The following is a 230,686-nucleotide window of genomic DNA, read 5'->3' as shown; positions in this document are numbered from 1 at the left end:
CAATTGCTTACTTTCACGAGCAATACTGCTCTATATAAATCAAATACACGAAAGGTACAAAGGAATAGCATGACGGTAAAAACAATCATATTAGCCGCAGGTCAAGGTACGCGTATGCGCTCAGCCATGCCGAAAGTTTTGCATAAAGTTGCCAAGCGTAGTTTGTTGCAACATGTCTATGATACTAGCAAGCTGATAGATGATAATGAAGTCCTCATCATTTATGGACATGGCGGTGAATTGGTCAAACAAACGTTATCTGAACTTGATGCTCAGTGGATTGAACAGAAACAGCAGTTAGGCACTGGCCATGCAGTATTACAAGCCGAGAGTATGATTGAAAATGAGGATACCGTGTTGATTTTATACGGTGATGTCCCTTTACTGGCAAAACAGTCAATCGATAGCTTATTAGCCAATGTTTCAGCGCAAAGCATGGGTTTATTAACCGTAGTATTAGAAAACCCGACAGGGTATGGCCGGATAGTTCGAGATGAATCTGGTCAGGTGCGCAAAATTGTCGAACAAAAAGATGCATCAGATCAGCAGCAACTGATTACAGAAGTTAATACCGGTATTCTTGCGCTAAAAGGGGGGCAATTAAAAAGCTGGGTTTCCCGCTTAGAAAATAATAACGCCCAGCAGGAATTTTATTTAACGGACGTTATAGAAATGGCCGTGAATGATGGCATAGCGATTAAAACCAGTCATCCAGAAACGGTAGACGAAGTGTTAGGGGTTAATAATCGTAAGCAACTCAGCCATCTTGAACGAGTTTATCAGGCTGGACAGGCTGATAAGTTAATGGAGCAAGGCGTTACTTTATTAGATCCTGCAAGAGTTGATTGCCGTGGGTCTTTTGTATCATTAGGGCAAGATATTTCAGTTGACATCAATGTGATATTTGAAGGAAAAAATAGCATAGGTAATAATGTAAATATTGGTGCTAATACGATGATTAATAATTCTGTCATCGGTGATAATGTGGAAATACTCGCTAATTGCGTTATTGATAATGCAGTGGTCGGGGCTGGAAGTAGAATTGGGCCTTTTGCAAGACTACGCCCGCTCGCTGAATTAGCTGAACAAGTGCATGTAGGAAATTTTGTAGAAATTAAAAAAGCAACGGTGGCTAAGGGAAGTAAAATTAATCACCTCAGCTATATAGGTGATGCAACGATAGGTAGCCAGGTGAATATAGGCGCGGGTACCATTACCTGTAATTATGATGGGGTGAATAAATTCCGTACGGTAATTGAAGACGGCGCTTTTATCGGTTCAGATACGCAACTAATTGCACCGGTAACGGTGGGTAAAAATGCGACGATAGGCGCAGGTTCTACCATCACCAAAAATACCCCGGATGATCAACTAACCTTAACCCGGTCCAAACAAATCAGTATACAAAGCTGGCAACGTCCCGTGAAAAAGGAGCAATAATATGTGTGGCATCGTAGGTGGAATTGCGCAAAGAAATGTCGTTCCCATTTTAGTAGAGGGCTTAAAACGTCTGGAATATCGGGGTTATGATTCTGCAGGACTGGCAGTTATAGCCGATAAATCAATTCACCGGCAGCGACAGATTGGCAAGGTAAAAGGCCTGGAGGACTTGCTGGCGGCTGACCCATTTAGTGGAAATATAGGCATTGCACATACCCGCTGGGCAACGCATGGAAAACCCAGCACCCAGAATGCTCACCCACATATATGCAATAACAAAGTGGCCGTAGTTCATAATGGCATTATTGAAAACCATCAAGCCTTACGTGAGACGCAAAAACAACAAGGTTACCAGTTTAGCTCGGAAACAGATACCGAGGTTATTGCTCATCAGATTTATCACGAACTAGAACAAACTGACACTTTACTGCAAGCGGTTAAAAATACAATTAATCAGCTGGAAGGTGCGTATGCATTGGGTGTATTAAGCAGAGGTGACGAAAATACCTTAATTACTTGCCGCAAAGGTAGCCCGTTAGTTGTTGGGGTTGGTATAGGGGAATATTTTATAGCATCAGATGTTGCGGCATTACTCCCTGTTACTCAGCGTTTTATCTTTTTAGAAGAAGGAGATATAGCAGAGTTAAAAATAGATAGTCTGGTGATTTATGATCAGCATGATCAAATTGTTCAGCGGCCTATAAAAGAAAGTAGCTTAACGGCGGATGCGGTAGATAAAGGTGAATATCGCCACTATATGCTCAAGGAAATTTATGAGCAACCGAATGCCATTGCAGAAACGCTGGAAGGCCGCTTTATTGATAATCAATTGCAAGATTATGCTTTTGGGCATAATGCCGCAGAAATATTTGATAAGGTAAAAGCAATACAAATACTGGCCTGTGGTACCAGCTTTCATTCGGGCCTAGTTGCAGAATACTGGTTTGAAAAATTGGCGCGGGTACCTTGCCGAATAGAAGTTGCCAGTGAATTTCGTTACCGAAAACCCGTATTAGCAGAAGATACATTAGTGGTTACTATTTCTCAATCTGGTGAAACCGCCGATACTCTGGCTGCATTAGCCGAAGCAAAAAGATTGGGCGCTAAGTATTCTTTAAGTATTTGCAATGTACCTGAAAGTTCTCTGGTCAGAGAATCAGACCTGGTGTTAATGACCCGCGCTGGTCCTGAAATTGGTGTGGCATCGACCAAAGCTTTTACCACTCAGCTAGTCTCTTTGATGTTATTGGTTGTCGCGGTAGGTAGGCGGTTTTCATTAACGGCCGAAACCGAACAGGAAATTACCACGGAATTATTTAAGGTACCGCGTATCATTGAAGATGTATTGCAGATTGATACAGAAATAGAAACCTTATCAGTACAGTTCGCTGAAAAAAATCACGCCTTATTTTTAGGCAGAGGGACGCATTACCCTATTGCAATGGAAGGTGCTTTAAAGCTAAAAGAAATATCCTATATTCATGCCGAAGCCTATCCGGCGGGGGAATTAAAACATGGTCCCTTAGCACTGATAGATGCAGAAATGCCGGTGGTAACCGTTGCTCCGAATAATAGTTTATTAGAAAAACTAAAGTCAAATATACAGGAAGTCAGTGCGCGAGGCGGGCAATTAATCGTCTTTCTAGATGAATCAATCAATACAGAAGAAGATGAGCATGTGCAAATCGTGCGCATGCCGAAAGTAAACAATCTCATCTCACCGATTGTTTACGTAATTCCGCTACAACTACTGTCCTACCATGTGGCAGTCCTTAAAGGGACGGATGTCGACCAACCCCGAAATTTAGCAAAATCAGTAACAGTTGAGTAAACATGTGTTGAATTACTTATAATTTTCTGATTACTCAAAACTCTCAGCTATGCTTCGTCATTCCTGTATGCTTTTAGCAGGAATCTAGGAGGCTGTCCGAGAATAGAAACCGTCGCGAGGGAAAGCTATTTTGAGTCAGTTTTTTCGTTCATTTGAGGCGAATAGTTGTGCTCTTTAACGAAAATGAACGGAAAAAATGGCCAAAAAGGCTTTTTCCGTAGCAGGTTTTCTATTCTCGGACAGCCTCCAGTAGGTTAAGCAAAGATTCCCGATAAAAGATTTCGGGAATGACGAATTTTTAACTAACCGATGTTTCAAGTTTTTTTACTTATGGCTGAGAGTAATACGTAATAAGGTGAAATTTTGAAGTTCTAGAGGGTATTATAGATGCAAGATTTTGAGCAAATTTATCAACGTGCGGCAAAAAGAAAAGGCGGCGAAGATCAGCTACAAGCTCTATTGCCTCCGATAACAACTATTCAGGAAGTCTGCTCGCAAAAAGATGACCGAATCTTGTCCATAATGACCAAGTGTATTTTTCAAGCTGGCTTTACCTGGAAAGTCGTGGAAAATAAATGGCCTGAATTTGAAATCGTATTTAACAAATTTAATCCGCAAGTGCTGGAATTTTTATCCCCTGAAGACTTGGAAACCTTAGTCAAAGACGTACGCATAATCCGTAATATGCAAAAGATAATAACAGTTCCAAAAAATGCACAGTGGATTAATGAAATTGCTCGCGAACACGGAAGTTTCGCTAAATTTATCGGTCTATGGCCCACGTCCAATATTGTAGAATTGTTTAAATTGCTCAAGCAAAGAGGTGCTCGCCTGGGAGGAAATACTGGCCCACGGATATTAAGGCTGGCGGGTATAGACAGTTTTATTTTAAGTTCGGATGTACTACAAGCATTGCGTCAGGCGGATATAGGCCTGTATGGATTGGCAAGTTCCATGAGAGATATGCAGCTGATACAAACTGCATTCAACGACTGGCATAAACAAACGCAGTTGCCATACACGCATATCAGTAAAATACTCGCCTTTTCGGTGGGTGAAAATATCTATTAAGGCTAGTCTGCATATTCCGCTAAAAAAAGTGCTCAGGTCCCTAATTGCGATTCGTGATTCGGGACCTGAGCATCCCTCTGGTTTGAGTTCATCGTATATCTGCCAACGACAACTGACCACGACACCATGTGTTTGACAAATATTATCGATATCACTATAGTAAAACCATACTTATATCGATGAGGTTGATTATGAGGGCGGTAACTGTTTCCCCAAAATTTCAGGTCGTTATCCCGAAAGAGGTAAGAGAGTCTATTGGGATAATTTCAGGACAAAAAGTACAAATGCTAACTTACTGTAACCGTATAGAGTTAATTCCCATCAAGCCTATGAGTGAAATGAGAGGCTTTTTAAAAGGTATTGATACGGAAGTACCACGGGAACAAGACCGCGTATGAATGTAGTAGATTCATCAGCCTGGTTATCCTATTTTGCAGGTGATGCCAATGCAGAAGTATTTTCCACTCCGATAGAAAATATTGAAAAATTAATTGTCCCTAGCATTACTATTACCGAAGTTTTTAAATATATTTTACGCCAACGTGGTGAAGGTATGGCTTTGGAAGCTATTGCTCATATGGAGCAAGGGAAAGTTGTATCGCTGGATAGTTCTTTAGCTATTGATGCTACCAAGTATGGTGTTGACTATAAATTACCTCTAGCTGACAGTATTATTTATGCAACTGGTCAAAAATTTAAAGCTGTGATATGGACACAAGATATAGATTTTAAATCGTTAGAAGGTGTTGAATATTACTCCAAAAAACCACATAAATCCATAATTCTATAGTAGACCTTTCCTTGACCTAAGGCGATTAAAAAAATTGGCTGGGATCGTCTGTATTTAAAGGAAATTTGCGGGTGAGGATGAAAACGGAAGCAAAAAATACCCTGTTGCTAAGCTAATCGGTAGTTTACTAGAAATCTCAAAATTCGAGCTAAAACCCTGTCAAGAACTTTTTTAATTATTTACGCTGAGTAGTTACACTTCAGTTTTCTATTATTCCTTACGAAAATTGATTACTTGTCCATTCTGTTCAAATAGTGATCGAAAAGAGTAGGTACTAAAAGAGATAATAAAAAGTACACCAAAAATTTTTATCCATGTTGCACCTTGCTTGCTAAATAAGGAGAGCAGTGCAAAAGGGATTCCTAAAAATGCAAACAAAGACGCAGCATAATCAATAAAACTTAGTAGCAATGAAATTAAAGCCAACAAAATTGAAACCACTCCTGCAAGCGATGCCAGAGGTGGTATTACCTTTTCAAATATTGCCATAATAAATTTCCCCTTATCATTTCAATGTAACTTATGTCTTAATTTTTGACTCTTGAATGCTCTTGAGAAGCAAAGCCAGCCCTCATTTCCATAGTAATATACAAAGAAATACTTTGATTTTTTTGTATGTTATTCACTAATAATTACCCACTCTGAATTTGTTATTTAAAATTAAGGGATAGAATTGGCTAAATTAAAAAAAACTTGTTTGAAAGTATCGTCCACAAGATTTCCAGTATTTAAAGCTTCTAAAATATACTGACGGTCTCCATTTATCCAAGTAAGCATATTCAGGGATTGCTCAGTTGAGCCTTTTTGAACCAAATAATAAGCATAGTTACCATTTACATCAGTATTCATCAGTTCTGGTGTAACACGAGTTTCGCTGTCTTCAGGTAAAAATCGTTCAGTTAACTTAACAACTCCAAGTTCAGAAAATTTATAATAACGTGAAAACTCACCCAATGGTTCTATTTCTTTTTTACCAGACTGAGCCTTTGAAAGTTCGTCATAAACGTCAACGCCCTCTGAAGAGGAATGAAAACCTTTTCCCTCAAGCAATCCTAATTCTGTTTTATGCCCTAAATATTCCCCTTGCTCAAAATCCGACTCCTTAACTGATGTAGGTTCAAATACTAAACTATCATAAACATCTTCTAAAGATTTAGACCCAAGATGTTGAATTGAAATTGCTTCACGTGATATTTTGAGCACAGAATAATCATCTACTTCAATATATCCTTGCTCTCTCATCGTTTCAGATATATTCTGAAATTGTTTTTTAGTTGAGTCTGGTACATCTGTCTGGCTTTCAAGTGGAATTTCAGGAATATAATCATTAGTGTCTCCTGTGAAAGGGTCTTGCTGTGCAACAAATCTTTCAGTTTCAGAGTTATTATTTTTCTTCTGCTGCAAAGAATCTAATTTATTTTGTAACAAAGAAGGTGATCTTATCCTATTGGCACTATTGGCACTATTGTCTTCTGCTTCTGTAAGTGCCTTTTTGGAGGCGTCTCTTCCACCACTCGGACTCTGCTTTTTAAATTTTTCAAACAAATCAAGTTTTGACTCTTTGTTTTGAAAAGCCTGGAGACCAACTAAGCATACTGAAAACAAAATAGTTGATATAGATATTAATTTGATCTTATTTTTCATAGCTATAATAAGAGTTAATCAGTTATTGGATCAGGTAGCGAACGTGCTAACTCAAAAAAATAATTCTTTGCCTCATCGTTAAGCCCTGCATTTCGTTGCATAAACATTGAATACATATTTTTGCCATTTACCCATCTTAAAGTAGTCAGTGTACTTCCATTCGAAGCAACCTCTACTGTATAGTTGGCTAGATTTCCATTGATTGTTTCATTAAGTTGCTCAGGTAATACATGTATGGTCTTGCCAGCGGGACCAGCTTGCTCCTCATTGAGCCTGATGATCCCAAGCTCAGGATCTTCAAAAATATGTTTAATTGCTGACCAACGATCAAAACTTACAGAACCATATGTTTCGCTGGCTAGACGCGGAATATCAGAAAATAATGAATTATCAAAGTCAGTGCCTGAAAAACTTAGATGTTCGTTAACGTTTTGGAGGTCGTCATGATAATTACTTGCTCCACTAGCCTTAAAAAAACCTTTTATTTTTTGAATTAAACTCGCATTTTTATTTAAATCATCTACATACTCGACATTGTAATATCCTCGAGTTTCCATTTGATGATATTTTTCTCTAATGGATTCAACAGTACCCTTTGACATCTCCATTATTTCTGGAGTTGAACTAATCAGTCCACCTCGTTCATAAAAGTTTATACGTCGTAAATCAGAAGGACTTGCACTATCTCCCAATCTATACAACTCCTCAAGCATTTTTTTCTGTGTTTTCTTAAAGAAAGTTTTAGCTTCAGCATATTTATCATTTTTTACTACAAACTTAGTAGGAACAGAAGCTTGTGTTTTTTGAGTTAATTGAATTGGTGCGTTTGCAGTTGAATAAAGTAATAAATATATAATAACTATAACGCCACATGCTACAAGTAAACTTATTACCCAATGATTTCTCAAAAACATTTGTTTCCTCGGTTTTTAAATGATACTGACTCTATGCTCAATGCACTTCATAAGCAGTAGTAGGCGTGCCGTAGAGCACCTACTACTCGTTAAATGACTTTTTAACCAAAAAACTGCGATATTTGCAGGTTACAATCTATTGCTGCCGTCTCGGGTAGTTCCACATACAAACCATTATAAATAATATCAGTATTTCTATCACTTTCCTGAAATGGTCCTCTGTAAAAATGACGTCCAGTAGCACCCCATAATGATTGAGAAGCTATATCCAAATGTGTAGCTGCCGAATGAATGCCAAATGTTTCAAGATCGGATACAGTATGTCTTATAACTCCTAAAGTCCAATGATTACTAAAGGTAGCTATCCCCCAAAACCTCCAATCTTTTGAAGGATTAGAAATTCTCCCATAAAATTCGTATGGATCCCAAGTAACGGATTCATTTCTAGTCTTTCCCAATTGAAAAATATCCTGTGGCAGCGCACAGTTTGCTCTACTGAAGTAAATTCTGTCTTCAGCTTTAACAGTTGAATTTAAAAAGACTCCGGCCCCGATAATATGGGAAAGCAATAAACATTGAACCTAAATCCTGCAAGCCCATATTTTGACTCTCATTAACCTGTCTAGCTAAGTGGTTATTAGGTTTTTACTGCCGCTTTGCCAGCCCTCTTTGTCCAACCGATCAAAATATCCAGATTTAAATCATAAATAGAGGAAATTTTTTGTATCGTATGGATATCCCCCGAGCCCAAGGCAATAAACACCCTGCCAACGTGCCATGACCTTTTAATCAAAGTGACTTAACTTCGGTTAATGTTAAGCGAGTAACCCCACCTTAACCCAATCATCCCATTCCTGTGGATAGAGCGGATCTGCAGGTGTTCTGACTCTCAGCTGATTATTGCCTGTGAGTAATTTTCCAGCCACCCGAATCAGATAAGTACGAAGTGTATCCGGCTCCCATTGGCACAACGTTTTGTTGCCACTCAATTGAGCCATCCAGCGCACGGTATTGTAGGCAAGAACGGCGCAATGAAATAATGCGGCATTAGCCAGAAATTGATTCGTTCTGATTTTACCTAAACCCATTTGTGATTTTGCTTCTTCAATCCATGTTTCGCACGTCGCTCGTTCACCATACTTCTTATGTGTTTGCCAAGGCGATAGAGGTTCAGTTGTTACATAACAAAAATAGTCATATTCTGCCGTATCCCAAAGCTCGGACTGAGGTCCTGTCACTTGTTTAGGTTGCTTTATCCTGACCGCGACAAACTGACGAGAGCGAGACCAGCCACCACAACGATATTGAAACTCGCTCTGCTCCCAACCGGGTCGGCCTTGTATGGCTGTCCAGGCCTGTTTGGCCAGCAATGCGTTCAAATTCTTAAGTTTAACCTTTATTAGATACCCATGCCCTCTGGTATCGAGAAATTCAAGCAAATCACCGACAAAATAACCACTGTCACCGCGAAAAATAATGCGCATCCGATTGGGCAAGTGTGCAAGTAACTGTTTGGTAAATTCTACAACACCATTGCTTGTAAAGGCATTGCCTGTCCGGAACCAGGCTTGTAAAATTTCTTTTGTTTCCGCTAGAAAAGCGAGTTGGACGAAGCCGCTATCGCGGAGAAAAACAGCGCATCCCTTAAATTTAAAGTGTAACCTCATTGCCTGTTATATGCATAACAGGTAACTTGTAAGCTCATCCAACTAACAATAATGAGGTTACACTGTTATGACACCATCGATAGAGCTTAAATTCAACCATTATTATATCCAGCACTGTAAGCATTTAAAGCTTAAGGGACTGCAACCCAAAACCATTGACGCTTATTCACGCGCTATTCGCCGTATCGGGGAACACTTTCAGGGGCATCTGGATAACTTAACGCAAGATCAACTGGTGGATTATTTTCATGCTCTTTTAAGCCGCCTTTCCTGGAGTGCCGTGAAACTAGATCTCTATGGTCTCAAGTTTTTCTATACACATGTGCTACAAAAGCCGTGGGTTGATGTGCTAATGATTAAACCACCACGATGTACGCGTATACCCGATATTGTCACTGTGGTTGAAGCACAACAACTGTTTATGTCGACCCGTAATCTAAGCTATCGAGTTTTTTATTTTACGATTTACAGTCTAGGTTTACGTTTGGGCGAGGGCTTAAGCCTGAAAGTAGGTGATATTGATGCGACACGCATGCGGGTACATATTCGCAATGCCAAAGGCAATAAGGATCGGCTTGTGCCTTTGCCTGTGAATACCTTGAAGGTGTTGCGTAAGTTTTGGGCTGTGCATAAAAATCCAGTGCTGGTATTTCCCAACCGTGCCCGGGGTCTAAAAGGTGCACATCTTGCTGAATCCCCCCTTGATCGCGGTGGCATCCAGAAGACAATCCGTCTTGTGACGCAAGAAATGGGACTAAAAAAAAGATTTCCTGCCACTCGCTGCGCCACAGTTACGCCACTCACCTGTTAGAAGCCGGGGTTGATTTAGTTGAGTTGCAGAAGATTCTGGGCCATACCAGTTTAGTAACCACGGCTCGCTATACGCATTTGACCGATATTACCGATGAGAATGCAGAGCTGCACATTAATCAGTTAGTCAATGACTTTTCTATTCACTGGGGGCAGATTTCATGATAACCCTAGCTGCAGTGATTGATCAATTTCAGTCTGACTTTTTAAGCGAGTATCAATCTCGTTTACGCTCCAATCAGATCAGTGCATTACATGCCATGAAGAGCTGTCGGACACAGCTGAGTCCTGTGATGCAGGTTAACTGTGCAGACTGTGACTATCAAACCTTTGTGCCTCATTCCTGTGGCCAGCGTAACTGCCCGCATTGTCAACATCATGAGAGTCAACAATGGATTGAACGACAGGTACAAAAACAAGTCCCTGCTGATTATTTTATGAATACCTTTACCTTACCTGCGCAGTTAAGGTCGTTAGCCAGGCAGCATCCGCGGTTACTTTACAGTATGATGTTTGACTGTGCCTGGGCGACTTTACAGAGTTTTAGTAAAAATGATAAGCAGTTGCAAGGCGATGCCGGGGCGATTGCTGTCTTACATACACACTCACGCGAATTAAATTATCATCCGCATATTCATGTCATTATGCCTGCGGCAATCGTGGATAAAATCAAGAAGCTCTGGCGCACTAAGGAAGGCAAATACCTGTTTCATCATAAAGCACTAGCAAAAGTATTTCGTGCAAAGATGCTAGCGCGTATGAACGAAGAAAAGTTGCCATTTCCCACAGCTATTCCGGAAAAATGGGTGGTCGATTGTAAGTTTGTCGGTGCAGGCGATAAAGCATTGATATATCTGGGTCGATACCTGTATCGTGGTGTGATTCGTGAACAGGATATCTTATCCTGCCAAAATGGCAAAGTAACCTACCGTTATCAAGACAGCAAAACCAAACGCTATCAAACCAAAACGGTATCGGGGGCTAAATTTCTGTGGCTGGTGCTGCAACATGTTTTGCCTAAAGGCTTTCGTCGTGCGCGCAATTATGGCTTTTTACATCCGAATAGCAAGGGTGTTATTAAGTTGATTCACTCCCTGCTAAAGTTTGACCCGACGAAGATATTGCGTGCACTCAAAGTACGGCCGGCATTCAGTTGCAAATGTTGTGGCGGGGCGATGGTTGTTGGGCGTCGGCAAATACCCAGGGTGGAAATAATGTTTCAGCCTTTGCCAACTTAACAATTGGAATCACTAGCGCTTATGTAAATTTAAACACTTCGACCCAGGCTATCAGCGGATTAAATGCTGAGGGAGTTGCTTGGGCTAAAATCGGAGATTAAGGCAGAATTTTGCTCCGATACTTGGACTTTGAGAGTTGACTGCAATGGACAACGCTCAAAGTTCAGTTAAACAGGTAAAAACAGAGGTTCGATTCATCAGTCGGGCTGATCAACAAAAAGCTATTTTCATAGAGCGCATTAAATGAATTCCTACTATCGTGCCGGGCTTGTCCAACAAACGGTTCAGATTGTGGCTCGCTTCGCGATCACAATCTAACCTTATTCGTTGTGGATGGTATGAACGGGCACCTTTCTTTTTGGGGTTGAAGCCTTTGGCACTTCCTTCTTGTCGACCACAAACGGTGTCCACAGTTGAATCGACATCGACCCACTGGACGGATTGTATGCCAGTTTTCGATTTTCCGGAACGAAGCAATCGCCGCCAGTGTTGACCACGCAAAGTATGCGTGAGCGTTTCAAACTGGCTTATCTGCCTATCACTTACTTCTTTAAAGATCCGTAAAATTGTGGTTTCAACAGGAATCTTTATCCAGCCAGCTACTTTGCGCAGTACGCTATCTGCCCATACGGTCGTCACCTTTGCCATTGATGTTGCTCCCCCCATCATGCCAACCAACGTCAATAGAACCACATCAGATAAGTGATGGTCTGCATTTTCACCCCGCCGATGTGGAACGCTTTGTTTTACGGTTTTTTCAAAACCTATCCTGTCTAAATATTTCACGACGGGAATCAGTCCCGCCTGGCTTGTCAATCCATGTGCTGTAGATGTCATTTTTACCGTTCGGGTACGGTTTCTTACGTGAGATGAGGATTTTGATACTTTAGAGGGCTTCATTAAAACAATGAGATAGTGAAATCAGGAAAATGATATTATATCATTGTTTAATAAGGAGTTTTGTGGATTATTATGTATAATGCTTGCAGGATTTAGGTTGAATTATTTTATTTTTCACTATATTGACTCCGTAAATTTATATTGTGCTAATTGATATTAACCTCAGTTGCGCTATATGTCAACCAACCTGTCGCATTTTTGTGATATAAAACTTGCTACGCAAGTTCATGGGGGCTTTGCCCCCAAACCCCCAAGGTATTTAAGCAAGGGTAATGATATAATATTCTTACAGTACAGGCTGAGGAGCCGATGACTGTCAAGGGTAATGGGCGGCTTATGTCGCCGATTGCTTTACTGTTAACTTAAGCGATATTTTTCAACTGTAATTCGTTTTCTGCCGAGCTGATTTCATCCTTATCAGGATTCAGAAAAACAGTTTTTATAGGGTCTAAATTCCTTGTGTTACGCCCATTCCAGCGCTCAGGATGACATTCCTTCGCTTGCTCGATAACACTCTTTCTCTTCTCTAGAATTGCACTATCTAAGCCCTTATGGCGTTGATTAGGTGTTACATATTTAATCGCACTGTGTTGATGCTCATTGTTATACCAATCTACAAACTGTTCCACCCAGTGCCTTGCTTCGTGTAGGTTGACAAAGGGGGCTTCTGGAAAGGTGTAATGGTATTTGACCGTTTTAAATAGAGACTCCGAATAGGGGTTATCATTACTAACACGTGGCCTGCTGTACGATGGACTGATTTCCAGATCTATCATTTTTGCTCTTAACGTTGCACCTTTCATCGGGCTTCCATTGTCGGAATGAATTACCAACTGGTTTTTATCTATTTTTTCTCGGTAGACAATATCTTCTATTAAATCAGCAGCATGAGAACTTGATTCACAATCATGAGCCTGCCAGCCAACTATTTTTCGGCTATAAATATCCATCACCATATACAAATAATAGTACTGTCCCTTTACCGGGCTTAATAAATAGGTAATATCCCATGAATAGATTTCATTGGCTGCAGTCGCTTTTAGTGACCGGGGTTTCTTGCGCTGAGCTGCTGTCCCTTTACCTCTGTGTTTAAGTAGATTATGCGCCTTCATTACTCGGTAAAATGTTGATTCTGATGCAATATAGTGACCTGAATCTAATAAAGTAGGTACTATTTGATAAGGGGTTAACGTGCTATATTCTGGCAGGTTAATGACCTTTAATATTTCTTGCGTAACGGCCTCTGATAGCTTGTTGTGTGCAGGGGTATCATTATAAATTCTTTGGTCTTCTGATAATTTCTCACCCTGATTCCATCGTTGATAAGTACGGGCAGTAATGCCAACAAGCTCGCAAGCCAGCTGTTGTCTTGCTCCATTTTGTACCGCCTCATTAACGAGTGCACAGTATTGTTTGCGATCTGGGTAGGAGATTAATCGACCTCCGTTTCCCCCCAGATCGCTTGGCACTTTTTTGATAACACCAGTAAAGCCGCCGTTTCAGAGAGAGCTCTGTCCTTACGATTGAGCTCTTTCTGTAGTCGTTTATTTTCTTGTTTGAGTTTTTTTTGTTCCTGCCTGGAGGTAGAATTAGATGCTTGATGTTCTGATAAAAAATCTGATTTCCATTCCTGAACATGATGCGGGTAAATTCCATTTTCTCGGCAGTAAGAGCTAAGATGCTCATCGTTCAGGCCGTGACAGTCCATTACAGCCTCAAGACGTTGTGCTTTAGTCCAGCTCTGTGGGCTTTTTTCAGTTGACATATTTGTTTCAGGATTTTCTAGTTTATTTTCCTTGGCTAATCGGATCCATCTTTGAAGTGTTGAATAACCAATATGTAAATTATCGGCAATATCGTGAAGCGTTTGTTCGTCACGTTTGGATAATGCTTTTTCTACAGATTGTACTTTAAATTCTTGGCTATATATGGCCATTTCTGTCTCCTAATATTAATTTTTACAGGCGACAGGTATGTTGACATAGGGGGGTTGTAAAGCAGCAATAATCAGACCATTTCAGTGATTGTCTTAATTGGGTGGAGTAGGAAAAGTAATTAATTGACTATAAATCACATAATATGGAGGCTTATTGATTGAAAATAATCTTGTTTAAAATAGTTTGTAGAAAAATCTTATTTAAAAATCACCGATTTCTATTTAAAAAATAGGTTATTTGGCACGCTGTTACGTGAAATAATCTAGAATCCAATAGAGTCAAACTGAGGTCCCCCCATTTTAACGAAGAAAAAAAGGAGAAACAGGGTCAGAGAAACAGGAAAGAGCAGAAGAGCATCAGAAGAGTAGAGAAGAGTAGGGTCAGGTCCCGAATTGCGAATTTGCCAATCTTAGAGTATAGTTCAAAACATGGCCAGACCCCTCAGACTTGAATTTCCTAATGCTTTATATCACGTTACCTCCCGGGGCGATCGACGTGAAGATATCTATGATGATGACGAAGATCGAATAATTTTTCTGAATATATTGGGTAAGGTTGTCACAGATTTCAATTGGCTTTGCCACGGCTATTGTTTGATGAGTAACCATTATCATTTAATTATTGAAACGCTGGATAGTAACCTTGCAAAAGGTATGCGCCAGTTAAACGGGGTGTACACACAGGCAACAAACCGTCGACATAATCGGGCGGGTCACTTATTTCAGGGCCGTTACAAAGCAATTCTTGTTGATAAGGAAAGCTATCTTCTTGAACTTTCTCGTTATGTTGTACTGAATCCACTTCGGGCGAAAGGCATGGTACAAAATATTGAAGATTGGCCCTGGAGTAACTATCTAGCGATGATCAATAAAGCACATAAATTTGACTGGTTGACAACGGACTGGATTTTATCTAAATTTGGAGAGAGCAGGCCAAGCGCAGCTATCAGCAATTTGTTCTTGAAGGCGTTGGTCAGAGTATTGATCTATGGTCAGAATTGAAAGGCCAGATATATTTGGGTAATGAAGAGTTTGTGGCGACTATGCAAAACAAAATTGATATAACTCAAGATGATTTGAATATCCCAAAAAAGCAAAAAAGGGCACTTGCAAAACCATTATCAGAGATAGCTCAGCAAGCTGAAGATAGAAATTCAGCGAGTATTTTGATTTACACCCCAGCACAGTGAGTATAATTGTAAGGCGTGCAAGCAATTTGTGATTCACGACCAGACCTTATTTGTTGCTACTTGTTCTTTAAGAGATAAAATAATAATTTTGTTCCTCAAAAAAATAAGGTAGGGAAACAAGGTATATGAACAAAAAACTAATACTATTTTGTGCGCTAATTCTTATTGCCGCTGGCGTAGGTTATTATTTTAGTAAAGGACCTGAGCGTATTAGTGTCACGCAGTATAAAGTTACCAAAGGTGAAGTTAAAGCCAGGAACAAAAAAGGGTCAGGTCCCGAATTGCGAATTTGCCAATCTTAGGGTATAGTTCAAAACATGGCCAGACCTCTCAGACTTGAATTTCCTAATGCTTTATATCACGTTACCTCCCGGGGCGATAGGCGTGAAGATATCTTTGATGATGACGAAGATCGAATAATTTTTCTGAATATACTGGGTAAGGTTGTCACAGATTTCAATTGGCTTTGTCACGGCTATTGTTTGATGAGCAACCATTATCATTTAATTATCGAAACGCTGGATGGTAACCTTGCAAAAGGTATGCGCCAGTTAAACGGGGTGTACACGCAGGCAACAAACCGTCGACATAATCGGACGGGTCACTTATTTCAGGGGCGTTATAAAGCAATTCTTGTTGATAAGGAAAGCTATCTTCTTGAACTTTCTCGTTATGTTGTACTGAATCCACTTCGGGCGAAAGGCATGGTACAAAATATTGATGATTGGCCCTGGAGTAATTATCTAGCGATGATCGATAAAGCACATAAATTTGACTGGTTGACAACGGACTGGATTTTAACTCAATATGGAGAAAGCAGAGAGCAGGCCAAGCGCAGCTATCAGCAATTTGTTCTTGAAGGCGTTGGTCAGAGTATTGATCTATGGTCAGAATTGAAAGGCCAGATATATTTGGGTAATGAAGAGTTTGTGGCGACTATGCAAAACAAAATTGATATAACTCAAGATGATTTGAATATCCCAAAAAAGCAAAAAAGGGCACTTGCAAAACCATTATCAGAGATAGCTCAGCAAGCTGAAGATAGAAATTCAGCGATAACGACAGCCTATGCTACCGGGGAATATAGCCAGCGTGAAATCGGCGAGTATTTTGATTTACACCCTAGTACCGTGGGTATCATTGTAAGGCGCGCAAGCAATTAGTGATTCGCGACCAGACCTTATTTGTTGCTACTTGTTCTTTAAGAGATAAAATAATAATTTTGTTCCTCAAAAAAATAAGGCAGGGAAACAAAGTATATGAACAAAAAACTATTACTACTTTGCACGCTAATTCTTATAGCCGCTAGCTTAGGTTATTATTTTAATAAAGGACCTGAGCGTATTAGTGTTACGCAGTATAAAGTTACCAAAGGTGAAGTTAAAGCCAGTATTGCCAATACGCGTGTGGGTACGGTCAAAGCTTGTCGCCGTGCCTATCTTGCTCCGTCAATTGGGGGTAATGTCGCCGAATTGTATGTTAAAGAAGGTGATAAGGTTAAAAGCCAGCAATTATTATTAAAAGTCTGGAATGATGATTTAACCGCACAATTAAAGTTACGTAAAGCTCAAATAAAAGCCGATAAAGCATCGGCCAAACAAGCCTGTGAGATAGCGCAAGGTTCTGAAAGAGATGCGCACCGTCTGGTTCGTTTGAAAAAATACGACCGGATTATTTCTGAAGAGCAATTAGATCGAGCAGCGACTAAAGCAAGAGCTGCCAGGGCTTCTTGTTTTGCGGCTCAGGCAGCCATTGAAATGGCCAGGGCAAATTTTGTAATGGTCAATACAGCTATCGAGCGTACTTTAATTCGCGCGCCTTTTGATGGTACGGTTGCTGAAATTAATGCGGAATTAGGTGAATATGTCACACCCTCACCCCCTGGAATCCCGACCTTACCTCCGATAGATTTACTTGACCTTAGCTGTCTGTATGTATCAGCGCCGATTGACGAAGTTGATGCTCCGCAGGTAAAAGTCGGCATGAGTGCTTGTGTGACTCTGGACGCTTTTGCAGAAAAACGCTGCTCCGGTACCGTCTCACGTATTGCCCCGTATGTATTGGAAAAAGAAAAGCAAGCGCGTACGGTAGAAGTGGAGGTAAAGCTGAGTGATGCTAAAGATTTACAAGAATTATTGCCTGGCTATAGTGCAGATATAGAGGTGTTATTATCCAGCAAAGCAAATGCCTTGCGTGTGCCTACCGAAGCTGTGCTGGAAAATAATCAGGTATTAGTCATTAGCGCAGATGGCTTGCTGGAACAACGGCAATTTAAGCCTGGCCTGGCTAACTGGAATTTTATCGAGGTAGTGTCCGGCTTGGTTGAAGGCGATGCATTAGTGCTATCGATCGGGCGAGAAGGTGTTGAAGCGGGTGCTTATGTCAGCGTAGAAGAATGATTCAATTAGAAAATATTACGCGTACTTTTCAGGTGGGTGGGCAACAGATCCATGCGCTTAATAATATTAATCTAAGAATTGATAAGGGTGAGTATGTTTCGATTATGGGGCCATCGGGTTCGGGTAAATCGACCCTATTGAATGTAATTGCCTTGCTGGATCAGCCTTCCTCAGGAAAGTATTTCTTGAATGATCAGGATGTGACTCAGTTAGATGATGATCAACTGGCGCGTGTGCGCCGCGAAAATATTGGTTTTGTGTTTCAATTTTTTCATCTGATTCCGAGATTGAGCGCAGCTGAAAATATTGAAATACCGATGGTTTTAGCAGGCATAGCCGTTAAAGAACGTAAGCAGCGAGTCGCCGAAGCACTGGCCGCAGTGAACTTGGAGCAGCGCGCTACCCATAGGCCGAATCAATTATCCGGTGGGCAAATGCAGCGGGTCGCTATTGCCCGGGCGATGATTATGCGCCCGGAAATATTATTAGCCGATGAGCCTACCGGAAATCTGGATAGCAAAACCGGACAGGAAATTATTGCGCTACTGGAGCAGCTAAACCAGCAAAAAGTTACCCTGATTACCATTACTCATGATCAGGCGATAGGTGACCGGGCACAACGCTGCATTCATCTTATGGATGGGCAATTAAAATGAACCTGGGGAAAAGGATTTATCTGCAAAGCGTAGGATGTGCTGAGGCACGAAGCGCATCACTTGAAGTTGACGCGCTTCGTGCCTCAGCACATCCTCGGTATAAAGTTCAGCTTGTTACAAGTCATGACCTTTAGCGATACTGTCAATCAAGCCTTTGCTGCGATTCGTTCGCAACCGGCTCGGGTGCTATTGATTATCATGGCGATGAGTATCGGCATCACCTCAGTCACCGTACTAACTGCTCTGGGCGAAAGTGCCAGGCGCTATATAGTGAATGAATTTCAGGCCTTGGGCACGCATTTAATTATCGTACTACCGGGTCGCAGTGAAACCACGGGTGGACAGCCGCCTATCTTTGGCGAAACACCTAGGGATTTAACTCTGGCCGATGCGCAAGCCTTGTCTGCTAGTCGGCATATCGCAGCAATAGCACCTGTTAGCGTTGGAGCGGCACCCGTATCGATAAAAGGTCTGGAACGGGAAGCAACCATTATTGGCTCTACGGCTGCTTTTCGAGAAGTACGACATTTAAATCTGGCGCAAGGACGGTTCTTGCCAGTAATCGATGTGGATAAAGCGCTTCCGGTTTGCGTTATCGGGCAAAAGATTAAGCATGAAATGTTTTTTCAGCAACAGGCACTGGGACAATGGCTGCGCATTAGTGATCGACGCTATCGAGTTATAGGCGTGTTGGCCTCAGAGGGGCAATCTATCGGTGTGGATTTTGATGATATGGTGATTATTCCTGTTGCCTCTGCGCAAACCTTATTTAACCGCTATTCATTATTCAGAATACTAGTCGAAGCAAAATCAAAACAAAGCATGTATAAGGCCGTTGACGAAATTAGAGAGATTATTAAAGCTCGCCATGATGGCGAAGATGATGTGACTTTGATTACTCAGGACAGTGTGGTCAGCACTTTTGATGATATCCTCGCGGCATTGACCTTAACCGTCGCCAGTATCGCCAGCATTAGCCTGGTAGTCGCGGGCATTCTAGTGATGAATGTGATGTGGGTCAGCGTCACGCAAAGAACCGCTGAAATTGGTTTATTAAAAGCACTGGGTGCTACCCGGCGACAGTTAATCAGCTTGTTTTTAATGGAAGCTGCGCTATTGTCAGTAGCAGGTGCTGTGACCGGGATGTTATTAGGCAAGATAGTGTTACTTGCTCTGCAAACCATTTACCCGGGTTTTCCATTGTTTTTACCCGTTTGGGCTATCTGGGCGGCTTTGGCGGTGGCATTATTAACCGCGCTGATATTTGGTGTATTACCTGCCAGAAAGGCGGCGGGAATGGACCCTGTCGCTGCATTGAATAAACGATGATATTTAAATGCGCACGAAATAACTTAGGCAACTTGGAAGTGGGATCTTTAGTCCCGCATGGAAATGGCGGGACTAAGGATCCCACTTCCATTAATCGTTGTAGATTTTATTTCGTGCATATTACTAGGCAAACTGTATTATGCTTTTTACCGATTTAATAAGTCATTCATATAGAACTGTTATCAGTCATAAACTGCGTTCCAGCTTAACTGCATTAGGCTTGGTTATCGGTATTGCTGCGGTGATAATTTTAACTTCGATCGGGCGTGGGATTCATACCTATGTCTTAGCCGAGTTTACTCAGTTCGGGACAAATTTAGTGGCTGTATTTCCGGGGAAAACTACAACCTTAGGCCTGTCCGGTGCAACAATCAGTACCGTGCGGCCTTTAACAATTGATGATGCACTGGCTATTGCCAAACTAGATAATATTCTTGCTGCATTGCCGTTGGTACAGGGGAATGCGCGTATAGAAGCAGGTAAAAAACAGCGCCGTACGACGGTGCTGGGGGTGGGTGCTTCAGTGCCCGAAGTGTGGAAGTTAAAGGTTGCCAGTGGACGGTTTTTACCTGCGCATGAACAAGCGAACCCTCGCGCCTTTGCCGTGCTGGGGCATAAGCTGGCTGTTGAGCTATTTGCAGGAATTAGTCCATTGGGCCAGCGTATTCGTATCGGCAGTGATCGCTTTCGCGTATTGGGTGTTATGCAGAAAAAAGGTCAGATGATGGGTTTCGATATGGATGATACGATTTTTATTCCTACTGCAAAAGCGCTGGCTTTATTTGATCGTCAGGGTGTTATGGAAATTGATGTTTTATATAAAGGTAATACAGCGGCGAGCAGCATAGAAAAATCGATTACCCGTTTATTGATCACCCGGCATGGTAGTGAAGATTTTAGCCTGATTACTCAGGATCAAATGCTTAAAAGTATGGATTCCATATTAAACATTTTGACTCTTTCGGTTGCTGCTTTGGGAGGGGTTTCACTGCTAGTGGGCTCGGTGGGTATTTTAACCATTATGACTATCGCAGTGTCTGAACGCATTTCTGAAATTGGATTATTACGTGCAGTTGGCGCTGAGCAGAGCACCATTTTTACGTTATTTTTATTTGAAGCGTTGGTGCTGAGTCTGCTAGGTGGATTTATAGGGGGCGGTTTAGGCATTTTAAGCGTACAAATCATTGCTTTAGCAGTGCCTGGTTTGCCGGTGCAGTTAGCCTGGACCTATATTATGGCTGCCTTTGCCGTTTCACTGGTAATAGGTTTGCTGGCTGGAGTTATACCTGCGATGAAAGCGGCACGATTGCAGCCGCTGGAGGCTTTGCGTACCGAGTAAATATGATGAGTTTAAAGCAATAGCCATTTCAGCTATACTTAGCGCGGTCATATAGTGAGCTAATTTTTCTAGTTTTAGATAAGGTGGGAGGTTTGTAAGGGTTAAGTACTGTCATGCCACACTACTCCTTCTTGTTTGAAAGTAATAATAGTGGGCTGGAGACAGAATTTATTTCGCATCTGTAAAACAGAGTTTTGACTCGATACTAAAGAGTGTGATAAAAGTAAAAGCATTTTCGGTCTTTATAAGGCCAGACACAGAAGTTGTTAAGCAATGAGTAGCCCAAAAAAAATAAAAATTAAAGCGGCTGGCGTCGGTTATTTAATTAATCGTATTCAGACATTATTTGTCGGCATGTTAAGAATATGGACGATTCCTATCGTCTTAATGTTAAGTGTTGCCTCAGGCTTTACGACATATTATGGGATGTCGCACTTTATTCTGCCGTGGATTGCCCTGGTAATTACTATTGCAATTCAATCTATCGTGGTCATCTGTACTCTGGAACTGGCTGGTATACACTGGAGTGCAAATCGTACCCGCTATGCTTCAGTGTTGTTTTCCTTGGTGATTGCATTAGTCGCATCGGTGTCTTTTTCTTATTTTAAGTTTTATGAAGTGTCTGAAAAGGACAGCATTCATATACAGCGCCTGAACCATATCAGAACAGATTTAAAATCTTATCTGGATGAGGTTCTGCCGTTTAAAGGTAAATTGCTGGCAGAAAAGCGGGCAGAGCTAGAGTTGGCGTCCAAAGATGTTTCGCAGGCATATTTTGGAACGCACCCTGAAATCGTCTCGGGATATCGGAATCAGGTAGGGAAAGGGCCATTCTGGAAGCGCTATAATGAAATTTACCTGGCTAAAAAACAGGCTTTGAGCGAGCTGGAAATAAAGTTTTCGGCATTGGATGAAAGCGTGCAACAGCTGCAATTCAATCTGGCCAATCTGGACATTGCTACGAATGTTGAAACGGCTTATTACGATGTGCTTAGCAGCTTTCAAAATGTCCAGTTCAAGGTCAATCAGTTGTCCAGTGAGTTTGGGCAGTCCTTGCCGGACCCTCCTATGCTGCTGACCTATAAGCAGTTTATTGAGGATGTAAAGCCGAGCATGGCGATGTGGAATGGCTTTTCATTATTTGCTTTTGGCTGCGCGGCCATGGTTGATTTTTTTACCGTGCTGCTCTCGTATCGCTTGGAATTTACAGCACCCGGTCCTTTAACAGCGGATGAAGAAGAGCTGGTTTTTGAATGCTTACGACAATTCACCCAGTTTCGCATCAACGAAAACGATGAACTGGAAATGATTATCGAGAAAAGCAATATCGAGAAAGCCAGGCGTTACTCGGATTGGTCGCGAATGTTTGCCGTTGGCTTATTGCTAAGTCGGGGGTTTCTGCGAAAAATAGATAAAAGAACCGTTGAGTTTGCACCTAATTTATATCCCTTAATCGCAGCAAAGATGGGGGATAGAATCACTAAATTGCGTGAAGAGGCAAAGCTGGCTAAGCGAGTTGGTGAGCATGTATAATCCAGGCACAGATATAGAGCGGTGGCTAATTGAAGGCGCGGTGGAACATGACCAGGCGCAGGATTCTGAGTTATGGGAAGTTAACTTTGAAGCAGGGCGGCAATTGGTTATTAGGGATTTTGGCCCGTATCATAAAGTGTATTTGCGCCCGGAAAATTTTGTTAAGCGTTTTTATCATACCCTTTATCCTTTATCAGTTGAAGATTGGCGCATCAGTGAACAAATTCAACTGTATGATGAATTTTGCACTATAGATACACAACTGGATATACGTTTTCAGGCAACACTCGAATATGCGCAAAGCCAGTTAGAGAGACTGCCAGAAATTAACCAGCATATAAAAAATACCTACCAAAAATCGATAAGTGACCGAATCCATAAACACTTACTCAGTTTAAAAGATGATGAGTGGGTCCGTTCTGGTCTGGATGATATAGAAAAAGCCATAGCCATCTCGGTGAGTGAAATGCTTATGATAGAAAGTATCGATGCGCAGGCGCGTTGTTCTATTCAGGCCAGTTTTTTAGAATTTCCCGATGTGAAGTTAGGTAAAGAAACGGTTTATCTGAGTGTACTGAAAAAGAGTTATGAGGTATCTGAAGAGCAGAGGGACGAACGCTTTCGTCAGCAGCAGGAGGAACAGCAACAGCGTCTGGTGCATCAGCAAAAACAACTGGGGCAATTTAAACAGGATGCCGAAATAGATCGTCAGAAGCAGGCGCAAGATGCGCAGCAGCAACAGCAATTATTGCTGGACCAGCAGGAGCAACAGCAAGAGCAGTTTATTATAGAGTCGCGTTTGCATGGCGATAAAATTCATCATGATAACTATCTCAATGATATTACTCTGGATGTGCAACTGCAGGCAAAACAGGAACAAGAAAAACGCACTAGAAATGCCGAGCAGAAATCTCAGTCTGAAGAGTTGGGCCATCAGGCTTTGTTAAAAGACCAGAAGTTAAATGCGGATATAGAAAAATTTGAGCAGGAACAGGCGCTTTGGTTAGAGGCTAAAGATAAAGCGCACGTGCTTGAATTAGAAAAAGAGCAACAGCAAAAGAAATTAAGATTTGAAATGGAAACGGCTTATAAAATGCGCGAAGAGAAATTGCAAATGGAACTTCTGAAAGAGAATTATAATAACACCACAAATTCTGATATTTATTTGCGCCGAGAAATAGAGTTACTGGAGTTGGATAAAAAGCGCCTGGAATTACAATTAGCAATTCAGGAAAGCCGTAAAGAGACAGGACAAAGCACATAAAAACTGGGTGAGTTAAGATATAATTGCTCGTGGTCCTTAGGCTAGGGGGAGAAAAAAATGAAAACAAAAGTAGAAGTTTATCCGGCAACTGAACAAGAAAACGGTGGCTTTTGGGTCTGCGTTTGTATTCATGTCAGTAGCTATTATAAGCATATGCAAAAAAGTCGAGTTCATTGTCTAGATAAACAGGCCGTTGCCGACGCTACCTGGAATGCATTGAATAATAAAGTCTGCCCAGAGTGTGGCCATGTTTTTTCCACCCATGGCTGGGATGGTATCGATGCGCACTGGCGCGCTAATCATGAAGATATAATCAGTTACGAAGATGCCTGGAAACTAATCAGCCAGGATAAATATGTCGACGTTATGCTGGCTTCCGCTGAATAAACTGCAGTGCAATCGCTTTAGGAGTGTGCACGAAAAAAATTAGTCAACTTGGAAGCGGGATCTTTAGTCCCGCATGGAAATGGCGGGACTAAAGATCCCGCTTCCATTACTTGTTGTAGATTTTATTTCGTGCACATTCCTTAATTATTGAGAGAAGATTATGTCTGACTGCTGTTCATCCGGAAACACAGCTCCAAAAAAAGATAGCTGCCCCGCCTGTACTCAGAAAAATTTAGAGGTTTCTATCGCAACTATGCTGCAACATATCAATAAACCGTGGCTTATGAACTTTAAAGATCAAGGGTATTATTTTTGTGATAACCCTGCCTGTGATGTGGTGTACTTTGCTCAGGACGGTAGTGTCATTAATGCCGGTGATTTACGCACTATTGTTGGCATTAAAGCGCAAACAAAGGATGCGCTAATCTGTTACTGTTTCGGCGTTAATAGCGATGATGCTCTGCACAACTCGGAAGCCAAAGCTTTTGTTATTCAGCAAACCAGACTACATACATGCGCCTGCGCTACACGCAATCCTTCGGGGCGTTGTTGTTTGAAAGACTTTCCAAAGCAATAAACATTGCCGCAGGACCTTCTTGCCCTGCTCAATAAGCGATATATTAGCGCGTAATAAAGAAAGCTGGTTTTTTTATAGCTATTGAATTTCCAAAGCAATACCTGTTAAATAGACTCAAGATTACAAACCGAATCAGGCTGGCTTATTGCGGGTTAAGAATACCCGTATTCCAGCAATTTTTACCACAGACATATTCGACTACACATCATGCCAAGTTCTAAAATTATCTATACAGAAACTGACGAAGCACCTGCTTTAGCCACGTATTCCTTTTTGCCCATCGTGCAATCTTATTTAAAAGCGGCAGGCGTAGCCGTGGAAACTAGAGACATATCCCTTGCAGGACGTATTATCGCTAATTTCCCCGAAAATCTAACAGCTGAACAACAGCAAAGTGATGCACTGGCAGAATTGGGTGATTGGGCGAAAACAGCTGATGCAAATATCATTAAATTACCCAATATCAGCGCATCTATTCCACAGCTAAAGGCAGCCATTAAGGAATTACAGAATGCAGGCTTTGATCTACCTGATTACCCTGAAAACCCTGCTACGGACGCAGCAAAGAGCATTCAGGCGCGTTATGCCAAAGTGCTAGGGAGCGCAGTTAACCCAGTGCTACGAGAAGGTAATTCCGACCGGCGTGTCGCCGCTCCGGTTAAGGAATATGCTCGGAAACATCCTCATTCCATGGGTGCATGGACAGCTGATTCTAAATCGCATGTTGCTTCGATGAGCGAAGGGGACTTTTATTCAAGTGAGCAATCTGCGGTGATTGAAACTGCGGGTGATGTTAAAATTGAATTTCAAAGCGATAACGGCCAGGTTCAGGTATTAAAACAGAAAACCCCGGTATTGCAGGGTGAAGTTATCGATTCCGCACTTATGAGTCGCACGGCATTACGCGCTTTCATTGCAGAGTCTATTGCAGATGCCAAGGCCCAAGGTGTACTTTTGTCCTTGCACTTAAAAGCGACCATGATGAAAGTGTCTGATCCTATTATGTTCGGGCATGCGGTCAGTGTTTATTATCAGGATGTGTTTAGCAAACATGCGGACACTTTTAAGCAACTGGGAGTTGATACGCGCAATGGTTTGGGTGATGTGTATGCAAAAATAGCCAGCCTGCCAGAAGACCAGCGTAAAACCATCGAAGCCGATATTCAAGCGGTTTATCAGACCCAGCCAGAATTGGCGATGGTTAATTCAGATAAAGGAATTACCAATTTACACGTTCCCAGTGATGTGATTGTGGATGCATCAATGCCCGCCGCATTACGCTCTTCTGGGAAAATGTGGGGGCCAGATGGGCAGTTACATGATACTAAAGCGATGATTCCGGATCGCTGTTATTCTGGTATTTATCAGCAAGTATTTGAGTTTTGCCAGCAGCATGGTGCTTTTGATGTTACCACTATGGGTAATGTCAGTAATGTCGGCTTGATGGCGCAGAAAGCAGAAGAATACGGGTCGCATGATAAAACCTTCGAAATACCTGAAAGCGGTATGGTGCGAGTTACAGATAGTGCAGGAAAAATCTTGCTGGAACATAAGGTTGAGCAAGGTGATATCTGGCGCATGTGCCAAACGAAAGATTTACCTATTCAGGACTGGGTTAAATTAGCGGTTAATCGGGCAAGGGCAACCGGTCAACCGGCAATATTCTGGCTGGATAAAAACCGCGCGCATGATGCCAATCTGATATCTATTGTGGAAGGCTATTTGCAATCCCATGATACTAGCGGTCTGGATATTCAGGTTATGCCACCGGTAGCTGCGATACGTTACACCTTGCAACGGGTGAGGGCAGGTGAAAACACCATATCGGTAACGGGTAATGTACTGCGGGATTACCTGACTGATTTATTTCCTATTTTAGAATTAGGCACCAGTGCGAAAATGTTGTCCATCGTGCCTTTGCTAGCCGGTGGTGGGCTTTTTGAAACAGGTGCAGGTGGTTCAGCGCCTAAACATGTAGAGCAGTTTCTAGAGCAAAACCATTTACGCTGGGATTCACTGGGTGAATTTTTAGCACTGGCTGTCTCTCTGGAAGATCTGGCATTAAAAACTCAGAATGAAAAAGCGAAGGTTCTTGCGGCAGCTTTGAATACAGCAAATAGCCGATTTTTAAGCAATAATAAATCACCCTCGCGTAAAGTGGGCGAGCTGGACACGCGTGGCAGTCATTTTTATCTGGGCATGTATTGGGCGCAAGCCCTGTCTGAGCAAGATGATGATTTAGACTTACAGGCTAAGTTTACGCCTATCGCACAGCAGTTAACGGATAATGAGGCTAAGATTGTTGCAGAGCTAAATGCTGTGCAAGGTGCGGCGGTTGATATCGGCGGTTATTTTCGTCCAGATCATATACTGGCCGCACAAGCGATGCGTCCAAGCGCAAGTTTTAATGCGATTCTTGGCAGTTTTTAAGGCCAACTGGAAGTGCCACAAAGCCAGTTCCGTAAGGTGCTGGCTGAATTTTTAAAAGGTTTCAATCGAGTCGAGTCTGTCTGCAATCTTTCTCGTTTTGCTTTGCGTCTTCCTAAAAACAATATCTTTTCATCAAGTTATTAGAAGATATAGCTTTCAACTGATTTTTCTAGGTTCAATTGGCGTTTTTAGGTCTATGCATAGTCCAATATAATAAGCCTCCCCAGATAACACCTACGACATTTAGCAGGGTATCTCGCCAATTCATCGGGTCTTTTGGCAAGGCCTGATAGACTTCATCTAATAAGCCAGCCACTAAGGCTAATACAATAGCTAGATAAACTTTCTTTGCGTAGATCATGCACAGTAGAATTGTTAAAAGGCAGTACTGGACAAAATGCACATATTCTATGGAAATTTTGACCAGATCGACATAATAGAAAAACAACATGCTTGCAAACATTATCCAGGCGATACTCTTGAGGAGTCTTTGCTGAGCTTTTAGCAGTAAATAAATCAGCCAGGAAATAAAAGCGACCAGCAGCACTTTCCCAGCTAAAAGCACATAATGGCGATAGACACCGGGAGTATATTGGTCACTCAAAGCATAGCAGACATTAGAGACAGGGATATGCCCCCAAATATAGAAAGCATACAACATAGCGACAAATGCCCATAAATAATAGACTGTTCTAATGGATTCTGGGCTGCGTACAATAGAACTTATCATAGGGTTTAAAGTGCGAGCAGTTAAAAAACAAGTGAGTAACTTGAAATTTTTTATTTTGGTACTATAACAGAAGGCATTAAACCATTTCGTTTGGCGCGCCTCGCAAATTTTTTATCATCAAAAGAAGCTACGCTAGTGCAATTTGTATAGCTGGCATGGTGTAAAGCATCAGCAAAATCGAAGCCAAGTTCAAAGTTGGCGATTGCTCGCAGCATAGAAGCATGATCCTCTACCATTATGTGTTCCAAAGATAATAAATGTTGAAAAACAGCACTAACATCAGAGCAAGTAAATTGATAATAACCTCGCATTACCCATTCAAATTCGAGGATAACCGTTTTGCAAACCATTAATGGTTCGCCCGATTCCACCAATTTTCGAGCTGATTTATGTTGTTTTTCAGCTTCTACATCTGCTTCATCCTGAATGTAGTAGCGAGCTAAAATATTAGTATCAAGTCCTATCATTGCTTAATAAACTTGCAGGGTCAAAATCTGTTGGTACGGCAGGGCGCTTGCTTTTCAGCATTGCAAAGCCAGTAGAAGTAATGTTGGATGGTATGCTATCAATATACAATTCAATATGATTTCCCACGATAGCAGCCTCCAATTTACTTCCTTTACGGATTCCAAGTTGTTGTCGAATATGTTTAGGAATAGTTATCTGGCCTTTGCTTGTAACTGATGTGGATTGCATAATTATGATGCCTATAAAAGTAATACCAAGTAAGGATATATGGAGTAAAATAATTATGCAAATCAATTCTAATTTCTTGCATTAAAAACTTTGATAATTATCTAAATTTTTTTTATTGCCATTTCAAATTGGCTGACCCTATAATTTTCACTCCATGATTTTCTATACCCGAGACTTTTTATGTCATTTTCAAAACTTAAATTAAGCGATCCTATTTTAAAAGCTGTCGCTGAGGCAGGTTATACCTCGCCCACGGCTATCCAGAAACAGGCCATCCCTATTATCTTATCGGGTAGAGACTTAGTCGCCGCCGCACAGACAGGTAAGTACCCATGCAAAATTAATTTAACCTTTTATGCAAACTCTACTTTGTAATTCTTTCCAATATTAGACAGCACCTTAAATAATTCTTCCTGAAGAGAGGCATAGGATTCATAAGCTGAAAAAGGAAGCCATTCGTATTTTATTTTACGCCATATAATCTCGATAATATTTAACTCGGGTGAGTATGGCGGTATACGGTAAATGGATAGGTTTTTTTCTTTCCACCTTTCAAGGTTTTCATTAAATTCATTACTCGTATGAGTCGATGCATTATCAATAATAAGAGTTGTTGGTTTTTTAATCTGTTTAGCAAATTCATCAATACAAGCCACAACAACCGAAGTGTTTACACTCCCTTCAAAAACAAAAGAATCAAACCTGCAATCTCTGTTAACAAAACCTAATACATTAAGACGCTTGCTGTTTGAGCTTGGTATTTCAATCGTCTCACCTGACTGTTGCCAAGCATAAGGAACACAGGGTTCTAGTGTAAACCCCGACTCATCAAAGTAGCACAAATCAAGTTCATTCTCTTTATGTTGTTGTATTAATTCTTTTATTTCATCGGTTGCCAAATCAAATTTATCTTGATTACGCTTTATCCTTAAGGATTTTCTAACTCGTTTCCAAACAAGATCAGCTTGTTTACAAATACGTTTTATAGTATCAATGCTAACTGAAATGCCTAGATCTTCTTCAAATTTTGCTAGTACTGATTTTAATGATCTAGGAGATTTTTCAACTCTCTGGACTAAGCTTATTTGTTGTTTTTCAGTTAAAATACCTCGCCGTCCTCTTCCCTGACAGTCAACCAATCCATCGATTCCATTCTTTTCCCAGTTAGAAAACCAAGTGGAAACAGTTTGGCGGCATACGTTATAAATAGAACAAATCATGGGAACAGAATGCTCTTTGAAACTTAATAAAATAGCATGAGCTCGACTTCTACTTAAATGAAGTGGATGGTTTTTATGCATCACATTTAAAGCAGTAATTTCTTCTGGGAGTAGGTGTTTTATATAGAGCACAAACATTTAGAGTCAGCAAAATAATTGTTTATTATGACACCTTTTTTCGTTAAATTAATTTTGCGTAAGTACTTACAGGAAAAACGGCTAGTTTTGTGTTGCCGATATTAGGGTTGTTTAATGTCGATCGTAAGCTACGTGGTAAGCGTATTCGTGCGCTCATTCTTGCACCTACACGTGAACTGGCAATCCAGGTTGAGGCTAATGTTGCTAAATACAGTCAATATTTAAATCTAAGCTCTATGGTGATGGTTGGCGGCGTTGATTCAGAGCCTCAAAGAGAGCGACTGATAGACGGCGTCGATATTTTAGTTGCCACGCCTGGTCGGCTGATAGATATGCTACACCAACGTGCATTATATTTTGATGAACTTGAAATATTGGTGCTGGATGAAGCCGATAAAATGCTCGATATGGGGTTTATCTACGATATCGAAAAAATTATCGACCGCCTGCCAAGCCAGCGCCAGAGTTTATTGTTTTCTGCCACACTAACTGAAGAAGTGCGTTATTTAGCGGATACCGTCAATGAAGATGCCGTGGAAATTTCAGTTTCCCCTTATTCTGCAACCACACCAAAAATTAACCAGTGGTTAATCACGGTAGACAAGGACAAGAAATCTGCATTACTAAGTCATTTAATTAAAGAGCAGCAGTGGGATATGGCGCTTATTTTTATAGACAAAAAACACGCGGCAGCAAAACTTGTTAGTCAACTTGAGAAACGCGGCATTATCGCTGAAGCCATTCATGGTGGTAGAAGCCAGGCCGTTCGTGAAAGGATACTGGCCGACTTTAAGTCAGGTAAACTCAAATTTTTAGTGGCGACAGGCATTGCTTCCCGCGGAATTGATATCGAAAATCTGACGCGCGTGGTTAATTACGACTTACCCTACGAGAGTGATGATTATATTCATCGAATTGGCCGTACGGGTCGTGCGGGTGCTTCAGGCGAAGCCATCTCTTTTGTTGCAAATGATAATTTTAAAAATTTATGCGCCATTGAAAGTCGACTTGGTCATATTATTACGCGTAAAGAAATTGAAGGTTTTGATGTTAAAAAGGTAGTGCCTATTTCTGTTTTGAATTACGTGCCAAAACATAAAAGATGAACGCAAACAAAGGGTCTACTATAGAATTATGATAATAGGGCTTAAAAGTGAATATTCTTGAATTTCAGGTATGATATTCTTGTTGAAAATCATAAAGCAAAGACCTGAACATCCCTCTGGAATTTTCAAGTTTGAAAACCAAAATAGCAAAACCCAAAAGCACTTTCAATCGAGTCTGACCCTTTTGGTTTTCCTTTTGGTTTTTAGATTTGCCTTGTTAGCAATTTTTTATAGAGATAACTCTACGTTTTTTCCATCTTTTGTCGCTACCAACTGATAACCCAGAGGTTTTAATAGTGATGCCATCGTTTTTATAGTGATATTAGTCGGTTTCATTGAACGCATATTTTGTATTATAGAGGTTGATATCCCAGATTCTTTAGAGAGTTCTCTTACACTAATGTGCTCTTCATCCATAGCTTCAAGTAATAATTCTGAAAAAAGAAACTGTGTATATTCTTTTTCAAATTTCTTCCTCTGTTCTGGCTCATTTATAAACCGATCAAAAGTCGATTTCTTTTTATTCGTCATAATAATCTCCACTTTTGACCCTAGAGTCATAACTATTCATTCGTTGCAAAGCCAAGTGCTTTTCTTTTTCAGGCAATTTTTGTGACTTTTTACGAAATGCATTTGTAACGACAACCTTTTTACCCACATAAAAAAATGATAAGAAACGGTCTGGTTGAGGCTTAAAAGCAAATACTTTATCGCCCTCATTCCTGAACTTTGTAATATCAGATACTTTTCCGAAATCACCAATTCGCTTGAAGAGCATCAATACTTTCCGTTTTTGCGCATTAGAAAGGGATTCAAAATAATCTAGGGAAGCACTCTTTCCATTTTCATCATAAAACCATTCAATGGTTAAACTATCTCCTTCATATGCGATAAACTCTTTCATTTAATTATTGTATCATTATAACGATACAAAACAATTGTTTTTAAAGAAATATAGTAGGTAATTACTTGGATAAAATTGCTAACAAGTTGTTGTCTCGGTCTGGTTGTTTTGCACTCCAACAGTAGTTATCAATCAAGAAACAGGGGTAAGCTCAAAAACCAAAAGATTGAAAGTGAAATTCATTTCTGTCTGCTCCTGGCTGTCAAGCGAACGACTAGTTTGAAAATATTTAAGTAAGTTTGAAGTGTGTGTTTTGAACGGTCGGTTGCCGACTCAATGCAGACATTGAGTTATTTTAATTTTCAATCGAGTCCGACCCTTTTGGTTCTTCAGGCGAAGCCATCTCTTTTGTTTCAAATGATAATTTTAAAAATTTATGCGCCATTGAAAGTCGACTAGGCCATATTATTACGCGTAAAGAAATTGAAGGTTTTGATGTTAAAAAGATAGAGCCTATTTCTGTTTTGAATTACGTGCCAAAACATAAAAGATGAACTCAAACAAAGGGCCATGCAAATAAAGGGTCTACTATAGAATTATAATAATAGGGCTTAAAAGTGAATATTCTTGAATTTCAAGGTATAATAATCTCGTTAAAAATAAAAAATAAAAAATAAAAAATAAAAAATAAAAAATAAAAAATCTGAACATCCCTCTGGAATGTTCAAGTTTGAAAACCAAAATAACAAAACCCAAAAGCACTTTCAATCGGGTCTGACCTACCTTGCTAGAACGTGACTTTCACCCGCTGGAATTATCGACCTTGCTCGGCCGCACACCCTCTTGATTCTATTCGTTTGCATAAAGTTAGCTAGGAACTAAAATGTTCTAGCTCAATAAATAATATAGGAATTTTAATGAAGAAATTGCAAATTATTGGTGCATTTTGCGCTGTTATCTCAATATCATCCCATGCAGAGCTGCATTTGCGTCAGGGTGGATTTGTATACGATGACGTTCTTGATATTACATGGATGCAACCTAGTGGCTTCGTCGCACCCAACGTTACTGGCCCCTTCAGGTCGGCTAATGATGCTTTCGGGACGATAGAGTGGGCCAAAAACCTCAGCATATTCGATCCTTCGCGCAATAGGACCTGGGACGACTGGCGTCTACCAAGTTTTTCACGTTCCGCCTCTGATGGTGTAGGCAACTTGGGAGGGCAGAGGGCTTTTACATTCGTTGATTGTAGTAACGCGACGGAGGTCGCTTGTCGCGATAACGAAATGGGTTACATGTTTCATCAGAACGGTATTTCAGTGTCGGCCCCGGGACCATTTGTTGGCTTACAGGCCGGGAAGATGTGGTCCAGCACTGAGGGTACTCCAACTATCAAGGTGTATTTTTTTGATTACGGAACTGGACAGGGGGGGAGCTCAGATCAAAACCGAGCAGGTATGGGTTGGGCAGTTCGAGATGGGGATGTTGGCGTTGGTGTTGCGACGGACGGAGCTAGGATACTCAATTTATCTACAAAATCATTTGTTGGAGTCAATGACCAACGTCAAGTGGCTGGAATTGTGATAAGGGGATCAGGAACTATACGGGTTGGCATTAAAGCTGAAGCACCTTCTTTGCAAGGTGTTGCTAATTTACTAGGTGACCCTAAATTGACGTTAAAAAATGCCCTTACGGGTGAAGTTGTAGCGGTTAATGATAATTGGTTAGATGGTAATGTTGATTTACTAATTGCTAGTAATACTGTTCCCAATAATCTGTTAGAAGCCGCTATGGTGGTTGACTTACCAGCTGGTTCATGGACAGCACTGGTTGAAGGCGTAGGCGGTACTACGGGTATTGCTTTAGTTTCAGTCAAAGAAATAGCAGAGGAAAGTTCAACAGCAACATTACTGAATTTATCGACAAAATCTTTTGTTGGTGTCAATGATGAGCGTCAGGTGGTAGGAATGGTGATAGTAGGTAAAGGCACGGTTCGGGTATTAATTAAATCCGTTGCCCCTTCTCTACAAAATGTACAAGGTTTATTGGATGACCCTCAGTTAATCTTAAAAAATGCACTGACGGGTGAAGTCATTAAGGTTAATGATAATTGGCAAGATGATGATACAGCGGATGAAATACGTGCAACAGGTTCTGCTCCACCTGATAGCAGAGAAGCGGCAATGGTCGTTGATTTACCTGCGGGAAGTTGGACGGCACTGGTTGAAGGGGTGGATAATAGCACAGGCGTGGCGTTAGTTTCAGTGACAAAATTAGATTTTGATGCAGCCCCTACCGAGTTTAATGCTGCGTTCTGCTCGCAAGTCGCGGGTACGCTCAATATTCATTGGGAAGCGGTCGGTGGAGATGTCGCGCCTTGCACAGGCGTTGAAGCCACCAACGGCGTTGTCGCCGACGCCACGGCAAACGGCAGTATCATCATGAGTGGCGTAGCTGTATCCGATAGCTCCTGCATTGGAGCAGTGGCGTACGATTTTGACCTGTCAAGCAACACGCTCAGCTTGACGGGCTCCGACACGTTAAACAAGATCCCGATGACGCTAACGCGACAAGCTAGCGAAGCGTGCTTTGTGGGCCACTGGATCGACGGTACCGATGATTACGTAGCGCATATCTCGGCGACGGCCTTTGGAATTACTCCGAATTAGCCACTAGTGTTCCGAGCGCTCTCCTAAATACACGGAGAGAGATCCGTTGATGTTGCGAGTGCACCCGCATAGGTCGGGTCACGCGCTCCGAACACTACGGCTTTCTCGGCCGGCTCACACTGTCCCATTTGGGCGAGAGCTCGCTGCGCTAGGCGCAGCGTCTCTGCATCGCACTGCAACGTTGGACCAAAAGGGTGGACTCGATTGAAAGTGAAATTCATTTCTGTCTGCTCCTGGCTGTCAAGCGACACTAGTTTGAAAATATTGAAGTAAGTTTGAAGTGAGCTTTGAACAGTCGGCTGCCGACCCACTCCAGACATTGAGTTATTTTAACTTTCAATCGAGTCTGACCCTTTTGGTTTTCTTTTGGTTTTTGACCCTTTTGGTTCTGCTTTTGGTTTCTTTTGGTTTACTTTTGGTTTTTTCTTGATACTTGACCAATTTACTCAGTTGAAATTAAATTATACTAAGTGTATAAGCAACATATAGGCTTTAGAATTTATCTCAATACATATCATTAAGGAGTTAATCGTGAACAAATATTTATCATTCATTGGCGTTGCACTATTAAGTTCCCATACAGCTGCAAATGCTACCATCATTAACACAGTGATTGATAGTAGTGATGCTATATGGTCAGGGTTAATTTGTTCATATTCTAAACCTTATGCGGCACAAGGCCTCCTGGTATTTTTTGTAATTTTCAAATAGTCTAAAACAGCTCTGGTATTCTTATTGAGTTGCCTCATTTTCTTTGAAATCCCTTTCTCAACTTTTGATTTTATTAATCCGATAGCAAAGCGCCTAAGACGGGTCATGTTCTCAGGGCCATAACCGGTACGAATTGTTGAGCGATCTTCATCAAAAACCCAGTCAATAATATAATGACTGACTTCAATAGACCAGTGACCTCGAACTTTATATAAGATGGTTTTCGGATCTGCGTCTTTTTTTGTTCTGCTGGTCACACCGTAAGCGGTCGCAAGTGATGTTTTCCCACTTTTCTTGTCCGTTATTTCTCGTTCTATGCGATAAACCTGGGCAACATGAGGGAATAATACATACTCACTTAATTCCGATGTGACCCAGATTCTACGAATCTCAATTCGTCCGTGCCCGACAGACACTTTGTCTTCATAATCTGCCAAACGGCTATCATTTGAAAAGTAGGTGGTAATATCATCAAGCAGTGTCGGCTGGTTTCCTTTGACACTAAAATAATAATGCGCTTTTCGTTGTTCTACTAAATAACGCGCGAATTCAGTCTGGGTGTGCAAAGCATCGCTGGTGATATCTTTATTTTCAATCGGTAGTGTATCTAATAATTTCGGAGCAAATGTTATTTCATTGGTTTGCTTAACTTCATCCGACCCATCTCCAACAGGCAAAGTACCTACTTTTTTTGGGCGTAGCAAATTCCTGTGGTATGCCCAACAGCACTCATTATTTGTGTTTGGCGCCCTGATTCATCAATCGCATTACACATGACTTTGCCATCTATTGCGAGTGAGTTGTCATCCTGGGCATAGGCTTTGTTCCAGGCATTAAAGGCTGCGTCAAGTTCATTCGGGTCTACTCTTACTAAGATATTTCTAAAAATGCTTAGGCTTGGAATCACATAACGGCCTTTATCATAACGGCAACGAAAATGCGCTCTGGACTTTTGAGATAAGCTTTCAGCCCAGTCAAAAATAGATTCATAGCTCCTCATGCCGCATAACACAGCTCCAGCGGCTATTCCCAGAACAGTCTGTATTCTATGGCGTCGCCCTTGGGCTCTACGGGGATCATTAATTTCCTTGAAGAAATCCGGTAATGAACGCATTTGATGACGCGTTATTTTCATTTTTACCTCACCTAATAAAAAATGATGACTTAATATAGTGTGAGATAAAACAGATTGTGCTCGACGATGAAGTGGCTTAACGAAAATCAGCTTTTTGTGCTCTGTTTGAGCAGAGTAACCGTCTGTTACCCTGCGAAACCCTTTCGTGTAACCAATAGCCTGCCAGTTACTGGCTCGATAAACACCTCCATGAAATCGCTTTGGATCGACAAAGGTCTCGACCAACAAAATAGGGTGTCCATACTTTTCAACCCAATCATTGGATAAGCGTTTAAGGCACAGTGAAAGGAGGCGTGATCCTAGGTTTTTATCATGCCTCGTCGGTAATATCAAAAAACGGCTGTTGTTGGCAATCAGTTTTAAGCGGCCCGTTTGGTGGCGATAACTCCATCCTATCCAGCTATCACGAGCCGCACACTTTAATGCGGCGGCCGAAAAGCTGATCAGTGCAATCCATTCTGTTTCAGAATAGGCCACATACCAAAGGGTTTCACCAATTTTTGGAATAGCACCTAAGTAATGCTGGGCCTCCATCAAATCCTGATATTTTGGTTCTTCTTGCTTTAAAATGGGCCTGACTGATATTTGGTTGAGTTGCATCGTTTTATCTCAAGAAACTGGATAGAAACTATACATGCTTTTCATGGGTTTGTCCATCTTGGGGTGTAACTCATTACCATGCTTACCCTTTATAGCTAGAACAAATTAGCCGTGGCTATATGGTTAGTAGGGCGTACAGATCTAACAATTCCTGATGCTTCTGCTACGTGGCTTGGTGGTTTAATTCGCCACGGTGGCCCCACTCCAGAAAAAAGGGGTCAGGTCTTTCCGTAACGTATTTTTCTGTGCTAAACTATAATCTATGGCAAGACCTTTAAGACTAGAACTAGCAGGTGGTTTGTATCACGTTACTTCGCGAGGGGATAGACGTGAGAATATCTATGAGAATGATGAAGATAGAGAAAAATGGCTAGATAACTTAGGGAATATCTGTCGCCGCTTTAACTGGAGTTGTCATGCTTACTGTTTAATGGATAATCATTATCATATCGTGATAGAAACAGCGGAAGCCAATCTTTCAAAAGGCATGAGGCAATTGAATGGTGTGTATACACAATATTATAATCGCCAGCATGGGCGAGTAGGACATGTATTTCAGGGAAGGTATAAAGGTATCCTGGTTGAGCGAGATGAATATCTGTTGGAATTAGCGCGATATGTTGTGTTAAACCCAATTAGGGCCGGCATGATTAAAAATCTCAAAGACTGGAAATGGAGCAGCTATAAGGCCATGATAGGTGAAGAGGCTGCGCAGTCTTGGCTTGAGGCCGGCTGGGTATTGGGGCAATTTTCTAAACAACGAAAAAGAGCCATTGAAAAATATGTTGATTTTGTAAGGGAAGGAGTTGGCCTGCCTCGAATCTGGGGGAATTTACAGAACCAGATTTTCCTTGGTTCAGAAAAATTTATCAATAATATTCTAAAGCAAATTAATGACAAGGAGACGCTAAGTGAGGTGCCCTGGCTGCAAAGAAGGAAGCTGCCTAAGCCTCTGGAATATTATGACAATACTTATCATGATCCAAAAAAAGCAATACTCAATGCTTACCTTTCTGGTGGCTACACATTAAAAGAAGTAGGTGATTATTTTGGTAGGCATTATTCGACCATAAGTAGGATAGTTAAAGCTGGCGAGTGATCTGGAGCGGAAAGACTTGCCGCGGTGTTTCTTTTACCTTTATTGGTTTTTCAGACCTCCGCCCTTCATATTCAGTTCAAGATTGTTGGACGAAAAGCATTGCAACCCCATCTATACTTCGCGCAGTCACGACTGCGGATTTCTAGCGGCTGAGTTTTGCCGCTAGCTACGTTGCTGAAACCGTTACCTAGCCAACTATGCGCCAGTTTCAGTGCTTTTCTATCGATAAAAATCAACTCACTATACAACCGCATCTGTGACCGCTCGAAGTATAACTAACTTTAAAATCCTTACAATTTTTCACCCCGGCCGTATAAGCAATACACGTCCTAAGCCTCATATGCGTCGTTTTGGCCTGCGTTGTGCGACCAAGCTAAAATTGCCTCTTTCCTTAGCCGATAGTGAGATAATCACTTGTAATCAGCGATTTCAATTTCATGCCTGAAGAAAAACCAATAAGACGATTATGTATAATAATTGTTACAAACTTTAAAAGGATTCCAATTTTGTTATGAGCGCTACATCCAGTTTTATGGATAAGACCTACAAGACTTTATTCATACTATATGCCCCTATCACGGTAGTAACTTTTATTATGAAGTTCTATACCGGTTACCAAATGAGCTATTTTAAACTTACAGTTCTGGGAGTGGCTGGCGGATCTATTCTGCTCGCAATTGCAATATTGATTAGTTATGTCCTAAACAGGGATGTTTTTAAGGTAGATCATGAAGCTTCGGTGCCGTATATTTTAAGGCATAAATTTTTGATTATGTATATTTTCATTACCCTGTTATCTTGTGGTCTATCGATTTATTATCTTATGGATCAGGAAACCCCCTGGGTAGACTTGGAGCAAGATCCTAGTGAAGTGATCGAAATCGTTACATTGATCCCAATTACCAACGACCTAAATCAGCCATGGGAAAGTACTCAGGAACTGGTTCAGGGTCTAAGCTGGTTTTTTGTCGATCACCCAGAAGTAAGCCGTCGTTTCCATATTTCTTTTATTGATCACAAAAATAAGTACGGTGAGAAACTTAAACAAATAGTCGCTGAGGAAATTGGTCGGGGTGTTCGTTATTTTGTTTGTCTTTATTCGCATGCCTGCGCACCACTATCCAAACAATTTCAGAGTATTGTAGAGGCCAGTAGCCAAAAAAATCTCAACCCGGTTCTCATTGTTACTGCAACATCCAGTTCGGAAATTGAAACCATGCGCGAGGGAGTCTACCGCTTTTCCCCCCGAAATCAAGAAGTGATTCACGAGCTTGTTCAGATTGGTAAGGGCCGCGCTAACGAATAAGGTTAGATTGTGATCGCGAAGCGAGCCACAATCTGAACCGTTTGTTGGACAAGCCCGGCACGATAGTAGGAATTCATTTAATGCGCTCTATGAAAATAGCTTTTTGTTGATCAGCCCGACTGATGAATCGAACCTCTGTTTTTACCTGTTTAACTGAACTTTGAGCGTTGTCCATTGCAGTCAACTCTCAAAGTCCAAGTATCGGAGCAAAATTCTGCCTTAATCTCCGATTTTAGCCCAAGCAACTCCCTCAGCATTTAATCCGCTGATAGCCTGGGTCGAAGTGTTTAAATTTACATAAGCGCTAGTGATTCCAATTGTTAAGTTGGCAAAGGCTGAAACATTATTTCCACCCTGGGTATTTGCCGACGCCCAACAACCATCGCCCCGCCACAACATTTGCAACTGAATGCCGGCCGTACTTTGAGTGCACGCAATATCTTCGTCGGGTCAAACTTTAGCAGGGAGTGAATCAACTTAATAACACCCTTGCTATTCGGATGTAAAAAGCCATAATTGCGCGCACGACGAAAGCCTTTAGGCAAAACATGTTGCAGCACCAGCCACAGAAATTTAGCCCCCGATACCGTTTTGGTTTGATAGCGTTTGGTTTTGCTGTCTTGATAACGGTAGGTTACTTTGCCATTTTGGCAGGATAAGATATCCTGTTCACGAATCACACCACGATACAGGTATCGACCCAGATATATCAATGCTTTATCGCCTGCACCGACAAACTTACAATCGACCACCCATTTTTCCGGAATAGCTGTGGGAAATGGCAACTTTTCTTCGTTCATACGCGCTAGCATCTTTGCACGAAATACTTTTGCTAGTGCTTTATGATGAAACAGGTATTTGCCTTCCTTAGTGCGCCAGAGCTTCTTGATTTTATCCACGATTGCCGCAGGCATAATGACATGAATATGCGGATGATAATTTAATTCGCGTGAGTGTGTATGTAAGACAGCAATCGCCCCGGCATCGCCTTGCAACTGCTTATCATTTTTACTAAAACTCTGTAAAGTCGCCCAGGCACAGTCAAACATCATACTGTAAAGTAACCGCGGATGCTGCCTGGCTAACGACCTTAACTGCGCAGGTAAGGTAAAGGTATTCATAAAATAATCAGCAGGGACTTGTTTTTGTACCTGTCGTTCAATCCATTGTTGACTCTCATGATGTTGACAATGCGGGCAGTTACGCTGGCCACAGGAATGAGGCACAAAGGTTTGATAGTCACAGTCTGCACAGTTAACCTGCATCACAGGACTCAGCTGTGTCCGACAGCTCTTCATGGCATGTAATGCACTGATCTGATTGGAGCGTAAACGAGATTGATACTCGCTTAAAAAGTCAGACTGAAATTGATCAATCACTGCAGCTAGGGTTATCATGAAATCTGCCCCCAGTGAATAGAAAAGTCATTGACTAACTGATTAATGTGCAGCTCTGCATTCTCATCGGTAATATCGGTCAAATGCGTATAGCGAGCCGTGGTTACTAAACTGGTATGGCCCAGAATCTTCTGCAACTCAACTAAATCAACCCCGGCTTCTAACAGGTGAGTGGCGTAACTGTGGCGCAGCGAGTGGCAGGAAATCTTTTTTTTAGTCCCATTTCTTGCGTCACAAGACGGATTGTCTTCTGGATGCCACCGCGATCAAGGGGGGATTCAGCAAGATGTGCACCTTTTAGACCCCGGGCACGGTTGGGAAATACCAGCACTGGATTTTTATGCACAGCCCAAAACTTACGCAACACCTTCAAGGTATTCACAGGCAAAGGCACAAGCCGATCCTTATTGCCTTTGGCATTGCGAATATGTACCCGCATGCGTGTCGCATCAATATCACCTACTTTCAGGCTTAAGCCCTCGCCCAAACGTAAACCTAGACTGTAAATCGTAAAATAAAAAACTCGATAGCTTAGATTACGGGTCGACATAAACAGTTGTTGTGCTTCAACCACAGTGACAATATCGGGTATACGCGTACATCGTGGTGGTTTAATCATTAGCACATCAACCCACGGCTTTTGTAGCACATGTGTATAGAAAAACTTGAGACCATAGAGATCTAGTTTCACGGCACTCCAGGAAAGGCGGCTTAAAAGAGCATGAAAATAATCCACCAGTTGATCTTGCGTTAAGTTATCCAGATGCCCCTGAAAGTGTTCCCCGATACGGCGAATAGCGCGTGAATAAGCGTCAATGGTTTTGGGTTGCAGTCCCTTAAGCTTTAAATGCTTACAGTGCTGGATATAATAATGGTTGAATTTAAGCTCTATCGATGGTGTCATAACAGTGTAACCTCATTATTGTTAGTTGGATGAGCTTACAAGTTACCTGTTATGCATATAACAGGCAATGAGGTTACACTTTAAATTTAAGGGATGCGCTGTTTTTCTCCGCGATAGCGGCTTCGTCCAACAAACGTGCTTCCTATATTGCTATTGATGATGCCTATGGTCGAAATGCTGTGAGTCTATTTATCGAAATGTGGAATGGTGAGGGGAGGGAAATCGTTCCGGGGCTCTATTTGAATCCAACTTTATCCAAAAAAAATGCGCAGTTGAAAATTGAAAAGTACTTTTCCACAATTACTGACCTAGAAGTCGTACTGGTGGCGCACACTGAAAATATTTCTGATGGTCTTTTAAGCATCCAGGGTAATCCGGAGTTTCTGATATCTCCGGGTTACCAGAAAGATTTTATTAAATCATTAAACAATGGCGCTGGAGGAATACAATCTGGCAAGTGGTTTTCAGTTGAATCAGAGTACAAACAGGAAGGAATTATGACTAATAAGCTGAGTCTTGATTTTTTTTACCTGACGCTTGATAAATTGACTCATACCATTATAGAAACCAAAGGCGATCCGGCTAAGTTTCATGCTCAATGGATGTCTACCGATTATCCGCCTATCTTAAATTTTGAACGTGCCAGCGATGCTGATTTCAAGATCAAACTAGTGCCACTGGATCTGGTTGCGCCCGTCGAAACTTCGGACTAATAGGGGGCAGTATGAGGTTCCCCTAGATTAACGGGTAATTTAAATAAGTGACAATTGTTGCTTAGCGATATGTCTAGAAAAGTTTTGACACTGCTAACAGGGAGGGGAGCAACACTCACTGTTGCTCGTTGCTATAATGACTGCACCCGTTTAGTCTTGAATTTTCATCAGTGTATATGTACTTCGCGTGATTTGTTTTGATCGCTTCTGACCAGCGCGTATTTATCCTGCTTGCCTTTCATGGGTGTCCCATTAGGGCTGAGCATGATTAGAATTGCAGCATTTTTAATATGTAGTTTTTGTTTGCTTGAGTCCTTGCGCGATACTAAGGTAACAGTGCTGGATATATCATCCCAGGTATATTTACCTTTCTCATAAAACTCTTTGTTGGACGAAGCCGCTATCGCGGAGAAAAACAGCGCATCCCTTAAATTTAAAGTGTAACCTCATTGCCTGTTATATGCATAACAGGTAACTTGTAAGCTCATCCAACTAACAATAATGAGGTTACACTGTTATGACACCATCGATAGAGCTTAAATTCAACCATTATTATATCCAGCACTGTAAGCATTTAAAGCTTAAGGGACTGCAACCCAAAACCATTGACGCTTATTCACGCGCTATTCGCCGTATCGGGGAACACTTTCAGGGGCATCTGGATAACTTAACGCAAGATCAACTGGTGGATTATTTTCATGCTCTTTTAAGCCGCCTTTCCTGGAGTGCCGTGAAACTAGATCTCTATGGTCTCAAGTTTTTCTATACACATGTGCTACAAAAGCCGTGGGTTGATGTGCTAATGATTAAACCACCACGATGTACGCGTATACCCGATATTGTCACTGTGGTTGAAGCACAACAACTGTTTATGTCGACCCGTAATCTAAGCTATCGAGTTTTTTATTTTACGATTTACAGTCTAGGTTTACGTTTGGGCGAGGGCTTAAGCCTGAAAGTAGGTGATATTGATGCGACACGCATGCGGGTACATATTCGCAATGCCAAAGGCAATAAGGATCGGCTTGTGCCTTTGCCTGTGAATACCTTGAAGGTGTTGCGTAAGTTTTGGGCTGTGCATAAAAATCCAGTGCTGGTATTTCCCAACCGTGCCCGGGGTCTAAAAGGTGCACATCTTGCTGAATCCCCCCTTGATCGCGGTGGCATCCAGAAGACAATCCGTCTTGTGACGCAAGAAATGGGACTAAAAAAAAGATTTCCTGCCACTCGCTGCGCCACAGTTACGCCACTCACCTGTTAGAAGCCGGGGTTGATTTAGTTGAGTTGCAGAAGATTCTGGGCCATACCAGTTTAGTAACCACGGCTCGCTATACGCATTTGACCGATATTACCGATGAGAATGCAGAGCTGCACATTAATCAGTTAGTCAATGACTTTTCTATTCACTGGGGGCAGATTTCATGATAACCCTAGCTGCAGTGATTGATCAATTTCAGTCTGACTTTTTAAGCGAGTATCAATCTCGTTTACGCTCCAATCAGATCAGTGCATTACATGCCATGAAGAGCTGTCGGACACAGCTGAGTCCTGTGATGCAGGTTAACTGTGCAGACTGTGACTATCAAACCTTTGTGCCTCATTCCTGTGGCCAGCGTAACTGCCCGCATTGTCAACATCATGAGAGTCAACAATGGATTGAACGACAGGTACAAAAACAAGTCCCTGCTGATTATTTTATGAATACCTTTACCTTACCTGCGCAGTTAAGGTCGTTAGCCAGGCAGCATCCGCGGTTACTTTACAGTATGATGTTTGACTGTGCCTGGGCGACTTTACAGAGTTTTAGTAAAAATGATAAGCAGTTGCAAGGCGATGCCGGGGCGATTGCTGTCTTACATACACACTCACGCGAATTAAATTATCATCCGCATATTCATGTCATTATGCCTGCGGCAATCGTGGATAAAATCAAGAAGCTCTGGCGCACTAAGGAAGGCAAATACCTGTTTCATCATAAAGCACTAGCAAAAGTATTTCGTGCAAAGATGCTAGCGCGTATGAACGAAGAAAAGTTGCCATTTCCCACAGCTATTCCGGAAAAATGGGTGGTCGATTGTAAGTTTGTCGGTGCAGGCGATAAAGCATTGATATATCTGGGTCGATACCTGTATCGTGGTGTGATTCGTGAACAGGATATCTTATCCTGCCAAAATGGCAAAGTAACCTACCGTTATCAAGACAGCAAAACCAAACGCTATCAAACCAAAACGGTATCGGGGGCTAAATTTCTGTGGCTGGTGCTGCAACATGTTTTGCCTAAAGGCTTTCGTCGTGCGCGCAATTATGGCTTTTTACATCCGAATAGCAAGGGTGTTATTAAGTTGATTCACTCCCTGCTAAAGTTTGACCCGACGAAGATATTGCGTGCACTCAAAGTACGGCCGGCATTCAGTTGCAAATGTTGTGGCGGGGCGATGGTTGTTGGGCGTCGGCAAATACCCAGGGTGGAAATAATGTTTCAGCCTTTGCCAACTTAACAATTGGAATCACTAGCGCTTATGTAAATTTAAACACTTCGACCCAGGCTATCAGCGGATTAAATGCTGAGGGAGTTGCTTGGGCTAAAATCGGAGATTAAGGCAGAATTTTGCTCCGATACTTGGACTTTGAGAGTTGACTGCAATGGACAACGCTCAAAGTTCAGTTAAACAGGTAAAAACAGAGGTTCGATTCATCAGTCGGGCTGATCAACAAAAAGCTATTTTCATAGAGCGCATTAAATGAATTCCTACTATCGTGCCGGGCTTGTCCAACAAACGGTTCAGATTGTGGCTCGCTTCGCGATCACAATCTAACCTTATTCGTTAGAGGCTTGTGCATACTGGGTGACTAGTAAATAGTTTTGCTTATTTTTTAAAGAAAGCGTCATTTTAATGCCAGCGCAATGTTTACATGGGAGATAGCCATAATAAACTCCGCGAAATTCCTGGCTTGGGTCAACAGGTTTGGTATGCTTTGCATGACCTGTCTTTTGCCTGGACAGCTCGCGTGCTTTTTGAACGTCGGCCATTGTTTGTTTATCTGATTGGGCTATAGCAGAATTAATAGTAAGTCCGAGAATGCTAAGCAATACCAAGGCTAGCTTTTGTTTTAAAGAAATGGATAGGGTTTGCATATATACTCATTTGATATGGTTAAATATTTCCGAGTATTGTAAATCAATTTGCGCTAGCGTATCTATGGCTTAATTGATGTGGTTATTATGAAATGTCGGTGTGAAACGGAGTTTGAAACGAAGAATGTAGCCTGTCAATCGGGTACTGAGTCTGTCGGGTTAAGCTCAGCATTGTTTGATTTCATTACTACGAGAAAAATTGATTATCTTGGATTAAGGGCGGATTTTAGCGGGGTAGCGGCAACTCAAAACTGAACAAATTAGTTTATCATTACCGCATTTTAAAAATACCCTCTCCTTCTGGCCTTCTGCTGGTGAGAAGGCGCTTTTGAAAAATATGGGACTCCTTGTCGCCATAACACACTTGCCATGCTATATCCTTATTCAAAACACTCTGTTTAAGTCCTCAGAAGAGAGGCTTGTTGATGATGTGTTTGTTGCCGTCCCTGGCAATAATGCAGAATTTCTAAATGTTATGGCATGTTGCTATTAGCCATGCAGTGGCCCATAGAAGCCATAAAATGCATGTCAGCAGAGCATCGGTCTGTCGATAGTGCGATATCGTCAATCCAGAGGTCAGCTTCAACTTCCGGTCCGCCATTCCAGCCAGTGTATAAACCTTCGGCTGAATGCCCTTGTCCAGTTTCATCCCCTAAAGTACCCTGGCTAAAACGCACAGTATTAACATTTCCTAGAGTTTCCTGCGCAGAAAACGAGGCGTTGGATTTACCATGACCACCTAATGGCACCATAGTAAGTTCGGCAGGTGCGAATGAGAAGAATGCCTCATGCCATTCGCCATCATTTGGAATAACAGCGCCTTTTGTTGTTACCCAGCGAGTTCTTAGGTCAGCAAGCGTATTGCCGAAAGCTGCGTGTAGTTCCACATCATCAGGTCCCATATTTTTAAAACGGGCTGTGATAGATTGAGCGCCTTTGGCAATGTAATTACCACGCCATTCACCAGATGCGTTTTGAAAAACAATTTTTTTATCGGCATCAGTAGAGCTTTCGCCTTCGGAAATAAGTTTTATATAACCATTTCCATCCGCTTCAGTTTCATTAGTCAGCGGCTTGTCAGCAGCTCCACCTTTGTTCCATCCTTGTGTTGTGCCATCATTAAAATCATTTAATATTATCTGTTCTGCGCTCACGTTGGCGCAGGCAAATATAGATGCCAAAGCCATAACCGGCGTTAATATTTTTTTCATTGTGTTCTCCAAAATATCAATAGCTATTACTATTGAGTGCCCCTTGAGAGCATTATAAGTTATATAAAATGGACCAAATTAAGCTTATTGGTGATTAATAAGGTGGCTAGTTCATGTAAGTTAGTTTTAGTCAGCTTATAGCTGGACTCTGAAAGCAGTTGATGTACTTTTTCCATTTTCTTTGTCAGTCCAGAAGCGGCCTCTACCAACGACAACGCCGTCATCACTGATGCTGTAGGCTTCTCTTAGCTCTTTCCATTTGTCTTTGTCGCCAGCAGGAAGCATCTCGTATAGGTCGAGTAATTGTCCGTCTTTATAGACAAATGCGTGTCTGCCACCATCAGCATCACGTCCGTCACCAACGACATGTCCATGTGTGTTGATGTCATAAGCTTTGGTATCGCCACCAAATCCAGGAATGGCCGTCATAGCGGTTCCGTCAGATATAAATGCAGCATACTGACCTGAAGCATTTAATGACCAACCAGTAGCCTGGCCTTTATCGTTGATAGCTCTTGCCTCGGAATATCCAGTGTCATCTAGAGAGCCCAGGTTAGTTGCTACGCCGTCTTTATAGATAAAAGCAAGTGCTGATCCGTCTGCTGTTGTTGCAACACCGGCAACTTGACCTGAGTCATTGATAGCAAAAGCAAAAGAGCGTTCGCCACCCAAAATATCGCCATCTAGTGGCTTAAATGTGCCGTTTGCTGTGTCATAGCTAAATGCTACGTGATCAGTATTGTCAGCAAGCGTTGCAGACCAGCCAACCATCATGCCACTATTGTTGATGCCATAAGCTCTGGAGTCTGTGCCAGCACCTAAAGTGCCGATATCCTGAGTAGTTGATCCGGCTTCGTTATAGATTGCATGGTAAACACGAGAGCCATCGTCTGTTTTGATGGTATCAAATCCAGCAATGGTACCGCTATTGTTTACTGCACGGCCTTGAGCGCGTCCCCCACCTAGTCCCTCAAGGGCTTCAATATGTCCATCTTCATAATGGAAGCGGACAGGTACGGTTACTCTGTCAGCACCGCGTGAGCGACCTGAAATAACAGTACCATCATTACTGATGCCATAAGCATAAGAGAAAGAACCTTCAGCAAGTATGCCAAGGCTAGTAATTTGTTCACCTTTAACCATTTTTCCATGGGTTGCAAGACCAACCTTGTCCACGATAAATGCACTGCCATCGAATGCTAAATCGGCTCTAAAGGTTTGTCCGCCTACATCGATATCCGTTAACTTAAATTTCAAATCTTCTGGCACCTTGACTACAGGGCTTTCAGGCACTGTAGTCAAGGGTGTTATTGAATTCAGTAGAAGCTTATTGGGCGGCTGAAATGTCAATTTTACGTTATACCTAAATCCTGCAAGCCCATATTTTGACTCTCATTAACCTGTCTAGCTAAGTGGTTATTAGGTTTTTACTGCCGCTTTGCCAGCCCTCTTTGTCCAACCGATCAAAATATCCAGATTTAAATCATAAATAGAGGAAATTTTTTGTATCGTATGGATATCCCCCGAGCCCAAGGCAATAAACACCCTGCCAACGTGCCATGACCTTTTAATCAAAGTGACTTAACTTCGGTTAATGTTAAGCGAGTAACCCCACCTTAACCCAATCATCCCATTCCTGTGGATAGAGCGGATCTGCAGGTGTTCTGACTCTCAGCTGATTATTGCCTGTGAGTAATTTTCCAGCCACCCGAATCAGATAAGTACGAAGTGTATCCGGCTCCCATTGGCACAACGTTTTGTTGCCACTCAATTGAGCCATCCAGCGCACGGTATTGTAGGCAAGAACGGCGCAATGAAATAATGCGGCATTAGCCAGAAATTGATTCGTTCTGATTTTACCTAAACCCATTTGTGATTTTGCTTCTTCAATCCATGTTTCGCACGTCGCTCGTTCACCATACTTCTTATGTGTTTGCCAAGGCGATAGAGGTTCAGTTGTTACATAACAAAAATAGTCATATTCTGCCGTATCCCAAAGCTCGGACTGAGGTCCTGTCACTTGTTTAGGTTGCTTTATCCTGACCGCGACAAACTGACGAGAGCGAGACCAGCCACCACAACGATATTGAAACTCGCTCTGCTCCCAACCGGGTCGGCCTTGTATGGCTGTCCAGGCCTGTTTGGCCAGCAATGCGTTCAAATTCTTAAGTTTAACCTTTATTAGATACCCATGCCCTCTGGTATCGAGAAATTCAAGCAAATCACCGACAAAATAACCACTGTCACCGCGAAAAATAATGCGCATCCGATTGGGCAAGTGTGCAAGTAACTGTTTGGTAAATTCTACAACACCATTGCTTGTAAAGGCATTGCCTGTCCGGAACCAGGCTTGTAAAATTTCTTTTGTTTCCGCTAGAAAAGCGAGTTGTGGATGGTATGAACGGGCACCTTTCTTTTTGGGGTTGAAGCCTTTGGCACTTCCTTCTTGTCGACCACAAACGGTGTCCACAGTTGAATCGACATCGACCCACTGGACGGATTGTATGCCAGTTTTCGATTTTCCGGAACGAAGCAATCGCCGCCAGTGTTGACCACGCAAAGTATGCGTGAGCGTTTCAAACTGGCTTATCTGCCTATCACTTACTTCTTTAAAGATCCGTAAAATTGTGGTTTCAACAGGAATCTTTATCCAGCCAGCTACTTTGCGCAGTACGCTATCTGCCCATACGGTCGTCACCTTTGCCATTGATGTTGCTCCCCCCATCATGCCAACCAACGTCAATAGAACCACATCAGATAAGTGATGGTCTGCATTTTCACCCCGCCGATGTGGAACGCTTTGTTTTACGGTTTTTTCAAAACCTATCCTGTCTAAATATTTCACGACGGGAATCAGTCCCGCCTGGCTTGTCAATCCATGTGCTGTAGATGTCATTTTTACCGTTCGGGTACGGTTTCTTACGTGAGATGAGGATTTTGATACTTTAGAGGGCTTCATTAAAACAATGAGATAGTGAAATCAGGAAAATGATATTATATCATTGTTTAATAAGGAGTTTTGTGGATTATTATGTATAATGCTTGCAGGATTTAGGTTATACATGACTTCCATGAATTGCGGATGGTAAATTTCCAGAGAGCTACCAGTAAGAGTGGCTTGGCTAGCTGCATTGCTGACTGTGCTGCACCAGTGCCAATGAAGCAAGCGTTAGACCAGAATATTTCATATTTTTCACCTGAGAGGTTTTATTATTGTTTTAAGATATACCTATGTTTCAGCTATCTTAGCTTGTATGATTTTGCCTTCATTTTGAAGGGCTAGTGAAAATCATTGTATTTTTATAAGCATGTATCATGCCATAAAATAATTTCTGATAGCTGGCTAGCGATATAAATTTAGTGTTATCCATTTATATTGGCGGAATTAACGAGCGTTCTTTTATTTTTCTAGGGGAATCGGGCGGTTTCTTGAATAAAAAAACTGAAAACCAGTGAGTCATATGATGCATTCGTTGTGTTAAATGACCTTGTATGTTGCTTTAGTTTTCATTCGTCTTTGTTTAGTGGCTTAGTTTTATGAGTATTCTTTTGTATTAATCTCGTTTTCCGTCAGGCTAACATTTACTGTCAGTTGTTTGCGATAGAGGGCTTTAAGCGTCTGGGTGGGGTTGTGAAATTAAAGGTCTATCTGGCTTTTTTCGGTAATTTATGAAAAAAATAAAAATGTGAGGTATATCACTTATTAATTAAATACTAGAAATAAAATAAAAGATTGGCTTAATGTTTGCTTGTTACATCGGAGACGCTAATTATCGTTTGTGGTAATTTAGTTATTAATATTAGGTGATGTAACGTGTTTTTTGACAATTTTATGACGGTATCTAACAAATATGCAAAGCAAAAACAGCTTATTTTAATCGGCTGTTTTTTAATGGCATTTGCGATGACTGATAGCTTTGCAGCTATTAATGCTTTTGATAGAGCAGTGGATCACCCGCCTATTCCTATTTTAGATGAACAAGGAAATCATGTTCTAGAGACTCATAAGCCCTATAGCCCGAAAAAAACCTGTGCAGGGAGTGGTTGTCATGATTACGAAGGGATTACCCATGCTTATCATTTTGAGATGGGGCGCGATGAAGCGAATGATAAATACGGCGCAAAAAGAGGTTTACCTCAATTAGTATCACCTGGTTATTATGGTGGCTATACCTGTATGCAAGGAAATAACCCGCAGGTGCTTGCGAAAAAAGTTAATAAAAGTTCTGCTGATTTTGCCGATCTTGGTTCGGCGGGATGGGTTAAAAGCTGTATGAGTTGTCATGCTGGTGGTGGCTGGGCGGAGAAAGACCGTGATGGTATCCGTTATGATGAGAAAAAACTAGCGGATATCAAGCCATGGGATGGGGATTATTATGAACGCATGATTAACCCGCAGACGGGGGAGAAGGAAATAGCTCTCTGGGACTGGAAAAAAAGTGGTGTTGGCGAGGCAGACTGCCTGTTTTGTCATGTTAGATTTTCTAAACTAAAATTGCCTGAAGATAGTGGCTTGAGTAAAGCCTTATCGCCTCGAAAGGCGAGAGTCGCGCTAGTTGAGCAAGGGTTTTTTCGTCAGGCTGCATCTGGTTTAATGGAGTATGTACAAAATACGGATGGCAAGAACTTGCTAAGCATTGCCCGCTCAGATGAGCAATTCAGCCTAGATGAAGAAGGTTTGCCGATTCTAAATTGGCACGCAGATGCTTTTACTGAAACTGGCCGTGTTGTCTTATCAATGCTGCGCTTTCCAGAAAATAAGAACTGTATGGAGTGTCATTTAACCAGTAATTCCCGGCGAGGTTTTTATGGTTTTGGTGAAGAGGCTAAGCAGACCCTGGCAACGGATGGTGGTGATGAGGTTGCAGGTGGAGGTGGAACAATTGAAGATGATTATCGGGATGATGTGCATAAAGGAACAAACTATATAGCCGATAATGGCGAAAAACGGTCCATAGAAAGTTGTAATTCCTGTCACGCCAGTCAGTACTTTAAGCCGGAAACAGCTAATATAGATTTAGATGCAGATCATAATTTCCCTAAGGGAAATTCAGATATGGATGTGCGCAATGATCTTGATTATTCACCTAATGTCAGGTCTTGTGAAGAGTGCCATATCAACTCTATTAATGCGGTGGTTGGTGCTAAATACGATTCTTTATTGCACTCACACACTGAACTATGGAAAGAGAGTGGTGATCTTAATGGCTATGATGATGCAAGTTTAACTCCGATTACTCAGACACATTTTGATGTTGTATCCTGTCAGACTTGCCATATCGTTGATAAGACAGATGGCAATGGTAAAGCTTTTCAGATGATGTATCGCTTTAGAATAGCCGAAGACGGACAGTCTAAAATCTCTCCTTACAATCCTAGATTGAGATATTACTGGCAAGATAAAACTAGCGGACATATTTTAATCAAGACAGAGCGGGATGCAATATTTGATCATGCTGAGGACGCAAATGTTGCGACCATTACTGATCCACTGAGTGGAGAGGCTTTAGGCAGTGTGTCCGTTGCTCGAGGAAAAAGTGGCTTGATCTATTTAGAGAGTGATTTTATCTATGGTGATCCAGCGACTTATGCTGATTTTAAGGCCGTAAAAAAAGCTTATGATAATTTACTCAGGAAAAAAGGTTATAACAATCCTGATGTGAATATGGTCTGGTCAGAGTCTAATGAATATGTGATTTCTCACAATACCCGTGCAACAGAAGAAGCCATGCCTTGCGCTGACTGTCATGAGCGTGAAGCGAATGGAGTTATCAGTCAGCAGGTTTCTGCGCAGGGTATATTGGGCTCTAGCAATAGTCGAGTGGTTGCCAGAATACCAGATATACGCCTGGTCTCTGAAGGAATTGTAAGCATAGGCTTACCTTATAGTAAGTTACAGGCAAATGGCACGATTACACAGAATGTCGCTGATATTTTACAGGAAAGTAGCGTAGATCCTTTTATGAGCTTGCTGAAAAACTCGAGTGCCAGTGAAATTACTGGTAAATTTATTAAAAGTAGCGCGACAAGCATATTAGAGGCAGCTGATCCTGATTTAGTAGAATTTCTGGCACCTCAATTTACTCATCCAGATAGCTTTATTTTTCAGGCGAGTAAAGGTGATTTAAGCTTGCGCAATATGCTAGTTGCGGTTAATAGTAGCATTGCTAATAATATTTTACTGCCTACTTTTCGAGTCTCTCTAGGGATGCTTATAGGCGCAGAAAAACCGGCGCAAAGCCTATTGGATGAACGTAGCTTTGGCGCTTTACGTTCCAGGGTATTTTACTTTGATGTCGTGGACCAACAGAAAAATCAGCAGGCCCAGATTAATGATGCGGTGATGCTGATGAAGGTTGCTTACAAAGGTATACAGACTGACCTGGATAATATTAATATTGTTATCGCAAATATACAGGGCGAACGTATTCGCATGCTGCCAGAAAACGATTTAGTGCATATTCAGCCTGCCACTGTGCTAGAAGAAGGTTACGTTATTTTTAAAATTCGCGAAACGGGTTATTTTCTGGTTGCTGATAAGTAACGGGCGGTAACTTATTCAGGCGCAGGTGGGCTAAAGAGGCTGTGAAAGTATTGTTCTTTTAGCCTCCCCCTTGAGAAGGCAATACTGTTGACTTAAGAATAAACCCCTTCTCCAGAGAGAGAAGGTTGGGATGAGGGGATTATCAATGCATGATTTATCCTCCTCACCCAACTCTCTCCAGCAAGAGAGGGCTTAAGTCAACTGCAGTGCCTTGGAGAAGGGGGGTATATTTAATACACTCACAGCCTCTAAAGCTACGATCTACATTTGTTCTTTTGCTTGCTTTGAAAATGCCGTATTTCGATTTCCCCAGAATTATGCGAATCTCCCTTAATCTCCAGTGTATGTAAAACAATTCAAGCTTGCTGATACATATCGAAATTCGGCCTGGCAGGGCTATACTATAAACGCGGATTTAATTTTGCAGAATAAAGAAATATGTTTGATTCAATAACGGTGCAAACCGCGACCGAGGTCGAGAGTATTTCTATCTTGATCTTCACTATTGCTCTATCGTTCGTGTTATCCACGCTATTAGCTTTTGTTTACCAAAAGACCTTTCGCGGCTTATCTTATTCACGCAATTATGTGCAATCGATTGTGCTTATTTCTATTATTTCTGCGGTGGTAATTCAGTCGGTGGGGGATAGTTTATCGCGGGGGATAGGAATAATGGCCGCGATGTCGATTATTCGCTTTAGAACCCATTTTAAAGATCCACGCGATACCCTGTTTTTATTCGCTGCGCTTGCGGCTGGGATTGCTTGTGGCTCCTATGCATTTCCGGTGGCTATTATTGGTACACTAGGATTTTCTATTGCGGCGATAGTCTTATATTATTCGCCATTAGGCCCTAATAGTTACTTTGATGGCATGCTTAGATTTAACCTGCAGGTTAATAATTCACAGCAAAAAGAACTGGAACGCCTGTTACAGGAATTTTGTAAATCCTTTGCTTTAGTCACTATGCGCGAAATGGCCCAGGGCGAGCGCCTGGACTATGCTTATCACATCAAGTTACGCAAAGCTAAGCGCCATGAAGATTTTATGGCTGAGCTAAAACGAATTGACGACCTGCAAGGTCTCAGCCTGATGATGCAAGAGTCCACTGTGGATATATAAACTTATGAACCTCAGCTGACGCCAGAAAGCATTATAAAAAATTGAATACTATATACAATGATCACAAAATCCGTGCTCACCTGCGGTTTCTAGGATAATTGGTAATAATGCAAAAATTCCTCCTCCCTGTCTGCTGGTTGCTTGCGCTGATGAGTGTGTTTGTCTTATCGGCTTCATTAATGGATAAATCGCTGCATTTTTTTGGCATTGCCGGCGAGCGGGAACAGACCATTAGTTTTCAGTATCCCGTTGAAATAATACAGGTTTTTGTCGCAGAAGGCGAAAATGTTGGTCAGGGTGAACTGATGTTGGAAGTTAGACGGCATGAGTTAAAAAGTAGCCTAACCATGCTGGAGCAGGAAATCAGAGGCTATGAATTGCAAAAGCAAGAGGCTAGCAATGCCATTGACAGTCAATTAGCTGGTTTGAATGCAAAAAAGCAAGCGATCAGCGCAGATATGGATGCGCAAATTCATGCCCTGGAGCTGAGATTAAAAGTTAACACCGAGATGATGCAAAGGTTTTCCGGATTTCTAAACGGTGCGAATAATATTCCAGAAAGTCCTGAGCTTCAGGATTTAAAAAGAAAGCGACATTTTTTAATTCAGGGCATTCAAGTGGAAATTGACCATTTAAACGAGCAAAAAAATGCGACTAATCGACCGATTGATATGCAAGTTAATGCGCTAGTGCAGCGTAAAGAAGAGTTACAACGTCAAACTGTGGGTTTAAAAGTTAATGCGCAATTTGATGGACGGATCGGTAGCGTACATTTTAAAACGGGAGAGCTGGTTTCCCCTTATTTACCCATTTTAAGCCTGCAGAGCCGAATCCCCCGGCATATTAAAGGCTATATCCATGAAAACGTTGTTAACGATGTCAAGCTAGGGCAGCAGGTCTGGGTTCAATCCATTGCGCTCAATCAAGATGCCAGACCACTACACGGTAGGGTTGTAAGTCTGGGAAATCGAATTGTCGAATATCCCGCGCGGCTGAAGAAAAATCCACTGGTTCAAGCCTGGGGCCGAGAAGTCTTGGTGCGTCTGGATAGTCTTGAGCATAGACTATTATTTGGCGAAAAAGTTCAGGTGTTTTTAGAAAACCCGGAAAAGTCGGGATGGGAGTTTAATATGAATAGCAAGGCGAATGCGCAGGGACTAGATGATTTTGAAGCTCAATCGGCATTAAAAATTAGCTCTAGCCATGCAAAAATACCGGCGGATAAAATCGAAGCTTCCGGCTTATTATGGCTTGAAACAGAGGCACACTATCTGCTGATCGGTGATGAGCAATACCGCAAACAAGCGGGTATCTTTGTTATGCAGGAAGGCGGAGTCGTGTCGGAGCACTTATCGCTGGGTACTGCTAAAAAGAGCGAAATTGATGATCTGGAAAGTATCAGTAGCGATGGTGAGTATATTTATATTTTAAGCTCCTTATCGCATAATAAGAAAGACAAGCTTAAAGCAAACCGCAAGAAATTACTCCGCTTTAAATATCAAAATCAGCGTGCTACTGAGCAACAGAGTGTTGATTTGTATGCGCAATTTAAAAAACTAAAAAAACAAACGACTGATACTCAGTTAGCCGCCTTTTTAAAGCAGGCAATCAAGCAACATAGTTTAGATATAGAATCTCATTTTATAATGGATGATGCACTATACCTGGGCTTTAAATCACCCTTTATTGCGAGTGATAAGACCCTGATTATGAAAATTAACTCTATCAGTGCTTTATTTAGGGGAGAAACTCTTTCGGCAGAAATCTGGCGTAGCCTGCGTTTACTAGACCCCGAAACAGGTGAGCCAATGCTGCTCTCGGATATGATTCAAGTGGATGGGCAATTATTGCTATTAAGTGTGTCGCGCTCCTCACTAGCAAGTAGTGTGTTATGGCGTTACCAGTCGGAACAGGGCATACTCAGCGCAATGCAGATATTCCCGGGTTTAAAAGCTGAGGGCATTGCCTTTCAGCCTGGAAAATCAATATTGACGGTGGTTTTTGATGCTGGCGGTAAAAAGCACTCTAAATATTTGAATATCGCGTTTCCTGATTCACCGTAGACAGATGCAAAAAAAGTTATTGATCCTCCTACTTATACTTGGGAGTTCGCATCTTGCCTATGCAAAAAATGTGTTTAATGATTTTTTACTCGCTGCGCAGACTGATGTTAGCGGGCTTGATCCGAGTGTTGCAGGGGAAACCGATATGAATGTTGTGAGTGGCTTGATTGAGACAGCTCAATTCAGATTTCATGCCCAGGAGGATAATAATCCCAATGTGGGGCAGGATGAATTCTCCTATGAAATACGAGTCAAACCAAAGGCCTGGGGGCAGCGTGCAGGGTTAATTTGTTCATATTCTAAACCTTATGCGGCACAAGGCCTCCTGGTATTTTTTGTAATTTTCAAATAGTCTAAAACAGCTCTGGTATTCTTATTGAGTTGCCTCATTTTCTTTGAAATCCCTTTCTCAACTTTTGATTTTATTAATCCGATAGCAAAGCGCCTAAGACGGGTCATGTTCTCAGGGCCATAACCGGTACGAATTGTTGAGCGATCTTCATCAAAAACCCAGTCAATAATATAATGACTGACTTCAATAGACCAGTGACCTCGAACTTTATATAAGATGGTTTTCGGATCTGCGTCTTTTTTTGTTCTGCTGGTCACACCGTAAGCGGTCGCAAGTGATGTTTTCCCACTTTTCTTGTCCGTTATTTCTCGTTCTATGCGATAAACCTGGGCAACATGAGGGAATAATACATACTCACTTAATTCCGATGTGACCCAGATTCTACGAATCTCAATTCGTCCGTGCCCGACAGACACTTTGTCTTCATAATCTGCCAAACGGCTATCATTTGAAAAGTAGGTGGTAATATCATCAAGCAGTGTCGGCTGGTTTCCTTTGACACTAAAATAATAATGCGCTTTTCGTTGTTCTACTAAATAACGCGCGAATTCAGTCTGGGTGTGCAAAGCATCGCTGGTGATATCTTTATTTTCAATCGGTAGTGTATCTAATAATTTCGGAGCAAATGTTATTTCATTGGTTTGCTTAACTTCATCCGACCCATCTCCAACAGGCAAAGTACCTACTTTTTTTGGGCGTAGCAAATTCCTGTGGTATGCCCAACAGCACTCATTATTTGTGTTTGGCGCCCTGATTCATCAATCGCATTACACATGACTTTGCCATCTATTGCGAGTGAGTTGTCATCCTGGGCATAGGCTTTGTTCCAGGCATTAAAGGCTGCGTCAAGTTCATTCGGGTCTACTCTTACTAAGATATTTCTAAAAATGCTTAGGCTTGGAATCACATAACGGCCTTTATCATAACGGCAACGAAAATGCGCTCTGGACTTTTGAGATAAGCTTTCAGCCCAGTCAAAAATAGATTCATAGCTCCTCATGCCGCATAACACAGCTCCAGCGGCTATTCCCAGAACAGTCTGTATTCTATGGCGTCGCCCTTGGGCTCTACGGGGATCATTAATTTCCTTGAAGAAATCCGGTAATGAACGCATTTGATGACGCGTTATTTTCATTTTTACCTCACCTAATAAAAAATGATGACTTAATATCAGACATCTTGATTCGCTATCCTGAAAGAAATCCATTAAAACTTAAACTAGGCAATATAATTAAAGGGTTAGGGGATTATTGTCAAATGATTGATATTTTCAGCTAAAGAAATGAAAACGGTACTCATTTAGGTTAAACTAAGCCCTCATATCATACGAGGTATTCAATTAATGCAGCAACTCATGCTCCCAATAATTCCTCAGGGTACGACTATTATAAATGGTCAGGTCAGTGTTGATAACCGAAATGATGAGTGGTTTTATTTCCTCGGCGGTATCCCGATCTATTCTCACCAGGCTGACAATAAGAGATTATTTAGACTTCACACCTCTCAACTCATCAATACCGGCTCCTGTCGTTCAATCGATATTATTACAACCTTTGGTGTCTCTAAAAGTAGTGTTATGCGCTCATTAAGGCAACTACGAGAAAAAGGGGCTGATTCGTTTTTTGAACCTCGCCCGACTCGCAAGGGAGGACCACTCTTTACGCTTGAGGTTTTGCAGCAAGCTCAGGAATATCTGGATCAAGGTATGACGCCTAACGAAGCCGCTAAAGAATTAGGCATCCGGGCAGATACCTTTCGCAAGGCGATCAGTGATGGACGTTTAAAAAAAAGTCTGCCGTATCAATAGACCCCAATGATGGCAGTACCAAATCAGCCCGTGATATTATTGATGCCAGTGCAGCCGAGTCACTCGGTACGGCCTGCACTCGAGTAGAAGAGCGAATCCAGGCGGCTTTGGGTGAGCAGGAAAAGGGAGCCTCAATCGAATTCGAATCCTGTTTAGATGTTCCTAAAGGCGGTGTGTTATGTGCATTGCCCGCGTTACTTAGCAATGGCTTATTAAATGACATTGAGCACCACCTTGGCAAACTGACAGGTTATTATCAAACCTTTCATATCCTATTGCTACTCGCCTTTATGGGACTATGTCGCATCAAAAATGCCGAACAACTTCGCGAGCATGCACCGGGTGAATTCGGCAAACTACTTGGCCTGGATCGGGTTCCCGAAGTGCGCTGTTTAAGAACCAAAGTAAAAGGACTGTCTGATCCAGAATCAGTTGAAAGCTGGGCGGCCGACCTCAGTCGACAATGGATGGAAAATGAACCAGAGGCAGCAGGAACACTCTACATAGATGGTCATGTCCGTGTCTATCATGGACACTTGACTAAACTTCCCAAACGGCATGTTTCACGCGAAAAACTCTGCTTACGGGGTATCACCGACTACTGGGTTAATGATGGTACGGGGCGTCCCTTCTTTGTCGTTGAAAAAACGGTGGATCCGGGCTTACTAAAAACGCTGGAAGAAGATATCGTCCCCCGATTACTCAAAGACATTCCGAATCAACCGAGTGCACAAGCATTACAGCAAAACAAACAAGCCTGTCGTTTTATCCTGGTGTTTGATAGAGAAGGCTATAGCCCCGCATTCTTTAGAAAGATGTGGGACAAGCATCGTGTCGCTTGCATGACCTATCATAAATTTCCCACCGAAAATTGGCCACTGGACAATTTTTCCAGTCAGGAGATCACACTACCGAGTGGTGAAAAAGTCATCATGAAACTCGCCGAACGAGGCAGTCTGGTTGGAACCAAAAAACAGGCGATGTGGATGAGAGAAGTGCGCAAGTTGACTGATTCTGGTCACCAAACCAGTATTATTACCACAGCCTATGAACTAGAATTGACGGCTGTTTCTGGGCGAATGTTTAGCCGGTGGTGCCAAGAGAACTTTTTTAGATATATGAAGCACCACTATGGGCTAGGTATGCTACAGGAGTATGGAATAGAGCCACTATCCGACACCCAAAAGGTGGTCAACCCTGATAGGCGCCAACAGGAAGGACAGCGTAATTCGATACAATCCAAACTCAATTACCGTCTATCTCGATTTGCAGCGATGGAACTTCATCCGGTGATTAAAAAAGATGAAACGGAAGATGTGAAATACAAGAAATGGGAAAGAAAACGAGCAGAATTACTCGAAGAAATAGAGCATTATGAAAATGAACTAAAAACCATCAAGGAAAAACTAAGCCAAACGCCCAAACACATTACCTGGCAAGAGTTGAGAGACGAAGATAAGTTCGAACAGCTTCTGCCAGGGAAAAAGCGGCTGATAGATACTGTCAACATGATCGCTTATCGGGCAGAAACAGCAATGGCCGCTCTGCTAACCTCACCGACAATCGACTTTCCGATGGCAAGGCAACTATTACAAACGCTGTTTGTGACAGAAGCAGATATATTACCCGATGAAGTAAAAAAACAACTTCGGATACGTGTGCATAGTACTTCCCGACCTGCAAGTAATAAAGCAATAGAAAAGTTATTTGAACAACTCAATCAAACGGAACTCAATTATCCAGGAACCGATCTGCGCTTAATTTATGAGCTGACTTCATCCGCAAAAAATTAGGAAATGGTCTCAAATTAGTTTCGTCTGAATCAAGATGTCTGAATATAGTGTGAGATAAAACAGATTGTGCTCGACGATGAAGTGGCTTAACGAAAATCAGCTTTTTGTGCTCTGTTTGAGCAGAGTAACCGTCTGTTACCCTGCGAAACCCTTTCGTGTAACCAATAGCCTGCCAGTTACTGGCTCGATAAACACCTCCATGAAATCGCTTTGGATCGACAAAGGTCTCGACCAACAAAATAGGGTGTCCATACTTTTCAACCCAATCATTGGATAAGCGTTTAAGGCACAGTGAAAGGAGGCGTGATCCTAGGTTTTTATCATGCCTCGTCGGTAATATCAAAAAACGGCTGTTGTTGGCAATCAGTTTTAAGCGGCCCGTTTGGTGGCGATAACTCCATCCTATCCAGCTATCACGAGCCGCACACTTTAATGCGGCGGCCGAAAAGCTGATCAGTGCAATCCATTCTGTTTCAGAATAGGCCACATACCAAAGGGTTTCACCAATTTTTGGAATAGCACCTAAGTAATGCTGGGCCTCCATCAAATCCTGATATTTTGGTTCTTCTTGCTTTAAAATGGGCCTGACTGATATTTGGTTGAGTTGCATCGTTTTATCTCAAGAAACTGGATAGAAACTATACATGCTTTTCATGGGTTTGTCCATCTTGGGGTGTAACTCATTACCATGCTTACCCTTTATAGCTAGAACAAATTAGCCGTGGGGCAGCGTGCTTTAGAAAAAGATATTTTAAAATTACACTTAAATCAGCAAAATAAACTCTATAACGCCATGCTTGATTCGGCTCTGCAAAAGCGCTATGTCATCTTGCTGAAGTACCAGGAGCAGCTTAGCACTACGCAATACCTGTTCAAGTTGTCTGAGCTATTAGCTCAGGAAATATCACTGATACAAAGACAAGTGATGACCGATAAATTCAATGCTGAAAAGCTACTGGATGCTGAGGGCATGCTGGTACAATCTAGCGGCTTGGCGGTTTTGAATCTGGCACGCTTAAATGAAATTCAAACGCTATTAGGCTTGCCACTGGATTCTGCTGAAACGGTGTTAGATAGCTCCGGTGGAAATTGGCTTATCAGCTTTGAGGCTATCACGGGTCGTCTAGCAGATATGACTGAAGTCTCTCAGACAGCTCCGAAAATAACGGATCAGCGCCTGAAAGTAGAAATGACTCAAGCAAAAAATGAGCTAATAAAAACCGAGCAGCAAATAGGCGTTAACTTATTGCGCTTTACTTACAAGGATAATAAAAATGACGAAACGGCTTTCCAGTTCGGCATTAATATTCCCTTAGGGACGCAATTCAATAGGGCAGAAAGTCAGTATCAGCTGCAAAAAGCTCAGGCGCAATTAGACCATAGTATCGTGAAAGTCCAACAGTCTCTGGATGAAATAAAAAAAGAAATAAGCTGGTTAGCAGGAGAAAAGAAATTAGCGAATCTGCAAATTCAGCGGGTGCAAAAACACCTAAAAAACGAGGCGCTTAAAGCTACTCCGAGCTTATTGATTAATCTGCGCAAGCAGCTGGTAGAGCAGCATAAAAAAAGTACAGAGATCAAGCAAAAAGCACTCAGGCAATATATCAGCTATCTATCGCTATCAGGCCAATTAACCGAGCAACCCCTGCGTAACTGGATTCATACCGGGGAACCTGAATTAGTCCCTGGCAAAGTTAATTAATTATGTCGACCGTGCCTACGTTACCTGCGACTCTCAAGCGATACGAGCTTAAGTATTTTATCCCTGTTGCCTATGTAGAGCCAGTGTCAGATTTTTTAAAAATCTATTGTGCACTTGATCCTTACTCGGAATGTGCTGTCGATAATGATTATTTTTACACGGTCAGTAGTTTGTACTTTGACTCACCTAGCTATCAGTTCTTTAAGCAGCGAGTTGAAGGCAAAGCCGAGCGCTTTAATATGCGTGTACGTGCCTATGGCGACGGCGAGAATGCACCGTACTTTCTGGAGGTTAAAGCACAGCAGCGCGTCTCAGGCATCGTAACCAAATACCGTGCAACTGCCCAGCAAGATGAGTGGCCTGATATTTTAACTGACCCTGGATTCAGGGTTTTAGCATCAGATAACAGTGTAGAAAAAACCAATAAGGAACTATTTTTGAAGCTGGCATTGAGCTATGCTATTGAGCCGAAAATACTCACCAAATACCAGCGCAGAGCTTTTTATTCCACGGTCGATAATTATGCAAGAGTGACAATGGATGCAAAAATGCAATATCGTAAAGAGCATGAGTATAACTTATGCTCGAAGGATGGCATGATCTATTATGATAATGAAACGATCTACGAAAACAATGCGCATAGCCAGGCAGGCATTATTTTAGAGTTGAAATGTAATGTAATGTAGGTGAAGTGCCCTATTGGATGCTGGATTTAATACGCCTGTTTGATTTAAAGCAAACCAGTTTCTCCAAGTTCGTAAGTAGCGTTTTGGTGAGTCAGTATGATAATGGCGATTCATTTATGCCGTTTGACCGTCAGTTTGGTTATAACTTTGGCTGAATTATATGGCCTGAACTCGATTGCAGTACGTTATTTATATCCAGTACTCATGTATTAAATGTGTGTTATCCCGTTTAGCGCTATTGACCTTAAACAGTATTGTTTATAATATTTGATGGTAAAGTGTATATTGTTCAGATCTTAATAGACCTAAGTTTGTCTTTCATGACAGTATTGAGGATATTGATAGCAAACAGATCGAAATTATTTTAACGAAGCTAGTAATGTTCCTGGTCAACAAATATTTCAATGCTTTCAGATAAATTAACTAAGAAAATTCACCAAAAATATGACTCTAATATAATATTTGTTATTGGATGAAAAAAATCGATTTTTTGGCATATAAAATAAAACTTTATATGCCTACATAGGAGAATAGATATGCAAACAAAAAAATTAAGTAACCTGCAGTTAGAGCTGCTAAAAGTATTTAGTTATCAACTTAATAATCAACAATTAGTAGATATAAAAAAACTACTCACAAATTATTTTTCGGAACAGGCTACAAAAGAAATGGATAAGCTTTGGGATGAAAATAAATGGGATAATGAAACAATGACAGAATGGACAAATGAACATCTAAAAACACCTTATCAATAAAATGAAAGTTGTTTTAGATACCAATGTTTTATTAGTTTCAATCGCAACAAAATCACGTTATCGGGTTATCTTTGATAGCCTGATAAATAATGGTATTACCTTAATCATCAGTAATGAAATATTGAGTGAATACACGGAAATTATTGAGCGTAAAACAAATATGATGATTGCAAGTAATATCAGTGAGATGTTAGTGAGCTTACCAAACGTCTATAAACAAGAGGTTTATTATAGATGGGGATTAATCGAAGAAGATAAAGATGACAACAAATTTGTTGATTGTGCAATTGCTGGTAATGTAGATTATTTAGTCAGTAATGATCAACACTTTAATTGTCTGAAAAAAATTGATTTCCCTAAACTGAATTTATTGAGTATCGATGAATTTATGGACTTACTTAACAAGTAAAGCCAGAATACTAGCACCAAGCTGGTTCTATTAAAATTCATATCGGAGAACATTAGCCTGATATTTATCAAACTCTGCATAACGAATAAGGTTAGATTGTGATCGCGAAGCGAGCCACAATCTGAACCGTTTGTTGGACAAGCCCGGCACGATAGTAGGAATTCATTTAATGCGCTCTATGAAAATAGCTTTTTGTTGATCAGCCCGACTGATGAATCGAACCTCTGTTTTTACCTGTTTAACTGAACTTTGAGCGTTGTCCATTGCAGTCAACTCTCAAAGTCCAAGTATCGGAGCAAAATTCTGCCTTAATCTCCGATTTTAGCCCAAGCAACTCCCTCAGCATTTAATCCGCTGATAGCCTGGGTCGAAGTGTTTAAATTTACATAAGCGCTAGTGATTCCAATTGTTAAGTTGGCAAAGGCTGAAACATTATTTCCACCCTGGGTATTTGCCGACGCCCAACAACCATCGCCCCGCCACAACATTTGCAACTGAATGCCGGCCGTACTTTGAGTGCACGCAATATCTTCGTCGGGTCAAACTTTAGCAGGGAGTGAATCAACTTAATAACACCCTTGCTATTCGGATGTAAAAAGCCATAATTGCGCGCACGACGAAAGCCTTTAGGCAAAACATGTTGCAGCACCAGCCACAGAAATTTAGCCCCCGATACCGTTTTGGTTTGATAGCGTTTGGTTTTGCTGTCTTGATAACGGTAGGTTACTTTGCCATTTTGGCAGGATAAGATATCCTGTTCACGAATCACACCACGATACAGGTATCGACCCAGATATATCAATGCTTTATCGCCTGCACCGACAAACTTACAATCGACCACCCATTTTTCCGGAATAGCTGTGGGAAATGGCAACTTTTCTTCGTTCATACGCGCTAGCATCTTTGCACGAAATACTTTTGCTAGTGCTTTATGATGAAACAGGTATTTGCCTTCCTTAGTGCGCCAGAGCTTCTTGATTTTATCCACGATTGCCGCAGGCATAATGACATGAATATGCGGATGATAATTTAATTCGCGTGAGTGTGTATGTAAGACAGCAATCGCCCCGGCATCGCCTTGCAACTGCTTATCATTTTTACTAAAACTCTGTAAAGTCGCCCAGGCACAGTCAAACATCATACTGTAAAGTAACCGCGGATGCTGCCTGGCTAACGACCTTAACTGCGCAGGTAAGGTAAAGGTATTCATAAAATAATCAGCAGGGACTTGTTTTTGTACCTGTCGTTCAATCCATTGTTGACTCTCATGATGTTGACAATGCGGGCAGTTACGCTGGCCACAGGAATGAGGCACAAAGGTTTGATAGTCACAGTCTGCACAGTTAACCTGCATCACAGGACTCAGCTGTGTCCGACAGCTCTTCATGGCATGTAATGCACTGATCTGATTGGAGCGTAAACGAGATTGATACTCGCTTAAAAAGTCAGACTGAAATTGATCAATCACTGCAGCTAGGGTTATCATGAAATCTGCCCCCAGTGAATAGAAAAGTCATTGACTAACTGATTAATGTGCAGCTCTGCATTCTCATCGGTAATATCGGTCAAATGCGTATAGCGAGCCGTGGTTACTAAACTGGTATGGCCCAGAATCTTCTGCAACTCAACTAAATCAACCCCGGCTTCTAACAGGTGAGTGGCGTAACTGTGGCGCAGCGAGTGGCAGGAAATCTTTTTTTTAGTCCCATTTCTTGCGTCACAAGACGGATTGTCTTCTGGATGCCACCGCGATCAAGGGGGGATTCAGCAAGATGTGCACCTTTTAGACCCCGGGCACGGTTGGGAAATACCAGCACTGGATTTTTATGCACAGCCCAAAACTTACGCAACACCTTCAAGGTATTCACAGGCAAAGGCACAAGCCGATCCTTATTGCCTTTGGCATTGCGAATATGTACCCGCATGCGTGTCGCATCAATATCACCTACTTTCAGGCTTAAGCCCTCGCCCAAACGTAAACCTAGACTGTAAATCGTAAAATAAAAAACTCGATAGCTTAGATTACGGGTCGACATAAACAGTTGTTGTGCTTCAACCACAGTGACAATATCGGGTATACGCGTACATCGTGGTGGTTTAATCATTAGCACATCAACCCACGGCTTTTGTAGCACATGTGTATAGAAAAACTTGAGACCATAGAGATCTAGTTTCACGGCACTCCAGGAAAGGCGGCTTAAAAGAGCATGAAAATAATCCACCAGTTGATCTTGCGTTAAGTTATCCAGATGCCCCTGAAAGTGTTCCCCGATACGGCGAATAGCGCGTGAATAAGCGTCAATGGTTTTGGGTTGCAGTCCCTTAAGCTTTAAATGCTTACAGTGCTGGATATAATAATGGTTGAATTTAAGCTCTATCGATGGTGTCATAACAGTGTAACCTCATTATTGTTAGTTGGATGAGCTTACAAGTTACCTGTTATGCATATAACAGGCAATGAGGTTACACTTTAAATTTAAGGGATGCGCTGTTTTTCTCCGCGATAGCGGCTTCGTCCAACCAAAAAATCAACCAGACAAGCTGATTATTTTTACGTTAGCCGTCACTCAGTAAAATTGTAAACATAGAGGATTAATAGTCATGCACGAAATCATTTGTCCGCATTGTAAGAAAGCATTCAAGATTGACGAAGCTGGGTACGCGGACATTTTGAAACAGGTTCGCGATAGTGAATTTGAGGAACAGTTGCACGAGAGGCTTGAGTTGGCCGAGAAAGATAAGATAAATGCTGTTGATCTTGCCAGGGAAAGAGTCGGCAGCGAAATGCAGAAGGCGGCAGCAGCCAAAGACATTGACATTCAAGGGTTGAAGGCAAAACTAGAGGCTGGTGAGGTCGCGCAGCAACTTGCTGTGGCCGAGGCTCTGAAAGTCGTTGAAAAGGAACGGGACGCATTCGCCAACGAACTAAAGCAGGCCAAGCAAAATAGCGAAACAACTTCGGAGCTAGCTAAGGCAAATCATTCAAATCAACTTCAAGAGACCACTGCTAAAAAAGATGCAGAGATTCAAGAGCTTAAGACAAATCTCAGCGCTAACGAAGTTGCGCAGAAGCATGCAATTACCGAAGCGGTCAATGAAGCGGAGAAGGGGCGCAATCAACTGAAAAGTGACCTGGACCGAGCTACGCTAGAAAAACAGCTCGCTGAGACGGCACTCAAAGATAAGTACGAGACGCAGATCAAGGATCGTGAAAACGAGATTGAGCGCCTCCGGGATATGAAGGCCCGCCTCTCGACCAAGATGGTTGGAGAAACTCTCGAGCAACACTGCGAAACCGAGTTCAATCGTATTCGAGCAACTGCATTTCCCAAAGCATACTTTGAAAAAGATAACGACGCGCGAACTGGTAGCAAGGGCGACTACATCTTTCGCGATTCAGATGACTCGGACACTGAGATCGTTTCGATCATGTTCGAGATGAAGAATGAGAATGACGAAACAGCGACCAAGAAGAAAAATGAAGATTTTCTTAAACAACTCGACAAGGATCGGAGTGAAAAACAGTGTGAATACGCGGTTCTCGTATCTCTTCTTGAGCCTGATAGCGAGCTTTACAACTCAGGTATTGTCGATGTGTCCCACCGCTATCAAAAGATGTATGTCATCCGACCGCAATTTTTTATTCCGATAATTACATTGTTGCGAAACGCCGCCCAGAACTCATTGAAATACAAAACTGAGCTCGCTATAGTGAAAGAACAGAACGTTGATATCACAAACTTTGAGAGCGAGCTTGATGCGTTTAGGACAGGTTTCGCTCGGAACTACGAATTAGCATCGAAAAAATTTAAAACAGCTATCCAGGAGATCGATAAAACTATCGACCATCTTCAGAAGACCAAGGATGCGCTGCTTGGCTCTGAAAACAATCTCCGACTTGCCAACAACAAAGCTGACGACCTGACCGTTAAAAAATTAACCAAAAAGAATCCCACAATGGCAGCGAAATTTACGGAGCTCAAGAACGATGATAGTTCCGATTCTGCATGAGTTGGGTTCTACCACGAGTGAGCAACTTGACCGCTAACAGGGGCGATCCCTACGCTAGAAAAGGGGGCAGGTCTTTCAGTAACGCATTGGAATATATTAAGGTAATTAATATTGCGCTATAGAAAGACCTAAACATTCCTCAGCAGTTTGCAAGATATTTTACTAAATTTAATTATCCTAGAAAAATCAGTTGAGCGCGAATTTATAATGCAAGATATTGAATTAATATAACATTTTTTGCAAGTGCGGTGGGGTCAAGAGCTTGTGCTAGAAACCGTGAGCAACTGATTTTTCTAGGATTATAAGACATAGGCAGGTGAGAGTTGACTATTATCCATGAAATCGAAATGTTTTTGCTACTGGGCTTATTCACTGGCTTTCTTTCTGGTTTATTCGGCATCGGCGGAGGTTTCATGAGAATCCCCATATTTATGCTTGTTTTTCCGCTATTAGGCATACAAACCACCCTGTTGATGCATTTTTCCATTGGTACGTCAATGGCATTGGTTATCCCCACAGCCCTAGCGGCTTCGATAAAACAATATAAACAAGGCAACCTGGACTTAAATTACTACTGGACGTGGGGTTGTGGAATTTTTCTAGGAGTTGTCATAGGTTTAATGCTGGTTCCCTATTTCACAGTACAGACATTTCAGATCCTGTTTTTAATTCTTGTGCTGACTGTTTTAGTGTATTTGGGGCTTTTTAGCGAGAGTAGAGTTATTGCCAACGCTGCTCCCTAGGGAATTTTGAAATGGTTTATTGCTGCTCTGACCGGCCTGGTATCGGCATTAACGGGTACTGCAGGCGGCGCCATCACTGTGCCCATACTTAAAGCTTTCAATGTTCCCTTGAAAAAATGCATAGCCATTGCTTCAGCGACCGGTTTGGTCGTAGGGCTGGTAGGATCTGCTGGCTTTGTATTTCATGGCCTGAACATTCCAGACCGGCCTCATTATTCATGGGGATATGTCAGTTTACTTGTGTTTTTCGCTATGGCACCGACAGTTTTTGTCGGTGCCAGTCTAGGAGCGAAGGCCAGCAATCAATGCTCGGAGCGTTTAATTAATCGCGCGTTTGTACTATTACTTCTGATCATTGCTGCAAATATGCTGTATAAGCTATTATCCTAGAAAACGTGAACAACTGATTTTTCTAGGATTGTGGTGGTGCAAAGGGGATGTGGGCTTCAAGTGGATTAGCTCGATTTGAGTTAGCGCATGTGTTTGGCCACAAAAGTGATGAACGAGCATTGGAAAAGAATGTGTTTAGTGGTCTATCCAGTAAGGTAGAGTCAACTAATGAGGTTAGTACGTATGAAAGTAAATTTATTTTTTCGCTGTTGGGCGAAGCATAAAAGGCAATAAAAAGAGACTCAGGTCTTTCTATGATGCATTGAATGATGAATTAGGGAGATGGAAAGAAATAATCATCCAAACGAAGTAAGCTTGTGTCTCAATAATTTATAATAATGAATTCTGAATTTATTCTCACACTAGGCAGATAAGCTTGTTGATATTAACAGATAGCATTATAGGTTGGATTATAAAGTAAGCGCTCAACGAAGCACGTACTTGCCCTATTCAGGCGTATCTGATTTTTTAATATTCCAGGGCAACAAAGCCTCCACTTTATCAACCGTATCAGCATAAGGTAAAGCAGTGAGAACCTGCTTAAGATATGCATAAGGCTCCAGCCCATTTGCTTTAGCTGTTTCTATCAGGCTGTAATGTATTGCACTGGCACGAGCACCTGCAGGGGTATCAGAAAATAACCAGGCTTTGCGCCCTATCACAAACGGGCGAATCGCATTTTCTGCCAGGATGTTGCTAATATTGAGTTCACCATGGGTGCAATACACATTGAGTTTTTCCCACTGGTTACTCAGGTAAGTCATTGCCTTTCCTGTCAGGCTATCTTTAGGTACTTTATGCTGGTTTTCTTCCAGATAGGCTTTGAGCTGGTTCAATACAGGAATGCTCTTCTCCTGGCGCTGCTGATATTTTTCATCCACTGACAGGTCTTTAATTTCTCGCTCAATGACATACAGTTTATTGATCAGGCTCAGCGCTTTACCTGCTTTTGAGGGTTTGTTATTTTGTCCCTTTTTGCGTTTAGGCTGTGCATTCTGGGCATCTTTAAAATAACGACGCGCATGATCCCAGCACCCCAGCTGGGTGATGCTGTTTTTTTGGCACACGGCATTGTACCCCGCATAGCCATCGGTTTGCAGATAGCCACTAAAGCCGTCAAGCAGGCGCATGGGGACGTCTCCACTACGAGAGGGATCGTATTCAAACAGGATGCTTTTTTCACCCGGTGGCCCGCCAAGCGTCACCCACATATATTTATCTGAGGTCGCTGGCCGCCCCGGTTCTTTTAATACCTGAACCCGCGTTTCATCAGCGAGTATGACTGCCCCTGTGTGTTGATGCTCTCGCATCAGGTTAATCAGGGGCTGAAGTTGTTTAGCCAGTGCGATCATCCAGTTTGCTAATGTCGCTCTGGAGATGTCACCCCCATAACGAGACAAGATGCCTTCTTGCCGATATAAAGGTAAGCCGTCAGCATACTTGGCGATAATAACAAAGCACATTAAACTGATGCTTCCCATTGCTCTGGCAATAGGGTGTCTGGGCATTTGTGCGGCTTTAACCTGGCGTTGCTTTTCGCCTTCAATCTGTTCGACAAAGACCGCTTTTTCCTGCATGTATTCAAGAACACGTACTTTAGCAGGAATAATATCCAGCTCTTCTTTCACTTTCGTGAAGAAAGTATCAATAGCGCCTTCTTTTTCTTCATCCGTTAAATGAATAAAAATTTGCTCGCGGGGTAACTTATCCGAAAAGGGTTTGCGTCCCGGCTTTTTCTTCGTGCCAGTAGAACTTGTCTGCTTATCGCCCTCAGGTGCTTCATCAGCTTCCTGGTCTAATTCCTCGCTGCTATCTGCTTCATTCTCTGCTTCATCAAACAAAGAGGATTGATGAGATTGTTCACTCGATGACCCAAAGCGTTTTATTTTAGATAAGCGTAGTACCTCTTCCAGAATAAGGATGCGTTTTTTCTGTTCGGAAATCACCCCAGACTTAACTTCAATCACACGCGTCAGTTCATCAATAGCCTCTTCTTTTTCAAGCAACAAAGCAACACTCTCCGACAGCAAAGAACCGGCTTTATCTTGTTGTTTTATATTTGAAATATCGGCTAAAATCATGGCTTTATTATAGCATTTATAGTGGCAATAATGAACACAAAAACAGCTAAAAAACAGACTCATATTGAAGTTTTTTATGACCCTTCATCGCGCTAATATCAAAGCCATCCAGCAACCAGTTTAACGGCTGTCCTGTTAAGGTTAATGTCTCTTCATCACCTTTAGGCCACTTAAATTTGTCTTCTACCAATGACTTGTAATAAAGGACAAAACCATTATCTTCCCAGAACAGACATTTAATCTTATTCCGCTGTTTATTCGTAAAGGCATAGAGAGCCCCCTCAAAAGGATTATGCCCTAACTCACATTCAACAATCGCCGATAAGCCCCGATGTGACTTACGAAAATCAATGGGCTGCCGATACAGATACACTTCTGTCAAAGACAGAGAGGGACGCATAACAACCGTCATCGCAACAGCTCAAGCAGTGGTTGAATACACGGCATAGTATCCTACGTAATACCTTCCAGACGTGTGCCATCATTAAATCGTAAGGATAATCCAATAGCTAGATCCGGTGAGATACCCTCGTCAACCCGAATGCGCGTAAATCCTGTAGGGGAAGTAGTAGGCTTTACAGTCGATTTACGTTTCCAGTAGCCGAACTTTTGCGGGCATAAATCATGTTGCCGACAATAAGCTGCCTGTGATTGGCCTGATGCCTGCCAGTGCTCTATGTGAATAGGCCAGAAAGTCTTTTCCTGTATTTTTTCTAACGCTGCCATTTAAAATTCCCCGTGGTATTTAACAATGGGGATAGTTTGGCATTAATCTGAGTTGCCGTGAAGTACGCTGACTATTGAGCGCTTACATTATAAATACAGCCCATCGTTTAAAAGGCTCGGTACGTCGTATATTCATGGCTGAAACGGTGGAGCTACTAGGCTCAGGTGGTGCAAGTATTGCTGAAGAAAAACTAGGATGGAATAGAGGCACTATCCGAAAAGGACAATATGAACTTGAAACTCAGCCCATAGAAGATAATTTTTCAGCGAGAGGGCGTAATAAAAGTGAAGAGCATTTTCCTCATCTACTTGATGACATAAAAAAAATTGCTGAACCGGAGTGTCAAACGGATCCCTCTTTTAATTCCTGTCGATTATATACCCGGCTAACGGCTAAAGAAGTTAGAAAACGTTTACTGGAGATTGATTATTATGATGAAAAAACATTACCTTGCTCAAAAACTATCAATACAACATTAAATGACCTGAGTTACCATCAAAAAAAGGTACAAAAAACAAAGCCTCATAAGAAAATCAAGGAAACGGATGCAATTTTTGAACAAGTTCATTCAGTCAATGGAATGGCAGATATCAACCCAAAAGAGATTCGTATATCAATTGATGCCAAAGCAAGAATGAATATAGGAAATTTTTCACGGGGAGGACGAAATCGGGTTTTAACAAAAGCAGAGGATCATGATTTAGATGTTAAGGAAAAGTTAACTCCTTTTGGTTTTTATCTGCCTGAACATGATGATTTTTTCCTTTTCTTTACAGCAGGCTATGCCAGCAGTGATTTCATCGTTGACCGATTGGAAGAAATTTGGCCAGAAATTCAAGAAAAATATGGAGTAGATATTCTGACACACACGCTGACAATGGTATGGAGAACAGTAGCTCCAGAACTCAGTTTATAAAAAGGCTTGTGGAGTTTGCTGAAAAAAGCAACATAAAGATAAAACTGGCCTACTACCCTCCTTATCATAGTAAATATAACCCAATTGAACGAGTATGGGGAGCCTATGAAAATCATATTAGTGGCGACATAATGGATACAGTTGAAACAACTTTAAAATTTGCCGAAAGTATGACCTACAATGGCAAAGCACCTCTTGTTAAATTAACAGAAAAAATATATGAAACAGGAGTAAAGGTAGGTAAAAAAGCAATGAAGACGTATTATCAGTTTGTTGACCGAATGCCATCGTTGGAGAAATGGTTTTTGACCATTTCTCCTGGCTGTTCTGGATGATTATTTCTTTCCATCTCCCTTAGGTTGGCAAGACACTTATTCGATAAAATTAAGTATTACCTAAATCCTGCAAGCATTATACATAATAATCCACAAAACTCCTTATTAAACAATGATATAATATCATTTCCCTGATTTCACTATCTCATTGTTTTAATGAAGCCCTCTAAAGTATCAAAATCCTCATCTCACGTAAGAAACCGTACCCGAACGGTAAAAATGACATCTACAGCACATGGATTGACAAGCCAGGCGGGACTGATTCCCGTCGTGAAATATTTAGACAGGATAGGTTTTGAAAAAACCGTAAAACAAAGCGTTCCACATCGGCGGGGTGAAAATGCAGACCATCACTTATCTGATGTGGTTCTATTGACGTTGGTTGGCATGATGGGGGGAGCAACATCAATGGCAAAGGTGACGACCGTATGGGCAGATAGCGTACTGCGCAAAGTAGCTGGCTGGATAAAGATTCCTGTTGAAACCACAATTTTACGGATCTTTAAAGAAGTAAGTGATAGGCAGATAAGCCAGTTTGAAACGCTCACGCATACTTTGCGTGGTCAACACTGGCGGCGATTGCTTCGTTCCGGAAAATCGAAAACTGGCATACAATCCGTCCAGTGGGTCGATGTCGATTCAACTGTGGACACCGTTTGTGGTCGACAAGAAGGAAGTGCCAAAGGCTTCAACCCCAAAAAGAAAGGTGCCCGTTCATACCATCCACAACTCGCTTTTCTAGCGGAAACAAAAGAAATTTTACAAGCCTGGTTCCGGACAGGCAATGCCTTTACAAGCAATGGTGTTGTAGAATTTACCAAACAGTTACTTGCACACTTGCCCAATCGGATGCGCATTATTTTTCGCGGTGACAGTGGTTATTTTGTCGGTGATTTGCTTGAATTTCTCGATACCAGAGGGCATGGGTATCTAATAAAGGTTAAACTTAAGAATTTGAACGCATTGCTGGCCAAACAGGCCTGGACAGCCATACAAGGCCGACCCGGTTGGGAGCAGAGCGAGTTTCAATATCGTTGTGGTGGCTGGTCTCGCTCTCGTCAGTTTGTCGCGGTCAGGATAAAGCAACCTAAACAAGTGACAGGACCTCAGTCCGAGCTTTGGGATACGGCAGAATATGACTATTTTTGTTATGTAACAACTGAACCTCTATCGCCTTGGCAAACACATAAGAAGTATGGTGAACGAGCGACGTGCGAAACATGGATTGAAGAAGCAAAATCACAAATGGGTTTAGGTAAAATCAGAACGAATCAATTTCTGGCTAATGCCGCATTATTTCATTGCGCCGTTCTTGCCTACAATACCGTGCGCTGGATGGCTCAATTGAGTGGCAACAAAACGTTGTGCCAATGGGAGCCGGATACACTTCGTACTTATCTGATTCGGGTGGCTGGAAAATTACTCACAGGCAATAATCAGCTGAGAGTCAGAACACCTGCAGATCCGCTCTATCCACAGGAATGGGATGATTGGGTTAAGGTGGGGTTACTCGCTTAACATTAACCGAAGTTAAGTCACTTTGATTAAAAGGTCATGGCACGTTGGCAGGGTGTTTATTGCCTTGGGCTCGGGGGATATCCATACGATACAAAAAATTTCCTCTATTTATGATTTAAATCTGGATATTTTGATCGGTTGGACAAAGAGGGCTGGCAAAGCGGCAGTAAAAACCTAATAACCACTTAGCTAGACAGGTTAATGAGAGTCAAAATATGGGCTTGCAGGATTTAGGTATTACATAAAATTAATTATCCAAGAAAAGTATGAAAGCAATTGTGTACAACAAATATGGGGCAGCAGATGTTCTTCAGGTTAAAGAAATAGAAAAGCCAAAACCTAAAGATAACGAAGTGTTAATAAAAGTACATGCAGCTGAAGTAACAAAAGCTGATTGTGAGATGAGAAGCTTTAATTTTGCAGTTAAATGGTTTTGGTTACCTTTAAGGCTTATGTGGGGAGTATTTAAACCCAAGAAAAATGTGTTGGGAGGTTATTTTTCTGGTGAAATTGAGGGTATTGGAAATAACGTAACTAAATTTGTTGTGGGCGATAAAGTATTTGGTTCTACGCAAATGCGACTTGGTGCATATGGTGAATATTTATGTTTACCGGATAGTTATACCATTGTGAAAAATCCCAGTAATATGAGTTTTGAAGAAGCTGCCGCTGTTCCTTTGGGTGGACTTAATGCTCTTCATTTCATGAGCAAAGCAAATATAAAAGCAGGTGAAACAGTTTTAATAAATGGTGCAGGAGGGAGTATTGGTATCTTTGCCATACAAATAGCAAAAAATATGGGTGCAGAGGTAACAGCGGTAGATAGTCCCATAAAAGAAAAGATGTTACGTCAACTAGGTGTTGAGTATTTTGTAGATTACACTCAAGAAAATGCGACAAATCAGGATAAAACTTATGATGTCATATTTAATATGGTTGCGCATAGTCGTTACTCAGATTTTATAAAAGCCCTAAATCCAAAAGGGCGTTATCTGATGGGTAATCCGAAATTAGTTGATATGCTACGATCTGTAGTAACGTCAAAATTAACAGACAAAAAAGTAATATTCTCATTTTCCGGTGAAAAAGAAGAGGAACTCGTTGCATTAAAGACGATGATTGAAGTGGGTAAAATTAGATCTGTAGTCGACAAAATATATTCGATTAATCAAATTGTCCAAGCCCATCAAAGAGTTGAAACTGAGCAAAGAATAGGAATCGTTGTTTTGTCATTCGATTTAGAGCAAAAAACCTAAAGATAAAGAAAGAAAAATTGGATTGGAAAGTACGGAGAATTCTATATTCTCATTGGATGTAACAGGAAAGAAATCTTTTACTTCAATCGAGACTGACCCTATTGGTTTTCTATTGGTTTGGCTCGCATACAAAAGGACTGTTTTTTTGCCTGATACAAACTATATAGCCAGAATGCATTGTAGCCTCTATCAAGCAGGGATAGATCGTGGGGCAAAGCGGATTCCAGATGGGCTGCTGCACAGTCTCGTTCTGAGGCATGAACAGGATTGATGCTGGAATATGATTAAGGACATCGTAGTAGACCGAGGCGAGGGCTAATGAACAGTCCTTTTGACTTTCTCTGCCAGTATGAACACCAAACGTTTCAATAATATCTGGTTCATTAGGCAATCTAAGTTTTGAGCCATCAATAGCGCATAGCCGAAAGCCTTTCCAGGTTTTGAGTGCTGGGTGGTCAGTATAATAGTCATTAACCACTTGGTGGTTTAAGTTAATGAATGCGGTATGAGATAAATGCTTTCGAGCTTGTGTCAGAGCTGATTTTGTAACGACTTGTGTTGGTGCAGGGTTTGATTGGATGACGGCAAAGAAATTATCAAGTTCTTGTTGATAAGAGCCCTTTGTTAGGTTCAAAAAATACGTTAGAAGCACTGAAAAGGGAAGCTTGCGCGTTCGGTTAAAACTATTTTCTGTCAGACGGTGTTTGGCTTTGAACAAGTCACAGGAAATAGTTTTGCTGATTAGTTTATAAGCATTCTCTAATAATGAGGTTTTGATTCATTTTATCGCCTTATGTTTTTTATTTAACTGGTGTATATTATAGCATATTCAATGACTTGCGATTAACTTAATGACATTGAGGCTGACCCTATTGGTTCTCGATGCAATAAAAAATAGTCAGTATTCACATTGTCTGGCGGTTATCGATCCACTGCAGACATTGAATTATTTTAATTTTCAATCGATACTGACCCTAGTACTGCTTACTTAAGAAAAACTTCTTATGTATTAATAGCTTCACAAGCCTGGTCTCGTGGCTCTGTTAGCAATGGGTACGCTTTAGGGCGGCGTTTTACTTTAAATTTAAGGAATGCGCTGTTTTTTTCCGCGATAGCGGCTTCGTCCAAGTGTGCATAATTAAATTCTCTAGCAATAATCCAACAATTCAGATTATTGCTAGTTAAACATCATTACGCACGTTTAATATTGGAATTGTCTGCTGACCAAGTATCCGCTTTAAAAGCATCATCAAGAGGAGTGCTTAGTAGGTGATTCGTGTATGTGGACATGACTTTAAGAGCTGTTCCAACAATGACTTCGAGAGCTGTCTGTCTATTATATCCGGCAGCAAACAATGAGTCCAAATCACTCTGTTCAACCCAACCTCGAGTTTCGTTGATACATACAGCAAATTGATGAAGTGCCTCAAGCTTAGGGTCTGTAATTTTCGTTCCATTGCGTAAAGCTTGCAGCACATCGTTAGAAACTCCTGCACCCTTCGCTATGGTAGAGTGCGCGGCGACGCAATAATTACAGCCATTCAAGCGACTATTGGCGATCAAGATAACTTGACGTTCGGTTTCAGATAGAGCAGTTTTGTTAAAGGTCGTTGCCAAAGACAAGTAGCCTTCTAGTAACGCTGGTGCTTCAGCTTGCCCAGCATACAAATTGGGTATGAATCCATAGGTCTTTTTGGCACCAGCTAAAAGAGTTTTACTATTCTTTGGTGCAGTTTCTTCAGTGTGTAGGTTAAATTCAGTCATGGTATTTATCTCCTAAAAAGTAAGATGTCACAATTGTTTATATAGCGTCCCGCATTAATACCTAATTTTTCTAATTCTTTAGAGATGCGACGTGATCCATAACAATTCTGTTCTCCTCAAAAATATTGCGTACTCTGATATCAAACGCCTCTCTTTTCCTGGTTTTATCTGTCATTTCAGGCTGCTGATTCCATGCATAAAAAGCACTGGTACTGGCCTCTATAGCATTAAAGAGTGATGTCGAGTTCTCACCCGATAAAGGATAAAGCCGTATTCGTATCAACCACCTTGGAAAACAAGGGAAAGCTGTGTTCGCGGGTTATATCCTGCTTTTGAAGGCTCATCGTTGCTGTGGCATCCGTTAAGGTATACACCTCATACCCTTTTGAGTACGCCGCTCTCATCGTGCCTTCGATGCAGATGTCAGACAGCAAGCCCACCAAAATGATTGAGTTAATGCCCTTGTCCTTCAGTTTCTGTTCGAGATCGGTTCCCTCGAAGGCAATAATGGCGCTGCGTTCAATGACAATATCCCCGTCTCTTTTATCGAATGCAGCGTCTATCTCCCCGCCCCGGGTCCCTTTGATCATGGCTCCGCTTTCGATCACCGAGGCAATGACACCGTAAGGACTTTCACCAGCCTCCGGATAGCCCTCCGAAAAAACAATCGGGCTGTAGATGATCGTTGCGCCCGCATCACGATAATGTCCAGTCAGTGTGTTGATGTTATTAATCACGTTGAATTCATTCAGTACCGCTTTGGTTGCGGGAAACAGCTTGCCGGATGGATCGGTGAGATCATTCTGAGGATCCAAAACCAGCATTGCAGTGTGTAAGGGGTTCATAATTATTCCTCTTTCATAAAGTGTGAGTAAAAATTAGAGGGCTGATACCGAAAATCAATAACCAGCCCTCACCGGGACAAAGGACTTAACCTATGCGCCGGATCTCTGCTACCAATTGTTCGGGGATAGACGTCAATGGAAAATGCCCGGACTCCAGGGTCACCACGTTTTGGATTTTCCAGTTAGTGAGCATCTTGTCCTGTGCCTCAGGAGAGATTACCTTGTCCATGGACGCCTTGATGTAATATTTGTCCACAGAACCAAACTTCTCTTCACTCAGGTTTGCGATCGCCATGAACGGCTCCGTGGCCTGCTTAAACAAAAATTTGGGCACAATCTTGTCCAGATAGTCGGCATCCTTTACATCGTTTAACAGTACAGTACGCACAGTTTCCTCGGTAATCGTTGCGTAGGTGCCGTCTGCAGAGAAAATGGTATTGGGCAGTAACTCACCACCGGGATCGTTTTGCATAACCTCCAGGGCCGAGTCGCCGTCTTTCAATAACATTGCCGCGACATACACCAGGCGATCTATTTTTTCCGGGATCACCTCGGCGACCTGCGAAATGATAGCGACCGCTAACGAATGCCCTACCAGTACAACCTTATCGTTCAGTTTTTCAATCGCCTCTACGATGGTATTTACATACGACTGCATCGTCACATCGGGAATCTCGGCATTGTTTTCACCGTGACCCGGCAGGTCTAGAGCAATCACATTGTGACCATCATTGGACAGTAATTCAGCAACCTTGTTGAATTCCCAAGCAGCGCCCCAGGCACCGTGAATCAATAAATAATTTTTCATTGTCTCTTCCTCTGTTTTTGGATTGAGTGCTCGACTTATTCCGGCACTCTGATCGTGTGAGCTATCGGTTAGCCTTTGGCTATTTCCTCCCCAATTTCTTCGTTTGTCATGGCGATGCCATTGAAGTTCCAGCTACCGTCTACCGTATGAACCACGTTTGAATAGATGTGCTCTGCCGGTTGCTTACCGCCCGATAGCTCCCTGATAATCTCTGTCGCTTCGGCAAAATGAGCCAACTGAACCTCTCGGGAGGTAAAGGCAAAAGATGGCACTTTCCATTCCATCCACACCCCTGAAAATTCTTCGCCACCTGAGAAGGTAGAGTTTTTTGGTAGCACTGACACATGCGCAGTTACATTAGGTGTCATTGCTTTATTACCTAAAAGCCCATGATGCTCAAGCATTGAATTAGTAATTCTTTGAACAGCTTCTTTTTCAGAGCCAGCAGGGATAGCGCCTTCAGTAAGAGTAAGTGTTAATGGCATAGTATTCTCCAATAATAGTCAAGGAATGGGACTTGTATAACTTGTGCATTCTGACTTGTCTTTTTGTCCGTATTCTGTGTTGCGAAAACAGTTACGTAGCTCGCTATGCGCCTGTTTCCACGCCTTGAATACGAACAAAAATCCTGCGTCATAATGCACAAGTTATTTCATCCCCAATCCTAAGTTAATTGTTTGTGATAAATAGAAGTTGTTTTAAGGCAACTTCAGTTCACCCAATAAATATAGTGAACGTTATATTTATTGGGTGCGTCTATATTATATAGTGATCGTTATATTGTCAAGATAAATATAACGACCACTATGTTTTAATTTTGAACACAGTTATAATGCCAATACAGTCAAGGGGTAGGATATTTAAGTGACAAAATTAAGTAAGAAACAAGAAACAAGAAAACGTATTATCAACGCAGCAAGTCAATGTTTTAGAAGTCATGGCTATGCCGGTATTGGTGTTGATGGTATTGCGAAAGAAGCTGGAGTTACTTCGGGTGCCTTTTATGCCCACTTAGGTTCAAAAGATGGTGCATTTGAAGCAGCATTGTCGGTAGGTCTTGATGAGGTGATTGCTGCAATCCCTGAATTTCAACTTCAGCATGGTAAGCAATGGATTGTGGCTTTCTCAGATTATTATCTAGGGCAAGCGCACCGTGATAACCTTTCATGTGGCTGTGCAATGACAACTCTCTCGCCCGAAGTTGTTCGCACTAAACCTGAATTTCACGCTATCTATGAGGAAAAAATGATCGACATAGTTGAGCTTATGGCTAAAGGGTTTGATGGTGTTTCGCACGAAGAATGCCTATCAAGGGGATGGGCGGTATTAGCTGTTTTAATTGGCGGGCTTACTATGGTTAGAGCGGTAGGCTCTATTAAGACTGCTGATCTAATAGCTATTTCTATCAAAAATTCAGCAATCAATATTGCCGGAAAAATTAAATAATCTCATTGATGAAAAAACAATGATCGATTCATAAAGTTTAAGAAGCTAGCTTTATGAGTTGAACCGCATACCTGTCTGTCCCGCTACCGGTTTTAATCTTTGAAACAAACTTCAGACCACCTGAACTCTAGGATAATAATTTGATACCAATGATTGACATGTAGGTTGGCGCTGAGTATACGAAGCCCAACAATCACTGTGCAATATCATGTTGGACTTCGTATACTCAGCGCCAACCTACGCGTTTTAGTATCATCTTAATTATCTTGTAAAAACAGTAAGCTTTTGATTTTATTATGTCGAGATCAGGTGTTCAGAATTTGACTTTCTCATTAGAGGAGACTTAATATCTTCCTACGCACGAAGGGAGTCCTCAGTATTTTTGACTTAGTCGGCTGATGTCACAAAGCGACAAGTTTACCTCGTCCGTTGCAGCAATTTATGTGTGCCCGGCATGGGCATGATTTTATGGGGTGAAAGTCCCTCGTACGTTATCTGGGAAATTGTCATTTTTGGCAACTTTAAAAAGTACTAGCCGATGGCAAGAGCGGAAGGGCGAGCGACCGTCTGAAAGAAGCCTAAGTGCAAACCTATGAGCCGACGGACAGAAACTGCATATAAGGCCGAACCTCAGGGCGAGTCAGCACAACATGACGAAGCCCATCCAGATCTCTGTGGGATGGTAAATGCAGCGGTTGTATAGGGAAAGATCATGTTCTTACCCGGGGGGATCTGTTTAGCTTTGCGCCCGTCAAAGGACGGGAGCGCCTTTTGCAGTAATGCATTGGGTGATTGGGCAGAAGTCAGCAAACGGCATAGTAGTGGATTCATGACGTTATGATGAAGCGAAGGCCTGAAGCCAAGGGAGGAAACCACCCATCATGCTTTGTGCTCAGTTGCGGCCGACCGGCAGCCTTAAGAGTTAACAGGCGCGTTGATGGATAAGTAAAATCCACAATGAATATTAACGGTTTGTTTAATATTCATTGGCCCGACTACGGTTCGGCACTCTTGGTAACCACCCTGTACGGACCCGTATGCAGGGTGGCGCGGGAGGGAGGGGATAAACCCCCCTTCCTATCCCTCTTAGGTTTGTTTTAGTGTTTGCAATAAATAACATATTGATCCTGATTACTGTTTTATTCGTTAATTATACAAAACCCATTACCAAACGGGTCTGCACAATAAGCAATAGAACCCCAATCACCACTATCTCCTCCTTCATGTGAACCTCCATATTCTAATATTTTTGATACAAGTTCATCGACATTCTCACAGAGAAAATCTAAGTGGATAGGTGTCCAATGACGCTTATAGTCACGGACAACATCACTTGATTTGAGGGGGTTTGTTCCAGGTTCTTTTTCTTGCAGATATATATCGGAGTTTTCTACAGAAAGAACAACCATATTATCACCTTGGTCACGAACTTTCTTACAACCAAGAGCTTCAACATAAAAAGCCTCTGCTTTTTTCAAGTTTGAGACATCAATACTCACTGAAATTTTTATCAAAATACATTCTCCTTTAAATTAATTTTTGTTTAATTTACCTCGTCCGTTGCAGCAATTTGTTGGACGAAGCCGCTATCGCGGAGAAAAACAGCGCATCCCTTAAATTTAAAGTGTAACCTCATTGCCTGTTATATGCATAACAGGTAACTTGTAAGCTCATCCAACTAACAATAATGAGGTTACACTGTTATGACACCATCGATAGAGCTTAAATTCAACCATTATTATATCCAGCACTGTAAGCATTTAAAGCTTAAGGGACTGCAACCCAAAACCATTGACGCTTATTCACGCGCTATTCGCCGTATCGGGGAACACTTTCAGGGGCATCTGGATAACTTAACGCAAGATCAACTGGTGGATTATTTTCATGCTCTTTTAAGCCGCCTTTCCTGGAGTGCCGTGAAACTAGATCTCTATGGTCTCAAGTTTTTCTATACACATGTGCTACAAAAGCCGTGGGTTGATGTGCTAATGATTAAACCACCACGATGTACGCGTATACCCGATATTGTCACTGTGGTTGAAGCACAACAACTGTTTATGTCGACCCGTAATCTAAGCTATCGAGTTTTTTATTTTACGATTTACAGTCTAGGTTTACGTTTGGGCGAGGGCTTAAGCCTGAAAGTAGGTGATATTGATGCGACACGCATGCGGGTACATATTCGCAATGCCAAAGGCAATAAGGATCGGCTTGTGCCTTTGCCTGTGAATACCTTGAAGGTGTTGCGTAAGTTTTGGGCTGTGCATAAAAATCCAGTGCTGGTATTTCCCAACCGTGCCCGGGGTCTAAAAGGTGCACATCTTGCTGAATCCCCCCTTGATCGCGGTGGCATCCAGAAGACAATCCGTCTTGTGACGCAAGAAATGGGACTAAAAAAAAGATTTCCTGCCACTCGCTGCGCCACAGTTACGCCACTCACCTGTTAGAAGCCGGGGTTGATTTAGTTGAGTTGCAGAAGATTCTGGGCCATACCAGTTTAGTAACCACGGCTCGCTATACGCATTTGACCGATATTACCGATGAGAATGCAGAGCTGCACATTAATCAGTTAGTCAATGACTTTTCTATTCACTGGGGGCAGATTTCATGATAACCCTAGCTGCAGTGATTGATCAATTTCAGTCTGACTTTTTAAGCGAGTATCAATCTCGTTTACGCTCCAATCAGATCAGTGCATTACATGCCATGAAGAGCTGTCGGACACAGCTGAGTCCTGTGATGCAGGTTAACTGTGCAGACTGTGACTATCAAACCTTTGTGCCTCATTCCTGTGGCCAGCGTAACTGCCCGCATTGTCAACATCATGAGAGTCAACAATGGATTGAACGACAGGTACAAAAACAAGTCCCTGCTGATTATTTTATGAATACCTTTACCTTACCTGCGCAGTTAAGGTCGTTAGCCAGGCAGCATCCGCGGTTACTTTACAGTATGATGTTTGACTGTGCCTGGGCGACTTTACAGAGTTTTAGTAAAAATGATAAGCAGTTGCAAGGCGATGCCGGGGCGATTGCTGTCTTACATACACACTCACGCGAATTAAATTATCATCCGCATATTCATGTCATTATGCCTGCGGCAATCGTGGATAAAATCAAGAAGCTCTGGCGCACTAAGGAAGGCAAATACCTGTTTCATCATAAAGCACTAGCAAAAGTATTTCGTGCAAAGATGCTAGCGCGTATGAACGAAGAAAAGTTGCCATTTCCCACAGCTATTCCGGAAAAATGGGTGGTCGATTGTAAGTTTGTCGGTGCAGGCGATAAAGCATTGATATATCTGGGTCGATACCTGTATCGTGGTGTGATTCGTGAACAGGATATCTTATCCTGCCAAAATGGCAAAGTAACCTACCGTTATCAAGACAGCAAAACCAAACGCTATCAAACCAAAACGGTATCGGGGGCTAAATTTCTGTGGCTGGTGCTGCAACATGTTTTGCCTAAAGGCTTTCGTCGTGCGCGCAATTATGGCTTTTTACATCCGAATAGCAAGGGTGTTATTAAGTTGATTCACTCCCTGCTAAAGTTTGACCCGACGAAGATATTGCGTGCACTCAAAGTACGGCCGGCATTCAGTTGCAAATGTTGTGGCGGGGCGATGGTTGTTGGGCGTCGGCAAATACCCAGGGTGGAAATAATGTTTCAGCCTTTGCCAACTTAACAATTGGAATCACTAGCGCTTATGTAAATTTAAACACTTCGACCCAGGCTATCAGCGGATTAAATGCTGAGGGAGTTGCTTGGGCTAAAATCGGAGATTAAGGCAGAATTTTGCTCCGATACTTGGACTTTGAGAGTTGACTGCAATGGACAACGCTCAAAGTTCAGTTAAACAGGTAAAAACAGAGGTTCGATTCATCAGTCGGGCTGATCAACAAAAAGCTATTTTCATAGAGCGCATTAAATGAATTCCTACTATCGTGCCGGGCTTGTCCAACAAACGGTTCAGATTGTGGCTCGCTTCGCGATCACAATCTAACCTTATTCGTTGGATTTATAGCTCTCAAATAACACGTATCGCTCGATTAGATGCGGCGAACGGTAAGAAAAACACCAGCAACCATAAAGACCAAGCCTATAATACGCTGGTGTTTACAGCTGGTTAGTAATTGGGTTATATTGTGCACCTAATAGGCCGTAATGATCTATTATAACCATAGATATTAACTGCCCCAATAATACAAAAGACACAGCGTTTCCAACACCAAACTTCGGTGCAACCCATGTAATACCCAGAATATATATTATTACAAAAATTCCACCGAAATAAAAATACAGTGGAATAGGTTCTTGCGAAACGGACTTTGGTATACCACCAGTAAGGAAAAATAGTCCTAGTGAAATAGCCCCACCAACAAAGAATAGAATTGTGGTTGCTAGCGTAGGGCTATGAAGTTTAACACCTAACCCGCTATTTAATGCGGCCATTATTGGTATTCCTAAACCCGCTACCAACATTAACAGTGCGAAAAATAATGTGTGATGAGAAATATTCATAAAAGCTCATTGCATGAGCTCGCTGGAAACTTAACACTATTCAACAAAGTTGCTGAATTTCCAATCGTAGTATGGTTCTATATGGAGAATATAAAATATCACCTTATTCTCCCCGTTTTCTTCGTTCAGTCACTAACTCACCTCCTATTCCCCAATTGTCCGTTTCTACTTCATCAATAACGACTACGGTAGTTGCGGGATTCTTTCCCAGTACATCAGAAAGCAATTTTGTGACACCTGCAATTAACGCCTGCTTATGTTTAGTGGTGACATCTTCATTCGTTATTTTAATGTTTACATAAGGCATTACTATTCTCCAGTATTAGATTGCCGTTGATAATTTTCAGGGGCATTAGCATACATTTTATTCACAATTGTCCATTGCCCCTTTTCTTTCAGTAAAGACAGAAAGTCTATGTAGAAATTCCCCAAAAGCGGGCATTCAACCTTCGCCATTGCTTGCTCACCCAATATATCAATATTGATAATTTTATAGCGATAGCTTTCATTTATCTCGCTGGGGATCGCTCTATTGACAACGCGATGCAACCACTCATCTCGTGTAAGCCTTAAACCTTGCGACTGCAAATTAGCCGTAGGATGAAAAACCTGTCGTAACCGTTTTGTATCGGCGTTATAAAGCCCCTCGAAATATTCATTTAACAGCCGTGTTATTTCAATTAAATCAGGATCGGTCATGATTACTCCTTATATCAAACTTCAACTGATACTCAAGCTTCATAAATAGCTGACTGCTTCGTTTCATTTGCAATAGCCCGTTGAAAGCTCGCTAAATTCGAGATGTGTTCTAACAGATTGCGAGTGCGTTCTCCCAGTAGAATATCAACAGGATGAAACTGATTCCATCGAGAATAGACGGTTAACATAATATCAGTAGCGGAATAATGGTCTCCACCTAAAAAATCATTTTCCTGCAAGCGTTGCTCAACAATATTCCAGAGGGAGTTAATGCTGTCCGCGGCTGCATTTAGTGCTATTTTCTTTGCAGTATCATCTATATCCAGAGATGATATAAAGAACAACTTACTGTAGGCGGGATGCATTGTCGCATTAGCAAACATAATATCTTCTATAGCCTGAGCTCTTTCAATAGGGTTGCTAGAAAACATTGGCGTCGTCTGTTTTTCCAGTAAATAAATCATAATAGCCGCACCCTCTAATAAAACGGCATCGTTATCTTTGAGTGCAGGCACTGCGCCGGTGGCACTAATTTCATTAAAATTAGTTACCCCACGTTTATCGATAATTTCTACTTTATGACCTAGTTCATGTAACACTACTTGGGTTGCAAGTGAGCAAGCATTTGGACTGTAGTAAAGTTGATACATAATAATTCCTTTGTTGTTAATATTTGATGTGAACTGATCATACACTTGCTCATTGACTTAATAAATAGATACAATATGAACGTACTGTTCGTCATTAGGGGCTAATAAATGGATAAGCTTAAATCAATGGAAGCCTTTCTACGCCTGGCAGAGCTGGGAAGTTTTACTCGGGTGGCAGAACAAAGAAACACTTCAAAGTCGCAAATAAGTAAAGAAATTAGCGCGTTAGAAGCTAGTTTAAGCGTGCGCTTGGTACATAGAACAACCCGCAATATACGCCTAACATCTGAAGGCGAGACCTATCTATTACATTGCAGGGTAAGCGCTCAATAGTCAGCGTACTTCACGGCAACTCAGATTAATGCCAAACTATCCCCATTGTTAAATACCACGGGGAATTTTAAATGGCAGCGTTAGAAAAAATACAGGCAAAGACTTTCTGGCCTATTCACATAGAGCACTGGCAGGCATCAGGCCAATCACAGGTAGCTTATTGTCGACAGCATGATTTATGTCCGCAAAAGTTAGGCTACTGGAAACGTAAATCGACTGTAAAGCCGACTACTTCCCCTACAGGGTTTACACGTATTCGGGTTGACGGGGATCGTTCATCTGCGCCAGTCCCAGGATTATCTTTGCAATTTAATGATGGTATTCGGTTGGAAGGTATTACGCAGGATACTATGCCGTGTATTCAACCACTGCTTGAGCTGTTGCGATGACGGTTGTTATGCGTCCCTCTCTGTCTTTGACAGAAGTGTATCTGTATCGGCAGCCCATTGATTTTCGTAAGTCACATCGGGGCTTATCGGCGATTGTTGAATGTGAGTTAGGGCATAATCCTTTTGAGGGGGCTCTCTATGCCTTTACGAATAAACGGCGGAATAAGATTAAATGCCTGTTTTGGGAAGATAATGGTTTTGTCCTTTATTACAAGTCATTGGTAGAAGAAACATTTAAGTGGCCTAAGGGTGAGGAAGAGACATTAACCTTAACAGGCCAGCAGTTAAACTGGCTGCTGGATGGCTTTGATATTAGCGCGATGAAAGGTCATAAAAAACTTCAATATGAGTCTGTTTTTTAGCTGTTTTTGTGTTCATTATTGCCACTATAAAGGCTATAATAAAGCCATGATTTTAGCCGATATTTCAAATATAAAACAACAAGATAAAGCCGGTTCTTTGCTGTCGGAGAGTGTTGCTTTGTTGCTTGAAAAAAAACAGGCTATTGATGAACTGACGCGTGTGATTGAAGTTAAGTCTGGGGTGATTTCCGAACAGAAAAAACGCATCCTTATTCTGGAAGAGGTAAGTACTTACGCAAAATTAATTTAACGAAAAAAGGTGTCATAATAAACAATTATTTTGCTGACTCTAAATGTTTGTGCTCTATATAAAACACCTACTCCCAGAAGAAATTACTGCTTTAAATGTGATGCATAAAAACCATCCACTTCATTTAAGTAGAAGTCGAGCTCATGCTATTTTATTAAGTTTCAAAGAGCATTCTGTTTCCATGATTTGTTCTATTTATAACGTATGCCGCCAAACTGTTTCCACTTGGTTTTCTAACTGGGAAAAGAATGGAATCGATGGATTGGTTGACTGTCAGGGAAGAGGACGGCGAGGTATTTTAACTGAAAAACAACAAATAAGCTTAGTCCAGAGAGTTGAAAAATCTCCTAGATCATTAAAATCAGTACTAGCAAAATTTGAAGAAGATCTAGGCATTTCAGTTAGCATTGATACTATAAAACGTATTTGTAAACAAGCTGATCTTGTTTGGAAACGAGTTAGAAAATCCTTAAGGATAAAGCGTAATCAAGATAAATTTGATTTGGCAACCGATGAAATAAAAGAATTAATACAACAACATAAAGAGAATGAACTTGATTTGTGCTACTTTGATGAGTCGGGGTTTACACTAGAACCCTGTGTTCCTTATGCTTGGCAACAGTCAGGTGAGACGATTGAAATACCAAGCTCAAACAGCAAGCGTCTTAATGTATTAGGTTTTGTTAACAGAGATTGCAGGTTTGATTCTTTTGTTTTTGAAGGGAGTGTAAACACTTCGGTTGTTGTGGCTTGTATTGATGAATTTGCTAAACAGATTAAAAAACCAACAACTCTTATTATTGATAATGCATCGACTCATACGAGTAATGAATTTAATGAAAACCTTGAAAGGTGGAAAGAAAAAAACCTATCCATTTACCGTATACCGCCATACTCACCCGAGTTAAATATTATCGAGATTATATGGCGTAAAATAAAATACGAATGGCTTCCTTTTTCAGCTTATGAATCCTATGCCTCTCTTCAGGAAGAATTATTTAAGGTGCTGTCTAATATTGGAAAGAATTACAAAGTAGAGTTTGCATAAAAGGTTAAATTAATTTTGCATGGGTACTTACTACGCTTATCTAAAATAAAACGCTTTGGATCATCCAGTGAACAATCTCATCAATCCTCTTTGTTTGATGAAGCAGAGAATGAAGCGGATAGCGATGAGGAGCTAGACCTGGAGGCTGATGAAGCACCTGAGGACGAAAAACAAACAAGTTCTACTGGCACCAAGAAAAAGCCGGGACGCAAACCCTTCTCAGATAAGTTACCTCGCGAGCAAATTTTTATTTATTTAACCGATGAAGAAAAAGAAGGTGCTATTGATACTTTCTTTACTAAAGTGAAAGAAGAGCTGGATATTATTCCTGCTAAAGTACGTGTTCTTGAATACATGCAGGAAAAAGCGGTCTTTATCAAACAGATTGAAGGCGAAAAACAACGCCAGGTTAAAGCCGCACAAATGCCCAGACACCCTATTGCCAGAGCAATGGGAAGCATCAGTTTAATGTGCTTTGTTATTATCGCCAAGTATGCTGACGGCTTACCTTTATATCGGCAAGAAGGCATCTTGTCTCGTTATGGGGGTGACATCTCCAGAGCGACATTAGCAAACTGGATGATCGCACTGGCTAAACAACTTCAGCCCCTGATTAACCTGATGCGAGAGCATCAACACACAGGGGCAGTCATGCTCGCTGATGAAACGCGGGTTCAGGTATTAAAAGAACCGGGGCGGCCAGCGACCTCAGATAAATATATGTGGGTGACGCTTGGCGGGCCACCGGGTGAAAAAAGCATCCTGTTTGAATACGATCCCTCTCGTAGTGGAGACGTCCCCATGCGCCTGCTTGACGGCTTTAGTGGCTATCTGCAAACCGATGGCTATGCGGGGTACAATGCCGTGTGCCAAAAAAACAGCATTACCCAGCTGGGGTGCTGGGATCATGCGCGTCGTTATTTTAAAGATGCCCAGAATGCACAGCCTAAACGCAAAAAGGGACAAAATAACAAACCCTCAAAAGCAGGTAAAGCGCTGAGCCTGATCAATAAACTGTATGTCATTGAGCGAGAAATTAAAGACCTGTCAGTGGATGAAAAATATCAGCAGCGCCAGGAGAAGAGCATTCCTGTATTGAACCAGCTCAAAGCCTATCTGGAAGAAAACCAGCATAAAGTACCTAAAGATAGCCTGACAGGAAAGGCAATGACTTACCTGAGTAACCAGTGGGAAAAACTCAATGTGTATTGCACCCATGGTGAACTCAATATTAGCAACATCCTGGCAGAAAATGCGATTCGCCCGTTTGTGATAGGGCGCAAAGCCTGGTTATTTTCTGATACCCCTGCAGGTGCTCGTGCCAGTGCAATACATTACAGCCTGATAGAAACAGCTAAAGCAAATGGGCTGGAGCCTTATGCATATCTTAAGCAGGTTCTCACTGCTTTACCTTATGCTGATACGGTTGATAAAGTGGAGGCTTTGTTGCCCTGGAATATTAAAAAATCAGATACGCCTGAATAGGGCAAGTACGTGCTTCGTTGAGCGCTTACATTGCAGGGAAATATTGCAGAAAATCGAATACGCCGATACATTGCTGCTTGATCAGCAAAGTAAACCCAGTGGTAAATTGAAAATAAATGCACCCATGGCTCTAGGAATTACTCATCTAGCAAGGCTTTTTTCTGATTTTATGGCGGCTTACCCCGACATTCACCTGGATATACATTTAGGAGATGAACCTGTCGATTTGGTTGAGCAAGGTTTTGATTTAGGTTTTAGAATATCTAGCCGAGTACTTGATTCAAATTATGTTGGTAGGCCTTTGCGAGATTTTTCCTACCATGTATGTGCTTCTCCTACTTATATTAATAGTCATGAATCAATTATTAAGCCCTCCGACTTAAAAAATCATAATTGTTTTATCTATAGCTACTTCCAAGGAAAAGCGGAATGGCCTATCGATGCGGGTATATCCATTGCCGGTACGTTACAAGTCAATAGCACTATTTTTTTGATGGAAATGATAAAGCAAGATTTAGGCATTGGCCTTATTCCTGAGTTTGTATGTAAAGAATCAATCAAAGATGGCTCTGTGATATCGCTGCTTGACGATCACATCAAACCTAAATTAACGTTATACGCACTATATCCTGCTAGAAATTTTGTTCCACCAAAGCTGAAATTATGTATTAAATTTCTTGAAAAATGGTTCAAGGATAACTACTAATTAATTTCCTCTGACTTAAACGATTTAATGAAAAACATTCCGAGTGAAAATCAAAAATTTACTATAGGAGACTTCAGCGGTATACCGCTTTCAGAACGGATAAAATCTAACGCCCTTGCTAACCGGCCATTTATAAAAAAAATTAGGGTCTACTATAGAATTATGGAGAAAAATGATTAAAAATTCTTTTAATCAAGCTTCGAACAATGTATCAAAATGGCATTCTCATAAAGCCTTAGATAAAACTCAACAATTTTAAGGTTTTCTCTTTAGAAAACTACTTTTTTTCTTGTCTTTCTTGATATTCATATATTCTATTAAATAGTATAGGAGGATATATCATGGCAACAACAAGCTTTACTCTAGGCGAACACAGGGAAGTGTTCATGAAAAACCAAATAGCTAGCGGGAAATACGGTGCAGCTAGTGAGTTAGTGCGTGATGGTTTACGCTTACTTGAACGAAGAGAAACTAAGATTGCAGCTTTACAAAAATCTATTACAGAAGGCTTTGAATGCGCCATTGTAGAAAATTTTAGTATGGATGAATTACAAAAAGAATTGGATTCTGAATAGTGCCACGTTATTGAATTAGTCAACGAGCAAAAGAAAATTTACGGAAAATTGGCCTTTATACTCAAAGAGAGTGGGGCAAGGTGCAACGGCGAAAATACCTATCTGGCCTCGATAACAAATTTTCTTTTCTTGCAGACTCCCCTTTAATTACCCCCGAACGACAATGGTTTTTTCCTGTTGTTCGGAGCCGTTTTTAGGGCTGTTGTTTTAAAATGTAGCACTTTAGACTTGATCTATGTTTTCCCTTTTTTAGTCCTCTTCGGGTTCAGAAAAATCCGAATTCAGAAGCCCGTGAATGAGGTCTGCATATTGTTCGGGAATTTTAAGTTCCCGGTTCAACGCAAAGTTCCTTAAAAATTTGTCCAGCCACGGGCGGGTTGACTGTGCCTGATGAATCACAAGCTTATATGATTTCTCATGCACTACTAGAGTAAAATCTTCTATCCAGAGTTCAACTTTTTCCTGTTCGCCGGAGAGTATCATCTGCACGTAAAGTTTGTGCTCTGCAGGGTTGAAGTGAAAATCAGTTAATTTAGCTACGCCTTTGATTTTTTTATTTGCCAGCCAGAGCATCATTTTCTTCGGCGTTTGCTTGACTGCGAATTTAGCCAATGTGCTTTTAAAACTCATTTAAACTTCCATTAAATTATGAACATGGTATTGTCATGTGTTGTCGCTAAAAGGTAAGTTTTGTAATCTAAAGCGAGAGACTATGTTGATGCTTTTTCCTGTCTACGTGTAAACATTTTTTTTATAAATGAAATAAACCAGCGCAGGTTTTCCAGAATATCCTGTATCGACATTAAGGTTAAAATCAGGCCAAATGCAAAGGAAATCCAGGCAATAAGAATTCGCCATTGTGCTAGTTCGGTTTTTACCCAGACGATATCGGCTCGCATATCTTTTTTTAACAGGGTTAATTCTTGTTTAAGTTGCTGGTATTCTAGGTCCACAACTGATTTTAATCCCTGGTATTCGCCCACCACAGCACCCTGTGATATAGCATACTCATTCTGTACTACGTTGATGGATTTAGAGATGGCTTTAGGTAATTGCTCTGTGAATTGTTCAATAGCGATTGTTCCTGATTGAGCAATTTGTTTGACACCTGCACCTGCTTCTCCTGCCGAGGCATTTAAATTATTAACCATCGGTCGATATTCAATCCGGGCATCTTCGATAGAAGCAATGACCTTGTTGGTAATTGAATTGATCATCAAGTAAGAGATAATAACGATAAAAAGTAGGCAAAAAAACAATAGGAAAATATTTTTTCGTTTTTCATGAATTAAGGCGATTTCGTCTTGCATTGCGCTACTCCTAAGAAAGTGATTATTAATATTTCGCTTGCATTGTATGCTATCAACCTGGAAAAATCAGTTGAGCGCGAATTTATAGTGCAAGATATTGAATTAATATAACACTTTCAAAAAATCTTAGCTTCACCCATAGGTTAAGCGGACATTTTTTGCAAGTGCGGTGGAATCAAGAGCTTGGGCTGGAAAACGTGAGTAACTGATTTTTCAGGTTCAATAGCTAAGTCAATCACATAAGGTGAATATTAATATCTTAAGGAACTAGCAAACAGGCATAAAAAAAGCCCATCAAAGATGGGCTTTTCTGTAACGCTTAAAACAGTTGAATCTTAGTTTTTAGCTTTATCAACAATTTGATTCGCTGCAATCCAAGGCATCATTGCACGTAGTTTTGCGCCTGTTACTTCAATTGGATGCTCGGCATTTAAACGACGCTTGGCAGTCATTTCAGGGTAGTTAGTCATGCCTTCCATAATGAATTGCTTCGCATATTCACCCGTCTGGATGTTTTTCAATGCTGCACGCATTGCGGCACGACTTTCTTCGTTAATGACTTTAGGGCCAGTCACATATTCACCATACTCTGCATTATTAGAAATCGAGTAGTTCATGTTGGCGATACCGCCTTCAAACATCAAATCAACAATCAATTTTAATTCATGCAGGCATTCAAAATAAGCCATTTCAGGCTCGTAACCTGCTTCGACTAATACTTCAAAACCCATTTTAACGAGTTCAACAGCACCACCACATAAAACCGCTTGTTCACCAAATAGGTCGGTTTCTGTTTCATCGCGGAAAGTAGTTTCGATAACACCCGAACGACCACCACCAATAGCAGAGGCATACGATAGGCAGATTTCTTTCGCAGTACCTGACGCATCTTGATGAATCGCGATTAAATCTGGAACACCACCGCCACGAGTAAACTCAGAACGTACAGTATGACCAGGTGCTTTAGGTGCAATCATGATAACGTCTAGATCAGCACGGGGAACAACCTGGTTATAAAGAATCGCAAACCCATGGGCAAATGCTAAAACAGAACCTTGTTTGATGTTAGGCTCAATCTCTTCTTTATATAATTGAGATTGAAATTCATCAGGCGTTAAAATCATAACGATATCCGCACTTGCAACTGCTTCAGGTACGTTTTTAACGGTTAGTCCGTGTGCTTCGGCTTTGGCAACAGAACTAGAGTTAGCGCGTAAGCCAACAACTACGTCAACACCTGAGTCTTGAAGGTTGTTTGCGTGAGCGTGGCCTTGTGAGCCGTAACCTATGATGGCAACCTTTTTTCCTTTGATGATTGAAAGGTCTGCGTCTTTATCGTAATAAACTTGCATTTTATTTCCTGTAGTAATATTTAATTTTGTTCTGTTCTTTATAAATGTAAACCGTTTTCACCGCGCGACATGGCTGTCGGGCCAGAGCGTACGGTTTCGATAATACTGTCTGCGTCGAGTGAGGCGACAAAGGCATCGAGTTTGTCTGATGCGCCAGTCATTTCAATCACATAACTATTGCTGGTGACATCAATGATTTTGCCGCGAAAAATGTCCGCAAGCCGGTTGATCTCGCCGCGTGTTTCATCACTGGTTTTGACTTTTACCAGCATTAATTCGCGCTCTACATGAGACGCTTCTGCCAAATCAATTAGTTTAACAATATCAATCAGCTTATTCAGCTGTTTAGTGATTTGCTCGATAATATCTTCGTTGCCACAGGTGACTAATGTCATGCGTGACAAAGTAGGGTCTTCAGTAGGCGCAACGGTAAGTGATTCGATATTATAACCGCGGGCAGAAAACAATCCTGCTACACGTGATAAAGCACCGGCCTCATTCTCGATAAGAATAGAAATAATATGTCTCATTATGCTAACTCTCTATCTATAGGTGTGCCTGGTGCAACCCGTAAAGTCATTTCCTGATGACCTTTTCCTGATTCAATCATGGGGTAAACATTTTCTGTTCTGTCAGTGATAAAATCAATAAAAACAGTGCGATCTTTCATAGCAAAAGCTTTTTCCAGAGCCGGTTTTACATCCTCAGGTTTTTCTACGCGTATACCCACATGTCCATAGGCTTCAGCTAATGCGACAAAATCAGGAATGGTATCCATATAAGAATGTGAATAGCGACTTTCATAGGAAAATTCCTGCCATTGACGCACCATGCCCATATAGCGGTTATTTAGATTAATAATCTTAACCGGTGTTTTATATTGCAAGGCGGTAGACAGTTCCTGTATGCACATTTGTATGCTGGCTTCACCAGTAATACAGGCGACATCAGCATCAGGGAACGCTAGTTTTACACCAATTGCAGCCGGCAGGCCAAAGCCCATAGTGCCCAATCCACCCGAGTTAATCCAGCGACGTGGCTTGTCAAATGGATAAAACTGTGCGGCAAACATCTGGTGCTGGCCTACATCGGAAGTTACATAGGCGTCGCCTTTGGTCACTTCATACAGTTGCTCAACTACCGCTTGTGGTTTTATGGATTCGCTGTCACGATCAAACTCAAGGCATTTAGCTTCGCGCCAAATATCAATCTGACTCCACCATGCTGTTAGTGCCTTCTTCGATGGCTTCTTTTTATGTTGTTTTAATTCCTCAAGCATTTGCTTAAGTACTACCTTAACATCGCCAACGATAGGCACGTCGACTTTAACCGTTTTTGAAATTGAAGCAGGGTCAATATCAATATGAATAATGGTGGCGTGTGGACAAAATTCAGCTAATTTACCGGTCACACGGTCATCAAAGCGCACGCCTATAGCAACAATAACATCACTTTCATGCATGGCCAGATTTGCTTCGTAAGTACCATGCATACCCAGCATGCCTACAAACTGTTTATCTGTTCCCGGATAAGCACCTAAGCCCATTAAAGTGTTGGTAATGGGAAAGTTAAGTAACTGCGTTATCTCGATTAGCTGTTCGCTGGCATTACTCAAAACTACGCCGCCGCCAGAATAAAGCACAGGGCGTTGTGCGCCTAAAATAATCTCAATGGCTTTTTTAATCTGCCCCGAATGGCCTTTAGTCACAGGGTTGTAAGAGCGCATTTTGACTTTTTTAGGATACTTATAAGGCACCTTAATATTCGGGTCGGTAATATCCTTAGGGATATCCACGACTACTGGACCAGGGCGACCCGTTGTTGCAACGTAAAAAGCCTTTTTCATGGTTTCTGCGATATCGTTGACATCTTTAACCAGAAAGTTATGTTTTACGCATGGGCGGGTAATACCTACAGTGTCTACTTCCTGAAAAGCATCACTACCAATTACAGCAGAGGGTACTTGGCCTGTAATAACGACCATAGGAATCGAATCCATATAAGCAGTGGCAATACCTGTAACCGCATTGGTTGCGCCTGGGCCAGAGGTGACCAGCACTACGCCTGGCTTGCCTGTTGCACGCGCATAAGCATCAGCCGCATGAGTTGCGCCTTGTTCATGCCTGACTAAAATATGTTTTACATCTTTTTGATGGAAAATCGCATCATATAAATGTAATACTGCACCGCCAGGATAACCAAAAAGATATTCTACACCTTCATCTTTAAGACACTGAACGACTATTTGTCCGCCACTGAGTTCCACTCTTTTACCCTCTGTTAAAGCACTTAACTATACTTAAGCTTACACTGTCGACAATTAAGCTGACTTTCGCTGTTAGTGTGGTATAGCTGAAAATAAAACCTGAATTGAAAATATAAGCACAATTTGCATGCGCAAACTCTTCTCTCCAAGTTTATAAAAAAGCCTTCCAAAATAGCTGAAAATAGTTGTTTCGTCAAGAATTACATTTGTTTTCCTGGCATGAAGGGGGAAGGGGGCTTTAAATGTAGCCCATATGAAGCTTTAGCGAAATACGGAAAGCCAATACTACTATGCCAGGTATACTCAAGCTTTAACCTAGAAAAATCAGTTGCTCACGGTTTCTAGCACACAGGCTACATTCTGGTAACTTGAAAAACAGAATAGGGTGAGCTTAAATAACAGGACTATTCGCCCTGTACCCCGACTTTTAGTGGGTGGTTGTTTAGTACCATTCCCTTGCAAAACAGGGGAATGGTATGGTGTATATAGATGATAAAAAATGATTTATTGCGTTACTCAGTTAACCCTGTTACTAAATTAAGAATAGTGTCGGCACCGGTTTTCGAGCAGTCATCAACTATGACAGAGCTTGAGTCTGCTATGAGTTGCATGGTCACAATATCTGGTATGCCGGGGATGCCCTGAGCAAGTTCTGAGATGTCGAAACAAACATCCGTATGGGACTTATAATTAAAGGTTCTTTCTGGCACGTGGATTAGGCAAGTTGAATTTGCAAAGCTTTTGGCAAAGGGGTCTAGTGGATTTAGAAAGCCGGGTATATCAAGCCCAGTTATACTATAGCTCACTAGATTGGTGGTTGTTAGCATATGGATATCTGTTGGCTTGAATGTTCCGTCTTCTTGTTTTTCTGCTTTTATGTTACATAAGCTATTGTTTTTTGGTAATTTAACGCACTTTCCTTCGGTTGTGATAGTAATAGTATCACCGTCTTGAAATGTTTTGATGCCGCTCACTTCACTGTTACTATTATCACAAATGCTTTCCCCAGTGTTTCCGCCTTCGCCACCAGTCAGGTTGTCAAGTATCGCCTGCACTTGGTCTGTTGTGCCGATATAAGTAGGTGTATCGCCAAAAGGAGGTCCCAAAACATAAACGCCTACATCCAGAAAACTGGTTTTGCTAGCATTGATGGCTGCGTATCGAGTAATATTTCCAACGGTGTAGGCACGAAAACACAGTGAGTCAATAACCTGAGTAACCGGGCCGGGAGGGAAAAGCTCTGAAAAAGCAATTTCAGTGGCATTCAGAATCGGCTCGCATCTTTCGTCTATAGCGGCATGAGCAGGTAGCACAATTAAAGCCAGGCAGATGGCTAAAGGTTTTATTAAGCGTTTCATTTGTCATCTCCAGTGGGACTAAACCAGTTTAATAATACCTAAATCCTGCAAGCATTATACATAATAATCCACAAAACTCCTTATTAAACAATGATATAATATCATTTTCCTGATTTCACTATCTCATTGTTTTAATGAAGCCCTCTAAAGTATCAAAATCCTCATCTCACGTAAGAAACCGTACCCGAACGGTAAAAATGACATCTACAGCACATGGATTGACAAGCCAGGCGGGACTGATTCCCGTCGTGAAATATTTAGACAGGATAGGTTTTGAAAAAACCGTAAAACAAAGCGTTCCACATCGGCGGGGTGAAAATGCAGACCATCACTTATCTGATGTGGTTCTATTGACGTTGGTTGGCATGATGGGGGGAGCAACATCAATGGCAAAGGTGACGACCGTATGGGCAGATAGCGTACTGCGCAAAGTAGCTGGCTGGATAAAGATTCCTGTTGAAACCACAATTTTACGGATCTTTAAAGAAGTAAGTGATAGGCAGATAAGCCAGTTTGAAACGCTCACGCATACTTTGCGTGGTCAACACTGGCGGCGATTGCTTCGTTCCGGAAAATCGAAAACTGGCATACAATCCGTCCAGTGGGTCGATGTCGATTCAACTGTGGACACCGTTTGTGGTCGACAAGAAGGAAGTGCCAAAGGCTTCAACCCCAAAAAGAAAGGTGCCCGTTCATACCATCCACAACTCGCTTTTCTAGCGGAAACAAAAGAAATTTTACAAGCCTGGTTCCGGACAGGCAATGCCTTTACAAGCAATGGTGTTGTAGAATTTACCAAACAGTTACTTGCACACTTGCCCAATCGGATGCGCATTATTTTTCGCGGTGACAGTGGTTATTTTGTCGGTGATTTGCTTGAATTTCTCGATACCAGAGGGCATGGGTATCTAATAAAGGTTAAACTTAAGAATTTGAACGCATTGCTGGCCAAACAGGCCTGGACAGCCATACAAGGCCGACCCGGTTGGGAGCAGAGCGAGTTTCAATATCGTTGTGGTGGCTGGTCTCGCTCTCGTCAGTTTGTCGCGGTCAGGATAAAGCAACCTAAACAAGTGACAGGACCTCAGTCCGAGCTTTGGGATACGGCAGAATATGACTATTTTTGTTATGTAACAACTGAACCTCTATCGCCTTGGCAAACACATAAGAAGTATGGTGAACGAGCGACGTGCGAAACATGGATTGAAGAAGCAAAATCACAAATGGGTTTAGGTAAAATCAGAACGAATCAATTTCTGGCTAATGCCGCATTATTTCATTGCGCCGTTCTTGCCTACAATACCGTGCGCTGGATGGCTCAATTGAGTGGCAACAAAACGTTGTGCCAATGGGAGCCGGATACACTTCGTACTTATCTGATTCGGGTGGCTGGAAAATTACTCACAGGCAATAATCAGCTGAGAGTCAGAACACCTGCAGATCCGCTCTATCCACAGGAATGGGATGATTGGGTTAAGGTGGGGTTACTCGCTTAACATTAACCGAAGTTAAGTCACTTTGATTAAAAGGTCATGGCACGTTGGCAGGGTGTTTATTGCCTTGGGCTCGGGGGATATCCATACGATACAAAAAATTTCCTCTATTTATGATTTAAATCTGGATATTTTGATCGGTTGGACAAAGAGGGCTGGCAAAGCGGCAGTAAAAACCTAATAACCACTTAGCTAGACAGGTTAATGAGAGTCAAAATATGGGCTTGCAGGATTTAGGTATTATATTAATTATTTGGTAAAAATCCTCAAAAAATATAGCTTGTTATTCAAAACCAGATAATATGCAGGTCACCTATTTATTTTCTCGGTTATTTGTATGCAACCTTTCCTCTTGTCTGACGCTCTTAGTTTATATATACACTTTCCCTGGTGCATTCAGAAATGTCCTTATTGTGATTTTAATTCGCATGCTGTTAAAAACGACCTACCCGAAGATAGCTATATAACGGCCTTACTTAATGACCTGGCGCAAGATGTTACGCTGTTTCGAGAAACACGTACAATTCAAAGTATTTTTATGGGGGGAGGTACACCTAGTTTGTTTTCTGCGTCTCAGTTAGATCGCTTGCTCAAAGGGTTGCAAAAATATCTGACTTTTGCTGAAGATATAGAAATTACGCTGGAAGCCAATCCAGGCACATTTGAAATTGCAAAATTTGCTGATTATAGATCGATTGGTATTAACCGTTTGTCGGTCGGAGTGCAGAGTTTTAATGACGCCCATTTAAAACGCCTGGGTCGTGTCCATTCTGCACAGGAAGCAATTAATGCTGTTGCAGGTGCCAGGCAGGCAGGTTTCGATAACTTAAACCTGGATTTAATGTTTGGCTTACCAGAGAGTAGCGAGCAAGATAGTTTGCGTGACGTGCAACAAGCCATTGCATTACAACCTAGCCATATTTCTTTTTATCAATTAACGCTGGAGCCTAATACTTATTTTCATAAGTATCCGCCGGTATTACCCAGTGATGAAGCTATTTTTAGTGAGCAAATAGCCTGTCAAAAACTATTGGCTAAGCATGGCTATCAGCAATATGAAATTTCTGCCTATGCTCAAGAGGGGATGCAATGCAGGCATAATACTAATTACTGGTCCTTTGGTGATTATCTGGGGATTGGCGCGGGTGCGCATGGTAAAATCTCCCAAGAGTTGCCCGTAGAAATAGTGCGTACCATGAAGCCAAAACAACCGGATAAATACCTTAACCATACTAAAGGTGATAGACTTGCGCAGGCGATTAACGAGACAGATTTGCCGCTGGAATTTATCATGAATCACTTGCGCTTAAAAAGTGGCTTTAATCTTGAAACTTATACGCAAAGGACAGGTTTAGCAATACAGTCTTTACAACCAGCCCTATCTTTATGTGTACAGCAAGGCTTATTGCTTGAACAGCAACAGCACTATCAGTGTTCAGAAAAAGGCTGGCTTTTTCTGGACAGTATTTTAGAACATTTTCTCAGTACGGATATAACCGATGCTTGATTATCAAAAACAATTTATTCAATATGCGCTAGATTGTGGTGTATTAAAATTTGGTGAGTTTGAATTAAAATCAGGGCGTATCAGTCCCTATTTTTTTAATACAGGTCTGTTTAACAGCGGAGCACAGTTAGCGAAACTGGGGCAGTTTTATGCACAGGCACTGATACACTCTGGAATCAAGGTTGATATTTTATATGGCCCTGCTTACAAAGGAATTCCCTTGGTTAGTGCCGCTTCTATTGCATACGCGCAAATGCAGGATAGTGATATTCCCTTTGCCTTTAATCGCAAAGAAGCAAAAGATCATGGTGAAGGTGGCAATCTGGTAGGTGCGCCATTAAAAGGCAATGTATTGATTCTTGATGATGTGATTACCGCTGGAACTTCTGTGCGCGAATCTGTCGTCATCATTAAAGCAGCCAGTGCAATACCGGCTGGAGTACTGATCGCGCTGGATCGGCAGGAAAAAGGTGAAAACGATGTTTCAGCAATACAGGAAGTTAGTGAGCGCTTTAATATGCCCGTTATCTCAATAATTGCCTTGGAAAATATTATTGAATTTATTTCCGAGGATGATTCATTTAATATGAATATCGCGGCAATAAAAGATTATCAGCAATTATATGGGGTTTGAATATTTTGTGGCTGGCGCCCCGTTTTTTCAGGCAAGAAACACAAGTTGTCACCTAGACTTAGGTACTGTTGACGGCTAAATTCTATTTTCGCGTTAAAAGATGCGGCTTAGAAATTAAACCTAGAAAAATCAGTTGAGCGCGAATTTATAGTGCAAGATATTGAATGAATATAATACTTTCAAAAAATTTTAGCTTCACCCATAGGTAAGCGGATATTTTGTGGAAGTGCGGTGGAATCAAGAGCTTGTGCTAGAAACCGTGAGCAACTGATTTTTCTAGGTTAAAGGGTTAATCAAATGGTAATGTTCTAATGATATCGTTATTGGCAGTATCGAGTTAAGGAAATTGCTAGCAAAATATAATGTTGCTTTGATAATCAATAATGTAGATTGGTACAAGGTCTATCTATTTTAATTGACAAAATTCTAATAATTTCATACAATTCCATCTCTTTTTCATCCAATTTTTCACCCTAAAGTTAAGGAACCCTAAGAATGAAAAGAACCTACCAACCAAGTAAAATAAAACGTGCGCGCACTCATGGCTTTCGCGCAAGAATGGCAACTAAAGGTGGCCGTAAAGTTATTAACGCAAGAAGAGCAAAAGGTCGTCATACACTAGCTCTTTAACAGTTGACACAGAAAGCCGCTTGTTTTCCGCCGCAAGTGCGGCTAAGAGAGCCGGCTGAGTTTAAACGTGTTTTCGCTAATCCGGAAAGATCAACAGATCAATATTTTACAGTGCTTGCCATTGTTAATGAACTAGACCATCCACGTCTAGGGCTGGCAATTGCAAAAAAAAATATAAAACGCGCTGTTGATAGAAATAAAATCAAACGATCTGCCCGGGAAAGCTTTAGATTACAACAACATGACATCATTAATATTGATATTGTTGTAATGGCGCGCCGCGATGCGGCAACAGCGAATTCAACAGTACTTCAGTCCTCTCTGGAAAATCATTGGCTTAAATTAATTAAGCGATGCGCTACCTACTGATAGCCCTGCTCAGGTTTTATAAGTATTTTATAAGCCCTATGTTAGGAAACCATTGCCGCTTTCATCCTTCTTGTTCGAGCTATGCTATGCAGGCTATTACTATGCACGGCGCTATAAGTGGCTCCTATCTCACAATAAAACGATTACTGCGATGTCACCCTTTTTATCACGGTGATATTGATGATCCTGTACCCAAAAAAGTTGGTAAGTAAAAATGGAGAATATAAGGTTTATACTCATCGTCATTCTGTCGATGATTTCTATAATGCTATGGGAAGCATGGCAAGTAGACTTTGGCCCCAAGCCAGAAGTTACTGCACAAACAACGATTGATGCGAATGGTAACCCAATTACTATTAATGCAGATAATAATCCCGACGCAGCTGAATTGCCATTTTCCGAAAATGTAGCCGATAACATTATTACTGTTACAACAGATGTATACCAACTGGAAATAGACACTCAAGGCGGAACAATACGTAATCTTGACCTGCTGGATTATACAATTGTTAAAGGCGAAGAAGCCACGATTCGTTTATTTAACAGTAGTGCTGAAAAGCTATTTCTAGGTCAGAGTGGACTGCTAACCAGCGGCCAATCAACCAAGCTACCCAATCACAATACCGAATTAAGTTCTGCGCAAGCAAACTACCAGCTTAATGCAGGCGAAGACACGCTGATAGTGCCTTTAACCTGGGCCGATAATACGGGGCTAAGATACACCAAGACATACACCTTTAAGCGTGGTAGTTATGTCGTTGCATTAGAGCAAAAAATTGATAATCAGTCTGCTAATGACTGGACGGGGAGACAATATACTCAGTTGCTTAGAGTGCCTTTCACCGATGGCAAGGGTAACACTTTTATCCGTACCTATGCAGGCGCTGTTGTTTACACCGAGGAAGATAAATATCAGAAAATTGATTTTGAAGATATGGCCGAAGAAGACCTGAAGGTCAAAAGTGTCGGCGGTTGGTCAGCAATGATCCAACATTATTTTGCCACTGCCTGGGTACCGCCTGCGCAAAATGAAGAGCATTACTTTACTAAAGAATTGAGCAACTCACGCTTTGTGATCGGATCTTATTCTGACCCGCGCACAGTTGCGGCAAATAGTACTGAAGTTTTCAATAGCCAATTATTTGTTGGCCCGAAAATTCAGCCTATGATGGAAGCGGTTGCTCCCGGTTTAGAATTAACAGTTGATTACAGTTGGCTGACAATTATTGGTAAACCTATTTATGCAGCGCTGAATTTCATTCATTCGTATGTAGGTAACTGGGGCTTTGCCATTATGGGAGTCACTTTTTGTATCAAGTTGATATTTTTCCCACTGTCGGCAGCCAGCTATAAATCAATGGCGAAGATGCGTACGTTACAGCCACGTTTAGCGCAGTTAAAAGAAAGCTACGGCGATGACAGGCAGCGTTTTAATCAAGAAATGATGGATTTATACCGTAAGGAAAAAGTAAATCCGATGGGGGGTTGTTTACCCATTATGGTGCAAATTCCAGTATTTATTTCGCTTTACTGGGTATTAATTGAAACGGTTGAACTAAGACAGGCCCCCTTTATTCTGTGGATTCATGACTTGTCAGTCAAAGATCCTTATTTTGTTTTACCTGTAATCATGGGTATTACAATGTTTCTTCAACAAAGATTAAACCCTGCACCTGTTGATCCATTGCAAGCAAAGATCATGCGCATGTTCCCTATCGTATTTACCGTGTTCTTCTTGTTCTTCCCAGCAGGACTGGTTTTATACTGGGTAACCAATAATACCCTGTCGATTATTCAACAGTGGTTTATTACCAAAAAAATTGTTGGCAAAGGTTAACAACAGCACTCAATAAATACTAAAAAGCCGAATCAGTTGATGCTGATTCGGCTTTTTTTGTTTGGCGGATTGAACTCTGGAATGCGATAGCTTTAGCTATTGATTTTCGTATTAATTTTTTTGTTATACTGATTTTACTCAGGTATTTATTGAACCTAAACCATGCATATCACTCAGCAAGACACCATAGCCGCTATTGCTACGCCACCGGGAAATGGCGGTGTCGGTATTATCAGAATTTCAGGCAACAAAGCGAAACACATTGCCCAGCAATTAATGAATAAAGACCTGCAGGCGCGTCATGCGCATTACGCATCTTTCTATGACGCTGATAACAGCATTATAGACTCCGGTTTAGCGCTATTTTTTCCTAATCCTGCATCATTTACCGGAGAAGATACCGTAGAAATTCAGGGCCATGGTGGAGCCGTCATTATGGATATGCTATTAAAGCGTATATTGTCTTTAGGCGGGCGCATAGCTAAGCCAGGAGAATTTTCTGAGCGCGCGTTTTTAAACGGTAAGCTGGATTTGGCACAGGCAGAAGCCATAGCAGATTTAATAGCAAGCAGCACCGAAAAATCAGCTCGCTCGGCACAGCAGTCCATGCAAGGAGTTTTCTCTCGGCAGGTTAACGAATTAGTCGAAGAACTAACCGAGTTGCGAATTTATGTAGAAGCAGCAATAGACTTTGTCGATGAAGAAATTGATTTCTTAGGCGATGGAGTCGTGGAAAATAGAGTTAAGCGCCTGTTAGAAACCATTAAAAAGATTTTAGGTACTGCACAGCAGGGACGTTTATTACGCGATGGAATGACAGTGGTCCTTGCCGGCAAGCCTAACGCTGGCAAATCCAGCTTGCTCAATGCATTGGCTGGCCACGAAGCGGCCATTGTGACCGATATAGCCGGCACAACTCGTGATGTACTGAAAGAGCGCATACAAATAGATGGTATGCCATTGCATATTATCGATACAGCTGGCTTGCGGGAAAGCGAAAATGCAGTAGAACAAGAAGGCATACGCCGCGCGCATGCAGAAATCGAAAAAGCGGATAAAGTTTTACTACTGATAGATGTCAATGACCCAGAACCAGATAGCCTATTAAAGACTTTACCTGAAGATGTAAGCCTAACCAGAATTTACAATAAAATAGATTTGTGCGGAATTCCGCCCGCAATTGAAGAAAATGAAAATGGCACACAAATTTATCTGTCGATAAAAAAATCGATAGGTATGGATTTATTAACCCAGCACCTGAAACAAAGTGTCGGCTTTGATGGCGCAGCAGATAATGTTTTTATCGCCCGGCGCAGACACACAGAAGCATTAACTCAGGGTATGCAATTCGTCCAGAACGCGCTGAACCAGTTACAACATCATCAAGCAGGTGAATTGGTTGCCGAAGACCTTAGACAGGCTCAGAACCATCTAGCAGAAATTACCGGAGAGTTTACTTCCGATGATCTTCTGGGGAAAATTTTTAGCTCGTTTTGTATAGGAAAGTAAGCTAGTAAAGACTAGGAATAAAAAAGCCAAGATAAAAAAATAAAAACAAAGTGTTAACTGACGAGTCAGAGTTAATTACTGAACTGGATATTGAAATTAAGCAATCTTTTTGTTTTACTGATGAGCTAAAAGGAAAATACGATTAACAATAGGTCATCTGTTAAAGTGATGAAAATAGCAAATACTTAATAACAACAATAACCGAACTACACAAACCTCTCTCAGCAAAAGACGGGGTATTAGAAGCACCAATCCAGAACGGGGATATCTACTGAATCATGATTGCTCATATCGAATAGCAGCGATAATAACTTATCATTTTCAATGGAGTCTGACCCTTTTGGTTTCTGCCCGCAAGAATCAATTATTTTAGCTGGCATCAGAGATGCTGATTTTAAAATTCATTTTATTGAACTGAATGCCGTGACAGCCCGCTTAATTGAATTATTGCAGCAGGGATTGAATACTGGCAAGCAGGCGTTACTTGAGTTAGCGGATGAACTGCATTATAGCGATCCTGAAACCATTCTGCCTTTCGGCGTTGATATCTTGCAGCAACTAAAGATCCAACATATTATTATCGGAGTCCAGCATGAACAATAATCTCACGCAATCAATGAATAACACAACATCGAGCTGTGGCCATGGCATTTACCAAAGCCTTAAGCATTCATCGCTATTTACTGTCTATGACAAAATGATCGCTTTACTTAACGACTATGCTGCCCCATTACCGCCCTTCTTATTTCGTCTGATTCTCGCTTATGAGTTCTGGGAGGCCGGGATGATGAAATATTCTGGCGAAAACTGGTTTAGTCATATCACTTTCCCTCTGCCATTCAGCCTGTTATCCAACGACATGCTTTGGACTATGGGCACCTGGATTGAAATCATCGGTGCCATTGCTTTATTACTGGGCCTTGGGACACGCTTCTTTTCCTTAGCCCTGATCATACTCACCCTCGTTGCAATTAATACCGTGCATTGGCCTGACGAGTGGAACACGCTGGCTGAACTATGGCAAGGCTACGCAATTAGCGATAAAGGCCACGGTAATTTTAAACTACCACTGCTTTATCTGATCATGTTTATGCCACTGCTATTTAATGGACCTGGAAAATGGAGCTTAGATTACGCTTTAACCCAATATAGACAGAAGCGACAAAAATAAATTAACATCAAGCATTCCGTATAGTTCCCACGCAGAGCATACGAGCAAAAATTTAATAATATACGAATGTAGGATGTGCTGAGGCACGAAACGCATCATTATAACGAATAAGGTTAGATTGTGATCGCGAAGCGAGCCACAATCTGAACCGTTTGTTGGACAAGCCCGGCACGATAGTAGGAATTCATTTAATGCGCTCTATGAAAATAGCTTTTTGTTGATCAGCCCGACTGATGAATCGAACCTCTGTTTTTACCTGTTTAACTGAACTTTGAGCGTTGTCCATTGCAGTCAACTCTCAAAGTCCAAGTATCGGAGCAAAATTCTGCCTTAATCTCCGATTTTAGCCCAAGCAACTCCCTCAGCATTTAATCCGCTGATAGCCTGGGTCGAAGTGTTTAAATTTACATAAGCGCTAGTGATTCCAATTGTTAAGTTGGCAAAGGCTGAAACATTATTTCCACCCTGGGTATTTGCCGACGCCCAACAACCATCGCCCCGCCACAACATTTGCAACTGAATGCCGGCCGTACTTTGAGTGCACGCAATATCTTCGTCGGGTCAAACTTTAGCAGGGAGTGAATCAACTTAATAACACCCTTGCTATTCGGATGTAAAAAGCCATAATTGCGCGCACGACGAAAGCCTTTAGGCAAAACATGTTGCAGCACCAGCCACAGAAATTTAGCCCCCGATACCGTTTTGGTTTGATAGCGTTTGGTTTTGCTGTCTTGATAACGGTAGGTTACTTTGCCATTTTGGCAGGATAAGATATCCTGTTCACGAATCACACCACGATACAGGTATCGACCCAGATATATCAATGCTTTATCGCCTGCACCGACAAACTTACAATCGACCACCCATTTTTCCGGAATAGCTGTGGGAAATGGCAACTTTTCTTCGTTCATACGCGCTAGCATCTTTGCACGAAATACTTTTGCTAGTGCTTTATGATGAAACAGGTATTTGCCTTCCTTAGTGCGCCAGAGCTTCTTGATTTTATCCACGATTGCCGCAGGCATAATGACATGAATATGCGGATGATAATTTAATTCGCGTGAGTGTGTATGTAAGACAGCAATCGCCCCGGCATCGCCTTGCAACTGCTTATCATTTTTACTAAAACTCTGTAAAGTCGCCCAGGCACAGTCAAACATCATACTGTAAAGTAACCGCGGATGCTGCCTGGCTAACGACCTTAACTGCGCAGGTAAGGTAAAGGTATTCATAAAATAATCAGCAGGGACTTGTTTTTGTACCTGTCGTTCAATCCATTGTTGACTCTCATGATGTTGACAATGCGGGCAGTTACGCTGGCCACAGGAATGAGGCACAAAGGTTTGATAGTCACAGTCTGCACAGTTAACCTGCATCACAGGACTCAGCTGTGTCCGACAGCTCTTCATGGCATGTAATGCACTGATCTGATTGGAGCGTAAACGAGATTGATACTCGCTTAAAAAGTCAGACTGAAATTGATCAATCACTGCAGCTAGGGTTATCATGAAATCTGCCCCCAGTGAATAGAAAAGTCATTGACTAACTGATTAATGTGCAGCTCTGCATTCTCATCGGTAATATCGGTCAAATGCGTATAGCGAGCCGTGGTTACTAAACTGGTATGGCCCAGAATCTTCTGCAACTCAACTAAATCAACCCCGGCTTCTAACAGGTGAGTGGCGTAACTGTGGCGCAGCGAGTGGCAGGAAATCTTTTTTTTAGTCCCATTTCTTGCGTCACAAGACGGATTGTCTTCTGGATGCCACCGCGATCAAGGGGGGATTCAGCAAGATGTGCACCTTTTAGACCCCGGGCACGGTTGGGAAATACCAGCACTGGATTTTTATGCACAGCCCAAAACTTACGCAACACCTTCAAGGTATTCACAGGCAAAGGCACAAGCCGATCCTTATTGCCTTTGGCATTGCGAATATGTACCCGCATGCGTGTCGCATCAATATCACCTACTTTCAGGCTTAAGCCCTCGCCCAAACGTAAACCTAGACTGTAAATCGTAAAATAAAAAACTCGATAGCTTAGATTACGGGTCGACATAAACAGTTGTTGTGCTTCAACCACAGTGACAATATCGGGTATACGCGTACATCGTGGTGGTTTAATCATTAGCACATCAACCCACGGCTTTTGTAGCACATGTGTATAGAAAAACTTGAGACCATAGAGATCTAGTTTCACGGCACTCCAGGAAAGGCGGCTTAAAAGAGCATGAAAATAATCCACCAGTTGATCTTGCGTTAAGTTATCCAGATGCCCCTGAAAGTGTTCCCCGATACGGCGAATAGCGCGTGAATAAGCGTCAATGGTTTTGGGTTGCAGTCCCTTAAGCTTTAAATGCTTACAGTGCTGGATATAATAATGGTTGAATTTAAGCTCTATCGATGGTGTCATAACAGTGTAACCTCATTATTGTTAGTTGGATGAGCTTACAAGTTACCTGTTATGCATATAACAGGCAATGAGGTTACACTTTAAATTTAAGGGATGCGCTGTTTTTCTCCGCGATAGCGGCTTCGTCCAACAAGGTGCGCTTCGTGCCTCAGCACACCCTATGTTCAAAATATAACAGTTTTAAATGCAAAAAGTGGCTTCAAATTTAACACGAGACACTCAGAGTAAATTACTGAATCGTGTAAGACAGAGCACGTGGAGGGGGAGTAGGCTTTAGCCTACACGTGTAGCAGATGGGTAATTCGTGTAGGCTAAAGCCTACTCCCCTACGATTGTCCCGTTTTAAATGTGTGGCCGAAAAAGTCTTTATTTTATATATACCACTTAACAACAAAATCAATAAAAACTAGCACTGATCACAATGAAAAAATTAGGACTATTGGCAATAAGTTTAATCATGGCAGCAACAACTTGGGGTTATTTTAAAACCGACTCCGGGCAAGCCAATAATAGCATCGAAAAACTGGTATTAACGGGGTCTAGCACCGTAGCACCTTTAGCTTCAGAAATTGGCAAACGCTTTGAGTCCTTACATTCTAATGTCCGGGTTGATGTACAAACTGGGGGTTCATCTCGTGGTGTTAACGATGTTCGTGCTGGACTGGCTAATATCGGTATGGCGTCACGCGCACTGAAAGAAAAAGAAAGTGAACTGTTAAGTTTTACGATTGCTTTAGACGGTATCAGTATCATTATTAATCAAGCAAACCCTGTCACCGTCCTTAATAAACAGCAAATTATCGATATTTACACTGGTAAAATCGTCAATTGGCAAGCCGTTGGGGGTAAGGATGCGCCGATTACTGTGGTTAATAAATCAGCAGGGCATTCCACTCTGGAATTATTTCTACATCATTTCGGTCTGGAAAGCACCGACGTTAAACCACACGTCATCATTGGTGATAACCAGCAAGGTATTAAAACAGTTGCCGGTAACCCTGATGCCATTGGCTATGTGTCAATCGGTGCAGCAGAGTATGCGGCCACCCATAATATTCCCATTCAATTGCTACCGCTTGAGGGTATAGCAGCTTCAGTAGCAAATGTACTGAACCATAGCTTTCCCTTATCCAGACCGTTAAATTTAGTCACCCGCGAAGCACCTACTGGCACGGCGAAAGACTTTATTGACTTTGCCAGCTCAGCACAGGTCAATGACCTTATCGAGGCACAATATTTTGTCCCAGTCGCACACTGATAAAAATCTCGCGTTAATACTACGGCTCTGTGCTCTGATTTCAGCAGCTGTCGTGCTGTTGATTTTAGTCTTTTTGCTGAATGAATCCTGGCCCGTTTTGCGCCACGTATCAGTGTGGCGATTTGTCAGTGATACCTCCTGGCATCCGGCGCACGACTTATACAATATAACGCCCATGCTGTCAGCAACATTGCTTTCGACCTTTGGCGCATTATTACTGGCCACACCTTTCGGCATTGCCTCCGCATTGTTCAGTCGTTATTATGCACCACCCACTCTGGCAGCGTGGTATCGTCGTTTAATAGAACTATTAGCAGGTATTCCTTCGGTCGTTTATGGGCTTTGGGGGTTAACCACCTTAGCGCCCTTAATCGGCCAGATCCATCCGCCCGGCGTGAGTTTACTGACTGCCATTTTAGTTCTTGCGCTGATGATTCTACCAACAGTGGCTTTAACCGTTGATTCTGCATTACTTGCCGTACCCATCGCCTATCATCAAGGAGCCGCCGCACTCGGCTTATCGCGCTGGGCTATGATTAAAAATATTGTGCTACCCGCCGCGCACTCAGGCATTACCTCTGGCGTGATGCTCGCCGCCGGACGCGCCATAGGTGAAACCATGGCGGTACTAATGGTGGCTGGCAATGTTGTGCAACTTCCACACAGTTTATTTGATTCTGTGCGCACGCTGACCGCCAATATTGCCTTGGAAATGTCTTATGCAATGGGTGATCATCGTGCTGCTTTATTTGTCACCGGCTTAGCTTTAATGCTGATGGTTTTACTGCTGGTCAGTAGCGCTGAAATGTTTAAAAGGCAGTCAGCTTATGTCTAAAAATACCATAGCGACTTGGTTGATCTGGTCATCCGCATTGCTAGTGACTGGCGTATTTTTATGTTTACTGGTTGATATTATCAGCGCTGGCTTAGCGGGGATCTCTTGGTCATACCTTATTGAACCCCCACAAGATACAGGACGTGCAGGAGGAATCGGCCCCATTATCGTATCAACCGGACTCATTCTACTGGTTGCTATCGCAACGGCTGCACCGCTAGGCTTAGCGACAGCGGTATTGCTAACTGAATTTACAGCACAAAACAGTGCTTTTGCTGGTTTTGTGGAACGTAGTCTGGATGTACTCGCGGGTATCCCCTCCATTGTTTTTGGCTTATTTGGTAATGCGTTTTTTTGCATTTATTTAGGTTTGGGGTTTTCCATTTTATCCGGTGGACTGACGCTGGCCTGCATGGTTTTACCGATACTGATCCGTACCGCAACAGAGGGCTTACGCTCTGTACCGAATGATTACCGGCTCGCAGCAGCCACGTTAGGCATGACACGCAGTGCCGCATTAGTGCATTTACTATTACCCGCCGCCACGCCAGCCCTTATTGCTGGTTTAATGTTAGGCATTGGTCGAGCGGGTGCCGAAACGGCTGCGCTGATTTTTACCAGTGGCTATGTGGATCGTATGCCCGACTCATTGCTCGATTCGGGACGCGCTTTATCGATACATATTTACGATTTATCCATGAATGTGGCAGGCGGCGATGCCAATGCCAATTCAGCCGCCCTGGTACTCATCATTATTTTATTCCTTATCAACAGTGTTTCCATCAGCCTTGCCAATCATTGGATGCACAGGAGAATTATCAGCTTATGAAGCCCTTATTGATTAACTCAGAATCGACTGAAGCTCAAACCCCAGCAGAGAGCTATACCTTAGGGCCATTACAAAATGGGCCGCCTTGCTGTGAACCAAAAACACTGCTGAGTGTGGAAAATCTATCGTTGCACTACGGGGATAATCCCGCTTTGAAAAATGTTTCCCTGAATATTTATGAAGGCTGCATTACTGCGCTTATTGGGCCTTCGGGGTGTGGCAAGACCAGTTTTCTATCCGCTTTAAATCGCTTAACCGATATGCTACCTGACTGTCATGTTAGCGGCAATATTCGTTTTAATGACACCGATTTACGCAACCCGGCGTTAGATTTACTAAAATTACGCCGTGATATCGGCATGATTTTTCAAAAGCCAGTGCCTTTCCCCTTATCTATCCGGCGCAATATTGAACTGCCATTGCGTGAACATGGCATTAACAAACCAAGCGAATTAAACACTATTGTGCAACAAGCCTTACAAGATGTCGGTTTATGGGATGAAGTCAAAGACCGCCTGGATTCACCCGCACAAGCGTTATCGGGCGGACAACAACAGCGCCTTTGTATCGCCAGAGCATTAGCATTAAAGCCAAAAGTATTATTAATGGATGAACCGTGCAGTGCGCTGGATCCTATTTCCTCTGCCGTCGTAGAAGATCTGATTAAACGCCTACAGGGACGTTATACGGTCGTCATCGTCACGCACAATTTAGCCCAGGCCAAACGTATAGCAAATTATGCCGGTTTTTTCTGGGTCAGCGAACGCGCGGGCTGTTTAATCGAGTTTGGGCAGTGTAAGCAGATTTTTGAATCTCCCGCACATGAATTAACGGCAGCCTATGTGAATGGGAGTCGTGGGTAATAAGCCTGCAAACACCACTGGAAGCACAAAAAATACAATAATGACAATAATCTGAAATGTTTTTGTAAGGAACCTGTTGGTCATACGACTAAGCTTAGAATCCGTTTAGTATGTTGCTGTTCAGCAGGCTCTCCAGGTTTAATTTTACCTTAGATTATGGATATATAGTCCTTTTCTATACCCATGGCATATGGGGGGAACTGGATCATAACAATATACAACAACAGTGATTCAAACATTTTTATACGCACAACAGTGTGTTAATTTATTTAATTAGGGATTTAAAATGAATAGAACTAACTTATTAACGATTATTGCTTCCAGCCTGGTAATAAATAATGCTTTAGCAATAGAACCCGTATATGAGGGAGAAAATGGTATTCGTGCCAAGGTTTTTGCCACTAACTGCTTAGCTTGCCACTCCTCTGATAATACTGGAGGAGCTCGTAATAATGCACCCGTAGGTGTGGATTTTGATAATTATACCGATGCTGTGACGAGTGGGAATAAGGCGGTGGGAAGAGGGGCAACATTAATGAATATGCCGCCTTCTTTTAGCCCTCTACCTAGACTTGATGATGAGCAAAAACAGGCTTTAAAAAATTGGCAGGCACTGGGCTTTCCAGAACACCACATGCCCCCAGTTTACTCTTTTCGGACTACAACCTTACACCTACCCAAGATTTATTTAAAGGACGAGAATGGGGATATCGGGCAAAAAATTTCAGCTGAGATGGCTTTAATTCCAAATCAACAAGCGATACAGTTTGAACTGACTGATTTTCATGACGTAGATGATTCTGAAGGAGTAGAACACGTTCATCAATAATCATTAAGGTCAATTAGTAGCCTGTGTGGAGCATCTTATGAGTGATATGATTTATTTATATTCCTCATGAGGTGCACACTATATTTTGTTATATTAGCTCCCCATCTAAGGCGAGGCGAGACGAGACAGAATACAATGCCAGCGACACTATTTGGCTATCCATTTAAACAAACCGGAAGATAAACTGTAGGATCAGACATCTTGATTCGCTATCCTGAAAGAAATCCATTAAAACTTAAACTAGGCAATATAATTAAAGGGTTAGGGAATTATTGTCGTAAATATTCGACCAACACATACTACCTGGAATCAGCGAGTTAGGTGGCTTCTAAACTGACGACACAGCGGATAAAGCCATAAGTCTTTGATGGGTACGCTTTGTTTACCAGCAGGTCCCAACTTGCCGCGCCCTTTGGTTTTACCTACGTAGATCCAGTTGGCGGCTTTGTAACAAGTCCCTGCAAATCGCTCGGTATCAACAAAAGTTTCCAGTAACACCGGACGGATGCCATAACGCTCTTCCCATTGTGTAGGAAGGCGACGAGCTATCATGGATAAAATAGTGGAAGCAAGATTTTTGGATTTCACCCAGGGCATAATCAGAAAACGGGCATTGTTCACGACTAACGGCAGGTTTCTTTGTCGCTGTTCGTGGCTCCAGCCAATAAACTGATCACGTGGTGCCGTTTGCCAGGCGGCCGCACTAAAACCGAGCGCTGCAATAATTTGCTCGTCGAGGATGACGAAGTAGCGAAGCTGTGCGCCGGGTAGCGGCTTGTGCCCCAGGTAGTGGTAGCGATGTATGTACTCATTCCATAGTCGTGAATGATCACGGGTGATGACTGGACAAAGCTGGATGGCCGCAAGTTCATGAACAGGCCGGAGGATCGCTGGTTGCGGGTCCGTCTGTTCAGTAAAGTTGAGTTTCTGTCGCGGGGGTGGTTTGCGCCGTGGTGGCGGCAGAGCGATAAGTCCATCTTCTGCCATGCGCAGCATGGCAACACGGCATGACATATCCTTGAGCCCCCCATCAGGCTTGTACCAATCAAGCATCCTGCAGGTCAGGCGCGAAAGTTCGGCACGCGTGCGCCCAGCATCCTCGGCAATCAATTTCCGCATCTGTTCCAGTTCCTGCTCGCTAAAGTTTCGTCCACAATACCGTGTCATGGTGATTGGGGCTGTTCTGACTCGAGTGGAGTCGCAGTCAGTTCAGGCAAGGGTTTGCTCAACTGCTGTTTGCGCGACTCGCTCATCATCCAGGGAATAAACGGGCGGATGTCTGAGGGAGGCTGCCCACCATTATTCGCACAGGCATCTAGATAGTCGTGAAGCCAGTGATGTGGGTTCAATCCCCATAACAGGATTGTCTGAAACAGTGAAAACATCATGGCTGCCAGTCTGGCACTCCATTGACTCCCTGAACCATAATGGTTTTTACGCCCCATACCGGGATTACGCATGCGCCGCTCAGCAGTATTGTTGTCCATGGGTACCTGGGGATTGAGTACGAATACCATCAATCCTTTCCAGTGGTTATTCAGGCTGTTTAGGATCTTGCATTGAATGCGCTCTAGGTTTTTGTTCTCTTTCTCCGCTTCCAGTAAATGCTCGTAACGCTCTTTCATCTTTTGGCTTGCCTGTTCAAGGGCTTGATGATGTTGCTTGAAGTCTTGATTCTGGGTTTCCAGGCTTTTTGTTTCGTCCCACTCTTTCAGGCGTTGCTTGTTAAGATGATAGAGTTCGGCAATGAGTTCGACCCAATCAAGCATCCATGCTTCAAGTTTCGGATAGCTTCTGGCGGCATCCAGAAAGTCACGGCGGACATGTGCCCAGCAGAAAGCCAGTATGATCTGTGGAATTTCCCGTGCCAGCCGAATGTAACCTTTATAACGATCACAGACCACAATGACCTGTTCCAGGTGTTTATCCAGTCCGGAAAAATACTTGATGGGTATATCACCACTACGGCTAGGTGCCAGTATGTAATAGACTACCGAACGGGACTGAGTGACCCACAACCACCAGCGGTAGCCCGTTTTGCCCTCTATGATTTCAAACACTTTCCAGCCGGTTTCATCATTATGGAATAGATCTTCGGTGAGTTGTTTTTTAACCAGTTCATTGACGAGCGGTTCGAATAGCGGAGCTATCTTCTGTAATCCACCCGTGAGTGTGCCAGGGGCAATGCATAGACCTCGATGTGTGTAATCTGTACACAAATTATTGAGTGCTCGTGAGAACAGAAACTTGTTAAGCAGAACTTCTCTCCATACCGAGATGCCAATACCACTTTTGGGGATAAGACGTGGTGCAGGAGGAGCCGTAATCAATCCGGTGACTCCCTCGCATTGACAGCCCTGAACATACACCTTTCGTTTGACACGACGAATATAGCTGTTAACCTTTATTTCAACAATATTTGAATCCTCTGTCTGTGACAGAAGCTTGTAGGGTTTTGTACAAACTAGGCGCAACGTGTTTTCAGCAGCAATGTCATGCTCTTCTTCAATAATCGGCAAATCAGGACGGGGAGTGCGGCCGTGTCCCTTGCTACCTTTTTGCTGGCCACGAGGCCGAGGTGTATCAGTATGATTATGTCTTCCAGAACTATTTCTCTTGGCAACGCCTTTTTCAGTTTTTTTGCCAAATAGGCGTTGTTTCAAGTCTCGAATGCGTGCCTGTGCAGATTCAAGCTCTAGCTTAAGATCTTCATTTTTCTGTTTGACTTGGTGATACTGTCCTTTCCAATAGTTTGCATCCCATTTAAGCTGTATATACTCTGCTTGTGTCAGTTCAATGACAATTTGAGCAAAGGGAGACTTTGTGATTTCTCCTGTCTCTATGCGTTGCGGACACGCTGCTGAATGTTGGGAGGCACTTTCCATGAACACCTTTATACAGGGTTTTGGATGATGTGTCCCGTACTCTTTTTATTTATTGCTGTATAGATGGGTTAGTCGAATATTTACTAATAACAGCTAATAAAATAACTGAAGATTCAAAAACTGCCATTTTAGTATTTTTCATACAAAACATATAAGTCACTGTTTTTAAATAGGTCTTTTTACCCAGAAAGTGCATTGGCAAATACCGAACCTTTAATTCCAGCCCTCTTTTACCAAAACTTCGCCGCAAAAAACCATGAGAAATGTCATATCACCACAACTGGAAATAGGACAAGTCGATATTGCCAACATCGTCATTGATGTCGCATCACGCGATGATATTCCACTCATCCTGCTGGGCCTGCAACACATCTATACAACCGGCTCCTTGAAAGAAGCTGTTTTCAAAATCCTTCAAGAAGTCATCCCGCGCAAGAACAAAAAAGGCCGTGATGAAACAGCTACCGTCGCATCAAATAAAGGTCGTCCCGGCATGGAGCAGTGGCGTATTCTGGTATTAGGCACCTTACGGGCTGCACTTGGTGCAGACTTCGATCGTATCCAGGAGCTCGCCAACGAACATCGAACCCTCAGAATGATGCTAGGGCACGGTACTTTTGATGACAAAAACTATCGCTTACAGACCCTAAGAGATAATCTAAAGTTATTTACACCTGAGATCATGGATCGCATTAATACGGAAGTCATTCGCTGGGGTTATCAGTTGCTTAATTTCAGACATCTTGATTCGCTATCCTGAAAGAAATCCATTAAAACTTAAACTAGGCAATATAATTAAAGGGTTAGGGAATTATTGTCAAATGATTGATATTTTCAGCTAAAGAAATGAAAATGGTACTCATTTAGGTTAAACTAAGCCCTCATATCATACGAGGTATTCAATTAATGCAGCAACTCATGCTCCCAATAATTCCTCAGGGTACGACTATTATAAATGGTCAGGTCAGTGTTGATAACCGAAATGATGAGTGGTTTTATTTCCTCGGCGGTATCCCGATCTATTCTCACCAGGCTGACAATAAGAGATTATTTAGACTTCACACCTCTCAACTCATCAATACCGGCTCCTGTCGTTCAATCGATATTATTACAACCTTTGGTGTCTCTAAAAGTAGTGTTATGCGCTCATTAAGGCAACTACGAGAAAAAGGGGCTGATTCGTTTTTTGAACCTCGCCCGACTCGCAAGGGAGGACCACTCTTTACGCTTGAGGTTTTGCAGCAAGCTCAGGAATATCTGGATCAAGGTATGACGCCTAACGAAGCCGCTAAAGAATTAGGCATCCGGGCAGATACCTTTCGCAAGGCGATCAGTGATGGACGTTTAAAAAAAAGTCTGCCGTATCAATAGACCCCAATGATGGCAGTACCAAATCAGCCCGTGATATTATTGATGCCAGTGCAGCCGAGTCACTCGGTACGGCCTGCACTCGAGTAGAAGAGCGAATCCAGGCGGCTTTGGGTGAGCAGGAAAAGGGAGCCTCAATCGAATTCGAATCCTGTTTAGATGTTCCTAAAGGCGGTGTGTTATGTGCATTGCCCGCGTTACTTAGCAATGGCTTATTAAATGACATTGAGCACCACCTTGGCAAACTGACAGGTTATTATCAAACCTTTCATATCCTATTGCTACTCGCCTTTATGGGACTATGTCGCATCAAAAATGCCGAACAACTTCGCGAGCATGCACCGGGTGAATTCGGCAAACTACTTGGCCTGGATCGGGTTCCCGAAGTGCGCTGTTTAAGAACCAAAGTAAAAGGACTGTCTGATCCAGAATCAGTTGAAAGCTGGGCGGCCGACCTCAGTCGACAATGGATGGAAAATGAACCAGAGGCAGCAGGAACACTCTACATAGATGGTCATGTCCGTGTCTATCATGGACACTTGACTAAACTTCCCAAACGGCATGTTTCACGCGAAAAACTCTGCTTACGGGGTATCACCGACTACTGGGTTAATGATGGTACGGGGCGTCCCTTCTTTGTCGTTGAAAAAACGGTGGATCCGGGCTTACTAAAAACGCTGGAAGAAGATATCGTCCCCCGATTACTCAAAGACATTCCGAATCAACCGAGTGCACAAGCATTACAGCAAAACAAACAAGCCTGTCGTTTTATCCTGGTGTTTGATAGAGAAGGCTATAGCCCCGCATTCTTTAGAAAGATGTGGGACAAGCATCGTGTCGCTTGCATGACCTATCATAAATTTCCCACCGAAAATTGGCCACTGGACAATTTTTCCAGTCAGGAGATCACCCTACCGAGTGGTGAAAAAGTCATCATGAAACTCGCCGAACGAGGCAGTCTGGTTGGAACCAAAAAACAGGCGATGTGGATGAGAGAAGTGCGCAAGTTGACTGATTCTGGTCACCAAACCAGTATTATTACCACAGCCTATGAACTAGAATTGACGGCTGTTTCTGGGCGAATGTTTAGCCGGTGGTGCCAAGAGAACTTTTTTAGATATATGAAGCACCACTATGGGCTAGATATGCTACAGGAGTATGGAATAGAGCCACTATCCGATACCCAAAAGGTGGTCAACCCTGATAGGCGCCAACAGGAAGGACAGCGTAATTCGATACAATCCAAACTCAATTACCGTCTATCTCGATTTGCAGCGATGGAACTTCATCCGGTGATTAAAAAAGATGAAACGGAAGATGTGAAATACAAGAAATGGGAAAGAAAACGAGCAGAATTACTCGAAGAAATAGAGCATTATGAAAATGAACTAAAAACCATCAAGGAAAAACTAAGCCAAACGCCCAAACACATTACCTGGCAAGAGTTGAGAGACGAAGATAAGTTCGAACAGCTTCTGCCAGGGAAAAAGCGGCTGATAGATACTGTCAACATGATCGCTTATCGGGCAGAAACAGCAATGGCCGCTCTGCTAACCTCACCGACAATCGACTTTCCGATGGCAAGGCAACTATTACAAACGCTGTTTGTGACAGAAGCAGATATATTACCCGATGAAGTAAAAAAACAACTTCGGATACGTGTGCATAGTACTTCCCGACCTGCAAGTAATAAAGCAATAGAAAAGTTATTTGAACAACTCAATCAAACGGAACTCAATTATCCAGGAACCGATCTGCGCTTAATTTATGAGCTGACTTCATCCGCAAAAAATTAGGAAATGGTCTCAAATTAGTTTCGTCTGAATCAAGATGTCTGAATTTAGAGTCCACAGTATCCATTCAGGGGCGTTGTGATTCGTCGGTCTTAAAGACCGATGTTCATTTTCCAACCGACATTAACTTGCTTTACGATGTAATGCGGGTCTTATTCCGTCAGTGTGTTTACTGGAGCCAGGAATACTCCCTTCCCGATTGGCGGCAACATAAACATAACCTTACTGAATTCAAACGACAATATAGACGGATTCAAAAGCTGCGTCATTCCACCTCGAAGGACGAAAAGAAAAAACGGGCTCAGGCCGATTTGATTTGTAACGCACATCAGGTTTATATTGATTTGGCTCAAAAGTACCTGAACCGAGTCACTCAAAGTTATGCGTTATTGATAAGCACCTATAAGGTTCCAGAAGTCCTATTGCTTAAGATGCAAACCTTTCTCCAGCATGGCGATCGACAAGTCGATCAGATCAGACGACGCGTCATTGAGGGAGAAACCATCCCCCATGATGAAAAAGTATTTTCCCTATTTCAGCCACATACCGAATGGATTCAGACATCTTGATTCGCTATCCTGAAAGAAATCCATTAAAACTTAAACTAGGCAATATAATTAAATGGTTAGGGAATTATTGTCAAATGATTGATATTTTCAGCTAAAGAAATGAAAATGGTACTCATTTAGGTTAAACTAAGCCCTCATATCATACGAGGTATTCAATTAATGCAGCAACTCATGCTCCCAATAATTCCTCAGGGTACGACTATTATAAATGATCAGGTCAGTGTTGATAACCGAAATGATGAGTGGTTTTATTTCCTCGGCGGTATCCCGATCTATTCTCACCAGGCTGACAATAAGAGATTATTTAGACTTCACACCTCTCAACTCATCAATACCGGTTCCTGTCGTTCAATCGATATTATTACAACCTTTGGTGTCTCTAAAAGTAGTGTTATGCGCTCATTAAGGCAACTACGAGAAAAAGGGGCTGATTCGTTTTTTGAACCTCGCCCGACTCGCAAGGGAGGACCACTCTTTACGCTTGAGGTTTTGCAGCAAGCTCAGGAATATCTGGATCAAGGTATGACGCCTAACGAAGCCGCTAAAGAATTAGGCATCCGGGCAGATACCTTTCGCAAGGCGATCAGTGATGGACGTTTAAAAAAAAGTCTGCCGTATCAATAGACCCCAATGATGGCAGTACCAAATCAGCCCGTGATATTATTGATGCCAGTGCAGCCGATGTGCTTGGTACGGCCTGCACTCGAGTAGAAGAGCGAATCCAGGCGGCTTTGGGTGAGCAGGAAAAGGGAGCCTCAATCGAATTCGAATCCTGTTTAGATGTTCCTAAAGGCGGTGTGTTATGTGCATTGCCCGCGTTACTTAGCAATGGCTTATTAAATGATATTGAGCACCACCTTGGCAAACTGACAGGTTATTATCAAACCTTTCATATCCTATTGCTACTCGCCTTTATGGGACTATGTCGCATCAAAAATACCGAACAACTTCGCGAGCATGCACCGGGTGAATTCGGAAAACTACTTGGCCTGGATCGGGCTCCCGAAGTGCGTTGCTTAAGAACCAAAGTAAAAGGACTGTCTGATCCAGAATCAGTTGAAAGCTGGGCGGCCGACCTCAGTCGACAATGGATGGAAAATGAACCAGAGGCAGCAGGAACACTCTACATAGATGGTCATGTCCGTGTCTATCATGGACGCTTGACTAAACTTCCCAAACGGCATGTTTCACGCGAAAAACTCTGCTTACGGGGTATCACCGACTACTGGGTTAATGATGGTACGGGGCGTCCCTTCTTTGTCGTTGAAAAAACGGTGGATCCGGGCTTACTAAAAACGCTGGAAGAAGATATCGTCCCCCGATTACTCAAAGACATTCCGAATCAACCGAGTGCACAAGCATTGCAGCAAAACAAACAAGCCTGTCGTTTTATCCTGGTGTTTGATAGAGAAGGCTATAGCCCCGCATTCTTTAGAAAGATGTGGAACAAGCATCGTGTCGCTTGCATGACCTATCATAAATTTCCCACCGAAAATTGGCCACTGGACAATTTTTCCGCGGCCAGGAGATCACCCTACCGAGTGGTGAAAAAGTCATCATGAAACTCGCCGAACGAGGCAGTCTGGTTGGAACCAAAAAACAGGCGATGTGGATGAGAGAAGTGCGCAAGTTGACTGATTCTGGTCACCAAGCCAGTATTATTACCACAGCCTATGAACTAGAATTGACGGCTGTTTCTGGGCGAATGTTTAGCCGGTGGTGCCAAGAGAGCTTTTTTAGATATATGGAGCACCACTATGGGCTAGACATGCTACAGGAGTATGGAATAGAGCCACTATCCGATACCCAAAAGGTGGTCAACCCTGATAGGCGCCAACAGGAAGGACAGCGTAATTCGATACAATCCAAACTCAATTACCGTCTATCTCGATTTGCAGCGATGGAACTTCATCCGGTGATTAAAAAAGATGAAACGGAAGATGTGAAATACAAGAAATGGGAAAGAAAACGAGCAGAATTACTCGAAGAAATAGAGCATTATGAAAATGAACTAAAAACCATCAAGGAACAACTAAGCCAAACGCCCAAACACATTACCTGGCAAGAGTTGAGAGACGAAGATAAGTTCGAACAGCTTCTGCCAGGGAAAAAGCGGCTGATAGATACTGTCAACATGATCGCTTATCGGGCAGAAACAGCAATGGCCGCTCTGCTAACCTCACCGACAATCGACTTTCCGATGGCAAGGCAACTATTACAAACGCTGTTTGTGACAGAAGCAGATATATTACCCGATGAAGTAAAAAAACAACTTCGGATACGTGTGCATAGTACTTCCCGACCTGCAAGTAATAAAGCAATAGAAAAGTTATTTGAACAACTCAATCAAACGGAACTGAATTATCCAGGAACCGATCTGCGCTTAATTTATGAGCTGACTTCATCCGCAAAAAATTAGGAAATGGTCTCAAATTAGTTTCGTCTGAATCAAGATGTCTGAAATCCTGCAAGCATTATACATAATAATCCACAAAACTCCTTATTAAACAATGATATTATATCATTGTTTAATAAGGAGTTTTGTGGATTATTATGTATAATGCTTGCAGGATTTAGGTATAATTTTGAACTGCTGCACTCAGCGTTATTCATGACTAGTCAGGCTTTAAATATGAGTTTACGTTGGAATCTTAGTATAAATATCTGAATTCGTACTCAGAATCACTTGCTATATATGGTTATAGAGTTGCGTCCTGCGTAATTCAAAATTTAATGTTTCAATTTTGTAACACTTTCTTATTTTACATTTTCGCTAATAATACCATTACATTTCAACTGGATACGATAAGTCTAGTCATTGGTATCCATCAGATATGCAAACATAACGTTACAGATTATTTATAAGATAGCTATTGTTTTTATAAATAAAAGATAAATGGCCATATAAAACAATGATGTAAAGGATTTGGTATGAATTATGCTCTTTTCAAAGGTGATGTAGTAAATTTTTTATCTGGATCTAATTGCTTCAGATAACTTTATGAGGATAGAACCATGAAAAAGCGAATAACAACAGGTGATTGTTGCTTCTCAGCTCCTGAGCTGTGGCTGCAACGAGTCACTATAAATTCAGTTAGACAACTACTGATGATTATCACACTGGTTTTTTTTAGTGGGATTTTTTCAGGGCAGGTACTAGCCGCGGATCCGGTGCCTGATTATGATCCAGGCAAGGCTCCCAGCAACTCTATCGGTTTCGATATTGAAGGCTGTCGTCTTGATAAATCTACGGAAGGAACCTACGATGCAACTGCTACACCTCCTGTCTTGACATGTGATAATTCAGCATACACAGACGGTAATCTGGGTAAGCAGTGGGAAGAACTGGATCTGGTGTCACATCGTATTGAGTCCGATACCTCTGGGTTAGCGACTGCAGACGAGACCTATCAGATCATCGTTGGTGCCGATAACCTAGTCGATAATAGCCCGTTGAAAATTGGCTTTGACCGCGTGGTCAATTTCGAGTTTAATGCGGCGCTTTCGACTGGAAGTGCTTTTGATTGCCAGTTGACGCTGATTGGCGGTAATTCCACCGGTGACTTCGGAATCGGCGGCGCGATAGAACAGATCGTGCAGGTTTTGGAGATTACTCAAACTAAAGACAAGAGCTGCGTGTGGGACTATGTAGAACGTCTTGCTATAACTTCGAGCCTCATCTCTGGTTCAAGTACCCGATCCTTTATCTTCGCGGGAACCGGCGCGCAGAGTGTCCCGATTCCATCGAAAATCCAGCCGCAGGAACTCTCGAAATCAATGAGTGCTGTTGAAGATAGTCTGTTGAACTGGACAATTTCAAAAAGTGCTAATCCAGTGACCTTCGATTTCGCGAATACCTGTAAGGTCGAAAACCCAAATACTAAAGATGTTACCGTAACTGTCGAATTTACCAAGGGAGATACGGATCCTTCTTCACTCACGGCAACTTCGATGGTAACTGCAGTAAACCCTTCGAGTCGTGATGTCACTTATGATTGTACCGATGTTCTGTGGGGTGTGTTAGCTGGTGCAGGAAGTGAATCTGAACTTGACAGCCAGGAGATAAAAGAAGTGGTTGAGCCCGGGATGGAGACATTCAAGCTTACCCATGTTGTACCTCCAGGTAGCCGCCAGTTGCGTAATGAATTGACCTGTACACTTGCAGTCGAGGATATACTCGACCCAGGCGTGTTTATAGTTGTTGGCGAATTGGATGCGGCATTTTTATTGCCTAATTCTGATATTGGAGATGGTGATGTCGTTAATAGCGATGTCGTTATCACCGATGTTGAAAAAATCATAGGTAATGGCTTTACTTTCTCAGCTGTTCAAGTAGCCACTGGAGTGACAGGTGCTTTTCAGGGCTATACCCCTGGAAATTCAACTACGGGTCCTATAACGTGGGTTTCCAATAAACAGAGTGATTCAGGTACTATTCAGTTTACCAAGACGGTGACAGTGGCGCGTTTTATTAATACTACTGGTACGCTCAGCGATATTGCCAAACTACCACTAACAGATGCCACGAATGTAGATGCAAATGCAAGCACAACATTTTCGGCCGGTGCCTTGGTTGAACTCACGATTATCAAGAATATTCCGGACATTCTTCAGGGCTCTGAAACGATTAAGTGTAACTTTACTGTGAAGAACAGTTCTAATGAATCTGTAGCCTTTCCAGAGCTTAACTTTAGCGCGGGCGATATTCAACAGATGACGACTATTATGGATCTTGAACCAGATAGTTATTCGGTAATTGAAGGAGCATGCGGTGGACTTGTACCGTCCGGTGGTACTACTCAAACGGTCGATCTTACTCTTGATATTGATTCAGTCTTTGCAGACTGCTCGGATACAGTGACCTTCAACAATATCGTCGGTGCAGGTAGTGCAGTTGCCGAAGTTAACAAGGTAACTATGCCTATAGGTTTGGAAGATGGTTGGGAAATGACGCTTAAAGGTCCGGGAACTGGGGATAATGGTATCACATTGACTACGACAGATAGTAATCCCGTAGCTTTTGAGCGATTCTCTGATCTTGGCCTAGGTACTGACTTCCTACTTCTGGAAGGAATGTATGTTATTACAGAAGATTTGAAGGATGGATGGGAAAACACCGCTAGTGTTGGCTGCTCGTTCACGATCAATTATGACCCTGATTTCGGTGCGGTTAAGAAATGTTCGTTTACCAACAAGAAACTGGGTACGATTATTATCAAGAAGCTAACTGAGCCAGTGAATGGAACAGGTTTTGATTATACTGACGATATTGAGGCACCCAATGACTTTATGCTAGATCATGGAGGAATGGAGACCTTTATGGATGTCAAAATGGGAACTTATAAGGTCACTGAAGGTAATCCGGGACCGGAGTATGATCTGGTTAAACTGGAATGTGTGGATGATGCAGATGAAGATGGTTACAATGTCCTTGACTCTTCGATCGATCTGGAAAAACGCGAAGCCATTATTAAGCTTGATCCAGGTGAGACTGTAGAATGTACCTATACCAATCGTAAACGTGCTATGGCTCAAGTCATCAAAACTGAAAGTGGAACTACACCAGTCCATACTTTCGACTTTGAGTTACGCGTAGGAGCAAGTGTAGCCTTAAGTGGAACCACTTTTGCCACGGGTAGCACTGATTCGAACGGTTTAGTTGAATTTAGCTGTAACCTAAATCCTGCAAGCATTATACATAATAATCCACAAAACTCCTTATTAAACAATGATATAATATCATTTTCCTGATTTCACTATCTCATTGTTTTAATGAAGCCCTCTAAAGTATCAAAATCCTCATCTCACGTAAGAAACCGTACCCGAACGGTAAAAATGACATCTACAGCACATGGATTGACAAGCCAGGCGGGACTGATTCCCGTCGTGAAATATTTAGACAGGATAGGTTTTGAAAAAACCGTAAAACAAAGCGTTCCACATCGGCGGGGTGAAAATGCAGACCATCACTTATCTGATGTGGTTCTATTGACGTTGGTTGGCATGATGGGGGGAGCAACATCAATGGCAAAGGTGACGACCGTATGGGCAGATAGCGTACTGCGCAAAGTAGCTGGCTGGATAAAGATTCCTGTTGAAACCACAATTTTACGGATCTTTAAAGAAGTAAGTGATAGGCAGATAAGCCAGTTTGAAACGCTCACGCATACTTTGCGTGGTCAACACTGGCGGCGATTGCTTCGTTCCGGAAAATCGAAAACTGGCATACAATCCGTCCAGTGGGTCGATGTCGATTCAACTGTGGACACCGTTTGTGGTCGACAAGAAGGAAGTGCCAAAGGCTTCAACCCCAAAAAGAAAGGTGCCCGTTCATACCATCCACAACTCGCTTTTCTAGCGGAAACAAAAGAAATTTTACAAGCCTGGTTCCGGACAGGCAATGCCTTTACAAGCAATGGTGTTGTAGAATTTACCAAACAGTTACTTGCACACTTGCCCAATCGGATGCGCATTATTTTTCGCGGTGACAGTGGTTATTTTGTCGGTGATTTGCTTGAATTTCTCGATACCAGAGGGCATGGGTATCTAATAAAGGTTAAACTTAAGAATTTGAACGCATTGCTGGCCAAACAGGCCTGGACAGCCATACAAGGCCGACCCGGTTGGGAGCAGAGCGAGTTTCAATATCGTTGTGGTGGCTGGTCTCGCTCTCGTCAGTTTGTCGCGGTCAGGATAAAGCAACCTAAACAAGTGACAGGACCTCAGTCCGAGCTTTGGGATACGGCAGAATATGACTATTTTTGTTATGTAACAACTGAACCTCTATCGCCTTGGCAAACACATAAGAAGTATGGTGAACGAGCGACGTGCGAAACATGGATTGAAGAAGCAAAATCACAAATGGGTTTAGGTAAAATCAGAACGAATCAATTTCTGGCTAATGCCGCATTATTTCATTGCGCCGTTCTTGCCTACAATACCGTGCGCTGGATGGCTCAATTGAGTGGCAACAAAACGTTGTGCCAATGGGAGCCGGATACACTTCGTACTTATCTGATTCGGGTGGCTGGAAAATTACTCACAGGCAATAATCAGCTGAGAGTCAGAACACCTGCAGATCCGCTCTATCCACAGGAATGGGATGATTGGGTTAAGGTGGGGTTACTCGCTTAACATTAACCGAAGTTAAGTCACTTTGATTAAAAGGTCATGGCACGTTGGCAGGGTGTTTATTGCCTTGGGCTCGGGGGATATCCATACGATACAAAAAATTTCCTCTATTTATGATTTAAATCTGGATATTTTGATCGGTTGGACAAAGAGGGCTGGCAAAGCGGCAGTAAAAACCTAATAACCACTTAGCTAGACAGGTTAATGAGAGTCAAAATATGGGCTTGCAGGATTTAGGTGTAACAATAACAAACCGGAGATTTGTACCAATGATGCTACTGGATCCGCTAAAATTGTATCCGGTGATTATCAGCTCTGCGAAGTCGGCATGATGCCTGGTTGGTCTAACGATATTGATGGATTCACACCTGATAGCGAAACAGCTGAAGGTGGAGATAATAGTAGTGAGTGCATTAATATCACGCTAAATCCAGGTGATATGTATTCTCTGGATGTTGACAATACCCCTCCTCCTGGCGGTGATGCACACACCATTGGGTTCTGGAAAAACTGGACATCTTGCGATGGTCGCGGTAAGCAGGCTGCTGTTCTCGATGACAATCTACCGGTAACACTGGATACAGACTTTGTTATTGATAAATGCCCGGTAGCAGTTGATCTCCTGGACAAGAGAAAAGTCAAGAATGAAGACATCATTAAGGATGGCAAAAAATCGGCATCTGATCCTATTTACAATATGGTTGCCCAGCTATTTGCTGCAAAACTTAATGTAAATGCGGGTGCTGGTGGATGCGCTGCTCTAACGAATGCGATCACAGATGCTGATGCCCTTTTGACTGATGTTGGCTTTGATGGCAACATGGACTATAAAAAAGGTTCAGATAAATTAACGCGCAAACAAAAAGCTGAGGCAAACGCCCTTGCTGGTACTTTGGATGCATATAATAACAACCAACTCTGTCCATAAAGAAGGGTAGAGTTATAAATCGACTGGGGTTCAGTTCAGTCAGAACCCCTGTTTATTTTTGGAGATACTATAGTATCCTACCCACATAGTATAAGGATTAAGCAGTAAACACTTAGACCCGGTAGAAAACCGGGTCTTTTTTTGGGCTAACAAACGTAATTCGACTTACAGAACATTACGAAACTAAAGCCTGACTTTAAAGTCGGTAGGTATTATCGAATGGTCTAATGCGCCTTTTTCGATAGTTACTGTTGTGCTACTTTTTACCTTTTCCATTACTTCCACCTTTTCCTTTTCCTTTTATTGTTTTTCCAGTTATTACTGAATTACTTTGAAAAGAGATATTTCCCGTTGCATCATAAGCAGTAACCGCATAATTATAGTTAACACCATCAGCTCCACCTGCATCAACATAGCTGGTATCTACGATATCCGCGATTTTGATTCCGTCCCGGTATACCTGATAACCTGTGACGCCTACATTGTCATTGCTGGCATTCCAGGTCAAACTAACCTGCTTGAAATTTGCAATGGCAGCTAGTCCGGTTGGTGTGGTCGGAGCTTCGCTATCCTCAATCGGCACTATTTCATTAACCAGGTAAGTCGCCACAGTGTTTTTAGAGTGTAGGGTTTCATTGTTATCTGAAACTGCAATTTGCACACTGTAGCTACCTGCTGTTGCGCTTGCACTTGAACTCACTAACAATGTACTTGAAGCTGTTGCACCTGGAGAAAGAGACAGTGTCGTACTAGACAAATTGGCACTCCAGCTACCGGGCAGAGTGGTAATAGCCATGCGAAAGGTGCTGGCACTACAAGCTGGCGTGTCATTGTTGACCAAATTGGCTGTATAACTAAGCGTTGTTCCCGGGTCCCCGTTCTGATTACTAGGCGACAGGGACAGGCTAGGTGCATTGGCAATACATGACTGGGCTACAGTATAGCTGGCGCTAACTGAAGATGTATGAAGGTCTTCTCCGAGATCGCTTATGTTGATACTCGCATTATAAAGGTCTGAAGGAGCATTGCTGGCGGAGGTGACCAAAAATGTTGCCGTGCCCGTCTGACCAGGTGACAGATTCAGGTTCATTGTCGAGAGTGTGCCTGTCCAGCCAGTCGGGACATTGTCGCTTAAATTAAATGTACTATTCGCACAGCTACTGTTGTCAATGTTGCTTACAGAAACGGTATAGATCAAAGTATCACCGGCACTGGTGCTTTGATTTGTTGGCGATAGACTGACCAGAGGGGGAGCAGGAACGCATGCCGGAGGCGAGTTTGAACCATCGAATTCTATCTCTACGGTAAGGTAGTCTGGTACAGAACTTACATGGGTCAAGGTGATACCATTTACATTATCTACGAAGTCTGTGTTCACCAGTGGGGCGCTTATGAGTGTTGTTTTGCCCCCATTACCTTTGTAAAGATGAATATGTAGCCGTTGAGTCAGAGTGGCTGAAAGGTTAGCATCAAATCCTATAGGTTGCCGATATGAGAGGTAGTAATAATCGTTGCTATCTGGTTTTGCAATCTTGAGAACTTGAGCTAGATCTGTTTCAGCAGCTGTGAGTTCCAGTGGAGCGATATAAAATGTTCCGCTTTGAGTGATTGTAGTAAATTTGTCAGATGAGCGCCATCCCATCTGTTCCTGATGAGGGGCATTTAACTGACGTAAACCAGACAGTGCAGAACCCAACGGATCAGTAGTGTCACCATATTCGTTGGCTAATGTTGAAGCGTGATTCATGCCAAGATTATGTCCAAACTCATGGGCGTATACTCCTTCTTGGTCACAACGAAATATCCAGGCCTTACTTGGGTTGTCACCCACTGATGCCAAGCCTGTATTGCCGCAATTGTTTTCTGAAGGTAATACATAAATTCTACGGTTGTAGTTATTTAGATTAATTCCGTCGTCTACAGCTAATTGATCCATCTCTGAAGCCCAGGCACTGACATTACATGAATCAGTGCTATTGCTACTTAAGTTATATGGACCTGCTACTTGACCACTAAGCCATATTTTTCCGTGTGATGTCTCCCGAAAAAGAGCGTCGATGGAATTGCCGGCAGAATCAGTAAACATGAGGTCTTCGATGTCCTGATTAGAACAGGATATATCCTTATCTTCAAAATTAGCCACCATGACTAGCGTTTTTTGTTCACCTGTTACCACTGCAGAAGCCGCTGAAAGTACTTCGATATTTTCATCACCTCCTGCCGCCAGGTATATTTCTTCATTATGCTGATTACCGCGTACCTTGATTTTTCTGCCACTATGTAGGTTGGCCGGTTGTTCTCCTGCAAACTTTAATTCAAAGTGACCATTATTGTGCTTGTCCTCAAGCATATAACGCTTTTCGCTGCGCTGATTTTCGAAATCATCGAAATAGATGACGGTTAATTTACCGCTTACTTCGATAAGCGGGCCGTATAGAATTTCTGGTTTAGCAGCCGCTTGTATTGTCAGGTTGAAACTTAAATTAGCAATTATAAAGAGCGTATAGATTGAATATTGGGATATTTTTTTCATGGATTTTTCAAGTTTAAAGATTTTAGGCATGAACAGTTGATCAATAATATTGTAGAAAAATGGTTCAGAGACCAATATTAATTACCTTAATTAATATTAAGGAGATACTGCTAGCCAATTTGTTGGTCCTAGGGAGCAAAGTGTAAAAAGTGGATACAGCTTTATAAGCTTTCAGTTAACTTTTGTTACTTAATCTATACTTCACAGGGTCACGGTTATCTAGCGGTTGTTTTTTGTCGTACTGAAACTATTGCTAGCAGCTATGCGCCAGTTTCAGCGTTTTTCTCTCGATAAAAATCGACTCGCGGTAACGGTGCAACTGTGGTCGCGTGAAGTAAAATCAAGTTAACTGGGCATGATGTTTATATTAGGAATGTTGTAATGGTTTTAAAGTAGTAAAACATTTTATAGTTAAAGCATTTATTGTGCCACCTGTTGATCATAAGACATGTAAAGATTCGCAATGAGTTGATGACGACTTACTGTCGTTAATCCGCGACATGATTGTTTGTCTCTAACTTACAGAGTCATTCACTATTGCTAAAAGTATATAAAACTCTCAATAAACTAATTTATAGTAACTGTCTTCAACTGGAGACGGGTTTAAGTATAGTTAGGAGCGAGAATTTAATAATACCCGAGTCTGACTTGTCTTTTGACTCCACAGTCGCACTAGAAAAACAGTTGCGTAGCCTCACTGTGCCTGTTTTCCTAGCATGCCTGTGATGCCAAAACCCTGCGTCATACTTTCGGATATTATTAAATTCTCGCTCCTTAGGCATATATAAGTTTTAGCTTTTTCTAGTGACAGCAATTGCATTTCTTGCTCAGGGGATAGAGCGCCACTGGTTATCGATCAGTCCTTGCAGAGGTTGGTAGTTTATTTTATAGGACATTTTTTGGCAGTTTTCTATCCAGTAGCCTAAATATAGCTAGTCTAAACCAAGCGATTTAGCGTATTCGATTTGCCATAGCACGGCATAGACTCCCAGGCTTCGAGCGGAATATTTAGGGTTAAAAAATGTATATACGGCAGATAGTGCATTGTCGAGTAAATCAACCACAGCAACAGCGGCTAATTCATTATTACCTAAATCCTGCAAGCCCATATTTTGACTCTCATTAACCTGTCTAGCTAAGTGGTTATTAGGTTTTTACTGCCGCTTTGCCAGCCCTCTTTGTCCAACCGATCAAAATATCCAGATTTAAATCATAAATAGAGGAAATTTTTTGTATCGTATGGATATCCCCCGAGCCCAAGGCAATAAACACCCTGCCAACGTGCCATGACCTTTTAATCAAAGTGACTTAACTTCGGTTAATGTTAAGCGAGTAACCCCACCTTAACCCAATCATCCCATTCCTGTGGATAGAGCGGACCTGCAGGTGTTCTGACTCTCAGCTGATTATTGCCTGTGAGTAATTTTCCAGCCACCCGAATCAGATAAGTACGAAGTGTATCCGGCTCCCATTGGCACAACGTTTTGTTGCCACTCAATTGAGCCATCCAGCGCACGGTATTGTAGGCAAGAACGGCGCAATGAAATAATGCGGCATTAGCCAGAAATTGATTCGTTCTGATTTTACCTAAACCCATTTGTGATTTTGCTTCTTCAATCCATGTTTCGCACGTCGCTCGTTCACCATACTTCTTATGTGTTTGCCAAGGCGATAGAGGTTCAGTTGTTACATAACAAAAATAGTCATATTCTGCCGTATCCCAAAGCTCGGACTGAGGTCCTGTCACTTGTTTAGGTTGCTTTATCCTGACCGCGACAAACTGACGAGAGCGAGACCAGCCACCACAACGATATTGAAACTCGCTCTGCTCCCAACCGGGTCGGCCTTGTATGGCTGTCCAGGCCTGTTTGGCCAGCAATGCGTTCAAATTCTTAAGTTTAACCTTTATTAGATACCCATGCCCTCTGGTATCGAGAAATTCAAGCAAATCACCGACAAAATAACCACTGTCACCGCGAAAAATAATGCGCATCCGATTGGGCAAGTGTGCAAGTAACTGTTTGGTAAATTCTACAACACCATTGCTTGTAAAGGCATTGCCTGTCCGGAACCAGGCTTGTAAAATTTCTTTTGTTTCCGCTAGAAAAGCGAGTTGTGGATGGTATGAACGGGCACCTTTCTTTTTGGGGTTGAAGCCTTTGGCACTTCCTTCTTGTCGACCACAAACGGTGTCCACAGTTGAATCGACATCGACCCACTGGACGGATTGTATGCCAGTTTTCGATTTTCCGGAACGAAGCAATCGCCGCCAGTGTTGACCACGCAAAGTATGCGTGAGCGTTTCAAACTGGCTTATCTGCCTATCACTTACTTCTTTAAAGATCCGTAAAATTGTGGTTTCAACAGGAATCTTTATCCAGCCAGCTACTTTGCGCAGTACGCTATCTGCCCATACGGTCGTCACCTTTGCCATTGATGTTGCTCCCCCCATCATGCCAACCAACGTCAATAGAACCACATCAGATAAGTGATGGTCTGCATTTTCACCCCGCCGATGTGGAACGCTTTGTTTTACGGTTTTTTCAAAACCTATCCTGTCTAAATATTTCACGACGGGAATCAGTCCCGCCTGGCTTGTCAATCCATGTGCTGTAGATGTCATTTTTACCGTTCGGGTACGGTTTCTTACGTGAGATGAGGATTTTGATACTTTAGAGGGCTTCATTAAAACAATGAGATAGTGAAATCAGGAAAATGATATTATATCATTGTTTAATAAGGAGTTTTGTGGATTATTATGTATAATGCTTGCAGGATTTAGGTGATACATTAAATTATAATCTGATAACCAATAATAGAGATTTGATGCCACCGGTATAGCTTGAGTTATACTTTAAGCATGAAAGCAGCGATATCAAATTCAGACTCTATTTTTTAGTCAGCAGAAATTATGGCTCAACAGCTAGCTATTTCTCGTAGTGAACGTTTACCAAAGCTATTTCAGAATGATAAAAAGGTTGATTTAGGAAAAACTCCATAATGATTTTTTGGATTATATTTTGCCTAATAATGGGCATTTTGCCGTTAATTGTGGTATATAAACGAAAAAATTTTCTGACATTGTTATTAACCTTCCCTCCGTTTCTGTTATATACGGCTTACCGAGTCACCCTAGAGTGTATTGCTACCAATAATCATTCCGAAGCCTGTGTATGGGGATACTTGAGCTATATATTTGCAATATTAGCGGGAAGTGCTTTGTATCTACTGGTTTCAATGATTCAATATGGTTTGGCTTGGTTAAAAGCTAGAGCTAAAGATCCTATATAACAGATTAAAGTAGCCAAATGGAAATGTGATATCTGGGATAAACATTTTTACTGAAGCAATACAGATAAATTAAGGAGACCCTATGCACCCACTCTATTCAGCGATCAAGATGTTACTGCGATTAGCAGTCCTTTGCTTGCTTACTTTGCCCACTTTGTACGCAGCTGAACAGCCGCGCGAGTGGGTCAAGGACAATATGGACAATCTATTGACCTTATACAGAGACTTCCATTCCAGCCCTGAGCTTTCCTTTCAGGAACAAATCACGGCGGTAAGGCTTGCAAATGCATGGCAGTATTGCGGCTTCGAGATGACAACGGCAGTTGGCGGTTACGGTATTGTTGGCTTGCTAAAGAATGGTGCTGGCCCTGTTGTAATGCTAAGAGCAGACATGGATGCTCTGCCTGTTACCGAACAAACTGGCTTATCATTTGCTTCTCAGGTACAAACTAAAAACGAGGGTGGTCGAGAAACAGGTGTTATGCATGCTTGTGGGCATGATGTGCATATGACCAACCTTATCGGTACGGCCTGTTATTTAGCGAATAACCGCTCGCTGTGGCAAGGAACATTGATGCTGGTTGGGCAACCCGCAGAGGAACAGGGGGCAGGCGCACGAGCGATGCTCGAAGACGGATTGTTTGAACGCTTTCCCAGACCTGATTTTGCTATCGCCTTGCATGTTTCCCCTACTCTGGCGACAGGTAAAATTGGCTTGCGGCCAGGCTTTCTTTTGGCGAATGTCGATACTGTCACGATAATGTTGTACGGCAAGGGCGGGCATGGCGCTTACCCGCACACTGCCAATGACCCCATAATACAAGCTGCACAATTGGTCATGGCTTTACAAACTATTGTCAGTCGCGAGATTGACCCTCTTAAATCTGCGGTGATCACTGTTGGTTCCTTACATGCAGGTAGCAAGAGTAATATTATTGGTGATACTGCTGAACTCAAGCTGACAGTGCGCAGTTTTTCTGACGAAGTGCGCGAACATTTATTAGCAGCAATAGAGCGTAAGGCACTCGCAGTTGCAATTAGCAATAATGCGCCAGAACCCTTGATTGATATTCGTAAAGGTACGCCTGCTTTATACAATGACCCTGGCCTGACTAATCGCTTGACCAGCGTTTTGCAGCAACAGTTAGGCGAAGAAAATATTGAGCTGTCGGAGATGTCCATGGTTGGCGAAGATTTCAGTCGTTACGGTAAAGCCGGAGTACCCAGTTTATTGTATTGGCTAGGTGCGGTTAATCAACAACGCCTGGACGACTATGCAGCTAAAGGGGATTCGCCACCCTCATTACATTCACCGACTTTTTATCCAGATATCGAAGAAAGTTTGATAACAGGCATCAGTACTATGGCCAGTACAGTACTTGAATTACTGAAGCCTGAGGAACAGAAAGCTGGCAGAGAAATTCAGGACAAATAATATATTGAAATTAGGATAAAGGTGATTTACCTTGTCCCTCTTTAGGCTTAGATTTTTTCCATAATTCATTACGAGAAAAACACTGCCAGCCCCATTTTAGCCAGTTTAATAAAGATAGGGCGAGCCATAGCGACCAGATTAACATCATAATTCTGTAGCTCATCAAAGGTATGGAAACAACGCTGGCGCTAGGCAAGGCGGCAAGACTTCTATCCTGGTACCAATTTAGCTTGTGTGCTGTAGAGTGATTGCCTGCGATTTGCATATCAGGTGAGCCTAATAAGCCCTGCTCTACTGCGATAAATAATATCGCCAACGAACTCAAAGTTAAGGCAATCAAGATGAGTTGCATAAGATTAAAGCTGTTAACATCCTGCAGTGTTTGTTTTTGTCTTATACCTAGAGTCATTAACCAGGCAACAACCACAAAAGCCATGAGTAGCTGAATTTGACTGAGGCCTATTAATAATAGAAACCATTGCCAGTGCTTAAGGGGTGTTAAACAGGACTTACCTAAGGCAAAAGCTAAAATAGCTAATACTATCAGCATTCCCCAAAATAATACGGCTGGGCCCATTTTGGGTCCAAAAGTTAGTAATATCCAACGATCCTCGGCAAGCAATACTTTCAAGTGCGTATTAACACTGCTAATACCTAAATTCACAGAGGGCGTTGACAGTAAACTGGATTGTGGTTTAGCTGAGTGCCAGTTGAGTTGATAATGCTGCATGCCTGGTTTCACCGGCAAAGTAACAATTTGCTGCTGTTGTCTAATAGGCTGGGTTTTGCCATTAATACTGACCGATTGTAAGATCGCGTCTTTGGGTAGGGTTATATTATGTTGAGTCCCTTTGGAGCTGCGTATATCGAGTTCGAGACGCGCTTCCTGATTACGTTTTCCAGCACTAATTTGTAGCGTACTTTTATCTATCGTCAGGGTCTGGCCTTGAATTGCTTCGGGGCGCGTAATATTTAAAGTGATACTCTCCCCTGGCCAAGGTCGCCATTCTGGTAACCAGTTACCGGTTTGATCCTGGTGATGCACTGCAGGAATGCCACTGAATTTAATATGCCAGATAGGACTGACATTAACCCGCCATATTTCTGACCACAGCTCTGTTTCCGGTGCTGTTAGTTTCAGCAGGGTATTTTTTTTCAATAAGGACTGCCATTCAATGCTTTGTTGGTTTGCTGTCATTTGTACCATAGCAAACCCGTTTTCACTGCGAATATGACTACTGCTAATAGACTCACCTTCAAACAACGGCACTTCAAGCGAGATGGCTATGGCTTCTTTTGATGCGCGAATAACCCGGGTGCTAATGTACCAGTCTAACCCTAGATTCAGTGTGCGCTCAATTCTAATAAAAGCGGGTAGCGTGCCGCGATTGAGTGAAGGTAAGGCATTTTTTATCTGCTCTGCCGACTGGATGCGAGTAAAGTGTAATTGACCTTCAGCCGTACCATTGTTTTTTAATCCTTCGATGTTCCACTGCTGAATAGTCGCCTCAATATAATGCGGTTTTAGCGGCAAGGGTAGTGTGAAGCTAGATTGTAAGGGAGCAGTTCCGGTTAATACCAGAGTATGTATGCCTGGTGTTAAAGTTAGCCATAAAAAACCCTGCTCATCACGAATAATTGCCTCGGCTGGAGAGCCATCGATCAAAATACTTCGCGGTAACCATTGTTTATATTTTGCCGGCAAGGGAATGGCAACCGTTTCCAGGGCATTCGCCTGCAGCGTCAGTTTTACCTTGGCAGTTGTAATATCGACTTGCATTGTTGATATTTGCGCGCAACCTGGCAAACAGTCCGGGGCTTTTAATAAGCGTTGCTTTAAGTCTTTTAATAATTCAGGGGCGGGGAAGTCAGCCTGTACAGGAGTGTAGGGTAGAGCAAAAAACAATAGCAAGCAGAGTTTAAAAGCAAATTTAGTCAAATGAAAGTTAAATCGCTGGTTAATAATGCCGAACATTAGCAAGCTTAATATGCAGACTAGAATGACACGTAAAAAATTTAGCAATAAACTGGTTGTAGGGTCTATATACCAGAACCTGATTTGTTGCTGGCTGTCTACGCTACCATTCCATGATAGCGGAATGCTGGTCCATTGCCACTGCGGTAAGCCTGGGCCCGTTTGTAAGCTGGCATCAGGATCAACTTGCTGCAGAACAGGGGATTGCGTTGGGTAATAGCTTTTATTTGCTCCACTTACTTCGCGTTCGAGTTTACGTGCGGCTGCGCGAGGCATAATTCGTTGTTCTTCAGACATCAGGACGGCGTCAGCTGTAGAGGCCATCGAGGGTGCATATGCGCGTTGCATTTTTACTGATTGCCGGGGTTTTTCTAATTGTGGATACAGGCCGGTGCGTACTTGCTCGATTAAAAAAGGGATACATATAATAAGTAGCGCTAGCCAGCACGCTGCACGGTAAAAATTAAGCAGACGTAAAAGATTCCCTTGAGGAAGCACTTTGATTAAAGAGATGGCTGCAAGAATATTCAGCCAGATAAAGCGGGGGGCATTAGCTTCATGCCAGATTAAGGCGAGCGCTAACAAGGCAAACAGTCCCCAGTAATGATTCCACAGACGGCCGACTGCGAGCGCTGCAATAAGCACTAAAAACAAATCTAATAAAGTCCAGCGAGTTATCCAGCTATTTGGGATGTTATCAACACCGCTTACCGCAAATAAATGCCAGCCAGGTGGAAGATGCAAAGTTGCTTTAACCTTATTAAACTTTTCTTGCCAGCCTGTGGCGCTGATTTGATTGATATTGTCATCAATTCGGCTGTCAGCGTTGAGGCGTAGCTGACCTTTTCTGAGCTCTACACCTGCAGAGTCTCTGTTTTCTGAAAAAGTGATTAATTGTGTCTGTCCATTTACTTGTACTTGACCAAGTTGGATGTTGGATAGGCTATTAAGTCGCCAGCCGTGAGTGATCTGACCCTTGATTTTATCTTGTATGGTATAGCCTGTGCCGGAAAAATCCAGCCAAAGCTGGCGTGAAATGGATAAATTATTAGGCTCGGGTTGAGGATCTCCACGTCTGGTAGTTTTAAATTTCATGGTTTCTCCTTGCTTAACAAGGAATGCAGGAAGACTTTTCCATTGTGCAGGAACATTGCTCTGGCTGGGGTCAATTGTGTTTGCATCCTCAATTTCTACAACACGTAGATATGGGTGAGCTGCAAAGCTCCATATTTCAGTCGCAGGCCATTGAGGATCATTAATATTTAAGCTTAAGCTGTGTAGCTCAGTAGCATGTTGTGCCTGTAGTTCTATATGCCAGCGCCCAGGGCGTACTTGAATTAAAAGACTACCATCGGCTTCGAGTCTTGCGGGTAAAGGGCTGTGTAAACTTATAGGGATAAAGCCCTTTAACAAGCTATAAGGTAATTTGATTTCTCGTTGTTTGCCTGAAACGTCTAGAGATAGATAAGTTGTTAGCAGCAATGGAATGCTGTCGTCAATTTTTCTAAAAACCTGTAAATTTAATTGGTTAATTTTATTTTCAGGTCTAACAGCTGCAGAACTACTAGCCTTGATCCAGAGTTGTTGCTTATTGATATTGGGATAATGAATAGGCTTGTTCAGAATGCTAAGGGAAATGATGCCAGTATTTTTTGGGATGGCGAGTCTATCTGGAATACTGTCCCATAAGAACTGGCCCTCAATCTTGTAATGCCCGGTTGCAAGCTTGATAGCAGGTTTTTGGTTGCGAACAATAACGATAGCGGGTTTATTGTTAACAATAACATTTTGAGGCCAATGTTCAGCATTACCGGGTAAGCTAATATAGCTTTCATTATAAACCTGCCATTCACTTCTAAATTTACCACTCCCAGATTGTATATCTATAGATAATTGGCTAGGCCATGCGCAGTATTTTTTCTGCAGCTTATTATAGAAGAAAGGACATTGATAGTCAGGTGACTCATCAAGCACCCAGTTCACCCAGGGTTTCAATGGTTCGGGGATGTCTTGCATAGATATGGAATATGCCGGTGTGGGAGTCAGTGTGAATAAAAAAAATAGCCAGATAAGTCGTGTCATAGCAAGATCCTTAGTAATAACATTCATGAATTGATTCTAGTCTAATTTGATAGTTTTTGAAGGTGGTTTTTTTAAAACCAGTCGTGAGCCAAGTAAGTGTAAGTAATTGAGTTATTTGTGAGAGTGCTAGAAAACTAGCCTAAGTAAAAATAAGGACTTGACGAAAATTGAATTGGTTGTATAATTGCCGGCTCTTCAACGCAAGTTGAGGGGAGTCGGGTCTGGTTTCAAGGTGAGTTTTTATAGCCTGCCATAGAGCTTAATCCGGTTTTTTGAAGTGATCTGGTTTTTTATCAGGTGGCTGAAAATAAAAGCTTGACCAAATAGATATGAACGCTATAATGGTCGGCTCCTTAAGAGATTGAGGTTGGGCCTTCGGGTCCGGTTGGTGTGGGTGTTTGGCGCATTGTTTTCCGGTTAGGTTTTTTGGGAAACGGGTTCTGAAAACAAACATTGACAACGAGTTTTGACTCTGTAGAATGGTTGGACTCAGCAGGGCGGAATGCTTAAACATCCCGCTCTGAGCTCTTTAAAAAAACAAATCAAAATAATTTGTGTGGGTACTTGTAGAGATTATTGGCGTGATAAAGATAATCGATATAAGAATCTACACCGTTAATCTTCGGATTAACAAACGTAAATTCTGACAATCGAAACAAAGATTGGTGGCACATCTGATGATGTCACAAAATGATTATAAACTGAAGAGTTTGATCATGGCTCAGATTGAACGCTGGCGGTATGCTTAACACATGCAAGTCGAACGGTAACAGCAGAGCTTGCTCTGGCTGACGAGTGGCGGACGGGTGCGTAACGCGTAGGAATCTGCCTATTAGTGGGGGACAACATGGGGAAACCCATGCTAATACCGCATACGCCCTACGGGGGAAAGCAGGGGATCTTCGGACCTTGCGCTAATAGATGAGCCTGCGTTAGATTAGCTAGTTGGTGAGGTAATGGCTCACCAAGGCGGCGATCTATAGCTGGTCTGAGAGGACGATCAGCCACACTGGGACTGAGACACGGCCCAGACTCCTACGGGAGGCAGCAGTGGGGAATATTGGACAATGGGCGAAAGCCTGATCCAGCAATACCGCGTGTGTGAAGAAGGCCTGAGGGTTGTAAAGCACTTTCAATTGGGAGGAAAACAGGCAGGTTAATATCCTGTCTCTTGACATTACCTTTAGAAGAAGCACCGGCTAACTCCGTGCCAGCAGCCGCGGTAATACGGAGGGTGCAAGCGTTAATCGGAATTACTGGGCGTAAAGCGTTCGTAGGCGGTTTGTTAAGTTAGATGTGAAAGCCCCGGGCTTAACCTGGGAACTGCATTTAAAACTGGCAAACTAGAGTTTAGGAGAGGGAAGTGGAATTTCAGGTGTAGCAGTGAAATGCGTAGAGATCTGAAGGAACACCAGTGGCGAAGGCGACTTCCTGGACTAAAACTGACGCTGAGGAACGAAAGCGTGGGTAGCAAACGGGATTAGATACCCCGGTAGTCCACGCCGTAAACGATGTCAACTAGCCGTTGGGCCTATATACAGGCTTAGTGGCGGAGCTAACGTATTAAGTTGACCGTCTGGGGAGTACGGCCGCAAGGTTAAAACTCAAATGAATTGACGGGGGCCCGCACAAGCGGTGGAGCATGTGGTTTAATTCGATGCAACGCGAAGAACCTTACCTACCCTTGACATCCAGAGAATCTGTTAGAGATAGTAGAGTGCCTTCGGGAACTCTGAGACAGGTGCTGCATGGCTGTCGTCAGCTCGTGTCGTGAGATGTTGGGTTAAGTCCCGTAACGAGCGCAACCCCTATCCTTAGTTGCTAGCAGGTAATGCTGAGAACTCTAAGGAGACTGCCGGTGATAAACCGGAGGAAGGTGGGGACGACGTCAAGTCATCATGGCCCTTATGGGTAGGGCTACACACGTGCTACAATGGTCGGTACAGAGGGCCGCAAACTCGCGAGAGTAAGCAAATCCCAGAAAGCCGATCTTAGTCCGGATTGGAGTCTGCAACTCGACTCCATGAAGTTGGAATCGCTAGTAATCGCGAATCAGAACGTCGCGGTGAATACGTTCCCGGGCCTTGTACACACCGCCCGTCACACCATGGGAGTGGGTTGCAAAAGAAGTGGGTAGACTAACCTTCGGGAGGTCGCTCACCACTTTGTGGTTCATGACTGGGGTGAAGTCGTAACAAGGTAGCCCTAGGGGAACCTGGGGCTGGATCACCTCCTTACAAAGCACGCAATGCTTTATGAGTACTCACAACAAATTATTTTGATTTAAGTAAATCGAGACTGACCTTGAACGCAACTATTGGGTCTGTAGCTCAGTTGGTTAGAGCGCACCCCTGATAAGGGTGAGGTCGGAGGTTCAAATCCTCCCAGACCCACCAAATTTTGCACTGGACTGCGTTAAAATTCCACTCATGTACTAGCGTACACTTCGCGGAATTTTGCCTTGCCCAGAACGAAATTCCTGTTTATCAACAAGATGATAGAAATCAGTTTTTACGCAGGATTTTTAACCTTAGGCAAGGCGTACGAAGGCGTGAATGAAGGAGCATACATAAGTATGTAACTGAATGAGCGACGAGAACAACGCGGCATAAGGGTAAAAAGACCAGTAAAATTGGGGCCATAGCTCAGCTGGGAGAGCACCTGCCTTGCACGCAGGGGGTCGGGAGTTCGATCCTCCCTGGCTCCACCATTACTCGATGAAAAAAGTGACAAAACCTAATTCTATAAATTTTGAAGACAAGCAGAAACACTTCAGAACTTATAGAATTAGTTTTTTTTAAAGCTAATAAGCTCTTTAACAATTTGGAAATCTGTAAAGTAAACTAAATAAATTTATTTAGTAGCGTTAAGCTGATTGCAAAATCGACTTAACAAAACAAAGTAAAGCAAAAAAAAGTTTCAAACGAGTTTAAAAGCGACAAAGCGAAATAGCAGCGAAAGCAACTATCAAGTGGCGTCAAATATTAAATGAGTTCTCAAGCAGAAAAAGCGAAAATGTCAGTGAACATATAATTCAGACGTGCGAAAAGCGCAAGCTGTGTAAGACGTATTTGGGTTATATGGTCAAGTGAATAAGCGCATACGGTGGATGCCTAGGCGATAAGAGGCGAAGAAGGACGTTGTAGGATGCGATAAGCCGCGGAGAGTTTTCAAACTAACTTTGACCCGCGGATTTCCGAATGGGGAAACCCAATGGGCATAAGCCCATTATCCTGACCTGAATACATAGGGTCAGAGAAGCGAACCGGGAGAACTGAAACATCTAAGTACCCCGAGGAAAAGAAATCAATTGAGATTCCCTAAGTAGCGGCGAGCGAACGGGGAACAGCCGAGCAGAATAGAGTTAGTGGAACAGTCTGGAAAGTCTGGCGATACAGGGTGATAGCCCCGTACACGAAAACTCTTTTTTGACATATTAAGTAGGTCGATGCACGTGAAACGTTGACTGAAGATGGGGGGACCATCCTCCAAGGCTAAATACTCCTTATCGACCGATAGTGAACTAGTACCGTGAGGGAAAGGCGAAAAGAACCCCGGAGAGGGGAGTGAAATAGATCCTGAAACCGTATGCGTACAAGCAGTAGGAGCAGACTTGTTCTGTGACTGCGTACCTTTTGTATAATGGGTCAGCGACTTACATTTTGTGGCAAGCTTAACCGATAAGGGAAGGCGTAGCGAAAGCGAGTCTTAATAGGGCGTTTAGTCGCAAGGTGTAGACCCGAAACCGGGCGATCTATCCATGGCCAGGTTGAAGGTGGGGTAATACCTACTGGAGGACCGAACCGACTTATGTTGAAAAATGAGCGGATGAGCTGTGGATCGGAGTGAAAGGCTAATCAAGCCCGGAGATAGCTGGTTCTCCTCGAAATCTATTTAGGTAGAGCCTCGTGTATAACTGTTGGGGGTAGAGCACTGTTACGGCTAGGGGGTCATCCCGACTTACCAAACCGTTGCAAACTCCGAATACCAACAAGTTTTAGCACGGGAGACACACGGCGGGTGCTAAGGTCCGTCGTGAAAAGGGAAACAGCCCAGACCGTCAGCTAAGGTCCCAAAATCTATGCTCAGTGGGAAACGATGTGAAAAGGCCCAGACAGCCAGGAGGTTGGCTTAGAAGCAGCCATCCTTTAAAGAAAGCGTAATAGCTCACTGGTCGAGTCGGTTTGCGCGGAAGATTTACCGGGGCTAAGCATAGTACCGAAGCTACGGATCGACGTTTATTTATAAACGGAGGTGGTAGAGGAGCGTTCCGTAAGCCTGCGAAGGTCAATTGAGAAGTTGGCTGGAGGTGTCGGAAGTGCGAATGCTGACATGAGTAACGATAATGGGGGTGAAAAACCCCCACGCCGAAAACCCAAGGTTTCCTGCGCAACGCTAATCGACGCAGGGTTAGTCGGGACCTAAGGCGAGGCCGAAAGGCGTAGTCGATGGAAAACAGGTTAATATTCCTGTACTTGTTCTAACTGCGATGGGGTGACGGAGAAGGCTAGATCAGCTTACTGTTGGATATGTAAGTTTAAGCGTGTAGGCAGAGAGTTTAGGAAAATCCGGACTCTTAATGCTGAGGCGTGACGACGAGTTTTTCCTTGTGAAAAACGAAGTGATTGATGCCATACTTCCAAGAAAAACCTCTAAGCATCAGGTTAAAACAACCCGTACCCCAAACCGACACAGGTGGGTGGGATGAGAATTCTAAGGCGCTTGAGAGAACTCGGCTGAAGGAACTAGGCAAAATGGAACCGTAACTTCGGGAGAAGGTTCACCCTTGGTATGTGAAGCCCCTGCGGGTGGAGCAGAAGAGGGTTGCAATAAATTGGTGGCTGCGACTGTTTATCAAAAACATAGCACTCTGCAAACACGAAAGTGGACGTATAGGGTGTGACGCCTGCCCGGTGCTGGAAGGTTAATTGATGGGGTTATCTTCGGAGAAGCTCTTGATCGAAGCCCCAGTAAACGGCGGCCGTAACTATAACGGTCCTAAGGTAGCGAAATTCCTTGTCGGGTAAGTTCCGACCTGCACGAATGGCGTAACGATGGCCACACTGTCTCCAGCCGAGACTCAGTGAAATTGAAATTGCGGTGAAGATGCCGTATACCCGCGGCTAGACGGAAAGACCCCGTGCACCTTTACTATAGCTTTACACTGGACTTTGAACCTACTTGTGTAGGATAGGTGGGAGACTATGAAACCATGTCGCTAGATGTGGTGGAGTCACCCTTGAAATACCACCCTGGTATGTTTGAAGTTCTAACCTAGGCCCCTTATCGGGGTTGGGGACAGTGTATGGTGGGTAGTTTGACTGGGGCGGTCTCCTCCCAAAGAGTAACGGAGGAGCACGAAGGTACCCTAATCCTGGTCGGAAATCAGGAGTTTAGTGCAATGGCATAAGGGTGCTTGACTGCGAGACGGACAAGTCGAGCAGGTACGAAAGTAGGTCATAGTGATCCGGTGGTTCTGAATGGAAGGGCCATCGCTCAACGGATAAAAGGTACGCCGGGGATAACAGGCTGATACCGCCCAAGAGTTCATATCGACGGCGGTGTTTGGCACCTCGATGTCGGCTCATCACATCCTGGGGCTGAAGCAGGTCCCAAGGGTATGGCTGTTCGCCATTTAAAGTGGTACGCGAGCTGGGTTCAGAACGTCGTGAGACAGTTCGGTCCCTATCTGCCGTGGGCGTTTGAGATTTGAGGGAAGCTGCTCCTAGTACGAGAGGACCGGAGTGGACGAACCACTGGTGTTCGGGTTGTCATGCCAATGGCATTGCCCGGTAGCTACGTTCGGACAGGATAACCGCTGAAAGCATCTAAGCGGGAAGCCCCTCCCAAGATGAGATCTCACTGGAACTTTAAGTTCCCTGAAGGGCCGTCGAAGACTACGACGTTGATAGGCAAGGTGTGGAAGCACAGTAATGTGTGAAGCTAACTTGTACTAATTGCCCGTGAGGCTTGACCATATAACACCAAATACGTTTCAGGACAGAACACGTTCGGGAGCTGTTTGAGTTGTATGAAAGCGACATAACGTTTTTACTGTAAGAGAACGAAACCTCTTAAACTCAAAACACAGATTTCCAATTATTTAGCCACAAGCTAGATAAGAGACGATTGATAGCGAGGAAACTACCCACAAGGTATAAAACCAGGCTAGTTGATCAACACCAATTGCTTGGTGACCATAGCGAGCGTGAACCACCCGATCCCATCTCGAACTCGGAAGTGAAACCGTTTAGTGCCGATGATAGTGTGGATTTATCCATGTGAAAGTAGGGAATTGCCAAGCTCTTAAATATTAAAACCCATCTTCTAACGAAGATGGGTTTTTTTTTGCCTGGAAGGTTTGTAGTACAATATTATCTAAGCAGTTAGGTTTTTGTAGGGCGTGGCTTTAGCCCGCTTTTATCATCCTGGAAAAACAGTTGAACATGGAATCAATAGCTTGTGTTAGAAAACGTGGGCAACTGATTACTATTGGATCAGGTGTCCACCCCTTTTGGCGGGCTTAGGCACTTGGAAACAAAAAATCATCCAACTTTGCTGGTCTTTTTGTCCGTCATTAGCACTGTAGCAATAGTTACGTAGCCAACTATGCGACTACTGCTACAGCACTAATGACAAACAATAATCCTGCCCAAATATTGGACGCTTATTTATTTCCAGGTGCCTAAAGCCACGCCCTACGCTTTACAATCTTTATGGAAAAAATAATTAAATCAATCTGGGGGGATGTATTTGCTGTTATTGCAGGTATCTTATTTACTCTATCTTTCTCACCTTTCGATTTTTCCTTTTTAGTATTTTTTTCATTAGCATTTCTGAAAATATCCTTAACAGAGCTTAGTGTTAAAAGAGCGACGTTAAGAGGCTTCCTATTTGGTCTTGGCTTATTCGGACTGGGTGTCTCTTGGGTGTTTGTTAGCATGGTGGTCAATGAGCAGTCGGGCTTTGTACTTCCGGTAATGATGACGATGTTGTATTGCAGTTTCTGGGCAATTTTTCCAGCTCTTTCTGCGTATCTATATGTAAAAATACGCCATGATAATTATTTAGACTGGATTGTTTTTGCATGTGTCTGGATGTTTGTCGAATATATCCGGGGGGAATGGATACTAGGTGGATTCCCCTGGTTGCAAGTGGCTTATAGTCAATTAGATACCCCGATTTCAGGCTATGTTCCTGTATTGGGAGTTTATGGAACTGGTTTGATCGTAACTATGATTTGTGCAGTGCTGGCTGACGTTTTATTACATAAACAATGCATTGGCCGGTATTTTTGGGGCGTTATTTCTCTAGTTAGTGTCGGTGCATTATTACAAACTGTGCAATGGACAACTATAGCAGGGGATTCGCTGACAGTCAGTTTGATACAGGGAAATATAGCTCAAAAAGATAAATGGGCGATTGAAAATAGAAATACTACTTTAAAGCAATATTATGATGACAGTGCTGCCAACTGGCAATCTGATCTTATTATCTGGCCTGAAACAGCGATTCCAGCTTATTTTGAAGATGTGAAAGATGATTATTTATTGCCTTTAGAACGTGAGGCACAGGCGCATAATACGGATATTATCACCAGCCTTCCTTATAAGGATAAATCCGGAAAATTATTTAATTCTGTTCTGGTATTGGGTAAAAATCGCGCTATGTATAAAAAGATTCATTTATTACCCTTTGGTGAGTATCTTCCCTGGCAACCCGTGTCAGGTTATTTATTGGGCTTAATGAATGTCAGGTTAGGAAAATTTAGCTCAGGCGAAGTTAATCAGTCCCTACTGACTGCAGCAGGCCATCAATTTGTCACTTCAATTTGTTATGAAGATGCTTTTGGAGAGCAGAGTATACGTTATGTAGAGCAGGCAAGATTTTTGGTAAATGTTACCAATGATGGTTGGTTTGATGGTTCGATCGAGCCTTATCAGCATATGCAGATTGCCAGAATGCGTGCTTTGGAAGCAGGGCGGTATTTATTGCGAGTCACGAATACCGGGATCAGTGCAATTGTCTCGGAAAAAGGGAAAATTGTGAATCAAGCGCCAATTAAGCAAAGAGTGACAATTACTTCAGAGATTGAGCCTATGAGCGGTATGACGCCTTATGCAAGGTTAGGTGATAAGCCTGTCATATTACTTATCTCTATAATTTTAATATCTTCGCTAGTTAGAAGGTATTATCTAAAACGCTAGAAATAGAAAACATGATGGGCACGTCGTACCTCCTTTGCCCATCTACAAAACACTTGTTCTATATCATGATATTTTTTATCAAATACCGGCTTCTCTGGTGCCTGGCTGGAAATATACAATCTATTTTTGTAACTACTCAGATACGCTGAGTAGTTACGAAGATATTGTCTAAAACGCTAGAGATAGCACTTTTAGGGCAATGCAATAAATTGGCCAGAGTGTGCAGGGTTAGATTTATTTAAATGGTAAAGAAATTTAACCCGGTCTACTCTATATCTTCTCCAGTATGCTTTTTCCGCTTAACTATGAATTTCTATATGCAACTCACGAAATTCATTTGTGAGTTTGTGATTGGGCGCATAATGAACCAGTGGCTGAGACTCGGAATGTGACTCACGAACCTTAACTGAAGATGAAATTTTACTATTTAATACAGGTAAACCTTCAGCTATCAGCTCCTCGACTAGCTGTCTAGGTAAGCGTGCCTGGCTTTGAAATTGGTTAACAATAATCCCTTCAATTTCAAGATTTGCATTATGATCGGCTTTTACTTCACTTAAAGTTTGCATCAGTGTATAGAGAGCTTCACGCGCAAAAGTATCACAGTCAAAAGGTATTAAGCATTTATTAGCGCAGATCAACGCTGATTGGCTATAGAAATTAAGCACCGGTGGCGTATCGATATAAATCTCGTCAAAGCCTTCTAGTTTATCAAGTTCTTCTTTTAGTTTGAAAATTTTGTAACGTGATTCGAGCCGACCCTGTAAAGCTTCCAGATCGGGGTGTGAAGGTAATATAAAGAGGTTAGGGAAGGGCGTTTCATGAATGACGTCCTCTAAGCCTCCGGACTGACCACCAAACAACGTAAGACTTAAACAGCCCTTAAAAAAATGGGCAATGGTCTTATCGGAATCTTTAACCTTTTGGCCCAGTAGGTATTGAGAAGCATTGCCCTGAATATCCAGGTCAATGACTAAGGTTCGTTTGCCTTCCATAGCGCTAATTGCCGCCAGGTTACATGTAATGGTTGATTTCCCAACCCCGCCCTTTTGATTAAAGATCACCCTGCGCATTTTGTTCCCCGATAGTAACAAGTAATTAAAGTTTTATTATATGTAAATTTAAGTGCGTATAAAAGTATTAGCCTTACATTCAGGACATTCAGGAATGATGCTGGTACTTTTAAAAGCAATGACTTTACCGCATTTTTCACAGCTTAACGATCCAGGTGCAGTCAGTTGACCTGATTTATACGGGTGGCTATAAAGTTCGGCCGTTTGTGATAGTTCAGCCAGTTCTATGCGAGTTTTATCAGCAACATCAAGAAAAGATTCCAGTGCAAAATCTTCTAATAATTCTATGTCAAATTTAAGCCACTCGGATAATGAGTCGTTACTATTATCAGCTAAAGAGTCCGCTGCGTGATGAATATCTCGGGATACGGAATCAGCGACATGGTTGATTTCTTCCTGCGATAGGCCTCCAATTTCACTTATTTTCTCTTTAGCAGAATCCAGCTTGTCAGCAATTGTATGAAGGGTATCATCCGTTGCTTCATACATGTATTCCATAAAGTCGTTGTAGGCTTTGGTTAGTTTATTTTCATTCATAAGTATCACTCCCTAAAAAGGCTTTAGATTTAGTTCACTGTAAGGTATTCTAACGCTTTTGAATGCAATAATACGAGTAACAATGCAAGAAAATTACAAACCACTAGAAATTGAGGCAGAAGTGCAAGCCCAATGGGAACAATCAGGCATATTTCAGGCCTCTGATGATGAGACTAAAGAAAAGTACTATTGCTTATCTATGTTCCCCTATCCTAGTGGTCGTCTGCATATGGGGCATGTACGTAATTATACGATTGGGGATGTGATTAGTCGATACCAGCGTATGCAAGGCAAGAATGTTATGCAGCCTATGGGCTGGGATGCTTTCGGCTTGCCTGCAGAAAATGCAGCGATGAAACACAATGTTCATCCCGCGGAGTGGACCTATGAAAACATAGACTATATGCGTAAGCAGCTTAAAGAACTGGGTTTTGGTTATGACTGGGAACGTGAGCTCGCAACCTGTGATCCAGACTATTACCGCTGGGAGCAATGGTTTTTTCTGCAGTTGCTGGAAAAAGATTTAGTGTATAAAAAAACCTCGGCTGTTAATTGGTGTCCTCATGATCAGACAGTTTTAGCTAATGAGCAAGTGATTGATGGTTGTTGCTGGCGCTGTGATACGGCAGTGGAGAAAAAAGATATTTCGCAATGGTTTTTAAGAATTACGGCTTATGCTGATGAGTTACTGACTTCTTTAGATCAAATGTCTGGTTGGCCGGAGCAGGTCAGAACCATGCAGGCAAATTGGATTGGGCGTTCTGAAGGACTGGAAATGAGCTTTGCAGTTGCAGGGCAAGATGATGTAGATATATATACCACGCGCCCTGATACTTTAATGGGCGTTACCTATTTAGCCGTGGCAGCTGAGCATCCATTAGCCTTAAAGGCCGCAATAACAAATGCTGAAATTGCTGCATTTCTGGAAGAATGTCGACATACAGAAACTTCCGAAGCTGCGCTAGAAACCATGGAAAAGAAAGGTATAGACTCCGGGTTTAAAGCAGGGCATCCGGTTACAGGTGAATTAGTGCCGGTATGGATTGCGAATTTCGTATTGATGAGTTACGGAACGGGCGCTGTTATGTCAGTACCTGCACATGATCAACGTGATTATGAATTTGCGCAAAAATACTCGATTGCAATCAAACAGGTGATTTATTCTGCAAATGATAAGGATGACAGTATTGCGGAGCAAGCTTTTACAGAGAAAGGCGTTTTAAAAAATTCAGTTGAATTTGATGGCTTAAGTTCGGTGGAAGCTGCGAGTGCCATCGCTGAAAAATTAGAACAACAAGCAAAAGGGCGGCGTAAAACGAATTTTCGCTTGCATGATTGGGGCGTTTCAAGACAACGCTATTGGGGGACTCCGATCCCGATTATTTATTGTGATGCTTGTGGCACGGTACCTGTTCCCGAAGAAGATTTGCCGGTTGAGCTACCCAAGGATGTGATTCTGGACGGATCAAACTCACCGCTAGTCACTCACGAAGCATTTTTACATGCGGATTGTCCAAAGTGTGGCAAAGCGGCAAAACGCGAAACAGATACTTTTGATACCTTTATGGAGTCATCCTGGTATTTCGCTCGCTATGCCAGCAGTAAGGCTGATTCAATGCTGGATGCCAGTGCCAAATACTGGTTGCCGGTCGATCAATATATAGGTGGGATTGAGCATGCGATCCTGCATTTACTTTACGCGCGATTCTTTACCAAACTCATGCGTGATGAAGGATTGTTAGTTTGCGATGAACCGTTTAAGAATTTATTAACTCAGGGCATGGTATTAATGGACGGCACGAAAATGTCCAAGTCCAAGGGAAATACAGTCGATCCGCAGCATTTAATAGCTGAATACGGCGCTGATACCGTGCGTCTATTTATTATGTTCGCAGCGCCACCAGAGCAATCTTTGGAGTGGTCGGACAGTGGTGTAGAAGGTAGTTTCAGATTTTTAAAGCGGTTATGGCGTCAAGTCCATTTGCATGTAGATGCAGGTGAGTCGACAGCCGTTTTAGATAAACAGAATTTAACCAATGCTGAAAAAGAAATACGCAGGCATGTGCATCATGCGATTGAAAAAGTAACGGATGATATAGGCCGCCGGCACCACTTTAATACTGTCATTGCGACTAATATGGAATTATTGAACACGTTATCCCGGTTTGACGCTGAAGGTGATAATGCTAGTGCGATACGCCAGGAAGCTTTAGAAACCATAGTCTTGATGCTATACCCCATCGTACCGCATATCTGTCAGGAACTGTGGGTTGGGCTCGGTAAAGCGGAAGATATTAACCGGGTCTGGCCTGTCTTAGATAAGGCTGCATTAGTACAGGATGAGCTACAAATGATAGTGCAGGTAAATGGTAAGCTGCGTGGCAAAATAATGGTTGCTGCAAGTGCGAGTAAAGAAGAAATCGAAGCACTCGCATTAGCGGAACCTAATGTGATACGTTTTCTTGAAGATAAGAGCATAAAGAAATTGATCGTCGTGCCAAAGAAACTGGTAAGTATCGTTGTTTAATTCAACATTTAAAGACCTGGCATTTGCAAAACATAGTTTGCTGTTAGTCGCATTATTAATGCTGACTGCCTGTGGTTATCATCTACGGGGTGCTATTGATTTACCGGAAGCATTAAGGAAAATGTATGTGCAGGGTGCTTCGCCAGAGTTGTCAGCTGCTATTGATCGAACCTTTAGATCGACTGCAGGTGAGCTAGTAGCGAGGCCTGAAGACGCTGGCATGATCTTGAATGTGCTCGATGAATACTACCAGCGCCGCACAGTTTCATTAAGCTCTACGGGTTATTCTAATGAGTATGAATTAATTTATCGTTTAACTTTTGACTTGTTGGATAGCAAGGGAGCTGAGCTGGTATCTAATCAAACCATAGAAGTCACCGAATCCTACTATAACGCCCAGCGCAGTGAGACTTTGTTATCAAAAGATAATGAAGAAATTGTCATACGTCAGGAATTATATGAAGAGGCGGTGCGCACAGTAATTCAAAGAGCACGAGCAGAGCTTAAGAAAAAATACCCATAAGATGTGGTTAAAAGCAGAACAACTACCTGCCGCATTAGCGCGCAAGCTTGAACCGATTTACTTTATTAGCGGCGATGAGCCACTACAACTGGGTGAAGCAGCTGATGCTGTGCGTCTAGCCGCTAAACAAGCAGGTTTTGAAAATCGTGAATTGATAACTGTTGATGCACATTTTCATTGGGGAAATTTTCTGCAAGCTGCAGATTCCATGTCGATATTTTCAGATAAGAAAATTATAGACCTACGTCTTCCCTCTGGAAAACCAGGAATGGAAGGCAGTAAAGCGCTCGTGAGTTATTGTCAGCGGCTGCCAGAAGATACGCTGCTATTAATTACGGCTGGCAAGCTGGAGGCATCAGCAAAAAAGGCAAAATGGGCAACGACATTGGAGAAGCACGGTGTTGCTCTTCAAGTCTGGCCATTAGAAGCAAAGGACCTGGTGCAATGGATAGCGCGACGTATGCAAGGTAAAGGCTTGAGCACCAGTGATAAGGGGATGGGATTAATAGCCTCACGAGTAGAAGGAAATCTACTGGCTGCCAATCAGGAAATAGAAAAGCTGTATGTGCTATACGGGAAAGGAGCGCTGACCGAGCAACAAATACAAGCGGTCGTTGTGGATGCTTCACGTTATGATGTTTTTAATCTTGTCGATGCCGCGTTATCAGGCAAAGTAGGACGCGTACACAAAATTCTGATAGGTGTAAAGCATGAGGGCATAGCTGCGCCAATTGTGCTTTGGGCACTAACACGAGAAATACGCTCTTTAATTAGTATTCAGCAACAATTAAAGTTAGGTCAGCCACGCAATAGCGTGTTTATGAAACACAGGGTCTGGGATAAGCGGCAGAAGCTGGTGAGTCATGCTTTGAGTAAGCTAAGCCGGCAAAACCTATTAAATGCATTATTGCTTGCTGCTAAAACAGACCGGCAAATCAAAGGCGAGGAAGAAGGTGATTGTTGGGAAAGTTTGTTGGTGATTAGTTTAATGCTGGCAAGAGTTTAAACTGCGAGCCGCTTTTTTACTCCTCCCATAGCTGTAATGGTCAACAAAAACAGGATACTTTTTTAAGACGCTTTCCTATAACTACTCGCTCAAATTGTACTGGTGATTGATAACCAGGTTTTGGGTGAATACGTTTACCGTTATAAAAAGCTAAATAATCAATAACACTTAGCTTTGCTACTTCTGAGTTAATACAGTTGTAACAACAGGTTTGGTGGCTGTAATGCTTCAGGGTGCTTGATTACTAGAATTGCACTTCAGAGTTGAATCCGCCCATTAAAGAATAGTCAGTATTCGTTACTTAAGAAAAAAATCGATATGAAAAAGCTTCGGCAGTAGTAGCGCAAACCAGCCTATATTTTTAGCTTAGAGAAAATTACATCGAAGTAGTTCACTGCAGTATACTTATGCCAGTGGAAATTATTATGCTACTTAAATTGTCACCTAAATCCTGCAAGCATTATACATAATAATCCACAAAACTCCTTATTAAACAATGATATAATATCATTTTCCTGATTTCACTATCTCATTGTTTTAATGAAGCCCTCTAAAGTATCAAAATCCTCATCTCACGTAAGAAACCGTACCCGAACGGTAAAAATGACATCTACAGCACATGGATTGACAAGCCAGGCGGGACTGATTCCCGTCGTGAAATATTTAGACAGGATAGGTTTTGAAAAAACCGTAAAACAAAGCGTTCCACATCGGCGGGGTGAAAATGCAGACCATCACTTATCTGATGTGGTTCTATTGACGTTGGTTGGCATGATGGGGGGAGCAACATCAATGGCAAAGGTGACGACCGTATGGGCAGATAGCGTACTGCGCAAAGTAGCTGGCTGGATAAAGATTCCTGTTGAAACCACAATTTTACGGATCTTTAAAGAAGTAAGTGATAGGCAGATAAGCCAGTTTGAAACGCTCACGCATACTTTGCGTGGTCAACACTGGCGGCGATTGCTTCGTTCCGGAAAATCGAAAACTGGCATACAATCCGTCCAGTGGGTCGATGTCGATTCAACTGTGGACACCGTTTGTGGTCGACAAGAAGGAAGTGCCAAAGGCTTCAACCCCAAAAAGAAAGGTGCCCGTTCATACCATCCACAACTCGCTTTTCTAGCGGAAACAAAAGAAATTTTACAAGCCTGGTTCCGGACAGGCAATGCCTTTACAAGCAATGGTGTTGTAGAATTTACCAAACAGTTACTTGCACACTTGCCCAATCGGATGCGCATTATTTTTCGCGGTGACAGTGGTTATTTTGTCGGTGATTTGCTTGAATTTCTCGATACCAGAGGGCATGGGTATCTAATAAAGGTTAAACTTAAGAATTTGAACGCATTGCTGGCCAAACAGGCCTGGACAGCCATACAAGGCCGACCCGGTTGGGAGCAGAGCGAGTTTCAATATCGTTGTGGTGGCTGGTCTCGCTCTCGTCAGTTTGTCGCGGTCAGGATAAAGCAACCTAAACAAGTGACAGGACCTCAGTCCGAGCTTTGGGATACGGCAGAATATGACTATTTTTGTTATGTAACAACTGAACCTCTATCGCCTTGGCAAACACATAAGAAGTATGGTGAACGAGCGACGTGCGAAACATGGATTGAAGAAGCAAAATCACAAATGGGTTTAGGTAAAATCAGAACGAATCAATTTCTGGCTAATGCCGCATTATTTCATTGCGCCGTTCTTGCCTACAATACCGTGCGCTGGATGGCTCAATTGAGTGGCAACAAAACGTTGTGCCAATGGGAGCCGGATACACTTCGTACTTATCTGATTCGGGTGGCTGGAAAATTACTCACAGGCAATAATCAGCTGAGAGTCAGAACACCTGCAGGTCCGCTCTATCCACAGGAATGGGATGATTGGGTTAAGGTGGGGTTACTCGCTTAACATTAACCGAAGTTAAGTCACTTTGATTAAAAGGTCATGGCACGTTGGCAGGGTGTTTATTGCCTTGGGCTCGGGGGATATCCATACGATACAAAAAATTTCCTCTATTTATGATTTAAATCTGGATATTTTGATCGGTTGGACAAAGAGGGCTGGCAAAGCGGCAGTAAAAACCTAATAACCACTTAGCTAGACAGGTTAATGAGAGTCAAAATATGGGCTTGCAGGATTTAGGTGTCACTATTCAGCGTATCTGAGTAGTGACAAAAATAGATTGTATATTTCCAGCGAGGCACCAGAGAAGCAGGTATTTGATAAAAAATATCATGATAGAACAAGCGTTTTGTAGGATGGGCAAAGGAGGTACGACGTGCCCATCTACAGTGTTTATTTCGCTGTAACTACTCAGCATACCTGAGTATTTACCTTAAATTAACTTAGAAAAATCAGTTGCTCACGGTTTCTAGCACAAGCTCTTGATTCCACCGCACTTGCAAAAAATGTCCGCTTAACCTATGGGTGATGCTAAATTTTTTTGAAAGTATTATATGAATTCAATATCTTGCACTATAAATTCGCGCTCAACTGATTTTTTTAGGATTAATACTTAGCCCTAATGCACAGTGGTTTTCAGGTACGAAGTTTTTTTATTTGTCTTTTATAATTATAGGTGGAATCATGTCTGACAGCGCAACTATAGAAATACAAGGTAAAAGCTACTCACTTCCTTTAATTATCGGGTCGGAACAGGAAGTGGCCGTGGATATTTCCCGATTACGAGCTGAATCGGGATGTATAACGCTGGATAATGGTTTCGGTAATACGGGTTCATGCGAATCGGCGATTACTTTTCTAAATGGGGAAAAGGGAATCTTGCATTACCGGGGTTATCCTATAGAGCAACTGGCTGAAAAATCGGTGTTTCAGGAAGTGGCTTATTTACTTTATTATGGTGATTTACCTAGCCAATCTGAGCTTAGTCACTTTAAGCAAAAAGTGGCCACGTATGCCAGTTTACCGCAGGGCATTTATAATATTATCGACCAATTCCCGCTCGATGCGCATCCTATGGGCGTTGTTTCAGCAGCAGTTTCGGCACTTTCAGTTTTTTATCCGGAATTTATCAATCCGACTTCGTTGTCTAAGGCTGATATTGATCGCGCAGTTGCGCAGTTAATGGGTCAGGTAAAAATTATTATCGCTTATTTTTTCCGCCGTACTCAGTCCCAGGCACCTGTTGCATCCGATCCATCTTTAGCTTATGCTGCCGACTTTCTAAATATGTTGCAAGGTGGCGATGGTAAGTCAATTGATCCCGAGGTCGCTGAAGCGCTGGATACACTACTGATTCTACATGCAGATCATGAGCAGAATTGTTCGACTTCTACGGTGCGCGTGATTGGCTCATCGAAAGCTAATATTTTCGCAACGGTTTCCGGTGGTATAGACGCTTTGTGGGGGGAATTGCATGGCGGTGCAAATCAGGCAGTGCTGGAGATGTTAAATGACATTCAAAATAATGGCGGGGATTACAAAAAATACCTGGATAAAGCCAAAGATAAAAATGATCCGTTTCGCTTGATGGGCTTTGGTCATCGCGTTTACAAGAATTTCGATCCGAGGGCGAAAATTATTAAAAGTGCCTGTGATACCGTGCTGGAAAAGCTGGGTATTCATGACCCACTGCTGGATATTGCCCGAGGTCTGGAAGAGCAAGCGCTGCAAGATGATTATTTTGTAGAACGGCATTTATATCCGAATGTGGATTTCTATTCGGGCATTATTTACCAGGCGCTGGGCATCCCCGTGAATATGTTCACTACTATGTTTGCTATGGGAAGAATGCCGGGTTGGTTGGCGCAATGGAAAGAAATGCGTGCTAGTGACGCGACTAGAATCGCGAGGCCACGACAGGTTTATGTAGGTGAAACAAGCAGAGATTATATCGAAATTAGTCAGCGTTAGTTCTGTGAACGCTGCCGATATTGACACACTTTATCAACGCTTTAACCTAGAAAAATTAGTTGCTCACGTTTTCTAGCACAAGCTCTTGATTCCACCGCACTTGCAAAAAATGTCCGCTTAACCAATGGGTGAAGCTAAATTTTTTGAAAGTGTTACATTAATTCAATATTTTGCACTATAAATTCGCGCTCAACTGATTTTTCTAGAATGATGCGCCACAGATTTTGTGGGACTGGGATTGTGGTGCTGAAAAGGGTAAATGGCATCCGCTTTTTCCGCGTGTGAGTGACTCAAGTATACATGCGCATGACAGCATATACCTTATTTTCAGTAGGTTTTTGGTGAACTTTGGGATGACTTATAGCAGCCACCCGTAGTTATACTTCGCGCGGGCACGGATGCGGATTTCTAGCGGCTGAGTTTTTGCCGCTAGCTATGTTGCTGAAACCGTTACGTAGCTAGCTATGCGCAAGTTTCAGCGTCCCCGTATCAAGTACGGGGCAGGCTATGCTATCGACAAAAATCAGCTCATACTATTTTCCGCATCCGTGACCGCGCGAAGTCGAAGTATAGGGTGGTTTGCCGGAGCGCTAAAGCGGGGGGAATTACAATAAATGCTTAATCGCTTTACGCTCTTCTTTTAATTCCAGTACGGATGCTTTAATACTTGCTTTACTAAAGGCATCTAATTCCAGATCCTGCACAATAGATACGACACCCGAGCTAGAGACCTGAACAGGGAAAGAATAAAACAGGCCTTTCTCTACGCCATAGCTGCCATCAGAAACAACTGCCATGCTCACCCAGTCACTCCAGTCGCTGACTTCGGTACCAAAAACCCAAGAGCGCATCTGACAAACCGCTGCATTAGCGGCAGAAGCGGCACTTGAAATGCCACCCCGTTCTTCAATAACACTAGCGCCACGGTGGCGTACGGTAGGGACAAATTCCGTTTCAATCCAGTTGTCATTGACTAGGGTTGAAGCGCTCAGCCCCTTAACCGTTGCGTGAGTTAAATCAGGGTATTGCGTTTCAGAGTGATTTCCCCAGACTATAATATTTTTAACTTCTTTAGAGCGTACGCCACATTTTTTAGCTAATTGGTGAATTGCCCGGTTATGGTCCAGCATACTCATGGCGGAAAAACACTTAGGGTCTAAATCGGGTGCATTTTTTTGCGTAATCAATGCATTGGTATTGGCAGGGTTTCCTGTAATCAGTACCTTTACATTTCGATGGGCAACCTCATTTAAAGCTTTGCCTTGCCCAGAGAAGATCGCAGCATTACTTTCCAGTAAATCTTTACGCTTCATACCTGGGCCGCGAGGCCTTGCGCCTACTAAAAATGCATAGTCGACATCTTTAAACGCAACTTTTGGATCATCGGTAAGAATGACTTTTTTTAACAAAGGGTAAGCACAGTCATCAAGCTCCATCTGTACGCCGTGCAAACGGGATAAAACCGGGGTGACTTCTAATAACCTTAAAACGATAGGCTGGTCTAAACCAAACAGTTCTCCCGATGCTAAACGAAATAACAGTGAATAACTAATTTGTCCTGCTGCTCCGGTAACCGCTATATCAATGGGTGTTTTCATCTATCATCTTTCCTATAGTTTTATCATTACATTAGATGAGCCTTTTAGTGAGTTAGATAAGGAATATCAGCGTGACTAATAAGGCTTTACAGTTTTTATACGTTATAATAACGCGATTTTATATTCGTTTAAATGCATAATTGCTATAAAACTTTTAACTACATCCATGAACAAGCTGCTTTTCCAATTTGATACTGATAATTACCCCTCTGTTTTTGACACAGTTGTCGCCTATGACGGAGGTGCAGACCATGTGATTGGCCATGCTCAGCTTAATCCTGATAATGTAAGGTCATTAGTTGAAGGCGCAATTTTTACCCGTCCGCCTAAAGAGAAAAAAAATACTGCAATTTTCGTTGGTGGTAGCGATATGGCTGCAGGGCAGGCATTATTTACTGCTGTACAATCCTACTTTTTTTCCGGTTTCAGAGTTTCCGTAATGCTTGATAGTAATGGTAGTAATACCACGGCTGCAGCTGCTGTTGCCACCTTAGCGAAGGGACGAACATTGCAGGGTAAAAAAGCAGTCATACTTGCAGGTACCGGCCCGGTTGGACAGCGTGCAGCGGTAATGCTGGCTGAAGAAGGTGCGGATGTGACGATAGTATCGCGACATATAGAAAGTGCTGGAATAGCTTGTTTAAGCATGAAGGAGCGCTTTAATGTTGATTTAACGCCTGCGGTTGCAACTGATTCTGATGCTCGCGGGGAAATCATTCAAGAGGCTAATATTGTACTGGCGACGGGAGCTGCGGGAATCGAGCTATTAAAACCCGAGCATTGGCAAAATAATGTTAATCTGGAAATGCTTGCAGATGCTAACGCGACTCCACCTGTAGGTATCGGTGGTACGGATATGATGGATAAAGGAATTGAGCGGCACGGAAAAATAGTCTGGGGTGCGATTGGTTTTGGTGCATTAAAACTTGCTTTGCACCGAGCTTGTATTGCTCGCTTGTTTGAGGATAATAAACAGGTTTTAGATGCTGAAGTGATTTTTAAATTAGCTAAACAAATGGCTTAATTAAACACCTGAATCATGCCAGAAATGGACCCATTACGTGGTGATGCTGAACAGATTTTTCAGTCTGGAATTAATGCCGCAGACCCTTATCTAGCTGTAAAGCGCTGTTTATTCAATGATGCCGGGCAGTTGCAAATAGCCTTGGATATGCAAGGTAGTGATAATAGGCGTAGTGGTGAGTGGCAAAAAATTTATCTGATTGCTTTTGGTAAAGCGGCTTGTACTATGGCTAAAGCAGCAAAAGAAATGCTTCCGGCGCATTTATTGGCCGAGCCAGCCATAGCCGTATGTAATTATGAAAATATAATAGCTATAGACGGTGTAGAAGTCATCGGGGCAAGTCACCCCTTGCCCGATATGGCAGGATTCTCGGGTGCATTGCGCATAGCGGAACTAGCACGGCAAGCGCAGGCAGATGAGTTAGTTTTAGTTCTGGTTTCAGGGGGTGGGTCGGCATTAATACCCTTTCCTGCAGGTGAAATTAGTCTGGCAGAAAAGATTGCTACTACTGATTTATTGCTTGCTTCAGGAGCAAGTATTAATGAAGTGAACTGCGTACGCAAACATTTATCTTGTCTTAAAGGCGGCGGGTTAGCAAAAATGGCTGCACCAGCCGATCTACATGCGCTCATTTTATCTGATGTATTAGGTGATGAACTTAGTGCAATAGCGAGCGGGCCTACGGTTTCCGATGTCACGAGCTACAGTGATGCGATACAAGTTTTTACCGATAAACAGCTTTGGGATAAAGTGCCCGTAGCGGTGAAAAATCATCTGCAACAAGGTAAACAAGGGCTCGTTGATGAAACGCCGAAAGCGAATGACGAAGTATTTAAGCATGCCGCTTATACGCTGATTGGTAGTAATGCAATCAGTGTGCAGGCGATTCTGCACAGCGCTGAAACTTTACATTATCAACTGCATTTATACAGTGATCAGTTGACGGGTGAAGCAAAAGAAGTGGCTGAAGACTTACTCAAATATGCGCAGGCTTTGCTGGCTGAAGGCATGTCTAAACCTAGTGCTATTTTAGCCGGTGGAGAAACGACAGTAACCTTGCGCGGCAAAGGCTTAGGCGGACGAAATCAGGAAATGGCGCTGGCATTTGCATTAGCCGAGACTAAGTCTCCGCTGAATGCAGGCTGGGTTTTTCTCAGTGGTGGAACAGATGGTCGGGACGGGCCAACTGATGCTGCGGGTGGTCTGGTAGACGCCCAAACAATAACCCGTATGCAGAGTGCAAATATAAAGGCAGAGCAGTACTTAGCTGATAATGATAGCTACCATGCCTTACAAATATCCAGGGATTTGTTGATCACAGGCGCAACCGGAACTAATGTTGCTGACCTGCAAATTTTACTAATCCAACCCAAATCATAAAATTTCTCAATCAGGAGACCTAAATGTTTAAAAAATCTATGTCCATAGCCGGCTTTGATGATGAACTATTCAAAGCCATAGCAGAAGAGCATCAACGTCAGGAAGATCACATAGAGCTTATTGCATCTGAGAACTATACTAGCCCACGTGTGCTGGAAGCACTAGGTTCGCAACTCACCAATAAATATGCAGAAGGCTATCCAGGCAAGCGTTATTATGGCGGCTGTGAATTTGTTGATAAAGCCGAACAACTGGCTATAGATCGTGCTAAAGAATTGTTTGGTGCGGACTATGCAAATGTGCAACCGCATTCAGGTTCACAGGCGAATATGGCGGCTTTTATGGCGATGATTCAGCCGGGTGATACTATTTTAGGTTTAAGTCTGTCTGATGGCGGGCATTTAACGCATGGTGCAAAACCTAATTTTTCAGGTAAGATTTACAATGCCATTCAGTATGGCTTGCATCCTGAAACGGGTGAAATTGATTACGCTGAAGTAGAAAGACTTGCGCTAGAGCATAAACCAAAAGTGCTGGTAGCTGGCTTTTCTGCTTACTCACGTATTTGGGACTGGCAACGCTTTCGCGATATCGCTGATAAAGTAGGTGCTTATTTACTGGTTGATATGGCGCATGTTGCAGGCCTGGTTGCGGCAGGTTTATACCCTAATCCTGTGCCGATTGCTGATATTGTTACCAGCACGACACATAAGTCTTTACGTGGCCCTCGTGGCGGCTTAATTATATGTAAAAGCAATCCTGAGTTAGAGAAAAAACTCAACTCGAATATCTTTCCGGGTATTCAGGGTGGACCTTTGATGCATGTGATTGCGGCAAAAGCAGTATCTTTTAAAGAGGCAATGTTGCCAGAATTTAAAACCTATCAGCAACAGGTAATTTTAAATGCTAAGGCCATGGCGGGTGTGTTTATTGAGCGTGGTTTTGATGTGGTTTCAGGCGGAACTGATAATCATTTAATGCTGGTCTCTTTAATTCCTAAGGGAATTACCGGTAAAGCGGCTGATGCAGCATTAGGTAAAGCGCATATAACAGTGAATAAAAATGCCGTACCAAATGATCCTGAATCACCGTTTGTTACCAGTGGTATCCGAGTGGGCACGCCTGCGCCGACAACACGGGGGTTTAAAGAAGCCGAGATTATTGATGTGGCAAACTGGATGTGTGATGTAATGGAAAACGTGGAAGATGACACCGTGATTGCAGCGGTACGCGAAAAAGTCTCTGCTTTATGCGCACGTTTTCCAGTGTATAGTGATTAATAATCGTTATAGTGAAATTTTCAATTAGATATGCGTTCTCGTTTTTGCTATATTGATAAGTAGAAACGAGAACTTAAAAATACAAATATGAATGCGAAAAAACTCCCCCATCGATTAAATAAAGAGCCATTGCTTGAAGCACTTTTTGAAATAAGGTTTACATGTAATGTGCCTGCGTCAACAGTTCTTCCTGGTTTGTTATTTAGTAAACTTGAGGGTGAAAAAAAAATTGAAAATCTTCCAACAGAAAAAATCCCAAGTGAAATAAGAAATACCGATCCTAATTTACGGTTTGCTCCAGTAAGTAGGCTAACCTGGAATCAGCTTCACATTAATATTGGCGATAGAAATTTATCAATTAGCTGCTCATCAAATTATCCAGGGTGGAAAATATTCAAAGGTTCAATTTTAAAAATTATAAAGATATTACAAGAAATTGATATTATTCAATCTATAGAACGCCATTCTATAAAATATATTAATTTGATTCCTTTTGACGGCTCAGTGCCTTCTACTTCATTGCTAAATCTTGATATAGAAATTGCAAAACATAAAATTTTAAATGAATTTTTCCAGTTTCGGGTTGAAATAAATCATGATAATTTTGTCAATGTAGTTAATATTATCTCGTCTGCCACAGTGCCGTCAGAAAATACACCCTCAAAGAAGGGAATCATTGTTGATATTGATACTATTGCTACCTCAAAAAATTCACTTAATAATTTACTCGATGATTTAGAACGAATTCGACAAGCAAATAAGGATATGTTTTTTTCTTGCTTGACTCAAGCAACAGTTGATTATTTGGAGCCTGAATATGAATAACATAGAAGTACATCAGATATCTGGTACTGTTAGCGCTGTTATTATAGCGACAGCTATATCTGGGTTACCTGCCACAAATGAAATTAACCAAGATTTTTCTCAAATTATTACTGCTGCCGCATCTTATGTCTCAGGCGGCAGCAGTCCTACTTTTAGTGAGAGTAAAAATTTACAGCAAAACTCCATTAATCATAATTCCATAAATGTTTCTTTCGAACATAGTACTAGTCAACTTTACTCAGCTCTTGAATCACAACAAGAGCCCTTAGGGAAAGAGTTTGAGAAAGTTCTATATGATAATTTGTGGGAATTATACGAAAGCTAAATATGTTGCTAAATGACAACTCAATAGAAAGTAATATCCCCTATTATTTAACTCAAGAAGCAAAATTAGGGCTTATCAAAGCATTAAAAGATTTTCCTGAAAAAACAAATTATTATACAAATCAGGTTCCTCATGAGATGTTACAAGGTGATGGGCTCAATTCTCTCACTGTGATTGATTTTTATACTGGAAAAACTAAAGCCATTAAGGGGGTTTTGTTATCAAATTCATGTGATATGGATATCAACAATAGGCGAGAATTTCCTATAAAGCTGACATTTGCCCCGCTTATTGAGTTGAATAAGGGAGATGGAAAGAAATAATCATCCAGAACAACCAGGAGAAATGGTCAAAAACCATTTCTCCAACGATGGCATTCGGTCAACAAACTGATAATACGTCTTCATTGCTTTTTTACCTACCTTTACTCCTGTTTCATATATTTTTTCTGTTAATTTAACAATAGGTGCTTTGCCATTGTAGGTCATACTTTTGGCAAATTTTAAAGTTGTTTCAACTGTATCCATTATGTCGCCACTAATATGATTTTCATAGGCTCCCCATACTCGTTCAATTGGGTTATATTTACTATGATAAGGAGGGTAGTAGGCCAGTTTTATCTTTATGTTGCTTTTTTCAGCAAACTCCACAAGCCTTTTTATAAACTGAGTTCTGGAGCTACTGTTCTCCATACCATTGTCAGCGTTAATTGTCAGAATATCTACTCCATATTTTTCTTGAATTTCTGGCCAAATTTCTTCCAATCGGTCAACGATGAAATCACTGCTGGCATAGCCTGCTGTAAAGAAAAGGAAAAAATCATCATGTTCAGGCAGATAAAAACCAAAAGGAGTTAACTTTTCCTTAACATCTAAATCATGATCCTCTGCTTTTGTTAAAACCCGATTTCGTCCTCCCCGTGAAAAATTTCCTATATTCATTCTTGCTTTGGCATCAATTGATATACGAATCTCTTTTGGGTTGATATCTGCCATTCCATTGACTGAATGAACTTGTTCAAAAATTGCATCCGTTTCCTTGATTTTCTTATGAGGCTTTGTTTTTTGTACCTTTTTTGGATGGTAACTCAGGTCATTTAATTTTGTATTGATAGTTTTTGAGCAAGGTAATGTTTTTTCATCGTAATAATCAATCTCCAGTAAACGTTTTCTAACTTCTTTAGCCGTTAGCCGGGTATATAATCGACAGGAATTAAAAGAGGGATCCGTTTGACACTCCGGTTCAGCAATTTTTTTTATGTCATCAAGTAGATGAGGAAAATGCTCTTCACTTTTATTACGCCCTCTCGCTGAAAAATTATCTTCTATGGGCTGAGTTTCAAGTTCATATTGTCCTTTTCGGATAGTGCCTCTATTCCATCCTAGTTTTTCTTCAGCAATACTTGCACCACCTGAGCCTAGTAGCTCCACCGTTTCAGCCATGAATATACGACGTACCGAGCCTTTTAAACGATGGGCTGTATTTATAATCCAACCTATAATGCTATCTGTTAATATCAACAAGCTTATCTGCCTAGTGTGAGAATAAATTCAGAATTCATTATTATAAATTATTGAGACACAAGCTTACTTCGTTTGGATGATTATTTCTTTCCATCTCCCTAAGTATATTCTCCTTTTACAAAAATCAGGGATTAATCAATCTAGAATTGATGCTAAAATTCATTCCATCAAGGAGCAAAAAGTTTCTTATTTATTTTATTTGCCTAAGAATACAACTTGTATTGAAGATTCTATTGCTTTGCTTTCCGATTTGCATAGTATTCCTTTAAGTGCTGTTGAAAAAATAGATAAATCACCAAAAATTTTTACACTCAGTCAGGTGGGCTTTTATCTCTTTCTATCCAAATTGTCTATTCACTTTTGTCGATTTCATGAAAATGTAGAAAGATAAAATTGTATACTTTCTTACTCCTCCTTATTCCTTAAAATTTTATGTCAGACATTGAAATCGCCCAACAGGCAAAAATGCTGCCCATCATTGATTTAGCAGCAGAAAAAATAGCGATTCCCGCTGAGCATCTGGACCCTTACGGTCATTACAAAGCAAAAGTTTCTTTGGAATATATAGACAGCCTAAGTAGTAAACAAGACGGCAAGTTAATTCTGGTAACGGCAGTCAGTCCAACCCCGGCTGGTGAAGGTAAGACAACCACCACTGTTGGTCTGGGTGATGCTATGAATCGTTTGGGAAAAAACACCATTATGTGTTTGCGCGAACCTTCATTAGGCCCCTGTTTTGGCATGAAGGGTGGCGCAGCAGGCGGCGGGTATTCACAAGTCGTGCCGATGGAAGATATTAACCTGCATTTTACCGGTGACTTCCATGCGATTGGCGTCGCACATAATTTATTATCTGCGATGATTGATAATCATATTAATCATGGCAATGCATTGGATATTGATTCACGGCGGATTAAATGGAAGCGTGTGGTTGATATGAATGACCGTGCATTGCGTGAAATTACAGTGGGACAGGGTGGTCCGGCGAATGGTTATTTACGTGAGGATGGGTTTGATATTGTAGTCGCATCAGAAGTGATGGCGATTTTATGCCTGGCGACCAGTCGCGCCGATTTGAAAGCGCGTTTAGGTCGTATTGTGGTTGCTTATAAAACCGATAAAGTAAGTCCAGTGTATGCCAGCGATTTGCACGCAGAAGGAGCGATGGCTGCTTTATTAAAGGAAGCAATTAAGCCCAATCTGGTACAAACACTAGAAAATAACCTCGCCATTATTCACGGCGGCCCCTTTGCCAATATCGCCCACGGCTGCAACACCGTTACGGCAACTAAAACGGCCTTAAAGCTTGCGGACTATACGGTGACTGAGGCAGGCTTTGGTGCAGATTTAGGCGCTGAAAAATTTATTGATATCAAATGCCGCATGGCTGGTTTGAAACCTTCAGCCGTTGTTCTGGTTGCGACTACCAGAGCCTTAAAATCACATGGTGGCGTTGCAAAAGAAGATTTAAACAATGAAAACCTGGCAGCTTTAGCAGCAGGCTTTGTCAATCTGGAACGTCATTATAATAATATTACGCAACACTTTGGCCTGCCGTGTGTGGTGTGTATTAATCATTTTACATTTGATACTGAAGCAGAGCTTACTTTAATTAAAGACAAGTGTGCAGCTCTGGGCGCAGAGTGCGTCGTTTCAAAGCATTGGGCAGAAGGCGGCGCGGGTGCAGAAGAACTAGCCCGGGAAGTATTAAATATCGTTGATAATCGCGAGCCCGGGTTTAGCTATGTTTACGAAGATCAATTGCCACTGTGGGAAAAGATTGAAAGCATTGCGACAAAAATTTATGGTGCTGCAAATATCACAGCCAGCGCAAAAGTTAGGGCTGAGATTGAGGAATTACAAACTCAATATGGGCATTTCCCCATTTGTATAGCAAAAACGCAGATGTCTTTTTCTACCGACCCAACGGCAAAAGGGGCGCCATCTGGGCATACGGTGGAAATCACCGAGGCTAGACTTGCTAACGGTGCGGGTTTTATTGTCGTGATAGCGGGTAATATGATGACAATGCCAGGCTTGCCTAAGACACCTGCAGCAGAGCGCATTGATATTACTGATGCCGGAGTGATTACGGGCTTGTTTTAAAGGCTTAGAAATAAACTCAGGGGGGCATTGACCAGCAGAATTGATTAACGGGTATTGCATTGTTGGGGTTTTAGAGTATTTATAAAATATACACAGGGCGTTTCAGGAGATAATGACGACAATAACTTGTCGTGCTGTTTGGATAAATGATAGACTAAAATCTATTGAGAAGTCATTGAAATTCATTTGATATCGTTACTGAACAATGCTGGCTACGCTCTATTCAGGGCTAGTATATTTATGTTATGTAAGTATTTATGAGTTCTAACTGATTTATAGCGGATATGACCGGGAAATAAATCTTGAAGAAAAATCTAGCCTATGCAAATCAATCCTAATTGTGTACTTATCCGCAAGACAGCGCTGGCAAGAATTCTTAATTTGCAGATATTGTTTTGGATACTTGTGTTTATGCCTACGGCATATGCTTTGCACCCTATTTCAACAAATACTCAAGTTCTCGGTGTTTATCCCGATTACCCGAAGATCCAATATAGTGAACTAGCAAACGCAGATGCCGTTAAACGCGGAGAGTATCTAGTTAAAGTCGGTGATTGTATAGCCTGCCATAGCAACCCCAAGCAAGGTACTTATCCTTTTGCTGGTGGTTTGCCTATCCCAACTCCCTTTGGAACCTTTTTTACGCCTAATATCACTCCGGATAAAAAAACCGGCATAGGCGACTGGAGCGAGCAGGATTTTATTAAGGCCATGCATCAGGGTATCCGCCCTGATGGTTCTAATTCTTTTCCTGCATTTCCCTATGTTTATTTCAACCGCATTAAAGAGCAAGACTTAAAAGACATCTGGGCTTTTTTGCAGGTTATTCCTGCCGTTAGTCTGGAAAATAAAGAGAATACTCTGCCATTCATCGTAGATTGGCGGATTTGGCAGACTGGCTGGAAAGCCCTTTATTTTCACCCTGATAAAGGTGTCTTTAAGCAAGACTCCGGCAAATCAGCAGCATGGAATCGTGGCGCATACCTGGTTAATGGACTGGGGCATTGCACCATGTGTCATACACCGATGAATGTTATTGGTGCTGAACAGAAAAAACATTTTCTTACTGGCTCTATGATAGAGGGATACTGGGCTCCAGATATTACGGGCCTGGGCTTACGCACTGCGAGTAAATATCAAGTAGCCAAGGTATTTCGCAAGAGTCAGTTGATTAATGAGGCAGGGCCTGTCAGAGGGCCAATGGCTGATGCTAATCATAACAGCCTGCAATATCTAACGGATGCTGATAGTCTAGCCATTGCCGAATATTTAAAAAGTGTGGTCAGTAAACAGCCGCGTAATCTTCCGCAGCGGCTCGCGGATCAACCTCGGTTAAAACGTGGCGAGCAGGTTTATGCAAATGTTTGTGTTATTTGTCATTTAAACGGCGAAGCTGGCGCGCCTAGAATTGGCGATCAGGCGAACTGGGAGCAACGCCTGGCAAGTTCCGATCGAGGGTTATCCAGCTTTTATAGTCATGCGATTAATGGTTTTAATAAGATGCCTGTAAAAGGTGCTTGTGTTACCTGTAATGATGCTGATGTCACCGCTGCTGTAGACTATTTACTGTATCAATCACTGTTACATTCGCAGTGGATTGAACTACAAAAACCACAGCCTTTAGCGAAAGTAACGACTGCAAGTTTTGCTTTGGGTGAGCAAGTTTACCGTAATAACTGTAGCGTATGTCATGACGAGGGAAAACTGGGGGCACCTAAAATTGGCGCAGTACAACAATGGCAGGCACGTATTAAGAAAAATATGGATGTGTTAATCCTAAGCACTCTGCATGGTAAAGGTAATATGCCGGTGAAAGGTGGGTGCTCGCACTGCACTGGTACAGAAATTATCGCAGCAGTGAAATATCTTGTACAACACAGCCAGAAACAAAATAACTATACATTGTGGTGAGAGTAAAAAAATGAAGCCTGAAAAATCATACCTCTCATACTTAAAGCTGAGCCTAGCGTGTATCGGGACAAGCCTACCGCTATCTGCGATAGCTGAATGGGGTATTAATCTCCCCAGAGGTGTCACCCCAATAAGCCGTGATATCTACGATTTGCATATGCTGACAATGGCAATTTGCGCAGGTATCGGATTGATAGTTTATTCCGCGCTAATTTTAATTCTGTTTCGTTACCGGCGTTCGCGCGGAGCTAAATCGAGTAATTTCAACAATAGCAGTACCATTGAAAATATCTGGACTATTATTCCCTTTCTGATTTTGGTCGCGATAGCAGTTCCTTCAACGCTGGTGTTGATGGATATGGAAGATGATTCGCATGCCGACCTGACTATTAAAATCACTGGATCACAGTGGCAATGGCACTACGCCTATCTGGATAAAGGTGTTGAATTCTATAGCGTACTGTCTACACCCACCAGACAAATTCATGGGGATGCCAAAAAAGGCGAATGGTATTTGCTCGAAGTAGACAAGCCTTTGGTATTGCCGGTTAATCAAAAAGTACGTTTTTTAGTCACATCCGATGATGTTATTCATTCCTGGTGGGTACCTGAACTGGGGGTTAAACGTGATGCTATTCCGGGTTATATACATGAAGCCTGGGCCAAAATCCTTGAATCCGGAGTCTACCGGGGCCAGTGTGCTGAACTCTGTGGTATTGATCATGCCTTTATGCCTATCGTCGTTAAAGCGGTAAGTGAGCAAGAGTTTGACCTATGGCTTGCTCAGCAGAATAAACCACCAGCTCCTGAGTCGACTGATAAATGGAAGATGGATGCCGAAATGCGCACCGGAAGACAGCACTATTTGCATTATTGCGCAGCCTGTCATCAGCAAGATGGCAGCGGGATTCCGCCCCTGTTTCCTGCATTAACCGATAGCTCGGTTGTCGTAGGCAAACCTATTAGTCGGCATATTGATCTGGTATTACAGGGCGTTCCTGGAAGTGCCATGCCAGCTTTCGCGGCACACCTTAGTGATGCTGAAATTGCTGCTATTATTACTTATGAACGAAATGCCTGGGATCATGATACGGGTGATCTTATCACGCCAGAACAAGTGCAGATGCGCCGGTCAAAAACTACCAGATTAGAGCAATAACTATGAGCACGCAATCAGAACCACTAATCGAACCTACCGAAGCAAAGACAGGCAAAGGCATGTCTGCTTTTCTAAAACACTGGGTATTTACGACCAATCATAAAGATATAGGCACCATGTATCTTTGCCTGAGTTTTGCAATGTTCTTTATTGGTGGCGCAATGGCGCTGATAATGCGTGCGGAATTGTTTATTCCAGGTTTACAGCTGGTCAGCCCTAATTTCTATAATGTACTGATTACCATGCATGGCTTAATCATGCTGCTAACGGTTGTTATGCCCGTTGCGGTCGGTCTGGCAAACTGGCAAATACCAATGATGATAGGCGCGCCAGATATGGCTTTGCCGCGACTTAATAATATGAGTTTCTGGATATTGGTATTTGCAATTTTGCTGTTGGCCAGTACTATCTTTATGCAAGGCGGTGGGCCTAATTTTGGCTGGACGATGTATGTACCGCTATCTACTAGCTATGGTCCCCCGAGTACCGACTTCCTGATTTTTTCGGTGCATATGCTGGGAATTTCATCGATTCTCGGCTCGATAAATATTATCGCCACTATCATCAATATGCGCGCGCCGGGCATGACCTGGATGAAGCTTCCCTTGTTTGTCTGGACCTGGCTGGTCACCGCATTTTTATTACTGACTATTATGCCGGTTCTGGCTGGCGCGGTAACCATGATGCTGGCAGACCGTAATTTCGGCACTAGTTTTTTTGACTCTGCCGGTGGTGGTGACCCATTGTTGTTCCAGCACATGTTCTGGTTTTTCGGTCACCCCGAAGTGTATGTATTGATATTGCCTGGCTTTGGTGTCATTAGCCAGGTGATTCCTACTTTTAGTCGTAAAAAGCTGTTTGGCTATAACCGTATGGTCGTCGCAACAGTCTCAATCGCTTTTTTATCTTTACTAGTCTGGGCGCATCATATGTTTACCAGCGGCTTACCACTAGCGGCTGAGATTTATTTTATGTATGCCACCATGCTGATTTCCATTCCCACCGGCATCAAAATATTTAACTGGCTAGCAACTATGTATCAGGGGTCGATTACTTTTGAAACACCGATGTTATTTGCAGTTGGCTTTATCGTAATGTTTACCTTTGGTGGCTTTACCGGCATTATGATGTCGATTGCACCCAGCGATTTCCAGTATCATGATAGTTACTTTATTGTCGGTCATTTTCATTATGTACTCGTTCCTGGTTCCGTATTTGCCTATATGGCCGGGATCTATTATTGGTTACCCAAGTGGTGTGGCAAAATGTATAGTGAAACCTTAGGCCAATGGCATTTCTGGTTGACGGTTATTGCTACCAATCTAACCTTTTTCCCTATGCATTTTCTAGGCCTTGCAGGTATGCCACGCAGAATACCCGATTATGCGTTGCAATTTACTAATTTTAATATGATTGCAACAGTGGGCGCTTTTATCTTCGGCTTTTCCCAGCTAATCTTTCTTTATAATGTGCTGCGCACCATAAAAAAAGGAAAACCAGTCACAGCTCAAGTATGGGATGGCGCGGAAGGACTGGAATGGACTTTATCATCACCGCCTCCGCACCATAGCTTTCAAACGCCTCCGGATATTAAATAATGAATGTACAGCCGAAAGAGTCGAAGAGTACTAGCCACTACTTTGTTCCTGAGCCATCTGTATGGCCGGTCGCCTTATGTGCAAGTATTATTCTTTTCTTTATTGGTGCGGCAAACTGGTTACACGATCATTGGTTCGGCCCTTATTTATTATTTTTGGGGTTGCTGTGTATTCTAGGAGTGATGTGTGGCTGGTTTGGGAGTGTGATTCGTGAAAATCGGGCAGAAAGTTATAATGCGCAAGTGGGTTACTCATTTCGCTGGGGAATGACCTGGTTTATTTTTTCAGAAGTTTTGTTTTTCGCAAGTTTTTTTGCTGCGCTTTTTTACACTCGGGTCATCAGCGTACCTGAATTGAGTGGCATCACTCATCCCCTAACGCATATTTTGCTCTGGCCTGATTTTTCTGGGGGATGGCCTTTATTTCACAATCCTGATAACCAACAGTTTCTTGGTGCCACTTCTGTAGGTAATATATGGGGAATTCCTGCGCTCAATACGCTATTGCTATTATCTAGTGGCGTTACCTTAACTATTGCACACTGGGGCTTAACCCTGAAAAAACGTGGTGTACTTATTGTCGGCTTAATTTGTACAATATTGCTTGGGATTACTTTTCTCGGCTGCCAGGCTTCAGAATATTACGATGCCTATCAGCAGCATGGTTTAACACTGAATGCAGGTAGCTACGGTAGCCTGTTTTTTCTATTAACCGGATTTCATGGCGCACATGTAACTATCGGCACGACCATGCTCATTATTATGTTGATCCGCAGTATTCAAGGCGATTTTTCACCCGAGAATCATTTTGCTTTTAGCGCAACAGCCTGGTACTGGCATTTTGTGGATGTCGTCTGGCTAATGTTATTTATATTTTTTTACTGGATCTAATACTAAAAAAACATGTAGGGCGCGGCTTTAGCCCGCCAAAAAATTTAACAACGGGCTAAAGCCGCGCCCTACACGCACATTCACCGAAATCGCAGGAATAACTATGACCTTTATGGTAAAGATGTACTGGCTGATCACTCTGATTGCCATCCCTGCTAGTTTATTTGCAGCGACTCAATATCCTGTCGTTTATTTCCTCAGTGGAGCGTGTCTGCTATGGGCAATCATAGGTTGTTACGATCTGTATTTCAGTCACAGCAATTTACGTCGAAATTACCCGGTAGTTTCTTATATGCGTTATATGCTGGAATTTATCCGCCCCGAAATACATCAGTATTTTGTTGCCAGTAATATAGAAGAAAGACCTTTTAACCGCGAACAACGCAGTCTGGTTTACCGCCGCGCGCGATTACTACCCGATACCCTGCCTTTTGGCACCGAAGTGGATATTCTTGAAGATGGCTACCTAACGGCAGAACACTCGCTTAATCCAAAAAAAGTAGCAGAGCAAGACAAAAGGATTTTATTCGGCGGTCCGGATTGCACACAACCGTATAGTGCTTCACGCTTGAATATCTCCGCAATGAGTTTTGGCGCCCTAAGCGCAAATGCCATCATGGCTTTAAACAAAGGTGCTAAGCGCGGCGGGTTTGCGCATAATACAGGCGAAGGTGGACTGAGCCCCTATCATTTAAAATACGGTGGGGACATTATCTGGCAAATTGGTACCGGTTATTTTGGGTGTCGTAATCAGGATGGCAGTTTTGATGCTGATGCTTTCAAGGAGCGAGCTACCCTAGAACCCGTTAAAATGATAGAAATAAAGCTCTCGCAAGGAGCTAAACCTTCTCATGGAGGTATTTTACCTGCGGCCAAAGTTACTCAGGAAATTGCTGACATTCGTCTAGTAGAGAAAGGCAAAGATGTCGTTTCCCCGCCGGCACATAGTTCTTTTAATACGCCCAAAGGCTTATTGCAATTTGTGCAGCAATTACGTCAACTAAGTGGTGGCAAGCCTGTAGGATTTAAATTATGCCTGGGTAAAAACAGCGAATTTCTGTCTATCTGCAAGGCTATGCTTGAGACACAGATTTATCCGGATTTTATTACGATTGATGGCGCAGAAGGGGGGACCGGCGCTGCACCACTGGAATTTTCCAACCGCTTGGGTACTCCGTGTCTGGAAGCTGTTTACTATGTTAACCAAGTACTGATTGGACTTAATATTAGAAGGCACATCCGGTTAATCGCCTCCGGGAAAACAGCCTCCGGCTTTGATATACTTTCCAAAGTTGCATTGGGCGCTGATACTGTTAATGCAGCACGCACGATGATGCTGGCTCTGGGCTGTATACAATCACAGTCCTGCAATACTAACAAATGCCCCACAGGCATTACGACTCAGAATCCACAACGCGGAAAAGCCGTGCATGTTGAGAGCAAACATATTCAGGTTGCAAATTTTCACGCGCAAACCGTTACTTCCTTTTTGCAGTTATGCGGTGCAATAGGCTATGAACATCCGGATATGCTGTGTCCTTCAGATATTTACCGCCGCTTTGATCAGGGCTTAATGCATTTTGATGAAATTTATACTCCGTTAGCGGCAGGCCAATTATTATCTGATGATATTCCTGCTACCTATCTCGCTGATTGGCACAAAGCCTCGGCAGAACGTTTTTAATCACAGGGTTATGCACTTAGGAGCGAGTGTTCTTGAGTTCTCGCTTCTAAGTCTACAAATAATTAACAAGTGGGACCTTTGACCCTGTCTTATAACGGTGGAGCTAAAGATCCAACTTCCACTTATTCAAATTATTTCGTGTACGCTCCTTATGCTTTTTTACATAAGCTCACTGATCCACGTATTAACTGGAAATCACCATGACAGAAGAAATTAATAAAGCAGCAACAACTCTAGAAATACTGGCTCCCTCATCTCTATCCGGGAACGCCATACTGGAAAATCCATTGCTGAATAAAGGCACTGCATTTAGTGAGGCAGAGCGCATTGAATTAGGCTTGCTCGGTTTATTACCTCCACATATTGAAACTCTGGATGATCAGGCTTTACGCGCGTATGAGGCATTTTCCACGTTTGAAACTAATCTGGAAAAACATGTCTATTTACGCGCCCTGCAAGATAATAATGAAACGCTGTTTTACCGACTGGTGCATGATTATCTCACCGAGATGATGCCTATTATCTATACTCCAGTTGTTGGTGAAGCCTGTCAAAAGTTCAGTGAAATCTATAGACGTCCCCGAGGACTGTTTATTAGCTATCCAGAACGCCAACATATTCAGGCAATATTAGACAATGGTATTGGTAAAAATATCCGTGTGATTGTTGTTACCGATGGCGAGCGAATTCTTGGTCTGGGTGATCAAGGTGCAGGAGGAATGGGTATTCCGATCGGCAAGCTTTCCCTGTACAGTGTTTGCGGAGGAATAGACCCGGCGACGACTTTACCTATTACTCTGGATGTCGGCACTAATAATGAAGAACGCATTAAAGATCCGCTATACGTAGGCTGGCGTCATGCACGCATAGAAGGCGAGCAATACTATGAATTTCTGGACCAGTTTGTACAGGCTGTAAAACAAAAGTGGCCTGAGGTGATATTGCAGTTTGAAGATTTTGCTTTGACTCATGCAACCCCATTACTGGAAAAATATCGCGATCAACTGTGTACTTTTAACGATGATATCCAGGGAACAGCTGCGGTTACGGTTGGAACATTACTCGCCGCAGTCAAAACAGCCAATATAAATCTCTGTGAGCTAAATGTTGTGTTTCTGGGTGCGGGTTCTGCAGGATGTGGTATAGCCGAGCAAATTATTGCTGCTATGGTTTTGCAGGGACTTCCTGAGGCGGATGCGCGGCGGAAAATATTTATGGTCAATAGTCGCGGCCTTGTACATGATGGCGTACCTGCAAAATTTCCGTTTCAACAGCGCCTGGCGCAATCTCATGAGCGAGTAAAGAACTGGTCAGACGACGACTCGCAAAGCATCAGTTTACTTGAAGTAGTAAAACAGGCACGTCCAGCAATTCTGATCGGAGTTTCCGGGCAGCCTAGATTGTTTACTGAAGAAATCATTAGGACTATGACTGCTGGAACTATCGTACCTATTATTTTTCCTTTGTCCAATCCTACTGCGCGTATCGAGGTTGAGCCTGCTGATATTATTAAATGGTCTGATGGTAAAGCTCGGGTCGCTACCGGAAGCCCCTTCACTCCAGTATCGTATAATGGCCAGAATTACCCTATCGCGCAATGCAATAACAGTTATATTTTTCCTGGAATGGGCCTAGGTATACTCGCATCTAAGGCCAACCGAGTCACAGATGGTATGTTAATGGCTGCAGCTATTGCGCTTAGTGAGAGTGCGGAAAACCAGCCCGACTCTGCCGAACCTGGTTTGCTACCTCCGCTGAGTGATATTCGCAAGGTGAGTACGAGTATTGCACTTGCCGTCGGATTGCAGGCTCAGGACGATGGTGTCGCGCCTAAGACTTCAATACATGAATTACAGGATAAGATTGCAGAGACTTTCTGGGAACCTTGCTATCGCCCTATTAAACATCAATCATAACTTTCTGCTTAAAACACCATTGCCCTGCGGGAAAATACTTAGGAATGGACACGAAACAACTTATTGTATTTCGTGCACGTTTCTTAGCTCTGCAAACGCAATGATTATAAGATTAAGCTAACTGCCAAAATAAGCTATCAGGAGCTAAAAATGAGCTTACCGATCATGACTTACCAACCCGTTGGTGACAAAAAAAACTCGGATTTTTTCAATGACTATCGTCTGAAAATCTTTCAACGCAGACAATCCAGCGGAATTGATGATCTATTGGAAAATATCTGTGCGCTAGTCGTTCAGGTTGAGACCGGGGACGCTCTAGCCTATATGCAAGAGTTATATCTACTCACGCCATTTCGCCTGGAGGATGCTTATCTGAACGAAACGCATAAGATTTATATAATGCAATCCAAACCGGAATGGCCGCGTTATATAGTGCTGGAACCGCTGGATAAAACTTTTATGGATGATTTAACGCGTTTAAATATGCTCTATCCTCTGGCAAGTAAAAAACCCAACGCGCGTTATGTCGGTGAAGTCTTCAGAACCCGCGACCTGACAGAAACACGCAATATTCTGGAAACGCATAATATTCGCTTTCACTATCCGGATGAGACCGAAAATAAATTCTTCTCCAACCGACATTTTAATTTTACCCAACCTTCATCGCTAACAGGCAATCGGGTAGGTTATATGCCCATGGGCGCATTTGACCTGGATCGACTCGAACTGGGCCAGCGTATTTTATTACGTAAGAATGAATTAGAAACACTCGCCAAGGCCGCCGACAAGGCTGCAGAAAAAGGCACAGATGCACTGTTGCTAGGGGTCGATCATATGGCGACGCGGATCTTGTCAGGCGAACGAGAAGATGCCATTCTTGAGTTCCTCAGTATGTCAAATTACTATTTTTGGGGTGCTTATAATATTGCTGATCAAAATTCTTCTACTAATGTTAACCGACACCCCGGCGTAGATGATGACAAGTTGTCACCCGCCAAAGTTTTTACTGCAAATAATATTCCTTCGTTTGTAAATTCATTCGAGAATTTACCTATGCCAACCGAAGATTTTGTCAGGAATTATGGCAGACGCATGCACCATATCGCTTATGAAGTAAAAGATGGCGATCACCTGGCCGGGGAGAAAAATATAGACTTTGTAGTAGATACCCTGAAAAGCTACGGCCTGCCATTTCTGGCAAATGTAGTGGGGGAGTGTACAGACAAGCCGAACCTTAAACAGATTTTTTCCAAACATTCTGAATACTCGATTTTAATTACCGAATACGTAGAGCGATGTCATGGTTTCGACGGATTTTTTACTAAAGACAATGTCGCCGCATTAACTCAGGCTGCAGGCGCAGATGAACGTTACAGTCACGGTAATGTATTTGATTGATGGTAAATGAAGATATAAAATGTCTGAGTCATAGATAGGGTAGGTATACTTCGCGCGGCCACGACTGCGGATTTCTAGCGGCTGATTTTTGCCGATAGCTACGCTGCTGAAATCGTTACGTAGCCAGCTATGCACCGGTTTCAGCGCCCCCGTATCAAGTACGGGGCAGACTTTGCTATCGACAAAAATAAGCTCACTATATTCTCCGCATCCGTAACTGCGCGAGGTAAAGCATATACAATATTTTCGGATCGAGAAGAGTACCAAACTAAAATATTTCAATTCACTATATAAATAGTACAGGATTTTATTTAATGACTACATCACCCATTCGAATTCATTATTTTACCGATGTTTTATGTGTCTGGGCTTATTTGGCTCAAGTGAGACTCGATGAGCTAATTAAGAAAAATTCCTCAGATATCGATATCAGCTATCATTTTATGCCTATCTTCGGTGCTACAGAGCATAGGGTGGGGGAGGGCTGGAAAGATAAAGGCAGCTATGAAGGGTTTGGCAAGCATACACACCAGGTATGCTCAGCCTATCCTTATCTAAAACTACATAAAGATGTCTGGAAGATCAATACCCCACAAACTTCGGCTACTAGCCATTTATATATTAAGGCGATTCAGTGCCTGGTTGATGATGGCATGATCAATAATGAAGCTGATGAAAACTTACAGCAAAGAACAATCTTTGAAGAATTTGTTTGGCAAGTTCGGTTAGCCTTTTTTCAGGAAGCTAAAGATATAGGTAATATGCAGGTGTTAGAAGATATTGCCAAAGCTATGCAATTGCCAATTGTCGAAATAAAACGTGTTCTGAATGACGGGTCAGCGCTTGCTGCATTATTTCGTGATATTGAATTAAGAGATGAATTCCGGGTAGAGGGTAGTCCGACTTATATTTTTAACGAAGGAAGACAAAAGCTTTATGGTAATGTTGGCTATCGAATTATAGAGGCTAATCTGCATGAAATTCTTAACCAGCCGAAGATGGAAGCAAGTTGGTGTTAGCTAGCTAAACTCTGTTTTTATAGAAAGAAACTGAAAATGGCAAAAAATCTTGAGCTTAGACAGAAATTATTTTGCGTATTTTCTGCTTATTGCCGAAGCCCCTTTAATCATTTATCAGCTGTCAATTTCAGATAAATCTAAGTAAAGACGGACCACAAGTGTTAGTTATCGATGTCTAGTGTAAAAGTTCCTGTTACTCCGTTTACATCGACATGATAAGAACCTGCTTTCAATCCATTGACCTCAAGAGGAACAATCTCCTCAAATGGAACTAATGCTGCAGTACAGACTTCACCTACTGATTTAGTAGTGATAGTTATGTTAAATATGTCAGCTACTTTGTCGGAATATATATTAGCTATGCTCTGACAACCATTAGAAAAAAAACCTTTAGCAACAACATTGACTTGTACAGGAAATGATTCCAGGATTTGAATGTCAATGGTTTCAATATGCGCTTTGGGTTCTATTTTTTCATAATTTGTTACTTCAAAATCCAAAGCCTCGCCTTTGTATTTCATATTGACAGTATAGTAATCTGAACCAATTAGTACTTTTGGAATTTCCAGAATGCCAGTGCTTGTATTATAACTCGCTTCATTTTCCGCCTGAGAAAAACTAGAATACATCAGCAATCCAGCTATGATGCCAGTATAAAATACATTTTTCATATTCTGTCCCTATTGCACAAATCTGTCGTGAGTATTGCGTAGCTTAAGTAAAAATAAGTCACTTATGAAGAATCCAACTTTATAATAATCTTTTATTTAACGCAATGGCTTTTTTAGCCTAACTTCGAGATACATTGATCACTCCCTCAGTATTAGAGCTCTTGATCTCGACATAAAGAAATCAAAAGTTTACCGTTTTCACCAGATAATTAGATGATACTAAAATGCGTAGGTTGGCGCTGAGTATACGAAGCCCAACATGATATTGCACAGTGATTGTTGGGCTTCGCAAGCTCAGCGCCAACCTACATATCAAGCATTGGCATCAAGTTATTATCCTAGAGTTCAGGTGGTCTGAGTATAAGCCGTTTAAGTACAGTTTGCGCTCTCTTGCTTTAGCCTATACAGCTATTGCTCCGTGTAGACTAAAGCCCAACTCCGTAATGTAGAGCAATAAGGTATGCCGCTATTTATCCTAGAAAAATCAGTTGCTCACGTTTTTAGCACAAGCTCTTGATTCCACCGCACTCGCAAAAATACCCGCTTAACCTATGGGCGAAGCTAAAATTTTTTGAAAGCACGGTGAAACCCATATCTTGCACTATAAATTTGCGCTCAACTGATTTTTCTAGGATTATGCACAGGTAGGTTTGCTATTAAGAAGTAAAATAAGTAGCGAATCGATATTTGTTTGATTTGAATTTTTGCTGTGCTATAGTGTCGATTCGATAACAATAAAAAGGGATAAGAAATATGAGTGAAGAAACTCAAGAAAAAGATTATTCTATGCTTTATATTGCACTGGTCGCGATTGTTGCTATTAGCGTATTGTTAATGGTTAAAAGCAGTGAATCAGATAAATTCGCACCTATCAAAGAACAAATCAATGAAGAGCATAGGCTTATGAACATTCGTGTATTAAATTGAGTCTATTTCAGAGCTAATTATTCGCATATAAATATAATAAAAAGTGGAGAAAACCCATGCAACTAAAATTTATTACGGTGTTACTGGCATTGTCATTTTTTTCCAGTACAGCCTTTTCAACTGAATATATCTATCGGGATTTAATGGCAAATACTTTGCCTTCTGCAAAATGTGAGTCGCTAGTGGATGCTAAAGCAAGCGCAGCAAAACCTTATAAATTTAAAATCTATTCAAAAAAATTCTGTCAAACACAAGGCTATGGTTGGCACGTTGAGGAAATTAAAGATAAAGGTGAAGTGGCTTGTAATGAATGTAGCGATAAATCAGGTTTGCAAAAATGTTATGTAAAAGATATTACTGTGACGTGCAAGCGTATTAAACCTGGGTCTGTGGGTATGCTTCCAGGAAATGGTTAAGGTGTATGAAAAGAGGTCTTTTTAGGCCTCTTCATCGCTCTAAATAAAAATGTTATCAAGATCTGATAATTGGCCGAATTTTAAGTACATAATCTGGGCGCATTGCTTTAAACCTAGAAAAATCAGTTGCACACGATTTCTAGCACAAGCTATTGATTCCACCGCACTTGCAAAAATGTCCGCTTAACCTATGGGTGAAGCTAAGATTTTTTGAAAGTATTATATTAATTCCATTTTTTGCACTATAAATTCGCGCTCAACTGATTTTTCTAGGTTAAACAATTGCAAATCAATAAAAAAATTATAAACAAAACGGAAGTTTTCGAGCTAATACAGTGTATGTCGATTTTAATTCGTTCTGAGCAACGAAAAAAATGCGCAGAATTTCGCTTGCAACTTGTCCACTATGACACACTTGATTATTTATCACATTGCAGTAAGTATACTGATACGCCGGCTGCTACCGCTACCTATTTTGGTATGACTCGCGGGACGGTTTCTCAGTCCATGATTGTCCTTGAAAAAAAAGGCTATATAGAAAAGATCAAGGATGAAATTGATAAACGCATCATTCATGTTAATTTGCTGCCAGCCGGGATGGCCATTTTAAAACAGGCCCGCACAACAGATTTATTCAATAAAGCGAATGCTATTCTTATACAAGAAAGTTCAGCGCATATAGATCAAAAAAGTTTTGTATCTACCCTTATTTCCCTACAAAAGGTATCACGCCCTCAACCTTTTATAGCAGATAAAAAGTATAAATTTGATGCGCTGAGAAAGCCAAATGTATTTGAATTAATACAGCGAATGGCAGCTCTAATTCGTTCGGAGGAGCGAAAAAAGTGTACCGAACTGAGATTACAGCTGGTTCATTTTCAGACTTTGGAGTATCTATCTATTTGTAATAAATACAGTGATACACCAGCGGCGATAGCAAATTATTTAGGATTGACTAGAGGAACCGTCTCTCAGACACTCATTTTTCTTGAGAAAAGAGCGTTTATTAAAAAAAACCAGGATAAATCAGATAAGCGGGTATTGCATATTCAGTTGCTACCTAAAGGCTTAACGATCTTAAATAAAGCGAAGCCAACGGAGTTATTCCAAAGAGCTGCCAGTATTCTGCAAGAAAACTCGTCAATATTGGAACGGGAAGATATTTTTATTGCAGCTCTGACTGCATTGCAAAAAGCAAATGACTTAAACTCCTTTGGTGTTTGTAAAACATGTAAAAATTTTAGCAGAAAACCGAATGGTTATTTCTGTGAACTAACTCAGGAAAAATTAACTAAAAAAGATAGTGAGAAAAGTTGTCAGGAACATATTCCTATTTGACTACCCACACAAGCTCTTGATGCCAACGTACTTGCAAAAAATGTCCGCTTAAGCTCAGACCCTAACTAATAAAAAAAAGCATAGAAATTCATCAAAGATAATAAGGTGCGACTAAAATAGGTAGGGTGCTGCTGAGGAACGAAGCATATCTATCGCGAATGATGCGCTTCGTTCCTCAGCAGCATCCTACGAACCGTAATAAGGGAGATGGAAAGAAATAATCATCCAGAACAACCAGGAGAAATGGTCAAAAACCATTTCTCCAACGATGGCATTCGGTCAACAAACTGATAATACGTCTTCATTGCTTTTTTACCTACCTTTACTCCTGTTTCATATATTTTTTCTGTTAATTTAACAAGAGGTGCTTTGCCATTGTAGGTCATACTTTTGGCAAATTTTAAAGTTGTTTCAACTGTATCCATTATGTCGCCACTAATATGATTTTCATAGGCTCCCCATACTCGTTCAATTGGGTTATATTTACTATGATAAGGAGGGTAGTAGGCCAGTTTTATCTTTATGTTGCTTTTTTCAGCAAACTCCACAAGCCTTTTTATAAACTGAGTTCTGGAGCTACTGTTCTCCATACCATTGTCAGCGTTAATTGTCAGAATATCTACTCCATATTTTTCTTGAATTTCTGGCCAAATTTCTTCCAATCGGTCAACGATGAAATCACTGCTGGCATAGCCTGCTGTAAAGAAAAGGAAAAAATCATCATGTTCAGGCAGATAAAAACCAAAAGGAGTTAACTTTTCCTTAACATCTAAATCATGATCCTCTGCTTTTGTTAAAACCCGATTTCGTCCTCCCCGTGAAAAATTTCCTATATTCATTCTTGCTTTGGCATCAATTGATATACGAATCTCTTTTGGGTTGATATCTGCCATTCCATTGACTGAATGAACTTGTTCAAAAATTGCATCCGTTTCCTTGATTTTCTTATGAGGCTTTGTTTTTTGTACCTTTTTTGGATGGTAACTCAGGTCATTTAATTTTGTATTGATAGTTTTTGAGCAAGGTAATGTTTTTTCATCGTAATAATCAATCTCCAGTAAACGTTTTCTAACTTCTTTAGCCGTTAGCCGGGTATATAATCGACAGGAATTAAAAGAGGGATCCGTTTGACACTCCGGTTCAGCAATTTTTTTTATGTCATCAAGTAGATGAGGAAAATGCTCTTCACTTTTATTACGCCCTCTCGCTGAAAAATTATCTTCTATGGGCTGAGTTTCAAGTTCATATTGTCCTTTTCGGATAGTGCCTCTATTCCATCCTAGTTTTTCTTCAGCAATACTTGCACCACCTGAGCCTAGTAGCTCCACCGTTTCAGCCATGAATATACGACGTACCGAGCCTTTTAAACGATGGGCTGTATTTATAATCCAACCTATAATGCTATCTGTTAATATCAACAAGCTTATCTGCCTAGTGTGAGAATAAATTCAGAATTCATTATTATAAATTATTGAGACACAAGCTTACTTCGTTTGGATGATTATTTCTTTCCATCTCCCTAAGTATCCTATTGTTTTCAGAGAGACCAGGTTATCTGAGCCTATGGGTGAAGCTAAAATTTTTTGAAAGCACTGTGAAACCCATATCTTGCACTATAAATTCAGAGCTCCTGATCTCGACATAAAGAAATCAAAAGTTTACCGTTTTCACCAGATAATTAGATGATACTAAAATACAAGGTTGGCGCTGAGTATACGAAGCCCAACATGATATTGCACAGTAATTGTTGGGCTTCGCAAGCTCAGCGCCAACCTACATATCAAGCATTGGCATCAAGTTATTATCCTCGAGTTCAGGTGGTCTGAAATTCGCGTTCAACTGATTTTTCTAGGATCATGCGCTCATTAAATGCTAGGAACCGAACTCATGCGGTTACAGAGGCGTCTCGATTAGAACTTATATAGCGGGGGGCATAGCCACAGTCACATTTTAGGCCGCCGTTCGCTAGAAAAAGCTTAGGCAGTTAATCAAGGCTAATGAATTTGAGCGCATAATCACACGGTCACAGATATGGAATTGATAGCGAGATTATTTTTGCTCAGCGCAAGATGCTGAAACAGGTGTATCGTCAGCTCTGCAACTATCTTAGCAACGCTTTATCTTCCATTACCAGAAAAGTTACCCATGCTCATAGTCGCAGTAGAGTTAATATAAACAACCCCAGCAAAGGCCAATACTAAGGCAATTATCTGAGCTATACGTTTTGTTTCTTTGGATATTTTCATTTATATAAGCCTCGTAAGTAAAACCAATAAATAGCAAAAAGCTAATTATTAAACGCCTGAGCACTGCAAACCTAGCTCAAGAAAAGACCCTTTATGCTGTTATTACAGGGTATTGAATTATTTGAGTGAATAGTGCTAAATTTAACTTTATGACCAGGTTCGTCATCCTGTCAAAATAGCTAACGACCCATTCGCCTATTGTATGAATCAGTAATACGTTGGATCAGCTGAGGGTCGCTTTTAGTCTCGCCTGAAGTATCGAATTGCACGTGCACACTATTGTCTGCCTGGGTACGTATATTTCCTGTCACCTCTATGCCATAACGAGTTCCCTGTATAATCCCTGCACCGCGATCTTGCGTGGTAATACGTACTCCCTGATCAGAAAGTGCGCCTATTACAGCTGACCACGATTGATCGAATTTGCTGGTAGAGGACTTGGTCGTATATACCGCAGTAGCAGGTTGGGTGTATACCACGGGAGCAGGGCGGGGATAATAACATCCTGAAATCAGCGCAGTAGTTAAGACAAGGGTAATAGTTTTCATAGAGTAAGCTGATGGTTTGTTTATTAACAATGTTTATCTAACTAAGTTTGAATAGTACCACTAATTTTTTATTAACAACTCTTACTATCAATTTGTTGGATCTCAGAATTCATAATTAGTTGAATTCCAAGGATGCTGTATTAGAATAACCTGTCTATGACATTGCGTCGATATGCAAATTTGCTAAATATCAATAACGCGATTAATACTTCTAACTCTAACTCTAATACTATGCTATCCGTGGTGCAGTGGGTTAAATACTGCATTCCCTCGCTAAAGAATATGGAAATGAGAATAATAAAATTAACATGATAGAAATAGTCGATAAAGTTGAAATAGTCTTTAATCTCTCCATGCTTGCTTTTATCGTAGGGAGCATGCTGACTCTGGGGTTGGGTTTGACAGTGGCACAAATTATTGCGCCCTTTAAAAATATTCGCATAGTTATTCGAGCGCTTATTGCCAACTTCATTATTGTCCCTCTTTTTGCCTTAGGCATAGTGAACTGGCTTCCTGTAACAGAAGGAGTGCGCATTGGAATAATCCTGGCGTCCTTAGGTGGGGGGGCCCCCTTTATCCCATTGATCGTGGCAACTGCAAAAGGTCATGTAGGTGGGGCAGTAGGGCTCATGGTGTTACTTTTGCTGGTTACAATCTTTTTCATGCCTATCGCTGTGCCTGTCATGCTTTCGGGTGTGTCAGTTAATGCCGGGGAGATTGCTAAATCTTTAGTGACCATCATGCTGGTTCCTTTGCTGCTTGCGCTACTAATCAATGCCCGGTTTTCAGGCATAGCACGTCGAATTCAGTCATTTACAGCCGTAGTGACAAAAATTTCTGTAGTCGTGTTGATTATTTCAGTACTGTTCCTGCATACAGAAACAATCCTTAGCAACGCTAGTGTACTGCCGGTTATTGTGCTGTTTTTTTTGGGCGCTATGTTTATTGGCTACTTTTTTGGTGGAAAAAAAAGTCATGTGCGTATTATATTTTCAGTCGGTACTGCGTTACGCAACCCACCCGTTGCAATTTTAGTGGCTAGCCAGAATTTTTCATCACAACCGTGGCTGCTGTTGTTCCCTTACTTATTGCGATTATTGGTTCATTAATACTGTTTTCATTTGCATTGATTATTGCAAAGAAGGCGGCTTGATAAGTGCATCGAATATCTACGCGCACGGACGAATATTTAGCCCGGAATAGACAAAAGAGGGCTGAACCCCGCGCTACAGATAAGGTGTCGTTCCGTCTGTAATTGTTAGTTCAGTGATGTAGGACGTTGCTTTATCACTCGCTTAGCCTTGCTAAATACTTGGCAAGAGTGCATGTAGGTGCTTTAATCAAGTTGTCACAAAGATATTTGTAGTACAGATCTTATAGTCGAGGGCAGAGAATGGTTAATCGTATTAAGAATAAGCAAACACAACCCCCCAAAGAGAGCTTTTCTGCCGAACTAGATTCTGCGATTGAGTATGAACAGCAAATACGTCGCGCTGATTTCAAGCAAAATCCAATCATAGTTATCCCCGGTATTTTAGGCTCGAATATTACCACTCTGGAAAATGATAATCCCTTGTGGGGTGACTTTGGTAGCGAGTCCTTTGCTGACCCTAAAGCAGATGAAAACCTGCGCATGATTGCCTTGCCCATGCAAATGGGTAAGACCCTCGATAAATTACATGGCAAATCTACTGCCGATGGTAGTCTGCGCTATATAAAAGGCTCAGTTGCTGGAATACCTATTAGTATCAATACCTATGCCAGTTTGTTATCCGCCATGGGTGTTGGCGAGCAAACAGGTGCTGGAGGTTCGCTACATAAACTGGATGACTATATTGATGATGGACGGCATGAAGCGAATGCCTTTGAATTCGGTTACGACTGGCGGCGTAGTCTGGATGAAAATGCTGTCAGGCTAGGGGAATATATTCGCCAGGTGACCCGTTTTGTACAATTACAACGAGGGAGTTTTGCACCGGTAAAATTCGATATTGTTGCCCATTCGATGGGAGGGCTGATAGCCCGGTATTACTTGCAATATGGAGAGCAATTATTACCGGCCGGAGATGCCCGGCTCATTGCTAACTGGGCGGGTAGCGCTCAGATAGAACGGGTGGTTTTGATTGCTCCGCCCAATGGAGGTGCTTTACCTGGATTGGACTGTTTGTTAACGGGGGTTCCCAAAAACCCGTTAACACCGAGTTATGATGCTGTGATATTAGGTACCTTACCTGGGGTGTATCAATTATTTCCTCGCTTACGTTTCAAAATGTTTCAACGTAGCGATGCGGATGAAGCGCACTCTAACTTTCTCAATATAGATTTATGGCTAGAGATGAACTGGGGACTTGCAGATAAAACTAAAGATGCATTATTAAGCAGATTATTACCCGGGGTTGATACCCCGGCAGCACGTCGAGAGACCGCATTAGATCATCTGGATAAATGTTTAGCGAATAGCAGTAAAATGCAAGCGGCATTAGATACTGTTACACCTCGTCCCGAGCATTTGAAAATGTTTTTATTCGTTGGCGATGCGAGTAAGACACCTTTGATAGCAACAGCAAAAAAAGGGGATAAAAAATTAACCTATATTAAAAAAGGCGCAGGCGATGGAACCGTCCCACGTTCGTGTGTATTATTAGACGAGCGCCTGGCTGGAAAATGGCAGCCAAAAGTTGTTTCACCCTTAAAATGGGATAATGTTATCTTTTTACCAAGTAACCATTTAGGCATGACTAAAGATCCATTATGCATTAAAAATATACTGTATATATTATTCGAAAGACCTTAGGAACGCGCACGGAATAAGTTGAGCATCTGGCGCAGTATTTTTATTCGTATTCAAGACGTAGAAACAGGCACATAGCTGGCTACGTAACAGTTTCTACAACGCAGAAGATGGATAAAAAGACAAGCCAGTTGCTTAAGTTATTTCGTGCGCGTTCCTTAGGGCACCCCTTAGCGATAGAGCTATTAATAATAGCTGTTGGACAACCCTACTTTGATATACCACCCGGAGAATTTGATGAAACTCTCATTTCGTAAAGCCATTTTAATTTATACCTTAGTACCCATCATTACTTTGTCCGCAGCGTTCGCTATCAATAATCTGATTATGGTCAAGCAGCAAGCTTTGCAAAGTATTGAAGAGCATATGACCGACCTGGCCATTTCATATGCCGGGATATTTGATGGCTTTTTAAAACCCATAGAAGGTGCAGCGAAAATTAATGCCAGCCTGGTGGAAGAAACTGATAGCTTAAAAGATGAAAATATCTATAAATTGCTGGAATTGCAGGTGGAAAATAATCCCATCATCTATGGTGCCGCTATTGCATTTATGCCTGATCAATATTCACCGGATCGGCATCTGTTTGCTCCCTACGTTTATCAGCAGGGAGATGAGTTGGTGCAACTAGATATAGCTAAAACGGGATATGACTATACCACTGGCTGGGCATGGTGGGAGCGAACGGTGGCCACAGGTAAAGCTAACTGGTCAGAGCCTTATTTTGATGAAGGTGCTGGCAATATGCTAATGAGTACTTATGCGGTGCCTTTTTATAAAAATGGTCAGTTATGGGGCGTTGCTACCGCTGATATTGCATTAGATAAAATTAGCAAGCAAATTCAAATCCCCGGTGTTAAAGGGCAGGAAATAACAGTCTTATCAACGACAGGGAAAATTATTTTATACTGGGATAAAGAGGCAATCGGAAAATCTATTTATGCTGTGATAGACGAAAAATTAAAGTCAGCTTTATTAATTGGAGGTAATGCTCAAGAGGAAGAACTGCTTGGTATTCAGACGCAATTAAATCATTATGTTGACACCATGTTGGCTGGAGAAGCCGGTGTTATCAATATACAATATCTGGGTAATGAGGATCATTACTGGAATTTTTTTGCACCGATCAAATCGGTAGGCTGGAGTTTTTCTATACGCGTTAAGGAGTCGCAGATCTATCAATCAGTCTATGAACAGTTCTGGCTTTCAGTGTGGTTTTTCTGTGGTTTAATTTTCTTGATCATTGTCGCTATAGTATTAGTTTCGGGTAAGTTTTCCCGCTCGATGGATGGCTTGATGAAGCGCTGTCAGCGTATAGAGCGGCTGAACTTTCAGCCCAGTGTAGAACAGCTGGACAATATCGAAGAAATATCTCAATTATCGTATACATTGGATGAAATGTGTCTGGTATTAGATTCACATTTTTCCATTAAAGAAAATGTACGTATTGCGGATGCGATCAGACAACATGCATTACCCAATGATAATGCGGATATTGAGCTAAAGGGTTATCAAATAGCATCCTGGAGTAATGCGGGAGGAGATAGTTGCGGGGAAGTATTTGACTTTATGCGGTTTAGTCAGAGGACTGATTTACAGGGAAGTTTTACAGATAAAGAGGGTAGTCTGGCACTGATATTACTGGATGATGCGGATAGCGGCATAGATGCCGCGATAAAAAATGGTCAATTACGCGCTATTTTTCGTGTGCTTATCAAACAGGGCAAGTCATTAACTTTTATTGCCGGGCAAATGAATGATTATCTGCTGGCAGATATGCTGCTAAATGGGCCTGTACAGCTTAGTCTGGCATTTCTTGACAGCTCTAATGCCACATTTAGCTGCTTGAATCTTGGACAAAATACTGTGTTTCATTATTCGGCAGAAAAGCTAAGTCAGTACGCCGGATATCAACAGGCTCTGGCTGTACAAAAGAATTTATCAGGACTGCATGCCCAGAGCATAGGTCTGGAACCGGGTGATATTATTGTGATTTGCTCTGATGGCGTGACCGGTGCCCAGAATGAGCAACGTGAGCAGTTTGCAAAACAATCTATTGAGCGCATTGTTAAGCAGTGTTCCAAGCAATCCACAGAACTCATAATTCAAAGTTTACAATCTGAATTACAAACATTTACTGCTGCGGATTATATGCAGACTGAGCGTAGTATTATTATGATTAAGCGGGTTGATATTCAGGAGTAAAAGCTCGCTTCAGCACAAGAAAAGAGGGGAACCTCAGTTTGTCCACTATTTTGATAACTATGACAAAGCTAGTTATAATCAACTTCAATTCTAGTTAAGGCTTCCAGGTCATAAATTTTGCACGTAAACATCGCTATAATTCTCAATTCGGGACCTGGCCCTGTTTTTTTGTTTTTTTTCTATTTTTCCTATTTTTTGTAAGAGGATTAACATAGAATGCGCTTTGTTCCTCAGCACATCCTCTCCCTTTAACTGACTGGTAGAGTAGGAGAGGCTGGGACGGTATTTATTCCATTTACTCTGGATGATGATTATTTTCCATATCCCTTAGGAGCAAGGATTTAATAATATGCGAAATATTGGCGCAGGATTATTGTTCGTCTTCAAGGCATAGAAGCAGACGCATAGCAGGCTACGCAACTGTTTCTACAACGCAGAAGACGGACAAAAAGACAAGTCAAGGTTGGTATATTATTAAATCCTCGCTACTGAGCATCTCAATATTAGTCCTGACTACGCTGCTGTTGTTTTTTCTAACTCTCTGCCAGCTAGAGCCATCATAACCATACTCCACCCCGCAAAAATCATTTCTATAGCGATAAACATACCAATAATCCACAATCCGGATAACGGCCATTCAGCCACAATCATAATACCTAAAACGATTGCCACGATACCTCCGAGTAATAACCATATCCATCCCTTGGTTTGTCTCATTTGAAAAGCCATAAAAATCCGCACTAGACCAATCGCGATTAATGCTCCCGCTATCATCATGGTAAAGATTGAAGAAATACCCATGGGATCATTGACAACGATAACGCCCGTAATCACGTAGAGTATAGCTATCAGGATATGGCTAGTTCGACTTTTCCACCCTGAATAACGAAACGCGTCAGCAAATTGATAACCACCCCCTATCAGTAACAAGATACCAAACATCACGACTGATGCTATCGTTAACGCAAAGGTGGCTCCGAGACCTATAAAGCCGAGAAAAACAAATAGAATACCCACTCCGAGCAACCAACGCCATTTGATATTTATACTTCCCATAATTTCATTTGTTACAAGCATCTTACGTACCTCTTTATAAAAAATTTAATATTACAAAAATAGCTTTTATATTAAACCACGAAGTACATGAAGAAGACGAAGGATATAACTTTTGTTGTCTGTTCTTCGTTAACTTTATGCTGTTCATGGTGATTGTTCCTATAGTTATGGATTAGATAGGATTTGGATATTTACGTTGTAACTGTTCGCCGTTTTTGTTAAAAGATGATTGAAGAACATTAGGGCAGGCCTTTGATTTAGGCTATGTCACCGTTAAGTGTGGAGTTTTATGCACTAAAGGCGTATAAGTTTATTCTTAATACAGAACCAAAAGGATCAAAGAAGAACCAAAGTATTCAATCGAGTCTGACCCTTTTGGTTTCTTTTTTTGATTTTAACATGACCCTCGCTTTTTCCTTTTATTTCCATATTTTCATTTCATCACTTGATTTTCCTAGCTCCAGTTATTACGATTTATCGTTGTATTTTGGTTATTTATCTCCCTGTCTTCGCGCTATAGCGGTACCATTTCCCATACCGAGTGGCTTGGGATGGCAGATGAACAGGTTTCTAGCGAAAGCACGCGCCAACGGTCGTGGGGCGAATAAGTGCTGGAAGATTCGTCACCTACGGCCAAGCAAAGATCGAAACCGTGCAATTTTAATTGCCCGTTTGCCTCGTGATCAAATTTTTGCAAATCAGCTGCCTGATAAAAGGCGCTACGTTCGTCGCAGGGCCTGAGTAAAACAGACGTTCCAGGCAACACGGTATTATTGACACCAAAGGCTGTCACACAAACATCTGCCGCAGGGAACACTAGCTGGTGTTTAGTGGTGAAAATAATAGCGCTATCAGGCGTGGCAAAAGGCTTGCAGTTATGAACAAACAAAGGTAAGTCCACGCGTAAGGTCTCGCCCGTGCCCAAAATATCAAAACAATAACCATCGTCCGGACGATCTAGGCGGTCTTTAAGGCGCACATGAATCAAATCTTGATTCGCGGCATTAACTGCAACAAACGGTATTAATCCTATTAGAAGTATTGCTAAAGGCTTTGTGTTTCTCGCCATAAAGATGTCAGTATAAGCTGTTAATACGTTAAGCGCGATTAAAATTATTGGGTTTTTCATCGTAAGTCCTGTTTAGTTAAATAATGAGTTAATTCGATCTGTATTTTTAAATTGAGGTGTTTGCAACTTAATTTAGGCCACGCTAGCCTACTAGGCTATGCCCAACATTTTCGCTACCGCTAAGCGGTAAAGGGGGTTAGCATCAATCTCGTCATATAGCCATTTGCAACTAAACGCCATTTTCATCACGTGAACCTCTTGCGTATCAAGCGCCCTATCGAATAACTGCTGCCAGCTCGGCGCGCTTAACAGCTCTTCTGATACATCGTTCACTTCAGTTAATTCTGTGGGAAAGCCTTTTTCGATATATAAAGCCGTTAACCAAACCCACATCAGTTGCCATAAGTCTGCTGCCACCTTGGATTCAAGTCCCGTGTCGTGTGTGCTCCGCGTTAAATCCGCCAATGCTTGACAGGCCGTAACGGCGTGCAAAGTGGTCAACGATGGCTCATATAAATACAGCTGAACAGCAGATTGGCAAAGTTGAATAACGCGCTTATTTAAGTTGTCTGCAATAACACTAAAACCGTCAGCCGTGACCAATCTGTGTACCTTACTGTCTCCGCACAACCTTTCACAGATACTTAACGAACCACCCGCAGGAAAGTTAGGCAACATAGTAGAGACACCTTGCGACGCAAATTGTTGGCTGATTGAACGCCATACTTCACGGGCAGTCATGTCTATTGCGTTGCTGTCTTGGTGAGTAGCTTGATAGCCTGGATACAAATTGAAATAGCGGATTGCCATATACGCTAATGCGTCAGCAATCAGGCCATTATCACCGTGCATTTGCGCAAAGCTTAATCGGATTAAAGGATGAAATAAGCCCATCGGCAAGCCAAACTGCATTCGAGTTAACGCGCTAGAGATAACCTGCTGTTGGCTCTGTTCGGCCAATTGGCTGAGAAAAACTCTACGAAACTCCCGCAGCTTATTCGCTTGACCTAAATAATTTACCCAGTTGCCATCATTAAGCTCATGATTATCTTCTAGATGCAGGTGATCATCGATCAAAGCACGCTGACGCGGCCAACTCTTAATAAAGCGAACTACTTGCTCATCGCTCGCCCCCATGGCCTGCATGGCCGTTACCGTCATAGGATAATGATTAGCCATACCGCCGCGTGTCACGCCTCCTAAATTTGGGTGATAACGGCTGTCATCTTCCAATTGCGCATTTACCAATGCCGAAATATTGGGGTTATTACAAAAGGTTTCGTGTTGTGTGGTGATGGTCATTTTTTCGTTCTCACAAATCTTAAATAGACACTAAATTAGAATCAAAGCCAACGGGTACAATGGCATAGGGGTTACGCAACGGGCTGTGCGAATGGTAACCTGCTCGGTAAATATCAAAATCTACCGTTTCTGCAACGCCTTCATATTCGTATAAGCTTTTGAAATACGCCGAAAGATGCTGATAATCTCGAATTGCACGTAGGTTGCACTTAAACGCGCTGTAATAACCCACATCAAAACGCGCTAAGGTCGGCAGCAATCGCCAGTCAGCTTCGGTTATGGTGTCACCCAGCAAATAGCGAGAGCGACTTAAGCGCTCTTCAAGCTGGTCTAGCGTTTTGAACACCGCTGTGACGGCCTCGGTATAAGCTTCTTGCGTACGAGCAAATCCCGATTTATAAACGCCATTATTAACATTGTTAAAAATGAGATCGTTTAAGCTGTCTATTTCTTGCTCTAGATGCGTTGGATAAAAGTCTTGGCGGTCACCCGTTAACCCGTTAAACGCCGTATTGAACATGCGAATAATCTCTGAAGACTCATTACTAACAATGGTCTGCGTGTGCTTGTCCCATAACACGGGCACCGTTACTCGGCCACTATAGTTAGCATCAGCTCGGGTATAGAGTTCATGCACTGCCGACAAGCCGTATAAGTTCTCACCAAAACGGGAGTCGCCTGATTCAGAGGGCAAATTAAAAGCCCAGCCTTGATCAGTGCGCGCTGGCGCCGCCAACGATAACGAGATAATCCCGTCCAACTTTTTAACTTTTCGATAAATTAAAGTACGGTGCGCCCACGGGCAATTTAAGGCCGCAAACAAGTGATAGCGTCCCGCTTCGGCTTTAAAACCCGAAACGCCACTGGATCCAGCTGAACCGTCTGCCGTTACCCAGTTTCTAAATCCGGCTGTACCGCGCTCAAATTTCCCATCAGCGCGTTTATACGCGGCCGCTTCTGCCGCTTTTAATTTATCGTCAGTGATCCACTGCCCTTGAATAAGCTTGCCCATGTCTAATTACTCACAACTGTATTGCTAAAGCGATCTCGATCGTGCGGTGCATCGAGGTTCAATGCCGGCCCAATAGGAATTATTCGAGTCGGATTAATACTTTCATGCGAGCCGTAGTAATGGGCTTTAATGTAATCAATATCCACCGTTTCACTAATACCAGGCCGTTGGTATAAATCGCGTAGGTAATGAGATAACGCCGGGTAATCTTGAATGCGCCTTTTGTTGCATTTGAAGTGGCCAACATAAACAGGGTCAAACCGAACCAGTGTGGTAAATAGCCTCCAATCGGCTTCGCTTAGTACAGAGCCAAGCAAATATCGCTGTGAACTTAAGCGTTCTTCAAGTTGATCTAACACTGTAAAGACTTCTGCCACAGCTTCATCGTAGGCACCTTGTGTTGTTGCAAAGCCTGCCTTGTAAACGCCGTTATTGATTCCGTGATAAATCACCTTATTTATGGCATCAATTTCATCGCGCAGTTCAAGCGGATAATAATCACCCACTGTCGCACCCAAGTCATCAAAGGCCGTGTTAAGCATCCGAATAATCTCAGCTGACTCATTACTAACGAATAAGGTTAGATTGTGATCGCGAAGCGAGCCACAATCTGAACCGTTTGTTGGACAAGCCCGGCACGATAGTAGGAATTCATTTAATGCGCTCTATGAAAATAGCTTTTTGTTGATCAGCCCGACTGATGAATCGAACCTCTGTTTTTACCTGTTTAACTGAACTTTGAGCGTTGTCCATTGCAGTCAACTCTCAAAGTCCAAGTATCGGAGCAAAATTCTGCCTTAATCTCCGATTTTAGCCCAAGCAACTCCCTCAGCATTTAATCCGCTGATAGCCTGGGTCGAAGTGTTTAAATTTACATAAGCGCTAGTGATTCCAATTGTTAAGTTGGCAAAGGCTGAAACATTATTTCCACCCTGGGTATTTGCCGACGCCCAACAACCATCGCCCCGCCACAACATTTGCAACTGAATGCCGGCCGTACTTTGAGTGCACGCAATATCTTCGTCGGGTCAAACTTTAGCAGGGAGTGAATCAACTTAATAACACCCTTGCTATTCGGATGTAAAAAGCCATAATTGCGCGCACGACGAAAGCCTTTAGGCAAAACATGTTGCAGCACCAGCCACAGAAATTTAGCCCCCGATACCGTTTTGGTTTGATAGCGTTTGGTTTTGCTGTCTTGATAACGGTAGGTTACTTTGCCATTTTGGCAGGATAAGATATCCTGTTCACGAATCACACCACGATACAGGTATCGACCCAGATATATCAATGCTTTATCGCCTGCACCGACAAACTTACAATCGACCACCCATTTTTCCGGAATAGCTGTGGGAAATGGCAACTTTTCTTCGTTCATACGCGCTAGCATCTTTGCACGAAATACTTTTGCTAGTGCTTTATGATGAAACAGGTATTTGCCTTCCTTAGTGCGCCAGAGCTTCTTGATTTTATCCACGATTGCCGCAGGCATAATGACATGAATATGCGGATGATAATTTAATTCGCGTGAGTGTGTATGTAAGACAGCAATCGCCCCGGCATCGCCTTGCAACTGCTTATCATTTTTACTAAAACTCTGTAAAGTCGCCCAGGCACAGTCAAACATCATACTGTAAAGTAACCGCGGATGCTGCCTGGCTAACGACCTTAACTGCGCAGGTAAGGTAAAGGTATTCATAAAATAATCAGCAGGGACTTGTTTTTGTACCTGTCGTTCAATCCATTGTTGACTCTCATGATGTTGACAATGCGGGCAGTTACGCTGGCCACAGGAATGAGGCACAAAGGTTTGATAGTCACAGTCTGCACAGTTAACCTGCATCACAGGACTCAGCTGTGTCCGACAGCTCTTCATGGCATGTAATGCACTGATCTGATTGGAGCGTAAACGAGATTGATACTCGCTTAAAAAGTCAGACTGAAATTGATCAATCACTGCAGCTAGGGTTATCATGAAATCTGCCCCCAGTGAATAGAAAAGTCATTGACTAACTGATTAATGTGCAGCTCTGCATTCTCATCGGTAATATCGGTCAAATGCGTATAGCGAGCCGTGGTTACTAAACTGGTATGGCCCAGAATCTTCTGCAACTCAACTAAATCAACCCCGGCTTCTAACAGGTGAGTGGCGTAACTGTGGCGCAGCGAGTGGCAGGAAATCTTTTTTTTAGTCCCATTTCTTGCGTCACAAGACGGATTGTCTTCTGGATGCCACCGCGATCAAGGGGGGATTCAGCAAGATGTGCACCTTTTAGACCCCGGGCACGGTTGGGAAATACCAGCACTGGATTTTTATGCACAGCCCAAAACTTACGCAACACCTTCAAGGTATTCACAGGCAAAGGCACAAGCCGATCCTTATTGCCTTTGGCATTGCGAATATGTACCCGCATGCGTGTCGCATCAATATCACCTACTTTCAGGCTTAAGCCCTCGCCCAAACGTAAACCTAGACTGTAAATCGTAAAATAAAAAACTCGATAGCTTAGATTACGGGTCGACATAAACAGTTGTTGTGCTTCAACCACAGTGACAATATCGGGTATACGCGTACATCGTGGTGGTTTAATCATTAGCACATCAACCCACGGCTTTTGTAGCACATGTGTATAGAAAAACTTGAGACCATAGAGATCTAGTTTCACGGCACTCCAGGAAAGGCGGCTTAAAAGAGCATGAAAATAATCCACCAGTTGATCTTGCGTTAAGTTATCCAGATGCCCCTGAAAGTGTTCCCCGATACGGCGAATAGCGCGTGAATAAGCGTCAATGGTTTTGGGTTGCAGTCCCTTAAGCTTTAAATGCTTACAGTGCTGGATATAATAATGGTTGAATTTAAGCTCTATCGATGGTGTCATAACAGTGTAACCTCATTATTGTTAGTTGGATGAGCTTACAAGTTACCTGTTATGCATATAACAGGCAATGAGGTTACACTTTAAATTTAAGGGATGCGCTGTTTTTCTCCGCGATAGCGGCTTCGTCCAACAATGGTGTTTTGCTGCTTATCCCACAAAATAGGCACGGTAACGCGTCCCGTATAATCGGCCATGGCCGCAGTATAAATTTCATGCACTCTGGCTTTGTGGTTCACATTATCGGCAATAACGCCCTCACCTGGCTCAAAGGTCCAGCCTTCATCGCCCATAAATGCGTTCACGACTGAAACAGAAATCATGTCTTCAAGCCCTTTTAAGGCTCTAAAAATCAAAGTGCGGTGCGCCCACGGGCACGCCAATGAGACATACAAGTGATAGCGGGCAGCTTCGGCCTTGAATCCATCATGACCCGTCGGGCCAGCGCTGCCATCTACTGTTATCCAATTGCGGAAGGCGGCGTCTTTTCTGACAAATTTGCCATCGGTTGATTTAGTGTCATACCAATCGGTATGCCATTTACCTTCTACTAGTAAGCCCATAATTGACCTTTATATTCATATTAATTGTTAATTTAAAGCCATTATAATTATTATTATATTTATTAAAATCAAAATATAATGATATATTAGTTCAAATTATTTGAACTATATAAGTCATGTTGAAACAAGCCATCACCTTAGAAGGTTTAGAAGTGCTGGACGCAATAGACCGAAAAGGCAGCTTTGCCGCGGCCGCGAATATTCTTTACAAAGTACCGTCTGCAATCACCTACACCGTACAGAAGCTTGAGCAAGACTTGGGCGTGGCTTTATTCACCAAGCAAGGCCGCCGTTCGGTATTAACCGAGGCTGGGAAGGTATTGCTTAAACAAGGCCGGGAAATTCTCGAAGCGGCAGAACGTTTGACCGAGACCGCTCGCCAAGTTAATAGCGGCTGGGAATCTTCGTTAAATATCGCTGTCGATTCAGTACTAGGCACAGAACATATCTACCCTTTAGTGAAGGAGTTTTTTGAGATAAAGCCCGATATCGAAATCAACTTATATCAAGAGGTATTGGCAGGTGGTTGGGAAGCCTTAAAAGAGAACCGCGTGAATATCGCTATCGGCATGCCAGAAAAGCCTGACGAACTCAGTGGATTTTGCTATACGCCGTACTGCCAAAGTGATTGGGTATTTGCCGTACATTCATCTCACCCATTGGCTGCAAGCACAAGCTTCATCACTAAGGAGGATATTGAATGTCATCGCGCCGTTGTTGTTCGAGATAGCTCGCTCAACAATGCCAAACTTTCACATCGTTTATTTAGCAAACACCCAGTACTTAGCGTGCCATCACTGCAAGATAAAATTGCCGCACAAAAAACAGGCTTAGGCGTGGGCTTCCTGCCACGAAACGTCATACAAAATGAACTTGAATCCGCTGAGATGATAGCGCTTCAAGTAGCAGATGTTGAAACCAGCGGCACGCACTACCTAGCCTGGCGGCGCCAAGAAAAAGGCAAGGCAGCAAAATGGTTTATAGAAAAATTGCAATCTCGCGCACTGGCATAAGCCTGTAATCACATCTACATCTAGATCTGCTCCTACCAATAGCGGGTACTGGCAAGCCCCTAATATCGTACACAGCTGACAGCTTCTGCCATAGAGGATAGGTTTAGCATATACAAATGTATTATGGAAAGACCTCTTTCTGTTGTATAGGACACATTACAATATATTCAGAAAATAAATGCTGTTGTATAGAAAAACCTGATCCTCAAATTTTTCGCAAAAATCAAATGACTCGGCAAGTTCAAAAAGCTATTCCAGGGGAGGTAACAATTATTCCCCGTACAGTGTATTGGATAACTCGGATTAGTACAGCTGAGGGTATGTCGTCGAACGACTAAACCACTTTAAGTGGTCAAGTGGATTTTTTGGTTATGTTTTGTGTTAACGACTTTATGAACTTCTGCTAATAAACTTTCATAAGGGATATGGAAGCTTTTATGTAAACATTTAATCTCGAAGTTATGATACACGATTAGATTCTGACTGATTGCAAAGCGGGCTACAATCTGAGTCGTTTGTTGGGCAAGCCCGGTGCTTAAACCTAGAAAAATCAGTTGCTCACGGTTTCTAGCACAAGCTATTGATTCCACAGCACTTCCAAAAAATCCCCGATTAACCTACGGGTGAATCTAAGATTTTTTGAAAGTGTTATATTAATTCAATATCTTGCATTATAATTCCGCGCCCAACTGATTTTTCTAGGTTAAACAGTGAAGGAAAAATAGGGGAAAATAAGCTTAGGTCCCGAATTGCGCTTGGTAACTAAACAGGCGTTGACGGTGAGGGGAAGGGCGATTGCCAGCCCCGAAGGACTGGCAGTCGGTTTTTCAGGATAAGCTTAATTAAATGATCTACCTAGTGTACCTGGTAGAGTAGGCATTTCCTGCTTAGGGAATTCGCCTGTTAACGCGTTTAGGAAAGCGACAATATCATCTACTTCGGCAGCCGTTAGTTTTTGACCTAATTGCACGTTAGCCATGACTTTGACAGCCTTGTCTAATGTTTTAACCGAACCATTATGAAAATAGGGCGCTGTTAAAGCAATATTACGTAGTGTGGGTACTTTAAAAAAGTTCTCATCGCCACTTTTACCGGTGACTTCGTAAAGACCCTTATCTTCGCTTAATTTGTACTGCTTTTCTAAATAAGCATTATCAATCAGCGGGAATTTTTGGAATGTGCCTGGGCCGTTAAAGGCTGGGCCGCTATGGCAGTTTACACAACCTAGTTCAACGACTTTGTTTAGCCCACGTACTTGCTGCTCTGTTAAGGCTTTTTTATTGCCCTTGGCATATTTGTCATAAGGGCTGTTTGGCGTAATTAAAGTCCTTTCATAAGCGGCAATGGCTTTAGTTGCATTATCTTTAGAAATAGAATTCTTACCAAACGCCTTTTCGAAATAAGCTTGATAGCCGTCTATGGATTTCAAACGATCAACTACATCATCCCAGTTTTTCATACCCATTTCTATTGGGTTGGTAACAGGGCCAGCAGCTTGATCTTCAAGGCTGGCTGCACGGCCATCCCAGAATTGCACCTCATTAAACGCAGAATTCCATACAGTTGGAGCACTACGGCCCCCTGTTTGTCCATTCACACCCATAGAATTAGGGCGGTTATCTTCACCACCTAACATGGTGTTATGACATGAGGCACAAGAGACAGTACCAGTAGAAGAAAGTCTAGGATCATGAAACAGAATACGACCTAATTCAACTTTTTCAGCAGTCGTTGGGTTATTAGCAGGTGCCGGTGCTTTAGTTGGTAGAGCTTCCCAGGCAGAAGCAACTGAAACAGAACTAGCAAGCGCTATTGCGGAAACAATAGAACGAATTTTGGACATACCATCCTCCAGATTATTATAATTTTTAAGAAAGAGGATATTACCACAATTGCAAAATGAAGACCTTAATCTGATATCACCTAAATCCTGCAAGCCCATATTTTGACTCTCATTAACCTGTCTAGCTAAGTGGTTATTAGGTTTTTACTGCCGCTTTGCCAGCCCTCTTTGTCCAACCGATCAAAATATCCAGATTTAAATCATAAATAGAGGAAATTTTTTGTATCGTATGGATATCCCCCGAGCCCAAGGCAATAAACACCCTGCCAACGTGCCATGACCTTTTAATCAAAGTGACTTAACTTCGGTTAATGTTAAGCGAGTAACCCCACCTTAACCCAATCATCCCATTCCTGTGGATAGAGCGGACCTGCAGGTGTTCTGACTCTCAGCTGATTATTGCCTGTGAGTAATTTTCCAGCCACCCGAATCAGATAAGTACGAAGTGTATCCGGCTCCCATTGGCACAACGTTTTGTTGCCACTCAATTGAGCCATCCAGCGCACGGTATTGTAGGCAAGAACGGCGCAATGAAATAATGCGGCATTAGCCAGAAATTGATTCGTTCTGATTTTACCTAAACCCATTTGTGATTTTGCTTCTTCAATCCATGTTTCGCACGTCGCTCGTTCACCATACTTCTTATGTGTTTGCCAAGGCGATAGAGGTTCAGTTGTTACATAACAAAAATAGTCATATTCTGCCGTATCCCAAAGCTCGGACTGAGGTCCTGTCACTTGTTTAGGTTGCTTTATCCTGACCGCGACAAACTGACGAGAGCGAGACCAGCCACCACAACGATATTGAAACTCGCTCTGCTCCCAACCGGGTCGGCCTTGTATGGCTGTCCAGGCCTGTTTGGCCAGCAATGCGTTCAAATTCTTAAGTTTAACCTTTATTAGATACCCATGCCCTCTGGTATCGAGAAATTCAAGCAAATCACCGACAAAATAACCACTGTCACCGCGAAAAATAATGCGCATCCGATTGGGCAAGTGTGCAAGTAACTGTTTGGTAAATTCTACAACACCATTGCTTGTAAAGGCATTGCCTGTCCGGAACCAGGCTTGTAAAATTTCTTTTGTTTCCGCTAGAAAAGCGAGTTGTGGATGGTATGAACGGGCACCTTTCTTTTTGGGGTTGAAGCCTTTGGCACTTCCTTCTTGTCGACCACAAACGGTGTCCACAGTTGAATCGACATCGACCCACTGGACGGATTGTATGCCAGTTTTCGATTTTCCGGAACGAAGCAATCGCCGCCAGTGTTGACCACGCAAAGTATGCGTGAGCGTTTCAAACTGGCTTATCTGCCTATCACTTACTTCTTTAAAGATCCGTAAAATTGTGGTTTCAACAGGAATCTTTATCCAGCCAGCTACTTTGCGCAGTACGCTATCTGCCCATACGGTCGTCACCTTTGCCATTGATGTTGCTCCCCCCATCATGCCAACCAACGTCAATAGAACCACATCAGATAAGTGATGGTCTGCATTTTCACCCCGCCGATGTGGAACGCTTTGTTTTACGGTTTTTTCAAAACCTATCCTGTCTAAATATTTCACGACGGGAATCAGTCCCGCCTGGCTTGTCAATCCATGTGCTGTAGATGTCATTTTTACCGTTCGGGTACGGTTTCTTACGTGAGATGAGGATTTTGATACTTTAGAGGGCTTCATTAAAACAATGAGATAGTGAAATCAGGAAAATGATATTATATCATTGTTTAATAAGGAGTTTTGTGGATTATTATGTATAATGCTTGCAGGATTTAGGTATCAAGTTAATCAGGCTAAAGAATAAATTTTTTGCTATTGATCAGCAATAGTAAATTAAAGAATATTGCTTTTTATTTCATGTGATTTATGTAATGATTGGTGTATAGTTTTGTTTTTAATGAAGTTAGGTGTGACGATGGCTGCTGTAATGGAAGAAAGGTCGGTTAGAGGTTTACGCGAAATCGCTTTGTTCGGTTTCGTTGTGGTCGCTATATTTTATGTATTATCACTGCTGACTTTTAGTCATGAAGATGCAGGCTGGTCGCATAGTGGTTCTAGTATGGCGATTCGCAACTCAGGTGGAGTCGTAGGGGCATGGTTAGCGGATTTCTCATTTAGTTTTTTTGGCGTGATTGCGTTTATCTTTCCGCTGGTTATCTTTTGGCAAGGGTATTTATTTTTTAGCGGAAAAAGCGGTAATGCAAGCGGATTGATGCAACCTATACGCTGGATTGGTCTGATTGTAGCGATTGTTTCGGCGAGTACATTTTGCTATTTACATATCTTACGCTGCCCCATTGAACTACCTAGAAATAGTGGCGGCATACTGGGTCAGGAGTTAGGTGAGGCTGCCGTTATTACCTTTGGTAATTCCGGGGCGACCTTATTATTAATAGCGGTGTTTTTTTCTGGCGTCACTTTATATACTCATATCTCCTGGTTAAAATTAATGGAAGCCGTGGGCAAAAACACCTTGTTATTCATTTCTTTATGCTATAAAAAATTAGCGTTGCTGTTTGATGAATCAAAGAAAAAAAGAGCAGAGCGTAGAGAGCCAGTTGAGCCTGACTTTGAAGAGATAGAAAAAACTCCGCAGGCGAAAATACCCGCGCCTCCATTGGCCAAAGTCAAAACTACGCCAGTTATTAATTTTGCTGCAAGCAAAGAAGAGATAATACCCGCGCAACTTATTTCCGAACCAGTCGTGACCAAAAAGGTGCAAACCGATTTATTTAAAGATGTAAAACCGGGAACTTTGCCGGACACTGAACTGCTGGATTTAAGAGTAGTTAAAGTGCAGGGTTATTCTGCCGATGAACTGGAAGATATGTCGCGACTGGTTGAGCAGTCCTTGCAAGACTTTAATGTCATTGTTGAAGTGACTGCCGTATTACCAGGCCCGGTGATTACCCGTTTTGAAATGCAACCGGCAGCAGGCATAAAGGTAAGCCGTATTTCAGGTCTGGCTAAAGACTTGGCACGTGCTTTATCGGTTACCAGCGTAAGAATTGTTGAAGTGATTGCTGGAAAATCAGTGATAGGTCTGGAAATTCCTAATCAGCAACGTGAGATGGTGTCTTTCAGAAAAGGCCTGGAATCTTCAAAATTTATTAAATCCAAGTCACCAGTTAGCTTGTTTTTAGGGAAAGATATTGCAGGTGCGCCTGTGGTAACGGATCTGGCTAAAATGCCTCATCTATTAGTTGCAGGGACAACAGGGTCGGGAAAATCAGTTGCTATTAACACCATGATTCTAAGCATGTTGTATAAAGCGACACCTGATGAAGTTAGGATGATCATGATTGACCCAAAAATGCTCGAACTATCTGTTTATGAAGGGATACCGCATTTATTGACGCCCGTAGTCACCGATATGAAAGATGCGGCAAATGCTTTACGCTGGGCTGTGGCAGAAATGGAAAGACGTTATAAGTTGATGTCTAAAGTCGGAGTGAGAAATCTGGGAGGGTTTAATCATCTGGTGAGTGAGGCTGAGAAAAAGGGTGAGCCGGTTAAAGACCCCATGTACAGCTATGAGACCGAGCTGGCAGAGGGAGAAAGTATTCTTACTCTCACTACTTTACCCAATATCGTTATTGTTATCGATGAATTAGCCGATATGATGATGATAGTTGGTAAAAAAGTAGAAGAGTTGATTGCCCGTTTGGCACAAAAAGCAAGAGCAGCCGGTATCCATTTAATTTTGGCAACTCAACGCCCGTCAGTCGATGTACTCACTGGATTGATTAAAGCCAATGTACCTTCGCGTATATCTTTCCAGGTTTCCTCTCGGATCGACTCACGTACCGTGTTAGACCAAGGTGGAGCAGAGTTCTTGCTGGGCAATGGCGATATGCTGTTTATGCCGTCAGGAACGAATATACCGATCCGTGCGCATGGCGCATTTGTCGATGATCATGAAGTCCATCATGTGGTTGAATTTTTGAAAAAAACCGCGCCAGCAAATTATGTACAGGAAATTACTCAGGAATTTTCTGAGAGCAACGATGGCTCTTTTGTTGCTGGACAGGAAGCGATAGATGCTGAACGGGACGACTTATATGACCAGGCAGTCGCTTTTGTTACAGAGTCCCGCAAGGCTTCAATTTCCAGTGTGCAGCGCCGTTTTAAAGTGGGTTATAACCGTGCGGCAACGATGATAGAAGCAATGGAAATGGCAGGAGTAGTTAGCCCCGCCGAAGGTAGTGGCTCACGAGAAGTGCTGGCACCTGCGCCAATTAGGGACTAAACATGAACTACGCAATAGTCGGTACGTTTATGTTAAGTGTCGCTACTTTGGGTGGTTGGTTGATAGTTAGATATAGAGATGCAAGTAAATTAAAGCAGGTTAAATGGGCATTATTTGTACTCTATTTCTGGATTTTGAATTTTCTTCAACTGATTATCCTGGCACTAGTGCATTTTTTACAGCGTTAGGCACCTGGAAATAAATAAGCGACACAAGACGTGTTAACTGTCTTAGAAAGGCTTAACCACAGCCAAAATTACAATCGCCAGCAGAAATAGCACAGGCACTTCATTAAACCAGCGATAAAACACATGGCTATGTTGATTTCGGTCGAGTTTAAAGTCTACTAAATAGCGATAGCAATAATAATGATATACGAGCAATGCGGTCAATAGACTTAGTTTTGCATGTAACCAGCCCATCGAGGCATACATTCCCCAGGCATAATCAACCAGCATCCAGATACCAAATACAAAAGTGAGAATCATTCCCGGAGTCATAATGCCGAAGAATAATTTACGCTCCATGATTTTAAAGCGTTCATTGCTGATTTCATCTTCGCTCATGGCATGATAAACATATAGCCTAGGGAGATAAAACAAGCCTGCAAACCAGGTCACCATAAAAATGAGATGTAGCGCTTTTAACCAGAGCATGAGTAATATTCCTTATAGAATGGGGCGGTTTTGGTTTTAGTCAGCGTATTCCGCTTAAAGTTTAGGCGGTAATAATAACTCAATCCGTTTTTTCATAGCGACTATATCGAAAACCCCAGTGGTTTGATATACGATTTCTCCCTGAGGATTAATTAACAGGGTGGTGGGTATCAAGCTAATATCGCCAAAGGCTTTAGCTAAATGCATCTGTAAATCCAGTACTATATCATATGGGATTTGGTATTCCCTGCTAAGGTTCACTACATGGTTCGGGCGGTCGTAATGCATGGCGATAGCAATAATTTCCAGACCTTGCTGATGATAGTTCTTATACAGGCTTTTAAACTCCGGGATTTCTTTGCGGCAACTGGGGCAATTGCTGGCCCAGAAAGTAATTAATACGACTTTCCCCTGTAGCTGTTTTAATTCTAGGGTCTTATTGCTTATGGTTTTAAATTGTACATCAGGCGCTGTTTTCGCTTTTAGTTGCCAGGCATAAAAGACGATTGCAACAAGCACAATAGAACTTAATGTAATCCAGCGTTTACTTTTTTTCTTGTTCAGGTTCATTACTGATAAGTTCGACTTTGTGTTTTATTTGATAGGCGTTCGACAAGGCTCTGTACAGTGGATCTTTATTAATAAACTTAGACACACCTGAGGCTATAAAGGCAGCAGCCATGATAGGAATAGTGATTTCATGACTATGGGTCATTTCCAGTACCGTGACAAACGAGGTTAACGGAGATTGCAGCATACCGGAAAAATAGGCGGTAATGGTTAATAGAATCATCACTGTGGCGGGGGCAATGGGGACCCAAATGGCGAGATTAGCACCAAATCCAGCACCTGTTGCAATAGACGGTACAAAGATGCCACTGGGTATGCCACTAAAAAAAGTGGCGCAAGTGGCTAACATTTTATACAGCGGAAATAGCGGATCAATCGTTGTTTGATTCAGCAGAATATTTTTAGACAGTTGATAACCGGTACCAAAACTTTCGCCATTGGATAAATAACCTAATAAAGCAATAATGATCCCACAGACAAAAGCAATGGGAACAATGGGTATGTTTAGCTTTCTTAAATAAAGCTGTCCGCTAACGATTATTTTACTGAATATCGCATCTAGTAACCCTCCTGCAACACCGCATAAAGGAATCGCTAGCCAGGCTTTGCCCCAGGGTAAGGTCAGCGTGTTATCGGTGAAATAAATCGTGTGATTTAAAATCGAATAGGCAGTGACGCCAGAAAAAATAATGGCGGTTAACACCAGTGTACTGACGCGTTCTTCCAGAGTTCTACCCATTTCTTCTATGGCGAACATAATGCCTGCCAGCGGCGCGCTGAACATCGCAGCAAAGCCTGCCGCACTGCCAGCTAACAATAAGCCTTTTTCCATGTAATGCGAGGAAAATTTAACCGATTTACCCATCGCGGCCATCAGAGATGCACCAACATGGGTTGCAGGCCCTCCGAAACCCACCGATGCGCCTGATAATAAGCCCATGATCGGCAGGAATGTCTTACCGAAAGCTATGCGTAAAGACACCAGTTTAGTGCGCTCTTCCAGTGTGTGTGGAATTTCCAGAGCCGTTTTAACCTGCGGGATACCACTGCCTTCGCTACCGGGGAAAAAACGGAAAGTGATCCAGGCTGTAAATGCCAGGCCAAATGGCGCAATAACAAAATTAAACCAGGGATAAGCAAGAGAAACAGAGCGGTAGAACGCAGAAGCCCATTCGCTTAGCAGGGTCATGGTGGTGATTAATAGACCAATTAATATTGCGCCCAGCCAGAATACCAGACGGTGCTTCCAGGAACTTAGAGAAAGAAATGATCTACTGTATTCAGACATGGGGTATAAGTTTTTTTGAAAAATAAGGGTCTAGTAGGTATAAAAAATTGTCGTTTGGAGGATTGTTTAATTCTTCTGTAGCGAACAGTATCAAGCATAGCTTATGCCACTGATTATTTTCTTTTCCAGGGAGTCAGTTTGATGCGCTAAAATTTAATTATTTTAGTGTTGTGATTATAACAAAACTGTTATGGTGTAGCGTTTAATCAGCACTTTATAAAAGTTTAGAGAAATTAATAAGCATGAAAAAAATTCTTATTTCCGACAAATTAGCCGATGCAGGGGTTAACTTCTTGAATGAACAAGAAGGCATACAAGTGCATATAGATACTGGCATGAGCCCTGAACAATTGTGCGAGACAATTGTTGATTATGATGCCTTATTAATCAGAAGTGATACCAAAGTGACCGATGAGGTGCTTAGTGCGGCTAAAAACCTGAAGCTGGTCGGCCGGGCAGGGATTGGTGTAGATAATATTGATATACCTGCGGCCACAGAGCAGGGCGTTATCGTTATGAATACCCCGGATGCGAATGCAACAACGACAGCCGAATTGGCGATTGCGCATATGTTTTCTCTCAGCCGTAACCTGCCAAAAGCAGATGCATCAATACGCGCAGGCAAATGGGAACGCTCTAAATTAGTTGGCCTGGAAGTTTCGCATAAGACGCTGGCAATTCTTGGTTTTGGTACGATTGGGCGTATTGTTGCTCGCCGTGGAGCTGGCCTGGGTATGCATGTTATTGCCTATGACCCCTTTGTCGCTCCTGATATTTTCGCGGAGTGTGGTGCAGAAATGGTCACTTTGGAGGAATTAGTACAGCAGGCAGACTATTTAACCTTGCACTGTCCTTTACTGGAAAAAACTCGCGGCGTTATAGGCCAGGAACAACTGGCCATGATGAAAAAAACAGCGATGATTATTAACTGCGCCCGTGGCGGATTGATTGATGAAGCAGCACTTTATGATGCATTAAAAAATGGCGATATTGCAGGTGCAGCTCTGGATGTTTATGAAAATGAACCGCCCAAGGATTCACCCTTGCTGGAGCTGGATAATATCGTTTTTACACCACACCTGGGTGCTTCAACTAAAGAAGCTCAGGTAGCCGTTAGTGTTGAAATTGCGCGCCAGGCAGTAACCTTTCTAAAAACTGGTGAGGCGGTTAATGCGCTGAATTTACCACGCCTTTCTGTTGATGATTTAAGAGCATCTGAGCCCTATATGGAGGTAGCAACCAGCCTGGGGAAAGTGTTGGCAGGCTTGGCAACCAAACCTATTGAGCGCATTAAAGTCTCGCTTTTTGGTAAAGCCACAGAAGCACAGGCACGTTCAGTTACAGTGGCAACTTTAGTAGGCTTGCTGGAAAGTCATGTGTCGACACCAGTCAATAGTGTGAATGCTGAAAATATTGCCAAACGCCAGGGAATTAGCCTAACCGAAGCCAAAACAGAGGAGATCTCTGGCTACCTGGCTTTAGTTGAAATCAAAGCCTGTTGTGGCGATGAGGAAATTACCTTATGTGGTACTTTGCTTGGTGATAAACATCCGCGTATCGTGCATATCAATGAGTATGAAATAGAAGTCATACCGGAAGGTGTATTACTGGTTACCCAGCACGCAGATAAGCCTGGCGTTATTGCGGCAATCAGTACCGTATTAGGTAAAGCAAATATTAATATTTCACGCATGCAGGTGGGTGTCGCAGAAGACGGCGAACGTGCAATGGCGGTGATCAGTGTTTCTGAAAAAATAGAAGATGCCTTGTTACAGGAACTTTGTGAGGTAGGAGCCGTTGAATCGGCAATACAGATAGAAATGTAGGAGATTGTAGAGCGGACTTTAGTCCGCTACTCTAAACTCTAAGGAGCGAGGATTTAATAATACCCGAAAGTATGACGCAGGATTTTGGCATCACAGGCGTGCTAGGAAAACAGACGCATAGCAGGCTACGCAACTGTTTTTCTAGTGCGACTGTGGAGTCAAAAGACAAGTCAGACTCGGGTATTATTTAATCCTCGCTCCTAAGTCAATTATAGTGGACTAAAGTCCGCTCTACCCCGTTTTAAAATGAGCTAAAGATGAGTTTTGACATTATTTGTTTTGATTGTGACAGTACCTTAAGTGAGATAGAGGGTATTGATGAATTGGCAGAACGTGCAGGCTGTGGTGTGGAAATGGCGGCCTTAACTAATGCAGCCATGAATGGTGAAGTTTCTTTGGAATCTGTCTATGCGCAACGTCTGAGCCTGATCAAGCCGGATCACCAGGCTATAGAATGGCTGGCTGATTTATATATAGAAAAGATGGTTCAGGGTGTAGAGCAAGTTTTTCAGCAATTACACCAACAGGGTAAGCAAGTGCATATTATCAGCGGTGGATTAAAACAGGCTATTTTGCCTTTGGCAGAAAAATTAAATATTGATGCTAGCCATGTTCATGCTGTCGAAGTATTATTCGCCAGTAATGGCGATTACCTGGATTTTAATCAGCAATCGCCATTAGCCAGAAATGGCGGTAAAGCCGAGATCTGTACTCAACTAAATCAGGCGGGTTTAAAGATGGCCATAGTAGGAGATGGCAATACCGATATGGAAGCAAAAAAAGCAGGCGCTTATTGCATCGGGTATGGTGGTGTTGTTGCACGTGATAATGTGCGGGAGCAAGCAGATGTCTTTGTAGAAGACGCAGACCTGCAGGCTGTTTTAGCGTATTTATTGTAACACTAGGGGAGTAGACTTAAGTCTACACGAGGTTTATATTGTTACACAAGTTTAATAGCTTTGGACATGGTGATAATAATGACGATTTGGCGTAAAAGACATGTTTTTTACTCCTGTGCCGTGACTGTAACATCATGTTATTTTTCTAGGTATATGTAGGCTAAAGCCTACTCCCCAGATATAATCAAGTTCTAGCTGCTCTTGATACCTTATCAAAAGGTTCCGGAAAAGCTTTTAATGCACCTGTCTGCTCGCGTAATTTATCCAGCAAGGTATGATCAAACATTTCACGTAATTCTTCGCGTGTTTGATAAGGGAGATGGAAAGAAATAATCATCCAGAACAACCAGGAGAAATGGTCAAAAACCATTTCTCCAACGATGGCATTCGGTCAACAAACTGATAATACGTCTTCATTGCTTTTTTACCTACCTTTACTCCTGTTTCATATATTTTTTCTGTTAATTTAACAATAGGTGCTTTGCCATTGTAGGTCATACTTTTGGCAAATTTTAAAGTTGTTTCAACTGTATCCATTATGTCGCCACTAATATGATTTTCATAGGCTCCCCATACTCGTTCAATTGGGTTATATTTACTATGATAAGGAGGGTAGTAGGCCAGTTTTATCTTTATGTTGCTTTTTTCAGCAAACTCCACAAGCCTTTTTATAAACTGAGTTCTGGAGCTACTGTTCTCCATACCATTGTCAGCGTTAATTGTCAGAATATCTACTCCATATTTTTCTTGAATTTCTGGCCAAATTTCTTCCAATCGGTCAACGATGAAATCACTGCTGGCATAGCCTGCTGTAAAGAAAAGGAAAAAATCATCATGTTCAGGCAGATAAAAACCAAAAGGAGTTAACTTTTCCTTAACATCTAAATCATGATCCTCTGCTTTTGTTAAAACCCGATTTCGTCCTCCCCGTGAAAAATTTCCTATATTCATTCTTGCTTTGGCATCAATTGATATACGAATCTCTTTTGGGTTGATATCTGCCATTCCATTGACTGAATGAACTTGTTCAAAAATTGCATCCGTTTCCTTGATTTTCTTATGAGGCTTTGTTTTTTGTACCTTTTTTGGATGGTAACTCAGGTCATTTAATTTTGTATTGATAGTTTTTGAGCAAGGTAATGTTTTTTCATCGTAATAATCAATCTCCAGTAAACGTTTTCTAACTTCTTTAGCCGTTAGCCGGGTATATAATCGACAGGAATTAAAAGAGGGATCCGTTTGACACTCCGGTTCAGCAATTTTTTTTATGTCATCAAGTAGATGAGGAAAATGCTCTTCACTTTTATTACGCCCTCTCGCTGAAAAATTATCTTCTATGGGCTGAGTTTCAAGTTCATATTGTCCTTTTCGGATAGTGCCTCTATTCCATCCTAGTTTTTCTTCAGCAATACTTGCACCACCTGAGCCTAGTAGCTCCACCGTTTCAGCCATGAATATACGACGTACCGAGCCTTTTAAACGATGGGCTGTATTTATAATCCAACCTATAATGCTATCTGTTAATATCAACAAGCTTATCTGCCTAGTGTGAGAATAAATTCAGAATTCATTATTATAAATTATTGAGACACAAGCTTACTTCGTTTGGATGATTATTTCTTTCCATCTCCCTAAGTATCTGCATATAAAGCCTGGAAACCACCGATTTCACGCATAAAGGCTTCTAGCTTGCGCATCGTTTCTTTAGCATTGTAGTTGGCAATTTTAGGTTCGCCATAAATCCCGACATCAACAAACATTTGCTCATTGGCTAATGGATTAACCAGGCCGCGTATCGGCGTATCAAAAACGCGCATTGGGCATAACCATAAAGGATAAAAATCCACTTGCTGATGAAAATACGCCAGCGATTTATCCAGCGTACTGATCGGTAATAAGAAGTCCTGATCCATATGGTGGGTATCATATAATTCATGGATTGCTTCTGTTTCAGTTAGTTTAATTAATGAAATCTCCGGCGGTGACATCCAGCCTAGTAAATAACGAAACCAGACACTATTTCCAAAGGGCACGATTTGCTCCATTTCCCAAAAAAATGAACGCGTATGACGGTGGTAAAAATGCCGTAAAGGTATATATTCTTCCTGTTCTTTATCTTGCTGCAAGATACTACGTACATGCTCATAAAACCAGGGTTTCCAAAAGTTATTTAGTGCATTTCTGGTTTTTCCTGCAGGTACTTTATCGGCAAAATTACCCAGCATTAACACGCCTTCCTGCTCAGAGTACATTAAACCCTCAATAAACTCATAAGCTTCATCAAAAGGCTTTAAGGATTCTTCGGTAAACCGGTCTACCAGTGCTTGCTTGTTGGTATAAGGAAGATAGGTGAGATGGACAAAATCCTGACACGGTACAATGTTAATTTCTGCGCAGACTACAAATCCCAGCGAACCATAAGACCAGGGAATAGCATAAAAGAGTTCACTATTTTCATCTTTCGAGCATTTCAGCAATTCGCCATCGGCAGTGACAATTTCCAGACTCTCACAGATATGCTGGAACAGGCCGTACTTATGTGAGCTGGCTTCAATGCCAAAGCCATTAATCAAGCCGCCCACAGTTAATGCATCTAACTCAGGCACTACAGCTAAAGACCAGCCTAAAGGTTTTAACATGGCGGAGATTTGCCCCATATTTGCCATAGGTTCTACACGCACTGTGCCTTTCTCTTTATTGATCTTGAGGATATCCATCAAGCTCACATCTACCTGATAATGCGTTTTTTTATAATTTCCTTGTTTTAGCGACATCGCCTGCCAGCCAGGTCGGGCAGTACACATGGGGAAATTGCCTCCAGTTTTTTGCTGCCAGTCTTTAACTTGTTGCTGAACTCTACTTACTTTTTCAGCATGTTTTTCCGGCGCGCTATTTATCCAGAAAACCAGTCGATTACGGGTACTCATATAAGCTTTAAAAATCATCGAAGCAGGGAGAACGAAAATGACTACAAATATCCCACGATATTTAATTAAAAAGTCCAGCATGAGTTTTATCCTGATTATTATTTTGGTAGGTAGTAGGGTGAATGAAAATAATTTGTAAGCGACATTTCGAGCGTCCACGGAGGGTTGTATAGTGAGCTGATTTTTGTCGAGAGTAATACACCAAAATAGGCGCATAGCAGGCGCAGCAATTGGCAAAAACTTATCCGTTAGAAATCCGCAGTTGTGGCTACTCGAAGTATGTTATCCTGCTAAGGCTCTATAGGTAACAAAGCGGTTTAAGCGGCTATTTCTATATGACTACGACGCAATTTCGGCCTTTGTGTTTAGCCTGATACATGGCTGAATCGGCGGCGCTAAGAAATTTTTCATAGTTATTAAAATCTTGATGGTATAGGCTGACACCGATGCTGATGGTGATTTCATGGCCAAGAAACTGCCTACTCAGAATCTTTCCCTGTTGTTCTACTTCCAGCCTGATCCGCTCAGCATAGCTGTATACGCCTTGTTTATCGGTGTCTTGTAGTGCAAATACAAATTCATCACCACCAAAACGACCTATGAAATCACCGGGTCGGTTTAGGGAGCGCATTATTTGAGCAACCATGATTAGTGCTTCATCGCCAACTTGATGGCCGCAGGTGTCATTACATTTTTTGAAAAAATCAATGTCGATAAAGCCCACTGCAATCTGGCTTAATTGTTGTTGACTTAATTGAAAAGAATGGTTTAAAAACTCGGTTAGCATACGGCTATTTGATAAACCGGTTAGCGAATCAAGTTCTGCTCTGTTTTTTTCCTGAATAAAGTTTTGCGCATTAGCAAGAGCTATACCTAGTTCATGAATAATCGGTGTAATATATGCAATGCATGAATCATCTATGGGTAAATGATTTTTATCGTTATCTGCATAAAGTAAGGCCGTCAGACGGTTATTGCTGACAACGGGCAACAGCAGAAATTCAAAAACCTGAAAAGGCTCTAACAGAACTTTATTTTCCTGATGATTGTTATTAATAATCGCTGCTTTACGCTCGCGTAAGTTATTTAAAAGCGTGTCAGGTAATAAATCTATCTGGATATTGAAGTGCTGCAATGAGCTTTCTTTTAAAGACTGCGGCCAACAATAGCTTACTTCCAGGTTGCGTTGTTTCGGGTTGATATTGAGCATGATTAAACGATCGAAATGAAAATCTTGCTGAATAGAGTCTAGTGTAGCCGGAATTATCTCATCAGGGTTCAGGCTCTTGTGTGGGATAGTTAAGCTATTTCCCGTAAAGGCATGATTTTTATATTCTCTATTCTGGCTAGATAAAATTGACGATTTAACTAATGATGTCCGTAACTTGTCGGGGTCGGGAAATGTTAGATCGAAAATTGCGCAGGTATTCTGCATTTCTTGATCAACAGAAGTCAATAATTTGTGCATATCTATTGTTGCGCAATCGATCTGCTGTAACACGTCAGAGTGCAGGTTAGGAGTATTGTGAAATGTTGAGCCTATTCCTTGAGAGCTAGCAATATAGTCAGCCAGGCTGATAATCGCAATTTCTTTTTTACAATCGCTTAATTGGCAGCTATCGTCTGGCATGTGGTGGTGATAATAAACACTTGCTGTAATTTCTCTGGGAATATGAGATTGTTGACAGAAAATATATCCAATTTCGGCATGAGTTAACCCGAAAAAATTTCGTTCTTGTTGGTAAAATGAAGTTTTGTCATTCTTAGAATGTCGAATAAAGTCGCTATAACTATGTTTGGCATGAGTCTCCAGAATGATTTTTCCTATATCATGAAGTAATCCCGCACTGAATAGTAGGTCAGGGTCATTGTGGTCTAAACTTACTGCAATTTCACGAGCCAGAGTTGCAACGTATAAGCAGTGTTGCCAAAAAAAGAGTTGGTCGAACTCAAAGTTAGCTTTTTTGTAGATCAGTTTATTAAAGAGTAATTGACTTAGGGCAAATTGCTTAACCTTTGAGCCGCCTATAGTATTAATAGCATGCTTAATCGATTGTACTTTAAACTCTGAAAACGCGAGTGAATTAACGGCATCAAGTACTTGAGAGGTAAGAGTAGGCTCAGTCTCTATTAATTTACAGAGAGCTTTATTATGCCCCTGGCAGGGGCTGGTTAAACACAAAAGTTTAATGGCTAAAGCAGGGAAAACCTGTAGATCATTGACTTTGCGCTTCAGTAGGGAATTTGCCGTTTGGTGGATGGCTAAATATTGATTGGCAATATTGGTCATGGTCTGTACAGAGCTTACTTCGTTATGTTATGTTCATTAATACTGATATATCGTAGCATGATTTTTATTGAATGATTCGTGCTAGATTTAAGCCTATAGATTTGTGAGATCTAATTATACTTCGCGCGGTTACGGATGCGGAGAATATAATGAGCAGATTTTTGTTGATAGCAAAGCCTGCCCCGTACTTGATGCGGGGACGCTAAAACCTGCACATAGCAGGCTACGCAACGATTTCAGTAATGTAGCTATCGGCAAAAACCAGCCGTTAGAAATCCGCAGTCGTAGTCGTGGCCACGCGAAGTATAAGGAAGCTAAGATGAAAAGCGTAGTATTAATGGTTAGTTTAGTTTTATTCAGTGTTAATTTATCTGCTAATGAAATCCAGTTTAACACAAATGATAATGCGATAATTTTCGCAAAGTTGCAAAAGCGGGGTCCTCATGCAATTTTATTAGCGCATGGAGCTATCTTTAATAAAGAAAGCTGGGGCGTACTTGAAAAACATTTACTTGAGAATAACTATACTGTCCTGGCCATCGATTTTAGAGGTTATGGGAAGTCTACTAAAGGCGAACGGCCGAATGACTATTATCAAGATGTATTAGCAGGGATTGAGTTTTTAAAGCAGCAGCCGGGTATCAGTAAGGTGTCCGTATTAGGTGCTAGCATGGGAGGAAGCGCAGCGACTAAAGCAGCGGTTTTTTCTGATCCAGAGGATATAACCAAGCTGGTTTTATTGTCGCCTGCGCGTGTCTATAAGCCAGAAGAGCTAACAGGAGATATACTTTTTATTGCCAGTGAAGACGAATATCTGGCCACGGCACTCAAATCTGTTTATAGCAAAGCACCGAAGCCAAAATTATTCAAATTAATTCCTGGCAGCGCTCATGCGCAACATATTTTTAAAACACCCCAAGCTGATGCTTTGACCCGGATAATTTTAGATTTTCTTAATAATTAAGCTGCATTTGAAACATAATATTTAAATTGCAAATGTGTATGCTAAAAAAATTGGATTACCCTAATTATACTTCGCATCCGTGACCGCGCGAAGTATACGTTATGCTTGATAACCCAATTTACATTTATTGAATTGGAAGGTTTTCGCTTGATCTTAGAAAAATCAGTTGAGCGCGAATTTATAGTGCAAGATATTGAATTCATATAATACTTTCAAAAAATTTAGCTTCACCCATAGGTTAAGAGGGCATTTTTTGGAAGTGCGGTGGAATCAAGAGCTTGTGCTAGAAACCGTGAGCAACTGATTTTCTAGGTTGATGCTTTAATTTTTCACAAACCTTAGGTCATCGCCTTGTAGATTAATATTTACAGTATCTCCCGCTGCAAATTTACCCGCTAAAATATCTTGTGCAAGCGGATTTTCTAGTTCCTGTTGAATAGCTCGCTTAAGTGGTCTTGCGCCATAAACGGGGTCAAACCCGGCAGCTCCGATCTTATCCAGTGCTGCATCTGAAATGCTGAGCTGTATATCTCTTTCCAGCAAGCGCGAGCGCAAGGATTCAATCTGAATTTTTGCAATAGAGCGAATATGATCCTGGCCTAAAGGATGGAAGACGACCGTTTCATCAATTCGATTGATAAACTCAGGTCTGAAATGCCCTCCGACAACTTCCATAACGGCTTGTTTCATGGTTGCGTAATTTTCTTCTCCAGTCAGTTGCTGAATGATGTCAGAACCCAGATTAGAGGTCATTACAATCACCGTATTGCAGAAATCAACAGTACGACCTTGACCATCCGTTAAACGGCCATCATCAAGTACCTGTAAGAGAATATTAAACACATCCGCATGAGCCTTTTCTACTTCATCGAGTAAAATGACTGAATAAGGACGACGGCGTACCGCTTCGGTTAAATAACCACCTTCTTCATAACCGACATAGCCAGGAGGTGCACCGACTAAACGAGCCACTGAATGTTTTTCCATAAATTCAGACATATCAATACGAATCATGGCTTCTTCGGTATCAAATAAGAAATCAGCTAGAGCTTTGCATAATTCTGTTTTACCGACCCCGGTGGGTCCTAGAAACAAGAAGGAACCATTGGGGCGATTCGGATCGGATAATCCAGCGCGTGAACGGCGCACAGCATCACTCACAGCTTTTAGTGCTTCGCTCTGACCGATAACACGGCTTGCCAAGTGCTGTTCCATGTTTAACAGTTTTTCACGTTCACCATCGAGCATTTTAGAGACCGGAATACCGGTCCATTTTGACACTACTTCGGCGATCTCTTCCTCTGTCACTTTGGTACGAAACAAGGTCATTTCCTGTGTTTCTGTTTCTGCTTTTGACGCTAAATCAAGTTGGCGTTCAAGGTCTGGAATAGTGCTGTATTTTAACTCAGACATACGTGTTAAATCATTGCTACGTTTTGCACTATCAAACTCATATTTGGCTTGCTCCAGTTGTTCTTTAACATTTGCCGAGCCCTGAACTGATGCTTTTTCCGCTTTCCAGGTTTCATCTAAATCGGCTGCTTCTTTTTTCAATTCATGAATCTGGTTTTGCAGAATAGCCAGGCGTTTTTTAGAGGCATCATCGGTATCATCTTTTATCGCCACTGCTTCCATTTCTAATTGAATCAAGCGACGGTCCAGTTTATCCATGACTTCTGGCTTAGAGTCAATTTCCATGCGAATACGGCTAGCCGATTCATCGATCAAGTCGATGGCTTTATCGGGCAATTGCCGATCAGCAATATAGCGATGCGATAATTGTGCGGCAGCAATAATAGCAGGGTCAGTAATTTCAACCCCATGATGCACTTCGTATTTTTCTTTTAAACCTCTAAGAATGGCGATAGTATCTTCAACAGAAGGCTGATCCACCAGCACTTTCTGAAAGCGCCGCTCTAAGGCCGCATCTTTTTCAATATATTTCCGGTATTCATCCAGCGTCGTTGCTCCAACGCAGTGTAATTCACCACGCGCTAGCGCAGGCTTAAGCATATTCCCTGCATCCATCGCACCCTCGGCCTTACCCGCGCCGACCATGGTATGTAATTCATCTATAAACAGAATAACTTGACCTTCCTGTTTGGCTAAGTCGTTCAGCACCGCTTTTAAGCGCTCCTCAAATTCGCCTCTAAATTTAGCGCCTGCAATTAACGCCGCCATATCCAGTGAAAGCACGCGTTTGCCTTTGATCCCATCAGGCACTTCGCCATTGACAATACGTTGCGCCAAGCCTTCCACGATCGCTGTTTTACCTACGCCAGGCTCACCAATGAGCACCGGGTTATTTTTGGTTCTACGTTGTAATACCTGAATAGTTCGACGAATTTCATCATCGCGGCCTATCACTGGATCTAGCTTGCCTTGCTCTGCGCGCTCATTCAGGTCTAAGGTATATTTCTTTAGTGCATTGCGCTGATCTTCGGCATTTTCATCGTGCACATTTTCACCGCCGCGAACATGCTGGATGGCTTGCTCTATTAACTGTTCAGTTACATTCGCCTGTTTTAATAGCTTCCCCAATTGACCCTTGCTTGTACACGTAGCCAGCAGGAATATTTCACTGGCAACAAAGCTATCATCACGCTTAATTGCCAGCTGTTCGGTCAGGTTTAATAATTTATTTAGATCACTGGAAACTTGAACATCGCCGCCCACGCCTGAAACAGAAGGCATGGTGTCGAGCTCTTTAGTGAGTGATTGAGTTAAAGCCTGAGTGTTAATTCCGGCTTGATTTAAGAGCGGCTTAATACTTCCGCCTTGTTGTTCCAGCATGGCTAATAGCAGGTGTACGCCTTCTATGAATTGGTGATTTTTAGCCAATGCCAGGCTCTGCGCATCATTGAGTGCGCTTTTGAACTTACTGGTGAGTTTTTCTGGATTCATTTGATTACCCCTTGCACTTTGTTAATTAGTTAATTCTAATTTGGGGGGGTAATAAGGTTTTTCAAGTTGACTATGCTGTTTTTTCAGCATCATCAGGGGGTGTCGTTCTAATCTAAAAAGTAATCGCTTTAACTTGTGCCGTCTTAGAAAAAAGCTAAAGCGTTTTTACTTCTGAGTTAATACTCTATGATAATGTTGTTCTTGCAGACTGGATGGCTGCACGTACAGTATCAGGCGCAGTGCCTCCTATATGCTTGCGGGCGGAGACTGAACCTTGCAGCGATAATACATCAAACACATCCTCAGTGATCATCTCTGAAAATTCCTGTAGTTCTATCAGGGGCAACTCGGATAAGTCACGCTCAGATTCAAGCCCTAGGCGCACGGCCAGGCCGACGACTTCATGTGCATCGCGGAATGCCATGCCTTTACGTACCAGATAATCAGCAAGATCTGTGGCAGTAGCAAAGCCTTTTTTTGCGGCATTAAACATATTGTCACGTTTTGCTTCGATATGCGGCACCATATCTGCAAAAGCTCGTAAGCAATTATTAAGTGTATCGGCGGTATCGAATAAGGGCTCTTTATCTTCCTGATTGTCTTTATTGTAGGCTAGTGGCTGACTTTTCATCAACATTAATAAGGAGACTAGATGGCCTGTAACACGTCCGGATTTACCTCGCACGAGCTCAGGTACATCGGGGTTTTTCTTCTGCGGCATGATGGATGAGCCAGTACAAAAAGCATCAGGTAATTCGATGAAAGAAAATTGCGCACTAGCCCAGAGCACCAGTTCTTCCGAAAAACGTGATAAATGCATCATAATAATACTACCCGCTGCCGTAAATTCGATGGCAAAATCTCGATCACTAACAGAGTCGAGAGAGTTGGCAGAAGGGCGAGAAAAGCCTAATAACTCAGCTGTCATCTCTCGATCAATTGGGTAGCTGGTTCCTGCTAAGGCGGCAGCACCCAAGGGCATGATGTTGACGCGCTTCAAGCAGTCTTGCAGACGCTCTTTATCGCGCACCAGCATTTCAAACCAGGCCATTAGATGATGCCCAAAAGTTATTGGCTGAGCCACTTGTAAATGGGTGAATCCAGGCATAATGGTGTCTGCTTCACGCTCTGCCAGATCCAGTAATGCATTTTGTAAGCGCTCAATGACACTAATAATTGCATTGATTTCAGTGCGCATGTACAACCGAATATCAGTAGCGACCTGGTCATTGCGCGAGCGGCCGGTATGTAATTTTTTGCCAGCCATGCCAATTAAATCAGTTAAACGTGCTTCGATATTCATATGCACATCTTCTTGTTTAACCGACCACTGAAATTCTCCGCGTTCGATTTCTTCGCTAATTTGTTGCAAGCCTTGAAAGATACTATCGCGTTCGGTTTCAGTTAAAATTCCAATTTTGCAAAGCATGCTTGCATGCGCAATGGAACCTTGGATATCTTGTTGCGCCATGCGCTGGTCAAAATCAACTGAGGCAGTAAAAACTTCTACAAAAGCATCGGTTGCTTCAGAAAAGCGAGCACTGGAAAGTTTGTCCTTATTAGCGGTAGTCATAATTTAGGTGGTTTAACTGAAATAGCGGGGCATTATCCTAGAAAAATCAGTTGAGCGCGAATTTATAGTGCAAGATATTGATTTAATATAACACTTTCAAAAAATTTTAGCTTCACCCATAGGTTAAGCGGACATTTTTTGCAAACGCGGTGGAATCAAGAGCTTGTGCTAGAAAACGTGAGCAACTGTTTTTTCTAGGATTATAGCACCGATGATTTATCGTTCCTAAACTGGCTTGCCTTATAGGTCTAAGAAAAGTGGATTGTTTCGACAATAAACCTTCTTGTATTAACAAAGTAATACTGAAATAAAAGGAAACGTTTGGAATGTTTTTTGTAAAGGTTTTTTCTTGAATATTTAGCTAAATGCTTAACAAGATTAAAGAAAAATAGTTGTACACATTATTTGTGGATAAGTCTGTGGATGACGGGTTTAAAAGTAACTCTAACACCTAGGATTGTTACAGTTGTGTTAAATTGTATGAATTTTATACAATGTCATAAAGTACTTTTAATTCAGTATGTTATGCATGTCAATATATGTTTATAAGATAATTTCTGCATAAATTTGTGAAAATTCACGATCACTTAGGGAGTCAATGTTAGTTGTGGAGTAATTTCGGAAAATCTTTTTTATAAAAGCCTAGGGTGCTGGAAAAAACGGGTGGGTTAAATAATTGGGTTTTATATCAAGTAGGGGTTTATATCACGTGTAAAATAAGATTAATTAACATAGTTTAATTATTTTTAACTCGATGACTTGAACTAAACCCTCTTAAACCTAGAAAAATCAGTTAAGCGCGAATTTAAAATGCGAGATATTGAATTAATATAACACTTTCAAAAATCTTAGCTTCACCCATAGGTTAAGCGGACATTTTCTGGAAGTGCGGTGGAATCAAGATCTTGTGCTAGAAGCCGTGAGCAACTGATTTTTCTAGGCTAAATACAGAGATATGGGATGCGGCATAATTACTGCTTATTTATATTTCGCGCGGTCACGGGTGCAGATTTCTAGCGGCTGAGTTTTTGCCGCTAGCTACGTTGCTGAAATCGTTACGTAGCTATGCGCAAGCTTCAGCGTCCCCGTATCAAGTACGGGGCAGGCTTTGCTATCAACAAAAATCAGCTCACCATACAATCGCATCGGTGACCGCGCGAAGTATAGTTTTTGCCTGGGATTTGTCAGTGCAAGCAGAAGAAGGCGTGGTCAAGGTTTTCTTGCTGGCCTAAAATGGCTTTTATCGTCTTGTTTGGCAGGTATAGACGGTCATATTTATCTTTGAGAGATCTAAGTCTTATATTATTGTAACGACTCAGCGTATCTGATAGTTACGAAATTAGATTGTATATTTCCAGCCAGGCACCAGAGAAGCAGGTATTTGATAAAAAACACCCTGATGGATCAAGCGTTTTTGTAGGATGGGCAAAGGAGGTACGACGTGCCCATCATGTTTTCGTTGATGGGCACGGATGAAGCCCTTTGCCCATCCTTGTTTATTTTGCTGTAACGACTCAGCTTGTCTGAGTAGTTACACCTAAATCCTGCAAGCATTATACATAATAATCCACAAAACTCCTTATTAAACAATGATATAATATCATTTTCCTGATTTCACTATCTCATTGTTTTAATGAAGCCCTCTAAAGTATCAAAATCCTCATCTCACGTAAGAAACCGTACCCGAACGGTAAAAATGACATCTACAGCACATGGATTGACAAGCCAGGCGGGACTGATTCCCGTCGTGAAATATTTAGACAGGATAGGTTTTGAAAAAACCGTAAAACAAAGCGTTCCACATCGGCGGGGTGAAAATGCAGACCATCACTTATCTGATGTGGTTCTATTGACGTTGGTTGGCATGATGGGGGGAGCAACATCAATGGCAAAGGTGACGACCGTATGGGCAGATAGCGTACTGCGCAAAGTAGCTGGCTGGATAAAGATTCCTGTTGAAACCACAATTTTACGGATCTTTAAAGAAGTAAGTGATAGGCAGATAAGCCAGTTTGAAACGCTCACGCATACTTTGCGTGGTCAACACTGGCGGCGATTGCTTCGTTCCGGAAAATCGAAAACTGGCATACAATCCGTCCAGTGGGTCGATGTCGATTCAACTGTGGACACCGTTTGTGGTCGACAAGAAGGAAGTGCCAAAGGCTTCAACCCCAAAAAGAAAGGTGCCCGTTCATACCATCCACAACTCGCTTTTCTAGCGGAAACAAAAGAAATTTTACAAGCCTGGTTCCGGACAGGCAATGCCTTTACAAGCAATGGTGTTGTAGAATTTACCAAACAGTTACTTGCACACTTGCCCAATCGGATGCGCATTATTTTTCGCGGTGACAGTGGTTATTTTGTCGGTGATTTGCTTGAATTTCTCGATACCAGAGGGCATGGGTATCTAATAAAGGTTAAACTTAAGAATTTGAACGCATTGCTGGCCAAACAGGCCTGGACAGCCATACAAGGCCGACCCGGTTGGGAGCAGAGCGAGTTTCAATATCGTTGTGGTGGCTGGTCTCGCTCTCGTCAGTTTGTCGCGGTCAGGATAAAGCAACCTAAACAAGTGACAGGACCTCAGTCCGAGCTTTGGGATACGGCAGAATATGACTATTTTTGTTATGTAACAACTGAACCTCTATCGCCTTGGCAAACACATAAGAAGTATGGTGAACGAGCGACGTGCGAAACATGGATTGAAGAAGCAAAATCACAAATGGGTTTAGGTAAAATCAGAACGAATCAATTTCTGGCTAATGCCGCATTATTTCATTGCGCCGTTCTTGCCTACAATACCGTGCGCTGGATGGCTCAATTGAGTGGCAACAAAACGTTGTGCCAATGGGAGCCGGATACACTTCGTACTTATCTGATTCGGGTGGCTGGAAAATTACTCACAGGCAATAATCAGCTGAGAGTCAGAACACCTGCAGATCCGCTCTATCCACAGGAATGGGATGATTGGGTTAAGGTGGGGTTACTCGCTTAACATTAACCGAAGTTAAGTCACTTTGATTAAAAGGTCATGGCACGTTGGCAGGGTGTTTATTGCCTTGGGCTCGGGGGATATCCATACGATACAAAAAATTTCCTCTATTTATGATTTAAATCTGGATATTTTGATCGGTTGGACAAAGAGGGCTGGCAAAGCGGCAGTAAAAACCTAATAACCACTTAGCTAGACAGGTTAATGAGAGTCAAAATATGGGCTTGCAGGATTTAGGTTACATATTATTTAGCTATAACCCCTGTCTATTTTTTATTTCCAATTCAGTATTATTCCAGTCCTTATGATGTTACGCCGCTTGATAAGCTTATTATCGCTTAGTCTATTTAATATATATGCTGCTCACGCAGTTAATTTGCAATTACCTTTTCAGCATGAAGTTCAATTATCTACCCCAGCCACGCTGGCCGATAAAAAACTAGGAACTGCACTGGCTGTTTCTGGGGCGACAGCAGCTGTAGCAGCTTTTCCTGATACGAGTAGTGCCTCTGGTTCAGTCTATATTTATGCGGCTGGGGAAAGTTGGCGTCTGACTACCGAACTAAACAGTCAGCCCAGTACGGATGGTTTTGGGCAACATATTGTTTTAGTTAATGATAGTTTATTTGTTAGCGCCAGCAAGGATGATGAAGGTGGTGTTGATAGTGGTGCTGTGTATGTTTTTGAGCGTAATCCGATAACAGCAATCCAGCCATGGCGGCAATTAGCTAAAATAAAGGCGCCCGATATGGCTGCAGAAAGTGGTTTTGGTGATGCGATTGCCTTTTATGATGATTTTCTTTATATAGGTGCAGCGCGACATGGTCAGGGTAAGGTATATATTTATTCCCGTGATGCAGAATCAAAACAATGGCGTTTTATGGAAAGTATTGAGCCTGATGACCCGCAAGCTTTAAGATTTGGTGCTGCAATTGCACTAGATAAGGAAACATTGATTATTGGTGCGCCACTGACCGATGCGAATGATGTCGTTGTACCTGAATCAAAACGCAGACCCAAAACAAGTCGCCAGCGCCAGGCTCGCTTTGCAATTAGTAAAGGCGATACCGTTGACCCCGGAATTGAAAGTGGTGCTATTTTTGTCTATGAAAACAAAGCGGGTTTTTGGCAGCCAACAGCACGAATTGGTGCTTCAAATCGTGAGTCCGGTGATAATCTGGGTGAGGTGATAGCGGTTGAAGGTAATACAATTGCAGCCAGTGTTAAACATAAAGATGTTTTTGATGATTTACGCGGAGGTGCAGTTTATATATATATAAAAGAGCGTGGAGCCTGGCATGAAGATACTGCCTTGTTTCCACAAGTGCATAATGTAGGGGCTAATTTTGGTAATAGCTTTGCGATGCTGGATAAACATATTTTGGTGGGTGCGAATAAGATTCATGCCAATGGCTTTAATAGTGGGATGGCATATGTGTATACTCAGGATAACAATAACACCTGGCAGGTTCCTTACCTTCAGGCTAATGCCGAAATAAAGTCACATGACCAGTTTGGTTTGAGTGTTGCGCTTGGTCAGGAGTATATGCTGGCAGCCTCTAAAAATGCCGTTTTTGTGTTTCAGAATACGCCGGTTCAGTATTACCCTGCAGTATTTTATCCAGAGAGTAACAGTGTGCAGTTAAATGAAATCGCGGTTGCCGACTCAGGTGTGTTTAGTGTCACGTTTCATTCGGCTCAGCAAGAGAGTGACTTTGTTTTAACTCTGACCGAGTCACATTTAAGAGCGGATATGCAGGATAGTGATACTCACTATATTAATAATACGCAGTTATTACACATCCCGAGGTTAGCAATACCTAAAAACAATGGGGAAGACGACTTTTTTAGTGTCGTTTTAGAACAAATTCAAACCCCGACGATGATTCAATTTCGGGTCGTTTCTTTTAGTCCATTATAAGCATAAGTATGAAGTACCCAATATTACTACTGGCAAGTGCCGGTCTATTTTTTGCCGCTTCATTACAGGCTGGGAATTGTCCAGAAGGTGGGGCGAGTTATGATATTCAGCAAGGCAGCTTAGTGGTTCCGGCGGTTACTGTAGAGAAGCAGGGTGGCATATTTGCAGTACAGCTCGATCTGCTGGATAGCAAGAACCCGTTTCAGTTTCAGTTGAGTCAGTTAGATTCTCTTGCTGAAACGATAGAGCAGAGATTAGGCATCTTTCAGTCAGACAAGCAAATATTAAAAATTCCATCTTTATGTGTGCTTGCGGATAATTCAGAGCTATTAGTGACGCAAGTAGAAATGCAGCTTATTCCCAATTCCAGTCCTTTGCAATTTTTGCTAAAAAGTGCCAGCGATTCTACAGATAGCGTTATTTTTAACTGGGCGATTGGGCAAAATAAAGGCGCTGTCTTTTTAAACAATCGCCAGGAATTTGAAGAACTAGCGGCCAAAAATAACCTGCCCGGTGTGACCGGTGTACGTGAATTGAAATTTGTAATAACTGACCTGGATAGTCTTCACCCGGTTTTATATTTTATGAACTCTGATGCGACGCCTTTGCATTATGATTTTACTAGAGGCGTCTTAAAACGTTACCAGAACATATCGTATGATCAAGGGTCGACCCAGTTTATTGCTGAAACATATTTTAGAGAAGAACGGCGATATCTGGCAGGTTCTGTCGTTGCCTACGATGAATATCGAAATGCTGATAATGGACAGGAGAAGGGCTTGTACGCCTTGGAATTCTGGCCTACCGATCCGGTGCCTGAGAAGCTGATTGAACATGCTTATCGTAGTCTTACTGCGGCCATGCCTTTTTTGCCCAATGCCTTGGCTTACCATCCTGTCGGTAATACGCATGAACTAGAATTTGCAGGCTTCGCTGAGCAATTTGCGGCTAAGAATATACTCAGTATTGATACCGATAGCTTGTTTGCGCAACTTGAGTCAGCTATTTTAAATCAAGGTGAGGCATACGGTCGTCTGAAGGTGATTAGTCCAGGCGATCCCAATCCCGGCGAAGATACCATAGCAATCTATACCTACATCCCCAATACTCTAGGTCATGTTGGAGGGATTATTACCGAACAACCGCAAACACCCTTATCGCATATTAATTTAAAGGCACGGCAGAATGATACGCCTAATGCTTAGGGAGATGGAAAGAAATAATCATCCAGAACAACCAGGAGAAATGGTCAAAAACCATTTCTCCAACGATGGCATTCGGTCAACAAACTGATAATACGTCTTCATTGCTTTTTTACCTACCTTTACTCCTGTTTCATATATTTTTTCTGTTAATTTAACAATAGGTGCTTTGCCATTGTAGGTCATACTTTTGGCAAATTTTAAAGTTGTTTCAACTGTATCCATTATGTCGCCACTAATATGATTTTCATAGGCTCCCCATACTCGTTCAATTGGGTTATATTTACTATGATAAGGAGGGTAGTAGGCCAGTTTTATCTTTATGTTGCTTTTTTCAGCAAACTCCACAAGCCTTTTTATAAACTGAGTTCTGGAGCTACTGTTCTCCATACCATTGTCAGCGTTAATTGTCAGAATATCTACTCCATATTTTTCTTGAATTTCTGGCCAAATTTCTTCCAATCGGTCAACGATGAAATCACTGCTGGCATAGCCTGCTGTAAAGAAAAGGAAAAAATCATCATGTTCAGGCAGATAAAAACCAAAAGGAGTTAACTTTTCCTTAACATCTAAATCATGATCCTCTGCTTTTGTTAAAACCCGATTTCGTCCTCCCCGTGAAAAATTTCCTATATTCATTCTTGCTTTGGCATCAATTGATATACGAATCTCTTTTGGGTTGATATCTGCCATTCCATTGACTGAATGAACTTGTTCAAAAATTGCATCCGTTTCCTTGATTTTCTTATGAGGCTTTGTTTTTTGTACCTTTTTTGGATGGTAACTCAGGTCATTTAATTTTGTATTGATAGTTTTTGAGCAAGGTAATGTTTTTTCATCGTAATAATCAATCTCCAGTAAACGTTTTCTAACTTCTTTAGCCGTTAGCCGGGTATATAATCGACAGGAATTAAAAGAGGGATCCGTTTGACACTCCGGTTCAGCAATTTTTTTTATGTCATCAAGTAGATGAGGAAAATGCTCTTCACTTTTATTACGCCCTCTCGCTGAAAAATTATCTTCTATGGGCTGAGTTTCAAGTTCATATTGTCCTTTTCGGATAGTGCCTCTATTCCATCCTAGTTTTTCTTCAGCAATACTTGCACCACCTGAGCCTAGTAGCTCCACCGTTTCAGCCATGAATATACGACGTACCGAGCCTTTTAAACGATGGGCTGTATTTATAATCCAACCTATAATGCTATCTGTTAATATCAACAAGCTTATCTGCCTAGTGTGAGAATAAATTCAGAATTCATTATTATAAATTATTGAGACACAAGCTTACTTCGTTTGGATGATTATTTCTTTCCATCTCCCTTATATGAAAAATGTGCAGGCTATTCCAGAGGTTGCTGCTTTGATTGATCAGTGGGTGCATTATGTTGTCAATGAGAATGGCGTGCATATTGAGCCTGCTACTGAGGAGGAAGCTCTCAAGTGGTTGGTAGACAAGATTCCAGCAGAAGCGACTATACCCGAAAGTGATTTGAGTTTTACTACGCCGATACCTTTAACGACTGTAAAACATGAGGATTGGATTAGAGTAGGCGTGAAAGCCGCTAATGTTGCTGAACTAGGTAAAATTCTAGCTGATGGTATTGCGCCCAGGGGCTATGCTTTGCCGTTTGCAATGTACGATGCTTTTATGCGTAGCTCGCGTTGTGTCGGTGATATGCAGGTGTTGTGCAACGATAGTGATAGTGTGTCATTCTATGATTATGTGGAGCAGCTGTTAGGCAGTGCTGAATTTAACGCTAGTTTAGCTGTGCGTGAACAAAAGCTAGTAGAGTTGCGTGAGATGATTGAAAGTGCTGACGTTGTGCAATCTCTGGTCGATGAGATTGAAGCCGTACGACTATTCTGGGAACCTGCAGGTGAGCCGTTTAGCCAAAAACTTCGCGTTCGCTCCAGTACCAATAATGAAGATCTGCAAGGATTTAATGGCGCGGGTTTATACAGCTCTTTTACGCATAAACCCAAGGAAGGCAAGTTAATCAATAGTATTAAACAAGTCTGGGGAAGTTTATGGACCTTGCGTGCGTTTGAAGAGCGTAGACTGCATCGTATTGATCATCTTAAAACCTATATGGGCGTGTTAATACATCCCAACTATGGTGATGAGCAGGTGAATGGAGTCGCCATTAGCAAAAATATTTATAATCCGGGCTGGGAAGGTTTTTATGTGAATGCGCAATATGGTGAATTATCCATTACCAATCCTGAGCCCATAGAAACAGCGAGTGGATTAATAAACCCGATACCGGATGAATTCCTTATTACGCGTTTAGCGGCGTCTGTTAGTGGCTTTGCCTGGGAGACACAATTTATCAGGCACTCGAATATCGAAGAGGTTTATGATGCGCCGGTGACGACAGAGAATGTATTGACGCAAAGCGAGATAGATCAGTTAAGAGAAAATTTACAGATTATCCATGCGCATTTCAAAAAACTGTATCAAGGCGCTGATGATTTTGCTATGGATATAGAGTTTAAAATCACTGAAACGGATGATGGTAGCCGTGGTAACTTGGCGATAAAGCAAGCCCGACCCTGGGTTGATTAATACGCATCAAATAAGCATATTTTAGACTGCCAGCCAGTTGTTATGGCTGGCAGTCTACGCTAAATCAGACAGCTGAATCACCTCCTGATGGAGGCTGCTTTTTGTTGGT

General features: G+C 42.1%; 191 protein-coding genes, 2 tRNA genes, 3 rRNA genes and 12 pseudogenes (1 of these 208 only partly in view). 125 read left to right on the top strand and 83 right to left on the bottom strand.

What is annotated here, in order from left to right; genetic code table 11:
- Positions 1-69 precede the first annotated feature (69 nt).
- The 5 genes from glmU to ACQY3F_RS20305 all read left to right on the top strand — a co-directional run bounded on the left by glmU (position 70) and on the right by ACQY3F_RS20305 (position 5,132).
- Entirely contained in the window at positions 70-1,440 is a 1,371-nt protein-coding gene (glmU, locus tag ACQY3F_RS20325) for a bifunctional UDP-N-acetylglucosamine diphosphorylase/glucosamine-1-phosphate N-acetyltransferase GlmU (protein WP_428356881.1), read from the top strand.
- A 1-nt stretch (position 1,441) separates the two neighbouring features.
- Positions 1,442-3,271 carry a glutamine--fructose-6-phosphate transaminase (isomerizing) gene (glmS, locus tag ACQY3F_RS20320; RefSeq protein ID WP_428356880.1) on the top strand — a complete coding sequence of 610 codons (1,830 nt, stop codon included), beginning with the start codon at positions 1,442-1,444 and terminating at the stop codon, positions 3,269-3,271.
- A gap of 387 nt (positions 3,272-3,658) precedes the next feature.
- Positions 3,659-4,342: a DNA-3-methyladenine glycosylase I gene (locus ACQY3F_RS20315; RefSeq protein WP_428356879.1), complete on the top strand. Its 684-nt coding sequence runs from the start codon at positions 3,659-3,661 to the stop codon at positions 4,340-4,342.
- 179 nt (positions 4,343-4,521) lie between these two features.
- A complete protein-coding gene (locus ACQY3F_RS20310) occupies positions 4,522-4,740 on the top strand; it encodes an AbrB/MazE/SpoVT family DNA-binding domain-containing protein (protein ID WP_428356878.1) in 219 nt (72 codons plus the stop codon).
- A complete protein-coding gene (locus ACQY3F_RS20305) occupies positions 4,737-5,132 on the top strand; it encodes a type II toxin-antitoxin system VapC family toxin (protein WP_428356877.1) in 396 nt (131 codons plus the stop codon). Before ACQY3F_RS20310 ends, ACQY3F_RS20305 begins: the two co-directional genes overlap by 4 nt.
- A gap of 210 nt (positions 5,133-5,342) precedes the next feature.
- Here the strand turns inward: ACQY3F_RS20305 and ACQY3F_RS20300 are convergent, their stop codons facing one another.
- The 5 genes and pseudogenes from ACQY3F_RS20300 to ACQY3F_RS20280 all read right to left on the bottom strand — a co-directional run.
- On the bottom strand, positions 5,343-5,621 hold the full coding sequence (locus ACQY3F_RS20300; RefSeq protein ID WP_428356875.1) for a hypothetical protein: 279 nt from the start codon (positions 5,619-5,621) through the stop codon (positions 5,343-5,345).
- Between the two features lie 171 nt (positions 5,622-5,792).
- Positions 5,793-6,776, bottom strand: a complete 984-nt coding sequence (locus ACQY3F_RS20295) for a hypothetical protein (protein WP_428356874.1) — start codon at positions 6,774-6,776, stop codon at positions 5,793-5,795.
- 14 nt (positions 6,777-6,790) lie between these two features.
- The gene (locus tag ACQY3F_RS20290) at positions 6,791-7,690 is read right to left on the bottom strand and encodes a hypothetical protein (protein ID WP_428356873.1); all 900 of its coding nucleotides are present in this window, start codon (positions 7,688-7,690) and stop codon (positions 6,791-6,793) included.
- Between the two features lie 101 nt (positions 7,691-7,791).
- Positions 7,792-8,259 (bottom strand): hypothetical protein, encoded by a 468-nt coding sequence (locus ACQY3F_RS20285; RefSeq protein ID WP_428356871.1) that lies wholly within the window; start codon positions 8,257-8,259, stop codon positions 7,792-7,794.
- Positions 8,260-8,505: 246 nt separating this feature from the next.
- Positions 8,506-9,297, bottom strand: a pseudogene (locus ACQY3F_RS20280) (IS1380 family transposase); the annotation flags it as partial.
- A gap of 127 nt (positions 9,298-9,424) precedes the next feature.
- Between ACQY3F_RS20280 and ACQY3F_RS20275 the strand changes: the two are divergent.
- Together ACQY3F_RS20275 and ACQY3F_RS20270 are read left to right on the top strand one after the other, a co-directional pair.
- Positions 9,425-10,332, top strand: a pseudogene (locus ACQY3F_RS20275) (tyrosine-type recombinase/integrase).
- A complete protein-coding gene (locus ACQY3F_RS20270; RefSeq protein WP_428352924.1) occupies positions 10,329-11,405 on the top strand; it encodes an IS91 family transposase in 1,077 nt (358 codons plus the stop codon). The pseudogene ACQY3F_RS20275 and the gene ACQY3F_RS20270 overlap by 4 nt, the downstream one beginning before the upstream one ends.
- Before the next feature lie 210 nt (positions 11,406-11,615).
- On the opposite strand, the gene ACQY3F_RS20265 is transcribed toward ACQY3F_RS20270, so the two are convergent.
- Entirely contained in the window at positions 11,616-12,305 is a 690-nt protein-coding gene (locus ACQY3F_RS20265) for a transposase (protein WP_428353770.1), read from the bottom strand.
- Positions 12,306-12,667: 362 nt separating this feature from the next.
- Positions 12,668-14,241, bottom strand: a protein-coding gene (locus ACQY3F_RS20260; RefSeq protein ID WP_428356870.1) for an IS3 family transposase whose coding sequence is annotated in 2 segments (ribosomal slippage) — positions 12,668-13,767 and positions 13,767-14,241 — 1,575 coding nt in all. Because the reading frame shifts where the segments join, the coding sequence is not laid out codon by codon here.
- A 429-nt stretch (positions 14,242-14,670) separates the two neighbouring features.
- Between ACQY3F_RS20260 and ACQY3F_RS20255 the strand changes: the two genes are divergently transcribed.
- From ACQY3F_RS20255 to ACQY3F_RS20195, 13 genes are all read left to right on the top strand, one after another.
- Entirely contained in the window at positions 14,671-15,243 is a 573-nt protein-coding gene (locus tag ACQY3F_RS20255) for a transposase (protein ID WP_428356869.1), read from the top strand.
- 14 nt (positions 15,244-15,257) lie between these two features.
- Positions 15,258-15,431 carry a hypothetical protein gene (locus ACQY3F_RS20250; RefSeq protein WP_428356867.1) on the top strand — a complete coding sequence of 58 codons (174 nt, stop codon included), beginning with the start codon at positions 15,258-15,260 and terminating at the stop codon, positions 15,429-15,431.
- Positions 15,432-15,556: 125 nt separating this feature from the next.
- Positions 15,557-15,733, top strand: a complete 177-nt coding sequence (locus ACQY3F_RS20245; RefSeq protein ID WP_428356865.1) for a hypothetical protein — start codon at positions 15,557-15,559, stop codon at positions 15,731-15,733.
- Positions 15,734-15,748: 15 nt separating this feature from the next.
- Positions 15,749-16,594, top strand: coding sequence for a transposase (locus tag ACQY3F_RS20240; protein ID WP_428356864.1), 846 nt, complete (start codon positions 15,749-15,751; stop codon positions 16,592-16,594).
- 96 nt (positions 16,595-16,690) lie between these two features.
- On the top strand, positions 16,691-17,830 hold the full coding sequence (locus tag ACQY3F_RS20235) for an efflux RND transporter periplasmic adaptor subunit (protein ID WP_428356862.1): 1,140 nt from the start codon (positions 16,691-16,693) through the stop codon (positions 17,828-17,830).
- Positions 17,827-18,486, top strand: coding sequence for an ABC transporter ATP-binding protein (locus tag ACQY3F_RS20230; RefSeq protein WP_428356860.1), 660 nt, complete (start codon positions 17,827-17,829; stop codon positions 18,484-18,486). Before ACQY3F_RS20235 ends, ACQY3F_RS20230 begins: the two co-directional genes overlap by 4 nt.
- 123 nt (positions 18,487-18,609) lie before the next feature.
- Positions 18,610-19,815: an ABC transporter permease gene (locus tag ACQY3F_RS20225; RefSeq protein ID WP_428357756.1), complete on the top strand. Its 1,206-nt coding sequence runs from the start codon at positions 18,610-18,612 to the stop codon at positions 19,813-19,815.
- Positions 19,816-19,954: 139 nt separating this feature from the next.
- The gene (locus ACQY3F_RS20220; RefSeq protein ID WP_428356858.1) at positions 19,955-21,154 is read left to right on the top strand and encodes an ABC transporter permease; all 1,200 of its coding nucleotides are present in this window, start codon (positions 19,955-19,957) and stop codon (positions 21,152-21,154) included.
- A gap of 273 nt (positions 21,155-21,427) precedes the next feature.
- Entirely contained in the window at positions 21,428-22,687 is a 1,260-nt protein-coding gene (locus tag ACQY3F_RS20215) for a hypothetical protein (RefSeq protein ID WP_428356857.1), read from the top strand.
- Entirely contained in the window at positions 22,680-23,951 is a 1,272-nt protein-coding gene (locus ACQY3F_RS20210) for a hypothetical protein (protein WP_428356856.1), read from the top strand. Before ACQY3F_RS20215 ends, ACQY3F_RS20210 begins: the two co-directional genes overlap by 8 nt.
- A 57-nt stretch (positions 23,952-24,008) precedes the next feature.
- Entirely contained in the window at positions 24,009-24,338 is a 330-nt protein-coding gene (locus ACQY3F_RS20205; protein ID WP_428356855.1) for a hypothetical protein, read from the top strand.
- A gap of 160 nt (positions 24,339-24,498) precedes the next feature.
- Positions 24,499-24,915, top strand: coding sequence for a putative iron-sulfur cluster-binding metallochaperone (locus ACQY3F_RS20200; RefSeq protein ID WP_428356853.1), 417 nt, complete (start codon positions 24,499-24,501; stop codon positions 24,913-24,915).
- 207 nt (positions 24,916-25,122) lie between these two features.
- On the top strand, positions 25,123-27,345 hold the full coding sequence (locus ACQY3F_RS20195) for an NADP-dependent isocitrate dehydrogenase (protein WP_428356851.1): 2,223 nt from the start codon (positions 25,123-25,125) through the stop codon (positions 27,343-27,345).
- A 175-nt stretch (positions 27,346-27,520) separates the two neighbouring features.
- Here the strand turns inward: ACQY3F_RS20195 and ACQY3F_RS20190 are convergent, their stop codons facing one another.
- The 4 genes from ACQY3F_RS20190 to ACQY3F_RS20175 all read right to left on the bottom strand — a co-directional run bounded on the left by ACQY3F_RS20190 (position 27,521) and on the right by ACQY3F_RS20175 (position 30,129).
- Complete coding sequence (locus ACQY3F_RS20190; RefSeq protein ID WP_428356850.1) at positions 27,521-28,075, bottom strand: VanZ family protein; 555 nt, start codon at positions 28,073-28,075, stop codon at positions 27,521-27,523.
- A gap of 50 nt (positions 28,076-28,125) precedes the next feature.
- Positions 28,126-28,542, bottom strand: coding sequence for a type II toxin-antitoxin system VapC family toxin (locus ACQY3F_RS20185; protein ID WP_428356848.1), 417 nt, complete (start codon positions 28,540-28,542; stop codon positions 28,126-28,128).
- Positions 28,529-28,771, bottom strand: coding sequence for an AbrB/MazE/SpoVT family DNA-binding domain-containing protein (locus ACQY3F_RS20180; RefSeq protein WP_428356846.1), 243 nt, complete (start codon positions 28,769-28,771; stop codon positions 28,529-28,531). The genes ACQY3F_RS20185 and ACQY3F_RS20180 overlap by 14 nt, the downstream gene beginning before the upstream one ends.
- A gap of 353 nt (positions 28,772-29,124) precedes the next feature.
- Positions 29,125-30,129: an IS630 family transposase gene (locus tag ACQY3F_RS20175; RefSeq protein ID WP_428353111.1), complete on the bottom strand. Its 1,005-nt coding sequence runs from the start codon at positions 30,127-30,129 to the stop codon at positions 29,125-29,127.
- A gap of 80 nt (positions 30,130-30,209) precedes the next feature.
- Here ACQY3F_RS20175 and ACQY3F_RS20170 point away from each other — a divergent pair.
- Positions 30,210-30,617, top strand: a pseudogene (locus ACQY3F_RS20170) (DEAD/DEAH box helicase); the annotation flags it as partial.
- A 9-nt stretch (positions 30,618-30,626) separates the two neighbouring features.
- Positions 30,627-31,235 (top strand): helicase-related protein, encoded by a 609-nt coding sequence (locus tag ACQY3F_RS20165; protein ID WP_428357754.1) that lies wholly within the window; start codon positions 30,627-30,629, stop codon positions 31,233-31,235.
- A 228-nt stretch (positions 31,236-31,463) separates the two neighbouring features.
- On the opposite strand, the gene ACQY3F_RS20160 is transcribed toward ACQY3F_RS20165, so the two are convergent.
- Both ACQY3F_RS20160 and ACQY3F_RS20155 read right to left on the bottom strand, forming a co-directional pair.
- A complete protein-coding gene (locus ACQY3F_RS20160; protein WP_428356845.1) occupies positions 31,464-31,766 on the bottom strand; it encodes a helix-turn-helix domain-containing protein in 303 nt (100 codons plus the stop codon).
- Positions 31,756-32,139, bottom strand: coding sequence for a type II toxin-antitoxin system RelE/ParE family toxin (locus ACQY3F_RS20155; RefSeq protein ID WP_428356843.1), 384 nt, complete (start codon positions 32,137-32,139; stop codon positions 31,756-31,758). The genes ACQY3F_RS20160 and ACQY3F_RS20155 overlap by 11 nt, the downstream gene beginning before the upstream one ends.
- A gap of 857 nt (positions 32,140-32,996) precedes the next feature.
- Between ACQY3F_RS20155 and ACQY3F_RS20150 the strand changes: the two genes are divergently transcribed.
- Positions 32,997-34,748, top strand: a complete 1,752-nt coding sequence (locus ACQY3F_RS20150; protein WP_428356842.1) for a hypothetical protein — start codon at positions 32,997-32,999, stop codon at positions 34,746-34,748.
- Positions 34,749-35,413: 665 nt separating this feature from the next.
- Here ACQY3F_RS20150 and ACQY3F_RS20145 read toward each other — a convergent pair.
- A complete protein-coding gene (locus ACQY3F_RS20145; protein ID WP_428353157.1) occupies positions 35,414-36,163 on the bottom strand; it encodes an ISAs1 family transposase in 750 nt (249 codons plus the stop codon).
- Entirely contained in the window at positions 36,142-37,194 is a 1,053-nt protein-coding gene (locus ACQY3F_RS20140; RefSeq protein ID WP_428353913.1) for a Druantia anti-phage system protein DruA, read from the bottom strand. Before ACQY3F_RS20140 ends, ACQY3F_RS20145 begins: the two co-directional genes overlap by 22 nt.
- Before the next feature lie 262 nt (positions 37,195-37,456).
- Between ACQY3F_RS20140 and ACQY3F_RS20135 the strand changes: the two genes are divergently transcribed.
- Both ACQY3F_RS20135 and ACQY3F_RS20130 read left to right on the top strand, forming a co-directional pair.
- Positions 37,457-38,293 carry an REP-associated tyrosine transposase gene (locus ACQY3F_RS20135; RefSeq protein WP_428356841.1) on the top strand — a complete coding sequence of 279 codons (837 nt, stop codon included), beginning with the start codon at positions 37,457-37,459 and terminating at the stop codon, positions 38,291-38,293.
- Positions 38,294-38,804: 511 nt separating this feature from the next.
- Positions 38,805-39,599, top strand: a complete 795-nt coding sequence (locus ACQY3F_RS20130) for a hypothetical protein (RefSeq protein ID WP_428356839.1) — start codon at positions 38,805-38,807, stop codon at positions 39,597-39,599.
- Positions 39,600-39,919: 320 nt separating this feature from the next.
- On the opposite strand, the gene ACQY3F_RS20125 is transcribed toward ACQY3F_RS20130, so the two are convergent.
- Together ACQY3F_RS20125 and ACQY3F_RS20120 are read right to left on the bottom strand one after the other, a co-directional pair.
- Complete coding sequence (locus ACQY3F_RS20125) at positions 39,920-40,996, bottom strand: IS91 family transposase (RefSeq protein ID WP_428352924.1); 1,077 nt, start codon at positions 40,994-40,996, stop codon at positions 39,920-39,922.
- Positions 40,993-41,900: pseudogene (locus ACQY3F_RS20120) on the bottom strand (tyrosine-type recombinase/integrase). Before ACQY3F_RS20120 ends, ACQY3F_RS20125 begins: the two are co-directional and overlap by 4 nt.
- Before the next feature lie 197 nt (positions 41,901-42,097).
- On the opposite strand from ACQY3F_RS20120, the gene ACQY3F_RS20115 reads away from it, so the two are divergent.
- Positions 42,098-42,613 carry a hypothetical protein gene (locus tag ACQY3F_RS20115; protein WP_428356838.1) on the top strand — a complete coding sequence of 172 codons (516 nt, stop codon included), beginning with the start codon at positions 42,098-42,100 and terminating at the stop codon, positions 42,611-42,613.
- 167 nt (positions 42,614-42,780) lie between these two features.
- Here ACQY3F_RS20115 and ACQY3F_RS20110 read toward each other — a convergent pair whose 3' ends face one another.
- On the bottom strand, positions 42,781-43,017 hold the full coding sequence (locus tag ACQY3F_RS20110; protein WP_428357752.1) for a copper resistance protein NlpE N-terminal domain-containing protein: 237 nt from the start codon (positions 43,015-43,017) through the stop codon (positions 42,781-42,783).
- 113 nt (positions 43,018-43,130) lie between these two features.
- On the opposite strand from ACQY3F_RS20110, the pseudogene ACQY3F_RS20105 reads away from it, so the two are divergent.
- Both ACQY3F_RS20105 and ACQY3F_RS20100 read left to right on the top strand, forming a co-directional pair.
- Positions 43,131-44,038, top strand: a pseudogene (locus ACQY3F_RS20105) (tyrosine-type recombinase/integrase).
- Positions 44,035-45,111, top strand: a complete 1,077-nt coding sequence (locus ACQY3F_RS20100) for an IS91 family transposase (RefSeq protein WP_428352924.1) — start codon at positions 44,035-44,037, stop codon at positions 45,109-45,111. The pseudogene ACQY3F_RS20105 and the gene ACQY3F_RS20100 overlap by 4 nt, the downstream one beginning before the upstream one ends.
- Positions 45,112-45,431: 320 nt before the next feature.
- On the opposite strand, the gene ACQY3F_RS20095 is transcribed toward ACQY3F_RS20100, so the two are convergent.
- The 4 genes from ACQY3F_RS20095 to ACQY3F_RS20080 all read right to left on the bottom strand — a co-directional run bounded on the left by ACQY3F_RS20095 (position 45,432) and on the right by ACQY3F_RS20080 (position 49,919).
- Positions 45,432-45,749 carry a copper resistance protein NlpE N-terminal domain-containing protein gene (locus tag ACQY3F_RS20095; protein ID WP_428356837.1) on the bottom strand — a complete coding sequence of 106 codons (318 nt, stop codon included), beginning with the start codon at positions 45,747-45,749 and terminating at the stop codon, positions 45,432-45,434.
- Positions 45,750-46,222: 473 nt separating this feature from the next.
- Positions 46,223-46,960: a hypothetical protein gene (locus tag ACQY3F_RS20090; protein WP_428356836.1), complete on the bottom strand. Its 738-nt coding sequence runs from the start codon at positions 46,958-46,960 to the stop codon at positions 46,223-46,225.
- Between the two features lie 135 nt (positions 46,961-47,095).
- Positions 47,096-48,217, bottom strand: coding sequence for a DUF3466 family protein (locus ACQY3F_RS20085; RefSeq protein WP_428356834.1), 1,122 nt, complete (start codon positions 48,215-48,217; stop codon positions 47,096-47,098).
- Between the two features lie 340 nt (positions 48,218-48,557).
- A complete protein-coding gene (locus ACQY3F_RS20080) occupies positions 48,558-49,919 on the bottom strand; it encodes an IS1380 family transposase (protein WP_428352972.1) in 1,362 nt (453 codons plus the stop codon).
- A gap of 873 nt (positions 49,920-50,792) precedes the next feature.
- Between ACQY3F_RS20080 and ACQY3F_RS20075 the strand changes: the two genes are divergently transcribed.
- The 4 genes from ACQY3F_RS20075 to ACQY3F_RS20060 all read left to right on the top strand — a co-directional run bounded on the left by ACQY3F_RS20075 (position 50,793) and on the right by ACQY3F_RS20060 (position 57,041).
- Positions 50,793-53,504: a cytochrome C gene (locus tag ACQY3F_RS20075; protein WP_428356833.1), complete on the top strand. Its 2,712-nt coding sequence runs from the start codon at positions 50,793-50,795 to the stop codon at positions 53,502-53,504.
- Between the two features lie 438 nt (positions 53,505-53,942).
- Positions 53,943-54,626: a DUF4956 domain-containing protein gene (locus ACQY3F_RS20070; RefSeq protein WP_428356832.1), complete on the top strand. Its 684-nt coding sequence runs from the start codon at positions 53,943-53,945 to the stop codon at positions 54,624-54,626.
- Between the two features lie 107 nt (positions 54,627-54,733).
- The gene (locus ACQY3F_RS20065; protein ID WP_428356830.1) at positions 54,734-56,689 is read left to right on the top strand and encodes a hypothetical protein; all 1,956 of its coding nucleotides are present in this window, start codon (positions 54,734-54,736) and stop codon (positions 56,687-56,689) included.
- A 4-nt stretch (positions 56,690-56,693) separates the two neighbouring features.
- Positions 56,694-57,041 carry a hypothetical protein gene (locus ACQY3F_RS20060; RefSeq protein ID WP_428356828.1) on the top strand — a complete coding sequence of 116 codons (348 nt, stop codon included), beginning with the start codon at positions 56,694-56,696 and terminating at the stop codon, positions 57,039-57,041.
- Here the strand turns inward: ACQY3F_RS20060 and ACQY3F_RS20055 are convergent.
- Positions 56,996-57,745, bottom strand: a complete 750-nt coding sequence (locus tag ACQY3F_RS20055) for an ISAs1 family transposase (protein WP_428353157.1) — start codon at positions 57,743-57,745, stop codon at positions 56,996-56,998. The two genes, ACQY3F_RS20060 and ACQY3F_RS20055, sit on opposite strands and share 46 nt — an antisense overlap.
- Positions 57,724-58,176, bottom strand: a complete 453-nt coding sequence (locus tag ACQY3F_RS20050) for a transposase family protein (protein WP_428354759.1) — start codon at positions 58,174-58,176, stop codon at positions 57,724-57,726. The genes ACQY3F_RS20055 and ACQY3F_RS20050 overlap by 22 nt, the downstream gene beginning before the upstream one ends.
- Before the next feature lie 207 nt (positions 58,177-58,383).
- Here ACQY3F_RS20050 and ACQY3F_RS20045 point away from each other — a divergent pair, with 207 nt between their 5' ends.
- Positions 58,384-58,848, top strand: coding sequence for a hypothetical protein (locus ACQY3F_RS20045; protein ID WP_428353676.1), 465 nt, complete (start codon positions 58,384-58,386; stop codon positions 58,846-58,848).
- Between the two features lie 107 nt (positions 58,849-58,955).
- Complete coding sequence (locus ACQY3F_RS20040) at positions 58,956-60,641, top strand: putative transposase (RefSeq protein WP_428356826.1); 1,686 nt, start codon at positions 58,956-58,958, stop codon at positions 60,639-60,641.
- On the opposite strand, the gene ACQY3F_RS20035 is transcribed toward ACQY3F_RS20040, so the two are convergent.
- A complete protein-coding gene (locus ACQY3F_RS20035) occupies positions 60,580-61,251 on the bottom strand; it encodes a Druantia anti-phage system protein DruA (protein WP_428356825.1) in 672 nt (223 codons plus the stop codon). The genes ACQY3F_RS20040 and ACQY3F_RS20035 overlap by 62 nt on opposite strands.
- Positions 61,252-61,434: 183 nt before the next feature.
- On the opposite strand from ACQY3F_RS20035, the gene ACQY3F_RS20030 reads away from it, so the two are divergent.
- The 5 genes from ACQY3F_RS20030 (at position 61,435) to ACQY3F_RS20010 (ending at position 64,193) form a co-directional block, all read left to right on the top strand.
- On the top strand, positions 61,435-62,343 hold the full coding sequence (locus ACQY3F_RS20030) for a hypothetical protein (protein WP_428356824.1): 909 nt from the start codon (positions 61,435-61,437) through the stop codon (positions 62,341-62,343).
- Positions 62,344-62,345: 2 nt separating this feature from the next.
- Complete coding sequence (locus ACQY3F_RS20025; RefSeq protein WP_428356822.1) at positions 62,346-63,029, top strand: VTC domain-containing protein; 684 nt, start codon at positions 62,346-62,348, stop codon at positions 63,027-63,029.
- Between the two features lie 17 nt (positions 63,030-63,046).
- On the top strand, positions 63,047-63,184 hold the full coding sequence (locus ACQY3F_RS20020) for a hypothetical protein (RefSeq protein ID WP_428356820.1): 138 nt from the start codon (positions 63,047-63,049) through the stop codon (positions 63,182-63,184).
- 381 nt (positions 63,185-63,565) lie between these two features.
- Positions 63,566-63,784, top strand: coding sequence for a hypothetical protein (locus ACQY3F_RS20015; protein ID WP_428356819.1), 219 nt, complete (start codon positions 63,566-63,568; stop codon positions 63,782-63,784).
- Position 63,785: 1 nt separating this feature from the next.
- Positions 63,786-64,193 carry a putative toxin-antitoxin system toxin component, PIN family gene (locus ACQY3F_RS20010; RefSeq protein ID WP_428356817.1) on the top strand — a complete coding sequence of 136 codons (408 nt, stop codon included), beginning with the start codon at positions 63,786-63,788 and terminating at the stop codon, positions 64,191-64,193.
- A gap of 409 nt (positions 64,194-64,602) precedes the next feature.
- On the opposite strand, the gene ACQY3F_RS20005 is transcribed toward ACQY3F_RS20010, so the two are convergent.
- Positions 64,603-65,679 (bottom strand): IS91 family transposase, encoded by a 1,077-nt coding sequence (locus ACQY3F_RS20005; RefSeq protein WP_428352924.1) that lies wholly within the window; start codon positions 65,677-65,679, stop codon positions 64,603-64,605.
- Positions 65,676-66,583: pseudogene (locus ACQY3F_RS20000) on the bottom strand (tyrosine-type recombinase/integrase). The gene ACQY3F_RS20005 and the pseudogene ACQY3F_RS20000 overlap by 4 nt, the downstream one beginning before the upstream one ends.
- Before the next feature lie 211 nt (positions 66,584-66,794).
- Here ACQY3F_RS20000 and ACQY3F_RS19995 point away from each other — a divergent pair.
- The gene (locus ACQY3F_RS19995; protein WP_428356816.1) at positions 66,795-68,204 is read left to right on the top strand and encodes a DUF2130 domain-containing protein; all 1,410 of its coding nucleotides are present in this window, start codon (positions 66,795-66,797) and stop codon (positions 68,202-68,204) included.
- Between the two features lie 347 nt (positions 68,205-68,551).
- Positions 68,552-69,337, top strand: a pseudogene (locus ACQY3F_RS19990) (sulfite exporter TauE/SafE family protein).
- A gap of 446 nt (positions 69,338-69,783) precedes the next feature.
- Here the strand turns inward: ACQY3F_RS19990 and tnpC (ACQY3F_RS19985) are convergent.
- From tnpC (ACQY3F_RS19985) to tnpA (ACQY3F_RS19975), 3 genes are read right to left on the bottom strand one after another with little or no spacing between them, the layout of a single operon-like run.
- Positions 69,784-71,418, bottom strand: coding sequence for an IS66 family transposase (tnpC, locus tag ACQY3F_RS19985; RefSeq protein ID WP_428355929.1), 1,635 nt, complete (start codon positions 71,416-71,418; stop codon positions 69,784-69,786).
- Between the two features lie 46 nt (positions 71,419-71,464).
- Entirely contained in the window at positions 71,465-71,830 is a 366-nt protein-coding gene (gene tnpB, locus ACQY3F_RS19980) for an IS66 family insertion sequence element accessory protein TnpB (RefSeq protein ID WP_428353703.1), read from the bottom strand.
- Between the two features lie 41 nt (positions 71,831-71,871).
- On the bottom strand, positions 71,872-72,144 hold the full coding sequence (gene tnpA, locus ACQY3F_RS19975; protein WP_428356814.1) for an IS66 family insertion sequence element accessory protein TnpA: 273 nt from the start codon (positions 72,142-72,144) through the stop codon (positions 71,872-71,874).
- A 74-nt stretch (positions 72,145-72,218) separates the two neighbouring features.
- Between tnpA (ACQY3F_RS19975) and ACQY3F_RS19970 the strand changes: the two genes are divergently transcribed.
- The 3 genes from ACQY3F_RS19970 (at position 72,219) to ACQY3F_RS19960 (ending at position 76,170) form a co-directional block, all read left to right on the top strand.
- Positions 72,219-73,396 (top strand): ISAzo13 family transposase gene (locus ACQY3F_RS19970; RefSeq protein WP_428356813.1). Its coding sequence is split into 2 segments (ribosomal slippage): positions 72,219-73,008 and positions 73,008-73,396, totalling 1,179 coding nucleotides; the frame shifts between segments, so codons are not numbered across the junction.
- 156 nt (positions 73,397-73,552) lie between these two features.
- Complete coding sequence (locus ACQY3F_RS19965) at positions 73,553-74,914, top strand: IS1380 family transposase (RefSeq protein WP_428352972.1); 1,362 nt, start codon at positions 73,553-73,555, stop codon at positions 74,912-74,914.
- Positions 74,915-75,180: 266 nt separating this feature from the next.
- The gene (locus tag ACQY3F_RS19960) at positions 75,181-76,170 is read left to right on the top strand and encodes an NAD(P)-dependent alcohol dehydrogenase (RefSeq protein ID WP_428356812.1); all 990 of its coding nucleotides are present in this window, start codon (positions 75,181-75,183) and stop codon (positions 76,168-76,170) included.
- 109 nt (positions 76,171-76,279) lie between these two features.
- Here ACQY3F_RS19960 and ACQY3F_RS19955 read toward each other — a convergent pair whose 3' ends face one another.
- The 5 genes from ACQY3F_RS19955 to ACQY3F_RS19935 all read right to left on the bottom strand — a co-directional run bounded on the left by ACQY3F_RS19955 (position 76,280) and on the right by ACQY3F_RS19935 (position 80,072).
- Positions 76,280-76,888, bottom strand: coding sequence for a hypothetical protein (locus ACQY3F_RS19955; protein ID WP_428356810.1), 609 nt, complete (start codon positions 76,886-76,888; stop codon positions 76,280-76,282).
- Between the two features lie 473 nt (positions 76,889-77,361).
- Positions 77,362-77,934 carry a carboxymuconolactone decarboxylase family protein gene (locus ACQY3F_RS19950; protein WP_428356809.1) on the bottom strand — a complete coding sequence of 191 codons (573 nt, stop codon included), beginning with the start codon at positions 77,932-77,934 and terminating at the stop codon, positions 77,362-77,364.
- A 248-nt stretch (positions 77,935-78,182) separates the two neighbouring features.
- Positions 78,183-78,779 (bottom strand): isochorismatase family cysteine hydrolase, encoded by a 597-nt coding sequence (locus tag ACQY3F_RS19945; RefSeq protein WP_428356808.1) that lies wholly within the window; start codon positions 78,777-78,779, stop codon positions 78,183-78,185.
- Positions 78,780-78,864: 85 nt separating this feature from the next.
- Positions 78,865-79,587 carry an alpha/beta fold hydrolase gene (locus tag ACQY3F_RS19940; RefSeq protein WP_428356806.1) on the bottom strand — a complete coding sequence of 241 codons (723 nt, stop codon included), beginning with the start codon at positions 79,585-79,587 and terminating at the stop codon, positions 78,865-78,867.
- Positions 79,588-79,655: 68 nt separating this feature from the next.
- Positions 79,656-80,072, bottom strand: a complete 417-nt coding sequence (locus ACQY3F_RS19935) for a 4-oxalocrotonate tautomerase (protein WP_428356805.1) — start codon at positions 80,070-80,072, stop codon at positions 79,656-79,658.
- Between the two features lie 379 nt (positions 80,073-80,451).
- Here ACQY3F_RS19935 and ACQY3F_RS19930 point away from each other — a divergent pair, with 379 nt between their 5' ends.
- Positions 80,452-81,033, top strand: coding sequence for a TetR/AcrR family transcriptional regulator (locus tag ACQY3F_RS19930; protein ID WP_428356803.1), 582 nt, complete (start codon positions 80,452-80,454; stop codon positions 81,031-81,033).
- Positions 81,034-82,172: 1,139 nt separating this feature from the next.
- Here the strand turns inward: ACQY3F_RS19930 and ACQY3F_RS19925 are convergent.
- Positions 82,173-82,547, bottom strand: a complete 375-nt coding sequence (locus ACQY3F_RS19925; protein WP_428356802.1) for a VOC family protein — start codon at positions 82,545-82,547, stop codon at positions 82,173-82,175.
- 189 nt (positions 82,548-82,736) lie between these two features.
- Between ACQY3F_RS19925 and ACQY3F_RS19920 the strand changes: the two are divergent.
- Together ACQY3F_RS19920 and ACQY3F_RS19915 are read left to right on the top strand one after the other, a co-directional pair.
- A pseudogene (locus ACQY3F_RS19920) lies at positions 82,737-83,644 on the top strand (tyrosine-type recombinase/integrase).
- Positions 83,641-84,717: an IS91 family transposase gene (locus tag ACQY3F_RS19915; protein WP_428352924.1), complete on the top strand. Its 1,077-nt coding sequence runs from the start codon at positions 83,641-83,643 to the stop codon at positions 84,715-84,717. Before ACQY3F_RS19920 ends, ACQY3F_RS19915 begins: the two are co-directional and overlap by 4 nt.
- Positions 84,718-85,148: 431 nt before the next feature.
- Here the strand turns inward: ACQY3F_RS19915 and ACQY3F_RS19910 are convergent, their stop codons facing one another.
- From ACQY3F_RS19910 to ACQY3F_RS19895, 4 genes are all read right to left on the bottom strand, one after another.
- Complete coding sequence (locus ACQY3F_RS19910) at positions 85,149-85,514, bottom strand: DMT family transporter (protein WP_428357751.1); 366 nt, start codon at positions 85,512-85,514, stop codon at positions 85,149-85,151.
- A gap of 142 nt (positions 85,515-85,656) precedes the next feature.
- Complete coding sequence (locus ACQY3F_RS19905; RefSeq protein WP_428356801.1) at positions 85,657-85,860, bottom strand: 2-hydroxymuconate tautomerase family protein; 204 nt, start codon at positions 85,858-85,860, stop codon at positions 85,657-85,659.
- A 2-nt stretch (positions 85,861-85,862) separates the two neighbouring features.
- On the bottom strand, positions 85,863-86,252 hold the full coding sequence (locus tag ACQY3F_RS19900; protein WP_428356800.1) for a nuclear transport factor 2 family protein: 390 nt from the start codon (positions 86,250-86,252) through the stop codon (positions 85,863-85,865).
- 32 nt (positions 86,253-86,284) lie between these two features.
- The gene (locus tag ACQY3F_RS19895) at positions 86,285-86,902 is read right to left on the bottom strand and encodes a glutathione S-transferase family protein (RefSeq protein WP_428356798.1); all 618 of its coding nucleotides are present in this window, start codon (positions 86,900-86,902) and stop codon (positions 86,285-86,287) included.
- A gap of 108 nt (positions 86,903-87,010) precedes the next feature.
- Here ACQY3F_RS19895 and ACQY3F_RS19890 point away from each other — a divergent pair, with 108 nt between their 5' ends.
- The 9 genes from ACQY3F_RS19890 to ACQY3F_RS19850 all read left to right on the top strand — a co-directional run bounded on the left by ACQY3F_RS19890 (position 87,011) and on the right by ACQY3F_RS19850 (position 92,247).
- A complete protein-coding gene (locus ACQY3F_RS19890; protein WP_428356796.1) occupies positions 87,011-87,235 on the top strand; it encodes a LysR family transcriptional regulator in 225 nt (74 codons plus the stop codon).
- 71 nt (positions 87,236-87,306) lie between these two features.
- Positions 87,307-87,624 carry an IS66 family insertion sequence element accessory protein TnpA gene (tnpA, locus tag ACQY3F_RS19885; protein ID WP_428352923.1) on the top strand — a complete coding sequence of 106 codons (318 nt, stop codon included), beginning with the start codon at positions 87,307-87,309 and terminating at the stop codon, positions 87,622-87,624.
- The gene (gene tnpB, locus ACQY3F_RS19880; protein WP_428353231.1) at positions 87,621-87,986 is read left to right on the top strand and encodes an IS66 family insertion sequence element accessory protein TnpB; all 366 of its coding nucleotides are present in this window, start codon (positions 87,621-87,623) and stop codon (positions 87,984-87,986) included. The genes tnpA (ACQY3F_RS19885) and tnpB (ACQY3F_RS19880) overlap by 4 nt, the downstream gene beginning before the upstream one ends.
- A gap of 46 nt (positions 87,987-88,032) precedes the next feature.
- The gene (locus tag ACQY3F_RS19875) at positions 88,033-88,236 is read left to right on the top strand and encodes a hypothetical protein (RefSeq protein ID WP_428356794.1); all 204 of its coding nucleotides are present in this window, start codon (positions 88,033-88,035) and stop codon (positions 88,234-88,236) included.
- A gap of 43 nt (positions 88,237-88,279) precedes the next feature.
- Positions 88,280-89,284: an IS630 family transposase gene (locus tag ACQY3F_RS19870; RefSeq protein ID WP_428356793.1), complete on the top strand. Its 1,005-nt coding sequence runs from the start codon at positions 88,280-88,282 to the stop codon at positions 89,282-89,284.
- A 15-nt stretch (positions 89,285-89,299) separates the two neighbouring features.
- A complete protein-coding gene (tnpC, locus tag ACQY3F_RS19865; RefSeq protein WP_428356791.1) occupies positions 89,300-90,769 on the top strand; it encodes an IS66 family transposase in 1,470 nt (489 codons plus the stop codon).
- A 43-nt stretch (positions 90,770-90,812) separates the two neighbouring features.
- Positions 90,813-91,475, top strand: coding sequence for a substrate binding domain-containing protein (locus ACQY3F_RS19860; RefSeq protein WP_428356789.1), 663 nt, complete (start codon positions 90,813-90,815; stop codon positions 91,473-91,475).
- Positions 91,476-91,816: 341 nt separating this feature from the next.
- Positions 91,817-92,050, top strand: a complete 234-nt coding sequence (locus ACQY3F_RS19855) for a type II toxin-antitoxin system ParD family antitoxin (protein WP_428356788.1) — start codon at positions 91,817-91,819, stop codon at positions 92,048-92,050.
- A 14-nt stretch (positions 92,051-92,064) separates the two neighbouring features.
- On the top strand, positions 92,065-92,247 hold the full coding sequence (locus ACQY3F_RS19850; protein WP_428357749.1) for a type II toxin-antitoxin system RelE/ParE family toxin: 183 nt from the start codon (positions 92,065-92,067) through the stop codon (positions 92,245-92,247).
- Positions 92,248-92,299: 52 nt separating this feature from the next.
- On the opposite strand, the gene ACQY3F_RS19845 is transcribed toward ACQY3F_RS19850, so the two are convergent.
- The 6 genes from ACQY3F_RS19845 to ACQY3F_RS19820 all read right to left on the bottom strand — a co-directional run bounded on the left by ACQY3F_RS19845 (position 92,300) and on the right by ACQY3F_RS19820 (position 98,336).
- Complete coding sequence (locus tag ACQY3F_RS19845; RefSeq protein WP_428356787.1) at positions 92,300-92,680, bottom strand: hypothetical protein; 381 nt, start codon at positions 92,678-92,680, stop codon at positions 92,300-92,302.
- 80 nt (positions 92,681-92,760) lie between these two features.
- Entirely contained in the window at positions 92,761-93,360 is a 600-nt protein-coding gene (locus tag ACQY3F_RS19840; protein WP_428356786.1) for a hypothetical protein, read from the bottom strand.
- 335 nt (positions 93,361-93,695) lie between these two features.
- Positions 93,696-94,712 (bottom strand): ketol-acid reductoisomerase, encoded by a 1,017-nt coding sequence (gene ilvC, locus ACQY3F_RS19835; RefSeq protein WP_428356784.1) that lies wholly within the window; start codon positions 94,710-94,712, stop codon positions 93,696-93,698.
- Between the two features lie 38 nt (positions 94,713-94,750).
- The gene (gene ilvN / locus ACQY3F_RS19830; protein WP_428356782.1) at positions 94,751-95,242 is read right to left on the bottom strand and encodes an acetolactate synthase small subunit; all 492 of its coding nucleotides are present in this window, start codon (positions 95,240-95,242) and stop codon (positions 94,751-94,753) included.
- On the bottom strand, positions 95,242-96,978 hold the full coding sequence (locus tag ACQY3F_RS19825) for an acetolactate synthase 3 large subunit (protein WP_428356780.1): 1,737 nt from the start codon (positions 96,976-96,978) through the stop codon (positions 95,242-95,244). Before ACQY3F_RS19825 ends, ilvN begins: the two co-directional genes overlap by 1 nt.
- A 512-nt stretch (positions 96,979-97,490) precedes the next feature.
- Positions 97,491-98,336 carry a hypothetical protein gene (locus tag ACQY3F_RS19820; RefSeq protein WP_428356779.1) on the bottom strand — a complete coding sequence of 282 codons (846 nt, stop codon included), beginning with the start codon at positions 98,334-98,336 and terminating at the stop codon, positions 97,491-97,493.
- 134 nt (positions 98,337-98,470) lie between these two features.
- Between ACQY3F_RS19820 and ACQY3F_RS19815 the strand changes: the two genes are divergently transcribed.
- The 10 genes from ACQY3F_RS19815 to ACQY3F_RS19770 all read left to right on the top strand — a co-directional run bounded on the left by ACQY3F_RS19815 (position 98,471) and on the right by ACQY3F_RS19770 (position 107,486).
- Entirely contained in the window at positions 98,471-99,832 is a 1,362-nt protein-coding gene (locus ACQY3F_RS19815) for an IS1380 family transposase (protein WP_428352972.1), read from the top strand.
- Between the two features lie 334 nt (positions 99,833-100,166).
- Positions 100,167-101,336: a radical SAM family heme chaperone HemW gene (gene hemW / locus ACQY3F_RS19810; protein WP_428356778.1), complete on the top strand. Its 1,170-nt coding sequence runs from the start codon at positions 100,167-100,169 to the stop codon at positions 101,334-101,336.
- Positions 101,329-101,970: an orotate phosphoribosyltransferase gene (gene pyrE, locus ACQY3F_RS19805; RefSeq protein WP_428356776.1), complete on the top strand. Its 642-nt coding sequence runs from the start codon at positions 101,329-101,331 to the stop codon at positions 101,968-101,970. The genes hemW and pyrE overlap by 8 nt, the downstream gene beginning before the upstream one ends.
- A gap of 495 nt (positions 101,971-102,465) precedes the next feature.
- On the top strand, positions 102,466-102,600 hold the full coding sequence (rpmH, locus tag ACQY3F_RS19800; protein ID WP_087870852.1) for a 50S ribosomal protein L34: 135 nt from the start codon (positions 102,466-102,468) through the stop codon (positions 102,598-102,600).
- Between the two features lie 3 nt (positions 102,601-102,603).
- Positions 102,604-102,969, top strand: a complete 366-nt coding sequence (gene rnpA, locus ACQY3F_RS19795; RefSeq protein ID WP_428356775.1) for a ribonuclease P protein component — start codon at positions 102,604-102,606, stop codon at positions 102,967-102,969.
- On the top strand, positions 102,954-103,181 hold the full coding sequence (gene yidD, locus ACQY3F_RS19790) for a membrane protein insertion efficiency factor YidD (protein WP_428356773.1): 228 nt from the start codon (positions 102,954-102,956) through the stop codon (positions 103,179-103,181). Before rnpA ends, yidD begins: the two co-directional genes overlap by 16 nt.
- A gap of 2 nt (positions 103,182-103,183) precedes the next feature.
- Positions 103,184-104,806: a membrane protein insertase YidC gene (gene yidC, locus ACQY3F_RS19785; RefSeq protein WP_428356771.1), complete on the top strand. Its 1,623-nt coding sequence runs from the start codon at positions 103,184-103,186 to the stop codon at positions 104,804-104,806.
- 162 nt (positions 104,807-104,968) lie between these two features.
- Positions 104,969-106,315: a tRNA uridine-5-carboxymethylaminomethyl(34) synthesis GTPase MnmE gene (mnmE, locus tag ACQY3F_RS19780; protein WP_428356770.1), complete on the top strand. Its 1,347-nt coding sequence runs from the start codon at positions 104,969-104,971 to the stop codon at positions 106,313-106,315.
- A 324-nt stretch (positions 106,316-106,639) separates the two neighbouring features.
- A complete protein-coding gene (locus ACQY3F_RS19775; protein ID WP_428356768.1) occupies positions 106,640-106,918 on the top strand; it encodes a hypothetical protein in 279 nt (92 codons plus the stop codon).
- The gene (locus ACQY3F_RS19770; RefSeq protein ID WP_428356766.1) at positions 106,908-107,486 is read left to right on the top strand and encodes a DoxX family protein; all 579 of its coding nucleotides are present in this window, start codon (positions 106,908-106,910) and stop codon (positions 107,484-107,486) included. Before ACQY3F_RS19775 ends, ACQY3F_RS19770 begins: the two co-directional genes overlap by 11 nt.
- A gap of 431 nt (positions 107,487-107,917) precedes the next feature.
- On the opposite strand, the gene ACQY3F_RS19765 is transcribed toward ACQY3F_RS19770, so the two are convergent.
- Positions 107,918-108,994, bottom strand: coding sequence for an IS91 family transposase (locus tag ACQY3F_RS19765; protein ID WP_428352924.1), 1,077 nt, complete (start codon positions 108,992-108,994; stop codon positions 107,918-107,920).
- A pseudogene (locus ACQY3F_RS19760) lies at positions 108,991-109,898 on the bottom strand (tyrosine-type recombinase/integrase). Before ACQY3F_RS19760 ends, ACQY3F_RS19765 begins: the two are co-directional and overlap by 4 nt.
- A gap of 457 nt (positions 109,899-110,355) precedes the next feature.
- Here ACQY3F_RS19760 and ACQY3F_RS19755 point away from each other — a divergent pair.
- The 5 genes from ACQY3F_RS19755 (at position 110,356) to ACQY3F_RS19735 (ending at position 114,512) form a co-directional block, all read left to right on the top strand.
- Positions 110,356-111,156 carry a phosphate ABC transporter substrate-binding protein gene (locus ACQY3F_RS19755; RefSeq protein ID WP_428356764.1) on the top strand — a complete coding sequence of 267 codons (801 nt, stop codon included), beginning with the start codon at positions 110,356-110,358 and terminating at the stop codon, positions 111,154-111,156.
- The gene (pstC, locus tag ACQY3F_RS19750; protein ID WP_428356763.1) at positions 111,113-111,991 is read left to right on the top strand and encodes a phosphate ABC transporter permease subunit PstC; all 879 of its coding nucleotides are present in this window, start codon (positions 111,113-111,115) and stop codon (positions 111,989-111,991) included. The genes ACQY3F_RS19755 and pstC overlap by 44 nt, the downstream gene beginning before the upstream one ends.
- Positions 111,984-112,820, top strand: coding sequence for a phosphate ABC transporter permease PstA (gene pstA / locus ACQY3F_RS19745; RefSeq protein WP_428356761.1), 837 nt, complete (start codon positions 111,984-111,986; stop codon positions 112,818-112,820). Before pstC ends, pstA begins: the two co-directional genes overlap by 8 nt.
- 152 nt (positions 112,821-112,972) lie before the next feature.
- Positions 112,973-113,683 carry a phosphate ABC transporter ATP-binding protein gene (locus ACQY3F_RS19740; protein ID WP_428356759.1) on the top strand — a complete coding sequence of 237 codons (711 nt, stop codon included), beginning with the start codon at positions 112,973-112,975 and terminating at the stop codon, positions 113,681-113,683.
- Positions 113,684-113,969: 286 nt separating this feature from the next.
- Positions 113,970-114,512, top strand: a complete 543-nt coding sequence (locus ACQY3F_RS19735) for a c-type cytochrome (RefSeq protein ID WP_428356758.1) — start codon at positions 113,970-113,972, stop codon at positions 114,510-114,512.
- 309 nt (positions 114,513-114,821) lie between these two features.
- Here ACQY3F_RS19735 and ACQY3F_RS19730 read toward each other — a convergent pair whose 3' ends face one another.
- Both ACQY3F_RS19730 and tnpC (ACQY3F_RS19725) read right to left on the bottom strand, forming a co-directional pair.
- On the bottom strand, positions 114,822-115,679 hold the full coding sequence (locus ACQY3F_RS19730; protein ID WP_428356757.1) for a Druantia anti-phage system protein DruA: 858 nt from the start codon (positions 115,677-115,679) through the stop codon (positions 114,822-114,824).
- On the bottom strand, positions 115,676-117,397 hold the full coding sequence (gene tnpC / locus ACQY3F_RS19725) for an IS66 family transposase (protein ID WP_428356756.1): 1,722 nt from the start codon (positions 117,395-117,397) through the stop codon (positions 115,676-115,678). The genes ACQY3F_RS19730 and tnpC (ACQY3F_RS19725) overlap by 4 nt, the downstream gene beginning before the upstream one ends.
- A gap of 256 nt (positions 117,398-117,653) precedes the next feature.
- Here tnpC (ACQY3F_RS19725) and ACQY3F_RS19720 point away from each other — a divergent pair.
- The 10 genes and pseudogenes from ACQY3F_RS19720 to ACQY3F_RS19675 all read left to right on the top strand — a co-directional run.
- A pseudogene (locus tag ACQY3F_RS19720) lies at positions 117,654-118,127 on the top strand (ISNCY family transposase); the annotation flags it as partial.
- 176 nt (positions 118,128-118,303) lie between these two features.
- Positions 118,304-118,768, top strand: a complete 465-nt coding sequence (locus ACQY3F_RS19715) for a hypothetical protein (RefSeq protein ID WP_428353676.1) — start codon at positions 118,304-118,306, stop codon at positions 118,766-118,768.
- Complete coding sequence (locus ACQY3F_RS19710; RefSeq protein WP_428357611.1) at positions 118,765-120,561, top strand: putative transposase; 1,797 nt, start codon at positions 118,765-118,767, stop codon at positions 120,559-120,561. The genes ACQY3F_RS19715 and ACQY3F_RS19710 overlap by 4 nt, the downstream gene beginning before the upstream one ends.
- A gap of 125 nt (positions 120,562-120,686) precedes the next feature.
- Positions 120,687-121,127 carry a hypothetical protein gene (locus tag ACQY3F_RS19705; RefSeq protein WP_428357806.1) on the top strand — a complete coding sequence of 147 codons (441 nt, stop codon included), beginning with the start codon at positions 120,687-120,689 and terminating at the stop codon, positions 121,125-121,127.
- A gap of 159 nt (positions 121,128-121,286) precedes the next feature.
- Positions 121,287-121,751 (top strand): hypothetical protein, encoded by a 465-nt coding sequence (locus ACQY3F_RS19700; RefSeq protein ID WP_428356754.1) that lies wholly within the window; start codon positions 121,287-121,289, stop codon positions 121,749-121,751.
- Positions 121,752-121,810: 59 nt separating this feature from the next.
- Complete coding sequence (locus tag ACQY3F_RS19695) at positions 121,811-122,689, top strand: putative transposase (RefSeq protein WP_428356753.1); 879 nt, start codon at positions 121,811-121,813, stop codon at positions 122,687-122,689.
- Entirely contained in the window at positions 122,623-123,546 is a 924-nt protein-coding gene (locus tag ACQY3F_RS19690) for a putative transposase (RefSeq protein WP_428356752.1), read from the top strand. Before ACQY3F_RS19695 ends, ACQY3F_RS19690 begins: the two co-directional genes overlap by 67 nt.
- Before the next feature lie 596 nt (positions 123,547-124,142).
- Positions 124,143-126,878, top strand: coding sequence for a hypothetical protein (locus ACQY3F_RS19685; protein WP_428356751.1), 2,736 nt, complete (start codon positions 124,143-124,145; stop codon positions 126,876-126,878).
- 21 nt (positions 126,879-126,899) lie between these two features.
- Positions 126,900-128,261 carry an IS1380 family transposase gene (locus ACQY3F_RS19680; protein WP_428352972.1) on the top strand — a complete coding sequence of 454 codons (1,362 nt, stop codon included), beginning with the start codon at positions 126,900-126,902 and terminating at the stop codon, positions 128,259-128,261.
- A 325-nt stretch (positions 128,262-128,586) separates the two neighbouring features.
- Positions 128,587-129,186 (top strand): hypothetical protein, encoded by a 600-nt coding sequence (locus ACQY3F_RS19675; protein WP_428356750.1) that lies wholly within the window; start codon positions 128,587-128,589, stop codon positions 129,184-129,186.
- A gap of 256 nt (positions 129,187-129,442) precedes the next feature.
- Here ACQY3F_RS19675 and ACQY3F_RS19670 read toward each other — a convergent pair whose 3' ends face one another.
- The 3 genes and pseudogenes from ACQY3F_RS19670 to ACQY3F_RS19660 all read right to left on the bottom strand — a co-directional run bounded on the left by ACQY3F_RS19670 (position 129,443) and on the right by ACQY3F_RS19660 (position 134,405).
- Entirely contained in the window at positions 129,443-131,794 is a 2,352-nt protein-coding gene (locus ACQY3F_RS19670) for a hypothetical protein (RefSeq protein ID WP_428356749.1), read from the bottom strand.
- Between the two features lie 752 nt (positions 131,795-132,546).
- Positions 132,547-132,828: pseudogene (locus tag ACQY3F_RS19665) on the bottom strand (hypothetical protein).
- Between the two features lie 215 nt (positions 132,829-133,043).
- A complete protein-coding gene (locus tag ACQY3F_RS19660) occupies positions 133,044-134,405 on the bottom strand; it encodes an IS1380 family transposase (protein WP_428352976.1) in 1,362 nt (453 codons plus the stop codon).
- Positions 134,406-135,092: 687 nt separating this feature from the next.
- On the opposite strand from ACQY3F_RS19660, the gene ACQY3F_RS19655 reads away from it, so the two are divergent.
- The gene (locus ACQY3F_RS19655; protein WP_428356748.1) at positions 135,093-136,445 is read left to right on the top strand and encodes a M20 metallopeptidase family protein; all 1,353 of its coding nucleotides are present in this window, start codon (positions 135,093-135,095) and stop codon (positions 136,443-136,445) included.
- 10 nt (positions 136,446-136,455) lie between these two features.
- Here the strand turns inward: ACQY3F_RS19655 and ACQY3F_RS19650 are convergent, their stop codons facing one another.
- On the bottom strand, positions 136,456-140,502 hold the full coding sequence (locus tag ACQY3F_RS19650) for a hypothetical protein (RefSeq protein ID WP_428356747.1): 4,047 nt from the start codon (positions 140,500-140,502) through the stop codon (positions 136,456-136,458).
- A gap of 698 nt (positions 140,503-141,200) precedes the next feature.
- Here ACQY3F_RS19650 and ACQY3F_RS19645 point away from each other — a divergent pair.
- The 6 genes from ACQY3F_RS19645 to lnt all read left to right on the top strand — a co-directional run bounded on the left by ACQY3F_RS19645 (position 141,201) and on the right by lnt (position 148,709).
- A 16S ribosomal RNA gene (locus ACQY3F_RS19645) occupies positions 141,201-142,739 on the top strand.
- 82 nt (positions 142,740-142,821) lie between these two features.
- Positions 142,822-142,898, top strand: a tRNA-Ile gene (locus ACQY3F_RS19640).
- Positions 142,899-143,136: 238 nt separating this feature from the next.
- A tRNA-Ala gene (locus tag ACQY3F_RS19635) sits at positions 143,137-143,212 on the top strand.
- Between the two features lie 372 nt (positions 143,213-143,584).
- Positions 143,585-146,480 (top strand): 23S ribosomal RNA (locus tag ACQY3F_RS19630).
- A gap of 211 nt (positions 146,481-146,691) precedes the next feature.
- Positions 146,692-146,806 (top strand): 5S ribosomal RNA (rrf, locus tag ACQY3F_RS19625).
- Together the 16S, 23S and 5S rRNA genes with 2 tRNA genes alongside form the textbook arrangement of a ribosomal RNA operon.
- Before the next feature lie 412 nt (positions 146,807-147,218).
- Complete coding sequence (lnt, locus tag ACQY3F_RS19620; RefSeq protein ID WP_428356746.1) at positions 147,219-148,709, top strand: apolipoprotein N-acyltransferase; 1,491 nt, start codon at positions 147,219-147,221, stop codon at positions 148,707-148,709.
- A gap of 299 nt (positions 148,710-149,008) precedes the next feature.
- Here lnt and ACQY3F_RS19615 read toward each other — a convergent pair whose 3' ends face one another.
- Positions 149,009-149,782 carry a ParA family protein gene (locus tag ACQY3F_RS19615; RefSeq protein ID WP_428356744.1) on the bottom strand — a complete coding sequence of 258 codons (774 nt, stop codon included), beginning with the start codon at positions 149,780-149,782 and terminating at the stop codon, positions 149,009-149,011.
- 48 nt (positions 149,783-149,830) lie between these two features.
- Positions 149,831-150,319 carry a zinc ribbon-containing protein gene (locus tag ACQY3F_RS19610; protein ID WP_428356742.1) on the bottom strand — a complete coding sequence of 163 codons (489 nt, stop codon included), beginning with the start codon at positions 150,317-150,319 and terminating at the stop codon, positions 149,831-149,833.
- A gap of 82 nt (positions 150,320-150,401) precedes the next feature.
- On the opposite strand from ACQY3F_RS19610, the gene leuS reads away from it, so the two are divergent.
- From leuS to holA, 3 genes are read left to right on the top strand one after another with little or no spacing between them, the layout of a single operon-like run.
- Complete coding sequence (gene leuS / locus ACQY3F_RS19605) at positions 150,402-152,846, top strand: leucine--tRNA ligase (RefSeq protein ID WP_428356741.1); 2,445 nt, start codon at positions 150,402-150,404, stop codon at positions 152,844-152,846.
- The gene (gene lptE, locus ACQY3F_RS19600) at positions 152,839-153,369 is read left to right on the top strand and encodes an LPS assembly lipoprotein LptE (protein WP_428356740.1); all 531 of its coding nucleotides are present in this window, start codon (positions 152,839-152,841) and stop codon (positions 153,367-153,369) included. The genes leuS and lptE overlap by 8 nt, the downstream gene beginning before the upstream one ends.
- 1 nt (position 153,370) lies before the next feature.
- Positions 153,371-154,375, top strand: a complete 1,005-nt coding sequence (holA, locus tag ACQY3F_RS19595; RefSeq protein ID WP_428356738.1) for a DNA polymerase III subunit delta — start codon at positions 153,371-153,373, stop codon at positions 154,373-154,375.
- 40 nt (positions 154,376-154,415) lie between these two features.
- Here the strand turns inward: holA and ACQY3F_RS19590 are convergent, their stop codons facing one another.
- Positions 154,416-154,607 carry an IS3 family transposase gene (locus tag ACQY3F_RS19590; protein WP_428357748.1) on the bottom strand — a complete coding sequence of 64 codons (192 nt, stop codon included), beginning with the start codon at positions 154,605-154,607 and terminating at the stop codon, positions 154,416-154,418.
- Positions 154,608-154,915: 308 nt separating this feature from the next.
- On the opposite strand from ACQY3F_RS19590, the gene ACQY3F_RS19585 reads away from it, so the two are divergent.
- Positions 154,916-156,277 (top strand): IS1380 family transposase, encoded by a 1,362-nt coding sequence (locus ACQY3F_RS19585; protein WP_428352976.1) that lies wholly within the window; start codon positions 154,916-154,918, stop codon positions 156,275-156,277.
- A gap of 678 nt (positions 156,278-156,955) precedes the next feature.
- Positions 156,956-158,242 (top strand): citrate synthase, encoded by a 1,287-nt coding sequence (locus tag ACQY3F_RS19580; protein WP_428356736.1) that lies wholly within the window; start codon positions 156,956-156,958, stop codon positions 158,240-158,242.
- Positions 158,243-158,847: 605 nt separating this feature from the next.
- Here ACQY3F_RS19580 and ACQY3F_RS19575 read toward each other — a convergent pair.
- Positions 158,848-159,840 carry a malate dehydrogenase gene (locus tag ACQY3F_RS19575; protein ID WP_428356734.1) on the bottom strand — a complete coding sequence of 331 codons (993 nt, stop codon included), beginning with the start codon at positions 159,838-159,840 and terminating at the stop codon, positions 158,848-158,850.
- A 166-nt stretch (positions 159,841-160,006) separates the two neighbouring features.
- Between ACQY3F_RS19575 and ACQY3F_RS19570 the strand changes: the two genes are divergently transcribed.
- The 6 genes from ACQY3F_RS19570 to ACQY3F_RS19545 all read left to right on the top strand — a co-directional run bounded on the left by ACQY3F_RS19570 (position 160,007) and on the right by ACQY3F_RS19545 (position 164,997).
- Complete coding sequence (locus ACQY3F_RS19570; protein WP_428356733.1) at positions 160,007-160,864, top strand: NADP-dependent methylenetetrahydromethanopterin/methylenetetrahydrofolate dehydrogenase; 858 nt, start codon at positions 160,007-160,009, stop codon at positions 160,862-160,864.
- Between the two features lie 24 nt (positions 160,865-160,888).
- Complete coding sequence (locus tag ACQY3F_RS19565; protein WP_428356731.1) at positions 160,889-162,244, top strand: glycerate kinase type-2 family protein; 1,356 nt, start codon at positions 160,889-160,891, stop codon at positions 162,242-162,244.
- Between the two features lie 23 nt (positions 162,245-162,267).
- Positions 162,268-163,524: a serine hydroxymethyltransferase gene (glyA, locus tag ACQY3F_RS19560; protein WP_428356730.1), complete on the top strand. Its 1,257-nt coding sequence runs from the start codon at positions 162,268-162,270 to the stop codon at positions 163,522-163,524.
- An 87-nt stretch (positions 163,525-163,611) separates the two neighbouring features.
- Positions 163,612-164,349: a TIGR04255 family protein gene (locus ACQY3F_RS19555; RefSeq protein WP_428356728.1), complete on the top strand. Its 738-nt coding sequence runs from the start codon at positions 163,612-163,614 to the stop codon at positions 164,347-164,349.
- Positions 164,342-164,674: a hypothetical protein gene (locus tag ACQY3F_RS19550; protein ID WP_428356726.1), complete on the top strand. Its 333-nt coding sequence runs from the start codon at positions 164,342-164,344 to the stop codon at positions 164,672-164,674. Before ACQY3F_RS19555 ends, ACQY3F_RS19550 begins: the two co-directional genes overlap by 8 nt.
- Positions 164,675-164,676: 2 nt before the next feature.
- Entirely contained in the window at positions 164,677-164,997 is a 321-nt protein-coding gene (locus tag ACQY3F_RS19545; RefSeq protein WP_428356724.1) for a hypothetical protein, read from the top strand.
- Here ACQY3F_RS19545 and ACQY3F_RS19540 read toward each other — a convergent pair whose 3' ends face one another.
- Positions 164,998-166,194, bottom strand: a complete 1,197-nt coding sequence (locus ACQY3F_RS19540) for an ISAzo13 family transposase (protein ID WP_428352931.1) — start codon at positions 166,192-166,194, stop codon at positions 164,998-165,000.
- A gap of 79 nt (positions 166,195-166,273) precedes the next feature.
- Between ACQY3F_RS19540 and ACQY3F_RS19535 the strand changes: the two genes are divergently transcribed.
- The 10 genes from ACQY3F_RS19535 (at position 166,274) to ACQY3F_RS19490 (ending at position 179,878) form a co-directional block, all read left to right on the top strand.
- Positions 166,274-166,588 carry a hypothetical protein gene (locus tag ACQY3F_RS19535; protein ID WP_428356723.1) on the top strand — a complete coding sequence of 105 codons (315 nt, stop codon included), beginning with the start codon at positions 166,274-166,276 and terminating at the stop codon, positions 166,586-166,588.
- 41 nt (positions 166,589-166,629) lie between these two features.
- The gene (locus ACQY3F_RS19530) at positions 166,630-168,303 is read left to right on the top strand and encodes a formate--tetrahydrofolate ligase (protein ID WP_428356722.1); all 1,674 of its coding nucleotides are present in this window, start codon (positions 166,630-166,632) and stop codon (positions 168,301-168,303) included.
- A gap of 321 nt (positions 168,304-168,624) precedes the next feature.
- Positions 168,625-170,214: a c-type cytochrome gene (locus tag ACQY3F_RS19525; protein ID WP_428356720.1), complete on the top strand. Its 1,590-nt coding sequence runs from the start codon at positions 168,625-168,627 to the stop codon at positions 170,212-170,214.
- Positions 170,171-171,373, top strand: a complete 1,203-nt coding sequence (coxB, locus tag ACQY3F_RS19520; RefSeq protein ID WP_428356718.1) for a cytochrome c oxidase subunit II — start codon at positions 170,171-170,173, stop codon at positions 171,371-171,373. The genes ACQY3F_RS19525 and coxB overlap by 44 nt, the downstream gene beginning before the upstream one ends.
- A 59-nt stretch (positions 171,374-171,432) precedes the next feature.
- Positions 171,433-172,971, top strand: coding sequence for a cytochrome c oxidase subunit I (gene ctaD / locus ACQY3F_RS19515; protein WP_428357747.1), 1,539 nt, complete (start codon positions 171,433-171,435; stop codon positions 172,969-172,971).
- On the top strand, positions 172,971-173,861 hold the full coding sequence (locus ACQY3F_RS19510; RefSeq protein ID WP_428356716.1) for a cytochrome c oxidase subunit 3: 891 nt from the start codon (positions 172,971-172,973) through the stop codon (positions 173,859-173,861). Before ctaD ends, ACQY3F_RS19510 begins: the two co-directional genes overlap by 1 nt.
- A 103-nt stretch (positions 173,862-173,964) precedes the next feature.
- Positions 173,965-175,545, top strand: a complete 1,581-nt coding sequence (locus tag ACQY3F_RS19505; protein ID WP_428356714.1) for an FMN-binding glutamate synthase family protein — start codon at positions 173,965-173,967, stop codon at positions 175,543-175,545.
- A 200-nt stretch (positions 175,546-175,745) separates the two neighbouring features.
- Positions 175,746-177,461 (top strand): NAD-dependent malic enzyme, encoded by a 1,716-nt coding sequence (locus tag ACQY3F_RS19500; protein WP_428356713.1) that lies wholly within the window; start codon positions 175,746-175,748, stop codon positions 177,459-177,461.
- Between the two features lie 150 nt (positions 177,462-177,611).
- Positions 177,612-178,859: a hypothetical protein gene (locus ACQY3F_RS19495; RefSeq protein WP_428356712.1), complete on the top strand. Its 1,248-nt coding sequence runs from the start codon at positions 177,612-177,614 to the stop codon at positions 178,857-178,859.
- A 314-nt stretch (positions 178,860-179,173) separates the two neighbouring features.
- Positions 179,174-179,878, top strand: coding sequence for a DsbA family oxidoreductase (locus ACQY3F_RS19490; protein ID WP_428356711.1), 705 nt, complete (start codon positions 179,174-179,176; stop codon positions 179,876-179,878).
- Positions 179,879-180,039: 161 nt separating this feature from the next.
- Here the strand turns inward: ACQY3F_RS19490 and ACQY3F_RS19485 are convergent, their stop codons facing one another.
- A complete protein-coding gene (locus tag ACQY3F_RS19485; protein ID WP_428356710.1) occupies positions 180,040-180,549 on the bottom strand; it encodes a hypothetical protein in 510 nt (169 codons plus the stop codon).
- A gap of 753 nt (positions 180,550-181,302) precedes the next feature.
- Here ACQY3F_RS19485 and ACQY3F_RS19480 point away from each other — a divergent pair.
- The 3 genes from ACQY3F_RS19480 (at position 181,303) to ACQY3F_RS19470 (ending at position 183,230) form a co-directional block, all read left to right on the top strand.
- Positions 181,303-181,476, top strand: a complete 174-nt coding sequence (locus ACQY3F_RS19480; protein ID WP_428356708.1) for a hypothetical protein — start codon at positions 181,303-181,305, stop codon at positions 181,474-181,476.
- A 56-nt stretch (positions 181,477-181,532) separates the two neighbouring features.
- Positions 181,533-181,892 carry a hypothetical protein gene (locus tag ACQY3F_RS19475; protein ID WP_428356706.1) on the top strand — a complete coding sequence of 120 codons (360 nt, stop codon included), beginning with the start codon at positions 181,533-181,535 and terminating at the stop codon, positions 181,890-181,892.
- A 282-nt stretch (positions 181,893-182,174) separates the two neighbouring features.
- A complete protein-coding gene (locus tag ACQY3F_RS19470) occupies positions 182,175-183,230 on the top strand; it encodes a MarR family winged helix-turn-helix transcriptional regulator (protein WP_428356704.1) in 1,056 nt (351 codons plus the stop codon).
- A 221-nt stretch (positions 183,231-183,451) separates the two neighbouring features.
- On the opposite strand, the gene ACQY3F_RS19465 is transcribed toward ACQY3F_RS19470, so the two are convergent.
- A complete protein-coding gene (locus ACQY3F_RS19465) occupies positions 183,452-184,648 on the bottom strand; it encodes an ISAzo13 family transposase (protein ID WP_428353685.1) in 1,197 nt (398 codons plus the stop codon).
- 1,007 nt (positions 184,649-185,655) lie between these two features.
- A complete protein-coding gene (locus tag ACQY3F_RS19460) occupies positions 185,656-185,955 on the bottom strand; it encodes a hypothetical protein (protein ID WP_428356703.1) in 300 nt (99 codons plus the stop codon).
- Between the two features lie 377 nt (positions 185,956-186,332).
- On the opposite strand from ACQY3F_RS19460, the gene ACQY3F_RS19455 reads away from it, so the two are divergent.
- From ACQY3F_RS19455 to ACQY3F_RS19445, 3 genes are all read left to right on the top strand, one after another.
- Positions 186,333-187,133, top strand: coding sequence for a bile acid:sodium symporter family protein (locus ACQY3F_RS19455; protein WP_428356701.1), 801 nt, complete (start codon positions 186,333-186,335; stop codon positions 187,131-187,133).
- A gap of 284 nt (positions 187,134-187,417) precedes the next feature.
- Positions 187,418-188,818 carry an esterase/lipase family protein gene (locus ACQY3F_RS19450; protein WP_428356699.1) on the top strand — a complete coding sequence of 467 codons (1,401 nt, stop codon included), beginning with the start codon at positions 187,418-187,420 and terminating at the stop codon, positions 188,816-188,818.
- A gap of 234 nt (positions 188,819-189,052) precedes the next feature.
- A complete protein-coding gene (locus tag ACQY3F_RS19445) occupies positions 189,053-191,020 on the top strand; it encodes a SpoIIE family protein phosphatase (RefSeq protein ID WP_428356698.1) in 1,968 nt (655 codons plus the stop codon).
- 513 nt (positions 191,021-191,533) lie between these two features.
- Here ACQY3F_RS19445 and ACQY3F_RS19440 read toward each other — a convergent pair.
- The 8 genes and pseudogenes from ACQY3F_RS19440 to ACQY3F_RS19405 all read right to left on the bottom strand — a co-directional run bounded on the left by ACQY3F_RS19440 (position 191,534) and on the right by ACQY3F_RS19405 (position 198,898).
- Positions 191,534-192,097, bottom strand: a complete 564-nt coding sequence (locus ACQY3F_RS19440) for an HdeD family acid-resistance protein (protein ID WP_428356697.1) — start codon at positions 192,095-192,097, stop codon at positions 191,534-191,536.
- A gap of 493 nt (positions 192,098-192,590) precedes the next feature.
- On the bottom strand, positions 192,591-193,205 hold the full coding sequence (locus ACQY3F_RS19435) for a hypothetical protein (RefSeq protein WP_428356696.1): 615 nt from the start codon (positions 193,203-193,205) through the stop codon (positions 192,591-192,593).
- Positions 193,206-193,295: 90 nt separating this feature from the next.
- Positions 193,296-194,447 carry a questin oxidase family protein gene (locus ACQY3F_RS19430; protein WP_428356695.1) on the bottom strand — a complete coding sequence of 384 codons (1,152 nt, stop codon included), beginning with the start codon at positions 194,445-194,447 and terminating at the stop codon, positions 193,296-193,298.
- Positions 194,448-194,466: 19 nt separating this feature from the next.
- Positions 194,467-195,459 carry a glutathione S-transferase family protein gene (locus tag ACQY3F_RS19425; RefSeq protein WP_428356693.1) on the bottom strand — a complete coding sequence of 331 codons (993 nt, stop codon included), beginning with the start codon at positions 195,457-195,459 and terminating at the stop codon, positions 194,467-194,469.
- Between the two features lie 2 nt (positions 195,460-195,461).
- Entirely contained in the window at positions 195,462-196,001 is a 540-nt protein-coding gene (locus ACQY3F_RS19420) for a glutathione S-transferase C-terminal domain-containing protein (protein WP_428356691.1), read from the bottom strand.
- A gap of 356 nt (positions 196,002-196,357) precedes the next feature.
- On the bottom strand, positions 196,358-197,434 hold the full coding sequence (locus tag ACQY3F_RS19415; protein WP_428352924.1) for an IS91 family transposase: 1,077 nt from the start codon (positions 197,432-197,434) through the stop codon (positions 196,358-196,360).
- Positions 197,431-198,338 (bottom strand): annotated as a pseudogene (locus tag ACQY3F_RS19410) (tyrosine-type recombinase/integrase). Before ACQY3F_RS19410 ends, ACQY3F_RS19415 begins: the two are co-directional and overlap by 4 nt.
- Positions 198,339-198,424: 86 nt before the next feature.
- Entirely contained in the window at positions 198,425-198,898 is a 474-nt protein-coding gene (locus ACQY3F_RS19405; RefSeq protein ID WP_428356690.1) for a hypothetical protein, read from the bottom strand.
- A gap of 116 nt (positions 198,899-199,014) precedes the next feature.
- On the opposite strand from ACQY3F_RS19405, the gene ACQY3F_RS19400 reads away from it, so the two are divergent.
- Positions 199,015-199,911 carry a LysR family transcriptional regulator gene (locus tag ACQY3F_RS19400; protein ID WP_428356688.1) on the top strand — a complete coding sequence of 299 codons (897 nt, stop codon included), beginning with the start codon at positions 199,015-199,017 and terminating at the stop codon, positions 199,909-199,911.
- An 838-nt stretch (positions 199,912-200,749) separates the two neighbouring features.
- On the opposite strand, the gene ACQY3F_RS19395 is transcribed toward ACQY3F_RS19400, so the two are convergent.
- Both ACQY3F_RS19395 and ACQY3F_RS19390 read right to left on the bottom strand, forming a co-directional pair.
- Positions 200,750-201,754 carry a cytochrome-c peroxidase gene (locus ACQY3F_RS19395; RefSeq protein WP_428357745.1) on the bottom strand — a complete coding sequence of 335 codons (1,005 nt, stop codon included), beginning with the start codon at positions 201,752-201,754 and terminating at the stop codon, positions 200,750-200,752.
- A 314-nt stretch (positions 201,755-202,068) separates the two neighbouring features.
- Positions 202,069-203,430: an IS1380 family transposase gene (locus tag ACQY3F_RS19390; protein WP_428352976.1), complete on the bottom strand. Its 1,362-nt coding sequence runs from the start codon at positions 203,428-203,430 to the stop codon at positions 202,069-202,071.
- 235 nt (positions 203,431-203,665) lie between these two features.
- On the opposite strand from ACQY3F_RS19390, the gene ACQY3F_RS19385 reads away from it, so the two are divergent.
- The gene (locus tag ACQY3F_RS19385) at positions 203,666-205,999 is read left to right on the top strand and encodes a DNA translocase FtsK (protein ID WP_428356687.1); all 2,334 of its coding nucleotides are present in this window, start codon (positions 203,666-203,668) and stop codon (positions 205,997-205,999) included.
- 2 nt (positions 206,000-206,001) lie between these two features.
- Positions 206,002-206,187, top strand: a complete 186-nt coding sequence (locus tag ACQY3F_RS19380) for a hypothetical protein (RefSeq protein ID WP_428356685.1) — start codon at positions 206,002-206,004, stop codon at positions 206,185-206,187.
- Positions 206,188-206,229: 42 nt separating this feature from the next.
- Here the strand turns inward: ACQY3F_RS19380 and hemJ are convergent, their stop codons facing one another.
- Genes hemJ through ACQY3F_RS19365 form a run of 3 tightly spaced genes read right to left on the bottom strand, consistent with a single transcriptional unit; the run spans position 206,230 to position 208,513 of the window.
- The gene (gene hemJ / locus ACQY3F_RS19375; protein WP_428356683.1) at positions 206,230-206,655 is read right to left on the bottom strand and encodes a protoporphyrinogen oxidase HemJ; all 426 of its coding nucleotides are present in this window, start codon (positions 206,653-206,655) and stop codon (positions 206,230-206,232) included.
- Positions 206,656-206,709: 54 nt separating this feature from the next.
- On the bottom strand, positions 206,710-207,225 hold the full coding sequence (locus ACQY3F_RS19370) for a TlpA family protein disulfide reductase (RefSeq protein WP_428356682.1): 516 nt from the start codon (positions 207,223-207,225) through the stop codon (positions 206,710-206,712).
- Positions 207,200-208,513 carry a chloride channel protein gene (locus ACQY3F_RS19365; protein WP_428356680.1) on the bottom strand — a complete coding sequence of 438 codons (1,314 nt, stop codon included), beginning with the start codon at positions 208,511-208,513 and terminating at the stop codon, positions 207,200-207,202. Before ACQY3F_RS19365 ends, ACQY3F_RS19370 begins: the two co-directional genes overlap by 26 nt.
- A 242-nt stretch (positions 208,514-208,755) precedes the next feature.
- Here ACQY3F_RS19365 and serA point away from each other — a divergent pair, with 242 nt between their 5' ends.
- Both serA and ACQY3F_RS19355 read left to right on the top strand, forming a co-directional pair.
- Entirely contained in the window at positions 208,756-210,339 is a 1,584-nt protein-coding gene (gene serA / locus ACQY3F_RS19360) for a phosphoglycerate dehydrogenase (protein ID WP_428356679.1), read from the top strand.
- A gap of 257 nt (positions 210,340-210,596) precedes the next feature.
- Positions 210,597-211,238: an HAD-IB family phosphatase gene (locus ACQY3F_RS19355; RefSeq protein ID WP_428356677.1), complete on the top strand. Its 642-nt coding sequence runs from the start codon at positions 210,597-210,599 to the stop codon at positions 211,236-211,238.
- Positions 211,239-211,422: 184 nt separating this feature from the next.
- Here ACQY3F_RS19355 and ACQY3F_RS19350 read toward each other — a convergent pair whose 3' ends face one another.
- From ACQY3F_RS19350 to ACQY3F_RS19335, 4 genes are all read right to left on the bottom strand, one after another.
- Positions 211,423-211,575: a hypothetical protein gene (locus ACQY3F_RS19350; RefSeq protein WP_428356675.1), complete on the bottom strand. Its 153-nt coding sequence runs from the start codon at positions 211,573-211,575 to the stop codon at positions 211,423-211,425.
- Complete coding sequence (locus tag ACQY3F_RS19345; protein WP_428352931.1) at positions 211,572-212,768, bottom strand: ISAzo13 family transposase; 1,197 nt, start codon at positions 212,766-212,768, stop codon at positions 211,572-211,574. The genes ACQY3F_RS19350 and ACQY3F_RS19345 overlap by 4 nt, the downstream gene beginning before the upstream one ends.
- Before the next feature lie 101 nt (positions 212,769-212,869).
- On the bottom strand, positions 212,870-214,165 hold the full coding sequence (locus tag ACQY3F_RS19340; protein ID WP_428356674.1) for an FAD-binding protein: 1,296 nt from the start codon (positions 214,163-214,165) through the stop codon (positions 212,870-212,872).
- A 331-nt stretch (positions 214,166-214,496) separates the two neighbouring features.
- Positions 214,497-216,455 carry a diguanylate cyclase gene (locus tag ACQY3F_RS19335; RefSeq protein ID WP_428356673.1) on the bottom strand — a complete coding sequence of 653 codons (1,959 nt, stop codon included), beginning with the start codon at positions 216,453-216,455 and terminating at the stop codon, positions 214,497-214,499.
- A gap of 103 nt (positions 216,456-216,558) precedes the next feature.
- Between ACQY3F_RS19335 and ACQY3F_RS19330 the strand changes: the two genes are divergently transcribed.
- Positions 216,559-217,419 (top strand): alpha/beta hydrolase, encoded by an 861-nt coding sequence (locus ACQY3F_RS19330; protein WP_428356671.1) that lies wholly within the window; start codon positions 216,559-216,561, stop codon positions 217,417-217,419.
- Positions 217,420-217,740: 321 nt separating this feature from the next.
- Here ACQY3F_RS19330 and clpB read toward each other — a convergent pair whose 3' ends face one another.
- Complete coding sequence (gene clpB / locus ACQY3F_RS19325) at positions 217,741-220,323, bottom strand: ATP-dependent chaperone ClpB (RefSeq protein ID WP_428356670.1); 2,583 nt, start codon at positions 220,321-220,323, stop codon at positions 217,741-217,743.
- A gap of 184 nt (positions 220,324-220,507) precedes the next feature.
- Positions 220,508-221,896 (bottom strand): argininosuccinate lyase, encoded by a 1,389-nt coding sequence (gene argH / locus ACQY3F_RS19320; RefSeq protein ID WP_428356668.1) that lies wholly within the window; start codon positions 221,894-221,896, stop codon positions 220,508-220,510.
- A gap of 1,633 nt (positions 221,897-223,529) precedes the next feature.
- Here argH and ACQY3F_RS19315 point away from each other — a divergent pair.
- The 3 genes from ACQY3F_RS19315 to ACQY3F_RS19305 all read left to right on the top strand — a co-directional run bounded on the left by ACQY3F_RS19315 (position 223,530) and on the right by ACQY3F_RS19305 (position 228,014).
- Positions 223,530-224,891 (top strand): IS1380 family transposase, encoded by a 1,362-nt coding sequence (locus tag ACQY3F_RS19315; RefSeq protein ID WP_428352972.1) that lies wholly within the window; start codon positions 223,530-223,532, stop codon positions 224,889-224,891.
- Between the two features lie 373 nt (positions 224,892-225,264).
- Positions 225,265-226,809: a hypothetical protein gene (locus ACQY3F_RS19310; protein WP_428356667.1), complete on the top strand. Its 1,545-nt coding sequence runs from the start codon at positions 225,265-225,267 to the stop codon at positions 226,807-226,809.
- Between the two features lie 8 nt (positions 226,810-226,817).
- The gene (locus ACQY3F_RS19305; protein ID WP_428356666.1) at positions 226,818-228,014 is read left to right on the top strand and encodes a hypothetical protein; all 1,197 of its coding nucleotides are present in this window, start codon (positions 226,818-226,820) and stop codon (positions 228,012-228,014) included.
- A gap of 18 nt (positions 228,015-228,032) precedes the next feature.
- Here the strand turns inward: ACQY3F_RS19305 and ACQY3F_RS19300 are convergent, their stop codons facing one another.
- Positions 228,033-229,229 (bottom strand): ISAzo13 family transposase, encoded by a 1,197-nt coding sequence (locus ACQY3F_RS19300; protein WP_428352931.1) that lies wholly within the window; start codon positions 229,227-229,229, stop codon positions 228,033-228,035.
- Positions 229,230-229,308: 79 nt separating this feature from the next.
- Between ACQY3F_RS19300 and ACQY3F_RS19295 the strand changes: the two genes are divergently transcribed.
- Positions 229,309-230,577, top strand: coding sequence for a PEP/pyruvate-binding domain-containing protein (locus ACQY3F_RS19295; RefSeq protein ID WP_428356664.1), 1,269 nt, complete (start codon positions 229,309-229,311; stop codon positions 230,575-230,577).
- A 64-nt stretch (positions 230,578-230,641) separates the two neighbouring features.
- Here the strand turns inward: ACQY3F_RS19295 and ACQY3F_RS19290 are convergent, their stop codons facing one another.
- Positions 230,642-230,686, bottom strand: the end of a protein-coding gene (locus ACQY3F_RS19290; protein ID WP_428356663.1) for a hypothetical protein. It continues 657 nt past the right edge of the window; 45 of the gene's 702 nt are visible here — the last part of the coding sequence; its start codon lies beyond the right edge, outside the window; its stop codon occupies positions 230,642-230,644.

Origin of the sequence: Methyloprofundus sp. (genome assembly GCF_965251085.1) — a bacterium.
GTDB lineage: Bacteria > Pseudomonadota > Gammaproteobacteria > Methylococcales > Methylomonadaceae > Methyloprofundus.
This window is presented reverse-complemented; position numbering and strand designations above follow the sequence as displayed.

Excerpts from the sequence above, each read along its gene's own strand:
- glmU (WP_428356881.1), top strand. The coding sequence starts at position 70 with ATGACGGTAAAAACAATCATATTAGCCGCAGGTCAAGGTACGCGTATG.
- glmS (WP_428356880.1), top strand. The coding sequence starts at position 1,442 with ATGTGTGGCATCGTAGGTGGAATTGCGCAAAGAAATGTCGTTCCCATT.
- ACQY3F_RS20315 (WP_428356879.1), top strand. The coding sequence starts at position 3,659 with ATGCAAGATTTTGAGCAAATTTATCAACGTGCGGCAAAAAGAAAAGGC.
- ACQY3F_RS20310 (WP_428356878.1), top strand. The coding sequence starts at position 4,522 with ATGAGGTTGATTATGAGGGCGGTAACTGTTTCCCCAAAATTTCAGGTC.
- ACQY3F_RS20305 (WP_428356877.1), top strand. The coding sequence starts at position 4,737 with ATGAATGTAGTAGATTCATCAGCCTGGTTATCCTATTTTGCAGGTGAT.
- ACQY3F_RS20300 (WP_428356875.1), bottom strand. The coding sequence starts at position 5,621 with ATGGCAATATTTGAAAAGGTAATACCACCTCTGGCATCGCTTGCAGGA.
- ACQY3F_RS20295 (WP_428356874.1), bottom strand. The coding sequence starts at position 6,776 with ATGAAAAATAAGATCAAATTAATATCTATATCAACTATTTTGTTTTCA.
- ACQY3F_RS20290 (WP_428356873.1), bottom strand. The coding sequence starts at position 7,690 with ATGTTTTTGAGAAATCATTGGGTAATAAGTTTACTTGTAGCATGTGGC.
- ACQY3F_RS20270 (WP_428352924.1), top strand. The coding sequence starts at position 10,329 with ATGATAACCCTAGCTGCAGTGATTGATCAATTTCAGTCTGACTTTTTA.
- ACQY3F_RS20265 (WP_428353770.1), bottom strand. The coding sequence starts at position 12,305 with ATGAAGCCCTCTAAAGTATCAAAATCCTCATCTCACGTAAGAAACCGT.
- ACQY3F_RS20255 (WP_428356869.1), top strand. The coding sequence starts at position 14,671 with ATGGCCAGACCCCTCAGACTTGAATTTCCTAATGCTTTATATCACGTT.
- ACQY3F_RS20245 (WP_428356865.1), top strand. The coding sequence starts at position 15,557 with ATGAACAAAAAACTAATACTATTTTGTGCGCTAATTCTTATTGCCGCT.
- ACQY3F_RS20240 (WP_428356864.1), top strand. The coding sequence starts at position 15,749 with ATGGCCAGACCTCTCAGACTTGAATTTCCTAATGCTTTATATCACGTT.
- ACQY3F_RS20235 (WP_428356862.1), top strand. The coding sequence starts at position 16,691 with ATGAACAAAAAACTATTACTACTTTGCACGCTAATTCTTATAGCCGCT.
- ACQY3F_RS20230 (WP_428356860.1), top strand. The coding sequence starts at position 17,827 with ATGATTCAATTAGAAAATATTACGCGTACTTTTCAGGTGGGTGGGCAA.
- ACQY3F_RS20225 (WP_428357756.1), top strand. The coding sequence starts at position 18,610 with ATGACCTTTAGCGATACTGTCAATCAAGCCTTTGCTGCGATTCGTTCG.
- ACQY3F_RS20220 (WP_428356858.1), top strand. The coding sequence starts at position 19,955 with ATGCTTTTTACCGATTTAATAAGTCATTCATATAGAACTGTTATCAGT.
- ACQY3F_RS20215 (WP_428356857.1), top strand. The coding sequence starts at position 21,428 with ATGAGTAGCCCAAAAAAAATAAAAATTAAAGCGGCTGGCGTCGGTTAT.
- ACQY3F_RS20210 (WP_428356856.1), top strand. The coding sequence starts at position 22,680 with ATGTATAATCCAGGCACAGATATAGAGCGGTGGCTAATTGAAGGCGCG.
- ACQY3F_RS20205 (WP_428356855.1), top strand. The coding sequence starts at position 24,009 with ATGAAAACAAAAGTAGAAGTTTATCCGGCAACTGAACAAGAAAACGGT.
- ACQY3F_RS20200 (WP_428356853.1), top strand. The coding sequence starts at position 24,499 with ATGTCTGACTGCTGTTCATCCGGAAACACAGCTCCAAAAAAAGATAGC.
- ACQY3F_RS20195 (WP_428356851.1), top strand. The coding sequence starts at position 25,123 with ATGCCAAGTTCTAAAATTATCTATACAGAAACTGACGAAGCACCTGCT.
- ACQY3F_RS20190 (WP_428356850.1), bottom strand. The coding sequence starts at position 28,075 with ATGATAAGTTCTATTGTACGCAGCCCAGAATCCATTAGAACAGTCTAT.
- ACQY3F_RS20185 (WP_428356848.1), bottom strand. The coding sequence starts at position 28,542 with ATGATAGGACTTGATACTAATATTTTAGCTCGCTACTACATTCAGGAT.
- ACQY3F_RS20180 (WP_428356846.1), bottom strand. The coding sequence starts at position 28,771 with ATGCAATCCACATCAGTTACAAGCAAAGGCCAGATAACTATTCCTAAA.
- ACQY3F_RS20175 (WP_428353111.1), bottom strand. The coding sequence starts at position 30,129 with ATGTTTGTGCTCTATATAAAACACCTACTCCCAGAAGAAATTACTGCT.
- ACQY3F_RS20160 (WP_428356845.1), bottom strand. The coding sequence starts at position 31,766 with ATGACGAATAAAAAGAAATCGACTTTTGATCGGTTTATAAATGAGCCA.
- ACQY3F_RS20155 (WP_428356843.1), bottom strand. The coding sequence starts at position 32,139 with ATGAAAGAGTTTATCGCATATGAAGGAGATAGTTTAACCATTGAATGG.
- ACQY3F_RS20150 (WP_428356842.1), top strand. The coding sequence starts at position 32,997 with ATGAAGAAATTGCAAATTATTGGTGCATTTTGCGCTGTTATCTCAATA.
- ACQY3F_RS20140 (WP_428353913.1), bottom strand. The coding sequence starts at position 37,194 with ATGCAACTCAACCAAATATCAGTCAGGCCCATTTTAAAGCAAGAAGAA.
- ACQY3F_RS20135 (WP_428356841.1), top strand. The coding sequence starts at position 37,457 with ATGGCAAGACCTTTAAGACTAGAACTAGCAGGTGGTTTGTATCACGTT.
- ACQY3F_RS20130 (WP_428356839.1), top strand. The coding sequence starts at position 38,805 with ATGAGCGCTACATCCAGTTTTATGGATAAGACCTACAAGACTTTATTC.
- ACQY3F_RS20125 (WP_428352924.1), bottom strand. The coding sequence starts at position 40,996 with ATGATAACCCTAGCTGCAGTGATTGATCAATTTCAGTCTGACTTTTTA.
- ACQY3F_RS20115 (WP_428356838.1), top strand. The coding sequence starts at position 42,098 with ATGTGGAATGGTGAGGGGAGGGAAATCGTTCCGGGGCTCTATTTGAAT.
- ACQY3F_RS20100 (WP_428352924.1), top strand. The coding sequence starts at position 44,035 with ATGATAACCCTAGCTGCAGTGATTGATCAATTTCAGTCTGACTTTTTA.
- ACQY3F_RS20095 (WP_428356837.1), bottom strand. The coding sequence starts at position 45,749 with ATGCAAACCCTATCCATTTCTTTAAAACAAAAGCTAGCCTTGGTATTG.
- ACQY3F_RS20090 (WP_428356836.1), bottom strand. The coding sequence starts at position 46,960 with ATGAAAAAAATATTAACGCCGGTTATGGCTTTGGCATCTATATTTGCC.
- ACQY3F_RS20080 (WP_428352972.1), bottom strand. The coding sequence starts at position 49,919 with ATGAAGCCCTCTAAAGTATCAAAATCCTCATCTCACGTAAGAAACCGT.
- ACQY3F_RS20075 (WP_428356833.1), top strand. The coding sequence starts at position 50,793 with ATGACGGTATCTAACAAATATGCAAAGCAAAAACAGCTTATTTTAATC.
- ACQY3F_RS20070 (WP_428356832.1), top strand. The coding sequence starts at position 53,943 with ATGTTTGATTCAATAACGGTGCAAACCGCGACCGAGGTCGAGAGTATT.
- ACQY3F_RS20065 (WP_428356830.1), top strand. The coding sequence starts at position 54,734 with ATGCAAAAATTCCTCCTCCCTGTCTGCTGGTTGCTTGCGCTGATGAGT.
- ACQY3F_RS20060 (WP_428356828.1), top strand. The coding sequence starts at position 56,694 with ATGCAAAAAAAGTTATTGATCCTCCTACTTATACTTGGGAGTTCGCAT.
- ACQY3F_RS20050 (WP_428354759.1), bottom strand. The coding sequence starts at position 58,176 with ATGAAAATAACGCGTCATCAAATGCGTTCATTACCGGATTTCTTCAAG.
- ACQY3F_RS20045 (WP_428353676.1), top strand. The coding sequence starts at position 58,384 with ATGCAGCAACTCATGCTCCCAATAATTCCTCAGGGTACGACTATTATA.
- ACQY3F_RS20035 (WP_428356825.1), bottom strand. The coding sequence starts at position 61,251 with ATGCAACTCAACCAAATATCAGTCAGGCCCATTTTAAAGCAAGAAGAA.
- ACQY3F_RS20030 (WP_428356824.1), top strand. The coding sequence starts at position 61,435 with ATGCTTGATTCGGCTCTGCAAAAGCGCTATGTCATCTTGCTGAAGTAC.
- ACQY3F_RS20025 (WP_428356822.1), top strand. The coding sequence starts at position 62,346 with ATGTCGACCGTGCCTACGTTACCTGCGACTCTCAAGCGATACGAGCTT.
- ACQY3F_RS20020 (WP_428356820.1), top strand. The coding sequence starts at position 63,047 with ATGCTGGATTTAATACGCCTGTTTGATTTAAAGCAAACCAGTTTCTCC.
- ACQY3F_RS20015 (WP_428356819.1), top strand. The coding sequence starts at position 63,566 with ATGCAAACAAAAAAATTAAGTAACCTGCAGTTAGAGCTGCTAAAAGTA.
- ACQY3F_RS20010 (WP_428356817.1), top strand. The coding sequence starts at position 63,786 with ATGAAAGTTGTTTTAGATACCAATGTTTTATTAGTTTCAATCGCAACA.
- ACQY3F_RS20005 (WP_428352924.1), bottom strand. The coding sequence starts at position 65,679 with ATGATAACCCTAGCTGCAGTGATTGATCAATTTCAGTCTGACTTTTTA.
- ACQY3F_RS19995 (WP_428356816.1), top strand. The coding sequence starts at position 66,795 with ATGCACGAAATCATTTGTCCGCATTGTAAGAAAGCATTCAAGATTGAC.
- tnpC (WP_428355929.1), bottom strand. The coding sequence starts at position 71,418 with ATGATTTTAGCCGATATTTCAAATATAAAACAACAAGATAAAGCCGGT.
- tnpB (WP_428353703.1), bottom strand. The coding sequence starts at position 71,830 with ATGACGGTTGTTATGCGTCCCTCTCTGTCTTTGACAGAAGTGTATCTG.
- tnpA (WP_428356814.1), bottom strand. The coding sequence starts at position 72,144 with ATGGCAGCGTTAGAAAAAATACAGGAAAAGACTTTCTGGCCTATTCAC.
- ACQY3F_RS19965 (WP_428352972.1), top strand. The coding sequence starts at position 73,553 with ATGAAGCCCTCTAAAGTATCAAAATCCTCATCTCACGTAAGAAACCGT.
- ACQY3F_RS19960 (WP_428356812.1), top strand. The coding sequence starts at position 75,181 with ATGAAAGCAATTGTGTACAACAAATATGGGGCAGCAGATGTTCTTCAG.
- ACQY3F_RS19950 (WP_428356809.1), bottom strand. The coding sequence starts at position 77,934 with ATGACTGAATTTAACCTACACACTGAAGAAACTGCACCAAAGAATAGT.
- ACQY3F_RS19945 (WP_428356808.1), bottom strand. The coding sequence starts at position 78,779 with ATGAACCCCTTACACACTGCAATGCTGGTTTTGGATCCTCAGAATGAT.
- ACQY3F_RS19940 (WP_428356806.1), bottom strand. The coding sequence starts at position 79,587 with ATGAAAAATTATTTATTGATTCACGGTGCCTGGGGCGCTGCTTGGGAA.
- ACQY3F_RS19935 (WP_428356805.1), bottom strand. The coding sequence starts at position 80,072 with ATGCCATTAACACTTACTCTTACTGAAGGCGCTATCCCTGCTGGCTCT.
- ACQY3F_RS19915 (WP_428352924.1), top strand. The coding sequence starts at position 83,641 with ATGATAACCCTAGCTGCAGTGATTGATCAATTTCAGTCTGACTTTTTA.
- ACQY3F_RS19910 (WP_428357751.1), bottom strand. The coding sequence starts at position 85,514 with ATGTTGGTAGCGGGTTTAGGAATACCAATAATGGCCGCATTAAATAGC.
- ACQY3F_RS19905 (WP_428356801.1), bottom strand. The coding sequence starts at position 85,860 with ATGCCTTATGTAAACATTAAAATAACGAATGAAGATGTCACCACTAAA.
- ACQY3F_RS19900 (WP_428356800.1), bottom strand. The coding sequence starts at position 86,252 with ATGACCGATCCTGATTTAATTGAAATAACACGGCTGTTAAATGAATAT.
- ACQY3F_RS19895 (WP_428356798.1), bottom strand. The coding sequence starts at position 86,902 with ATGTATCAACTTTACTACAGTCCAAATGCTTGCTCACTTGCAACCCAA.
- ACQY3F_RS19890 (WP_428356796.1), top strand. The coding sequence starts at position 87,011 with ATGGATAAGCTTAAATCAATGGAAGCCTTTCTACGCCTGGCAGAGCTG.
- tnpA (WP_428352923.1), top strand. The coding sequence starts at position 87,307 with ATGGCAGCGTTAGAAAAAATACAGGCAAAGACTTTCTGGCCTATTCAC.
- tnpB (WP_428353231.1), top strand. The coding sequence starts at position 87,621 with ATGACGGTTGTTATGCGTCCCTCTCTGTCTTTGACAGAAGTGTATCTG.
- ACQY3F_RS19875 (WP_428356794.1), top strand. The coding sequence starts at position 88,033 with ATGATTTTAGCCGATATTTCAAATATAAAACAACAAGATAAAGCCGGT.
- ACQY3F_RS19870 (WP_428356793.1), top strand. The coding sequence starts at position 88,280 with ATGTTTGTGCTCTATATAAAACACCTACTCCCAGAAGAAATTACTGCT.
- ACQY3F_RS19855 (WP_428356788.1), top strand. The coding sequence starts at position 91,817 with ATGGCAACAACAAGCTTTACTCTAGGCGAACACAGGGAAGTGTTCATG.
- ACQY3F_RS19845 (WP_428356787.1), bottom strand. The coding sequence starts at position 92,680 with ATGAGTTTTAAAAGCACATTGGCTAAATTCGCAGTCAAGCAAACGCCG.
- ACQY3F_RS19840 (WP_428356786.1), bottom strand. The coding sequence starts at position 93,360 with ATGCAAGACGAAATCGCCTTAATTCATGAAAAACGAAAAAATATTTTC.
- ilvC (WP_428356784.1), bottom strand. The coding sequence starts at position 94,712 with ATGCAAGTTTATTACGATAAAGACGCAGACCTTTCAATCATCAAAGGA.
- ilvN (WP_428356782.1), bottom strand. The coding sequence starts at position 95,242 with ATGAGACATATTATTTCTATTCTTATCGAGAATGAGGCCGGTGCTTTA.
- ACQY3F_RS19820 (WP_428356779.1), bottom strand. The coding sequence starts at position 98,336 with ATGAAACGCTTAATAAAACCTTTAGCCATCTGCCTGGCTTTAATTGTG.
- ACQY3F_RS19815 (WP_428352972.1), top strand. The coding sequence starts at position 98,471 with ATGAAGCCCTCTAAAGTATCAAAATCCTCATCTCACGTAAGAAACCGT.
- hemW (WP_428356778.1), top strand. The coding sequence starts at position 100,167 with ATGCAACCTTTCCTCTTGTCTGACGCTCTTAGTTTATATATACACTTT.
- pyrE (WP_428356776.1), top strand. The coding sequence starts at position 101,329 with ATGCTTGATTATCAAAAACAATTTATTCAATATGCGCTAGATTGTGGT.
- rpmH (WP_087870852.1), top strand. The coding sequence starts at position 102,466 with ATGAAAAGAACCTACCAACCAAGTAAAATAAAACGTGCGCGCACTCAT.
- yidD (WP_428356773.1), top strand. The coding sequence starts at position 102,954 with ATGCGCTACCTACTGATAGCCCTGCTCAGGTTTTATAAGTATTTTATA.
- yidC (WP_428356771.1), top strand. The coding sequence starts at position 103,184 with ATGGAGAATATAAGGTTTATACTCATCGTCATTCTGTCGATGATTTCT.
- mnmE (WP_428356770.1), top strand. The coding sequence starts at position 104,969 with ATGCATATCACTCAGCAAGACACCATAGCCGCTATTGCTACGCCACCG.
- ACQY3F_RS19775 (WP_428356768.1), top strand. The coding sequence starts at position 106,640 with ATGGAGTCTGACCCTTTTGGTTTCTGCCCGCAAGAATCAATTATTTTA.
- ACQY3F_RS19770 (WP_428356766.1), top strand. The coding sequence starts at position 106,908 with ATGAACAATAATCTCACGCAATCAATGAATAACACAACATCGAGCTGT.
- ACQY3F_RS19765 (WP_428352924.1), bottom strand. The coding sequence starts at position 108,994 with ATGATAACCCTAGCTGCAGTGATTGATCAATTTCAGTCTGACTTTTTA.
- ACQY3F_RS19755 (WP_428356764.1), top strand. The coding sequence starts at position 110,356 with ATGGCAGCAACAACTTGGGGTTATTTTAAAACCGACTCCGGGCAAGCC.
- pstC (WP_428356763.1), top strand. The coding sequence starts at position 111,113 with ATGACCTTATCGAGGCACAATATTTTGTCCCAGTCGCACACTGATAAA.
- pstA (WP_428356761.1), top strand. The coding sequence starts at position 111,984 with ATGTCTAAAAATACCATAGCGACTTGGTTGATCTGGTCATCCGCATTG.
- ACQY3F_RS19735 (WP_428356758.1), top strand. The coding sequence starts at position 113,970 with ATGAATAGAACTAACTTATTAACGATTATTGCTTCCAGCCTGGTAATA.
- ACQY3F_RS19730 (WP_428356757.1), bottom strand. The coding sequence starts at position 115,679 with ATGACACGGTATTGTGGACGAAACTTTAGCGAGCAGGAACTGGAACAG.
- tnpC (WP_428356756.1), bottom strand. The coding sequence starts at position 117,397 with ATGGAAAGTGCCTCCCAACATTCAGCAGCGTGTCCGCAACGCATAGAG.
- ACQY3F_RS19715 (WP_428353676.1), top strand. The coding sequence starts at position 118,304 with ATGCAGCAACTCATGCTCCCAATAATTCCTCAGGGTACGACTATTATA.
- ACQY3F_RS19700 (WP_428356754.1), top strand. The coding sequence starts at position 121,287 with ATGCAGCAACTCATGCTCCCAATAATTCCTCAGGGTACGACTATTATA.
- ACQY3F_RS19685 (WP_428356751.1), top strand. The coding sequence starts at position 124,143 with ATGAAAAAGCGAATAACAACAGGTGATTGTTGCTTCTCAGCTCCTGAG.
- ACQY3F_RS19680 (WP_428352972.1), top strand. The coding sequence starts at position 126,900 with ATGAAGCCCTCTAAAGTATCAAAATCCTCATCTCACGTAAGAAACCGT.
- ACQY3F_RS19675 (WP_428356750.1), top strand. The coding sequence starts at position 128,587 with ATGATGCCTGGTTGGTCTAACGATATTGATGGATTCACACCTGATAGC.
- ACQY3F_RS19660 (WP_428352976.1), bottom strand. The coding sequence starts at position 134,405 with ATGAAGCCCTCTAAAGTATCAAAATCCTCATCTCACGTAAGAAACCGT.
- ACQY3F_RS19655 (WP_428356748.1), top strand. The coding sequence starts at position 135,093 with ATGCACCCACTCTATTCAGCGATCAAGATGTTACTGCGATTAGCAGTC.
- ACQY3F_RS19650 (WP_428356747.1), bottom strand. The coding sequence starts at position 140,502 with ATGACACGACTTATCTGGCTATTTTTTTTATTCACACTGACTCCCACA.
- lnt (WP_428356746.1), top strand. The coding sequence starts at position 147,219 with ATGGAAAAAATAATTAAATCAATCTGGGGGGATGTATTTGCTGTTATT.
- ACQY3F_RS19615 (WP_428356744.1), bottom strand. The coding sequence starts at position 149,782 with ATGCGCAGGGTGATCTTTAATCAAAAGGGCGGGGTTGGGAAATCAACC.
- ACQY3F_RS19610 (WP_428356742.1), bottom strand. The coding sequence starts at position 150,319 with ATGAATGAAAATAAACTAACCAAAGCCTACAACGACTTTATGGAATAC.
- leuS (WP_428356741.1), top strand. The coding sequence starts at position 150,402 with ATGCAAGAAAATTACAAACCACTAGAAATTGAGGCAGAAGTGCAAGCC.
- holA (WP_428356738.1), top strand. The coding sequence starts at position 153,371 with ATGTGGTTAAAAGCAGAACAACTACCTGCCGCATTAGCGCGCAAGCTT.
- ACQY3F_RS19585 (WP_428352976.1), top strand. The coding sequence starts at position 154,916 with ATGAAGCCCTCTAAAGTATCAAAATCCTCATCTCACGTAAGAAACCGT.
- ACQY3F_RS19580 (WP_428356736.1), top strand. The coding sequence starts at position 156,956 with ATGTCTGACAGCGCAACTATAGAAATACAAGGTAAAAGCTACTCACTT.
- ACQY3F_RS19575 (WP_428356734.1), bottom strand. The coding sequence starts at position 159,840 with ATGAAAACACCCATTGATATAGCGGTTACCGGAGCAGCAGGACAAATT.
- ACQY3F_RS19570 (WP_428356733.1), top strand. The coding sequence starts at position 160,007 with ATGAACAAGCTGCTTTTCCAATTTGATACTGATAATTACCCCTCTGTT.
- ACQY3F_RS19565 (WP_428356731.1), top strand. The coding sequence starts at position 160,889 with ATGGACCCATTACGTGGTGATGCTGAACAGATTTTTCAGTCTGGAATT.
- glyA (WP_428356730.1), top strand. The coding sequence starts at position 162,268 with ATGTTTAAAAAATCTATGTCCATAGCCGGCTTTGATGATGAACTATTC.
- ACQY3F_RS19555 (WP_428356728.1), top strand. The coding sequence starts at position 163,612 with ATGAATGCGAAAAAACTCCCCCATCGATTAAATAAAGAGCCATTGCTT.
- ACQY3F_RS19550 (WP_428356726.1), top strand. The coding sequence starts at position 164,342 with ATGAATAACATAGAAGTACATCAGATATCTGGTACTGTTAGCGCTGTT.
- ACQY3F_RS19545 (WP_428356724.1), top strand. The coding sequence starts at position 164,677 with ATGTTGCTAAATGACAACTCAATAGAAAGTAATATCCCCTATTATTTA.
- ACQY3F_RS19535 (WP_428356723.1), top strand. The coding sequence starts at position 166,274 with ATGATTATTTCTTTCCATCTCCCTAAGTATATTCTCCTTTTACAAAAA.
- ACQY3F_RS19530 (WP_428356722.1), top strand. The coding sequence starts at position 166,630 with ATGTCAGACATTGAAATCGCCCAACAGGCAAAAATGCTGCCCATCATT.
- ACQY3F_RS19525 (WP_428356720.1), top strand. The coding sequence starts at position 168,625 with ATGCAAATCAATCCTAATTGTGTACTTATCCGCAAGACAGCGCTGGCA.
- ctaD (WP_428357747.1), top strand. The coding sequence starts at position 171,433 with ATGTCTGCTTTTCTAAAACACTGGGTATTTACGACCAATCATAAAGAT.
- ACQY3F_RS19510 (WP_428356716.1), top strand. The coding sequence starts at position 172,971 with ATGAATGTACAGCCGAAAGAGTCGAAGAGTACTAGCCACTACTTTGTT.
- ACQY3F_RS19505 (WP_428356714.1), top strand. The coding sequence starts at position 173,965 with ATGACCTTTATGGTAAAGATGTACTGGCTGATCACTCTGATTGCCATC.
- ACQY3F_RS19500 (WP_428356713.1), top strand. The coding sequence starts at position 175,746 with ATGACAGAAGAAATTAATAAAGCAGCAACAACTCTAGAAATACTGGCT.
- ACQY3F_RS19495 (WP_428356712.1), top strand. The coding sequence starts at position 177,612 with ATGAGCTTACCGATCATGACTTACCAACCCGTTGGTGACAAAAAAAAC.
- ACQY3F_RS19490 (WP_428356711.1), top strand. The coding sequence starts at position 179,174 with ATGACTACATCACCCATTCGAATTCATTATTTTACCGATGTTTTATGT.
- ACQY3F_RS19485 (WP_428356710.1), bottom strand. The coding sequence starts at position 180,549 with ATGAAAAATGTATTTTATACTGGCATCATAGCTGGATTGCTGATGTAT.
- ACQY3F_RS19480 (WP_428356708.1), top strand. The coding sequence starts at position 181,303 with ATGAGTGAAGAAACTCAAGAAAAAGATTATTCTATGCTTTATATTGCA.
- ACQY3F_RS19475 (WP_428356706.1), top strand. The coding sequence starts at position 181,533 with ATGCAACTAAAATTTATTACGGTGTTACTGGCATTGTCATTTTTTTCC.
- ACQY3F_RS19455 (WP_428356701.1), top strand. The coding sequence starts at position 186,333 with ATGATAGAAATAGTCGATAAAGTTGAAATAGTCTTTAATCTCTCCATG.
- ACQY3F_RS19450 (WP_428356699.1), top strand. The coding sequence starts at position 187,418 with ATGGTTAATCGTATTAAGAATAAGCAAACACAACCCCCCAAAGAGAGC.
- ACQY3F_RS19445 (WP_428356698.1), top strand. The coding sequence starts at position 189,053 with ATGAAACTCTCATTTCGTAAAGCCATTTTAATTTATACCTTAGTACCC.
- ACQY3F_RS19440 (WP_428356697.1), bottom strand. The coding sequence starts at position 192,097 with ATGCTTGTAACAAATGAAATTATGGGAAGTATAAATATCAAATGGCGT.
- ACQY3F_RS19435 (WP_428356696.1), bottom strand. The coding sequence starts at position 193,205 with ATGAAAAACCCAATAATTTTAATCGCGCTTAACGTATTAACAGCTTAT.
- ACQY3F_RS19430 (WP_428356695.1), bottom strand. The coding sequence starts at position 194,447 with ATGACCATCACCACACAACACGAAACCTTTTGTAATAACCCCAATATT.
- ACQY3F_RS19425 (WP_428356693.1), bottom strand. The coding sequence starts at position 195,459 with ATGGGCAAGCTTATTCAAGGGCAGTGGATCACTGACGATAAATTAAAA.
- ACQY3F_RS19420 (WP_428356691.1), bottom strand. The coding sequence starts at position 196,001 with ATGCTTAACACGGCCTTTGATGACTTGGGTGCGACAGTGGGTGATTAT.
- ACQY3F_RS19415 (WP_428352924.1), bottom strand. The coding sequence starts at position 197,434 with ATGATAACCCTAGCTGCAGTGATTGATCAATTTCAGTCTGACTTTTTA.
- ACQY3F_RS19405 (WP_428356690.1), bottom strand. The coding sequence starts at position 198,898 with ATGGGCTTACTAGTAGAAGGTAAATGGCATACCGATTGGTATGACACT.
- ACQY3F_RS19400 (WP_428356688.1), top strand. The coding sequence starts at position 199,015 with ATGTTGAAACAAGCCATCACCTTAGAAGGTTTAGAAGTGCTGGACGCA.
- ACQY3F_RS19395 (WP_428357745.1), bottom strand. The coding sequence starts at position 201,754 with ATGTCCAAAATTCGTTCTATTGTTTCCGCAATAGCGCTTGCTAGTTCT.
- ACQY3F_RS19390 (WP_428352976.1), bottom strand. The coding sequence starts at position 203,430 with ATGAAGCCCTCTAAAGTATCAAAATCCTCATCTCACGTAAGAAACCGT.
- ACQY3F_RS19385 (WP_428356687.1), top strand. The coding sequence starts at position 203,666 with ATGGCTGCTGTAATGGAAGAAAGGTCGGTTAGAGGTTTACGCGAAATC.
- ACQY3F_RS19380 (WP_428356685.1), top strand. The coding sequence starts at position 206,002 with ATGAACTACGCAATAGTCGGTACGTTTATGTTAAGTGTCGCTACTTTG.
- hemJ (WP_428356683.1), bottom strand. The coding sequence starts at position 206,655 with ATGCTCTGGTTAAAAGCGCTACATCTCATTTTTATGGTGACCTGGTTT.
- ACQY3F_RS19370 (WP_428356682.1), bottom strand. The coding sequence starts at position 207,225 with ATGAACCTGAACAAGAAAAAAAGTAAACGCTGGATTACATTAAGTTCT.
- ACQY3F_RS19365 (WP_428356680.1), bottom strand. The coding sequence starts at position 208,513 with ATGTCTGAATACAGTAGATCATTTCTTTCTCTAAGTTCCTGGAAGCAC.
- serA (WP_428356679.1), top strand. The coding sequence starts at position 208,756 with ATGAAAAAAATTCTTATTTCCGACAAATTAGCCGATGCAGGGGTTAAC.
- ACQY3F_RS19355 (WP_428356677.1), top strand. The coding sequence starts at position 210,597 with ATGAGTTTTGACATTATTTGTTTTGATTGTGACAGTACCTTAAGTGAG.
- ACQY3F_RS19350 (WP_428356675.1), bottom strand. The coding sequence starts at position 211,575 with ATGATTATTTCTTTCCATCTCCCTTATCAAACACGCGAAGAATTACGT.
- ACQY3F_RS19340 (WP_428356674.1), bottom strand. The coding sequence starts at position 214,165 with ATGAGTACCCGTAATCGACTGGTTTTCTGGATAAATAGCGCGCCGGAA.
- ACQY3F_RS19335 (WP_428356673.1), bottom strand. The coding sequence starts at position 216,455 with ATGACCAATATTGCCAATCAATATTTAGCCATCCACCAAACGGCAAAT.
- clpB (WP_428356670.1), bottom strand. The coding sequence starts at position 220,323 with ATGAATCCAGAAAAACTCACCAGTAAGTTCAAAAGCGCACTCAATGAT.
- argH (WP_428356668.1), bottom strand. The coding sequence starts at position 221,896 with ATGACTACCGCTAATAAGGACAAACTTTCCAGTGCTCGCTTTTCTGAA.
- ACQY3F_RS19315 (WP_428352972.1), top strand. The coding sequence starts at position 223,530 with ATGAAGCCCTCTAAAGTATCAAAATCCTCATCTCACGTAAGAAACCGT.
- ACQY3F_RS19305 (WP_428356666.1), top strand. The coding sequence starts at position 226,818 with ATGAAGTACCCAATATTACTACTGGCAAGTGCCGGTCTATTTTTTGCC.
- ACQY3F_RS19295 (WP_428356664.1), top strand. The coding sequence starts at position 229,309 with ATGATTATTTCTTTCCATCTCCCTTATATGAAAAATGTGCAGGCTATT.